A 230,686-nucleotide genomic window follows, 5' to 3' on the forward strand; every position below is an offset into this window, starting at 1 on the left:
AATATCAAGCCTGCTTCTTCGCAGGAACGTGCGAAATCTGCATTTTCACTAAGAAATCCATATCCAGGATGAATGGCCTCCACTCCGGTTTCCTTAGCTATTTCCAAAATCTTATTAACGTTTAAATAGCTTTCCTGTACTCTAGGGCCACCCAGTAAATATGCCTCATCCGCCAATCCCACAAATGGCGAATCCGAATCTGCTTCCGAATGGACAGCGACAGTATGTATCCCCAGCTTCCTGCATGTACGTATAATGCGTGATGCTATTTCTCCCCTGTTTGCGATAAGAATTTTTCGAATCATTCGATAACCTCCTTATTTAGTGCGTTCCGTTAGTAGGTCAAGAGTTTGTTGCCGAAGCTTATACTTTTGGATTTTTCCGGATGCAGTCATTGGATAAGCATCGGTAAATTGAATGTACCGAGGAATTTTATGAAAAGATATTTTCCCTTTGCAATACTCTATCAATTCTTTCTCCGTCAGGGTTTCTCCTGCTTTCAAAATGATCCATGCCGCTACCTCTTCCCCGTACTTCTGATCTGGAACGCCGAGTACCTGGACATCGACAATTGCAGGATGTTGATAGAGGAATTCTTCAATCTCACGGGGGTAAATATTTTCCCCTCCGCGAATGATCATATCTTTCAGCCGGCCTGTAATCTTGCAATAACCCCTTTCATCCATCACCGCCAAATCTCCCGTATGAAGCCAGCCTTCCCGGTCAATCGCCTGCTCAGTGGCTTCCGGGTTATTATAATATCCCTTCATTACATGGTATCCCCTTGAACAGAGCTCACCCTGTTTGCCCCGCTGGACTTCTTCCCCAGTAGCTGGATCGACAATTTTCACTTCCACTTTCGGCAAAGCCCTTCCCACTGAGGAAACACGAAGTTCGATTGGATCGTCCGTTCTTGTCATCGTAATTCCTGGAGAAGATTCCGTTTGACCATAAGTAATCGTAATTTCCGAGATGCCCATCTTATTCACCACGCTTTTCATGACTTCGATCGGACATGTGGATCCTGCCATGATACCAGTCCGTAACGAACGTAAATCGTACTGGTCAAAGTCATCGAGATTAAGTTCAGCAATGAACATCGTCGGTACCCCATGAAGCCCCGTACATTTTTCGGCTTCAACTGTCTGAAGGACAACGCGTGGATTAAATTCCACGATCGGCACCATTGTTGCCCCTACAGAAACAGAGGCCATCGTGCCAAGGGAACAGCCGAAACAATGAAAAAACGGTACCGGGATGCAAAGCCTGTCAGCTTCGGTAAGCTTCATGCACTCCGCGACATTCAATCCGTTATTGACCAAGTTGGAATGAGTCAGCATCACTCCTTTTGGAAATCCTGTCGTCCCTGATGTATATTGCATGTTAATTACATCACCGGGAGCCAATTCCTCCATTCTCATGTCCAGCGATTCCTCTGAAACGGATTCGCTCCCGCTAATGATTTCATCCCACGAAAACGTTCCGGGATAACGCTTTTCACCTAAAACGATGATATTTTTCAGTTTTGGCAGTTTCTCAGATTGTAATTTTCCTGGTTTTGCATTTTTCAATTCAGGAACGATTTCGTACAGCGTATCTATATAAGAATGGTCCTTATATTGTTCCATCAGGATGATCGTCGTGGAATCGGATTGTTTGAGCAGGTATTCCAGTTCACTTGTGCGGTAATTAGTATTGACAGTTACCAGGACTCCGCCCATTTTCGCGGTCGAAAATTGGGATATAAGCCATTCGGGTTTATTGGATGCCCAAATGGCGATATGTTCCCCTTTTTTAATATTTAGTGACATGAACCCCCTGGCCGCCTTTCGGCAAATCTTTTCAAATTCGCGATAGGAATGGCGCAGGCCTAGTTCATGGTACACAACCGCTTCATTATCACCATATTGTTCAGCTGTCCTTTCAAGCAGTTTCCCGATAGTAACATTTAGCAAATCAGACATCAAACTCCTCCTAATCAAATAAAAGTAAGAATGAACGCTTTTTGCTGTATAGATAACATCTGCTTTTCACCAAAATGAACCAATTGCATCATTGTTCATTTCACGTTCCGTAAAAATTAACAGCCTAATTGCCTGGCGATAACGAGTCTTTGAATTTCGGATGTCCCTTCACCAATCTCCAATAACTTGGCATCTCTTAAATAGCGTTCCACCTCATATTCGCGCATGTAACCAGAGCCGCCGTGTATTTGAATCGCTTGATTGCTGGACCGGAACGCGGTCTCACTTGCAAAAAGCTTTGCGTATGCCGCTTCCTTTGCAAAAGGCTTTTTATTGTCTTTTAACCATGCAGCCTTATATACCATATTCCTCGCCAATTCAATTTCCATCGCCATGTCTGCAAGCTTGAATTGAATAGCCTGGAAATTTGAAATGGTTTTACCGAATTGAATGCGTTCTTTTGAAAAAGCTAAAGCTCTATCAAAGGCAGCCTGAGCGATACCGACGGCCAAAGCTGCAATGGAGATCCTACCTCCATCAAGCGTGAATAAGAATTGTTTGAACCCTTTGTCTGGATCTCCCAATAAATTTTCCTTTGGCACCCGGACATTATCCAGAATGATTTCACAAGTATTGGAAGCTCGAACTCCCATTTTTTCATAATTGCTATTGATCGTTAGCCCTTGGGTATCGGTTGGCACGATGAATGCCGAGATGATATTTTTGCCCTTTGAATCTTTGCCCGATACAGCCGTGACGGTAACCGTCCTTGAATAGCTGGCATTTGTAATCCATGTTTTCTCGCCATTAATCACATACTCATCACCCTCCAACACGGCAGTCGTTCTTGTACCGCCAGCATCGGAACCCGCATTAGGCTCTGTTAACCCGAAAGCAGCCAGGGTTTCACCGGTCGTGATTGGAACCAGGTATTTTTGCTTCTGTTCTTCGGTTCCAAAATAGTAAATTGGACTTGCCCCGAGCGAAACGGCTGCTGCATAACTTAAGCCGGTTCCCCCGCATGCCTTCCCAACCTCTTCAACTGCAATGGCATACGAAATCGTATCTCCGCCCGAACCGCCATATTCTTCAGGAAACGGAATTCCAAGCAACCCGAGTTTCCCCATTTTTTTAAATACATCCTCCGCAAACATGGACTTTGCATCCAACTCTATCGCAATGGGTTTAATTTCCTTTTCGGCAAATTCCCTAACCATTTCCTTAATCATCTGCTGTTCTTTTGTAAGTGAAAAATCCATATATTCATTCCCCTTTCTATTGAGACCGACTAGTTGGTCTGTGCAAATCAAGTTTATTATTTAATCCACAACAACTTTGTTCTTCAGTAAAAATGGCTGGGTGATTTCCGCTTCTTTTTGTTTATCTATCAATAGGGCATTCAGAATTAAATCTACGTAAATATCACCGATTTCATCAATCGATTTTCCACCGTCCCTTTTGTACCATTTGTAGGACCAGTTCACCATGCCCAGAATTGACATTCCGGTGATTTCCACTGGCAATTCGCTGCGGAATACTCCCTTGTCAATACCTTCTTTGATAACGGAAAAAATGATTTCCTTATACATTTGACGCTTTTTTTTGATTGCTTCAACATAGGGGGGTTTTAAGTAAATGCTTTCTTGATAGAAAACTGAGATGTGTGGTTTATAGAGGTCAAAAACTTTAACAAATGATTGAATGATCATTTGCATTTTTTCTGTTGGATGGGTACTTTCTGAGATGGCTTCCTGTGCTTTTGTTAAAACATATGAAATAAAGTAATCATGGATGACAAATAAAAGTTCATCTTTGGAAGAGAAATGGTGATAAAACCCCCCCTTGCTAGTTCCGCAAGCCTTAACGATTTCGTTAACGGAGACACCATGAAAACCATGCTGATCGAAGAGCGTCAACGATGTTTCAATTATTTTTTCTTTTAACTCCGTAAGACTGCACCCCCTTCTTGTATCCGCTTACATTTAACAACATAAAGAGAAGTGGTTATGTAGTTAACTGGATTTATTTAGATTTTACCAAATAATTAAAAATTGTCAATTTTTAATTATCAACAAAAAACAGCCCTCATAATCAAGAGCTGTCAACCTACTTTATTTAGTAATGCATGTGATACATATTGTCATTCACTACCCTTGACCGGTTTAACCTGGACTTTTACAAGCTGCCATCCATTGTCATACTTCCATACTGATTTGATCTTCAAAATCGGAAGACGTCCATCGGACCCTTTTACGTTTTGGACTCCCATAAGTCCTTTTCCTTTTCCAAAAACGGTCTTGGGGTCCAGTGAGGAGTATGGATCAACCAAAAGCTCTGTCGGTTCATTCAGTTTTCCATTTCGATAAATGCCCCATTCATCATACGCTTGTTTTCTGGAACTGACATCTATCACCACAGGCTTTTGTCCTTCGATAATGATTTCCGCTTTGTATCCGTCAAGAAATTGTGCGATTACGGGGACGGAAGGAGGGACTTCCAGCTCCTTCACTTTTCCGTCCTTAAACGTATAGGCGTAACTGGTTATCAACCGCTCTCTGCCTTCCTTCAAAACCGTGACCAATACATCCTGGACACCATCATTATTCAAGTCCGCCACCTTTAGATCTGGAGTATACCCAGCTTCAAGCGGGACGCTGATTGTACGGCGATTGCTTTCCACACTTAACTCAATTTTCTTCAGAAACTTGCTTCCTTCCTCTAATGGCAGTCCCCGAACCTGGATAATGTCTATTTTCTGGTCCCCTGTTACATCTCTTTTTGTTGATATATATGTGCCATCTACCTGAAAATTTTTATCATGCGCTTCAACCGCTTGATAGCTCAAAAATAGTGAGATGACTAAAACCGCATATTTTAGCAGATCTAACTTTTTCATAGTGATAACCTCTCTTTTCAAGGATGAACTAATTTGACATTTGCCGCCGCTTGAACTTTCGACGCTGATCTTTCATGAAGATGGACCAGAAATAATAGAACCCTGGCACTAATATCGCAAAGCCCACGATATATGTGGCAAACACGGCCCGGAATGAGGTTGGATCGGTAAATCCTGAAAGAATCGTGACATTTGGATAAATGATATAAGGTAAATGTGCGATACCATAAACATAACTGCCGATTAAATACTGAATGATGATCGCTATTACAGCGACGCGAGGCATCCCTTTTACCTCCTGCTTAGAAAAATAGGGTAAGTACAGTGCTATCCCGCTAATAATGAAAAAAATGAGCGAGACGAATAACAATGCAGAGTTTTTCATCATTCCTTGGTAAATCCAATTCGCTTCGTTTCTTAACGTAAGCATAACCAACAGAGCCATGACTAACATAAGCGGGCCCGTTATCATCGCATCCCTGCGATATATTTTGTATGCTTTCATTTCATCGGCCTGTTTTGAGTAATCGGATAGGAGCAAAGATGATAAAAAAAGGGTGCTCATAATTCCGAACCCCACAAATGCATACTCATTTGGACTCGTGAAAAGTTTAGATAGATTCAATTCTTCATTTCCTCTCACGCCTTCGACAAATCCAAGGTGGGTGATTGGCAATACGCTGATCAAAAGCCCGGGTATGATCAACCCCGTCAATCCCGAAATATACGTTAACGCTTTTTCATATTTGTCCACGCTATGAGAGAAAACCAAAAAAGCACTCCTAATACATAGCAGGACAAGTATCAGGCTCGCGGGAACGATCAAGGCTACCCCTATCGGGAAAACAGCACCTGGAAATAAACTGTAAATCGCAATCACAAGACCAACGACAAAAGTATTGGTCACTTCCCAAGTTGGTGATAAATAGCTATTTGCGATTTTGGTAGCATTCGTTTCTTCCTTTTTAATGTAAGTCATTGCCCAGAAGCCAGCTCCAAAATCCATAGAGGCCATGATGGCATAAAGAAAAATAAAGCCCCAGACCAGTGTTATTGCAAGAAGAGCATCACTCATTCGCCTTCCCCCCTTTTATGAATTCGAATCGAAAAGCCTTACATCTTTCTGTTCGGCTTTATATATATCATCCATCACGGAATGACGTTTGAAATAATACAAAAGTGTAAATACGACAGAAACGCATAAAATGATATATACAATAATGAACATGGTGAATAAAAATCCAAGGTTTTCGTACGAAGTGACCGAATCCTCCGTGGTCAGCATCCTGTATATCGTCCATGGCTGCCTGCCTGTACAGGCAAAAATCCAACCGCATTCAATTGAAATCACCGAAAGCGGCCCTGACGCAACAAACAGCCATAGAATCCATTTCGGATATGTCTCCTTTTTCAGCCATTTATTCCATACCAATGCAAACAGTCCTAAGGCGATTAAGCCGGAACCGATGATGACCATGGCGTTGAATAAGATATGGACATAAAGCGGGGGCCAATACTCTTCTGGAAAATCGTTCAAGCCGGTCACGACCGTATCAAAGCTATTACCAGATAGGAAGCTTAATAACCAGGGGAATTCAATCCCATACTTCACTTCCTGGGCTTCCCTATCGGTATAACCAAACAAGGTAAGTCCGGCATGGTCCTTTGTTTCAAACAACCCTTCAGCAGCCGCCAGTTTCTCCGGCTGTTCCCTATATAAATGCTGTGTAGTGGCATGACCGTTCAATGCCGTCAAAAACGAAAAAACCAAACCCAATACAATACTGAGCCTCAGTGCTTTTTGGTGAAAATTAAATTCAGCAGTGCCGTATTTATTTTTGAGCATCTTATAGGCTGCAACAGCAGCTACGACAAAAGCTCCTGTAGTATAAGCTGTCAGGGCCGTATGTCCCGCCGTCACCAAGAAACTTGGATTGAAAAATGCCGCCCAAGGATCGACATCGACGATCTCCCCATTTTCAAACCTGAACCCCGCCGGTGTCCCCTCAAAAGCATGGACATTCGAAATCAATACAGCCGAGGCCAATGCTCCGAATGCAACAAAGAATAAACTGACGATACGGGCCCATGGCTTAATTTTTTCAGCAGCATACACGTAGATTGACATGAACAGCGCTTCAACCATGAATGCATAAATCTCGATCTGGAATGGAAGCGCCATGACACGTCCAATCACTTCCATGAACCCAGGCCATAATAACGACAGCTGCACACCAGCAATCGTACCAGTCGGAATGCCGACCCCAAGTAAAACTCCTAATGTTTTCGTCCAGCGTTTAGCCATGACGACATACTGTAAATCCTTTGTCCTTTGATACATTAATTCCGCTGCCAACATCATCATCGGCAACCCGACGCCAATCGTTGCAAATATGATATGTACAGCCATATTCGTCCCGAACATCGCACGGGCCATTTGTATATGATCCATACTGTCTTCCTTTCTAACCTTTGTCTCTTGGTAGTATCTCCTCTAGAAAGGAAAATATTTAATAATATCCCACAAACTAAGTTTTCATAGGTTTTACAGAAGGTCAGCTTTTTACTTAATGATGTTTTAGGTTGAATGTTTATTATATATTCTACCGAGGTTATTTTTGATATATATATTGAGTGGAATTCTTATCCTGTCCTAAAAATTTCACTAAGCACTTACATGACAAATTATTGAAGATCCTTCATAAATGGTCACCCAATAGGAATAAGATAGCGTAAATCCCATATAGAAGGTGTAACAAGAGAGGAGAAAAACACTTTGTCCCTTTTCAAAGATCCGCTATCACCCGAGCAAATGCTTGCTGTTATCAGAAATGGCCTTGGGCCTTCTCCAATCCCCAAAAAAATCATTATCATTGGTGCCGGAATGTCTGGGTTGGTTGCAGCATCCCTTTTAAAACAAGCGGGGCACGAGGTTACGATATTGGAAGCAACCGGGAGGGTCGGAGGGCGTGTTTTGACCATACGTGAGCCATTTTCAGAAGGTTCCTACCTTGAAGCCGGTGCCATGCGCATACCGAATTATCATTACTTAGTTGCTGAATACATCAAGAAGTATGGTTTACGAGTCAACACTTTTGTTAATGCGACTCCAAATGATCCCATTTATGCCAACGGAATCAAGACAACCGCTGCCATATATCAACGGAACCCGGATATACTGAGGTACCCTGTAGCTCCCCATGAAAGAGGTAAAACAGCTGAAGAATTACTCAACATGGCAATTAAGCCTGTGACTGACTTCATCCTTCAAAACCCACGTAGAAATTGGGAAATAGTCATCAAAGAGTTTGATAAATACTCCATGAGCTTCTTTTTACAGTACAATCCAGTAGGAATGAGTCTTTCAACAGGGGCAATTGAAAGCATCAAAGTCCTACTAGGATTAGAAGGATTCCCGGAACTTTCTTTTCCTGCCATACTTCGGGAGCTTATGCCACTCTTAAATCCAGACATGGAATTTTTTGCAATCGAAGGAGGAAACGACCTGCTTCCTTATGCTTTTCTACCGGAATTGAAGGATAATCTAAACTTCAGATATGAAGTGACAAAGCTCATCCAACATGATAATCAAGTCACCATCCACTCTAAACATACTCAAAGCCAAAACCCCTTAACGGTTACCTGTGACCTTGCCATCGTGACGATCCCACTTCAATTGTTGCAATTTATGGATATTGAACCCCGGAATTCATTTTCCCATAATAAGTGGAAGGCAATAAGAGAACTCCATTATGCTGCCTCCACGAAAATTGGACTTCAATTTACACATAGGTTTTGGGAAAAGGAAGGTATCTTCGGAGGTAAATTGACGACCGATTTACCCATTAGATTTTCATATTACCCAAGCCGAACGAGCAACCAGAGTGAGTCCGGTCTAATCTTAGCAAGTTATACTTGGGAAGATGACGCCACTTTATGGGATATACTTCCAGAAAATGATCGTATACAACACGCATTGAAAAATTTGGAAGTGATCCATGGGAAACAAGTATATGATCATTTTTTATCAGGAGCTTCCTATAGCTGGACACTTAATCAGTATGCCTACGGCGCTTTCTCCATGTTTAAACCTGGTCAGGAGACGGACTTGTTTCCATACATCCCAACCCCTGAAGGAAGGGTCCACTTCGCTGGTGAGCATACATCAACCGTACCTGCTTGGATTGAAGGAGCCATTCAATCCGGCATCAGGGTTGCACATGAAGTGACGAATCTGCCAAGAACGTTCGGTGAGCCTTGAATCGACCTTTTCTTTGAATAATAAATGATCGATAATTTAAGTCCATTGACAAAAAACCTTCCCGTTTGGAAGGTTTTTCTACTTAGGATCATTCATTTTATCCCTCCTTTTGAACCGAAGTCTACGATCCTTATGTCCACTTCATAATGAATATCAGCTTTACTGAAAACCTCGTCCCATTTCTTCTTATTTTTCTCCCAATACTTTGGATGCTGATTTTGCACATAACGATATAATCCTGCTACCCCTGTTTTATAATCATGCTGTAATTTGTATACGATTTTCTCGACATCTTTCTTCACTTCATCCTCAGCAACACGCTCAACATCTTTTAAATAGCCTTCCTTAAATGAGTTTTCCTTACCATACCAATCTTCCGAAAGTCTTCCTGTGTAACCAACCTGAATATTGATCGTCAAATGATCACCGTTCAATTCCGTCGTGATTTTCCTCCTTATCCTATTGATCACTTCAACACTTAAAGGCTCACCGTGTTGAACGGCTTCGATTATTCCGCCCTTTACCTCTCCGTTTAACCAATTTAATGCAGCTATATCTTCATCATTCATAACCCCGACCAACTTTGAATTGTTGATCACCCCTGCACCCTCCAAAATTAATTTCCCACCCCTAATATCAACGGCCTGAATGGCAAAGCTTCCATCTGACTGCAAATTTGAGGATGCTTTGCCTAGTGTTAAAGGGGGAAGGATCTTATTCGTTCTGTTCTCATTATCTTTCAATCCATAGATTACATTCGAAGGGATCTCCCCATCTTCGGATCGCCCCAAAATATCTTTCGTCGGTCTCTTTGTTAAATAAACATGACAGCTTCTCCTTGTATTATTATCACGTATCGACTGATTAATGATCGCTTCCATCGGGAATTTCTTTAATACATCTTCATTAATAAGGATGATACGCTGATGATTGGTTAAAACCGTATTGGTTATGAGTAACGAATCCCTTATTGCTTCATGCAGCGTTTTGGCACTGACAGAAACATTTTTATATTTTAATTGGGCTTGATTCTCCTGAACACTATTTCCTGGAGGCACCAGAATTTGCTCTGTTAACATGATTTCGTCTTTCTTTTTGCTTTTATCGATTCCCACTCCAACCACAAGCGATAATTCTTCTATATTTACACTGTCCCAACAGCCTGTAAGCAAAGGAATAAGCAAAATCAACCATAATCTTTTCATCCGCTTCTTCTACTCCTTTTCAATTGAACGATTACGAATGTAATAATGGGCAAGCCAATCAATATAACCGGAAATAGATATCCCAGCAAATCGCTCATTTTAAAGATGTCGATTGTATTTTTAGGAATTTTGGCCAGAAAAAAAACGACTGGAACCAGTACAATGAGATTAGTCTTATATGAATTGTTAAAAATTTTCGTCAGTCCTTCTGCTGCGAAGTAATAGTAAATCGCATGTGTTAAAAAAAACTGAAGAATCCAAGTTATTAAGAGAAATAGCTCCATACGTTCCAAAAATATGCCAGTTACTTCATAGGACTGAATAAAAGAAATGGTTGGCCACGTAACTGCTTTGACTTCAGGGACAGTCAGTGTAGCCACTACCAATACGTATGTAATCACATATAAAATCAGCGGTATGAAAAAACCGATTAAAACGCCACTTTTTATTTTGTTTTGATTTTTAACGACACCAAACAAAAAGATGAAAAGCTCTATTCCAAAAAAAGACAAAGTTCCGGATCCCATTCCTTTCATCACAGGAAGAAATCCTTTCGCAAGAACAGGCTGGAGGTTTTTTATCTCGACTACTCTGAGACTGAACAAATAAATGAGCAAGACGATGACTATTGTCAAAGGAAGAAAGAAAACACACGCCTTTGCTATGGCTTTAATTTTTCCTGTCAAAAGATGCACACCCGCTAAAATCATGGTAAGTATCACAATCTCAACCGGGGTGTCCTCCAACAAATAAAACCGGACCATCTCACTCATGGCAAGTACTTCAAAGCTGGCCACGCCTATAAAGTACACGACTACGATCATTCCAATAAGTTTGGAGAGCCACTTTCCATAGGCCTCCTCCATGTATGTATAATAGTTAGCCACCTTATGTTTTTTTAACAGAACAACCAATAAGCATATCAAAAGGGCAATAGCGATCCCATTAAAAATCAAGACGATCCATCCATCGGCCGAATGGATTTTTTCCGTTATCGTCCTAGGAAGGGTCAGCATTCCAATTCCTAGCATGCTGCAAGAAATGATCGCAGCCAATTCGCCACTAAGAATTTTGCCGTCAGCTTGGCTCAAGAAAGTTCCCCCTCTTTTTTCCGCTTCGGTAACCTTAAGAAAGCGTCCTTCCATGTCTTTTTACCGATAAAATCCATTGGTTGAAAATAAGGTTCTTGAAAGCTTGTCAATTTTGATAAATGACTGATAACGATGATAAAGTATAATGTGGTACCGTATAAACCTAAAACGGCGGCAAAAATCATCGCCCCGAACCTTAAAGCCCTAAACGCCAGTCCAAAGCTATATTGTGGTACCGTAAAAGAGGTAATCGTCGTGATCGAAACGATTATGACCATCAGGGAACTAACAATATTCGCTTGAACGGCTGCTTGTCCAATAATGACACCGCCAACCAATCCAACCGTTTGACCAATCGGCGATGGGAGCCGAATACCTGCTTCACGAAGCAGTTCAATCGTCAATTCCATGATGATAGCTTCAACAAACGGTGGAAATGGCACGTTCTCCCTTGTACCCGCGATCGTCATCGCTAATTCTGTCGGCAGCATTCCAGGGTTGAACGATACCAGGGAAATATAAATCCCTGAAAGAAATACAGTAATAAATAAAGAAATGTAGCGAAGTACTCGCAAAAAAGATCCTGCAACCCATCTTTCATAATAATCATCAGGTGACTGAAGCAGCATCGTGATCGTCGTTGGTGCCATCAACGCAAATGGCGATCCGTCAACCATGATGACCACCCTGCCCTCTTGCAGTGCAGCCAATACTTTATCCGGACGCTCCGTATTCTGGATCTGCGGGAAAGGGGTTAACGCTGTATCTTCAATTAATTCCTCAAGCATCCCCGAGTCTTGAAGATCAGTAGCTTTCACTTCATTTATCCGTTTATTCACTTCTTTCAATAAAGAATCGCTCGCTTTTCCTTCATAATAGATCAACGCAACTTCCCGTTTTTCCATCGTCCCGAACTTCTGTTGTTGGACGATAAGGTTGGGATGATTTGAATATTGCCTTATCAAGCCGATATTTTCCTGGAGACTTTCGATAAACCCTAGCTTCGGTCCACGGACAACCCTCTCTGTCGAAGGCTCACCAAACGTTCGGTTTTTTTCCTTTTCCAGGTTCAAGACATAACCATTTGCCATTCCCTCTATAAATAAAAGCGTTTTCCCATCAAAAATATGTTCTATGGCTGTTTCATAGGTTTCAACATCCTGTTCCCTGACTGAACAGATTTTGGAAACGACCAGCTGCTCGATTGAAACCGGATGTCTGGATTCAACCTGGGCAGCCGATAAATCTAGGACTATATCATTGAATGCAGGATAATCCATCGTACCATTGACAAATACAAATAATCCCGAAACTTCATAACCGGGAATGAATATCTGTTTAAAAACTACATCAGCCTGCATATTCAATTCAGATTTCAAATTTTCCTGTTTTTGATCCAATTTTATATGCAAGGGTTTACTTTTCATGGAGAACTCCTTTGGTTATGGGGCTTTATTGTTCAGTTTCCTCTATTTTCATTTTTTTATGCGAACAGGATATGGGACAGCCTTTTAAACCAAGGATTTTTATATGAAATTCCACTATGAAGTGAGCAACATTAGCATCCAAAATGGTTAATTTGTAATTAAATTGCAAATGCTAGGGTAATAAGTTTTAGTGCAGAGGTGACAACATTGTTTAACCGCAGAACATTCAAAAAAAAGCCAAATCAACCAAACGAAAAAAATGATGAATTAAATACGGTTTCGGAAGTAAAGGATCTATTCAATACCCTATCTTCATCCACTGATTTCATTAACCATCAAGGAACATATAATGGCATAGGCTATTGGGTCTCTTTTTATCGCTCTTTGATCGATGCACAGGTACTTCATGAAAGTGTTCTTTCTGTCATACCTACTCTGGAAATGATAAATCTGGAGCAAATAAAAGAAAACGTTCCTATTGAAAATACACTGATAACCAGTACCAAAGTTGTGATTGAAGAAAGAATCATGAGAGGCGAAATCGCACTTCGTTTAGATGGAAATCTTGATGAATGCCTATTAATCAATGTTGCGGCCCAACAAGGAAGACAAGTTGAGAAACCTGAACTTGAATTTGGAATCATAAGTGCTCAAGAAGGATTTGTCGAGGATCTTGATATCAATCTGAATTTAGTCAGAAAAAGACTTCCTGTCCCCGGATTGCAAGTAAGTGAAATGACTGTGGGATACTTGTCTAAAACGAAAGTGGCAGTTTTATCGATAGAAGGAATCGTTGATCAGGAAAATGTTGATAATGTTATCCAAAGGATCATGGACATAGAGTTTGATGAAATATTGGACGGGTCCTATCTCGCACAAATGCTATATGATAATTCAAATACCTTGTTTCCCCTTTTTCTAAATACGGAAAGGCCTGATCGCATCGCAAGTGCATTGGCTGAAGGTAAAGTGGCCCTGTTAATCGATAGGTCGTCTTCTGCACTTATTACTCCAACCATTTTCTTGGAATACTTTATCACGATGGAAGATTATAATATGCCGTGGATTTCGGCATCTGCTTTCCGTTTATTAAGGATCTTCGCGGTCGCTTTTTCCATATTTGCCACTCCCATTTATGTAGCCGTGCTGACCTATCATTATGAACTGATTCCTAAAGATCTATTGGAAACGATCGTCACTTCAAGGAACTTAATACCTTTTCAGCCATTGATCGAAGCATTATTCCTGGAGATTTCCATTGAGTTATTACGGGAAGCGGCTGCCAGGCTGCCAACAAAGGTAGGTCAGACATTAGGTATCGTCGGCGGTATCGTTATCGGTCAAGCAGCCGTTGTAGCTGGTTTGACCAGTAATATCTTATTGATCATCGTTGCCCTCTCGGCATTGGCATCATTTGTTACTCCCATTTATAAAATGGGGAATGCCATTCGGCTGCTGCGGTTCCCCTTCTTAATCGGGGCCCAAATTTGGGGGCTGCTGGGCATTACCATAGCAGCCGTGTTTTTGATGACCCACCTTATCAAATTAACGTCAATGGGTCACCCTTACCTCGAACCGATATACCCATTTCGCATGCAAGATTGGAAAGACAGCTTTGTCCGGCTTCCTTTTAATCTTTTCAAGTCACGGCCTGTAAATTTACGTCCTGATGATATATCCAGACAGCCACATCCAAAAAAAGCAAGAATCAAGAAAAATGATTTTAATGAATGATCTAAATGAGGGTCCTATATGAACCAAGCTGGAGTTAATGAAAAGTATAAAGTATCACCGTTCTATGTATTTTTTTTAGTGCATTCCATGCAAACAGGAGTAGGCGTTTTGAGTTTTCAAAGAGTTTTAGCGAAGTCAACGGGAACGGATGGCTGGATTTCGATACTGCTTGCGGGCCTGATCGTTCATATAATGATTTGGGTCATCTATAAAATCTTCAGTTTCGTTCCTGGTGATATCATTTCTGCCAATAATCAAGCATTCGGAAAATGGATGGGGAATTTCTTCAGTCTATTATTCATTCTTTACTTTTTGATCATTGGGATGACTGTCATGATTAGCTATATAAACGTCATACATGTATGGATGTTTGAAGAGGTACCATCTTGGGCGTTTTCAGTGGTCTTCCTGGTTTTGATTTATTATATTCATACGGGAGGATTCCGAACAATTACAGGTATTGCCTTTTTAAGCGTCATTTTGACATACTGGCTTTTATTTGTCCTATTCTATGCCATGAAATATTCTGAATTCACCAATTTGCTTCCTGTTTTCCACCACACTCTAATGGATATACTGAAAGGAACCAGAAGCACTTCATCAACGATGCTGGGTTTTGAAGTGATCCTGCTATATTACCCGTTCATTAAAGATGCTAAAACTTCACAAAAATATGCTCATGGTGGGGCCTTAGCGACAACCTTAATGACAGTATTCATTTATTTGGTTTCACTTGTTTTTTATTCACACAAACAGTTGGAACTGACTATATGGCCGACACTGTCACTGACCAGCATTGTCGAATTGCCCTTTATCCAGCGATTTGAATACATAGATGTTTCTTGGTGGGCCATCGTTATCATACCTAACATGACCATCGCCTTGTGGGCAGCAAGCCGAGCCTTCAAACGCTTATTCTATGTTCAGCAAAAGTATCCATTATGGGGGATGTTGATTATTATCCTGATTATCAATATATTTGTTTTTGATGTCGATTCCCTATATATCTTGAATAAGATAATCGATCCATACGGCGTGCTCTTCCTTGTTTTATACTTGCCTTTTCTTTTGGTCATCATCTATATAAAGAAAATGAGGAAACGTATATGAGAAAATTATTTCTTGTTATCTTGGCTTTTCCCCTCCTTTGCAGCTGCGCCCAGCCAAGGGTGGTTGATGAAGTCAATATGTCCCAGGCCATTGGCTACGATATACTGAAGAATGATCATGTCGAAGGATTGTTCGTCATCCCCATCTTCCAACAGGACAAAATGGGCAAATATCAAATTTTAACTGGAACATCGACGACAACGAGTGATGTCCAGGCTGTCGTTTCTAAAAAAGCGGATAAGCCGGTATTGCTTGGACAGACACGCATCATTTTATTTAGCGAGAAAATGGTACGTGAAATCGGAATAACAGAACTGACCGATTATCTCTACCGTGAGCCACAACTTGGAAACAGGGTTATTTTGACCATCGTTGAAGGAAAGGTCAAGAATGTCATCAATACGAAACCACCAAATACGAATGTGAATATTGGAATCTATTTATCAGATTTAATCAATCAACAAAATGAAACAGGCAACGGACCGGATACTAACCTCCATCTTTTTTTAGGAAACGCCCTAGAAACTGGCGGCGATTCGTATCTTCCTTTATTTAAATTGATTAATAATGAAGTTGCGGTTTCTGGAGTGGCTCTTTTTCATGAAAATAAGATGGTCTCGAAAGTCCGAACAGGTGATATGTTCATTTTTAAGACATTAGTTCAACATCATAGGCGGGGAATATACAAATTCAAATTAAATGATAAGAAAGAAAGCGATATCGTAGTGGAAAGTATCCGAAGCGGTTCAAGTTTTGAAGTATCCGACTCAGAGAAAAATCCATCGATCACGATTAAGATCAACATCAAAGGACAAATCAAAGAATCCATGCGAAGTGAAAACCTAACCAATAGAAAGATGATAAAAAAAATTGAAAAGGAAATGGAAGCTGATTTAACCAAGCAAGCAAACCGTCTTATGAAAGATTTCCAGAAAAAATCACTTGATCCGATAGGCCTGAAGGAAAAATATCACACCAAAAATAAAAAAATGACCTATGAACAATGGAAAAAGATTTATCCGGTGATGGACATTAATATAGAAACTAAAGTTAACATCATCCAAACCGGGGTTTCCGAATAATACATTCTCGATAGGCCATTTAGAACTCTTCATATGATTGCTAAAACTACTTCATATTAAAGTGCTGGTGAACAGCTCGATTATTTAACTGGATGGCTGACAGTTGTTTTGAAACAGCAAGAATGGTGGTTAGCCGGATTCATGAAGAATTTTTAAAAGAAGGTAAAGTCCCTTCTAAAGCAGGACTAATGAAACAGATTCATCTACCTATCGTTGTTACATAAATAACAGGAGCTGACTTTATGAAAACATCTATGAAACCGATTATCGTGCCTCAGTATTAGTTATAAGTTTAATCGCAGGATTCTCTTTTGCTTCCGCAGAAAACGAACAAGATGAATGGAAATCAGATAAGGTGACCTTCTTTGGGTCTCCCACTTCTGCGATTTCCAGTTCAGTTGCTGTACCTCAAAGTTATAATCGGATATTGTTTAGCGGAACAGTTGCTCCTCTTTTAAACAAGGATGGAAAAACCACTTATGAGAGATATGGCACTACAGAAAAGCAGGCAATCGGAATTCTAGCGAAATTAAAAGCAGATTTGAAAACAAAAGGGCTATCCCTCGCTGATGTAACCTATCTGCGTGTGTATATCGCGCCAGATCAAAGCAAAGGGTGATGCACCAGACTATCAAGGCTGGTTCGATGCCTATGCTCTGTTCTTTAATACGAAAGAAAATCCAGTGAAAACAGCTCGTTCAACAGTAGGTGTTGAAAGTCTGGTTTCGCCGGATTTTCTCATTGAGGAAGAAGCAGAAGTAGCCTATAAAAATAATAGCAAAACAAATAAATAGACAATAGGTGTATATGGTTATGATTGAAAATACCGGTGTTCCAGGCACACCGGAAAACCTTTGAATGCCAAAGAGACAGGAAGTTATTCCTGTCTCACAGACTGTACAATTTGAACGTTGTTGGGAACGTAGGGCAACTCGCTTTCCGCGGGCCGTCCGGGAGCCTCCTCGGCGCCCTTGCGCTGCGGAGGCTCCCCTGACTCGCTTATCCCGCAGGAGTCCCGTACCTTCCGTTCCAATCAACTTTGTTTACACACAGATAGAACCACTTCACCTACAAATTTTCCTGTTATAAAAGTTCCAGCTGATTTCAGAAATTCGCTCCCATTCTGCCGACTGTCTGCCAAGCCTTATCAAAGCAAGCGTCTGTGAGTTCTCGGCTAGCTAGTTTTTCGTCAGGAGTGTCGCATATTTCTTTAATTTAGAGAGGGTTTCCATCATACATTCAAACAAAAAATCATGCATGAAAATCAAGTTTTCTTTTATATTCGGGGTGAAAGCATTCCGAACTTCTATTGTATCTCGTTTGTTTTAATCAATCATGAAAATTCGTTCCATCCGTCACTTCTTTGACAATGCCTGCATTGATGACGAAGTCGCCGAAATGCTCTCCTTGCTGACGTTCTTTTGCATACCGGGAAAGAAGTACACGCAGCTCTTTTAATATCTCTTCTTCACCGATGTTTTCACGGTACATTTTACTTAACCGGCTTCCGTCGAATGCCGCACCGAGATACATATTATATTTGCCAGGTGCCTTACCGATAAAACCAATTTCCCCGAGTGCATGCCGGGCACATCCATTCGGACAACCGGTCATGCGAATCGTGATTTCTTCGTTCCTCAGGCCGTTTTCATCAACGATTGTCTCGATTTTATCAAGCAGAACCGGCAAATAACGCTCTGCTTCGGCCATTGCCAACCCGCATGTTGGAAGCGCCACACATGCAATCGAGCTGCGTCGGAGCGCCGAATGATGCGCACCATCCGTCAAACCGTATGTTTCAAGCAATTCTATGATCCTTTTCTTATTCTGGCTTGACACATCTGCAATGATAAGGTTTTGATTGGCCGTCAAACGGAAATCACCCGTATGGATCTTTGCGATTTCGCGCAAACCGGTCATCAGCTTGTAATCATTGATATCGGCAATTCGGCCACCCTCGACAAATAGTGTAAAATGCCATTTTCCTTGCATCCCTTTTACCCATCCATAGCGGTCACCATTATTGTCAAAATGATAAGTTCTCTTTTCCTCCAGCTTCCAGCCTAAACGATTTTCCAGTTCAGCCTTTACCGCTTCGAGCCCAAGCCGGTCTACCGTATACTTGAACCGAGCATTTTTCCTTACGGATCGGTTCCCGTAATCTCGCTGAATCGTAATGATTTTTTCAGCCACATCCAGTATTTTGTCTGGCTGGCAAAAGCCGATTACCCTTGCTAGTTGGGGATATGTCGCCTTGTCACCGTGGGTCATTCCCATTCCGCCGCCGATTGCCACATTAAAACCGACAAGTTTACCATTTTCAACAATGGCTATGAAGCCAAGATCCTGGGAGTAAACATCAATGTCATTGGATGGAGGTACGGCTATGCCTATTTTAAACTTCCTTGGCAAATAAAGCTTTCCGTACATTGGTTCGACTTCCTCCACTTCAGGAGTACCAACCACTTTTTCTTCATCCAGCCAGATTTCATGGTACGCCCTTGTACGCGGCAATAGATAATCACTCAATTTTTTCGACCATTCATATACTTCGGAATGGATATCGGATTGAAATGGAATCGAATTGCACATTACGTTCCGGTTTACATCTCCGCATGCAGCGATTGTATCCAGCATGGAAGCATGGATTTCCTGAATGGTTTTTTTCATATTCCATTTTAAAATACCATGCATTTGAAACGTCTGTCTTGTTGTCAATTTCAAAGTTCCGTTACCGTATTTCTGAGCGAGGTCATCCATAACAAGCCATTGAGAAGGCTGTGCTACCCCGCCGGCCATGCGGACACGCAACATAAACTGATAGGCAGGCTCCAGTTTTTGTTTTTGACGCTCATTACGCAGATCCCGGTCATCCTGCAAATAGCTGCCGTGATGTTTCATTAATCGATTGTCATCATCCGGAATACCGGCGCTGATGCGATCCTGCATCACTTTTCCAAGTGTACCTCGCAAATAATCGCTTTTTTCTTTAATTTGCTCAACATCACTTGGCGGGCCTTCTGGTGCTTTTAATAGTGTTTTTACCATGTTGTTATCTCCTTTTCATCTAAATTTCAGTACACATCACGTTGATAACGTTTATTCTGTTGCATTTCTTCAAGATAAGCCTTAGCATCAGCATGGCTCATATTACCTTCTTTTTCAATGATCTCAATAAGCGTATTATGGACATCATGTGCCATGTTTTTCTCATCACCACAAATGTATACAACTGCCCCTTCTTGAAGCCATTCGTATAATTCCCCGCTGTGCTCTCGCATCCGGTTTTGAACATACACTTTTTCTTCTGTATCTCGTGAAAAGGCAACATCCATTTTCGTAAGTACACCTGTTTTCAACCACTTTTGCCATTCGGTTTGATAAAGGAAATCCGTCACGAAATGCTGATCGCCGTAAAAGAGCCACGTTTTTCCTTTCGCTTCAGCTTCTTCGCGATCCTGGATAAAAGATCTGAACGGAGCAATGCCCGTTCCCGGTCCAACCATGATAATTGGAGTGTCCGGGTTATTCGGCTGCTTGAAGTTCTGGTTATGCTGAATATAAACGGGCAGCGTGTCCCCTGGCTGTAATCTGTCCGCACATAAAATGGAGCAGACACCGTTTCTTTCCCGTCCGTGACTTTCATACCGGACAGCTCCGATTGTCAAATGCACTTCATCCGGATATGCGGATAAGCTATTGGCAATCGAATATAAACGGGCTGGCATTTTCCGGAGTATCGATACGAACTCTTGCGCCGATTCGCCCCATGAGCCAAAATCACGGACAAAATCAAGCAAATCACGGCCTTCACGATATTCTTTTAACCTTTCTTCATTACCAGGCTCTAAAAGCTCCTTTAAATCCTCGTTACCTGAAAGCTGTGCCGCTTGTTCAATGAGAGATTTTGTCAAAACCGTAATTTCAAAATCGGAGATGAGCGATTCCCTAAGCTGTCGAAGGTCTCCCTGCTTATTGACCTGCACGGTTTCTTCAGGGTCCCAATTGAGTTCCGTAAGAAGCATATCGACTAAATCCGAATCATTTTTCGGATAAACACCAAGGCTGTCACCAGGTTCGAATGTAAGACCTGAGCCCTCAAGAGATAACTCAAGATGATGTGTCTCTTTATTGGAGCCACGGCCGTTCAAATTTATATTTTCCAACACTTCCGCCTTAAACGGATTTGTTCTCGAATACGTTTGTTCACTTACTGAGGCTTTCGCTGCGGGAACTGCAGCAATTGAGTTGACTTCCCCTTCACTTAAACTAGAAAGTACTCCTTCCAGCCATTCGCTAGCAGGCTCATCATAATCAAGGTCACAGTCCATTCTCGGAAATAACCGTGTCCCGCCAAGTTCCTCCAAGCGTTTATCGAATTGTTTTCCCGTTTCACAGAAAAACTCATATGAGCTGTCCCCTAGCGCCAATACCGAAAAGCGGAGACCTTCAAGGCTTGGTGCCCTCCTGCCATGAAGGTACTCATGGAAGGACAATGTATTATCCGGCGGATCACCTTCTCCATGCGTGCTAACGGCAATCAGAAGATTTTCGATTTTTTTCAAATTGTTGACTTTAAAGTCACTCATGGATGAAATGGTAACCTGAAAGCCATTACCCTCAAGCTTACTCGCCGCATTTTCTGCCAGCCCTTGAGCATTACCCGTCTGTGAACCAAAAAGAATGGTGACCTCTTTTGAAATTGTCTTCCCGCCGCTTTGAGCTTCCAATACCGGGGCGTCGGCTGAACTCATATTCGAAACTGACAAAGATGCAGTCAGATAACCGCTCAACCAAATTTTTTGTGTTTCTGTCAATCCTGGCAGCAGGCTGTTAAGGAGCTCTGCCTGCTCTTGATTAAAGGGACTGTTACTTACCTGAAGTTGCACGATTTCCACCTCACAAGGGATATTAACTTATCTTAGTTGACTATTATGTATAACGAGTGGGTTTAAACATTTTTATAACCATTAATAAATTAATTAACTCGTTTACTCCTATAGACCAAGTCGGTTTTAACTGCAAAAAAAATAGTCATATAGGTTCATAGCACGCAACAAATAAAAAAAATAAGGTTATAAAGGACAATAGCCATCCACAGCCTATACTCTTCCTAAAATAAGTTTCTCATTAAAACTTTACTGGAAGTCACATCATTAGTAAAATATATATAATTTATTATAACTATTAAAAATATTAATAATAAGGAGAAATTTCTATGTACTATGATGCTCTAAAAACATTCGTGACCCTTGTGGAGGTCAAGAATTTTACAAAAACAGCAGAAATGCTTCTTATGTCCCAACCGAGTGTTAGTTTACATATAAAAAAATTGGAGGAAGAGTTCCAAACGAAATTATTTCTCCGTTCTCCTAAATTCCTAAAAGTCACCTTGACGGGAGAAATTCTTTATGACCGGGCAAAGCAAATGATCACAATCTATGAACAGACCAGACAAGACATTCAGGAACACGATAGTTCCATCAAAGGCGAATTAAAGATAGGGGCAAGTTTTACAATAGGAGAGTATATCCTTCCTTCTTTACTCATCGACCTTCAAGAGGACTATCCTGAACTTGAACTTCAAGTCGTAATTGGGAACACGGAAGAAATCGTTCAAGCCGTTCGGCTATACAAAGTGGATATTGGTTTAATCGAGGGTCAAACTAATGAAAAAGAGCTTTCTGTTCACCCATTCATGCAAGATGAGCTATTCATTGTGTCTTCTAACAATCATGAACTCGCTAATAAAGGCGAAGCGGAGATTACTGATTTACATGACCAAGCATGGGTAACCAGGGAAGTTGGATCGGGTACTCGTGAATACCTTAACCACGTCATACGTTCCAATGGATTGAAAATTAAATCGATACTCACGATAAGCAGTAATCAAGGAATTAAAGAAACACTTATAAAAAACGGCGCAGGGCTGGCTCTGCTTTCCCGAAGTGTAATTGAAAGGGATGTACAAAATAAAATCCTTTCTATTATTCAGGTAAAAAATGAATCCTTTAACAGGACACTTTCGTACGTCTATTCCCCAATTATGGAAGATAAGAAGAATGTCAAGACTTTTATAACTGAATTAAACAAAAAATGGCCCATGAAAGCAAAGACGATAGGATGATCATTGCGAAGAATGCTGTTTTATGAATGAAGTTACAGACTGAGGAATCCGGGAGCAGGCTGCTTGACTGGTTGCTTATGTTCACAAAACCCGGAAAAGTTATATTAAGCAAATTTCTACGTTAAAGCCGAGGGTTTTCCTACGTTAAGGAAATATACTTCATTAAGAAGTCAGAGAAATCCCAACTTGTCATTCCTATACACATGAACTTATAAACAATTGGGTATAGGAATAACTAGTAGATTCTTCATGGATTGATTTTTGTTTTCCTTGTATAGATAAAAATAATATCAATTTTTGTATGGGAGCGGGTTTTATGAATATTGAGATTAAAGAAGCAGCGATTGAACAACTATTAAAGGTGGATTATAAAGACAATGAAGGTGTTCGTATCGAAGCCATTTATATTGGGAGCTGTTCGATTTATGTGGAACACGAATTGAAAATTGATGAGAAGAACGAAGATGATGAGAGATTCCTAATCGATGGGGTTCCCATCTTAATATCAAATGAGTCTAAAAAGCATCTTCCGGAAAAAGTCTTTCTTAACTACAGTGATGGACTTGGATACAAATTATATTCAGACGAAGAAACATTGAGATATAATCTCCAGTTGAATAGAGTGAATTGATTTAAAATGAACATAGGAAAAGCCCTTCTGTTACAGTTGGGCTTTTTTGTGTTTATACTGAGGGAATTTATCACAGGCATTTACCAAGAGGGATTTTTATTTTCCCATAGGATAGCACTGCACTAATAGCCCCATTACCAGAATGAATGCATTTAACTATTGTTTTTATCCTTCATAACTGAATCGTTTTGATGTTGCTGCAAATAATAATGAATGACAATTTAAAGAATTATCGTTATTATGCTTCCAACCTCCTGGACTCGAAGTACCGCTCCAACTTTCTTTTTACCCGCTGAAGTGCATTATCGATCGCCTTTTTTGGAACGTTCAATTCCTTTGATATTTCAAAATAAGTTTTTCCTTCCAGGTACAAGTCCACAACACTACTTTCCAACTCACTAAGGACTTCCGGTAAAATTAGCTCAATATCGCAAATTTCTTCTGATTTAATTAAGATCGTGACTGGGTCATTTTGTCTCTGTTCAGCGATTAGATCAATTAGGCACTGTTCCGACTCCCCTTGATAGATAGGCTTATACAATGATACATAATTATTTAAGGGAGAATGCTTTTGGCAAATAGCCGCTTTAACAGCCGTTATGATTTGTCTTGTAATGCACAGTTCCGCAAATGATCTGAAAGATGACTTTTTGCCATTCTTGTAGTCCCGAATGGCCTTATATAGTCCAATCATCCCTTCCTGATAGACGTCTTCCTTATCTCCACCTGTTAAAAAATACTTCAAAGCATTTGATTGAACGACACATCTGTATTTTTTGATTAAAAAGTCCAGTGCATCTTCATCACCATTATGGATTTTCCCAACCAATATTACATCTTCCATATGAGCATAGTTTTCCATTCGTTTCTTCTCGATGATTACACTCATTTATTTTCCCCCACTCACTATGTTGAGTCACGACATAAAAGTTGCATTATCACTTCAATGTATTAAAGTACATTCAATATTATAATAACTCAGAATTGACGATAATGATATTCGCAAATAACGACATTTTTCAACAAAATACTGATATTTATAAGTCCTGCACGATATCTATACACTTTCAGTCAGCTTTCATTGATTTGGTTAAGATCTCGTCATTGTAGTCGTTTTGTTCAACTCCTTATCATTGACGGATATGGTTGTGGCAATCACGGTGGGAGTTCAGGATGATATGGACACTTAATAAAGGGAAAGACTGGAATCTATTGCAGCTTTTACTTTTACTTTGATAACTTTAACCCAAAAAAGGAAACTGCCATTTAAAACATCTTCTCCAATTAGCAGGTTTCATTTTAACCCTGCTTGGCAAAATAAAAAAGCACCCTTCAAAGGATGCTATAACATATTATTTAATTCGGTTATAAAATGGAGATCTGGGATTTAATTATTCGCAAATGTCCCTTCGTTAAGGTCATTATTTAAGCATGCAAAAGTTATTAAAGTGGTGGACTCTCCACACCTAGATGAATCCAATCTTCTTTTGGCGGTCCATAAACCCCATAAGGTTTTATTCCGGCTTGACGCATCAGAACCGTAACTTGTCCGCGATGATGAACAATATGCTTGATTAGCCCCATAAGGATGGATGCATTTGTTTCCTGTCTTCCAAACGCTTCTTGTATTTGCTCGAGGGATTCGTCCGTCCATTGTTGTTCAATTATTTTGGCTGCGTGAGAACTTACATTTTTAAAAGTGATGGCAATTTCCTGGGCTGAAGAAGGAACGTTTTCCGAACTTTCTATCCTGTCTATCTTTAACCCGAAATGAGCTAGATAATCTGGAATATTCGTAGTGAAATGCCACGCAATTCTTCCTAAAGTGCGACCTTCGGGATAAACTTGTTGATCTAAGGAATCATCATTCAAACCGTCCAAAACATTTTGAGTCAGTATGGCTTCTCTATTCCATTCTTTAATAAGATCAGAAATTGAACTATACATATAATACCTCCCCTTTTTCGTTAGATAATTACTTACTCAAAGTACATTATAAAACATACGTTCCCTCATTACAAATTCCTCATGCAATCCAGTTCATTTTGCAACTAAACTTTTAGTCTTATTGAACGTCCATTGCCTTTAAACCAGGCTTAAATCGAATAATGGACGGTAAGTTCGTGACTGCAATTTTATGGACGTGATGCTTTACAAATCTTCCCACTACTGGCTATACCAACAAGAATAATACAAAGGTACAGCTAACGATTGTTGAAGGAAAAGTAGTTTTTGATCATACGAAGTTTTTAATCGAAAAGTAATATAATCATTAAAAGAGGATTCTACAACTGTAGAAACCTCCTTTGTCCATGGACAATTGTCTATTCTGCAACCACTGCGGTAGACATATGTTTTTCGCTTAATAACCATGCCTATTTTAATGAAAAAAGTGGGAATAGGCCACCTGCTGATAAGGACTTCAATTAAATAGAGAAGTATTGGCATATAAAGATGAAGCACCACCAGAGTGAACGAATAAGATGTTATCCTCCGGCTTAAATGTGCCTTTTTGTATTAAATCAATGAGTCCCGCTGCCGCTTTACCCGTATATACCGGATCCAGCAATATCCCTTCCGTTCTTGCCATGAGCTTGACTGCTTCCACCATTTCTGGTGTAGGCAAAGCATAACCAGGTCCGACATACTCATCAAAACACGTAACCGCTTCACGAGGGATTGAATTTGGAATGCCGATATGTGTTAAAGTTTCTTTAATAAGCTGAAAAACTTTCTCTTCTTGTTCCGCTTTTCCTCTGCTTACGTTTATTCCAATTACTGACACTCCACTTTGATTTCCATGAAAACCTGCCACCAAGCCAGCATGCATTCCCCCACTGCCGCTTACACAAATAACTGCTTTCAAATCAATCCCTTGCTCAAAGGACTGTGCCAAAATCTCCTGAGCGCATGCAACATATCCGGTTGCACCAATGACGTTGGATCCCCCAACAGGAATGATGTAAGGTCGGTGTCCTTTCCCTGTTACCTCTTTAGCCACTTTCTGCATTTCTTGCATTAAGTCCGCTCCATTAGGTACAACTATAATTTGGTCAGCCCCCAATAAATGATAGAGAAAATAGTTACCATTAAAATCCGGCTCTGAATTTTTTGAAAGTCCCTCTTCCAACACAAGAATGCATTTCATTTTCTCTTTAACCGCAGCAGCCAGTGTCAAGCGGCAATGATTTGACTGAATGCCCCCACATGTAATCAACGTATCCGCGCCTTTTTCCAATGCATCGGCCACAAGGAATTCCAGTTTTCTTGTTTTATTTCCCCCAGCAGTCAAACCAAGCATATCATCACGTTTGACGTAAATGGATGGTCCACCAAGAACATCAGAATAATGATCTAACCTCTCAATTGGTGTATATGTCGGTGTATATCTCTTTCTAGGAAATTGTGCTAAATTCATTTTAAAGCTCCTCCTGTATCCTATGTATATGAAAGAAATGAAATTATCAATCTATGTATTCATTTCTTTAGTATAATCTTCGATTTCAATCATAGCATCTTTATGAAATCGAGCAACATGGATCTCACTTCTTGCATGGTTATCTGTAAAAAAATCCCCATATACATCATTCATCATGGCAATGTGACGCATATCAACCGTTGATTATCTAACAAAAGCATCAGCAGTTCCCCAATTTCAGCATGGATGGGGGCTTCCCTGATTTTTTTTCCCCTGCCAATAAGGACAGATAGCCTTGTGAGAGTCGTTGGTTATAATAGTTTCATAGAGCACATCCCCCTCCTTTTCTATATCATTAGTTGTGCCGCAACAGAAATGGTCTCGCCACATTGAATTGTATAAATAATCAAAAGTATGAAGCATTGAAATGACTTAAATCATTTTTGAAGATAAAATAAATATACTTGTATATAATTGGATTTTAGAAAGGAGCACCATGGAAACCAATCACTATCAATATATTACAGAACAAATAGAACATTATTCTTCTAAGCCCTTAAGGGAAGCTAAATTTTTTGTTATATAAAATGCATCATCGAAGGAATATTTTTGCCCGGGGACCGTTTAACGGAAGATGATATTGCCCAGCAATTCAATTGTAGCCGTACACCGGTTCGTGAAGCTTTGAGGAAATTGGAACAGGAAAATTTGCTTCAGGTGAAACCTGGAATAGGGATGGTCATATCCAATGTGGATATTGAACTTTTACAGCAGGAATTGGAAATCCGGAAAATGCTCGAAAACTATTCGATAGAAAAAGCTTGTGAAGGAATTACGGAAGAGGAATTAAAAAAACTGGAATGGGCAACGGAAAAACTGCAGCAGGCAATTAATACTAATGACCGAATAGCGGCAAGCCGTGCAAACATTGAATTTCACCGCTTATTATAATCCTACTCGGGAAATACTTCTCCTGCATACATGTATACACCTTAGTTTAAAAAAACCAAACAAATGACTACTTTCAATAATATTAATATTCTGAATTATTTGTCAATATTTTTTCTGTTTGTTGTTAAATTTTTCACTTTTATTTCTACCGTACAAGGCCATGGTTGAAGTCCCCTTCCTCCCCATTGCCTTGTATGCTTTTTACGGTTTCACTTCTAGTTAGTTCATCAGCGGAATAGGTGGAAAAATAGCCAGGTTTTGATTTAATGGGTGCAGGGGTTCGTTATTACAAATTATGTAAGTTCCAAATGCTCAGACAATTACATCCGGAACACCTTTTGATGATCAATTGGTCCATTTTTACTCATCAAAGCGTTCTAGCAATTCAATAATAACTTTATAAGTCGATGTTGTATCCATATAGGCATATCGGCCTTTTCCGTTAAAAAAGTTACCTGTCTGTATGACCGGATAGCCCATTTCTTCTAACATCTTCATTTTAGCCTCCAAGTCTTTTACGACAAATGAGATATGGTGAACACCCTCACCATTTGTTTCAAGATGATCTTTCCACGTACTGGGTGATTCACCAGGCTCGATCAATTCAATTTGAATGAACGGCGTATCGATGAACATATATTTTGACTTTCCTTCAGTGGGCTTCCCTTTGTAAATCACGTTTGTAATATCGGTTGAACCAGAATGGATGATGGGAGGTTTTTCAATCCCCAACAACTTACAATATGCTTCTGCAGCCGCATCGAGGTCTTTTACAACTAACGCTAACTGTTCCACTTTGTTAGTCCCTAATAACGGCTGAACGCTAGCATCTTCTGGTCTTTCCCATGCCGTTTCTCTCGGCTCTGCACTTTCAAGCATTTCAATTAACGTTTTGTGATCATCCAGTGTATCCACATATACATATCGGCCGTCACTTGAAGTGAATTCTCCCGTTTGCAAGGCTGGATATCCACTTTTCTCCATGATTGGCAGCCTTTTTTGGATAGAGTCTACATCAAAAGCAATATGGTGAATCCCTTCACCTACTTCATCCAGGAACTCACGCATCGTTCCTGGATTTTTATCGGGTTCTATTAGTTCAAATTGGACGGTTGGTGTATTCAGAAAAGCCAGTTTGGATTGTGATTCCGTTGGTACACCTCTAAAAGTGACTTTCGATACAGCACTGTCACCAGTTAGAAATGGTTCTGACTTCTTAATGCCCAGCAGTTTTGTGAAAGCTATATTAGCAGCTTCAATATCTTTTACAACAAATGCAATTTGATTCATATTCCTATTGCCCAATAGTGATTCAGCCATACTTATAAACCTTCTTCCCATAGTTTATTTTGTAATGAACTCAACCCAGTCCGCGAACTGACAATCCTCCATCACTGGAGATGACTTCGCCGGTAATTGCACGTGCTGCGTCCGACGCTAACAGGACATAAGCTGCCACATGATCTTCGGGCATCTGTGCAAGCTGAAGAGGGTTTCTTTTTTTAATACTATTGGCCTTCGTTTCATTATCCACGATTTTAACGAATGGACGTAGGGGAGGAATCACCGATAATGCTGTCAGAGTGCCACCAGGCGCAACAGCATTCACCCTGATGTTAGGAGCGAGTTCAAAGGCAAGTTGGCGCATCAGCCCTATTTGGGCATGCTTGCTTGCTGTGTACCACACCCCGCCGCCATCCGGATAAAAACTGGCACCGGATACGGTGAAAATAATATTGCCATTCGATTTTTGCAATTCTTCAAGAGCGGCCTTAGCACCGAAGAAAGATCCTTTAACATTAATATCGATCAGAAAATCATATGCTTCGGAAAGTGCATCGGGAGTTACGTCGGCAAATTTAGCAAATCCATCAAAGACACCTGCATTGGCAACGAAAACGTCCAGCTTTCCAAATTGCTCGACTGTGGCCTGTACAGCCCTCTCATTGTCTTCATATTTGCTTACATCGCCTTGGTTTATGAGTATTTCTTCACCAAATTCCTCCTTCATTTTCATTAGCGTTTCTATCGAGCGGCCGATGATGCTGACTTTTGCCCCTTCTTGTATGAAACGTCTAGTGACAGCCTCCCCGATACCTGAATTGCCCCCGGTAATCAACACTACTTTATCCTTTAACGCCATTGCCATTGTAACCAGCCTCCTCTTTTTACCTAGTCAATATTATACGAAGATAGCAAGATTTCTAGTATTTATCGTTGATTGATCAACAATGAAAATCCGTTTGGATAGTTTCCATTTACCTTGTTCGAAAATGAATTCATCATTTCGTTCCCCCGAAATCAAATCATGTTGAATATCCGTGCTGCGGCTTCGATAGATGAGCAGGTAGCTCTTTACGACAGCCTTTTCACCTTCAACATAGTCCTTAACGCGTACATTAGAGACAAAACGCCGTGTTCTTGATGGCGGTATTTCCGCCCAAGCATAATCCGTTTTCAAACGATCCACGCGCAGTTTCAGCAGCTCAATATCATCATTAAATGTAAACATGTCCGTAGAATAATCCGGGCGTTCCACCCCTTCTTTATTAACACGTACAGGCATTTGATAACGTAAGCTTGAATGCATTAAATCGAACCAATCATCAAATTCAATATCATCCAGAAGTTGAGCTTCATCATACAGCCACTGTTCAAATTCACATTTGAGCAACATTTTCTCCACATTCATTTCCATTCCCCCTCCCGCTTATCATTTCGTCATCAACTCAAGCCAATACTTGTAAAAATTCCTTTGGCTCGCTTCCGTGAATTTATCATCGTAAGCAACACCCGGTCCTATAAAATCAACAGGTTCACGGTGAAGCCCCATTGTATAATTGTAGGTTAAATTCTTTAGGAAAGGCATTGGGCCTTGGGCTGCTTCAGTAATATCCGTAAACACTTCCGTATCATCCTGTTCGAAAATACCGGATGGGCTAAAGGTCAATATAAATGAATCTCTTGATCTATCTTTCCAATCTTGGGAGGCGTTCTTTTCCACGAGCATCCAAGCGATCACTTCCATTTTATTGTGACCGATTGGCCGCCACATTCTAATTGAAGTGTTGGAGATAAATTGGTCTTTGATTTTTGTATGGGAAATTAAAAATGATAAGTTGGGGAAAACGTTCCCAATCATATTCTTTAAGTTTGATAACACTCCATATTGTTCTTCAGACAAATTAGTTTTAAATTCATCCTTCAATTCTTCCGGGAAAGCGAATTCAGGGTTAGGTGTCCCTAAGTTTAGTCCATGCCCATTTTCCGTATGGATTTGAAAACCACGCTTTGAATAGGTAGCATTGGGCACCATGCCAAGTTTGGCAATCGATCCGTGTGTGACCATCGTATGATAGGAATCACCAACAAAGTTATCGGAGCCAACTTTCCAGTTGGAATTGACAACGAATCTTTGCGGAACCCCGATTACTTCCATTTCTGCACGACCTACGAGAATATCCAAATACCATTTAATGTCTCCAAGGAACTCTTCAAGCGGCTCTGCATCTTCATTCCAAGTTCCAAATAAAAGACCTTTATAGGATTCAAGCTTCACTTTGTGAAGGCCCATTTCCGCCCGGTCAAGGTTGCCACCATATATGTCCTTTTGTAATGGCACCCCTACGAGCTCACCAGTGTTTTTGAAATTAAACCCATGGTAAGGACACGTAAATAATGACTTGTTCCCTTTATCTGCACGGCATAGTTTCATTCCGCGATGTGTGCACATATTATAAAACGCCCTGATTTCCCCTTCAGCATCACGAGTGATGATGAGCGAGTAGCCAGCCAGTTCACGGGTCATGAAGTCTCCTTTGTTGGGTACTTCAGAATCATGACCGATAAAAACCCATGTTTTCAAAAACACTTTTTCATGTTCTATATCATAAACCTTTGGGTCTCCAAGGAGGTATGCAGGTATAGCGCCTTCCTCTGGTTTAACCGTATCGTTCAGATGGTTAATAACTTGCTGTTTCGACATTTCTTCTAAGGATTTATCCGTTTTAAGCATACTTTTTCTCTCCCTTCCAAGCTTTAAATCATAGGTCTTTACCCGATTTGAACGCTCTTTTCCTTATTTTGCAGAGTAGCCAAAACACTTAATGCCGCTAGATAACTCGTTTTTGGATTATTTGGCATCGGATCATTTTCCACTTCCAGTTTCAGTTTCCCGAACGAACCTGACGCTTCTATGAGGTGATTGTTTTTTAACACATTCGGATCGGCAATGATTTTCACTTTCGTCTTTTCAGATCCAAGGCCAGCCAAGGACAGCACAATCGCAACATTAATGTTTCTCGGAAACTGTTTAATCGCTTCTGCAGCAGTTCCATCAAATAATACCGTTTCTTCTGTCACTGTAGAACCTGCAGGCAATGCGTTTGGCGGTTTTCTTGTGGTGATGCAAACAGATTCAAGGCCATTCACCGCTTTTGCCGACTTAAGTACATCGAGACCTCCAATCGCACCGGACGGAAGGAGAATATTCACATTATTCATTTTGCAAATCTGATTTGATTGCTCTTCAAATGCAGGATTCGCCATCACGCCAATGCTGCTTAGCAAGAGATCCTTCCCGCTTTTAAGCACTTTCAATGCATACTCTTCAGCTGCTTCGATCGTAGCAGCCTCTATGACTAAATCCACATCGGTTTTAAGGAGTTCGTCGACATCACTAAATGACTGTGTCCTGAATTCTTCAGCTAGCTGTTCCGCGATTTCTTCACGGCGGGCATAAATCGCAACGATTTTCCCACCCGGAAGAAGCCCGTCATTGTTAATGGCCTGAAGCAGAAATTTTCCGATATTACCGCACCCGATTAAACCTAATTTCATGTTCGTTTCATCCTTCCTCAATCAGCAAACCCGTATGAGTCCGCAAAGAATTCCAACCCGCAATGTCTTGTTTCCCGAGAAACACCACTTTCTTTTAAGCCAGGGAAATCCAGAGCCAAGTCGCTGAAAACGGTATGATTATTATGGAAAACCGCACCAGCTTCAAGGCGATCTGCCATTTCGACAGCGATATCTTCATTCTCGGTCCAAACAGATGCACGCAACGCAAACTCACTATCATTCGCTAATTTTACAGCTTCATCAATATCATTGAAAGGTAAAATTGGAATGATGGGTCCAAATTGTTCTACCCGAACCAATTCGCTTTGCTGATCGACACCAGTAATAATGGAAGGAAGCATATAAAAACCTTTATCCCAAGTCTCAGGATTCAACTGAATGCCAGTCGTGATTACATTTCCTCCTGATTTAGCGGTACGTTCGATCAAGCCCTTCACAAAGTCATATTGTGCTTTATTATTCAATGGGCCCATGGTCACGTCAGGCTGAATGCCATCACCAATTACCATCCGGCTAAACTCTTTGGTCAGCTTTTCCACAACCTCTTCATAACGTGATTTTTGGACGTACACTCTTTTTACTGCAGAACAGACCTGACCCGCTGCTCGTAAAATCCCCATCCTCAAACGTTTGATAGCGGCTTCATCCATATTGGCATCTTCCAAAATGATGGCAGGATCATTACCGCCAAGTTCCATATATACTTTTTGCAGATTTCCAGCTGATTTTTGCATGATATCTTTTCCGGTTTCCGTACTACCGACAAACGCCAATGTCCGTACGCGTGAATCGGAACATAGTTTGTCGCCAATTGCTTTTCCTGATCCCGAGACTATATTGATGACTCCTGGAGGAAAATGTTCAGCAACTACCTTTAAACAGGTCATTATTGTTAAAGGACAATTCGTTGCAGGTTTTACGACAACGGCATTGCCTGCCAAAACAGCAGGAATGACCCGTTTAAATGTTAATATCATCGGAGAATTCCACGGTGTGATAATGGCCGTGACACCTCTTGCCCTTCTTCGGATCTGGACTTTTTGATTTCCAGGGAGCACTTCAGGCTTCCACCAATGGAGTAACTCTGCTGCACAGCCCTTCATGACTTCAACACAGCGCAGTAAATCCTTTTTAGCTTCTACAAGTGTTTTCCCATTTTCACGTACAAACACTGTAACATTTTCCTCGATTACTTTTGAAAGTTCGTCTGCAGCAGTGTTCATCCGCTTAGCCCGTTCCCCGATATCAGATCGGGACCATGTTTCAAAAGCATTTTCTGCCGCTTCAATCGCGTCATTGACTATTTCTTCAGAGCATTTTGCCACCTGGCCAACTACTTCTGATGTATTTGCCGGATTTACTACATCGACTTGTTCCGATATTTCTAACCATTCTCCATTAACTAGATATTTCCCTGAAACAAATGGGTATGTCGAAATCATTCTCAATCCTCCTTATAGTCTTTTGGGCTTGAATGCTTCCGCAGCTCCGGGCGGTCCGCCAAATGGCTTGGCCATTGGCCCAACAGCTTCCATATCAACAACGATCATTGTAGGTTTACGTCTTTCCTTTGCCTTTTTCATTTCGGATAAGAATTCATCTCCAGAACCAATACGAACAGCATCAAAATGCATGGACTCAGCCAATTTCACAAAATCAGGACTCAATAAATCCACGGCTACCTTCCTACCATATGCGGCTGTTTGAATGTTTCGAAGAACCCCATAGCCTGAGTCATCGAATAATACGATGATAATTGGTAAGTTTTCTTCGGCTGCCGTGACCATTTCCCCGACATTCACCATAAACCCACCGTCCCCAGCCATTAAAACGACAGTCTTATCTGGACACCCCATTTGGGCACCGATTGCTGTTGGAAGACCTTGACCAATTCCGCCGCCTGATGCATGAATGGATGTTCTCGGTTCATAGATTTCAAATAAACGGCTGCCCCAAACGTTTGCCTGTACGGTTACATCACGAACCAAAATGGTATCGTCTGGTAATATCTCCCTCATGCCATCCACAAATTGCTCGTAAGGCCCAAGCGTTTCCCTTAGTTGGGCGCGCACTTCATTTCTAAGCGAAAGAACATCTTCTAAATAAGAAGGCTCCGCATGAACTGAATGGTCTTCGAGCTTTTGAATGATGGCAGCCAGCATACCTTTCGCATCGCCAACCAAACCTAACGAAGCTTTATAGTTCCGGTTAATGGCCTGCAAATCCGCATCGATCGCTATATGTTCTTGTGGCACCGGCACTTTCCAGTTGGATGTTTCATTCCCCCTAAACCTTACACCTACGCTAATCAATAAATCTGCATTTCTTAAAAACTCTTTAGTTGTTTCATATGCTGCAAAATGTCCGATGCATTGTTCATGGTTTTCTGGAATAGCCCCTTTTCCTGACTGACTTGTTATAACCGCTGCACCAAGGAGTTCCGCTAATTTTTGCAGCTCTTGCGAAGCATTGGCACTGATGACTCCACCACCAGCCCATATTACAGGACGGCGTGCGCCTACCATTTTTTGCACGGCTTGTTCAGGAATAAATGGCAATGAATTTGTTTCAGATGTTGAAGACCGCAACCCTTCGAGTGAAAGATCTTCTATGATCGCCGATTGAAAGTCAATCGGGATTTCCAATGTAACCGGACCGGTTGGTGCAGTTAAAGCTTCTTGGATCGCCTTCCTTACCACTGCTGCTGATTGGTCAGGATTTCTAAGCCTCACTGCATTTTTACAAGCTCCGCTCATCATTGATAGCTGGTCTTTACACTCATGTATGTATCCTTTACCTGTACCAAGATAAGAAGAAGCCACCTCACCGGTAAGATGAAGAAGGGGAACACCAGCTGCCCATGCTTCCACTAAAGAACCAGCAGCATTTCCTGCCCCTGTTCCGGTACTTGTAATCACTACACCCAGTTTCCCAGTGGCGCGGGCATATCCATCAGCCATATTCACGGCACCGCTCTCACCGCGTGAACAAATGAGTTTGATGCTCCCTTCTCTAAGAATTGCATCATAGATGGGCATATTGTGAATACTGACAATCCCGAAAGCAGTTTCCACTCCTGCTTGTACAAGCTCCTTTACGATGGAATCGGCGGTCGTAAACTCTATTTCTTCGTGTATTTTCATCGCGTTATCCTACCTTTTTTAGTAATATATTTATAGTGCTTTTCCGATCGCTCCTGCCGTCTCAATCGTCGAACCCGCTACATAACTTGCTTTGTCTGAAGCAAGAAAAACGATGACACTGGCCACTTCTTCCGCTTCACCTACACGGCCAAGAGGGATATTACGTTTTTTCGCAAGGTCTCCGTAATACTCTTCAGGGTCCATATCAGGTGCATTTTTCAATCTTCTTCGCTCCCATTGATCCGTCCGGATCAACCCAAGACTCACTGAATTAACCAATATATTGTCAAAGGCCAATTCCTGGGACAAAGTTTTGCTTAAATTAAGGAGACCAGCCCTTGCTGCTGCAGTCGCTACCATATGACGTTCAGGTTCTTTAGCAAGCGTTGCATTAATATTAATGATCCGCCCTCCTCCCCTTTTCACTAAATGAGGATGCGAAGCACGAACGGCATATATGATGGCAAAGAACTTTAACTGAATCTGTTCTTCCCACTGCTCATCCGTTATATCAAAAAAGTGACCCATCACGCTTTGACCGGCTGCATTCACCAATATATCGATTCCGCCAAACCTCTCAGCAGTACCATTAATGAAAGAATCCACATCCGATTTTGATGTGACATCACATGTTGATGCAAAAATATCTGCCTTTTCACCAAATGGGAGCAATTGACTTTGTGCACTTTCCATACGCTCAGCGCTTCTGCCGCAAATTGCCACTTTCGCTCCTTCAGCTAAAAACATTTCTGCTGTTTTTAATCCCACTCCCGACGTGCCGCCCATAATGACAGCCACTTTTCCTTGCAATCCTAAATCCACTCTCTTCACTCCTTTTCAAAGCCATTTTCCTCAAACGCTGTAACTATGTGCAAGAATCATGGGAGGAAATCAAGAATCCTCCTCATTTTTCCGCCATGACAGAACCATCTATATGAGAATCAACCCAGCCTGGATCGGGATCTCCTCCCATTGCTTTGCGGGCTTCAGGTCTCGGCGGCCCTGCAATCCCCCACTGATCCATTAAATGCGGAACCCGTTTCCATACACGTGCTCTCCACTCAGATTCATCTTCAATCGTTTCCAGATAACATGTATACTCCATGACAAAACCGCCTGGGTCTTGAAAATAACAGAAGATATTGTCTCCCGGCCCATGACGTCCAGGTCCCCAAAGTTCTGACAAGCCCGCTTTTCGCACATTGCTTATTCCTCGCATCAATTCATCCACGGAATCGACCTCGTATGCAATATGATTGACTGACGCATGCTCATCTTGATTGAAGGCTATGGAGTGATGCTTTCTGTTGCACCGGAGGAATGACATTTGGTGCTCACTCCAATCAGTAACTTTAAAACCAAGTACATCCGTATAAAACGCAACGATCATATCTAAGTTCTTCGTGTTCATCACAACATGATTCAATTTCACTGGATCAACATTTTTCTTGCTCCAAATAGACGTTTGCACTTCAACCCAAGCCGAAAGCTCAATCACGCGGTTTTCCGGATCAATAAACCGCAGGCCATAACCGGCACCTGCTTCATTCAAATATCCAGGCGGTTCAATAATTCGAACGCCCTTCGATTGTAATATCCCAGCAGCACGATCCACCGCATTTTTATCGACCATGCCAAAAGCTATATGGTGCAATCCACGTTTTTCTCCCTTGTGCAGGCTTAAAATATGATGTTCCGGTCCCGCCCCGCGGAAATAAACCGTATTCTCCTCATCCGGAACATCGACTCTATCCAGACCCCAAACCTTTTCATAAAACTCTGCTTGATCGTCGAAATTCGGAGTTATCATGCTTATATGTCGTAAATGAGTAATCCCAAGCATTTTTTATACCTCCCATATTTAGATTGCCCTTAGATCATTTGCATTGGCCATCTTTTACAATCTAATCGAAAAGGGCGCCTCATTAATTTTCATAATGCAGGTGCCCTTTTTTGGCTAAATGATCAGTCTTTAATGATGGCTTCTCTTTCTTTAGAGCGTTGTTTACGCAGTTCTTCGAGGTCACTGCCTTCAGGATATGTCGGTAAGTTAGGCTTCACTGCCCCTAGCATCACTAGCATGCGCGCCTCTACATCCCCGTCATTCCTGATTCCCCGATAAACCCCTGGTGGGCTGCTGATGCAGTCTCTCGCACTTAATTTAATTTCATGCACTTCACTGTAGCTGTCCTCTTGAATTAATGCCGTGACTTCACCTTCAAGAATGAAAAACACTTCTTCAACATCGTCGTGAAGGTGCAAAGGACCGATACATCCCGGAGGAAGCACCATTGTACTTAAAGTGAAATGTTCACCTGCAATTACATTCGTATCATTATTGGCAGTGGCACCACGTCCGATATATCTCATCTGTGCGCGTTTATAAGCGGGATCAATTTCTTCTTGGAACTTCAAGACATCCCAATCAAGCGAACGGTCTTTCAATCGGGCAACATATTTTTTTTCAAAATCCTTCACTGAAAAAGTTTCTTTAGTCATTTTAAAATTCCTCCCTTATTTGTTGTTTCCAAATCGCACTGTGTTTCATAAGCAAAACATTGTTTTGTCTATGAATTAAGTCTAAAATGAAACCGTTTCATTGTCAATTAGTTTTTAGAATATTTAAAACTATTTTTATAATCCGAACGTTCGCCAATACGGGATAAACTTGTAAGGCTTTGCTTTTATTAACACAAAAAGTGTGGATTCCCTATTGGGGATCCACACTTTCGAAAGCGGTTATTCATTTATTAATAGATTTAAAATCGTTCAGACATCTTCATGTTGATAAGGCTTAACACCGCTATATCCCATATAAACGGATAACTGCCGAGAAACTTCCAACAGTTTCGGCAAGGCAATTTTATCGATGAAATCCTCCTGGTAAGCAGACTCTGTTGCCACGACATTCAAGGCAGCCAATACTTTCCCTGTCCTGTCAAAAATCGGGGCGGCAACAGACCGGATGCCAGGGTGGAATTCCCCGCTTGTCATCGAATAACCATTTTGCCGAATCGATTCCAATTGTTTTTGAAATTCACCTGGCGCAGTGAGTGTTTTGTCTGTATAAGGAGTTAGGTTTGAGATTTTGAACATTTGCATTAGCATTTCTTTCGGTTGATATGCCAAAAGTAATTTTCCATTGGCCAAAGCATGTGCCGGCAGCCGTAAACCTATGTTTACATTGACAGCGGATACACCTCTGATCGGGGCACTTCCAACATAAACAACTTCCTGTCCATCCAAAATGGACAGATGGCAGGAGGCTCCGATTTCATCACGCAAGGTCTCCATATAGGGTTGGACTATTTCCTGGAATTTCAAGCTATTCAAATAGCTGAATCCCAATTCAAGAACCTTTGGCGTTAAACTATAACGTTTCGTATGTTCATCCTGAGACAAGTAACCAATATTTTGTAATGTGAATAATAAACGATATGGTACCGTTCTGCTTACTCCCAGTTGTTTTGCTATTTCTGAAAGAGACAAGCTCGGCTGTACTTCATTAAAGAGCTTAATGATTTCCAAACCTCTAACCAATGAATTAGCACTATATTTCTCTTTCTCTTTTTCTTCGCTTGCCATTCGAGTATTCCCCCCGTTGTGAATAAATCTCATTTTCTCCTGACTATAACCATTCAGTAAAGCTTTCTTTAGACCTAGAAAGAAGAACTTGCAGTATATGTACATTTTTTTCTGATCGTTCATTTGGTGAATGTTTTTGATGCATACTTCAATGGTAGCCTGTTTTCTTTTGCTTCCTTAACTTGACAGGAACTTTGGCGCCAGTAGCTGCCTCTTCCCTCTGCTATCAAGTTCATCCGATTATATTTCGATGGATTGTAATCAATTCAAACGTTTCGTTACTTTCTTTCATGCTAACAACAGCTGGTCCGCGAGTCACATCAGATATAATCAACTCTTTCACGGCTTCCGGATAACGGCTAGTAGCGATAACCAAGCTCCTTGTTTCCCAAGCACTGTAGAATAACAAGCTCATTCCTTACTGATAATGAATCGGGCAGTACTGCAAATTGGCAACCATTTCTACCTCGCAATCCTTTACCCGTCATATTTAAGTAGAATAGTGTATATGTGTCAATTAAAGCATATTTACATATATAAAACTATTTGGAAGGCCTAGCGTAATTGACTTATCGACAGGGAAGCTCGTTGTTATATAACCAAATATACAAGTAAAAACAATGAAGACACCGATATTCTTTGCCGAATCAGGGAATTTTCCAATATTAAGTATTTCATATACAAAACAATATAAATGAATTATAGATTTTCCTGATTTTAATTTCAATATCAACATGTCAGAATTTTTAATAATTTGATAATAATTTGTTTTTTTGACATCAAGAATTAGATTTACAGCCAATATAAGTACTTGCTTGACAGAGATCCATCTACTCAAAAAAGATGAAACAGAGTTCGGATTCTGATTGAAAGCGCTTATAAGATTGTTTATTCAAAAAATATAAAATTGTCAAAATATTAAATTGACAATCAATTTATTTTAATTTATCGTTAAGAAAGTAAAACTTCGTTTTCCTTACAAAACACTTCTGTTCCTTTTTATCTATCAAAATTATAAAGAAAGGCGGGAAAAATCAAAACTAGTACCTTTCTAAAGGGATAACCGTAAAACACTTATTCTCACATATACGTGTTTTACGGAATGTTAAAAAGCGATAAGGAGATGGTATTATGTTAAATGGGCAAAAAAGATGGTTGTATATTGCCGTTCCAATTTTTTTCTTTTGGTTTTTCGGGCAAATTGATAAGGTTGGCATTTCCATCATTCAAACAGATCCAGAATTCCTGCATGCACTCGGTATGACAGGTGATGACAAAAATGCAAAGATCGGTCTTCTATCATTTGTATTCACCATTGCTTATGGAGTTTCAAATCTTTTTTGGGGCTTCATCATTGATAAATTAGGTGCCCGTAAAACAGCCATCGCCGGTTTATTCGTTTGGACACTCACGATGATCATGTCAGGCCTGGCAAATTCATATGAAATATTTTTAATTAGCAGGATCATTCTTGGATTTGGTGAAGGGATGATGATTCCGGTTTCCGGAAAGCTCATTTCTAACTGGTTTAATAAACGCGAATTGGGGAGGGCCCAGGCATCTTGGCTTACCGGAAACTATTTAGGACCGGCAATGGGAGCCGTCGTTTTGGTGCTCGTGATATCTTTACTCCATTGGCAAGCAGCTTTCTTTATGCTTGCAGCTTTCAACTTATTCATAAATATCCCGATGTTCATCTTTATGACGAGGAATACGCCAGAAGAGCACTCCCGTATAAGTAAGGAAGAATTGGCTTTCATTCGCCAAATGGATGATGAATTGAAAGGAACCACCCCCACCGAGAACAAGAAGAGTTTCGCCCAAGATTACCGTTTCTGGATTGTTTGGTTCGGCATGCTCGTATGCTCCTTTTTATTCTTCGGAATCAGCATTTGGCTTCCTACCTACCTCATTGAGGCAAAAGGATTCCAAAAGGAAGGAATGTCGAGCATTACTTCACTTTCCTGGCTATTCGCTCTAGGATTTGTCTTGGCATGCGGTTTTCTTGCTGACAAAACCAGACGTCCAAGTTTGATGGCCACGATTCTATTTTCATTAACGGCTGTCTTTTTGACTGTAGCTGTCTTCATCCCCAACCCTATTTTGGCAGGACTATGTATGGGACTGGCAATGGGATGTCAAGGCGGTGTGTTCCATCTAAGTAATATGCTCATGGTAAAATACTCAACACCTGAAACTGCAGGTCGAGCCGCTGGTCTCATTGGGTTCACGAATATCATGGGCGGCTTTTCGAGCTATATCATGGGATGGCTTCGTGACTTGTCTGGCGGGGACTTCAGTTCATCGATCGCGATGCTGATTTTTACAGCCTTCCTAGGTTTGGCAGCTTATTTATTCTCCATTAAGAGAGAATCAGCAGAACTGCGCTTATCACCTTTACCAGTACAAAAGATACAAGCATGAAGTCCTTGAAAGATCAATTTCATCACCTAAATCAACAAAAAAAACCCTTGAATCATCAAGGGATTTTTTTTGTGCCGACTTAAAATCAAGTCCATATCGTTCTTTATGCATTTCCCGATAAAATTTTCAACGCTTACTCCGAATCACTCCTTTATTTGTATAAATATGTCGATAGTTAAAATATTCAAAAAATGATATTTTTTTGATTACCCATGTTATATTGTTAATGGAAAAAAATACATGTCAAGTAAGGTGAGTGTGTGAATATAGAAGTTTTAATTCTCCATTATATTCAGGAAAAACGTCAAAAGCCTAACCATGCCAATGAATTATTGGATTATATTCAGAATGAATATGTAAACGGGAAGCTGTCAATCTTGCAATATAGAAGTCTCTGTCAGGACTTATATCTTCGAGGAGCCAAGCAAACGTCCCCTGGGTGAAACTACACCCTTGTCACTAGTCATACTACTTCCAATTGTGAATGATTTTAGTTTCTGTTTTTTCCGAAAAACGACCGATCCTTACATGTAAAGTCGGTCATTTCCTCTCTCCTCAATATGTTCATAATAAATAAAAGCCTCCGTGATCTGCCAACCGAAGACAGTTCACGGAGGTAAATGTTACTTAATCAGACATTGCAAAAATTTTCTTTAATTAAATGAATATATCGAAAATTAAAACCAAACCGAATGCTACGAAGGAAAGTAATGTTTCCATCACTGTCCATGTTTTGAAAGTTTCTTTAACGGTTAGTCCCATGTATTCTTTTACTAACCAGAAACCGGCGTCATTAACATGGGAAAACATAAGTGACCCTGCTCCCGTGGCAATAACGAGCAATTCTAGATTAACACCCGTCATATTGGTAACGACCGGTGAAACGATCCCTGCTGCCGTGGTCAAAGCGACGGTTGCAGAACCTGTGGCAATCCGAATCAATCCGGCCACAAGGAATGCAAGAACGATCGGGGATAAAGAAATTTCTTCAGACATGGAAGCGATCGCAGTCCCTACGCCACTATCAATTAAAATTTGCTTGAACCCCCCGCCAGCACCGATAATAAGAATGATGGAAGCTAATGGCAATAAGCATTCTTCCGTCAACTTTTTAATTAGTGATTTGTCCATTCCCTGTCTGTAGCCCAAGAAATAATAAGCTGCAAAACAGGAGATTAATAGGGCGATCACTGGACTTCCGATAAACAATAAGAATTTTTCAATGGAACCCGGAATCGGCATATAAGGCGCCAATACAGTTAAAACCATCAACAAAACTGGCAAAAGGATAATGAAGAACGAAACTCCAGTGCCTGGTAATCCACTTGATTTTGTTTCCACACGGATCAATTCCGGCTCTCCGACAGGAATAACCCGTTTATGAATCCATTTTGAGAATAGAGGTCCCGCAATTATAGCAGTCGGGAAAGCGATGATCAATGAGTACAAAAGTACCTGCCCCATGTTAGCATTATAGATTCCAATAGCTGTCATGGCTCCCGGGTGCGGAGGTACCAGTCCATGTACGATCGATAAACCAGCAAGTACTGGAATACCAATTAACAAGATGTTCACTTTGGTAGATTTCCGAATGGAAATGACCAAAGGAAGCAATATTACTAAACCAACCTCGAAAAATACCGGAATGCCGATGATGAAACCAGATAAAAGCATGGCCCATGGCAGTTTTTTCACGCCGAATTTTTTAATGAAAAAGTCAGCAACCTGCATACCAGCTCCAGAGTCGGACATCATCTTTCCTAAGATGGTCCCTAAAGCCAATATTCCTATAAGGTGACCAAGGACCGCTCCGACACCCGTTTCATATGCTCCTACAATCTTGTCCATCGGCAGTCCAGAAAACACCGCTAAAAATAAACTGGCTACAGTCAAGCTAATGAATGCATGCCATTTCCACCATGATACCCCCAAAATAACAATTACGATAGCTATCAGCGTGATTCCTAATAAATATAGATCCATATGTTCTCCCCATCCCATTGAAATCGCTTACAATCAATCCACTACAATAATCGAATTATTGTACCGGCTCATTATATGTCACGATGTAGTTCTGTTTAGCCGTGTTGTAATATCCTTCACTGTATTCCATAACATTTCCGTCCCCATCACTGGAAATCCGAATCCTTTTTAGTACAGGACTATTGTTTTCGATTTTCAGTGTTTCGCAAATGTGATCCGGAGCGATAGCAACGGCAAACTCATCTCTGAATGTTTCAAGTTTGACGTTTTGATCTTCCAAAAAGCGGTACAAAGAATTGATCTGGACCTCTTTCATATCTTCTTCGTTCATATCGAGTGAAATATAATGTGTAAAGTAAATATAAGGTTCATTGTCCAATAAATATATCCGTTCGATACTTATGCAATGATCACCAAATAAAGAATGCAACTTAGAGTCTGAAGAAAGGTCAACATGACTTATGTTTAACACCTTTTTTAAGATGGAGTGCCCTTCCTCCACCAACAGTTCTGTGAAACGCTTTCCTTTGGAAAGTTTGACAAATGCACCATTAGCTATGACCCTAGTGCCTTTGCCGCTTTTCTTTTCAACATAGCCCTCTTGCACGAGTTCTTTGATTGCATTACGGACAGTGACCTTACTTACGTTAAATTCTTCTTCCAAAAGAGGCTCAGAGGGAATGTTTGTGTCAATGGCATATACCCCATGTAAAATACGATCCTTTAATATTTCTTTTATCTGTAAATACATCGGTCCATTTTTTCTGTTCACATTCATTCCTAATCTCCTGCCTTTATCTCTTAATATCTTCCATTTTACCTTCCATTGCCGAGAGTATCTCCTTTTCGGTTGCCAATGGAGTATCTCCAACGACAGTACACGCCAGCATTCCTGAAACAGCCGCAAACCGAACTGTCTTTTCAGGGGAATATCCTAGCAATTCGCCATGTAGGATTCCGCTGGTGTAAGCATCGCCTGAACCTATTCTATCATATACGGAAAATGATAGGATATCTGAAAAGTAAAATGTCCCGTTCTTGTATATATACCCCCTCAATGTATGGCTATTATCACTGTTGATCGAACGATGTGTTCCTGCTATCGATTGAATATTGAATGTCTTGGCCACTTCAGGGATCAACTCCATAAGCTGCTCTTCCCTTGTGGAGCCTTCTGACTTCATACCTAAAATATATTGGGCGTCTTTCTCATTCATCATGACGATATCAGCCAAAGAAAGCATTTCTTCATAATGAGGCTTTGCGTCAGCGTAACCTCCCTCCCATAAAGTGGGACGGTAGTTGCAATCGAAACAAACTGTACCGCCTTTTTCTTTGACTTTTCCAGCCAGCGCCTTCATACTTTCCCGTACATTTTCCGCCATTGCAAGCGTGATTCCGCAAAAATGGATGATATCCGTACTTTCCGAAATCATATCCATATCGTAATCAGATAAGGTGGCTGTATTAAAACTGCTTTCGAGTCGATTGGAATATGTGACACGGCTCGCCCGCTGTCCAAAACCATTTTCCAAAAAGTACATCCCCATGTATTTGCCGCCTCTGGAAATGAAATCCCTTCCAATTCCTAAGTGCTGCAAAGCTGAAATAGCTGAATCCCCAAGGGGGTTATCCGGTAACTTGGTCACAACATATCCATCATGGCCTAGCTTTGTCATCGCAGAAGCTACGTTTACTCCCGTGCCTGAAAAGGAGTATTGCAGAGTGTTAGCCTGTGATAGCAATTCATACCCCGGAACCTGCAAACGCATCATTACTTCCCCGAATGCCACAATCCTTTTAAGCATATTTTCCAACCAATTTTTTTGTTATGGCCAATAATTTCCGTACATCCTCACCATTCGTTTTACCAGTCTCTTCATCGATGATGGAAGAATATACATGGGGAATAACTTTAGGCACTTTTGCTTCTAATGCAATTTCCAATATGGTCTCGAAATTATTTAAATCGATTCCACCCGTTGGTTCCAATGCAAATCCCTCTTCACCACAAGCTTTTGCAACAGCACGATATTCATCTTCATGCTTCAGGCCTTTCATCGGGAAGTATTTCAATGCATTTCCTCCCATATCGCGAACAAGCGCAATGGCAGCTTTGATAGGCACAATGGCCGTTTCACTAACACCTGCACTTACTGGACCAGTGGAGATATTCACATAACCGACTTTCCCAGTTGGAGAAACAAGTGAATTTATCCAGCTATCTTTCTCACCTAAATTTGCCCTCGTAGCACCAACAGCCGGAAAAACCTGATTAATATGACTGCCTGGATAGGATTTTGCTATTTCTGCGACAACTGCTGCCTGTCTATTATCGCCCGCGCCCAATCCTATTGAAACGGCCTCATCAATGGCTTCCCCGTATTCTTTCATTGCTGTAACTCCAGCTTCCACAGTTGGATAATCTTTTGAGAGTACGCCAACCAATACATGGCCTTCCGCCGCTTCAAAGACTTCCACTGCATTTTCTACACTATTTGCAAGTACATTTAAGGCTACACGATCATTCAATAACCGTTTGTTTATGTTTGTCATCCTTGTTTTCCTCCTAATATGGTTCTTAATTGTGCTTCAATGACATGTATATCATCACCTTGCAATGGACGCGGATCTATATCGAAAAACCCTTGCCGTATCCCATAATCACGTGTATAAATGGCAATGTCCCCATTTCTGAGCTGCTCGTTCACTTCTTTCGCCGTTGTTTCCGTTATCAAAGGATCGATGGAAATACGGGCTCTATAAATGGCACGGCCGGCTTCATCTTGCACTGTCGTTACTTTTACGCCATCAATGGAGTCAAGTGATGTGAGAACTTGTAAACTAGCTTTTTCTTTTTCGCTATTATCTGTCTTGACAAAATACTCATCCAATGCCTGAAGCAGCCCAAAGGTAGTTTCCTTTCCAACCTTCATGCTCCTTCCGATACAGTGCAGTTGAACCTTTACCCATTCGATATACTTTTTTCTGCCAGCAACGATACCTGATGTGGGTCCTTCAATGGCTTTTGATCCACTATAGATCGCCAAGTCGGAAAATTGCACATATTTTTTCAGGTCCTCCTCAGCTGCTGCATCAACAATCAGAGGGATACTATTCTTTTTGGCCACTTCCCATGCTTCTTCGACCGATATCATATTCTTCTGAACAGCATGATGCGATTTCACATATAAAATGGCGGAAGTATTTTCATTAATGGCATCCGCAATATGTTCCGCCTTCCCCTCGTTTGCATACCCAACTTCAACCAATTTTCCGCCACCAAGGTAAATCATGGTTTCAACTGGTGCACCATACTGAACGTTATGGCCTTTCAGCATGATGATTTCATTCTTTTTAATGAGATCTTGATGAAGCCTTTCACTTTTCCTTCTGTTACCTTCAGTCACGATCGCCGCTACTGAAAGCGCAATTCCACTTGATGCTGAGTTTACGACGACCGCTGCTTCAGAATGAAGCAAATTCGCTATATGCTGCCCTGACTTATCAACTAAATCAGAAATTTCAACATAATTTTGCCCACCTTGTTTCATCGCGTCCATCACTGTATCAGTTGGGGCAGAAACCCCCAATATGCTCATTCTTCCGCTTGCATTGATGACTCTTTTCAAACCGTATTTAGCGTTCAATGAATTCTCCATTTATAACCACTCCTTTTACAACAACTCTTTTTTCTGCCATCCTTTTTTCACCTTCGGAATCCAATAAAAGAATCGGTTCATTCTCGATCGAGAATAAGGTCAAGTTCGCAATATCCCCAGATGAAATCCTGCCAAGCTCTGGTTTATGCAACCAAGCTGCTGCATTGACCGTAACTGCATCTATTACATCTTTTAACGGATAACCGAGGTACAAAAATTTTGTAAGCACGTTTGCCATATTAAAAACTGGCCCATTCTCTCTGTTTTTCCGATATATATCCGTACTGATCGTATTGAAGCGGATTCCCCGCTTTTTCGCGATTTCAGCAGTTTTAAAAGAAAAGCTTGCCGTTCCATGACCTACATCCAAATGGACACCACGTTCAATCGCCTTACTGAACTCAGGCAGCGGCTCATCTTTTTCATTAAATAAATTATTCGCTTTACCATTTAAGAAATGTGTAATGATGTCCTTTTCCTCAAGTAATTCAAGGACTCCTTTAATATCAGGGGGCCCTGAACCGATATGGACCATTAATGGTAAACCAGTTTCAGTCGAGAACTTCCTAGCTAATTTTAATGGTTCGACACCATTTGGACCAACCACACTTTTGCTTATTCTCGCTTTAAGCCCAACGACAAAATCCCCGTACTTGGAAACTGCCTTTCTTAATTCCCTTTCGTCCAGCCATGAAATATCAGATAACTCATCAATCCTTTTCAATCCAATCCGTGAAATATTCAGAAAGGCGAAAACATTGGTTTTGGAATTTTCACAGCTGCTTATCAAATCAGATATCCTATCTGCCCCTGTGCTTCCCGCATCAATGACCGTAGTTACACCAGTCTTGTATCCAATCTCATCAACTTCATCACCATAAGGATCGAATTCCGGGAAAGCATGTACATGCATATCAATCCATCCGCTTGAAACATACACTTTTTGATCATAATCTATTATCTTATCCCCTGTTGCAGTTCCGGGAAGTGCAATTTCTTTAATCATCCCATTTTCCAGTATGATATCTGCTGCATTACCCTCTAACATCTTTACATTTTTCAGAACTAACGTATCTGTCATTTCCCTCATCCTTTTTGATACTTCCTATCGATTGCAAGTACTTTGTATACGGTTACACTGAATTGTATGAGAATTCATTTTATTTTTCTTTACAAAAATAGATTATCATATTTTTTCGAACTAATCAATATAACGTTATAATGTTTGAATTGAATTTACAGAATTTTTAATGGCCCATCGTTTGTTTTTCGATGTGTTTCTTAGTTTCTTCATATAATATGATCCCATTAGGCATAACAAAGGCGGGAGAAAAAACAATTTGTTTTTCCTCCCGCCTTTGTTTATGAGTTGTTACCAATAACCAATGCTGTATGTTCCTACTCTCATTATCAGGAAATGGTGCTTTCCATAACTATAAACACAGAACAGTTATTTACATGCATTCTTGGTCTTGTTATTTGCAGCACTTTATTTGATTTTAATCTTTTATGACAACCCGTCCCTATAATGAATGCTTTTAATTTACCTTTTTCGATCCTTTCCAATGGATTTCCCTCAAACGGTATTTTTGTAGCTTTCCTGTTGCCGTTTTCGGTAAAGACTCTACGAATTCAACTTTTGTCGGTGCTTTAAAGTGGGCCATTTTTGAGCGGCAAAAGGTAATAATCTCATTTTCCGTCACTTCCGCATTGGGATGCAGCACAATGATTGCCTTAGGCGTTTCCCCCCATTTATCGTGTGGGATGGCAATGACCGCTGCCTCCAAAACATCTGGATGTTTATACAATATCCCTTCCACCTCTGTAGAAGAAATATTTTCCCCGCCGGAAATGATTAAATCCTTAGCCCTGTCCTGTATTTCAATATATCCATCAGGATGGGTCACTGCCAGATCCCCTGTATGAAACCAGCCATCCCGAATTGCTTCGGCCGTCTTTTCCGGATCCTTATAATATCCTTCCATTACAACATTGCCGCGAGTAATGATTTCCCCCAGTTCCTTTCCGTCCCAAGCGACTGCTTTCCCATCTTGATTGACTACCATCGTTTCCCCATTGAAAATCAATTCAATACCCTGTCTTGCCTTTATTATTGCTTGTTCATCCGCCGATTTTGCTTCAAACTCATCCTTCCACTCGTTATATAGGATGAAAGGGGATGTTTCTGTTAATCCATATACGTGAATCATATTCAAACCAAGGATTTCTTGTGCCTTTTGTATAAGCGCTGCGGCTGGAGGAGCACCTGCTGTTGCCATCCTTGGACGCACTTTGATATTTGTTTCTTTTGCTTTAGGATCATTCACTAGCATATTTACGACAGTAGGTGCTCCACATAATAATGTAATCTTATGCTGGGCGAATAAGTTGAGGATAAGAGGGGGATCCACTTTCCTTAAACATACATGAGTCCCGCCAGTAGCCGTTACCGACCATACACCACCCCAGCCATTAGCGTGAAACATTGGAAGGGTATGTAAGTATACATCATCATGATTCACTCCAAGGTGATAAATGAAATTAGCGGCGTTCATGTAATTCCCGCGATGGGTCAACATTACCCCTTTTGGTTTTGAAGTCGTTCCACTCGTATAATTTATAGTCAAAAGTTGATTTTCATCGATTATAAACTCTGGCAACCCTTCATCAATTGCATGCAAAATGAAATTCTCATAGTCTATCCCAGGTAAAGTGGTTTCATGTCCCTCAACAGGCACGATAATGATTTTTTCCAAAGATAGTCTAGTAATGATCTTTTCGATCGGAGCGGTGAATTCTTCATCGACTATCAACATTTTTGAATCGCTATGCTTGATGATATATTCCAAATCCTCTGCAGCAAGCCTATAATTCAAAGGAACCATTACCGCTCCCATTTGACAAATGCCATAAAAACATTCCAACATATAATGGGTATTTGGCAACATTACTGCAATATGGTCGCCTTTCTCAATCCCCGAAGAATGCAATGCTTTGGAAAGTTGATCTGTTCGCTGCCCGAATTCCATATATGTAAACTCTTTCTCTTCATCGATGACTGCCACTTTTTGAGGATAATATTTTACGGCCCTGCGCTTCCAATCCATTGGGGTTAATGGGGAAAACATTTTACCAGCTCCTTCTTTTCAAATTCTTTGCATTCAGCACCCTGCCTCGTTCGTCATGATGAATCCTGAGAAAAAAACTTCTTATCCTATAGATACATATTCATTTTCCAGCCGTCATAACTTCTTTAATGGATTCCTTACACCATAAAAAAATCATTGAATGACGTTTATACGCGGAGTATTTTTTAATTATTCTGATAATTACTTTCATAAAACAGTGGATTTCACTGCTTTAATAAATAATCGTGCTCCTTCTTTCTATTATAATCGATACTGTACACGTCAGGAAGATTAAATTTTTTTATCTATGCATGACGACAGATGTTCGGTAAGTTTCCCAACGATTTGTTTGAGCCGTTTTGTTTCCTCTTCATTTAGGACGCTATAAAAGTCACGAAAGATTTTGGTAAAACACTTATTGATCGAATGATACGTATTCCTTCCACTTACGGTGGATTGGATAAAAACTACCCGCCGATCATCCTCACTGTGTACCCTCTCAATCAACTTCTTCCGTTCAAGCCGATCAATTAGTGCAGTTCCTGCTGCAGGTTTAATCTTCAAATGATTCGAAACATCTTTAACAGCTATGGATTCATTCAAGACTATTAATTGCAATGCGCGATACTGTACAGAAGTTAAATCATATTTAACCAATAGCGGTTCAACCAATTCTTGTGATAGGCTGCTTAGTTCCCTGATCTCTAGATGTAAATTATACAATTCACTTGAATTCATGTTTGACAATCCTTTCTTATTGACACTATCTATCTAAAACTATAACATAATTAACGTATCAAAAAATTAACCATGCGAATTAAATTGGTTATTGATTTTTAAAGAGAGAGAGAGGCTGTCCATGTCAGCAGAACAACGCAAAAAGATCATTATCCTCATGATCAATATGTTTATAGCAATAGGAAGTTTCGGTATCATCATTCCCATTTTACCAGCATACCTGGCCTCCATTAATCAAGGCGGCACCGCCGCTGGCCTAATGATCGCCATTTTCGCTGGTGCACAACTTATCTTTTCGCCAATTGCCGGAAAATGGACTGACCAATTCGGGCGCAGAAAAATGATTATTTATGGATTGGTCGGTTTGACATTATCCATGTTTATTTTTTATGCAGTCAATTCCATTTGGTTATTATATGCTTCACGTATCATCGGCGGGATCGGAGCAGCTTTGCTTATACCCGCAATTTTTGCTTATGTAGCCGATATCACCACATTTGATCAACGCGCCAAAGGCAATAGTTTAGTATCTGCCGCCATGTCCCTTGGAATTGTAGTCGGTCCTGGAATTGGAGGTTTTTTAGCTGACTTTGGCTTGAAATTCCCCTTTTTGATTTCTGCGCTGGTATCCCTATCAGCTGTGGTATTTTCGATTTTTGTTTTAAAAGAAAGCGAAACGGCACAGGTTGCACAATCCATGGATGCAAAAACTGAAACGATGATTCGGAAGATTGCCTTATCCGTGAAAATGCCTTATTTCATTCCACTCATCATTACTCTTGTAATGAGCTTTGGCTTAATGGCATATGAATCCGTACTCGGTCTATATCTTGATAATCAATTCAATTCAAGTCCTAAGGACATCGCTGTCATGGTTACAGCCACCGGTATCGTCAGTGTAATAGTGCAACTATTTGTCGTCGACCGGATCGTACAGCGATTTGGGGAAGTGAATGTGCTGAATATCTTTATCAGTGTTGCAGCAATCGGTTTCCTTCTATCACTTTTTGCTACAAGTTATCTGATTTTCTTTTTGATTTCGCTTATCATCTTCCTTTCCACTTCCATTTTGCGTCCAGTTCTTAACACACTGATTTCCAAGATGGCAGGGAATGAGCAGGGCTTTGCAATGGGTATGAATAATGCATATATGAGCATCGGAAATGTGCTCGGACCTACACTTGCCGGAATGATGTATGATGTCCACATTACCTATCCGTTCATGTTGGGCCTTATCCTTTTATTCATTACTTTGATGATTACCATGGCTTGGCAAAAGCGATCACTTCATGCAAAGGCATTATCCTAGAGTTTAAAAGGCATTTCTCCCTTAACAAAACCCCCGAATAGCCAACGCCATTCGGGGGTTTTTCATTATGATTTTTATTTCAATTGTAGTCCTTCAAACATATTCACGAGTAAACACTCAATCTCTTGGATATTTGCTCCATATTCATGCTGGAGCACCTCAAAATATTGCGTAACATCCTAATTCACGAGTATTTGCTTGAATTTCACGAGTAAATGGGTGAATCTCACGAGTATTTGCTCCATATTCACGAGTAAATGCGTCATATTCACGAGTAAACGCTCAATCTCTTGGATATTCGCTCCATATCCATACGAAAGCAGCTCAAAATATAGCGTAACATCCTAATTCACGAGTCCTTCAATTTCACGAGTAAATGCGTCATATTCACGAGTAAACGCTCAATCTCCTGGATATTCGCTCCATTTTCATGCTGGAGCAGCTCAAAATATAGCGTAACATCCTAATTCACGAGTATTTGCTTGAATTTCACGAGTAAATGGGTGAATCTCACGAGTATTTGCTCCAAATTCACGAGTAAATGCATCATATTCACGAGTAAACGCTCGATCTCTTGGATATTCGCTCCATTTTCATGCTGGAGCAGCTCAAAATATTGCGTAACATCCTAATTCACGAGTATTTCCTTCAATTTCACGAGTAAACACTCAATCTCCTGGATATTTGCTCCATATTCATACGAAAGCAGCTCAAAATCCTGCGTAACACTCGAAATCACGAGTATTTGCTTCTTAAGTTAATGATTTAGGACCAAAACAAAAAGCGGCCTTTTTCCTCTAAAAGAGAATAAGGCCGCTTATCATTCAGTTTTTTTCATTTATATTGTTATAAGGGGAAAATGAATTTCATTTAATATATACGGCTTTTTTCCCTTTACTGCTTTCAAAAGCCGCATCAATGATTTTAATGACCGATAATCCCTCTTGGGCGGTTACTGGAGCTTTTTTCCCGCTTAATATACTATCGGCAATTGCCTGGTAATAGGTTAAATAAGATCCATGCAGTGTTTCAATGGTTTCATGAGCCTCATTTTCACCTTCAACCGTAACCAGCTTACCATAGAATTCGGGTTCATCTGCACCCCAAGAGTCATCAATCGGTTTTTTCCCCTCACTTAGGGCTGCCTCTTGGCAGTCAAGACCGTACTTGATAAATGATCCTTTACTTCCATGCACTTGATAGCGCGGTCCATTTAATGGAACGATTGAGCCTGAATGCAAGATAACTCTCAGCTTTTCATATCCTAATATTACATGGAAATAATCATCCGTTTCTGCATTTTCTTTTTGGGAAAATACATCTGCCCAAACGAATTGCGGCAATCCAAACAAATGAAGTGCTTGATCAATGAGATGTGATCCTAAATCATAAAGCATGCCTGATCCCGGGCCTGGTTTTTCCCTCCATCTATCCCTGACCACAGGCCGGTATCGATCATAATGGACTTGGTATGTATTGATTTCCCCAAGCACTCCGTCATCTATCAGTTTTTTCACGGTCAAAAAGTCATTATCCCATCTCCGGTTATGATAGACACTTAATAGCAGATTCTTTTCCTCGGCAATCTTAATGAGCTCCTCCGCCTCCCAGGCTTCCACTACCATTGGCTTTTCAAGGATGACATGCTTCCCTGCTAACAAGCTTTGCTTGGCCATTTTATAATGTAAACCACTCGGTGTCGTAATAACAGCCAAATCAATGGACGGGTCTTCAAGAATTTCCTCTAAGCTGCTTACCACTTCCACATCTTTCAAATCTTTTTGGACTTTTTCCTTATTGGAGCTGACAACTTTCGCTATTTGAAACTGCCCTAAAACACTTAGTAATGGAGCGTGAAAAGTAGCTCCTGACAATCCGTATCCAACTATGCCAACTTTAATTTTTCTCATTTTTCTTTCCCACTCGCTTTCCTCTTAAACATACATTTTATTATATTTCATTGTCCGGGTATGCATCTCTCAAAAACTTGACAGATTGATTAATCAATTCTTTCAATACATTAATATCGATATCTGCCACTTTATTGATGTACACACACGCTTTGCCGGAAGTGTGTTTTCCAAATGCCAGTAACAATTCTTCTCTTTTTTTGTCCCCCGGAGCAAAATATAAACTGATTTTTGCTTTTCGAGGAGAAAAGCCTACCAGGGGGGCATCGCCTTCGTGACCTGATTCATATTTATAATGATAGGTACCGAACCCAATGATACTCGGCCCCCACATCTTTGCCTCATAACCTGTCGTTTCGGTAAAAACATCCAGCAATTCGTATGCATCTTCACGTTTTTTCGGGTTATCGACGTTCTCAATGAACTCAATGACACTACTGTCAGTTTCTTTGGTTTTTTGTTTATACATGACCGAAACCTCCCTTATATTAAAAGGCAGAAAATATTCATAAGATATCGCTTGCTCAGTATCTTAGTACCCTATACAATCGTGTTTTAGGTTGATATGTATGTATTACAGCCTTCATCACCGATGTATCAATGATTGGCGGTCGTTCTTCATTACTAGTTCTCCAAGTTTCATGGCAAATCCTGCATTCAATACCCTTATATATTATAGAACATTGATTCGTTTTATTCTATTTTATGGGCAGAGTTTATAAAGATAAATCTTTTGTGAGTTAAAAATCAGTAATTTATCATAAAAATCTCTACGATCAGAAAACATAATTCTGATCGTAGATTTTAGTATATCAGCTATTGCCGCCGGATCTTTTCAATTTCATCAGCTATGAATTGTACCTGTGTCCCTACGATGACTTGAATGCTTTGGGGACCCACGATATTGATTCCAGCAACCCCTGTTGATTTGATTTTATTCTGATCGACAGCTCCCATATTTTCCACTTCAATTCTTAAACGGGTAACGCAGTTATCTACAGATGTAACGTTTGCGTCTCCGCCTAGTCCCTCATAAATTGCGGAAGCCATTCCAAAGAATTTACTCTCATTTTTCCCTCCTTGACTGCTGTCTGCTTCCGCACTCGCTCCTCCGCCATCAAGCTCATCTTCTGTATCATCTTCTCTGCCAGGAGTCATTAAATTGAACCTTGTTATCAAGAATCGGAATAAGAAATAGTAGATGACAGCAAAAGCCAGTCCTTGAAGAAGTAGCATATATGGTTCATTTGCCATTGGCAACCTTGAACTTAAAACAAAGTCAATGAATCCTGCACTAAAACCGAATCCTGCTGTCCATTGGAAGGTCGCAGCAATAGCTAATGATATTCCTGTTAATAAGGCATGCACAACGAATAGTGCTGGTGCAACAAACATGAAAGCAAATTCCAACGGTTCAGTAACGCCTGTGAAAAATGAAGCGAAACCGGCTGCGAGCATTAATGAGGCAACTTGTTTTTTCTTCCGTGATTTTGCCGTATGGTACATGGCAAGGGCTGCTGCCGGCAAACCGAACATCATGACGGGAAAGAATCCGGCTTGATACATGCCTGTGGTTCCTTTTATTCCCGTACCAGCCCAGAATTTACCGATATCGTTAAGTCCTATTACATCGAACCAAAATACAGAGTTTAACGCATGATGTAAACCTGTTGGTATCAAAAGCCGATTAAAGAATCCATAGAGTCCTGCTCCAGCAGCACCTAATTCACTTATGCCTTCACCAAATGTAACTAACCAGGAGTAGATGAGTGGCCATACGAAGAATAATATAAGAGAAACCAGTAACATGACAACCGCAGTAAGGATCGGGACTAGGCGTTTACCGCTAAAGAAAGCGAGTGCATCCGGCAGCTCGACCTTACTGAACCGATTAAACATAGCTGCCGCGATAAGGCCCGAGAGGATTCCGACAAATGCATTTTCTATTTTCACAAATGCTGGATTTACATCTTTTGCATCAATTCCCTGCAGCATTGCTACAGAGTCCGTGGAAAGCAATGTCGTTACAACTAGATAGGCTACCAGCCCGCTTAAAGCGGCAGCTCCATCTTTTCCTTTCGACATCCCCAACGCCACTCCAACAGCAAACAAGATAGCCATATTGTCAATGATCGAAGAACCTGCTTTTATTAAGAAAGCCGCTAACGGACTTCCCGCCCCCCATCCTGTCGGATCTATCCAATAACCGATCCCCATTAAAATGGCGGCTGCCGGCAATACGGCTACTGGCAGCATCAAGGAACGTCCAATTTTTTGAAGATATTTTTTCATCCCGCTTTCCTCCTGTCAATTACTGATTTAGGGCAAACCCCATATTCTATTAGACAACGGTTTCTTCCATTTTAGAACTTCATTTCATATATAAAGTTGGCTATATTCAGGAATAAAGTCTTAGCGATTTACTCCTCCATAAAAAAAAGAAAAGTCCAACCGGACTTTTCTTTTTTAACTTATTTATAGAGCAAGTAGTTTTTACGAACCTTTTTAAAAGCATCCTGCTTTGCTTGATATTCTTTCATGATTTCATTTACTGATGAACCTTCTTCAATTCTTGACATTACCCAGCCATTGCCAATCAATAAATTGAAATTGTTGGCTGCAAGGAATTCGAACTCACCAGGATATAAATCCTGAATGGTCTTGATGATGTGAAGTCCAGTAGGGACAGCCTTGAATGCCTCTCTATCCGTTATATAAATTTCCACTCCGTGGCTAAGTTTACCTGCATGTTTTGAAAATGTAGGTGTAAAGGAGGCTGCCCTGAATTTTACACCAGGTAACCTTAATGCATTTAATTTCCCAGCAAGCTCATCACTGTTTATATAAGGAGCACCAATCAACTCGAATGGTTTAGTCGTTCCTCTGCCTTCCGAGACATTCGTTCCCTCGATCAAGCCTGTAGCCGGATATACAAAAGTAGTGGTAACTGCCGGCATATTCGGTGACGGCAAGACAAAAGGGAGACCAGTATCATCATAGTCCATATCTCGTTTCCAGCCTTTCATCTTGATGACCTTTAGATCTGCACCAATATTAAATTCTTTATTGAACAAAGTAGCTAGTTCCCCAACTGTCATCCCATGCTTTAGCGGTATTGGGTACAATCCAACAAACGATGAGAATTCAGGTTCAAGTACCGGCCCCTCTACCGACTCCCCGCCCTGTGGGTTCGGCCGGTCCAGCACGATAAAGGGGATATCATTTTCTTTGGCTGCTTCCATTGCATATGCCATCGTGTAGATATAAGTGTAATAGCGTGTTCCGACATCCTGGATATCAAAAACAAGGACCTCAACATCTTTTAACATTTCAGGCGTCGGTTTTTTCGTTTTGCCATATAAGCTATAAACGGGCAACCCTGTTTTTTCATCGATATAATATTCAACGCTTGCACCAGCTTGCGCATCTCCACGAACTCCATGTTCAGGACCAAATAACGCTGTCAAATTAATGTCCGGATCATCATGAAGTAGATCGACGATGCTGGTTAATTTTGAATCGATGCCAGTTGGGTTCGTAATCAAGCCGATTTTCTTTCCGCTTAACACGTCCTTTTCTTCTTTTAAAAGGACTTCAATACCGGGACTGACCTTTTGTTTTTTCTTCTCTTTAACAGCGGTTACACTTTTTGAGGAAACGATGCCGAAAGAAAGCATGCAAATGGTAAATAGGATTATCATTCTTTTCAAAATGCTTCCCTCCCTATTTTTTAATGGGTCTTCCAGATTTAATATCTAATCCATATCCAAATTTATAAAGACTTTCAGAGGGCTTAGTTACTGATGGTATATCGACAGGCAGCGTGCCTTTAGGTTTTGATTCTCCAAAAATGGTCGAGATGCCTGCCGGGATATTCGGCTGTCTATAACGCCCATTCGAATACCCTTTGAACCCGTAAACAGCAAGAACGGCTTTCGCTTCTTCAAAGTTTGCAACATCATAAGGGTTTCTTAAACTCATTAAAACAAATTCTTTATCTTTTTTATTAGCATGATTCATGACCGCTCTAGGGAAGGCTGTTGCCCACTTCGAAGAATCTTGAATGCTATCATCGATCACTCCATCATTGACAGCCGGATCGTTTTTGACAACATAGGAACCAGTTATGACGAAGTCCGATTCATCAATGAGTCTGGCCACTTGATCTGTAAATGACTTTCCTGAAAAACTCATACCCGTTATTTGGACTTTCTTTATTTTCTTTTTAACAGCTAATTCGCTGATGCTCCTGGACATGGATTCAACTTGGTCATCAAAAGGAGCAAGAATTAAAACTTTATCATTTTTCTTAGGTTTGAAAGGCAATGTTTTGTCTTCATTTTTCAATATGGTGATGGCATCTTCCGCGATTTTCCTTTCTTTTTTCAAATGATCTTCATTCCCTACCACTTGAAGCGCGGTTTCGATTTTTTTATCGATCGGGGTTTCATCAGGGTTTAATATCCCTCTTTTCTCTTTCAGTTCAAGTATCCTTGTTACAGATTGATTGACTTGATTTAGAGGAATTTCGCCGCTTGCCACTGCTGCCTTCACTGCATTGAATACAGAGGTTATATTCTTTTCCATTTGAAGCGAATTAACCTGTGCAGGCATTAATGCAATATCAACTCCAGACTTCAAGGCAAGGACAACAGCTTCTTCCTGTCCGAAGTTGTCCGCGATGGCTTTCATATTCAATGCATCTGTAACCACGACACCGTCAAAACCCATTTCTTCACGTAATAGACCCGTGATGACCTTATGTGACAATGTTGCAGGAACCATAATCTCTTGACCGTCTTTTTTACTGATATACGTAGTGTCATCGAATGCAGGGAATTGAACATGTGCAGTCATCATCATATCAACTCCAGCATCTATGGCCCTTTGGAATGGCATCAACTCGATGGAACGCAAACGTTCTTTATCATGAGAAACAAGGGGGAGACCATAATGACTATCGACTGCTGTATCTCCGTGGCCGGGGAAATGCTTGGTTGTTGCTATCGTGTTTTGATTTTGCAATCCTTTTATCGTCTGAATGCCCATTTTAGCTACAAGTTCCGGATCAGAACTGAAGGAACGAACGCCAATAACGGGATTTCCAGGATTATTATTGACATCGACGGACGGCCCGAAATTGACATTTATTCCAAGTGACGACAGTTCCTTGCCAATGATTTCTCCAGATTGATAAGCATAACTCTCTTTTCTGGCTGCACCAAGTGCCATATTACCAGGAAGGTTCGTTCCAGTTTGAAGGCGAGTTACGATTCCACCTTCCTGATCAATCGTGATGAACAGCGGAAGTTCCGGGCTTGCCATCTGCAAACCATCGGTGAGTCGTACCGTTTGTTCGGTATCGACTACATTCTCAGCAAACAGAATAACACCGCCCAGATGATATTTTTTGATAATGCTTGCAACTTCTGAGTTCATTTCAATAAACCCCGTCGCCTTCGCTTCTCCTTGTTTTTGCCAATTACGAAAATCCGGCATGATCATTTGTCCGATTTTTTCATCGACTGTCATATTTGCTACGATTTCCTGAATATCCGATACCGTTTTTTCAGTCTCTGATCCTTTTGCTGCCGCATTCCCTCCCAGAATGGATATAACCAAGAATAATGCGATTCCAGCAGGGGCACATATCCTTTTTATCATTTAGGCTTCCTCCCTTGTATAAATTTCAGTTCTTTTAGCAGCAATTCCATAACCACTTCCATGAAGGGGTTATGGAAAGAACTATATAGATCCTATAAAGAAATCAAGGCAGCATTGGGAATCCCGTCAGCCGCCTCTTTTAAACAAGCCATCATGAAATATATCCATTTATCCCTGTAAATTGATTCATAGAGCCCAATTGGTCACTCAATTATAAGTTTTATCGTTTGACCAGGCTTTAGAAGGGACAGCAAGGGAATATCTTCTTCTATAATTCGCCCAATCACATTAACTCGGTGATTTGCCTCTAGGTCTCTCTTGCAAATTTGGACCTCTCCCCGATATCTTCCGTAACCATCATTGTCCATCGTTATGGATCCAAGGCTGCGTGCCACTGTATTACTCGGCTCAACATTTGCTGTGACCCGGGTATTCTGCAGCCGGAAAACATCTTGAGAAACATCTGGCCTCAATTCGTACTGACCGCTTTGCAAGAGTCGGGATTCCGCTCTAACAGTTAGAATATTTTGATTTTTATAGGCGGTCAGATACTCAAGCAGATTATTCTCCGTTCCTTGATCTCCGACGTAAACTCCTTCCACATGCTGAAACAGCTCGATACCGGCAGCGTAAGGATTCATCAACCTGTGTTTTTCAAGCGTTGGAAGACCTTCATGAATTGGACCGCGTTTACTTCCTGCACCCGGGATGAAAGCAAAGATCGGAATGCCGTATTTCTTGAACATTCGATTTTGTTCATGAAAAAATTCTTCCTCAAGACCCGTTTCAGGCCTTGGATAAAAGTTGTGCCAAGCTATCAGATTTTCCGGTTCCACGCCTCCAAGCACGGCTAAAAGTTCATCTTCATTCAACGTACTTGCATTCAGTGAAAGTGAAAACACCTTGGATAATGATATGACCGTTTCTTTATCAAATCCATCATCAAGGCGAATACCTTTAATACCTAATGGCCATAAATCCGTAAATTTGCTAATCCCCAAATGATCAAGCGTGTTTATCGAGACATCTGCATGGATTTCCATTCCGTAGGACTCTGAAAGCTTTAAAAGCATGATCATTCTCTTCACGAGATCGCCCTTTTCTTCAGGAATATGAAGCGAGGTAAATGCTCTCTTCACTCCAAGGTTTGCAGCATGTATGATTTGTGTTTCTGCATGCGGGTCTTGTAGATAAAAAGAGATTCCGATCACTTGAACTCAACCGCCATTTCATCTTTAAATCCAAACAGATACGTAAAAATAAATCCTGCTATATAGGAAATGAACAATCCAGCGAGGAACAGAGCGATTTGGTTTGGATGAACTAAAAAGGTAAGCGGCAGTCCGGACACACCGATGGAAGACGTTGCGATTCCGAATTGAGCCTGGAATGCTCCGCCTACTCCTGCACCTAAACATGCCGTTAAGAAAGGACGGCCCAATGGCAGGGTCACTCCAAATATAAGAGGTTCGCCGATACCAAGCATCCCGGAAGGAAGGCCTCCTCCGATTGCCCTCTTCAAACTTGCTTTCTTCGTTTTCATATAGATGGCAAATGCCGCTCCCACTTGGCCCGCGCCACCCATCGCCAAAATAGGAAGCAGTGGATCATCTCCAATCGAATTAATCAATTCTAGATGGACAGGCGTTAAACCTTGATGTAAACCAGTAATGACGAGAGGGAGGAAGGCCGCACCAAGGACGAATCCAGCTACAACACCGCCGAAATCCAATACATTCAACAACCCAGTCGTAATGGCATCAGATAAAAACCCACCTACCGGCATAAATACAATGTAAGTGACAATCCCTGTAATGAGTAAAGCGATGGTTGGCGTCAAAATGATATCCAGTGATTGAGGAACGAATTTCCTGACCTGTTTTTCCACCAAGGCTATGAAAATAGCTGCAAAGAGGACGCCTATCAATCCACCGCGGCCAGGGAGCAAATTTTCACCGAACAATGAAATGTCGCCGACGGCGGGGTTGATGACCAAAATACCTGCAAGTGCACCAAGTGCAGGTGATCCACCGTATTCTTTTGCAGCATTGGTCCCAACCAAAATCCCCAAGTAGGCAAACAGCCCCGATCCAATAACGGTTAAAATGATGGCTAATTGTGATTCTGCTGCTAGCCAGCCTGCTTGAACGATTGCTTTTGTAATACCGGTAATCAAACCTGATGCCACTAAGGCGGGAATTAAAGGGATGAAAATACTTGCAATCCTGCGTAAAAAAAGTTTAAAAGGTTTTGCATTTTTCCTATCAATCTCTGATTTATTCTTAGAGGCTACTTCCTTTATGTTCAATTTGCCTAAAGAATCTTCCAAAAGCTTTTCAAATTCCGAATGAACCTTGTTCACCACGCCTGGCCCGAGGACGATTTGTATCGTTTCCTCTTCAATGACGCCAAAAACGCCTTCCGTATTTTTTATATCTTCCATTTTTACTTTCGAACGATCGATTGGCAGTACCCTTAGTCTGGTCATACAATGCGCAGCATCGGCAACATTTGATGCCCCGCCTAATTTCCCCAATAATTCTTCGGCTAAACTGGCGTACTTATCCCCCTTACCCATTCAAAAGCCCCCTTTGTCAAATCTCGTTTCAATCATTTATATCGATCTGTCATCGATTTAATGGCAGACCTGGTGTTATCAATATATTGGACAGTCTCTTCATATTGCTCTGAAGCCATCCCCAAAAACAAAATGTCAATCATATATAATTGTGCCAATCGTGATGATGTGGCTGCACTTCGAAATGGTGCTTCATTCGAAAAGGATGTATACAGCTTGGCATCACACAAAGAAGATACTGTTGTTTGGCCATAATGAGTCAGCCCGATCGTCTTGACTCCACGTTCTTTTGCCAGCTTCAATATATTGACAACTTCTGGTGTTTCCCCTGAGAATGAAATGGCAAAAACGATATCATTTTCATCTGCATTTGCAATCAAGGTTGCAATTAAATGCATATCTGTAAAAGCCGTTGCCCCTTTATTGATGCGAAGTAATTTTTGCTGAGCGTCAGCCGCAACTATATTCGAAGCACCGACACCGCAAAAGTGGACGGTTTTAGCATTCAGCATCAGCGTTATCGCATGTTTGAGATTATCGTGATCGATTATTTCAGATGTGTCCCGGATGGTCTGAATCGAATTACTCGTTGTTTTCTCCACAATCCGATACAGTGATTCGGAAGGCTCGATATCCCGGTAGCCCTGTTCAACAGTCTTCATCAAATCTCCAGCAATCCTTATTTTCAGATCTTGAAATCCTTTTACGCCAAGCGACTTACACAACCTAATAACAGCAGCCCCGCTTGTTTGGGCAGACGTACTTAATTCCTGTACAGTACTGTTCACAACTTCATGAGGATTCTTGAGAATATATTCTGCTAGTTTTTGTTCAGATTGCGGCAGCTTGCTCAACATCGTCTGTATGATTGATAATCCTCCTGTAGCCATTTCTTCCCTCCTTAATCTTCATAGGTTGAGATGGCTTTTCTGACATCTCCATCTGCATTTTTCAGTAACTCCATTGCTCTTTCATAATCTGTTGCCGTTTTTATCATGACAATTGCTGGCTTAACTTGATTATTTGCTTTTTCAAGCGTATTCAATGCTTGATCATAGTCAGCATTCGTTACAGTTTCTATGATGCTTATTGCACGGTCCTTCAGTTTTTGATTACTGACATTTACATCAACCATCAGATTTTCATAGACTTTTCCCAGCCGAATCATGGTTGCCGTTGAAATCATATTAAGTACCATTTTATGTGCGGTTGCCGCTTTCATTCTCGTGGATCCTGTTAACACTTCCGGTCCGACAATCACTTCAATCCCTATATCAGCTGCTTCGGTGATGCTCGCGTTTTTATTGCATGATAAAGCGACCGCTTTAGCCCCAACTTTTCTTGCATAACGTAAAGCCCCCTTCACATAAGGGGTACGGCCGCTAGCCGCAATGCCAATAACCGTATCATTTGCTGTAAGGTCCACATCAACCAGATCACATTCCCCAAACTCTTCTTTATCCTCTGCTCCTTCAACAGCCCGAACAAACGCCTTTTCCCCTCCTGCGATTATTCCCAGGACCCTATCAGGCGGTGTGCTGAAAGTCGGGGGACATTCCACCGCATCCAGCACACCGAGTCTTCCGCTCGTTCCTGCGCCGATGTAAATGAGTCTCCCTCCTTTTTTTAACGATTCGTAAGCCCATTCAACCACTGTTTCAATTTCTGGCAATACCTCCCCAACCGCTGCTGCCACTTTAAAATCTTCTTTATTGATTGCAGAGATGATTTCCATCGTAGTTACACTGTCGATATTCATTGTCTTTTCGTTCCGTAATTCAGTCGTTAATGAACGCAAGTGTTCTTCCATAGACAATTAAATCCTCCCATAAACAATTACTTAAATATAATTTCATTTTTCAATGTAAAATAATGAAATTATATTTCATATTATATTCAATGATAGCGTTTTCATTACTCGAATACAAGATATTTTTGAGGATATTACCCCAAAAAATTTTTTCAACAATAAAAAACGTGTACCGTCCCCAAACTTGGGAACGATACACGCGCAAGTAATATAACAAAATGCCAAACTTGTATACTACTCCGACCTCGGGATACCTCATTCTTACCCGTTAACGGATAGGGACTACTTTCCCGTTTTCTACTGCACCGACGACAATACTTGATGCAAATCCTCCATTTTCATCAATCGAGGGAATATCGTATATTTTTTGATCCGGCCCGATATTTGTAAGTCCATCCTGCATATGTTTACGGATGGCCTTGGCATCATCCACGCTGCCTGCAGATTTCATCGCTTCCACAAACGCATACATGGCGATATAATTCAATCCTACTTCTGAGCTTGGATCTTCTTTATAATTCTTTTGATATTTCTCAACGAAAGCAGGTATTGCTTCTTCATCTGAGTCCATCAGTGGCAGAACGCCAATCGAGCCTTCCAATGTTTCATATGAACCTGCAATCGGCTTCATTTGATCCAGCTTTGCTTGATCCATGATGATGAAACCGCCCTTAAATCCTAACTCCCGAGCTTGCTTCGCTACTTTTGCCGTAGGTTCCGAAGCACCACCGATAAATAGCACATCAGGATCTTTTTTCAAGGCATTGGTGACAATCGTAAAGAAATCAGTTTCTTTAGCGAAATCAATCGAGGAATTATAAACGACTTTTCCGCCTTGCTTTTCCCAATGTGGGAGCACTGCCTCCGTCCAGTCTTTACCGTATTGCGAAGATGTTGGCAATGCGGCAATCTTCTTGCCGAAATGTTCCATTGCATATGTTGTAAATGGTTCTATATATCCCTCGTAATTCGGTGGAATTCGAACGGTTAATGAATTTCCGCTCTCGGTCACTGCCGGTTCACTCGTATATGCCCCAATGATGAATTCCTCTTGTTCATTAAAAACCTGAAGTGCCAGCACACCTCCGCTATGAGGGGTGAAAATGATCGGCGTATCATATTCCTGAATTAACCGTTTAGCATTCGACCCTGTTTCATTGGGAAGGTATTTATCATCCAATGAAACTAAATTTAATGTGTATTTCTTCCCATCTACTTCAAACCCACCAGCATCGTTAATTTCATTGACAGCCATTTCCACACCATTCAATGTCCGTTTCCCATATAACGCTGCTGCCCCGCTCAAAGGACCGCTAAAACCGATGTTAACGACATTGTCACTTTTGCCTTTACTGCCACTGCTTGACACAGGGCTGTCCCCATTATTGCACCCAGTCAACACAGTGATCATTAGCAGGAGAAGAATAAATAATACTTTTAGTTTTTTCATAAAAATCCCCCATTCCATTTTTTTCAGGCCCCAATATACGCTTTCCTTACTTCATCATTGGCTAATAACTCACTTGCGGTCCCTTGAACGACAATTTCCCCATTTTCAAAAACATATCCTTTATCTGCAATGCCGAGAGCAGCATTCGCGTTTTGTTCAGCAAGCAGGACCGTGATTCCTTCGCGGTTTATTTCTTGAATGACCCGAAACATTTGTTCGACAATAAGTGGAGCGAGTCCCACAGAAGGCTCATCAAGCATCAACAATTTCGGTTTCGACATCAAGGCTCTTCCAATTGCGAGCATTTGCTGTTGGCCGCCGCTCAGGCTTCCCGCTTCATCGTGATGCTTTTCTTTTAAAATCGGGAATAAGTGATAGACGTATTCCAAGGAATCCTTGATCTCCGCTTTCTTCTTTCGATGCACATAAGCACCCATCCGCAGATTTTCCTGGACGGTCATCTGTGGAAACAGTTTACGTCCTTCGGCACACTGGACGATTCCCTCCCGAACATTCTTATCCGGAGCACGGCCCCCTATCGGCATGCCCAGAAAATGAATTTCCCCCTTGGACAGCTTACTGATTCCGCTTATGGAACGAAAAGTTGTGCTTTTTCCTGCCCCATTAGCTCCCAACAAAACAACGATCTCTCCCTTGGCAACTTCGATATTCACATGTTTTATCGCAGTGAAGCTTCCATAATTCACGGCGACTTCAGTTAACTTAAGCACTGGCACTCCCTCCCAAATAGGCTTTAATCACCGCTTCATTTCCGCGGATTTCCTTAGGTGTGCCCTCGGCAATTTTTTCTCCGTAATTAAGGACCATGATGTGGTCTGCCAAGTTCATGATCATATGCATTTTGTGCTCGATTAAACAAACGGTCAGTCCCGATCTATTCAATTTTCTAATCAGTTCTGTCAAGCCTTCCGTTTCATCCGGATTGATTCCCGCAGCGGGTTCATCAAGAAAGATAATTTCCGGTTCAGTCGCAAGGGCAAGGGCAATGGCTGTCCGTTTCTTTTCCTCCTGCGAGATACTGGAGACCATTCTGTCAGCCGATTCCGTCAATCCGACAATATCAAGAACCTCCATTGCCTTATCCCTGCAAGCGGCTTCCTCCCGTTTTAAACGTTTTGTTCTTAGAATGGCATCCACCAGATTGGATTTGGTTCGCAGCCTATGACCGACAATGACATTATCCAACACGGTCGTTTGATCAAAAAGGCTTGTCGTTTGAAAGGTTCTTGAAATTCCGAGCCCCGCTATTTCATTGGCAGGAAGTTTGGTGATATCAATCCCCTTAAAAAGGACCGTCCCGGAAGTTGGTCGATGAAAGCCACTGATCAAGTTGAAAAAAGTTGATTTTCCAGCACCATTTGGGCCGATTATTGCATTGATTCTGCCTTTTTCAATCGTAAAATCCACATGATTGACGGCCGCCAATCCTCCAAACCGCTTTGTCAAATTCTTCGTTTCGATTAGCAAATTCATCCCTCCTCAGCTTTTATGTGCATTTCGCTTCTCACCCTGGAAAGTTCATTATCTTTTCGTTTTCTTTGCCAATCAAACAAGGCCCCTGCGATTCCGCGCGGATAAAAGATAATGATCACCGTAAGCAATGGCCCGAATATCAACATTCGATATTCTTGAAGGAATTGCAGATTCTGCGAAAGGATTACTAACAATAATGTTCCTACCAACGGACCTGAAAGTGTCCCGATTCCACCTACCAATAAATACATCAATAGATCGAACATTATGGCAGTTGATCCGATATCAGGTCCAATGAAACGAATGAATGAAGCATACAAAGCACCTGCCAAACCTGCAAAGAATGTGGATAGGACAAATGCGGTTAACTTATTCTTCATTGTGGATATACCAATGGTTTGTGCAAGGTCCTCGCTGTTCCTGATGGCCATATACGTCCTGCCGGTCAACGAGCGTATAATTCGATACACGATTAAAATCACTGCAAGCAGGAAAATGAGGACTAGATAATATTGGGATGCGGCAGTATCGAATGTGATAGGCCCTATATTCCCAGGAGCAGGGATACCGATCAATCCCCTAACCCCCTCTGTAAGTCCCTCCCATTTATCGATGACCAGATATATGATGTAACCCACACATAGTGTATAAATCGCGAAAAAGTGTTCCTTTGTCCTCAGCGCGATCAAACCGATTAAAAACCCAATTGCACATGTGATTAAACATGCACATACAAGTGCCAGCCAAAAGTTCATTTCCGCTTTCACCGTCAGGAGGCCAAGGGAATATGCTCCAATCGCAAAAAATCCAGCATGTGCAAGCGAGAGATATCCAGTATATCCTGATAATAAATTGATTCCATAAACTGCTATCGCCCAGATGAACGAAAGTGTCAGCATATGGAGATAATAGTCGTTTTGCGCGATAAAGGGGAATGAAAAAGCAAAGATGATAAGTGCGATAATCCCATTTCTTTTCGTTAATATCTTCACGCTACCTCTCCCCCTTGGCAAAAAGACCTGTTGGTTTCACGGTTAATATTACGACTAAAAGAATGAATGCAATGATGTCTTTATAATCATTTGAAATATAAGTTGCGCCCAGGCTCTCACTGAAACCTAGGATATATCCGCCTACGATCGCCCCCGGGATGCTCCCCATCCCGCCCAATATGATAATGACGAATGCTTTTAGGATGACTAAATGCCCCATGCCTGGAAAAACAAGGTTGATCGGTGAGGCAAGGGATGAAGCGATCGCTGCTAATCCACCCGATATCATGAAGGTAAGCATCGCGACTTTATTAATGTTGATTCCCACTAATGACGCCCCTTCACGGCTTTGGGACATGGCTATTATCGTGGAACCCGCATAAGTTTTCTTAAGGAATAGGTATAGTAAAACCATCACTGCGATAGCTGATACGATGATCAATAATCGCTGTAGTGTGAACGTCAGCCCCATGATATTGACCACTTGGCCGTATGGAGAAGTCATTGTATGGAAGTCGGCACCCCAGACAAATTGGGCAAATGCTTCAAGAAAAAGAAGAATTCCGATTGCCGCTATCTTATCGTGCAATGGAGGTGCCTCCCTTAACAGGCGGAACACGAAACGTTCCAAAAGGACTCCCAACAAACCAACAACGATAATGGATACGAACATGGCAATCCAGTAATTGACCCCATATAAGGTCATCATTGATAACGTGATATATCCACCCAACATATATAGGGCACCATGGGCAAAGTTCGGGATATGCAAGATTCCATATACTAGAGTCAATCCCAGGGCAACAAGACTATATACGCTGCCAATCGTCAAACCATTAAAAAGCTGCTGGATCAAAATTTCCATCTGCTTCCTCCTTGAAAATTATTGAATTTCACTTTGCTGTTCATTCCCTGGCCTACCATCCTGTCCATATTTTGAAAGCACACCTCTGCGATGAAAAATTCCTTACATGCCTTACCTTTCGGGGAGGAACAGTAAGTATTATTTCCCTAAATTCTCCACTTACAGATATAGCCTAAGGTGTAGCGAAAAAACACTCGATTCGTTGTTAGCGCTTTCATTTATAATGACCACTTATTACAGTACATGTACCTCACGTGCTAATGAATCTAGGCAATACGATTGTACAGACAAGCATATGCTGTTTTTGGGATAGTCCATGATTCCATCTTCTCTTAAATAACGGTTTCCCCATGGTAATCGTCTGGTTCGTTCACCCCTTCCACACCTCTAAAGGTCCAATACGCGGATTAATTCCCTGTATATATTTTCCTGTATATAAATGCAAGTGCCGTGCCAATGCTAAATCACCGACAATAAGGCTGTTCACCAGTCAGTGAATTCATTATTGAATTATAAAAATCAAAAGTAACGATTCCATACGGGATGTACGTCATTCACTATTGACTGAAAAAATCATTTCTGAATCGATAAAAAAATTAAAAGGATGATATAAGATGAAAAGGAACCAAAAATCCCCTTCACAACAACAATCATTTTGTAATAACAGGCAAAATGCTCAAAAAAACAGCATCTCCATTGTTGGATTAGGTCCAACCTTGGAGGTGCTGTTCATTACTAACCTATTCTTTTCCGCTGACCTTCAATCGATATTTTTTAAGTTTCCTCACTATTGTTGCCTGACTGGACTCAAGGGCTTCTGCAATTTCATATGTAGTTTGGTAGGCCTGAGCCGCCTTTATCAAGATTTCCTTTTCGGCTCTTTCCACCGCTTCTTTTAATGTTAGGGCAGCATTGAGGTTCGGCTGATTCCGATTTTCCGGCTGATATTCTTCCGGAAGGTCGTTAATCGATAATATTTGATTATCCGTCAGCACGACGAGCCTTTCCACTATATTAATCAATTCACGGACATTACCTGGCCAATCATGTTGATAAAAATATTCCTTCAACCGCGAATCTATTTCTTTTGAGAATTTATATTGTTCGTTTGCTTTTGTCAAAAATAAATCAGTCAAGGCCAATATATCCTCTCTTCTTTCCCGTAGAGGAGGAATCGTAATCGGAATGACATTCAGCCTATAAAAGAGGTCTTCACGAAAGTCTCCCGATTTGACCATTTCCGATAGATTTCGGTTCGTGGCTGCTATTATGCGAACATCGATCTTCTTTGGCTTTGTACCACCAATTCTTTGAATCTCCCTTTCCTGAAGGGCCCGAAGCAGCTTCACTTGAAGTTGCAGGGGAAGCTCACCAACTTCATCCAGGAATAAGATCCCACTCTCTGCAAGCTCAAACATCCCTGGTTTGCCTTTTTGATTGGCTCCGGTAAATGCCCCTCCTTCATATCCAAAGAGCTCGGATTCCAATAAATCAGCGGGAATTGCCCCACAATTTATTTTGATGAAGTCTCCTTTTTTAGATCGGATGCTCCGATTATAAATATTGCGGGCAAGGACATCCTTTCCAACACCCGTTTCTCCCAGAATGAGTACTGTCGCATCAATATCCGATATTCTTTCAGCAATTTCATAAATCATTTTCATTTTATCACTGACAAATACGACTCCATCCTTGCTTGTTATCTTCCGCAATTTTTCGATTTCCTGCTTATATTGATTATTCAGTTCATTAACTTTCGTCAACTCGTGCATCAGTTCATTTAAATCGGATAGATCCCTTATATTCGTAACGACTTGCTCTATTTCCCCTTCTGCATTAAAAACGGGACTTCCTGTAATCAATGTTTCCTTTCCAGCAAAATTATCCTGTACGACTGATACCGTTCGTCTCAGCTTCACTACCTTATGCGTCACCGAAGCATTCAGAATGCCGCGTTTAATTAATTGGTCCACAGATTTGCCGATATAATACTCTTTTGGTATGCCAGTGATCCGTTCAATGGCCGAATTGGTATAAAGTGTGATTCCATCTTGATCTGTGATGTATATTCCATCATAGGAATTTTCGATAATGGCATCCAGTGCGCGATTCAATTTATCCGTTTCATGCGCATCAATCAATAAATCGTCCAAAAATTTTGTTTCACTGCCTATATATAGAATATTGTCAGCATCCATTTGTTTCATTAATAAAAATAAAAACCGCTTATCTTGCAGCCTTGCAGCTGCAAGCCTTTTATTATCGAGAAATTGCCACTCATCAAATTGTTCGGTTAGTGTATTATTTCCATCCTGACTTAACGATTGATTAAAATAGTTGCCCCAATCCTTTATCCGATTTGCAGAATCCACGACTAGTACAGGAAAGGTCCACTCTTTGAGCAAATTAATCTGAGAATCCTGTTTCACTTGATTCATTACTATTCACCGCCGCAAAAAGAATTCTTTTTAAGTACAATTCTGGATAATTTTCGAAAGTCCTTTAATATTGTCGAATTTCGCTCGAAAAAAAGTAGTGATGAAATAATTTTCATCACTACTTTCCCTCAGTAAGTCTTAAAAATAACCTCTCCGCTAATCGCTTCCTTACCTGACTGGTTAGTGGCGGCAACGTTGAAAAAATATCTATCCCCCCTTTTTTCTTTTAGATCCGCTTGAAGAGTTATGACATCATTCAAGAAAACCATACCTTTGAAGCGAATCTTGTATTCTTCGATAAAACCAATTTCATAAAGATTGCTGAAAAGCTTTGCGAGGTTTCCCATCGTCCACATTCCATGAGCAATGATACCGGGAAGACCAGCATTTTTTGCTTCCTCATCAATCGTATGAATGGGATTGAAATCACCTGATGCCCCGGCATATTTAATGAGGTCCAGTCGCGTTACAGGTGCAAGCTCGATTGAATGTAACAAGTCACCAATATGAAGTTCGGTTAATGTCGTCACTTACTCATCACCATCCTTCTGATCGTTTCATTTATAATGACAAGCTGTTCAGCAGTGAAGACAATTTCCCCATTTGCATCCGTCCCATAATTTTTAAAGGCTAGAAATCCCATTTCCCCTTGTTTTCCTTTTTTCTCGTAATAGTCTTTCACTTCCGTATAACAGGTGATTTCTTCCCCTACCTTCAGCGGCCTGTTATAGCGATATATCTGCTCACCGTGAATCAACCCTTTATTCGGGAGATTTAAGCTTTCGATCGTCCCGAAATCAAAGACCCTTGGGAAAGTTGGTGGAGCGATATTCGTTCCGTACCTTGATTGCCTGCCTATTTCTTCATCAATGAAAATCGGGTGGGGATCACCAATCGATAATGCAAATTTTTTAACGGCTCCCCGTTCAACTATATTTTTAACGGGGGTGGATCGTTTTCCAATACTTTCGTTGAACATAACATCCCGCCTTTCCTTAATTTTTTGGACCGCCCGCAACATATAAAACCTGCCCGCTAATGAATGAAGATGCTTCATCGGCAAAGAATGCAACAGCATGAGCAATATCACTTGGCAAACCGCTTCTGGCAACCGGAATACTGTTTGCCCTATCCTGGATGAATTGCTCAAAACTCACTCCGACCCGCCTAGCTGTTTCTTTCGTCATTTCGGTTTCTATAAATCCTGGTGCTACCGAATTAGCCGTTATCCCGTATTTGCCAAGTTCGATCGCCAGTGTTTTTGTTAACCCCTGAAGTCCGGCTTTAGCGGCTGAATAATTAGCCTGACCGCGGTTCCCTAGGGCCGAAGTCGATGAAATATTGATGATTCTTCCGTATTTATTTGCAACCATATGCTTCTGGGCGGCACGTACTGCATTGAAAGTACCTTTTAAATGCACATCCATTACCGTCTGCCAATCTGAATCGGTCATTTTGAAAAGTAGATTATCCCGGATGACCCCTGCATTATTCACGAGAATATCAAGCGATCCGAATGTGTCGGCTATTTCTGTTATGGAGGCTTCCACCTCTTCGGAATTGACCACATTGGCCACTTTGGTATAAATGGTATACCCCTTATCCCTTAATTCATTTCCTGTTGATGTCAAAACCTCTTCGTTGATATCGATAATCGCTACATTTGCGCCTTCACTGGCGAATAGTTCAACGATAGCCCCGCCAATCCCCCTGCTTCCACCTGTAACTAAAGCCGTTTTCCCTGAAAATCTCCCTGTCATAATCGTTTCCTCCTAATCTATTATAAAAATTGTCCTAATTTAACATGCCCCTTAATCAAATTCCGGGAAATGATCATACGCTGTATTTCATCCGTACCATCATAAATCCTCCATAACCTAGCCTCGCGGTACCATCGCTCGATGGGAAGCTCCTTCGTATAGCCCATGCCACCATGAATCTGCAATACGCGATCCACGACCCGATTCCCCATATTGGCTCCATAGAGTTTAGCCATTGAAGCTAAATGGCGGTTGTCTTCACCATTATCAAGTGTAAAAGCCGCATTCAATACTAGCCATCGTGCAGCTTCAATCTCTACAGCCGAATCAGCTATCTGCCATTGAATGGCCTGGCGCTCAGCGATCGGTTTACCGAATGTGACTCGTTCTTTAGCGTATTCTATAGCCATTTGCAGCAATCTTTCTGCAGAACCCACAGCGCGTGCGCCCACGATCCATCTTGCAAACCCAATCCATTCCAAGCCTAATTTATAACCTCCATGCACTTCCCCTAAGATGTTTTCTTCGGGTACCCTGACATTATCAAAAACTAAACCGGCCGGTCCCCATTCTCCCATCGTATTGATATACTCTGATCTCCAGCCCATATCACGGTCTACAATGAAACAGGTTACCCCTTCCGTCCCGGTCGCTTGATGACGTTCTTTGTCTGTTACTGCAATGACCATGACGAAATCGGCATCGTTTCCTCCGGTAATGAAAGTTTTTTCACCGTTAAGCACCCATTCGTTCCCTTCTTTTACTGCCGTCATTTTAATATTTCGCGTATCGGACCCAGCTCCCGGCTCCGTCATGGCAAAACAGGACTTTTTCTCACCATTAATCGTAGGGATCAGATATTTCTGTTTCTGTTCTTCATTTGCATAATAAAGGATGTTATCAGCCGAACCTCCAAAGCTGAATGGTACAAACGTTTTTGACACTTCCATCAAGACAATTGCCATCATAAGCTGCCCTAGGTCCGCCCCGCCAAATTCCTCCGGAGTATTGATCCCCCAAAATCCAGCATTTTTTGCTTTTTCCTGTAATTCTTTCAATGTCCCCTCCGGTAAACTAGGTTTCCCCGCCATTTCATTGCGAAGCACTTCATTTTCCAATGGAATCAATTCATTTTCCACGAACTTGCGTATTGTTTTTTGTACCATTTTTTGTTCATCCGATAGTCGTAAATCCATGTTAACCCCTCCTCTTTCCAATTAGACTAGTTTTGATATTTTCTCTTCAATTGTCCGGTAATGATATTTTTTTGGATTTCGGACGTGCCTTCATATATTCTAGTGATTCGGGCATCCCGATAGAAACGTTCAACTGGATAATCCTTCATGTATCCCATACCGCCATGAATCTGAACGGCCTTATCAGCGACACGATTATATACTTCCGAACCATACAACTTTAGCATTGCCGCTTCTTTAATGATTTTTTCTTTCTGATCGACCATCCATGCAACCCGGTATGTGAATGAGCGAAGTGCTTCTATTTCCATTGCCATCTCGGCAATCATATGGGATACTGCTTGATGATCAATGATCGGGACATTGAATTGTTCACGTTCTGTGGCATATTTAGTAGATAGATCGAGCAAGTACTGACAGGACCCTAAGTTACGGGCAGCAAGGCCTGCCCGGCCATTTGCAAGGATCTTCAATGCATTTACATACCCTTGTCCAACGTCCCCCAGTACGTTTTCGGCAGGAACCTCGCAATCTTCAAAAACCAATTCGGCCGAATGTGAGCCTCGAAGACCCATCTTCCTTTCCAGGCTACCAACTCTAAAACCCGGAAAATCCTTTTCTACTATGAATGATGTGATTCCTTTTGCCCCTTTAGCTTTGTCCGTTACGGCCATAACTGTAAAAATATCTGCTACATCTGCATTCGTTATATAGTGCTTTGTCCCATTTAGGATATATTTATCGCCATTTTTGACTGCCGTCATTTTGAGATTCGTAGCGTGTGAACCCGCTGCAGGCTCAGTTAAAGCAAAAGCGCCAATTCTATTACCGCTCGCCATATCTGGTAGATATTTTTCCTTTTGCATTTCATTGCCCATTTCGACTATCCCTACCGTACCTATGCCGGTATGGGCCCCAATCAGAGTGGTATATCCATTATGGGTTTTCCCGATTTCCTCATATAAAGCGCATTTTCCCACCATCCCGATTCCGAGCCCGCCATACCTCTCCGGGATACTAAGCCCGAATAGACCGATTTCCTTCGATAAATTTATAATGGATTCCGGGATATGATCTTCATCCTCTATCTGCATGGAAAAAGGATCGATTTGCTCTTCGATAAATTGGCGTATATTTTCTTTTAATAGCAGGATGTCTTCATCTAAGCGAAAGTCCATTTGCATTCTCCTTTATCTGCGAATTGATTGTTAGCGCTTTCATGCATTATCCGAATAAGCGATATGTTTTTCCTGAAGCTTGCGTTTTAAGATTTTACCTACCGCCGTCTTCGGAAGTTCACTTTCAAATGTGATTGCTTTTGGGACTTTAAAGGCAGCGAGCTGCTTTCGGCAATAATCCTTCAATTCGTTTTCAGTTATTCTTTCATTTGGTTTTAGAACTATCGCTGCATGTACCGTTTCACCGCGATATTGATCGGGAACGCCAAAGACGGCAGCTTCCAGAACCTTAGGATGGCTGTATAGGATATCTTCAATTTCAATTGGATAGATATTGAATCCGCCTGCTATGATCATTTCTTTCTTCCGGCCCACAATGTAAAAGAAGCCATCTTCATCCATCTTGGCAATATCACCGGTATGCAGCCACCCGTTTTGAATCGTCTGCCGCGTCTCTTCAGGCATGCCCCAATAACCTTTCATTACCTGTGGACCTTTTATGACCAATTCACCTGGTGTATCAACCAAGAGGGCGGGCTCTCCTGTAATACTGTCAATTATGGCGGCATCCGTATTTTGTATCGGAATCCCGATACTTCCGGGTTTTTGCAGGCCGCTAACTGGATTTCGGTGCGTGACTGGTGACGCCTCGGACAGGCCATAGCCTTCTGCAATCTTTGTCCCGCTCAGTTCGTTAAACCTTGACAATACATTTAATGGCAATGGTGACGAACCCGAAACGCAAGATTTCAATGTATGCAAATCAAATGGATGGGACTGGTAATATTGTAATAAAGCAATGTACATCGTCGGTACCCCTGGGAAAATAGTCGGTTTAAGATTATTGATAATATCGACAATCTCGGTCACTTCAAACCTGGGTACAAGAATTAATTCCCCGCCATTATAAAACGTCAGGTTCATCCCTGAAGTCATGCCGTAAACATGAAATAATGGGGAAACGCCAAGTATCCTTTCCTTACCCTTTTGAGTATTGATTCTTGAAGTGGCTGCACTTTGCAGCGTATTGGCTACGATATTACGATGGGTTAGCATCGCCCCTTTAGAACGACCTGTCGTTCCTCCTGTATATTGAAGAACGGCAATATCTCTAGCAGGATCAATCTTCACACTGAAATCCGCTTCTGTTACTGATAGCAGTTTTTTTGTCATTTCACACTTTCCCTTTTCCAGCGACACGCTCAACACCTTTTCAACATCGGTTTCAGCTATAACGGCTTCAACTATTGGCAGTAATTCATCTAGCACAATGATGTGCCTTGCACCTGAATCTTTCAGGACATGGATTAATTCGTTCGCCTTATACATTGGATTGATTTGGACAACGATGGCCCCATTCAATAGGGTTCCAAAAAAACCAATTGGATATTGGGGACAATTAGGAAGCATAAGTGCCACACGATCTCCCTTTCCAATCCCTTCAGCAGCAAGCAAGTGGGCACATCTTTTCACTAACTTCCCCAACTCTGAATATGTATACCTCTGCTCCATGAACGTAACCGCTGTTTTATCCGAATATTGTTCGACTGATTCATAAAATAGTTCTGTCAAAGACATGTCTGGAATATCAATCTCTTTTGGATTTCCTTGCGGGATATGTTTTTTCCAAGGTCTATCCATTGGCCCTCCCCTTTCTTCATTCAAATAAATAAAGAAGTCATACTAAATCAATATGCAAGGAGTGTGCCAAAATAAATTTGTTGTGTTACGCTGATTCAATCAATGGTACAATTCAAAATTGAATTATTTGCTGCGCCCTTAATAATATTAGGTTCATAAAGCTAGGATTTAAAATTGACTCAATAAGTCATTTTTGAATTTAGAGGTGCTTTAGTAAAAGGACTCAACTTGTAGTGCGGGGCATGTGGTTTTTTTTCTTGAAGGCTATTTTTTGAAAATAAAACGGGATGCTGATCAAAATCAGCATCCCGTTTTAAAAAATGATTCACTGCTCTATGGCGGAGTCATCTTCCAATGATATTTTCCATAATTCTTTCGCTTTTCCACTGACCGTTTCATCAAAAACAAATGATCCATTCGTATATCGATCATGGTTTTTTAATGAAGCCGCATGAATCGTTTCAATGGTTCCTTTTTCAGAAAGAATGAATAGACTGTCCGTTTTGTTAATGATATCAAATCCAATGACCCTATGAGGATTCGATTTCAATTCCCTCAAGACCACGACACCGCGTTTTGCCCGGCTCGTTTTTTCAAACTCTGTTAATTTCATTTTCTTTATGGCACCGCGCTGTGTAACGATAAAGATCGATTCTTTACTATCCTTGGCCAAAACCTTTCCGCCAATGACATAGTCATCTTCTTTCAAATTAATCCCTTTGACTCCTGCTGCCCGAACACCGACAACACTTACTTCTTCTTCATCAAACCATAAACCATACCCGTTATGGGTGACCAGGAAAAGGTCAGCCTGTCCATTGGTATGATGGACATCGACAAGTTCATCGTCACCTTTTAAATTGACACCAACCAGAGGTTTTGAATGACGCTGGGCTTTATAGGAAGCTAATTCTGTCTTTTTCACCATACCATTTTTCGTGATGAACACTAAGAATTCCGGCACGGCAAACTCTTTGATTGGAATCGCTTTTATGATTTGTTCTTCCCTGTCGATTGGAATGATGTTCGCGATATGCTGACCGGTTTCCTTCCAGCGTATATCAGGAAGCTGATGAACCGGACAATAGAGGTAGTTCCCTTTGGATGTGAATAGCAACAGGACATCCGTTGTATTCATCTCCAGCCTCTGGAGCAGGCGATCGGAATCCTTCATGCCAAAATCAAGACCGCCTGATGCGGCATAAGATCGTAACGAAGTCCGTTTGACATAGCCTTCTTTCGTCACGGTCACCATCACGTCCTCACTCGCAATCAAGACTTCAAGATTGATTTTGATTTCTTCAATTTCTTTTTCGATTTTGGAACGCCGTCCGTCATCAAAGCCCTTTTTAATGAATCGAAGTTCTTTTTTAATTACTTGAAGAAGAACTTTTTCACTGCCAAGAATCTTTGTCAATTCCTCAATTTTGTTTTTCAATTCCGCTGCCTCTGCTTCAAGTGCTGTAATATCCGTATTTGTCAGCCTGTATAGCTGCAAGGAGACAATGGCTTCAGCTTGCGCTTCTGTAAAATCGAATTTAGCAATGAGGTTATCTTTGGCATTCCGTTTGTCTTTAGATGCCCGGATGACAGCGATGACCTCATCTAATATGGACAAAGCCTTCACTAAACCATCGACGATATGTGCCCGGTCATGCGCCCTTTGCAACTCATAACGTGAACGATTCAAGATTACCTCTTTACGGTGTTCGATATATGCATCGAGCATTTTTGGCAGGCTCATCAATGTTGGCCGTTTTTTATAAATCGCGACCATATTGAAATTGTATGCAATTTGGAGATCGGAATTTTTGTATAAATAATGCAGAACTCCATTTGCATCTGCTTCTTTTTTCAGTTCGATGACAATACGCAGTCCTGTACGGTCGGTTTCATCCCTTACTTCCGCGATACCTTCCACTTTCCGGTCTAGGCGGAACTCATCCATTTTCTTAACAAGGTTGGCTTTATTGACTTCATATGGGATTTCAGTGATGACGATTTGCTGTTTGCCGCCCCGAATCGTTTCCACTTCCGCCAACCCGCGAATGATTATTTTCCCTTTACCTGTTTCATAGGCCTTACGAATGCCTTCAATGCCTTGAATGATACCTCCAGTAGGAAAATCCGGCCCTTTAATGACCGTCATTAAGTCAGCGACAGTCGCTTCCGGCTTATCAATTCGCATAATGGCCGCATCAATGACTTCACCTAGTTGATGTGGCGGGATTTCAGTGGCATAGCCTGCTGAAATTCCTGTAGAGCCATTTACAAGCAGGTTAGGGAACATTGCAGGCAATACAATGGGTTCTTCCGAAGTATCATCAAAGTTCGGTACAAAATCGACCGTCCTTTTTTCAATATCCCTCAGCATCTCGGAGGCAATCGATGAAAGCCTTGCTTCTGTATACCGCATCGCAGCAGGCGGATCGCCATCAATACTGCCGTTGTTTCCGTGCATTTGGACCATGACCTTCCGCAGCTTCCAGTCTTGGCTCATCCGAACCATTGCCTCATAAACGGATGAATCTCCATGAGGGTGATAGTTACCAATTACATTCCCGACCGTCTTTGCGGATTTCCTGAATCCTTTTTCCTGGGTATTTCCTTCGACATGCATCGCATACAATATCCTGCGCTGCACCGGTTTTAGACCGTCCCTTGCATCTGGAAGTGCCCGATCTTGGATGATATATTTACTATAACGCCCGAAGCGGTCACCAATTACCTCTTCTAGCGGCAAATCTCGAAACGTTTCTTCAAATACCATCGTTAATGACCTCCTCTTCAATCGACATATTTTCATTATCTAAAATATTCGATTCCTCTTCGAGACCAAAAGCGACATTGGCTTCAATCCACTTACGACGCGGTTCAACCTTATCTCCCATCAACGTTGTCACACGTCTTTCCGCACGGGCACCATCATCGATCTTCACACGTATCAATGTCCTTGTTTCCGGGTTCATCGTGGTATCCCATAATTGATCGGCATTCATCTCACCCAGCCCTTTATAGCGCTGAATCATATAGCCTTTCCCCACTTTGTCTATCGCTCCCTGAAGTTCCTCGTCGCTCCAAGCATATTCAATGACTTCTTTCTTCCCGGTCCCTTTACTCACTTTATATAAAGGAGGCAAGGCAATGTAAACCTTTCCTGCCTCTATTAACGGCTTCATATAGCGATAAAAGAATGTCAGCAGCAGCACTTGGATATGGGCTCCATCCGTATCGGCATCAGTCATGATGATCACTTTATCATAGTTAGTGTCCGGCGTATTGAATTCCGCACCGACACCTCCGCCGATGGCATGGATGATCGTATTTATTTCCTCGTTTTTAAAAATATCCGCCAGTTTTGCCTTTTCCGTATTGATTACTTTACCCCGTAATGGCAGCACTGCTTGGAAACGGCGATCACGCCCTTGTTTAGCGGATCCCCCAGCAGAGTCCCCTTCAACAAGATACAGTTCATTCCGTTCGGGATTTTTCGATTGAGCTGGTGTTAATTTCCCAGAAAGGATGGCATCGGATTTTTTCCGTTTCTTCCCGCTTCTTGCGTCTTCACGAGCCTTGCGTGCCGCTTCCCTTGCTTGGAACGCTTTAATCGCTTTTTTTACCAATAGGGTACTCGTGGTCGGATCTTCTTCAAAAAAGTAGGCTAAGTGCTCTGATACGATGGAATCGACTGCAGAACGGGCTTCACTTGTTCCAAGCTTGCTCTTGGTTTGTCCTTCGAATTGAAGAAGTTCTTCAGGGATACGTACTGAAATGATTGAAGACAAGCCTTCACGTATATCGGTACCTTCGAGGTTTTTATCTTTTTCCTTCAATAGACCCATCTTTCTGGCATAATCATTAAATGCCCGTGTCATGGCCGTTTTTGCGCCAATCTCATGGGTGCCTCCATCTTTTGTACGAACATTATTTACAAAGCTTAAAATATTCTCTGAATAGCCATCGTTGAATTGAAAGGCGAGTTCGACTTCTATTCCATTTTGTTCCCCTTCTAAGCTGACTACACTATGAAGGGTCTCTTTTTCTTCATTTAAGTAATCAACAAACGCTTCAATGCCATTTTCATAGTGAAAAACTTCATTATGGTCGTTACGCTCATCCGTCAATTCTATCTTCATGCCTTTTAAAAGAAAGGCTGATTCGCGAAGGCGCTCACATAGGATCTCATAATTAAAAGTAGTCACCGAAAATATTTTTGGATCGGGCTTGAAATGGATCTTGGTACCGGCTTGATTGGTTTTACCGATTTTCTCCAGTGTGGTTTCTGGCTTTCCGCCATTGAAAAACCGTTGTTCGTAAATGAACCCATCCCTTTTGATCGTCACGACAAGCCATTCAGACAACGCGTTAACGACCGAAGCACCGACTCCATGAAGGCCTCCACTCGTTTTATATCCGCCTTGTCCAAATTTACCTCCAGCATGAAGAATCGTCAAAATGACTTCAGGCGTCGGTTTACCCAATTTATGCATGCCAATAGGCATTCCGCGCCCTTTATCAGACACACTTACACTGTTATCTTTATGTATTTTCACACTAATTTGGTCTCCATAACCAGCCAAAGCCTCATCTACGGAGTTATCTACAATCTCGTACACTAAATGATGAAGTCCGCGTGCATCAGTACTGCCGATATACATACCGGGACGTTTTCTGACCGCTTCGAGTCCTTCCAGTACCTGAATTGCATCATCATTGTACTCGATTGTCTTTACTTTCTTTGCCACAGAAATTCCCCTTTCCTTACTAAACACAATTTCCGGGCCAAATCATACTGCAATGAAATGACTCACTAGCTTAATAAATCCATTCATACGTTATTATCATATAAAAAGTATAATACTTTTACGAATAAAGAACAAGTGTTCTATTTTTTTCGTCCCTTTTATTAGCGTTAGTACCTTGATTGGAACATGAAAACGTATCATAGCTACCATTCTAATTGTAGCGGTAAATTTTCATTTGGCAAATATACTTTTATTATTTTAATGAAATTAAGCTTTAATGGATAAAATTTTCGCTGCATTTTAGTGTATCTCCGGGTTGAGATACAGAAATACCTTAAAAAAAGAGCGGAAGTTCCGCTCTTCATTTTTACTTAGTAAGGGCGTGTTCGACTTTTATGCATCGATTCATGATGACAGTATATCCTTTTTCTTTCAAAAAATTATACGCTTCTTCATTTTCCACCCCTAGCTGCGCCCAAAAGATATCTGCATCGATTTCAGCAAATTCCTTGGCTATCTCAGGAAGGAACTCTGAACGGCGGAAAACATTGACGATATCGACGTGCCCTTCAATATCTTTCAGGGCTTTAACTGCCTTCACACCCAGCACTTCAGATACGGCAGGGTTTACCGGGATGATTTCATAACCGCTATCCTGCATGGCCTTCGACACCATATATGAAGTGCGCTCAGGGTTATCAGATAGACCAACGACAGCGATGCGCTTCGAATTTTTCAACATTTTTCCCATTTCTGCTCTGCTTGGATTTTCTATCATTCTTTTTCAATCCCCTTTATAATAAAATGTAATATTTGAATAAAGAGTATTCCTTAACAAGCGTATTTTACGGATTACCATTATTAAGAAAAACCATTATACAAGAAATAATAGGTTTCGAAAAGGCATGACTCACTTAACTGCCTTTATGTTCTTACAGACTACCACGTATAGTAGCAATTTATACAAGGAGGCATCCTTCATTTTATATTTACGAAAATAAGGAAGCCTAAACCTTTTTCCCTACATGAACTTAACGTATATCAAAAGATGTAAGTTCATCAAGGAAAATTCATTTTTTTAATGGATTTTTTTTGGACAGCCGTACCATTTTGTCACGAAAATGTTACAATAAGAGAAGCTTAACAGGCATTTTAAGGCTGTTTTTGGCTATTTCAACACGTTTACTTTTGAAAAGGGAAACAATCGTCCCTTGAACGTGATAAAAAAAGAAGATTTTTTCTTAAAAGAAAGGGAAATAGAATGCTTACATTTATCACTATACTGGCTGCCTACCTGATCGGTTCGATTCCTTCCGGTTTAATAATTGGTAAAACATTTTACAAAATCGACATCCGGGAGCATGGCAGTAAAAATCTGGGCGGGACAAATACCTTCAGGACACTTGGTGTCAAGGCAGGACTAACTGTTACCATCATGGATATACTTAAGGGTACCCTAGCAACTTTCCTGCCGCATATTCTAGGCGTGGACATGCATTTATTGCTAGCCGGAGTTATTGCGGTCATCGGTCATATGTTTCCCATTTTTGCAAACTTTCGGGGCGGAAAAGCGGTGGCAACTTCTGCGGGTGTCATTCTTGCTTATGAACCATGGTTTTTTGTCTTTGCCGTCATCATTTTCTTTATATCCTTATACATATCCAAATATGTCTCGCTTTCATCCATGATTGCTTGTTTGCTTGCTCTCATCTACAGTTTAGTTTTTCATATTGATGACACGGCGCTCATTATTGTAATCAGTATAATAACGATCTTCATTTTTTACCGGCATCGCGCAAACATCAAGCGGATTATCGATAAAACTGAACCGAAGGTAAAGTGGTTGTAATACACACCATATCCAAGTGAAAATAGGCCCGTATGCATGGGCCTATTTTACTTTCCACCATTCATTTGCCGTGTTATTCAGGATACCGGGACTCGAAACCTTTTCAATAGTGTTACCGATTTCCTGGATGATTGACACTGATCCCTGGATTGTCATTGTCATTTCCATTTCTGCAGAATCCATCATTTATTTTATTCTGGACTTCATGTAATTCTTTTGTCAAGGTAAAAGGACCTATATCATTTCCACATTAACTTCAAATTGAAAGAATGGTTTGGTATTCGTTCAATGGAGAAATGGTCAAATAAGGATTGAATAATAGTGGAACAGAGGCTACACTGTAACTAGTTATTACATATCGATAGGAGAAAATGCCATGAAGCCATTGCAAATATCACCAGAAACCGCATTAAAGTTATCCAAGTCACTAAACTTGCCTTTAGAGCAAATCATGCATATGCCTACACCTGTTTTGCTGAGAAAGCTTGCCGAGGCTGAAGCAAAAGAAAAAGGAAATACAAAATAGCTGCAGGAATCTGCAGCTATTTTAGTGAATACAATACTTCTATGTGTGCAAAACGACCTTAATTTCGTCGCATAAATAGTTTTTCTTTTCGGTCCCCTATGGAATCCTCCCAGTTACTAATTAAATACTCTTGCCTTATAAATCGGGATATGACCTAATGTATCTGCTACTTAGTTATATTTAGCTTAGGAATCAAAAAAAGCAAAAAACCGCACATGGGCGGTTTTCAATTGAAAGTCAATTCTTTTGCCCAATCAGGCAATGGCCTTTTTTTGACTGATATTAATTGTTCATTTTCATAGGTACAGACAAATTCTTGTGGTGGTTCATCCTGTAATATATCTTTTAGGTAATACTTTATATGGGACACAACATCACTTGCCTCCATAACCCATTGATACGGCTTCCAGGCAAGTTCCCCTTCATCACAGGCAGATAGCCCGCCCCCTGCATCTTCAGCTCTGTAAACATACATTCCACCCGTTTGATTCCAAGTCACGATCCCCCGAAAGGCCATCCCCCTTACTTTCAATCCAGTTTCTTCAAAAATTTCGCGTTCCATCGATTCATCGATGGTTTCACCTTGATCTATCTTCCCGCCTATACCATTCCATTTATGCTTATTGGGATTCTTTTGGCGAAATAGCATCAACACTTCGACTTCATTGAATTTTTTTCGCGTTATGAAACAAATATTATAGATAATATCCATGGGTTATTTCCTTTCTTGAACGCACATTATTCGCATCTACTTCATAATTACTTTATACTTAAATAACGAACCTCTAGGAAGGAGAATGAGTATGAAACTGACCATTTCCGATCAAGCAGCTAAGTGGTATATGGATGAGCTGGGGCTTCAAGAAGGCTCTCATTTACGCTTTTATGTAAGATATGGCGGGCATAGTACCGTCCAAAGCGGCTTTTCTTTAGGTATCATGCAGGAAGAACCTGAAACTGCAGCAGCCGCAACAACTATGAATGAGATTAATTTTTATGTAGAAGAAAAAGATTTATGGTACTTTGATGGTCATGATTTACTTATTACTTTTAATGAAAAACTGACTGAACCAGAATTTCACTATGAAAAGAGTGTTTGACAATAAAGCAGCGGTGTAAACTGCTGTTTTTTCTTGTTCAATCGAGCAGACGCTCTTTAATATTTTCCGCCCTAAGAATTTCCGCTTGCTTTTCCCCTAAAAGATCGAAATGTGAATAACCATCCTTCCTGTGATGAATCCACTCTTTTTTAAGCCCGTATTGCTTACCCCACTCCGATAAAAGCCGTAAATCTTTGCATCCGACTTTTGTAACCGTCTTGCAGCCGGGAAATCGGTCATCCAGCCAATAATGTGTCAAAAAAGCTATTTGGCCTTGATCGATTTTCTGCTTCCACGCTACTACGTCTACCCGTTTTATCCCAAAAGCCATTTTTGATCACCTCAATCATTATAATTAAATTAAATCATCCTGTTTTTTATTTTTCTCATAGGCCTCATGCCATTCTGGATACATGCGTTTAATGGATATCGGGCGGAAGCTCTCCCTTTTAACGCAAACGTGGGAAGAATGACCTGTAGCTGCCACTTCATTTTTCCCATTAACGATCTCATACCCATAAACGACCCGCAAGCCGTCATATTTTTCAATCCAGGTTTTAACTTTTACCTTATCGCCATATCTAACAGGGGTTTTATACGAAGCCTGAATATCCATAACAGGCGAGAGGATACCATCCGCTTCCATATCAGCATAATAAAACCCTAAATCATTTATCAATTTTGTCCTGCCCAGTTCCATCCATATAAAATAATTCGCATGGTAAACAACACCCATTTGATCTGTCTCTGCATACCGCACTTCAATTTCGTTTTCAGCTATGAACATTTTGTTTCCCCGCTTTCATTTCTATTGCAATAAACATTTTACCATAACAATTGTGCAAATTTCATTTAAGCTGTCTTAATCTGGACTGTATCCCTTCGATGAACCTAAATAAAAGAGGAGAAAGATTTCTCGCGTCTTTCTCCCCTTCCCTTATTTGATTACATATTATCGTTACTATAACCGCTTTCCCGTGCTTCCTGCTCATCTTGCATTTCTTCCTTCATACCATCGATGCTCTTTCTTCTTCGTTCATTTTTAGCCTCAATTGCCTGTTTCTCCACACCTGAAGAGAATGATAACGTTTCATTTGCAGCGGTCATGTTCTCTTCCGTATTTTCTATTGCATCTTGAATTTTTTCAACATTATCCAAACGATTATCCGGATTGTGCTTATTTGTGCCCATTAATTTCACCTCATGTTTTTATTTACATAATATTATTACGATTACTTTATTAGCTTAGATTACTCGCCTTTTGTTTGAATGACCTGAGCATGTTTGCCTGATTTGTCCTGCATTTTCTTACCGTTATTCCCACCCGCTGCTATTGGTTGTGTCCCTTGATGGCTCGGTCTAAAGTGTTTTGAATCTTTTTTTGGATTACCCATTCTTATCGCCTCCTTCTCTTATCATGGATAAAAAAGAGGAAATTCATGAATGCCAGTTTTTGAAAAAGCCATGAAAAAAGAGCCATTACCTTGAAGGGACCTTCATGGCACTGGCTCATTTTAAGCAAAAGCTATTCAGCCTTTTGCATATGTTTTTTTTCAAGACGTTCCTCAAGTCTTTCCATTTGCTTAACGTCCATCAATAATTCCCTTTTGTTTTCTTTAATTAATTCTTCAAATGTCCTTTTTCTTTTTTTCATGCTTTTCACCTACTTATTTTTAATATAATTTTCAGTATTGCCAAATTAACGTAAAATTATGACTATATGGTTCGCATCCCTTAAATTATCATAATTATCAGATTTTTATTCTGATTAAAATTCCATTTATCCGCTCTCTATACTTTAACCCTTTTTCCATGAACATTAACCATAATTTTTTAAATTTTTTGATTTTCCCATTAAAGTTTGACAACTTTGTTAACATACAATAAAACGGAACCTCATAAAGGTTCCGTCAAAACGTAATCAAAATATTCTTTGTTTTCAGAACCCTCTAACTGCCGCCAAATTTCCTAGCCACAAGTATTTAGCTGGGTTTTTCCCCTACTGCATACTATTTATATTTCGTTCCATATCTTTTAATTGCATGGCTGAAATGACCTTATTCCTGATGATGCCTTCTTTGTCAATGAAATAAGTGGTCGGTATGCTAAGAATCTTGTAGCGCTCATTCACTGGATTTTTTGCACTTTGACTGTCCAGCGGAATGGTAAAAGTAATTCCATTGTCCTCTACAAAAGCTTGTACATCATTTTCAGGGTCAATATTGACGGCAAGTACGACGACATCATCACCCGCTTGCTGTGTATATTTCTCCATATCCGGCATTTCTTTCTTGCAAGGCGGACACCACGTTGCCCAAAAATTCAGCATGACCTTTTTGCCCTTGTAATCGGATAATTCAACTTGTTTCCCATCTAAAGTTTTCAGGGAGAAATTCGGAGCTTTAGCTCCTATTTTCAATCCGCCTAGAGCATCATTTTCGTCATTTTCCTTTGAGTCATTATCCATCGCCTGCACGATCGCTACAGTAATAAGTGATAGTAAGGCCACCGAAGCAATAATTTTTTTAAGCATACTCGTCCCCCTAGTCCCATTACAACAAAAGTATTAGTCCATTTCCAGAAATAGAACAACTTCCCTATTCCATCTTAACAATAAAAGGACCTGCGGAAAAGTGCAATTCCTTTAAATCATAACATGATGTCACATTGTTTCATAAACTTGACACAAAAAAAAGCGGTAAACCTGATAAATAGGTTTACCGCTTCCTAAAAGCTGAAATTAGCCTTTTAATTTATTACGTAATACCATTTGAAGGATACCACCGTGACGGTAGTAGTCGATTTCGATTTCGGAATCGAAACGAACAAGTACATCAAATTCTTTTACGTTTCCAGCTTCATCAGTAGCTGTAACTGTTACGATATCACGCGGTTTAACTGTTTCGTCGATTTTAACTGCGATCGCTTCTTTACCAGTCAATCCAAGTGTTTCAGCGTTTTCGCCTTCTTTGAATTGAAGTGGAAGAACACCCATTAATGCAAGGTTTGAACGGTGAATACGTTCAAAGCTTTCAGCGATGACTGTTTTGATGCCAAGAAGGTTAGTACCTTTCGCAGCCCAGTCACGAGAGCTTCCCATACCATAGTCTTTACCAGCGATGACTGCAAGACCTGTTCCATCAGCTTTGTATTTCATACAAGCATCATAGATAGCCATTACATCGCCAGTTGGCCAGTAAGTTGTGTATCCACCTTCTGTACCTGGAGCAACTTGGTTACGGATACGGATGTTTGCGAACGTTCCGCGCATCATCGCTTCATGGTTACCACGACGAGAACCGTAAGAGTTAAAGTCACGCGGTTTCACACCGTTTTCACGAAGATAGATACCAGCTGGTGTATCTTTACCGATTGCACCTGCAGGAGAAATGTGGTCAGTTGTAACTGAGTCACCGAATTTACCAACTACACGCAAGCCGGAAAGTGGGTTAACTGAACCCGGTTCTGGTGATAATCCTTCAAAGAATGGAGGATTTTGAATGTATGTTGATTTAGAATCGAAAGCATAAATCGCTTCGTTGCTTGTTTGGATTTCATTCCAACGTTTGTTATCGTTGAATACTGTTTCGTATTCTTTACGGAATAATTCCGGTGTAACCGTTGCTTTAACAGCAGCGTTAACTTCTTCTTGTGATGGCCAGATATCAGCAAGATATACATCGTTACCATCTTTGTCTTTACCAAGTGAATCATTGTTTAGATCGAAGTCCACAGTACCAGCAAGTGCATATGCAACAACCAAAGTTGGAGAAGCAAGATAGTTTGCTTTCACTAGTGGATGAATACGACCTTCAAAGTTACGGTTACCAGAAAGCACTGAAGTTACTAGAAGATCTGCTTCAGCAACTGCTGCTTCGATTTCGTCAGCCAATGGACCTGAGTTACCGATACATGTTGTACAGCCGTAACCAACTACGTTGAATCCTAATTGATCAAGGTATGGTTGAAGACCTGCATCACGAAGGTAACCAGTAACAACTTTAGAACCTGGTGCCAATGATGTTTTTACATAATCCGGAACAGTCAAGCCTTTTTCAACTGCTTTTTTAGCAATAAGACCTGCTCCAAGCATTACGTACGGGTTAGAAGTGTTCGTACAGCTTGTGATTGCAGCAATTGCAATCGCACCTGTTTTCATTACCGTTTCTTTGCCATCGGCAAATTTAACAGTTACTTCTTTATCCAATTCAGAATTGTCCATGCCAAAACCTTGGTTGCCCATAGGTGCATTGATCGCGTCATGGAAAGATTTTTTCATTTGAGAAAGTGGAATCAAATCTTGCGGGCGTTTAGGGCCTGAAAGGTTTGGTTCAATTGCTGAAAGGTCGATTTCCACAACATCATTGTATGCTGGGTCTTCGTTTTCAGGAGAGTAGAACAATCCATTTTCTTTGCAGTATGATTCAACCACTTTAATTTGTTTTTCATCACGGCCTGTTAAGCGCATGTAATCGATAGCTTCTGCATCAACAGGGAAGAAACCAACTGTAGCACCGTATTCAGGAGCCATGTTAGCGATTGTTGCACGGTCAGCAAGTGGAAGGTATCCTACTCCTGGGCCGTAGAACTCAACGAATTTACCAACTACGCCGTGTGCACGAAGAACCTGTGTTACTTTCAATGCAAGGTCAGTAGCTGTTGTACCTTTAGGAAGTTGACCAGTCAGTTTAACACCAACAACTTTTGGAACTGGGAAGTAAGATGGCTGTCCAAGCATTCCTGCTTCTGCTTCGATACCGCCGACACCCCAACCAAGAACACCAATACCGTTGATCATTGTAGTATGTGAATCTGTACCGAAAACAGAATCAGGGAATACTTCGAAGTCGCCGTTTGGAGTTTCAACAGCATGAACAACGTTCGCAAGGTACTCTAAGTTAACTTGGTGAACGATACCCGTTGCCGGTGGAACTGCACGATAGTTGTTGAATGATTTTTGAGCCCAGCTTAGGAACTGGTAACGCTCTGCATTACGTTCGAATTCAAGATCCATATTGGCATCAAGGGAATCCATCGTACCTGCTTTATCAACTTGTACAGAGTGGTCAATTACAAGGTCAACCGGGATTTCCGGGTTGATTTTGTCAGGATCTCCACCAAGAGCTGCGAAAGCATTACGTAAAGAAGCTAAATCAACAACAACTGGAACACCAGTGAAATCTTGTAGGATTACACGTGATGGCTTGAACGGAACATCTATATCTTGTTGCTCGCTTGTTCCCCATTTAGCAAGGTTCGCAACGTGTTCTTTAGTGATTACTCTTCCGTCTACTTGGCGAAGTACCGCTTCAAGTAATACTTTAATGGAGTATGGAAGGCGTGATACTTTGCCATCCCCTGCTTGTTCAATAGCGTCTAGGCTGTAGTAGTTGTAGCGTTTCCCTTCAATTTCAAAGGACTTACGCGCTTGGTATACGTCATTTTTCGTCATGAATATTACCCCCTATTAAACTGTCAGAACGTATTCTGCACATAAAAGTAAAACCTGGTTCACTGAAACCATGTTTACTATAAATATAAGTAAAAAAGTTAGTTTGTCGAATTTTCTCTCTCTTCTCCCACCCTAACTCTTCCTTCAACTTAATACTAATATAGAAATGAGTATAAGTAAATAACAAGAAAGTTATTGTTTTTGATAAGTTTCTCTTATAGAAAAAAATCCCCCACATATTAAAGTGCATTTAGGAAGCCTTGCTGATATGATTTTTATTGAAATACCCGTATTTACGGCCTGATAAATTATTCCAGTAAAACATATTAGTACTTCATACATAATCATTCGACATTATCGCATTCTATGGGTGGAGGTGTCGAAATGACAAAACAAAAGGCAAATCATGTTATACCGGGTATGAATGCTGCAAAAGCGCAAGGTAATGGAGCCGGATACAATGATGAAATGGGAAATGAACCGCCATTATCGGAAATGCAAAGGCAAAACAATAAAAAAAGAAAGAAAAACCAATGATTTCCTTCATTTCTAGGCTTTAAACAGGATAGGCTTTTTGAAAGGGCAGTTGACTGCATTTTTCAAAAAGCCTATTCCATTCTAAAATCAGGAAACGCAGAAGTAAAGTGCATGAACTCAGGATGATGGAACCTGTCACTCAATAGTCCTCTGAATTGACCTCATTGACGATTGCCTGAATATCCTGTTCGAATTTTTTCAATTGTTCTTTCTGATGTTCGGAAGCGGTGACTAAAGCAGATTGTATTTGCTGATAGGCCTCGTTCACTTCCTGCTTCACATGTTTCAATTCCGTTCCGTAATTCGGTTCGTTCTTCTCAATGGATGAGTATACATCAAATACTTGCTGATAACTTTGCTGGGCTTCCTGGAAAGTCCTTCGCTTATCTTGTTTATCCTGCATTTGGTTCAGCTCCTTATTTAGTGTCCATCCATAGCATGTACGAGGTTTGCAAATATATGTATGTGAATAAAATTTCACGGACTGATTATCTTAAGAGATAGGAGGGATCGCACATGAACAAAAACGATGGTAAAGATATTCGAAAAAATGCACCTAAAGGAAATAACTCAGGTCAACCTGCACCGTTAAGCGGTTCTCATAAGGTGAAAAACCGACAGCACTCCCGTCAGAAGCATAATAGCAGTCATGATATGTAGACTGCTTAAATAAACGTTCCAAAACAAAGCGGTGCCGCCCCAAAAAGGCAGACACCGCTTTCGTTTTATATTTGTGCAGCAAATAAATCACATGGAAAATGTTCGATTCCTTCCTATTATAAGGGCTTCTTTTTTTGTCACTCCTTCACAGTTTAAACGTGAATTTCAAGTTCGCCATTCATTTCAGCCAATATAACGATGATATAACGTTTTAGCCTCTGCAATATCTTTTGTTCCATGAATCAATGCCCTTCCGTCTTTGAAAACGACCAACCTATGGTTTCCGGTAGTAAATGAAAGTAAATAAGGATTCCTGACGATCTTACCACCTTGTGCGAGAAGATTTTTTTCAAGTTCCGCTAAGTCTCGTTCAAGCTTCATTGCCGGCCGAATCTGGACAGAATCCCTTCCGCATAAAACGGCTGTTTTTGTTCGATTTGAATAAGAGAGGTGTGGATACGTTCGATTTGACCCGCATGACAAACAGTTATCTTTTTTTAATTGCGCTACATTTATGGATGAATGTTCATTTTTCCAAAGATCAAACGAAACGATTTTGTTTCTTAGCGATGCATGATCTTCGACAAGGATTTTCAATGCTTCCGTCAGTTGATGGGCAACGACCATTTGAACAGCAGGGTTGATGATTCCCGCCGTATCACATGTCAGTCCCCCCATTGGAACCGTTTCCAGCAAACAATTCAAACATGGGGTCTCCTCTGGGATCACCGTGTAACTTATCCCATAACTCCCTACACAGGCCCCGTAAATCCAAGGTATTTTATATTTTATCGCAGTATCGTTTATAAGCATCCTGGTATCGAAATTATCTGTGGCATCCAATATTAAATCCACGCCTTCAACCAGCTTCTCCAGTTCATCAACCGAAACATCCGCCACATGCGATTTTACGATAACGTCCGAATTTAGCACATTCAAACGATTCTTCGCTGCCACTGCTTTCGGTATTCTTTTTTGTGCATCATCTTCACAATAAAGCTGTTGTCTTTGAAGGTTACTCCACTCTACATAATCTCTGTCCACAATGGTAAGTTTCCCAATTCCGGCACGTACAAGACCTTCCGCATTTCCCGTACCGAGAGCACCTGCTCCAATCACCAAAACGTGTTTTTTGCAAATTTTCAATTGCCCTTCTTCTCCTATAGGGCCAAAAAGTTCTTGACGTGAATAACGTTCACTCATCCAATGCTCAATCCTTCAACTGGGCTGCTTGCTATTGCATAATCATTTTTTTCGATTCTTCCTGCTTCATACCCTAATCGACCTGCCTCAATGGCAAGTTTCATTGCTTTCGCCATTTTGACTGGGTCTTTTGCTCCCGAAACAGCAGTGTTTAGCAATACGCCATCCGCCCCTAATTCCATGGCGATTGCCGCATCGGAGGGCGTCCCAATCCCTGCATCAACAATTACTGGAACCTCTGATTGTTCCATGATGAATCGTAAGTTCAGTGGGTTTATAATGCCTTGACCAGAGCCAATTGGTGAAGCTCCAGGCATGATTGCATGGCACCCCACTTCTTCCAGGCGTTTAGCGAGCAACACATCATCCGAAGTATAGGGTAATACGGTGAATCCCAATTTCACTAATTCTTCAGCAGCTTTCAATGTTTCAATCGGATCAGGCAGCAGTGTTTTTTGGCAGCCAATGACTTCTACCTTTATCATGTCACATAATCCAGATGCCTTTGCAAGGTGGGCTATGCGCACTGCTTCCTTGGCAGTTTTAGCTCCTGCAGTATTGGGAAGGAGTGTGTATTTTTTCAAATCAAGCTTTTCTAAAAAATTGGGCTGACTTGCTTCAAAAATATTCATTCTCCGGACCGCAAATGTTAATATTTCCGTCTCCGAAACCTCCACTGATTGCTTTTGAACATCGAAATTTGGATATTTTCCAGTACCTAATAATAATCTTGAAGAAAATTCATAAGAACCAATCTTTAACATAATCATCCTCCTCCTACAAAATGTACAATCTCTACCTTGTCTCCATTAGACAAAAGTGTTTCACTTAAACTTTCTTTTGCTAATATTTCATCATTCAATTCAACAATCACTACTTTTTGATGTAAATTAAAGTGTTGCAAAAGTCCTGTAACTGTTGATTCATCAGCAGGAATCCGTATTTTTTCGCCGTTAATGACCAATTCCAATTCAACCACCTCCATTAAGATAAAAGGGTCTGTATCGAACGGTCCAATCGAAAAGCGGACCATTCGGGATTTATCTTCCTTTCCAAAATATCCGCTATAAGTACACCTGTAATTGGGGAAAGCAGGATGCCATTCCTGTAGTGCCCCGTTGCAATGAAAAGTCCTTTGCATGCCGGATGTTCACCAAAGTACGGCAAGCCGTCCCCAGTTTGTGGGCGTATACCTGCCCATGTCTTTTCCAATTCGGTTCCTTTAATCGCCGGAAGCAATTGCGTTGCTCTTTCTATTAATGTAGAAATCCCGTCAAGACTTACCTTTTGATCGAAAGTGCCCGCCTTAACCGTTGCCCCGACAATGATTCTTCCGCCAACTTTGGGCACAAGATAACAGCCATGCGAGAAGATCGTTTTTCCAAGCAATGGACGATCGGTCAGGACTGAAAAGCACTCTCCCTTTACAGGATAACTGTCGAGTTTCACCCCTGATTTTTCAAGGAGGAAAGCACTCCAAGCTCCACCTGCCACGATGACATTTCCACTTAAAAATGCACCTATGTTCGTCACCACTCCCGTTACACATCCGTTTTCCGTAACTAAGTCGGAGACATGAACAAATTCCTTTATATCTACACCAAGGGCAGCGGCAGATTCAGTAAAAGCGAGTGACAGCCTAGTGGCTGAAACTTGTCCATCCTTCGGAATGAACATGGCTCCCTTAATCTCATCTGATAGAAGCGGTTCCGTTTTCCTTATTTCGGCAGTCGAAAGCCACTCAGCCTCAAGTCCCGCATCTTGCTGGACTCTGATCATGTTTTTCAACTCGGCTACCTGATCATTCGTTAGTGCCACCTTAAACATGCCCTTGTTCACTAATTCGATGTCTATTCCACTTATGTCCTTTAATTCTTCCGACAGTGCAGGAAACATCTCCCTGCTTCGGCTTGCCAATGTAAAAAGCGGATGATCAGCATCTAACTCGGCTTGTGCCCCTAACATCCCGGCTGCAGCACTAGATGCTTTGCTGGCCAGTCTATCTTTTTCCAATAAGAGGACCTTTTTACCTCGTTTGGCTAATTGAAAAGCAACGGATCCGCCTATTACTCCTCCCCCAACAATGATTGCATCATATATGGAATTCATCTTAAGTCTCCTTTCCCAAAGACTTCGAATATTCTTTAACGGCTTCAATCGGATTTTTTGCTTCAAGGACACCTGACATGACCGCAATTCCACATGCCCCCGCATCCAGCACGACTTGGCAATTGAAAGGGGTTATTCCGCCTATCGCAATTATCGGAAGATTGACATTTCTTGAGATTGCATGAAGCTCCTCAACTCCCCTAGGAGGAAGGCCGATTTTTGAATCCGTTTCAAAAACATGTCCATAAATCGCGTAATCGGCCCCTTTGCTGAATGCGGCATTCGCTTCATCCATGGAATGGATCGAACAGCCAACATTCATCCCTGGAAAAGCTCCTTTTACAACTCCCGCATCTAAACTATGAAAAGCCAATTGCACACCAAATACTTTGTGTACCCAAGCTACATCCACCCGGTCATTAAGGATGATCTTAGAAAGCGGAATCTTATTATCATGTAGTAAGGTCACTGCTCGATAAAGTTCCGATGCACTCATATGCTTTTCCCTTAGATAAAAGAAATCAACATGTTCCTGAATGCTTGAAGCGATTTCCACAAACTTTTCAATTGGCTGTTTCCCAGTAGAAATAATATGCAATTCATGTGCATTCATACTAAGGACCCCTAACAAGTAAAGTTACAATCATAAAATCAAATAGAAACTAACGGGAATTGAATCGACAGATAAAAGCCGGCCAACAACAGGATGATAAAATACAAAATGAAACCATGGTCCTTTTTGGAAAAACCGAATTCATAATAGAATGTTCGATCCCGTGTATCTGTAAATCGCTTTGCCTCCATCGCAACCGCGATACGGTGAGCACGTCTGATGCTTCCGGATAACAACGGGATGGAATAGGCTTTCATTTTAAAATATAACGCTTTTATCCCTCTTCCCCTTTCAAAGCCGCGTACCTTCATCGCGTTTCGTATCGTTTGGAACTCCTCCATCATGATGGGAATCAGCCTTAATGCCGCCATGAAACTATAGGCATATTTCGGTTTAAGCTTAACTTGCTGCATTAACGAATAAAACAGGTTCACTGGTCTCGTCGTTAAGGAAAAAGTTAAACCAAGGACCCCAAAGAACAAAGCTCGAAAGCCTACCAATAATCCCCTCATGAAACTTTCTTCCGTAATCGATATAAGGCCCCACTCAAACCAAAGCGTCTCACCTTGCCCGAATAGTATCATTGCAGAAGAGGTGGATATAAAAATGAAACAAAAGGGAATCGACAAAAGTAAGATGCGTTTTATCGAATGTCCGGTAAAAAACAAAAATAAAAGTAATACGCCAAAGGTGATATTCATCATATAATTCAGGTCATGAATGAATAACGCCACGATGCATAACACAATCAGTACACCAAGTTTAAGGCTTGGATTAATTTTATGGAGCCATGTTTCTGCATTTGAATCATTCATCTACATGACACTCCTTTTACCTTTGGTCTTCACAAATCCTGATTGCGCAATGTTTTGATCAGATATTACGTTTCCATCCTTAACCGTCCAGATCCTAGTTGCAAAGTTTTTTGAAATATGATCGTCATGAGTCACCATGATCACTGTTATTCCGCGCCTTCGATATTCCTCAAACCATACCAGTAATGCAAAGGTATTTTTCGAATCTTGGCCAAAGGTTGGTTCATCGAGGAGAATGATTTTTTTGTCTATTACGATTGAGGCGGCTACGCTTAATCGACGCTTTTGACCCATTGATAATTGAAACGGATGTTTATCCCGATGTGCCTCCAGGCGGAACACTTTAAGCAATGAGCGGACTCTCTCATCTATTTCTTGCTGCGGCCTTTTATCAATTCGCAATGAATAAGCAATCTCTTCATATACAGTATTTGCAACGAACTGAAACTCAGGATTTTGAAAGACAAACGTCATATGATCCGTTGGATTTTTCACCCTTTTAATGGGTGTTCCCAATAATTCATATTTACCATTCGTTTTTATGAACTGCATCAATGCATGCAAAAGCGTACTCTTCCCCGCGCCATTTTCACCCCTGACTACAATCCATTCCCCTGAATGTACCATCAGCTCATCAACCTTGATTTTTTCCTCTTTATTTCGAAAACCGCTAAAGCCTTGCACATCCATAAGGAGTGAGCCATCTATAAAGGGGTGTTCCCGAATCGGTGCATACTTCTGTAGATATTCATCCCAAACACCCGGGAACCAAATTCCATGTTCTTTCATTTCATTTTTATATAGTGAAAGAATGGTGTCTCTTGGACCATCAGCTATGATTTGACCGTCACCGTTAAAAAGCACGATTCTTTCGATGAATTCTAAAACATGGTCAATTTTATGCTCGACGATAATAACCGTTTTGTCTCTTCCGACTTCCTTTAACAATTCCCAGATTTCTTTCGTTCCTTCGGGATCAAGCATGGCGGTTGGTTCATCTAAAAATATCACTTCTGGTTCAAGGGCCAATACTGAAGCGATTGCCAGACGCTGTTTCATCCCGCCTGATAATGTTTCAATACTTGTATGGCCCAGGTTCAATCCTACTTTACGGAAATGATTTTGAATCTTCTCTTTCATTTCTTCTTTCGGGACGGAAAGATTCTCTAGGACGAAGGCAATTTCCTCATCGGCAAATGGCATGCAAAACTGACTATCAGGGTCTTGAAAAACATACCCCCATGAAGAAGGGCATTTCAATTTCTCCGTTTTCATCGGTACTTCGATGGAATTCGGAATCAATCCGCTTAACACTTGTAAAAGAGTCGACTTACCACATCCTGACGGTCCCAACAAAAGCACTTTTTCTCCCTGATCAAACGATAGTGATAGGTCCTTGAATATCAAAGATTCATCACCGGGAAATTTCATTCTTAACTTTTCAACAGAAACGATTGGTTCCATGGCCCTCAACCTCTACTTTTGATCCAGTTCTGCATAATCTTTATTTGAAACCGGACGCACAAGATTAGTTACGCCTGTTGCTTCCAGGACTTTAACTAGATAATAAGCGGTAACACCTGCAAAGAATATGGAACCCACAAACCTCGCTATCATGAATAACGATAGATTCCAAGTAGAAAGCGCACCTATTTCCCCGTATGCAAAATCCATGATAACTGATGCCAGGCAGGAAGCTATCGCAGCTAAAACGGCCACCGGCATATTGAATTTTTTATATTTGAACGCCATGAACACCAGTTCCGCGAACAAACCTTGTACCACCCCATATAAAAGTACGGTCAGCCCCCATGGTGAACCAAGAAAGAACTCCCCGGAAGCTGCTGCTATCTCCGCCAAAAGTGCCACACCCGGTTTCCGTAAAATTAAAAAGGCGACGGGGCCGGCTATAAACCACATTCCATAAATAAGTTGATCCAAATGTAATCCTAACGGTTTAACGGAATAATAAATCGAACCCCAAAGGATATAAACGATTCCAAATGCTACCGCAATCACGATCGTTACCAATATGTCCGTTAATTTCAATCCTTTTTTCATTGTTTCATTCCCCTTTATACTTCTAGTGTTTCCTTATGCACAGGCCATGTCTCTAAACGATAAGCCATTTCCCAAAATGAGTATTCATATTGGCTGCTGAGGATAAAATGCTCTTTCATTCGTTCCTTATCTTCGTCTGTCACTTTTTCAGCAATTTCATCAAGCCTCGCAATTTGTTCTTCCACCAACGTGCGGAACCACTCCCCTCCGTAAGCCGCTATCCATTCTTGATAAATCGGCTCTTCGGGCAGGCACCCTTGCAGTCTTTCACCTATTTCGTAATACAGCCAGTAACACGGCAAGATAGCTGCAATAACATCCCCTAAATGTCCCGAATAAGCCGCACGATACATATGGGAAGTATAAGCATAAGCAGTCGGGGCAGGTTTGAAATTATCCCGTTCTTCTTTTGTGATGCCTAATCTCTCAGAAAAATTCTCATGAAGCTTCAACTCCGCTTCATATGTTCCTTGTGCATGGCCGGCAAGCCTGCTTGTTGTATGTAAATCAGTAGCTTTAACTGCCCCTAAAGCTTGAACTCTAGCAAAATGAGATAAATAATAGGCATCTTGCATGACATAAAAACGAAAACTCTCCAATGGCAATGTGCCATCTCCTATTCCTGCAACAAACGGGTGATTAAAACTAGCTTCCCAAATATGATCAGCTTCCTGACGGATTTCCTCTGAAAACTTCATGTCCATTACCCCCAAATGATATTTTTTAAGAAAATTCACGAATATAAACCTTTTATCACCCCTATTTTTTGCAAACAAAAAACCACTTTCTTAAACGTAAAGAAAGTGGTTGTACTTGAAATAATACAGAAACGTATTGTTCCAGACCCCACTTCCCTACGCTGGTATAAACCAGATCAGGTTCTAAGGGTCTTAAAGTCATACTTTAATCTCAGCTTCTGCGGTAAAAATCAACTTTCACCTATAAAGCACCCCTAGTGGTACAAATTGTATATTAAATTTCATTTGCCTTTATATTAACACGATAAATCCAATTGTCAAACGTATTAGAAAAAGTTTTCAACTTAATGATTTATGGTTACTAACCTTTCAATCTTGCATAACACCCTTACCATGATCGTTTAAACCATTGTTAATCCACCATTTACGGAAAGTGTTTGCCCCGTAATATATCCTGCATCTTCCGAAACGAAATAGGCAACAGCACTAGCAATGTCCTCTGGCTGTGCAAGCCGGCGGAATGGAATCGCTTTTTCCAAGGCGCCTGCTATACCTTCATTATAAGAGCCTATTTCTTGAAATAGGGGCGTATTAGCAGGACCTGGCGCAATACAATTGATGTTGAGTTTGTGACGTGCCATTTCTCTTGCTATCGTTTTTGTGAAGGCAATCACCCCTCCCTTTGCAGCCGAATAAACTGCCTCTCCACTTGATCCTACTCTAGCTGCAAGGAATATTTGAGCATTTTTAGCGCAGTAGGACTCTTATCAAGGATCCCCCTTACCCAATCCTATATGCAAGAGACCCAATGCGATTCGATCGACCAACTTACCAAGCTGCTTGTAAGTAAAACTACTTTTTTTATCGATAATCGCTATCTTATCTGGATGCTTGACATGATCACCAGCATCATTCTCTTTCCATGGTTTGCAATCCATCCAGGCAACACTTCCATTAGAAACCCCCTTGTTATCGCAGTCGATTTCAAGTGTTCCCTGGATGCTGCCCGCAAATTTCCAAGCAATGGATCCCTGTTCAATGGTAAAAGATTTTTCTTTCATGCCAGTTCAGGCTTTTGCTTTTTTATGAATTGACAATTAAGTAAGCGGAGGATCCAAGGAAACCCAATCAAACCAACGCTCTATCGGAACTCCTGTCGGGAATGTACCAAAGCAATTTCTCAACTCGCGCCCATCCAACTTGTCACCTCCTACTCTTTGATTATGATTTCATTATAGTTAACTTAAAAATTTTATTATTGCTCAAATTTCATAATATGAAATTACGAAAATTTTTTTTTGCTTTTTTCATTGGCAAAAATCATTACGATAGGCATATGATCCATATTTTATTAATCATCTTATAAAAGAACTCCCCGAAGTAAAGACTTTCATTACCGCATGATCAAAAATCAATGTTAAACTATCCATGTTCAGTTCATCAAAATGGTTATATGTGTGCTTGATTCAAATAAATGAAAGTGGTGAGGGAAGTTTCAATTTTGCGTTCCTTTAGAAAGTTTTACCAATTGATTGTGGATATTCCTTTAAAAAAGAGTGTGGTTTTGAATGACCGCTATGAGGTAAAGGCTGTAATCGGTACAGGAAGCTACGGTATTGTTTATCGTTGCAATGATTTGAAAATGAATGAAAATATAGTGATCAAGCAGCTCCGGAAAAGTAAACGAAGCAGCAAAAAAGAGCTACAACAGTTTGATAATGAAATCTCCATATTACGAATGTTAAACCACAAAAACATCCCCAAATTTCACGAGAAATTTTCATATGAAGGAAATGTTTATTTTGTGATGGATTTCATAGAAGGAGATAATTTGGAAGACCATATTTTCTTGAATCATAGAACATTCAATGAGAAAGAGTCTCTATTTTTTCTGGATGAGCTGGTCGGTTTAGTATCTTATCTACATGACCATGGCATTTTCCATCAAGATTTACGTATACCAAATATTTTACTAAAGAACAATCAGCCCATTTTGATAGACTTTGGTTTGTCTAAAATGTTCAATTCAGCGGATTTTACTAATGAATCCACGCTGCAGCTGAAAAGGCAGGATTTTTACGACTTGGGGGAAATACTTCTATATGTACTTTATACGACGTACGCCTCCAAAAGTAAAAAAACTCTTCCTTGGACAGAAGAGCTTTCGTTGGAAAAAGAAACCGTGCATGTACTGAAAAGGTTATTAAGCATCCAAGAACCTTATTCAGATATTAAAGAAATCTCAATGGACCTGCAGGATGCATTGGAGTCTAAGAAATTGAATTAACTGCTACTGCCGCGCCCTTTTCTCTTGTAGCGGTCACTTCCACTCATGGGATACCTTTTGTAGCCTCGGCTGCTGCTGCTGCCTCGGCGATAATGACCATGTCTTCGCTCACTGCTGCCTTGGGAAAGCTGTTTGATTTTTTTCATTATTTTCTTCAGCATATCTTTCACCTCTTTTATATTGGTTTTACAACTTGTTATTACTTAGCCTAACATAGACACAGTATAAACCTTACTAATAAGTACTATAATTTTTTTCAATTATGTTACATTCCATTACCGCTTCATGAAGTGGGCTTCTCTCATTGTTGATCATGAGAACTCCCTATATTCCTTCGTTAGATGATGGCACAAATAAATAAAAATGATTTTTTTTCTTCTTCGAAGCGCATGACAGTAAACAAAAAAACCTGGCGAATATTGCATCGCCAGGTTCTTTTCGTTACTCTTTTATTTTACAGCTTCTTTTAATTCTTTACCTGCTTTAAAAGCGGGTACTTTACTAGCTGCAATTTGAATTTCTTCACCAGTTTGCGGGTTTCTTCCTGTACGGGCAGCGCGGTCACGCACTTCAAATGTACCAAAACCAACTAATTGGATTTTTTCTTCTTTAGCAAGTGTAGCCGTGATTGTTTCAAACAATGCGTCCACTACTTTTTTTGCGTCGTCTTTTGTCAGTTCAGCTTGTGCTGCAACACTGCTCACTAATTCTGTTTTATTCATATGAACACCTCATCCTCTTATTTTGTATAAAGTATGTAGAGTAGACAACATAACATATCTTGTATGCCTCTGTCACTTAAAATGGCTAAATAAAAGGAATTATCGCTCTAAATTGATCTTTTTTCAAGCTAAAAGGGCTATGATCAACATTAACCGAATGACCCTTTTCAACTTTCTGCAGTTTCCAGCTGCAGCCATTGATAGATCGTATCCATATCAATGTTTTCCTCCAAATGGGAAGCCAAGAGATTGTAAGCTTCCTCCCTGCGCTCCGAGTCGCTTTGGACGTTCTCCTTCACCTCTTCCAACCCCTTGTTCCGTCGAATTTGGTTAACAAGTAATCTAGTGAACAAGCGATTATGGAATATCCCATGAAGATATGTTCCCATTACCTTGCTGTCATTGGAAATGGCTCCATCCTCTCTTCCATCCTTCAATAAAAGAAAGGGCCTTGCTTGTGACTTCAATGTCGTTCTGCCTAAATGGATTTCGAAACCGTTAAGATTCATTTGACCTTCCACTATCCCGGCAGAAAGGACACCTTCCATTTGTACCGTTTTCTTTTCTGCTTGAAAAATGGTTTCCACCGGAAGAAGCGAAAGCCCTTCCGCGTTCACACCGTCACCCTCGACCGCGTCGGGATCAAAAAGTTTTGTCCCTAGCATTTGAAAACCGCCGCATATGCCAAATATCATCGTTCCACGTTTCCGCAATTCATCGATGGCCCGATCCAATCCCATACGTTTCAACCACTCTAAATCTTCCATCGTGTTTTTTGTACCCGGCAAGATTAGCAGATCGGGATTACCTAACTCATGGACAGTGCTTACCAGGCGGACACCTACTCCGGGTTCATCAAAAAAAGGATCTACATCTGTAAAATTGGAGATCCGCGGAAATCTCAAGACGGCAACATCGATCGGAAACTCAGCCTTTTTAGGTTTTTTAAAACGTAAGGAAGATAGGGCAAGTGAATCTTCCGCTTCAATATTCACGTCTAGATAGGGCAGCACCCCGAGAACCGGAATCCCGGTTTCCTTTTCCAACCATTCAATGCCATCGTCCAATAATTCACGCATGCCACGAAATTTATTGATGATGATGCCCTTTACACTATCTCGTTCATCTTGATCCAATAGGGCAAGTGTCCCGATAATGGATGCAAATACTCCGCCACGATCAATATCGGCCACTAAAATGACAGCCGCATCCGTGAGTTTAGCCATTCGCATATTCGCTATATCCCGGTCCTTCAGGTTAATTTCAGCCGGACTTCCTGCCCCTTCGAGTACGATGATGTCATAGTCTTCTTGAAGTTTTTCGACCGATTTACGGATGATGGGCATGGCTTCCTGGACAAATTGGGACCGATAGCTTTTTGCATTCATATCAAGAAAATGCTTTCCGTGCACGATGACTTCCGAAACCATATCCTGCTTCGGTTTCAGTAATATCGGATTCATATCGGTCGTTGCCGTGATCCGTGCTGCTTCCGCCTGAACTCCCTGAGCCCGTCCGATTTCACCGCCATCCAAGGTTACATAAGAATTCAAAGCCATGTTTTGTGATTTGAATGGGACGACACGTAATCCTTTATTGGAAAATACCCGGCAAAATGCGGTACAAATCAAACTTTTCCCTACATCAGACGACGTCCCTTGTATCATGATGGATCGTGCCTTCATTACGCTCACCCCCTTAAAACTCTAATCCTTTGACAGCGCCAATGCCCTCGTCATAATAATGCTTGGTAGCATCAATCGATGAAACCAAATCGGCCATTTCCATAAGCTCTGGTCTGGCATCCCTGCCGGTAATGACTACATGCATATGAGCGGGACGATTTCGAATCGCATCGATGACTTCAGTTAATGGCAAGACATCTTCAATCGGGAATTTGGAAATCGCCAATGCATTGTTCAACTCATCCAAAACAAGTAAATCAATGCCGGGATCACTAAGGGCCAGTCTTGCCTTTTCCCAAGCTAACGATAATGCGTTGCGATGCTCTTCTGGAGTTTTGGTCCATGTAAAACCAATACCTAGCTGTTCCATTTCAACTCCTAATTTTTTCAAAGCCAATGCTTCCCCATATGTACGCTCTGGAGATTTTATGAACTGAAGGTATTTAACAGTCATTCCTCTGCCGATTGCCCTCAAAGTCACCCCTAATGAGGCAGTCGTCTTCCCTTTCCCGTTTCCTGTATAAATAAGCATTAATCCTCTGCGTGCCACTCACTCACCTACCTTCATAGCCAAACTGTTTTTTCTATGTATGAAGTCCTTTTAGTAGCTGGAACCGGTTGATCGCCTTTAGGGTATCCGACAAAAATGGTGCCGATCACTTTTTTGTTTTCCGGTGAACCGATAAATTCGTGCAGGCGTTCATCCCTGACAAGACCCACTCCTCTAGTGCGCCAAACGAATCCGAGACCAAGTTCTTTTGCGGCAAGCCACATCGAATGGACGGCACAACAACAAGCGAAAATATTGTCTTCAGATGAATCTGGATCGTCAGGTAAAATATCAGAAGTCACGACAATGATAAGCGGTGTCGTGTTTACAACTTCCAGTGAACTGTCAATCAATTTTGGTTTGGTCGGAAAGCGTTCATATAAATACCTTTCTGCCAATCTTTCATAACGGTGCTTCGCTTCTCCCTTGATTACATAAAAACTCCAAGGTTCACGCAATCGATCGTTAGGGGCATAGGTAGCCGCTTCCAATAGCTGCCTGATTTTTTGGTCTTCCACTTCTTTTTCTTCGTAATTCCTTATTGCCCGGCGTTCCTTCAATTCTTGAATGATGGACATTCCGACTCATTCCCTTCAATTATGGACTCTGAATCAATCACTCTTTCGAACCATTTGATTTTTTCTCTTAATTGGACGACATCCCCTACTAGAAAGATTGATGGATTTTGAATTTCCTCTTTTATAGCCTTCAAAGAAATCGAATTCAAAGTACCGGTAATCGTCCTTTGTTTAGCTGTCGTGCCCCATTCAATGACAGCCACTGGCGTATTGCCGTCCCTGCCATGCTCCATCAATTTTTCACAGATGAACGGCATATTACCTATTCCCATATAAAAGGCAATGGTATCGATCCCTTGAGCCAATGCCTGCCAATTCAGGTTATCCTGGCCCTTGTAATCACGGCCATGGCCTGTCACAATGGCATAACTTGAGGCATGATCACGGTGGGTCACCGGGATGCCCGCATAAGCCGGTGCTGCGATTCCCGCCGTGATTCCTGGGACGATATCATATTCAATCCCGTTAGCAGCCAGTATCTCCGCTTCCTCACCGCCCCGCCCAAAGACAAACGGATCTCCACCCTTCAGACGGGTGACGTTTTTCCCCTGTAAGGCTTTTTCCACTAAAAGTTCATGTATTTCATTTTGAATGAGATGATGTTTCCCTGGTGATTTCCCGCAATACACCAGTTCTGCATCTTCTTTTGCATAAGTTAATAATTCTGGATTGACAAGCCTGTCATATGCAATGACATCCGCCTTTTGGATACATTCCAGCCCATATACCGTAATCAGTTTCGGATCTCCGGGACCCGCACCGACCAGATGAACTTTTCCCGGTTTCATGCTCGCGCCTCCTCTTAAGCTTCAAAAAATACCTTTTTCCCAGTTGATAGTTTCATGGGCAGATCTGTTTTTTTGTTTCAAGCAAGCATCGATCCAGTTTTTAGCAAGTGTTGGATTGGAAGCAAAATGAAAGTGGGTATACCCAGCAACAAGGTTGCCCAACACACACCCCTCTTGTTTCGAACCGAATCTGCCTTTGGCTTCATAAGCATGTGCAAGATCATCATCCGCTTCATATGTCGAGTAGTGGAATTCATGACCTTTTGCCTGCTCCATTTCATTGATCAAGAAATTGCCTGGAGTTCCTTTAATTTCACGATACCCAAGTGCTGCAAGCTTTTTCTGCATTTTAATCCTGCCCGGGATCATTCCTGCCATCTGATGCGTTTCTCCGGAAGTTGTTTCAATCGATTTGCTCAAAAACATGAAACCGCCACATTCCGCAAGAGTCGGCATCCCCTTTTCAATGGAGCTTCTGATGGATAAGATAGCATCCACGTTACCGGAAAGTTCAGCTGCAAATTCCTCAGGAAAACCGCCTCCCAGATATAATCCATCAGCATCCAATGGTACTTCATCCCCTTTTAATGGAGAAAAATACTTGATGTTTGCCCCATATGCTTCAAGCAGCTCAAGGTTTTCCTGATAATAAAAATTGAAGGCTGCATCTTTTGCGACGGCAATGCACACGTCATTTTCATTTTTGGGTTGAAAAATATTTGATTCTACACTGGTAACGGAGCTTGTCTTGGATAAACGGTACAACTGCTCGATATCGATCGTTTCCATGACTAATTGTGCAAGCTTATCGAAAAACGGATTTAGTTCCCCGCGTTCAATAGCAGGAATTAAACCTAAATGACGGCTTGGAATATCAATATCCATTTCCCGCTTCATATAACCGAGCACCGGTACATCGCATTCTTGCTCAATGGCTGATTTGACAATTTTGTAATGACCTGCACTTCCCACTTGATTGGCAATGACCCCAATGATGTTCGGTCCGGTCAAAAAGTCCTGAAATCCTTTTACAATGGCAGCTGCACTCCGTGCCATGCTGGCACAGTTGACTACCAACAGGACAGGGCTTTGCGTGATGATGCTGATTTCAGCCGTCGATCCTGTATTGGCTAATGGACTTTTGCCATCGTAGAAGCCCATGACTCCTTCGATGATCGATATATCAGCTCCGGCACCTGCTTTGTTAAGAATTTCTCGAACAGTGTCATGTTCAAACATCCAACTGTCCAGATTGCGTGAAACCCGTCCTGTAACTGCAGTATGATAAGTAGGATCAATATAGTCAGGACCACATTTGAACCCTTGAACGGTATAGCCTTTCTTCTGGAGGGCTGCCATGATTCCGATGGTCAATGTCGTTTTACCGACACCGCTTCCGGTACCCGCAATTACCAGTCTTCTATCGTTCATATTTGTTTCTCCCTCCTTAAAAAGGAATGATCCCAACTGATATGGTTACGTTCCCCGATTTTTTCTTAACTAGCTCCAATTGTTCAGCTTTTGTATAAATCCTCACAGCCGGTTCACTCACACCATATGCACCCGTGTATTTAAATACTGTATCAGATGGCGCTTCGATTTTGGCTTGATTAAGCTCTTCGGGTTCATAATGCACGAATTCCCAGCCATATTTTTCAACTACTTCAATCAAGCCAAGTTCGTCTTTCTTTAAAGAAATTGTACAGATCGCCTTAACGCTTTTTAATGAAAAGGATAAATCTGCTAGTGTTTCTGCAATCACCTGCTCAATTTCAGCAGCCGCCGTTCCCCTATTGCACCCAATACCAAGAGCAATGACCTTTGGACGATATACGATTCCATTTTCCAGGATCCTCTTTTCCGACAGCTTGAGCATGCGGTGAGTCACGACCAGAGCTGCCTGCGGTTTTGCTTGAAGCGCTTCTTCAATGGATGGGTACACGATAATTCTTTCAGGTAACGCCGTTTCATAAGACCACCAGTTCCGTTCACCTGATTCCTGTACAACGGCAACATGCTCTTCATTTACAACGGACGCACTTACTGGCGTCAATTTTTCTGCAGAATCCCAAATCCAGCCGAAGCGCTGGCCGAATAAGTCGACAGGAATCGTTTTTTGTACATCCGAAGCCGTGGTGATTATAGCTCTTGCATCAAGGGCTGCAGCAACTTCCTTAGTTAGTTCATTTGCCCCTCCCAGATGCCCTGACAGTACACTGATAACATTTTCCCCTTTATCATCAATGACTACGACACCTGGATCCGTTTTCTTATCCTTCAAAATTGGTGCAATCATCCTCACGACTGCCCCGAGTGAAATAATTAAAATGATTCCCTTATATTCCTTGAATAAAGCTGGCAATAGCATACGGACACTGCCCGAAAAAAGCTGGATCTGTTTATGCTCTTCGTCCCCTTTTTCAAACTTGCTCATGTAATATAGATCGGAATTCGAAAAAACGGTATGTAATTTTCTTGCCAGCTCAACACCATGCTTTGTAATCGCAACGATCGCATAAGCATGAGACCGTTTAATGGGAGCAAGTTCCGCTTCTTTCAGTTCAATGATCATGGCTTAACACCTTTTCTGAAACCATGGGTAAAACTCGCATCATATAATTTGGAACGGTATTCATCTTTATCATGGATGTCAGGGTCTAACGCCCATCCAGCCAAAATCATCGCATGCTTGCGGATGCCATTTTGACGCATATCTTCATCCAAGTTCACTAACGTGGTACGAACGATTTTTTGGTCCGGCCATGTTGCCCTTTGAATGACTGCTACCGGAGTATCATCCTTCCAACCGGCTTCCTTGAGTTCTTTAACGATTTTTTTGGTCAAGGTCGCACTCAAGAAGAGGGCAATCGTACAGTGGTGACTTGCCAAATCACGTAGCTTCTCAAATTCCGGAACAGGCGTACGCCCTTCAGCCCTCGTCAATATGAGTGTCTGAGTTAAATCAGGGATGGTCAGCTCTGCTCCTATTGCCGCTGCTGACGCGAATACCGAACTTACGCCAGGAATCACCTCATAACCAATACCCTCTTTCTTCAAAAGGACAATTTGTTCCATGATTGCACCGTACATGGCAGGATCACCTGTGTGGATTCTAGCAACCATCTTTCCTTCTTTAACACGCTCAACCATGATGCCAACAATTTCCTCTAAATGCATTCCAGCCGTTTTTAGCACCTCGGCCTCGGGTTTTGCCTTTGCAATCAATTCTTCATTCACTAATGAATCCGTATATAAAATCACATCAGCCGTTTGGAGAATGTTCAATCCTTTTACTGTAATCAAATCCGGGTCACCCGGTCCGGCACCTACAATATATATCTTCATTTTCTCACCACCATCAATGTTAAGTATTCTAGTTCAAGTCCTTCCAATTCACTCACTTTCCAAATCACTTCCTCATCGGAAGTGACTTTGGTTACGACCGAGGCCTTTTCAAGCAAGTCCAAATCTTTTAAAACGGTAATCATTAAATCGATGACCTTTGCGACTTTGATGAACACCACGGCATCATGATCTTCGATGGCCTTCTTCATCGCTTCATAATCATCTCTTGCAGGAACTATCGCAACATGATCATCACCATCAGCCAAAGCGATGCCCAGCCTTGACGCTGATCCATTAAAGGAAGAAATGCCCGGGACTGTCTTGATTTCGACTTCGGGATGCAACTCCTGCATCAATTTCATCATATGTATGAACGTACTATATAAAAGCGGATCGCCTTCCGTAACGAAAGCCACATCTTTTCCTTCATTTAATTTTTGCCAAACCTTTTCAACCGTTCCGTTCCATTCCCGATCCAAAATGGCTTGATCTTTCGTCATCGGAAAAACAAGGCCCAGCATATCCTTCTCTTCAGGACGAATGTAAACTTCAACAATGCGATGGGCGTAGCTTTTACTCCCTTTTCTTTTTTTCGGATACGCAATGACCGGAGATTCCTGAATCACGCGAAATGCCTTTACTGTAATTAGCTCTGGATCGCCCGGGCCCACGCCAAGGCCATATAATGTACCAAGATTACTCATTCATGTCTTCCTTTCGTTGTGCAGTAATGATATAAACCGGATTAAGAGGTACAAACCTGTTCATTCCCAATATTGGCTTACTTCTGGAGATTTGCGCATGCATGATGGAGGTGTGAAAACCAGCTTCCGCAAATGCCTCATTAGCCCGGTAAAGATTCTCAATCGTCGCAGCATTAAGAACGATCCTGCCGCCTTCTTTAAGCCGTTTGCAGCATGTATTGATCAGCTCTACCATTTCGCCGCCAGTCCCGCCAATGAAGATCGCATCAGGATCAGGAAAATTTTCCAATCCATTCGGGGCTTTACCATGAATCGCCGTTATATCGGTACGGAATTTACGTTGGTTTTGATAACAGTTTTCTAAATCTGGCTCATTTTTTTCAATCGCGAAAATTTGACCTTCGGATGCGAGCTTGGCCGCTTCAATTGCCATTGAGCCCGTACACGTCCCAACATCCCAAACGGTGCTGTTTTTCCGGAGTTTCATCGCATGCAGGCTTAGTACCCGAATTTCTTTTTTGGTTATGAGTCCTTTGTCTGGCTTACGCTGCGAAAATTCTTCATCTTCTATCCCCAATGACCAGCTTGGACCTTCTGATTTTCTTTTCAAAATGACGACATTCAGCGGGGAGAATTCCCGCTCCATCATTTCATCCATTTCATACCAGCCAGATTCTTCGGTTTCCCCTTGAAGATTTTCAGCCACAAATGCCCGGTATTCCGTCATTCCGAATGAAAGGAGATATTTTGCCAGTTGATTGGGGCTATTTTCACTATCAGTAAGCAAGGCAACTTTCGCTTTCCCATCAATCCTTTGGGCCAGCCCTTTCATACTGCGGCCATGAATGCTAACGAGGAAGGCATCTTGCCAGCTTTCCCCCATTTTTGCAAAAGCAAGCTGGATTGAACTGAAATATGGGTAAACATCCATGTTGATTTTGCTGGAAAGATAGCCTCCCATTCCATAAAACATTGGGTCACCGGAAGCTAAAACCACTGTTGGACGAGTTTCATCCTGCAGTTGCTCCACCACCTTTTTCAAACCGCCCTTTATGACAATCTTTTTGCCAGAATAGTTCGGAAAGAAGGATAAGACCCGTTCACCTCCGACCAGCACTTCACTTTCTTCTATCCATCGGGCATATTGAGGCAGTAAGCTTTCCTGACCGTTATCCCCTATCCCGATTAATTTAATCGATTGACTCAATTCCAACAGCCCTTCCCAGTAATTGTCCTTTCAACGAATAAATCGCTGTTTCCATTTCAATGCCGCCCTTCACTTGGTTTATGGCAGAGTGACAGCAGGATTCACAAAGTTTATTAAAAAAGTCAAAATTATTAATGGCTGACATCATATCCCCGACTTGTGACGCTGTGTTTGCATTCTTGATTTCAAGAACAAGATCATCATCAGCTCCGACGCTTTGGGCTATTTCCGATAGAAAACCGAAGTCGACCGGGGCACTTTTTGAATGCACCATCATCACACCTTGGGCCACTTTGGAGAATTTGCCCATCATGCCGACCAGTGATACCTTTTTAATTCCCTGCCTCTTACATTGCTTAAGTGAGAAGCCCACAAAGTCACCCATTTCTATAAAAGCTTCCTCAGGTAAATCCTGGAGAAGGCCCATCGCATACTTTTCACTGCGCCCGCCAGTCGTTAAGACAAGATGCTCACACCCACTCGCTTTGGCGACACTGATAGCCTGGACGATACTTGCCATATAGGCGGAACTGGAAAAAGGGACGACGGTGCCCCTTGTTCCCAAAATGGAAATGCCTCCTATAATCCCCAAGCGGCCATTTAATGTTTTTTTCGCTATTTCTTCTCCTGCGGGCACGGAGATGACGACTTTCACTCCTCTATTGATCTTGAATTCTTCCAATGTTTGTTGCACAGTGGTTAAAATCATTTTGCGCGGTACAGGATTAATCGCCGCTTCTCCAACTGGAACGGGAAGACCGGGTTTGGTTACACGACCAACTCCGGTCCCTCCATCCAAGATAATCCCCGGTGCATCCGACCAGCTGACAGTAGAGATGATATGGGCCAAATGTGTGGCATCGGGATCATCTCCGGCATCTTTAATCGTTTCTGCACTTACCGCATTTTCCGATATTTCATATTTCTCAATAGTGAAAGTCGCATCTCGGCCGATTGGCAAGGAAATGGTTGCCTCCTCTAGTGCATCCCCCGTGATCAAAGCAGTCAATGCCGCTTTGGTCACGGCTGTCGAACATGCTCCCGTCGTATATCCATGACGCATTTGTGAGGGGTCTTTTTTCACTTTCTTTTCCATGTTTTTTAACTATCAGCTAAAAGGGAAATCGCGTTCAATGCTGCAACAGTGACAGTACTTCCACCTTTTCGGCCAATATTCGTAATGAATGGCACTTCTGTGATCTTAGCGAGTTCCTCTTTTGATTCTGCTGCAGAAACAAACCCAACAGGCATTCCAATGATTAAGTCCGGTTTTGCAATCCCTTCTTTAATAAGGCGAATGAGCTCAAGTAAAGCGGTAGGTGCATTGCCGATCGCATAAATGCCCCCTTCATTTTCTTTTACCGCTTTTTGCATCGAAATGATCGCCCTTGTCGTATTCAAACGTTTTGCTTCGACCATCACATCCGGATCTGAAATATAGCAATGAACGTCCCCGCCGTGTTTTTGAAATCTTTTTTTGCCTGTACCGCTCTCGATCATTTGCACATCCGCAATGACATGTCTGCCTTTGCGAATGGCTTCCACACCAGCTTGAATGGCATTTGGATGGATGATGACACTTCTTCCCAATTCAAAATCCGCTGAAGCATGAATGACCCGGCGGACGATCTTCCATTCATCTTCAGAAAAATCATGATTCCCCATTTCTTCAGCGATGATTGAAAAGCTATAATCATATATTTTGTCAGGGTCTACCGTTAGTGGTTTAAAATCCGTTTTAAAATCCATCTTGTATTCCTCCTATTTTTCATTTAACTGATTATTCAACTCGGCAATGACAAGTTCAAAACTGGAATGAACATTCTGATAGTCAACATCCGGTCGAGATATCATGATCGTCTCAATTCCACATTCCAACGCGGCTTCCAATTTCTCATCAACCGCACCGACCTTGCCGCTTTCTTTCGTTATCATCAATGTGACCCCATATTGTTCATATAGGGCTTTATTCAATTCTTTGGAAAACGGCCCTTGAATCGCAACGATATTTTTTTGTTCGATGCCCAGCTGTGCACATTTTTCCATATTGTCCATGCGTGGCAGCATTCTCGCTATGACTCTGGTATTCTCGAGCCCTACCAATTCTTTTGCGAACACGGATAGTGTTTTACTTCCGGTCGTGAGCATGATGACTCCCCGTTTTGCAGCGGCAAGCTTGGCAGCTTCCTCATAATCACGGACAACTATCAATTTATCATTCTGAAACCGTTGACTTTCACGCTCATAACGAATATAAGGAACATTTGCTGCCTTTGCTCCGTTAAGGGCGTTTTTGGATGCTTCTTCGGCAAATGGGTGACTTGCATCGACTACAGCCTGAAAACCTTTTGCAGAGACTAAAGAGGTGATATCTTCTGCCGATAATCGGCCTATCCGGGTGGATATCCCAGCATCCTGCAAACTCTTAGCCGCCGATTCAGTTACAACAGTTGCCAAAACCTTGAACCCTACCTTCTGCATCTCAATCGCTAATTCCCTTGCATCACTTGTACCCGCCAAGAACAAAATCATTTTGATGTCCCCACCACTTGCCCATCATGATCGTGGTGATGATCATGGTCGTGGTGATGATCATGGTCGTGGTCGTGATCATGGTCGTGATCATGGTCGTGATCATGGTCGTGATGGTGATGATGGTGAGCATGTCCATGTTCCTCGACATGTTTACGATAGTTTTCCAAATCACGCGCGCCGCTTGACCTGCCTTCACTGGCTTCAATTACTCGTTCTTGCAGAATGTTCTGTAAGGTTGGATGATATCCAAAATACTTTGCCAAAGTGAATTCTCGATCATGGTATTGCTCTTGATAGCCTTTCAGCATATCCTCCATTCTTTCCATCAACACACCTGTGAAGAGGAAATATGGCAGCATCACTACTTTTTTTGCCCCTAATCGGATGCATCTTTCAATACCTTCATCAACGTGCGGGTCCGTTACACCCATGAAGGCAGTTTCGACCCATTTCACGTTTAATTTTTCCCATAATAACCGTGAAATTTTATATATATCACTATTTGCATCAGCATCACTGCCACCTCGGCCAATTAGCAATATCGCTGTCTCAGAATGTTCAGTGGCCGTATCGAATCCCGCTTCCTCCAGACGGTCTGTCAGGATCGTCAATACATCATGGTGGACCCCGATCGTTTGGCCATATGTGAATTTCACTTCTGGATACTTGGTTTTCCCATCCTCTATTTCAGCTGGGATATGTAATTTCGAATGTCCTGCATGCAATAAAATGATGGGTATGACGATAACTTCAGTAGCCCCTCGTTTTACACAATTATCAATTCCTTTGGATATATTCGGTGCCGCAAATTCCAAGAAGCACGTTTCCACCAGGAAACGCTCGTCCATTGCCGGAATCATATTTTCAATAAAATGACGGACTTCTTCATTTCCCGAAGCCAACCGGCTTCCATGTCCTACGAACAAAACTGCTTTCATTTACTTTCCCCCTCTTGATTAGTCTTCACAAGGCGCAGGCTCTATGTTTATTTTGGGAGCGATGTCCTGATAAGAAAAATTCTGTATCTTTTTCAAACGTTTGAAGTATTTAAAGAGCCGCTCATTTGGATGAGCATTTTGCTTATACTCCCCGACAATGTCCGTGATCAGTTCAACAAGCTGTTCCGGTTCAATGCCTTCCGCAACCGGCTGACCCGGATGGGCTGTTCTTCCAACCGGTTTAGCTCCAAGAAATAAGTCGAACTTCCCTTTTCGGAAGACAATCCCGATATCATCCATCACAGCACTATAACAAGCCATCCCACACCCATTAAAACCGATGTTCAGTTCCTTGGGCATTTTCATTCCGCCAAGCACCCTGTGTATTTCATCCGCATAAGGAATGGATTCCGCTTTTTCACCATCACAGAAATCACAAGCTTTTAATGTCAGTACATCTCCAATCGGCGACAAAAGAAAGTTTGCTGATTGCAATTTCCCCGTAATGACTTCCGGATCCGTTGTCGGAATCTTCAAAACGATTTTATGATTTGGCGTGTATTCCATCGTTCCCTTTTCCCCGACAACTTCCGCAAGTGTCATCATTTGCTTGGGAGTGAATTGTTTATTCGCCACACCTGGACTAACGGCAAGTTCGAATACCGACTCCATTTTTTGCTGAACAATCGGCTGAATGGATTGCTTAACGGTTTGACCCTTGACTCTTGCCAGGGCCTCCATTGCCATTTCAAAGGAAGCTGGCTTCTTTTCTGGTGCTTTTGTAAGCAATCCAACTCCTCCAGCGGACTCGGTTAAGGCTTCTTGATCTAATGCCCACGGTTCCGCTTCTTTTTGCAGTCGCTGATGCGGCTTCAATGTTTGCTTTTCCGAATTCAAAGTATATTTTCTCTGATAGCCTCTTGGTGTGATGATTTTGTCATCATATAAAAAGGTGGATGAGTTACCGATGATGACGGTGGTCAACATTCCAATATCGTGATTCAACATTTCCTGCAAATTGGTTATGACAATATCCTGCCTGTCGCGATAAGCACTTTTCACCAACCCGACAGGTGTATCGGGCGAACGGTAGCGAAGGAGAATTTTCTGTGTTTCAACAATTTGCCGGGTCCGCCTGCCGCTGCGCGGATTATAAAGTGCAATGACAAAGTCTGCCATCGCAGCCGCTTCAACCCTTTTAGCAATCAGTTCCCAAGGGGTTAAATGATCACTGAGGCTGATCGTACATGAATCGTGCATGACTGGTGCCCCAAGTAAAGACGCACATGAGTTGATGGCAGAAATGCCAGGAATGACTTCAATGCCCACTCCAGTTTCTTCTTTCCAGCCTTTTTCAATCAATACTTCATAAACCAACCCTGCCATCCCGTAAACTCCGGCATCCCCACTGGAAATCACCGCCACTTTCTTTCCCAGCTCCGCTTGTTTCACTGCTTCCTGTGCACGTGATACCTCTTCTGTCATCCCCGTACTAATGATCGTTTGATCTGTAAGCAGCCCCTGAATGAGTTCAACATAAGTTTTATAACCAATGATGTAATCACTTTCTTGAAGGGCTTCGACGGCACGTTTGGTAATGTGTTCAAAATTCCCGGGCCCAAAGCCCACGATGAATAATTTACCGTTTGTACTCATTAAGACATCTCCTTTTACGCTTTGTTCTTTGAAATACCCGTATGAGCAGGAAAATCTGGATTAGGTGTCATTTCCCCATCATTGAATTGATAGATCATCTGTGAAACAAACTCACCTTCATCGATATTACTGACGATCTGCCGACCGAAATCAGCCGTTTCCACTCGATACCAGTTTCCTTGCGGATAGGCAATCACAACGCAGGCATCCTTACATCTTCCGTTACAGCGTGTCCTGGTTGTATGGATTTTCAGATCCAAGCCTTTTGAAGTAATTTCATCGCGAATCGCTTGGGTTACTTCTTCCCCGCCCTTTTTCATGCAGCTGCTTCCATTACAAATCAACAGATGTGTATGTGTACCCTTCAAGTTCCAAGTAGTCATCTTCTTCCTCCTGCGTTCAGGGAAAAGGCAAAATAAAAAACCTTAACATAAGAGTCAAGGTTTAAAAAAACTATATGAATGAGGAGCCAAAGGCAAGCATGCCAAATCCTCCCAAAATCGTCATAGTCCTTCTACCTTTCCCTCCGAAAAGTATCATGCAATTTTAAAAGCAGGTTTCCTGGCTTACGCTTCATTTTACTTTGTCCCTTCCCGGCAACAATGCCAGTGGCTATCGACAATTTCATCAGCGTTTACAGTAGCGGGGGCTGCATCGGATTTTCACCGATTTCCCTATTATCCCTTGCTTATTGACACAAGGGCACTTTTAAAATGAATTATTTGGTTTTATTATACATTTCTAACTAACTTAATCTATCATATAACAACTTTTTCAAAATTCAATAGTTTATTCCGACTGTTTAGAAAAGTTTAATCGTGTAAAACCAGTTAAAATCCTTTCCTTGCAACAAACTTCGTCCGAAAAAAAAAGATAGTGTAGCTGGAATTATTTCTTTATGGTACACTATACAAGAAAATTTTCAAAATAATTACATAAGTTTCATGGTGTTGAATTTCTCGGAATTCAGCTTAAAAGGGAAGCCGGTGAAAATCCGGTGCGGTCCCGCCACTGTAAAGGGAAGTCCTATTACTTTAACTTTAATCCACTGTCAAATGAGATGGGAAGGATGTAATGGGATGATGATCCAAAGCCAGGAGACCTGCCATGAAGCGTGAAACTGTTTCAGCCTACGAGGATGGGCGTGCGGATCAGGCAGAATGGCCCATGGTTGGTTCATGCTGCAAAATTCCTGTTCATTACGCACTTCTTTCCTTTGAGAGAAGTGCTTTTTATGTTGGGCGCTGCTTTTCTTCTCAAGATTGATCAGAAAAATTTAAAAGTGTTGAAAGGAGAAAGAATGAAAAGAACCAATTGGAAAATCATTTATTTTGTCATCTTACTGCTTTTTGTCCCGAACCGGGCAATGGCCATGCATATCATGGAGGGCTTTTTACCCATTGAATGGGCTATATTCTGGTGGGCTTTGACGCTTCCATTTTTAATCTTGGGTTACCGGTCCATTAGGTCCAAAGTAAGGGAAAATCCAGAAACTAAAATGATACTTGGCCTATCGGGTGCATTTGTATTTATTTTATCGGCCCTAAAGATTCCTTCCGTTACGGGAAGCTCCTCACACCCTACCGGTGTTGGTTTGGGTTCCATATTATTCGGGCCATTGGCCATGAGTGTCGTCGGCTCCATCGTTCTGTTATTTCAAGCTGTTTTACTGGCTCACGGAGGCTTGACGACATTAGGGGCCAATGCATTTTCCATGGCCGTTTGCGGACCGTTCATTGCTTACTTCGTCTTCAAGGGCGCAACTAAATTGGGGTGGTCTTTTTCACTTGCCGTTTTCTTGGCGGCTGCTTTTGGAGATTTGGGAACCTATGTAGTCACTTCCGTTCAACTTGCTCTTGCTTTTCCATCCGAGGTAGGAGGATTCATGGCTTCTTTCAGTAAATTTGCAGGCATTTTTGCCCTGACCCAAATTCCCTTGGCAATCAGTGAGGGGTTATTGACAGTCGTCGTGATGAATTTCTTGAAAAAATACAATCTAGGTGAATTGAAATTGCTGCGAGTTTTATCAAAGGAGGCCCGTTAATATGAAAAAAAGTCTACTGCTGCTTTTCCTGGTTGTCATTCTTGCAACCATACCGTTAATCACCCAACAAGGAACGGAATTTGGCGGTGCCGACGGCGAAGCTGAGGAAGCCATCACTAAGATCCATCCGGAATACAAGCCATGGTTCAACAGTATTTGGGAACCGCCAGGTGCAGAAACCGAAAGCTTATTATTTGCGCTGCAAGCTGCAATCGGAGCTGGTTTCATCGGTTATTTCATAGGTGTAACGAGACAAAGGAATAAGCAAACCAAACAAGAAATTCCCGAAAAATCGAAGCATGTTACTCATTGATAAATATGCCTATTTCAATGGGCTAAAGGATGTACATCCGTTGGAAAAGATGGTTTTTGCACTTTCCCTTTTGCTGTTTTCGTTAACGGTAAGGGATATGACCGTTTCGCTCATCACTTTTACGGTGATGAGCGCTTTAATCATTTTTGCGGCAAAAATCCCGCTTTCCTATTATCTGAAATTACTTCTATTGCCAGGATTTTTTATACTATCGGGAACCATTACCATTCTTTTTTCTTTCACAAATAAATTTACATCGATATCGAATATATGGTGGTCCTGGAAGGTCGGGAACTGGCAAATATTCATCAGCGATGACAGCGTCGGTACAGTGGCCAATTTGATCACTGTCGTATTCGGCAGCATCAGCTGTTTATATTTCCTTACCTTAACTACACCGATTACCGTCATCCTATCCGTGCTGCGAAAATTTAAAGTACCTTCCTTATTGATCGATTTAATAGAATTGACCTATCGCTTCATTTTTATTTTTTTAGATACAGCTTTGGCCATTCACCAAGCACAAGCTTCACGGCTGGGGTATGTTTCGTTAAGGAAAGGCATACGAACTCTCGGATTACTAATCTCGTCTTTATTTTTAGGAGTATTGCAGCGCTCTGGACAATTGACGATGGCCATGAACGCAAGAGGCTATCAGGAGAACCTTTCCTATATCGAGGATAGTTACACATATTCCTCACGCAATTGGCTGATCGCGATTGTAATATTAGGAAGCTTAATCTTTATTAATGGATATTTGTAAATTGGAGGCAACCCAACAATGGACGAGCATATTTTTCATATAGACGGCCTCACCCATCAATTCGCAGATGGAACGTTCGCTTTAAACGAACTGTCGCTAACGATTAAACATGGTAAAAAGATAGCGTTATTAGGCAATAATGGTGCCGGCAAATCGACTTTATTCCTCCATTTAAATGGTCTTTTACAACCTACGGCAGGAACAATCAGATTTAAGGGCAAGAAAATGAAATATGACCGTAAGTCATTATTATCATTACGAGAGCAAGTCGGGATTGTTTTTCAAGATCCCGACTCGCAGCTCTTTTCCGCTAATGTTCAACAGGATATATCGTTTGGTCCGATGAATTTAGGATGGGATAGAATGAAGGTTCAGGAGAAAGTAAATTGGGCAATGGCCCAAACGGAAGTAACGGAACTGAAAGACAGACCTACCCATTTTTTGAGCCTTGGGCAAAAAAAACGTGTCGCTATTGCGGGGATACTCGCCATGGAACCCGATGTCTGGCTCTTGGACGAGCCTACTGCTGGATTGGATCCTTATTTCTCTAGACAGATCATGGCTCTGCTGGACAGTATCCACGACACTGAGAAAACGATTATTCTATCAACACATGATGTTAATTTAGCTTATCAATGGGCTGATGAAGTCGTTGTCATGAACGATGGTAAGGTCATATACCAAGGGGATCCTATTTCCGTTTTCCATGATGAAGACGTTTTGCTGCAGGCACATCTGGAGAAACCGTGGGTTTTTGAAATGTTTCAAGCACTACTTCAATCAAGGAGCGCTGCTGAAAGGGACTTTTTTCCAAGAACGAAGGAACAATTGCTTCAAAAGTTGGAGACAGAAAGAATTTATTAATTAAGTATCCCCTAGCTCTTGTTCATATTTCCAAAAGCTAGGGGAGAAAACCGAGATCTCTATAAAATAGAGGCCATAATTCTTTCTAAAAAATCATATTTTATTACCTTTCTTCTTTAGATCTTTCTTTTGCAATTTCAATATCTTTTCCGTTTACATCATCAATGACTGCCTTTATTTCGCCTTCCGCATAAGTATCGGAGACTTGTTCGTGAGTTCTGGCCAGCCCAGAGGACAATGGATCTTCCCGTTTATAATCGCTGACATCATATATTCTTCCGGCAACTTCTGAAGATTCATTTTTTGATTGCTTGCTATCCATTTTATTCACTCCTAGTTTTTAAATTATCCAAACATTTTGACAGCATTATAAAAGTCAAAGGTATTTTGTGTAAAAAATGAAGCAATATTCAATCATGTAAAAAAAGGAGGAAAAAGGAAAAAAAGCTTACAAGTAAAATCCCCTTTCAAGGACTTTACATGTAAGCTTATTGAGAGTTTAGGCTTCCTTCTTCCCATCCACATAATCGGATGGGTCACCCCAACATTCCACATTCTTCAAACCTTTAATATTGTTCACATGGAAGACAGGATTTTTCCCACTTTTCTTTTGTTTTTGATAATCCGCCAGTGCAGCAAATGCAATCTTCCCTAATAATGCTATGGCGATCAGGTTGATAATGGCCATAAGGGCCATCAGCAAGTCAGCCAGTCCCCAAACAAAATCCAGTGAGGCAAGCGAACCGAAAATCACCATCCCTACGACTGCGATACGATAGATATTCAGCCAAACCTTATTTTCATTGATGAAGCCGATGTTCGACTCTCCATAATAATAGTTGCCAACAATGGAGCTAAAAGCGAATAACAGGACAATAATGGCAAGGAAAATACCGGCCCACGATCCCAATGCCGTTCCAAGGGCATTTTGGGTAAGGACGATTCCATCCGTTTCCTTCGATGTATAAAGACCTGAAAACAAAATGATGAAGGCTGTCGAGCTGCAAATGATGAGCGTATCGACAAAAACACCTAGAGACTGAATGAGACCTTGCTTGACGGGATGACTGACATCAGCCGTGGCACCAGCATTTGGTGCACTACCCATCCCGGCTTCATTTGAAAATAGGCCGCGCTTGATTCCCTGCATCATGGCAGCTCCCAGTACTCCGCCAGCCACTTCTTTTATTCCATCAAATGCACTTTGAAAAATCAAAGCAAAGACACCGGGTAACTCGGTAATGTTCATGATGATGATAATCAATGCCACTATCACATAGGCTCCTGCCATGATCGGAACGATGACTTCAGAGACCTTTGCAACCATTTTGATCCCGCCAAAAATGATGACAGCCGTGACCAAAGCCAAGATGATTGCCGTAACCCACTTTTCAATCCCAAACGATTCATTGAATGCACTCGTAATCGTATTGGCTTGTACCGAGTTGAAAGCTAGTCCAAATGTAAGCGAAATCAACACAGCGAACGTGATGCCCATCCAGCGTGCATTCAACGCTTTTTCCATATAATACGCAGGACCCGCCGCGGTTCCAAACACACCTTGGATATAGCACAAAAAAGCCCCACACGTCCTGATCTCAGGTTATCGTGCGAGGCTTTTTTTGCATTCCTCTGCTCTATCTTCTATTTGCTATAGGTGTCATTGTTGCTAGATCGTTAGAATACCTTGTGCAAACTTCTTTCTTAATTCTTTCTTATCAATTTTTCCAATCGGCGTTAATGGAAACTTATCAAGAAAATAGACTACTTTAGGAACCATATACTTTGAGGTTCTTTGTTTGCAAAAGTCAATTAATTCCTTACTAGTACAGTCCAGCCCTTCTTGCAGTGATGCAACGACACACACTACTTCTCCCCAATCTGGATGGGGAACACCTATGCAAGCACTTAATGCAACAGATGGGTGCAGGTTCACCACCCGCTCAACTTCTGAAGAATATACGTTCATCCCGCCTGAAATGATCATATCTTTCTTCCGATCTACAATATAAAGGTAACCGCTTTCATCCCATTTACCAATATCCCCAGTGTAGAACCAGCCATCACGGATGTATTGTTGGGTAAGATCCGGTCTTTGATAATAGCCTGCCATCATGGATGGTGATTTTACGATTATTTCTCCAAGCTCGGTTGGTTTTACATCATTTCCATCTTCATCAATCAGTCGAACTTCGGTAAGAATGCATGGTTTCCCACAGCTTTTCAAAATTTCAGAATTGTTATGATAAGCCCATACATGAGCGCTCTTCGATAGTCTGGCAATGACAATATTGCATTCTGTCATGCCGTATTGCTGGCGCATGATAGGCCCGAATACTTCAAAAGCTTCTTTAAGGCGCTTTTGAGAAATTGGTGACGCGCCGTAGAAGATATTGCGCATGGAGCTCATATCATATTCCATCTTCTTTGTCTGATCAAGGAGCCTGTATAACATGGTCGGTACCATGAATGTCGTCGTGATTTTATGTTCCTTTATCGCCTGTATGAATGCTGCAGCGTCGAATGAGCCCATCACATGGACATGGACGCCCGAAACAAGGGATCTCCAAAGTAATGAACCGGCTGAATGCACAATGGGCGTACTTAGCAATACCCGGTCACTGTCGTCCAGAGGGTCTTCGATAGCGGCAGAAAGTATGGCGGCGCCGAGTCCTTTCTGGGAATGCATGACGCCTTTTGGTGTACCCGTTGTCCCGCCTGTATATGACAGAAGGGCTATGTCTTCCTCTTCCGCTAATGGCAAGTCTAGATTATTTATGTCGCGAGGCCATTGAAACTGTTCAAACTCCTCCGGATAATTAATATGAAAGCCTGGGAGCCCAATGACATGGACATCTTCCTTCTTCATTTCTTCCAAATACTCAAAAAAGGTGTCAAAGTGTGTCTGTGTAGCTATTATTACCACTTCTGGTTTTGCTTCCTTTAAAATGAATTGTATTTCTCGTTTCCCCAGTTTTTCACTTAATGGCACTAAGGTGGCTCCACATTGCTGGATGGCCAAACCAAACATCACACTTTCCAAACTGTTTGGAATGATGGTCGCTATGCGGACACCCCTTCCTGCACCTAAACGAAGTAGATAAGAAGTGATAAGTTCTGTTTTTTTCCATAACTCGCCGTAGGTTAGCGTTTCACCGTTTGGCAACAAGGTAATAGCCGGCAATTCGCCGAATCGTTTCATTCCTTTATTCAACAGTGACTGAAATGTCATCTTTTGCAGCATGTATATTTCCTCCCTCGAAAAAGGTTTTACCCTTTTAATAATGCTTTGGCAATTGTATTTTTTTGAATTTCTGAGGTTCCGCTCAGAATACGATACATCCGAGCACTCCTGTACATTTTTTCTACTGGATGCCCTTTTACCAAGCCTTTGGAGCCAAAGATTTGGACAGCCTTGTCAGCCACACGGCAATTTACTTCTGAAGCAAACAGCTTAGCCATGGACGTGCCGGCTCGATCCTCTTTTCCTTGATCAATTTTTTCAACCACATCATAGACCATGCACTTTGCTGCATAGATTTCAGTTGCCATATCTGCGAGCATATGCTGAATTGCCTGGAAGTCACCGATGGGCCGGCCATGTTGGACCCGCGTTTTGGCATGTTCAATAGATAAATCGAGAAGGTGTTGAGCCATTCCGATAAATCCGGCGGCATGGGAGGCGCGATTTGTGTTTATTCTTTTCAATCCGAGCAGTAACCCTTTTCCTGGTTCTCCGATTATATTGGCGGCAGGCACTCGACATTGATTGAAATTCAATTCAGCATGTATGCGTTCTCCTGATAGGGGAACTTGAATGTCTCCTAGTTCAAACCCCGGATGTTGGGGTGTTTTTTTATCAACTAGGAAAGCAGTGATTCTTTCTTTTTCTCCTTTCCGGGATTCTTTCGCTATCACAATGGCAAAATCAGCATAGGGAGCAGCACTGATAAAATGTTTTTTTCCGTTTAATATATAATCATTTCCGTCTTTAAAGGCTGTTGTTTCGATAGCGAATGCATCCGAACCGGCATTTGGTTCTGTTAGGGCAAAGCAGCAGCTCGCTTCTCCCGTTACAACGGGCATCACATATTTTTCTATTTGCTCCGGTGTAAAACTTTCCAACATCTGACCAATTCTTAGCGGCCCGCCAATCTCGCCGATAACCTGCCCCCATAAAACCGCTCCGGAACGGGCCAATTCTTCTTTGAACATGCATAAGCCTTTTAAGCTAACATCTTGTCCGCCATAAGTTTCAGGGAGGTTAATTCCGTAAAAGCCCAATTCCCTGGATCGCTTCCTTGCCCATTGTATGGCTTCCATCGGGACATCCTCTTCAGCGTTCAATCCATGCTCCTGTTCATATGGCAGCAATTCATTTTGGATAAAATCCTGCAACTTTGTTTGAAGTACCTCTAATTTCTCTTCCTGGGACGTAACCATAAGTTTCCCCTTTCGATGTTTATTATCGTTGAACTTTTTAACTATTTAAAATGTTATAAAATTAATTTTAAATGTAAATAATATTGAAGTAAAATAAGGATATATGATATAAATATAAAAAATATTGAAGTTAATAAAAAAAATATTAGTTCCCTATCATCATAGGAAACTAATATTTAAGAGTAGTATAGAAATCGAGACATTTAATAAATTCCCTGGAAGCTTTTGAAAAATACTGCTTCTTAGAGCGAACGTAACCGAATTCCATTGTATTATTTTCCAGTTCCACCAAAGGAATGGCCACAAGCTCCCCGCTTAGGAAATAGGGGTCGCTATTAACTCCAATATCATAAGAAAAGGCAATCGCTAATCCCTCACCGACGGTTTTTTTGATGATCTCTGTATTATTTGTGAAAAACAAAATATTCATCTCACCGTAATGATCAAAAAAACCTTTAATGAACGACTTCATTCTGGGACCATTGTAAATAACCAAATTTTGGTCCATTAGTTCCTTTGGGGTTATGCTTTTACGGTTCACTAAAGGGGAGTTCTTACTGACCATCACAATCACTTTAGCTTCCATCAAGGGCTGGAATTCCAGCTCAATTTCTTTTGGTTTAATCTTTGGGATATTCAATAGCCCGATGTCTATCTTACCATTCAGTACTTCTTCGGTTATTTCTTGTCCCCCTTTTTCTTCAATGACAATTTTCACCTCGGGATACTTCTTCTTAAATAAGGCCAGGGATTTAGGCAAAACCGTTAGAAATAACCCTTGTGTAGATGATAGGCGTAACTCTTTTTCCATCGTATCTGTATGTATTTGGGCACTGTCTCTTATTTCTTCCAATTTGCTTAATACTTCAAGAGCTTTCTGGATGATTTCCTTTCCGTCTTCTGTAGGTATGGTTCCTAACCTTGACCGCTTGAAGATTTTTATACCTAATTCCTTCTCCAAACTCGTAATGGCCATGCTGATTCCAGATTGGGAGATATGGAGGCTTTCTGAAGCCGTGGAAATCGAGTTAACCTCGGCTACCTTGATGATATATTCCAATTGTTCAATATTCATGATTCATTCTCCTTCTAGCCTATTACTAATATCATACCTCGAACAGAAAGCCCTTTCAATTTTAGAGAAGTGGATTCAGGACACTTCAAACCAAAAGCAGAATGCCAGTTTTATATAATAGTAGTTGTTTTTTCATAGTCTTTTGCGGGTTGTGCCCGATTATTTTTAATAGATACGGCAACAACCGTTCCCAATAACGCTATTATCACCAAAAACAGGAAAGCGGCATTATAGGAGTCATTAAACAAACTGATAATCAAACCGAGGGCTAAAGGAGAAACCGCACCGGCAATTTGACCGGCAAAAGTTACGAGTCCGGAAGCAGAGCCCGTTAGTTCCTTTGGTGAGTATTTTATGATGATCGTATAAAGAACCGTTCCAAAGAAAGACAGTGCTATGGAGTTGAGAGTGAGATAAGTGATGATAAGTGCTATAGACGTGGCGTTAGACATTAGAAAGAGAAAAATTGCCGATAATAAAGCGCCTGCAGCGGCAAGATACTTCTCCCGGTTAGCCATATGCTTATCCAGAAGCCACCCGCTTACATTAAACATCAAGAAACCAAATATATAAGGAATTGCCAATAGACCTCCGGCGGCTATTAAATCCACCCCTTTTTCTTTAACCAAATATATAGGCATCCAAGTGATCAGACCATAGTTGATAATATTTGATATAAACTTGAATGTTATGAGTTTCCAAATATTTTCGATTTTAAATAACAGTTTCAGAGCAACCTTTTTTTGTTTTGGTTTGTCTTTTCTAACCTCTTGATTTCCTTGAGGCTTTAGAATGAACCAAATTCCGAAAGAAGCTAATATCCCTAGAATTCCGGCAATGGTAAACATGCCCCGCCAACCGAATGCCACCACCATGGAAGCGGCAAGTGCAGTACCTAATATCCCGCCAATATTTTGGGCTGACAGGAAAAACGAATTTGCCCGGCCCCGTTCATCTTCCGGGAAGTTATCTCTTATAGTGGACATACTGGCAGGATAGAAAGGCCCCTCACCTAACCCGAACAGAAAACGGATGAATAATAAAGACATAAATGACCAAGCAAACCCAGTCATTACAGTGAACAAGGACCAACTAAACAAAGAGACAGCAACCATGACTCTGGCGCCATACTTATCGGTCATCCATCCGCCAAGCGGTTGCATGAGTGAGTAGCTAACAAAAAATATACTAATTAAAATACCTGTCTGGGATGTATTGAGATGAAATTCATCTGCAATAGGAATGATCCCGACATTTATGGCAACGCGATCAAAAAAACTTAAAATCATTCCAACAAATAAAAGACCGCTAATCATTATTTTTCGTTTCTTACTTGCATATAACTGCATTCCCCATCACTCCATTTTTTTATATTTTCACAAAACCTCAGCCACATAGGAAGCGCTTACAATTCCTTTCGAATGACAAAACTTGAAATTTTTTTTACGGTTATTGACTTATGTTCTGTAACTATTAGGAGCGTTTTATAAGAAATTAAAAATGAAACTGGATGCCTACAGGATTAATGCATTCAAACCCACGAGACTACTATGTAGGCTAGTGGGTAACCGATCCATCCTGGTTTTAAGAATATGAAGTAGTTTTATTATCACGGAGTTACGATATTAACCTTTGGTTGGAATTGATCCAGCAAAGTCAGGAAATCTTCAAACTGTTTTATATCACCGGAAATGGAAACTTTACCAGCCGTTTCCATTTTAGATACATCTTCACGTCCCAGAGCAATCTGATAGAAGGTTATTCTATCTAATGTTAATGTTGCATCAGGGTTGGATGCCATCTCCCCTTTTTTGAAGTTCAATACAGAATTATTCAGTTCAATCGTGTATTTGGTTTTCGAATCTGTAAATGTCAAATTGAATGTCATATTTTTATTTTCCGCTTTTGTTCCGTTTAATTTAATGGACAAGAATTTCAGAAAATCATCCGTTGGCATATTGAGCAGCGTATCGATATTCATCATTCCGCCACTTCCTTTCGAGTCTGCCACACCATTCCTTAACTCATCTGCGCCGGTAAGATAGAAATTACGCCACACAGAAGATTCAGCTGTGTATCCTAATTGCTCATATGCTTTAGCCAATAAATTTTTTGCTTCTGTATTTTTCGGGTTGGCCATGACGACATGCTTTAAGACTTGAGCTACCCAGCGATATTCCCCTTTTTTATAATCAAGTTTTGCCCGTTTAATGACCTTCTTTTCCCCACCCATATTTTGTACATATTTAGCGCCCGATTCCTCTTGTGGTAATGGATCCAAGTCTGATGGATTACCGTTGAAATATCCTAAATAAAAGTTGTACACCGCTTTTACGTTGTGTTTCAATGTTCCGTAATACCCCCGATTAGCCCAGACTTTATCCAACTTTTCAGGAAGCTTTAACTCTTCCGCGATTTCATCCGGTGTTAGACCTAAATTAGCTAATCGTATGGTCTGGTCATGAATATATTTGTACAAATCACGCTGACTTTCCAACTGCTCCAAAACATTGTCCCTTCCCCATATGGGCCATGTATGGGCCGTAACCATAGCATCTATATCTTCGTTTCCAAACAGATCAACTGTTTCATCAAGTGCTTTCACCCATTTTAAAGTATCTCTGGTTTTAGCTCCTCTTAATGTATAAATATTATGTAACGTGTGTCCGGTATTTTCCGCTACCACTAAAGTTTTGTATTCATTGATATAATAATGCATTTCAGATGGGGCTTCCGAATCCGGCGTCAATAAAAATTTAAATGTTATTCCATCTATTTCCACCGTTTGAATATCATCCTTGACTTCCATTGTTGGAGGTAAATAGCTAAAAGTTCCGTTACTTAATCCAGGGCCAATACCAGAAGTAACAAATCCCCTTTCATTTGCGGGCAAGAGATTTCCAAACATATAACCAGCACGGCGAGACATTATATTGCCTAATAGAATGTTTTCACTTAGCGCTTCATCGTTAAAACCTGCTGGGACAATAATCGGCACCTTAGCTGGATTTTCAGCGTATTGAGCAATGCCTTTCATACCACCAAAATGATCCGCATGACTGTGACTAATTACAATTGCACTCACCGGACTTTTGGGCCGATGTTCAAAATAAAGCTCCATGGCTGCTTTGGCCGTTTCAATTGTAGAAAGTGTATCCAAAACTATTAATCCTGTTTTTCCTTCCACAATGGTAAGCACTGATAAATCCTGGCCCCGAACTTGATAAACACCATCTACCACTTTAAATAAGCCTGTTATATTTTGCAATTGAGCTTGCCGCCACAAGCTTGGATTTACAGAAAAACTTGCCGGCTGATCTTCGTTGATGAATGAATATCGATTACTATCCCAAACTACGTCACCTTTTGAATTATTCATTGGATTCATATTCAAAGGCGCAATGAACCCTTTATGTGCATTCTTGAAATCTTCCTTATCTTTAAAATTCAACTGTTCATAAAAAGCCTTATTTGCTGAAATTGTTGCATCTGTCGCCGGCATCGGCTCATCTGACGCAGCCTTTGTAACAGAAGACCCTGCCAGTAAAACAAAAACAATGGGAACGGATACAATTCCTTTAATAAAAGATACTTTGGACATTTCATACCCCTTTCTGATTAGACATCATGTATCTATTCCGAATGTAGCAGCAGTAAACTTTCTCATTTTTCATAAATTTTTACAATAATGTGAATTTATTTTATAATTAATTTGCCTTTAAGTATATTTCCTATTTCTAATGGTAACTTCAATTTTATTTATATAAAAAATAACAATCCTTTTATTTGTCTAACCGAAGGCTGAACAACCAAATACAAAATGCCCCTCCCGATAGGGAAGAGCTTTAATGAATAACGCTGCCAAATTGTATTGGTAAACGAAGGTAGCTTTCATTCCTTATCGAAGAAAATCAACAAATTTAGACACCCCTATTTTATTGAATCGCTTGTTTTTCCTGACTAGCCATAAATTTCTTGTTATTTCTATTCTGGAAATGCCCACTTTACGCAAAAAGCCTTGCTCCAATTCCCTGGCCACTGTCAACCTTGGCAAAATGCTGACTCCAAGTCCAGCTTCAACCGCACTTTTTATCGCTTGTGTACTGCCAATCTCCATGTAGCTTTCTATTTTTTCTAAAACCCCATGCTCTCTTAACATGTTTTCTACGATAAGCCGCGTTCCGGAAATGGATTCACGCCAAATCATCCTTTCATTTCCCAATTCCTCTAGCTGAATTTCTTTTCTGTCTTTCCATGGGTGGTCGGCTGGACATACCAATATCAATTCGTCTTCGGCAAACTTGTCTACAATAAAATCGGTGTTTTCCACAAGTCCTTCCACCAAGGCCAAATCAATGACATCGTTTGAAAGATCCTCCAGAACCCGGGGGGTATTTTTTATCGTTAAGGTCACTTTTATTTCAGGCTGTTGTTTTTTAAATCTCCCCAGCAAGCTCGGCAACAAATACTCACCGATAGTCAAAGATGCCCCTACTATGAGGTTTGCATTGTACTCGCCCGTTGATTGCTGAATCACTTCTTTTGAATGGTTGAAGTCATTTACAATAGCTTTTGCAAAAGGGTATAACAGCTTTCCTGCTTCAGTAACTCTCAGCCTTCCTTCCTCACGGTCGAATAACAAAGTGTTATAATAATTTTCAAGTTGATGGATTTGTCGTGTTACAGCGGGTTGAGATAGGAAACTTAACCTAGCTGCCTGGCTTATACTTCCTTCATCCACCACTAAACAAAACATTTTCAGATTTTCCAATTTCAAGAAAACAACCTCCATGTTTTTTAGATAGTTTATTTAAATGATAGCATCATTAGGTAAATGGTGAAATGAAAATAGTGTGATACATTCTGAGGCTATTCAATTATTGGCGGCATTCTTTATAAAACGGATAAATCTTCTGGGTATAACGTTTTGTTATACCCGATGATTTTGTTGCAATTTACGCATCCCTTTTTCTTTGATATGTTAATAATAAGATTTAAACAAAGCATGCAAAGGAAGTGACTGAGGTCAATGAAAGGGCAATGGAAAATTCTATTCCAATTATTTTGGACCTTTTTTAAAATAGCACCTGTCACATTCGGAGGCGGGTTTGCGATGATTCCTTTAATCGAAAAAGAAGTGGTCGAAAAGAGAAAATGGATGAAAAGCGAAGAAGTTACGGATGTTTTTGCGTTATCTCAGTCCGTACCGGGAGCAGTCGCCATTAACTCCGCCACCTTTATCGGCCATCGGATTGCCGGAATGAAGGGGGCAATGGCAGCCATGATCGGTGTTTCATTACCTACCTTTTTAATTGTTCTGTTCCTCGGCATTTTGTATTTTTTCATTCATGATAACCCGAAGATAGAATCCGCATTCGTAGCGATCAGAGCTTCCATAGTAGCCATCATCGCCTATGCGGCCATCAAGATTGGTAAAACGGCTATTGTAGATAAAACAACTTTCTGTATTTTACTAGCAGGAATTCCAGTCCTTTTCTTTCTGCACCCTGTGATGGTTATAATAGCAGGAGCTGTAGCTGGTATTGTGACCGTCTCCATTAAGAGAAAATTAGGTTACGATGTCAAGATGGACAGAAAAGATATAGGAAATGAAGAAAATGATTTCGAACCTTTTATGGGTGCTGGCATATAGGTATATCAAAAGTAGGGTCTAACTAATTTTGAAGAAAGCGTGTGATAGAATGATGGAGTTGTGGGAGTTGTTTAGCACCTTCTTTATTATCGGCTTTGTATCGTTTGGAGGCGGATACGCCATGATTCCCGTAATAGAATCGGAAGTCTCACAGCATGGATGGATGACGACGCAGCAATTTGCTGATGTCATCGCCATTTCCGGTATGTCCCCAGGACCTGTCACTGCCAATAGTGCCATTCTCGTTGGCTATTCTACTGCCGGATTTGCAGGAGCTATATCATCTGTTGTCGGAATCTTGCTTCCTGCTATTATATTCGTAACCGTTATAGCCACCTTCTTTAGCAAATTGAATCAATACTCAATTATTCAATCCATGTTCTATGGACTAAGACCCATTGTCACTAGTTTAATCCTCTTTGCAGCGATCAGCTTTGCACTTTCCAATCATATGATAGCGTTGAACTTTTCATGGCATACGATAAGTTTATTACTCGTTTTTGGATTATCGTTATTTGCCCTAATGAAATTACGCTGGCACCCAGCCTATGTAATTATTCTTTCTGGTTTAGTTGGAGTCGTCCTCTATTCATGACAAATTTCGCACACACAACCATTATCATTTTGGACCGGAATTAAGCAGATAAATTGAAGACTCACTTAATTACTTTTAAACATTGATACTATATTCGTGCGATAAAACTCGATTATGTTTATGTATGTAACCCATACAGAAAACACCCTGTATCCAATGATTCAGGGTGTTCAGACTGTAGACAAACACGATGAAAATCTAGATTGTCTACAGTTTTTTTAGGGGTTTGTACAATTTGAACGTTGATTGGAACGTAGCACTCGCTTTTCCCGCAGGAGTCTCGCACATCCTTCCCAATCAACTTTGTTTTAGTTCTTCGATCCATCATTTCCCGGCTGAAACCGTGGAAAACCAATCAGGATGGCAATGACGCCGCAAAGTCCAATTAGTATTGGGTAATATGAATACTGCAGGATGCTTATCGGAGAAATCTTTGCTACCCCTGCTGCAACAAGCAGTTGTGCTCCATATGGTATCAACCCTTGGATACAACATGCAAATATGTCAAGCAAGCTCGCTGATTTACGCGGATCAATCCCATACTTTTCAGCGATATTTTTGGCAAGTGGCCCGGCAATGATAATCGAAATCGTGTTATTTGCCGTTGAAAGGTTTGTCAAACCAACAAGCCCCGCGATGCTGAATTCCGCGCCTTTTTTTGATTTGCTATTTCGGGTCACTAGGTGGAGTAGATAATCGATGCCACCATTATGTTTGATGACAGCTACCATACCTGCAATTAAAATGGCAAGGAAGGAGATTTCATACATTCCCGCCATTCCTTCTCCAACTTTTTGGATGACACCCAATGGTTGATAACTTCCGTCTGCCAACCCGATAATTCCGGCAAAGACGATTCCGATGGAAAGGACCAAGAACACATTGACTCCTGCCAATGCAGTAATCAATACGCAAAGATATGGAAGAATCTTCACCCAATTATAAGACTGTTGGGAGATGTCGGCTTGTTCACCCATCGTTAAAATTCCCAGGATGGCACATGTGATGATGGCCGCAGGTAAAACGATGAAAAAATTCACTTTAAACTTATCCTTCATTTTCGTTCCCTGAGTTCGAACTGCAGCGATTGTCGTATCTGAAATGAAGGAAAGGTTATCCCCAAACATCGCACCACCAATAACGGCCGCCATTGAAAGGGCAAGCGAAATATCTGTTTGCTCACTAATCCCGACCCCGATAGGTGCCAGTGCAACAATCGTTCCCATGCTTGTCCCCATGGATAAAGAAATAAAACAAGCAATAATGAAAATCCCTACCATTAATAGATTTTGCGGAAAAACAGCTAAGGCAAGATTCACTGTTGATTCAACTGCCCCCATGCCATTGGCAACTTCGGCAAATGCGCCAGCTAAAAGAAAAATGATAACCATTAACATAATATTGGCGTCCCCGGCACCTTTACAGAAGATATCAACCTTTTGATTGAATGTCTCTTTCCGATTCATTGCCAATGCAGCTGCCGAAGCAATTGAAATCGCTACAATCACCGGAAATGAATAAAAATCTTTAGTGATGATTCCGGACCCTATAAATAAAATTAAAAATACGACAAATGGGATCAATGCCCATGGATTCCCTTTATTGTTTGCAATCATGATGTACACCTCTTTTTATTTTCCCCGTGACATGTGTCACAGCTCTTATCCTATTAACAGATTTTGCAAATAACACCAGTTCGAATTTGATTATCAAGTCATGGAGCTATAGCCAAGAAACTGTCAGCATAAAAAAGACCCCTTCTATGATAACAACAAGAAGAGGTCTTTTAATTTATAAAAAACACTCTTCTTATCTTTCAGGCGAAACTCAGCCTGCTGGATTTGGCACAGCACTCCTATTAAGTCCGCTGCCGAGACATCTTCGGGCCAGTCCCTCCGTCTCTCTTGATAAGAAGATCTAAATTATATAATTTATCAAAATTACGATGTCAACCAGAAAAGAACCAGGATGAAAAGTTGCCAAAACCAATCTAGTTTCTGGAAAGTCGTTTTGAAAAGCAAATATAAGAGTACAGCATTTTGTCTATTTTCGCAAGGATTAGTTTTACATTACTTCTCATGCACTCCTTACTGGTTATAAAGAGATCTTGACATATGCAGTTAATCAGTTATTTTCATTTATCGGACAGAGTTCATATAAAAAAGAGGTCTAATGACCTCTCAGCAAATTTGTTGTATTAGGGTCGATGAATTATTCTTGGTCGAGTTCACATCAGTCGATACCTCAAAGGCTTCCATCTGTTCCGAATCGAATGACTTTAAATACTGCTGCAGATATGCTGGATCATTATTGGTTGGATTCAACCAATCTTTTTCATCTTCTGGTTTAAGGATGACAGGCATACGATCATGAATGCTAGTCATTAGCTCATTAGGAACGGTTGTTATAACGGAGCACGAATAGACGCTGATGCCTTCAGGAGATTTCCAGGATTCCCAGATACCCGCCATTCCAAATGGAGCATGATTCTTCAGTTTTATTCGCATCGGTATTTTTCTTTCCGGTGTCTTCTTCCATTCATAAAAAGAGTCAGCGATTATCAAGCATCTCTTCCTCATATACGCATTCCTGAAGCTTGCTTTCTCTGCAATGGTTTCCGCTCTGGCATTGATCATCTTGTAGCCCACTTTTTCGTCTTTTGCCCAGAAAGGAATGAGTCCCCACCGAAGATATCCAAGTCGATTCCTTGCCCCGTCATTAATGACGGAGAGCACGGATTGGGAAGGAGCAATATTGTAGCTGAATTGGTATTCCTCATCAAACGATCCTTGAATATCAAACCGATCTTTTATTTCTTCAATGTCAGTGAAAAGAGTAAAACGTCCACACATACTATCGCCTGCCGTATTAGAATTTATTACAGTGTAACAAATCGCTCGGACAGGCACAAATCAGCGTTCTAAAATCCTGATGTCGGTAAATGGTTGATTAAATAATTCGCTGGAAATCAAAAGAGTTCCAAGGACTTCTCTTTCATCTTCAGCTTTAATGATTTCCGACAAGATCAAGGTACTGCCATTCCTGACCGTCACTTTATATTCATTCATAAAAAACCCCCCCTAGATGGTTGTTATTATAAACCAAAAACCCACAAGTATCAGTAGTGAACTTTGGCAGAGTCATAGTTAATCCTATAACGGGTAGGCAAGCAATGGCCTGGACTGGACCATTAACCCGTGTAAATAAGCGTAAAAAAGACCGTCCATGAATGATTCACGGACAGCCCTGGTGCTGTCATAGGTTTTAGCCTCTACTGATAAATGATCATGGAGATAACTTGGAGGAAATCTGGACGGACCAAATTCGAATTGCCCTCTTCCATGTCCATTCATTATTTAAAATGCAGCAAAACTTCATTTATTAAATGTGCTGCCAATGTTACGGTTTTATTATTTTCGTCCAACGAAGGATTCACTTCCGAAATGTCAAAGGAGAGAATCTTTTCATTTGATACGATATGCCTAATAATCGCACGGACCAATTTCGGATTCAGTCCAAACGGAGATGGTGCACTTACCCCAGGTGCGTAGGCTGAATCAATAACGTCCGAACATAATGTAAGCATAATGCAGTCATATATATTAACGAATTCATTTATCCGCCTCTTTGTTTCATCCATTTCGTTCAATGACAAATCTTCTTCCAATATGTAGTCGACCTTACTTCTCTCAGCCGTTTCAAAAAGTGCCTTCGTATTCCCCTGCTTCTGAATTCCGACACATAAATATCCACAACTTTGATCTTCGTCCAAAATCTGCTTAAACATCGTTCCTGATGAACTTTCTTTTTCATAAGGCCTCATATCAAAGTGCGCGTCAATATTAATGATCCCCAATTTAGCTGTTGGTCCAATGGATTTCCTAATCCCAAGATAATGGCCATACAAGGTTTCGTGTCCTCCCCCAAGTATGATAGGAATCGCTTTAGCCTCCAATATTCTGTCAATAGCCGATCCCAATTCGAATTGGGCGGCCTCCATCTCCGTACTTTCACATATGACATCGCCAGCATCCACCAGCTCGGTATGGGGCGGTAAATGACAGGGTAATTTCGCCAAGTACTGCCTAATATGATCAGGACCCTCTGCAGCACCAACCCTGCCTTTATTCCTTTTGACGCCTTCATCACATTTGAAGCCAATCAACCCAAAGGTCTTTGATGCATTGGAAGAGATGGCTAATTCCGATATCGGAGCCAACCGTACTCTTTGGTGGTATCTGAAGCTGTCCATGTCAATTTGGGAGTCCATTCTTCCATTCCAATAGTTTGAAGTCGGATTTGTATACATAATTTCTCCTTTATTTAAAAAATTCCGAAATATCTTTTTTAAAAATTATAAATGAGATAATATATAATTACCAATACAAAAATTCAATATATCTATAGTTTAAAGCTATAGTAAGGAGAGATAAATGGATCTTCGTCAACTTCGGTATTTCACTACCACCGTCCAGGAAAAGAATTTTTCAAAAGCGGCAAAAATGCTGCATATATCACAACCTTCCCTAAGTAATGCCATAATGAAATTAGAAAATGAAGTTAGTTTACAGCTTTTGGAACGTAACACAAGGGGTCTTGATCTTACGGAAGCAGGAGGTCTTTTTTATGCGAGATCTGTTGATCTGTTAAGAAGATTCGATAATATGCAAGTGGAGCTTAAGGAAATGAAGGATGTTGGAAGCGGAACAGTATCTATAGGTTCCATAGAATCATTCAAATTTTGGTTCCCGAAGATAATCAGGAATTTCAAAATCAATTATCCTAATATTCATATAAAAGTAAAGGAAATATTAGGGGAAGAGAAAGTTTTCGATTCGTTAAATCGGTATAATGTTCATTTCACCATCACGAACCAGCCCATCAACAATGATGAAATTCTGTCCACTCCCCTTTATAATGAAAAATTCATGCTTTTGATCCATAAAGATGACGAGTTAAATGAAAAAGAGTCCATCACTTTCCAAGACATTGCAAAGAAAGAATTGATCATCAGCACAACTGGATTTCAAACAAGAGATGATATCTTAAAAGCATTTAAGGATGAAAATGCAATTCCGAATATCCTATACGAAATAGAAAGACTTGAAACGGCTTGCAGTTTGGTGGAAGAAGGTCTTGGGGTTACAATTTTACCGGAAAGCTATATAAAATCCGCTGCAACCCCCAATACTGCAATTCGTGCGATTGATTCGAATTTTTTGGAAAGGACGGTTTACCTGGCCTTTTTGAAAGATCGATATCTATCTCCTGCTGTATGTAAGTTAGTCGAGGACATACATTGCTTTTTTAGGAATGATGGTAAGGTTGATTCCTAAAAAAGAATTTCAACGGTTCATTGAATAATGAGCAATAAAACATTCCCCTTATGCACATTGCACAAGGGGAATGTTATATTGCTCTTGGCGCCATTTACATCTTGGTAAAGGTATTTCAGTCTATTTTTCCAGGATAAAATTAATTCGTGACACTGCCATCATCGTCTGGATCTTCAATATCAGCCGGATCTTTTTCCAAAAGTGCAACTTTGTCTTTTTCGTTCCATTTTGCTTTATATCCTAATGATTTTGCGACTTTTAGCACCGGTAAGTAGGACTTTTTATCTGGTTTAATTGTTTTTAAATCCATTGATTCAATTGCACCCAAACCTAGAAGCAATTTGTCTGATTGGATATATGGTTTTCCATCAATCAGTTTCATTTGTTTTGCTGTGTAAGGATAAACGGCTCCATTCACTTTTAAGGTAAACGGCCCCTTTTTTTCTTCTTTCATTTCTCTTGGCTGTTTCGATTTATAGGAAAACCCATCCACACCGAGAACTGTTCCTTCTCTTGTATTGTCGGCACCCCCATACATTCTTTCCCTTTCATAATCATAAATAACAGCTTGCACATTTCCGATATGCTGCGGTTTTTCTTCATAAACATGCCCTTTTGCCATTAACTCTAACCTTGTATTTTGATCGATTCCCGGTTCCCATCTAACTGTCGGATAGCCAGCAGAGTAAACACGCGGCGTAAGTATCGCATCTTGAATGGTCATTTGATGATCAATCACATTCATAATCGTTTCAGATACCGATGCTATAATCGTGGCTCCACCCGGTGACCCGATGGCCATGAAAGGGTTGCCATCTTTTAATATGAAGGTCGGTGACATACTGCTTCTTGGTCTTTTTCCTGGTTCCACCTGGTTAACGCCACCCGGTGTGGCATCAAAATCAGTCATTTCATTATTAAGCATGAAGCCATAATCAGGTACCATGATACCTGAACCGAATACTTGCTCGATCGTAGTCGTATAAGAAACCATATTTCCCCACTTATCCATTACAGAAAAGTGAGTCGTTTGTCCGATCGGTGTTTTCTCTTCTTTTACCTTCTCCATTGAAACCGGTTCTTGACCTTCGTACTTCCACGGATCGCCTTCTTTGACATCGGCTGTTGATTTATTTGGATTGATGAGTTTTCTTCTTTCTTTTATATATTCTTCATCTAATAGTCCTTTAGTGGGTACATCATAAAAATCTTCATCAGCCATATATGCAGCTCGATCGGCAAAAGCCAAATGCATGGCTTCGGTTAGATGATGAAGATACTCAGGAGAGTTCGCCCCCATCTTTTGCACATCGTATCCTTCCATAAGCTCAAGAATCTGTTGGACAGTCAAGCTGCCTGAACTTGGGGAAGCCGCCCCGACCACTTCAAATCCCCTATATTCCGATTTAATTGGCTCCCTCTCTTTCACCACATAGTTTTCCAAATCTTCAGTTGTCATCGTCCCTTCACGTTTTTGAACTTCTTTTGTGAGGGCTTCCCCTATTTCACCTTTATAAAAAACATTTGAACCTCGTTTTTTTATTAACTTAAGAGTCTTTGCCAGATTAGGCTGAATGAGGGTGTCTCCCTCTTCCAATGGCTTTCCGTTAGGCACAAATACTTTTGCGGCTTCTTCGTTATTTTCTAATTTTTTTACATTTTCATCGATATATTGCGCCGTTATCCAATTGACCTTAACCCCTTTTTCAGCTTGTTTAATGGCAGGGTCCATAACTTGAGATAATTTCAATGTTCCATATTTCTCCAGGGCAGCTTCCATCCCCTTAAGGGTTCCAGGAACACCGACAGCTTTTCCAGTTGTGTGCCGTTTACTAAAAGGTACGGGTTTTCCCTTTTCATCTAAAAATAGTTTAGGCGTAACATTTTGCGGTGCCATTTCGCGGCTATCGATCATCGTTATTTTATTTTCTTTCTTATTATAAATCATGATAAAACCACCGCCGCCGATTCCAGACATCATCGGTTCAACTACATTTAACGATAATTGGATGGCTGCTGCTGCATCGACTGCGTTTCCACCTTGTTTTAATATCTTTATGCCCGCTTCAGCCGCTAAAGGGTGGGAAACTGATACGATTCCTTTTGTTGCTCCTTTTTTCATTGAAGTATCCACTCCAGGGACACTTGCAAAAGCTGGTGTGATCATGCAAAAGAAACTGAAAGTAACTAAAATAAAACTTTTTATACATTTCATGAATTAGTCTCCTTTCAAATTAAAACCAATTAGGGTTTTACCATAATGAAACTGAAAATACGAGCAGATGACGCTAGTAGGAATATGCTTGTTTTTCTCGAGAAAAGCAGTCTGCACATTCCGATTGGGCATTGTGTTCTCAATAATGTTTCACTTCAAAAAATCCCCCCCGAATGGTTCTGCTCTATCATTTACTTTTAAGAATAATATTCTTAGACTCAATTTTTCTCTATGCTTTGGTTATTTCCCATGATGTTGGGGCTGTCGTGATTGTCACTCTTCCAAAGATATTGTAAAGCCAGTAATACGATAAAAGTGGATACCCCAATGATGTCGGATATCGTTTCAGGATAGATTAATAGTAAACCAACGATTACAGCAAGGACTCTTTCTAACCAGTGCATCCCCCTCATCCAGTAACCTATAACACCCGCACCAATTGCTATCATGCCTGACATTGCTGTAAGTACGACCCAGGCAACCTCCATCCAAGTTGTATCGATCATCAGCATTTGTGGGGAAAGAACAAAAATATATGGAATGATAAATGCAGCGATAGCAAGTTTGGATGACTCAATTCCCGTTTTTATCGGTTCACCGCCTGCCACCCCTGCCGCTGCAAATGCGGCTAAAGCAACTGGGGGAGTAATATCTGCTATAATGCCAAAATAGAAAACGAATAAATGTGCAGATAAATCAGGAACACCAAGCAAAATGATCGCAGGAGCCGCAATCGTCGATGTGATGACATAATTAGCGGTCGTAGGTGAACCCATTCCTAATATAAGTGCCGCCACCATAGTTAGCATCAGTGTTGGAATCAAATATCCACCAGACAAATCGATCAAACCATTAGCCAGCTTCAGCCCTAATCCGGTTTTCGTAACGATTCCTACAATAATGCCTGCTGCTGCGGTAGCAGCTGCAACTGCAAGTGCCGTTCGGGCTCCATCCACCAATGCATAAATGATATCGATGAATTTCATGCGGACATCCTTGTTTATGAAACCCACAAGAACCGAGATTGCAATCGAATATAGTGCTGCATGTGTAACCGTGATATTCAGCATGAGCAATAAAATAATGGCAAGGATCGGTATAAGTAAATAAAATTTGCCGAACACTTCCTTTTTACTTGGCATCTCTTCTTTCGTTAACCCACGCAGCCCAAGTCGTTTCGCTTCAAAATGGGTCATGATCCAAATTCCTGAAAAGTAAAGGATTGCTGGAATCGCAGCCGCCTTTGCTATATCCCAATACGTTATCCCATTCCCAATGAACTCAACCATCAAGAATGCCGCCGCCCCCATTACCGGAGGCATCAATTGACCGCCTGTCGAAGCGGCTGCCTCCACTGCCCCAGCGAATTCCTTCTTATATCCAAGATTTTTCATCATCGGTATCGTGAATGCTCCCGAAGTGACAACATTAGCTACAGAACTTCCGCTAATCGTTCCTTGAAGAGCACTGGAAAAAATCGCGACCTTTGCAGGTCCCCCTATCCTTCTGCCGGCAATGGCGGTAGAAAGATCATTGAAGTATTGACCGACACCTGTTCGGACTAGAAAGGATCCAAACAGTAAAAATAGGAAGATGAATGTCGATGACACCGCTAACGGAGTGCCTAAAATGCCCTCTGTCGAGAAGAACATCGTTTGCACCATCCGTTCCAGAGTCAAACCGCGATGTGCGAGGAATCCTGGCATATACTGTCCAAAAATTCCATAGAAAATGAATATCAAAGCAATGACCATAATGGGAAGCCCCACTGCACGCCTGGTTGCCTCCAAAACGAGGAGAATGGCCATTAAACCAACGGCAAAATCCAATGCGCCCAAACGTCCTACATTCATGACGATATCTTCGAAAAACAAGGGCCAATATGCACCTACCCCGATACTAAGGATCGCTAATATGATATCGTACCAGGCAATTTGAAACTTTCCTTTTTCACGCTTCTTCCGGTTTGCGGGAAATAGTAAAAATACTAAGGAGAGTGCAAACCCTAAATGTATCGTCCGTTGGATTTGTGCTGTAAAAACACCAAAAATGGCCGTATATAATTGGAATAGCGAAAAAGCGAGGAGCCCAAAAAACGCGATGTGGCCCAAGACACCAGTTAATTTCCTAGTCCCGGCTTCCGGATCATATTTTTCCAATAACTCCTGCTGTTCCGCTTCGGTTAAATATTTCATTTTTTCATTATCAGACACTAATCTTCACTCCCTTCAACTGTTCCCACAATGAAATTCTTTCCGATGAAATCCTGACCCATGTTCCTGGTTTAATGAAGTCTGCCAATGTGTATGTTTTTTCATCATATATTAAACGATGGTCAGCTTTAACTTGTCCTACTCGTAAATCGATATGGGTGAAATTGCGTTTCATATTCTTTATGAAATAGGTACCGTCTTTTTCTTCAAATACTTCTTCCCCCTCCGCATTAGAAGGCATACCGACCGCAAAATCATGATAAGAAAGTTCAGTTTGTTCGATTTGCTTATCCGATAAACGATATGATTCCAAAACATCCGTGAGGTGGATGGAGTGTGTATACTCAATCTTGAATTCTTTTTCTTTTTTCAAAGGAACGTATGCGATTAATTCCCCTTGATCCTCAAAGGAAAAGGCAATTACATGCTTATAAGGAATAAAGAATAATAAAGCGATGAGCAGAGGTATACCAAATGCCATGAATCTCTTGAATTTCATAGGTACCCCTTTCAAAATCAGATCTCCCATTCAGAAAAAAACGAAGCCGATAGGCCACATAGAGCGAGCTACCGACACAATTGCATTACTTGGAAACACCTTTTTCTTTAAAGTATTTTGCTGCTCCAGGATGCACTTCCATTTCCCCTAATCCTTCTAGGGCAGTTTCTGCTGTAAGGAACTTGCCTTTTGCATGTGTGATTTGATCTGTGTTGTCATAAACAGCTTTAGTCATTTCATAAACTAAATCTTCATCAAGATCCTTTGTAACCACTAACATCGCTTTAACTGCAACTGTTTTTACCTCGGATTTGATTTTGTACGTACCACTTGGAATTGTATCTTCAGCATAGTATGGATACTTTTTAACCAATGCTTGAATTTTGTCCTCTTCAATAGGCAGGATCATGATATCATTTTGTACGGATAGCGCCTCAACTGCACCTGTTGGTGTTCCGGCAGTAATGAAAGCTGCGTCAATATTTCCTGCTTGAATTCCTTCGGCCGACTCATCGAAGGACAGATTTTGTCCTTTAATATCTTTCTCAGACAAACCATGAATCTCCAGGATTTGCATGGCATTGATATATGCACCGGAACCCGGAGCACCTACTGAGACCTTTTTACCCTTTAAATCCTCAATTGATTTAATTCCGCTTTTTGCAGTCGTTACAATTTGAACAGTTTCAGGATATAGAGAGCTGATCGCCATTATATTGTCAATGGGTTTCCCGTCGAACATTTCCGTTCCTTCAAGTGCATATGCCGCGATATCCGTTTGCGAAAAAGCGATTTCAGCCTCTCCAGCCCTTAACGTTTCCATGTTTTCGGCGGAGGCTCCAGATGTCTGAGGTGTTATGTTCGCTTTTGTTTTATCGGAAATGATTTTTCCAATTTGTCCTCCGAGCGGATAGTATGTACCTCCCGTACCACCAGTCAACAAACTCAAATTTTGGTTTCCGCTGTCCGAGCCACCTGTTTTACTGTCTCCGCAGGCAGTGATTATACCGGATACCGTCAAAATCATGACCAATAAAAAGCACTTATGAAATTTTTTCATAAAACTCCCCCTCATGTGTTTTCATCATCTGTAAAAGATGATAATGTTATTATTCTACCGACCATCTCGATTTCCCTTTTTTTACAAAATTGGACATATGCCCCATAAGGACTAACAAAATATTAATAAGTCATATAGAAATCAAATCTCCAAGCTTGAATGTGTAAAAACACCTATTAAAAACAAGGAAAATCCGCTATCAAATAGTCATATTTTACCTTTTATTACCTATTCTTCCTTTATTTAAGGATAATATTGACTCTTCCATTTTAGAAATATATTATTGTTATAAACTTATAAGTAGATGTTATAAAAGTGATCTTCCTAGCCTTTAATCGTTATATCCAGCATTGTTTGAGAGGGAATCAACTATCCAACCCTTTCTTTTACCCGCCATTCTAGCTCAGTATTTTCAAATCCAACTGAAGTGGGTGATTGTTTGAATTTCCTATCCCTCCGCTATTTCATAGAGGTTTCTAACCATCTTAGTTTCAGCGAGGCTTCCAAAACCCTGCATATATCCCAGCCCGGACTTAGCCAACAGATTTTATCCCTCGAAAAACAATTAGGCTTTAAACTATTGAATCGAACCACAAGAAAAATTACGTTGACGGAAGAAGGAGAGTACATCTATAAAAAACTTGCTCCTTCCTTTGAAGATATTGAGAAAACAGTGAATTACATAGTTGAAAATAAAGCCCTCCCCAAGCCTAAATTGAAGATTGCTACCGTCCCCTCTGCAGCTAGTATATATATCCCGAAGTTATTGAAAAAGATAGTGGGGGAATACCCGGATACAGAATTTCACGTGCATGAAACAACATCCTCAAGGGCTGTAAAACTCGTAAACCAACAAAATTATCACATCGGTTTCATCCGAACGCCCATTCACAGTAACATCATTGCCAATGAAGGATTAAGCATGATTGAATTCATGAGGTTCCCTTTACAATTAGTCGTCTCCATTGATCATCCACTGGCCCAAAAGGATGCGATACATTTATACGAAGCAAAAGACGAACCTTTTATCCATTATGATGCCGATCAAGCACACTCCCTTCAATTCCTTTTGGAAAAAGCTTGCCTGACTGCTGGATTTTCACCTAAAGAATTATGTAAAGGCTCTGAATTACTGACGATCGCCAATCTAATATCCAATAACCTCGGCGTAGCCCTCATGCCGGAAGATATGGTGAGTTTGTTGGGAAAAACCCAAGTCAAAGCCTTGAACATCGATAACTCGGAATTATCCAGTTCCATATCGGCAGTATGGAAAAGCACGGATGCATCCATTCTGACCAAGCATATTTTGAAAACGTTAGAGAATGATCACGATTTTAAAGATATATGAGGTAGTAAAAATGTTGCGAAAAAAATTCGGAGTGAAAAAGGGTCAATTATAATCTGTATAAAAAAGCCCCATTTCTCTTGTGATACTGAGAAATGGGGCTATAAAAATTGTAATATCAACTCTTAAGCTTCTTATTGGCGTTGGGGCGGGACCCCTTCCATCACTTATTAAAACCTTGAAATTGCAAACTCTTCTTATAGGTAGTGACTAATTATATCCATGCATAGCATGCTTTGACTTAAGAAAATATAAATACTCCATCCCTTCAGCAGTGATCTTAGTGCCGGCCCTTCCTCTGCCTTTGACGACAAATCCTTCGATTTCCAAAATATCCAAGCGGCGGCGGATTTGCGGAGGGGACAAGACAAAGTCCGATTCTTGACTCTGACTAGCAATAAGTTCTCGACTTGCCGCTTTTCCTTATCGTTGTATTGCTTGATTACTTCCAAGATGAAAATTCGCTCATGAATTTCCAGTATACTTTCACAGACGGGATAATTTGCCGTAACCCTTCCTTCACCATTGGGCAGGATCCAAACCGGCAATGATGCAGATATTGTGCTATTGCAAAAGGAAACTATGGCAATTGTCACTGTAATGGCAAAAGGACAAGTTATGGTAGACAAGGGAATTCCGTTGATAAAAGGGACATTTGAATGAGTTTAGACAGGATACCCGTTATCGAAAAATTTTCACGTCTCGGATTAATATTGTGAAGAATCGTTAAAGGGGAGTTACTTAAAAAAAGTCGAATTCCTAATTTTGAAGGAATTCGACTTTTATTTTTTACAGTCATCATAGCCTGTCTCCTTTGTTGAACTATCAACCTGTTAGTTCATTAGGCAACAAAACCTGAAAAGCCTCTATTTACTTTTCATTTCCATTAAATTCAGGACAATCGCCCACCCCTATCCATCTTAAAGGGTCTCGCCTATGTACTAATTCATTTCTTCAGAAGAGCCTTGTAGCTAGATAGAGGTCAGCCAAATAAGGAAGTACTATGCAACGGCTGAACTTTCGCCATCGGGTCAATATAGGCTTTGGCATTATTGACTGCCGTAGGACCTTCACCAAATCCGGAAGCAATTAATTTAACCTTTCCATCATACGTACAAATATCCCCGGCCGCGTAAATGCCTGAAATGTTCGTTTCTTGTTTGGAATTTACGATAATTGCATGTTTATTGATGTTTAGACCCCATTCTTTAATCGCTCCAAGAGAAGAGACAAAGCCGTAATTAATAATTAAATCATCTACGTCAACCACTTCTTTTTGTTGCGTCTTTGTATGCTCTAAAACAATTTGAGTAATTTGATCTGCTCCAACCAGCTCGGAGGGAATATAAGGTGTTTTGACCTCAACGGAGGAATTCACTAATTTTCCCACACTATGTTCATGGGCACGGAATTTATCTCTTCTGTGAATCAATGTTACCTTTTTTGCAATCGGCTCTAACATAAGGGCCCAATCAACAGCAGAATCCCCACCGCCTAGAATCACCACTTTTCTTCCTTTAAATTGGTTCATATCATTCACGAAATAATGCAAATTCTTATTTTCGAACTGTGTTGAATCTTCCAATTCCAGTTTACGGGGTTGAAAGGCTCCATTTCCAGCAGTAATGATTACTGATTTAGAAAAATGAGTATCGAGGTTTGTGGTGATCTTAAATGTTCCGTCTTCTTGCTTTTCCATCTGTTCAACTGCTTCTTCAAGACAAATGGTTGGTTCGAATACTTTCATTTGTTCTTTTAAATTCTCTATCAATTCCTGCGCCCTTACTTTTGGAAATCCAGCTATATCATAAATGAATTTTTCGGGATAAAGAGCCGAAAGCTGTCCTCCCAATTGAGGAAGACTTTCAAGGATTTTCACCTTCGCTTGCCTCATTCCGCCATAGAACGCCGTAAACAAACCAACTGGGCCGCCGCCAATAATTGTTATGTCATAGACCTTTTTATCTTCTGTCAATGTAATCACTCCTAGTTTTTCTAAGTTGATTGCTCATACTAAATATAATTTATTGGTTGTAAGGGATGTACTAGCCTACAAGTAATTCTTCCTTTTTCCAATTCCAGAAATGATGGATAAGAGCAATTGAATATCCACCCTTTCAAGGACAATCTGGATATGTCACCACTTTATAAATCTATAAAGCTATTATCTGTCACAAACGCACAAAGAAATATTATTCAAATTTATTAGGATTACCACCAAAGGATACTTGAGCCACTTTAATAGAATCAGTTGGACATCCTTCTGAAGCATCTATCATATCTTCCTCAAGTTCTTCAGGTATAATCGCTGCCCCAACATTATTATCCAATATAACAAACGCAATACCTTCCTCATCGTAATCATAAATATCCGGCGCCGAAGCACCACAAGCTCCGCAAGCAATACAAGTTTCTTTATCCACGATTGTATAATTAGCCATTTTTTCTATCCATTCCTCTCTCTAAGCTAGGCCCTGTTTTTTTCACTAAAGTATTTATAGAAGCCTTTTCCTACTCAATATCTTTCAAAAATTCCAAAATGCTCGAATTAAACTTTTGAGGATTTTCCTGATAACACAAATGCCCGCCTTCTGGAATGATCACGAGCCGGGAGTTCATTAACTCTTCATGAATTGCTTCCGACTCCTTTATAGGAGTTACCCTATCCAACTCACCACAAATTACAAGAACAGGGACATTTATATGAGACAACAAACTCATTTGATTTAGATGGTAAAGTGAGTTTGCTACCGAACGATATCCTGCCGGTCTTATCTGTGTCATAATCTCTTTTACTCGTTTATAGACTTTTTCTGAAGCATGGGGAGATAGCAATGCATGTATCCTCTTTTCCGCGATCTCCTCAGTAGAATGGTTGTCAATTGAAAATAATCGATTTTTCAATTTCGTCTCGTTCTCCTCTGGCGTTAGAGCAGCAGCCCCTCTGGTCGAATCGGCTAATATAAGTTTATTAATCTTATCAGGGTACAGGTTACAGAACTCTATTGCGATTGCCGCTCCCATTGAATGGCCAAGCAGATGGATTTTTTCCAACTTTAGCTGATCTAGCATACCGTTCAAAATACGTGCAAACTCTTTAAAATACTTAAATTCTTTTGCTGGATCTGAACTTTTCCCATAACCCGGTGCATCCCAAGCAATTACTGTATAATGCTCCTTTAAATCTTGGATTTGCTCCTTCCATGACTGTGAATTATTACTCATGCCGTGTAATAATACTAATGGTTCTCCACAACCTTCTATTTCATAATGAATGCTTAGATCGTTTACTTTTACGTATGGCATACTATCAATCCCCTTTTAAGGTGAATCTCTGATTCTTATAACACCTGTACTTGAAATCTCTTTCTAAAAAAATTTTATATTTCGCTTGGAACTAGCTTTCGTTTCTATTATGAAAGTGCTTCCTATCCTGAAGTTAAGCAGGAAATTCCACTTCCGTTCCCTACTAATTTAGCTAAAACAGTATTAAAAACTGTGCCAGCTTAGCCAAGTCCTCGCACTGACAATCCGCCATCGCTGGAAATGACCTCACCGGTAATTGCTCGTGATTCGTCGGAAGCTAACAGTACATACGCCGCAACGTGATCTTCCGGCATCTGGGCAAGTTGAAGAATATTCCGTTTTTTAATGCTGCTTGCTTTCGTATCATTATCGACGATTTTCACAAAGGGGCGCAGCGGCGGGATCACCGTGAGTGCTGTCAATGTCCCCCCTGGGGCTACCGCATTTACCCTGATGGAAGGAGATAGTTCGAACGCAAGCTGGCGCATCAATCCAATTTGGGCGTGTTTACTTGCTGTATACCAAACACCGCCGCCATCTGGATAAAAGCTTGCACCGGAGACGGTAAAAATAATATTGCCATTAGTTTTTTTCAGTTCTTCAAGAGCGGCTTTCGCCCCGAAAAAAGAGCCTTTTACGTTAATATTGAGAAGGAAATCAAACGCTTCGGAAAGCGCCTCAGGAGTCACATCGGCAAATTTGGCAAATCCATCGAACACGCCGGCATTCGCAACGAACACATCCAACTTTCCGAATTGCTCAACAGTAGCTTGGACCGCTTGCTCATTGTCTTCGTATTTGCTTACATCTCCCTGATATGTAAGGATATTTTCTCCAAATTCTTCCTTCATTTTCGCTAACGTGTCTATGGAGCGGCCGATAATGCTCACTTTTGCTCCTTCTTGTATAAAACGGCGTGTGACAGCTTCCCCTATTCCAGAAGCCCCCCCTGTAATCCATACGACTTTATCTTTTAAGGCCATGTCCATTGTCTCCACCCCTTCTGCTATCTTTCAACCGTTATGAACGGTTATCCTAAGATCGGTTTCTTCAAGTTTACGGTCTTGCAAGCGAGCATTTTCTTTTTCATAACGATCACATTGTGTTTTATACATAAAACAGTGTTTTTTATATAAATAATTCTAAAATGTAATCGCTTTATTGTCAATGTAAAAAAACTGAAACAATCGTTAGGGAATACACGATCCATATCAATCTGCGGTTATTCTTACTACTGTGGCACTCGTCAAGAAGTATAATTTTTTTTTTTGGTTTCTCAGTAAGATTCTAGCGCCCCTCTTACCGAGAAACCCTTTTAAAAAACATCTTAACTTTTTAGCGCTTATAGTGATACTTTGTTTCCTGTCGCATTACTTAGGTGATATTCGGCAACTTCTTGTTTAATCATGAATAAGTACGCCACAAACCCAAGAATGGCTGCTACAATCAGCATGGCAATGGAGGGACCAAAATCACCGCCAGACAAATCGCGGCTCCACCCCATAATGTAGCTTGAAAATCCACCCATAATATTTGTGAATCCCATTAAACCGGCTGCGCGGCCGGCTGTTTCAGGTGTTGAAAATTTGATGATGAAGAAATTGGTCAGGTGAAACATTCCTCCTTGAGTTCCCATGGCGAGCCCCATGGAAACGCCAGCGACATAGAAGTGATTCTCCACTACTTCACCTCATTCATTGCCGTCTTTCCTTTTATAACGATTCATTATAAATATATAAAAATTAACTATTTTTATTATTTATCTGCCAATGTTAGCATTTTGTTATAAGTTATTTGAAAGGATGATAGATGAATGGCTATGCACTATTCTGAATTCGCAGTATTCGGGCTGGGCCCCATCGGAATTGAAATTCTACGCTCCGCTTATCAAACGAACCCGAAATCGATTATCGGTGTTGTCGATATTGATCCCGATAAGGTTGGAAAGGACATTGGGTTACTACTCCATGAAAAGGAAACGAACAAGTGTGTAGTCTCTCATATACGGGATGTAAATATTGAAAGTGAACACCCTATCGCCCTACATGCAACCGGTTCCGACGCACAACAAGTATGGCCCCAAATCAAAGAGCTTCTAGATCACGGCTTTTCAGTGGTTTCCACCTGTGAACAACTTTCCTTCCCTTGGCATCGCTACCCCCTACTTGTAAAGGAAATAGATGATTATGCTAAAGCTAAAGGGCTTAGTGTCATTGGGACGGGAATCAATCCAGGGTACATCATGGATACTATGGCCATTTCATTTACAACAGTATTGACTACGGTTAACCAAATTAAGGTCAATCGTAAAGTAGATGTTTCGAAAAGGCGCCTCCCCTTACAAAAAAAGGTCGGAATCGGGATGACCAGAGAAGAGTTTGAATTTTTAGCTGAACGGAATAAAATTGGGCATGTAGGTCTTGAGGAGTCTGTCAGGTTAATCGCTTATGGACTGAATTGGAATCTTTCAAGTGTTATCAATACCATCGAACCAGTAATTGCAAGCGAAAATATGACTGTTCCGCTAACTGCCTTAAAGTCAGGAGATGTTATGGGGCTTCATCAAATTTCCACTGGCAAGACTGTGGACGGAAAGGAAATTTCCTTGGATTTAACGATGTCTGCAGGTATTAAACAGGAAGATGAAATCGTAATTGAGGGTAACGAAACCCAAAGAATGATTGTTCCAAACGGCATCTTTGGAGATACCGCAACTGCTGCAATGATTATCAATACCGCTAAGCAAATTGATGCGCTCCGTAAACCAGGTTTACTTACAATGGCCGACATCGGGGTGCCGAGGAATATAAATCAATCAGACTTTGTGCGTATGTAACGGCTATTGCGATGTTAGAAAAGGTGAACCCCGAATGGTTCACCTTTTCGTCCTGGCTCAATTTCCTCCGAAATCAAGAACGATTCTTTTTAAGAAATGTTTGCAGATAAGCACTTCCAAATAAAGCTGCAAACCATGCCAGCATGACAAAAAACCACCATAAGCGGTGGTTCTGTTTTATACATGTGAGAATCGACCATTTTATGTAAGTTATCTTATTTCAGAAAAATATTTTCCAATAATTAATGTGTTTGAGAACCAAGTTTCACGGAAATGGCTTTGGCAGCTTTCGTTACTTTGTCAATCAATTCAGGCAAGCGATCTTCCTGAAATCTTGCTTCAATCCCAGCGACACTAATTCCAGCTACTATTTCACCTTTACCATTGAGTATCGGTGCACTCACCGCTTTTGTATAATCCTCAAGTTCTGAGGAAGTTATCGTGTAACCCTTCATTTTCGCTTCATCCAAAGCGTGACGGAGTTCAGTTTTATCCGTTATCGTTCCAATGGCGATTGGTTTTAATTGAATGCTTCCCAAATAATTTTCACGCTCTTCTTCTGGCAAATACGCTAGGATGATTCGAGAATCTCCAGCATACAATGGCGAACGCCTTCCAATGGATGTATAAAGTCGAACAGGATGCAGGGTGTCCACCTTTTCAATATACATCGCTTCATCCTTATCCCTCACAATTAAATTCACTGCTTCTTCAACATCATCCCGAAGGTCTTTCATGATGGGATAGGCGATTGACCTGATATCCAAACGCTCCCCTACCAGTTGGCCAAACTGCAGGAATATCAGTCCAAGTGAATAGTGGCCATCATCGTCCTTTGTTAAAAACCCCATTTCTTCCAATGATCCTACCATACGGTGTAATGACGTTTTCGGCAAATTGGAAAGCTCCATCATTTCATTAAAGGTCAGTTTTGGATGATTTATGAAAAGGGTTAGGATTTGCATGGATTTCACGACCGTTTTGTTATGTGCCTGCATACATTGTCTCCTTTCATGATACATGTTTCCTTACCTATCATTCTATTATAAAACATGGAAGAAAGGATGTAATGGAAATAACCGTATTCATTATTTTATCGTGAATGCTCTGACGGTATTCTCATTTGATTTTCAGGCATTATTTTCAATTTGATTGAATAAGCCCATGGAACGAGCATTAATGGGAAATGCTGAAGCGTTTAATGGATTAATTTACTTGATCATTACGAAAATCCAAGTTTTTTTGAGTGAAGGATGTATTTCGACTTCTTCCCACTTCCGAATTGCATAATGGGGTCTAACAAAAAAGAAAGCACTCATAAAGAGTACTTTCCTTTTTTCGTGTTTTTTACCGAAGGAATGATATATCCATCCATTTGTTCAGGGCCAAGGAAATCGAAACTTGCAATTCCTTCAATTGCCATTCTTTTTGAAGGAAAAGCCGTTCAGCATCCTTTAAGGTAACCCGTGAGAACTGAAGAGATTCCCCTGGTTTAACCTGTGCGATAATTGGTAAATCTGCCGTAATCACCTGAGCTATCTTAGGATATCCCCCCGTTGTTTGGCTATCCGCAAGGAGGATGATCGGGTTTCCGTCAGGAGGAACCTGGACGGACCCATTTGTGACTGCTTCTGATAATAATTCCCCATTATCCTTTAATTCCAGTGTCGGTCCTGAGAATCTATATCCCATGCGGTCGGATTGATTGGAAACTTTAAAAGCCCCCGCTACAAAACTATCTTTACTGGAATCTGAAAAACTTTCATATTGGCTTCCATCGATGAAACGGATGAGAGGTTTTCCTCCTGGCATGAACTCCTTCTCATTTACAAACCACTTTGGGAAGGAAAATGAACCTTTGAACGCCTGAACATCAAGATTTTTCGAAGGTTCATTAATCTCCAAGACATCGTCAGCCTTTAATGCCCTCCCCATGTAGCCGCCAATCCCAGCCCTTAGATATGTGCTTTTACTCTCCATCACTTCAGGAATAGCGAAGCCGCCCGCCACTGCTAAGTAAGCCCTGCAACCTGATTTACACCCTTCAAATCGAAGAATCGATCCACTTTTCACAAGAATAGGCCTCCACATCGGTACAGCCTGATTATCAATTGTAGGTGATAAGTTACCACCCGTTATCGAAATCAGGCAACTTTTCCCGACTTTAATGGTCGGCCCCATCAATGTAATTTCCAAGGCGGCTTCACCTTCTTTATTGCCAACCAGCATATTGGCAATTCGTAAAGACTGTCCATCCATTGCCCCGCTTACAATCACCCCATGTTGCTGGAATCCTTTTCTTCCAAGATCCTGTATACTAGTCAATAATCCCGATTTGATTACGCGCAGGCTCACTGTAATCCCTCCTTAAGGATCATTTCTTTATATTCTTGAGCCGAAATCGGATGGAACTTCACAATGTCTCCTGCTTGTAATAGACTTGGAGGATTTACATTCGGTAAAAATAGTTTGGTTGGCGTCTGTCCGATCAATTGCCATCCACCAGGTGTTGATATAGGATATACACCCGTTTGCATACCGGCGATTCCCACTGCCCCTGCCGGAATCGTCATTCGGGGCGAGGATCGCCTAGGTGTCGCGATCTCTTCTGACATTCCGCCAAGAAACGGGAAACCTGGTGCGAACCCAATCATATAGGCCAAATACTCCCCTGTTGAATGAATATGAATGACTTCATCAGTAGTTAAATCATTATAACGGGCAACATATTCCAAATCCGGTCCATATTCCTTCCCATAGCACACGGGAATGGAAACTGTCCGGTGTGAGAGTTTCTTTGTTTCTTTTAAATCCTGTAATTTCATTTCCAGGATGGAACGGACCACTTCATAAGGGGATATGGGATCAGTATCATTGCTTTGTTTTTGATCCTTATAAACAACAAGTGGATCATAAAAAACCGTCAAATTAGTAAAAGCAGGTACACATTCTATAAATCCTGCAAAAGGTTCATCTTCAAGTACATCCATTAATAATTTTATTTTTTTGTGTATGCTGTATTCCATTCCATTCCCGAATGTAATCACGATTGCGGAATCGCCCAATGGAGAAAGTGTACATGCAGTTATATTCAATAGCTTTTCCGGCATAGGACTCATCTCTTTCTGTCAGTTATAAAACTCCTAGTTTTTCATCACGAATGTCCGTTATGAACATATGTCCAGGTGCATGCGTGATCATGATCTCCGGTTTAGTCTCCATAGCAATGGATTGCGGCGTTACACCACATGCCCAAAAGACTGGGACTTCGCCTTCACGAATCGTTACTGGATCACCAAAATCCGGATGCTGAATGCTGGAAACACCAATTACTTCAGGGTCGCCAATATGGATCGGAGCACCATGAACCGCAGGAAACCGCGATGTCACTTGTGCTGCCCTCACCACATCCTTTTGTGGAATCGGCCTCATGCTAGCCACCATTTTCCCATGAAATATCCCTGCTTCAATACAAGGGATATTGGTTTTATACATAGGTACATTGCATCCCTCTTCAATATGACGAATCGATATATCATTATTCAAAAGGGCGTGTTCGAATGTAAAACTGCACCCAATTAAAAATCCAACCATATCGTCTTCCCAGTACTTTGAGATATCCGTTACTTCTTCCACTAATTCTCCATATTTATATATGCGGTATTTTGGAATATCTGTCCGTATATCTCCAGACTGAGCAGCAAATTTAGGTATGGGTGATCCAATTTCTGTAACGTCCAGCAATGGACAGGATTTAGGGTTGCGCTGACAGAATAATAAAAAATCAAAAGCATGCTCTTTTTTTAAGATGGCTAAGTTCGCTTGTGCATAACCGTTAGCCATGCCAGCAGTCGGTTTTATCAATTCGTTGTTTCGAATCAATGTACGCAACTCAGCCGGTGTAGCTTGAGAAAGATCGATCATTAGTATTCATCTCCTAGTACGAAGTGGCAGCCAGTCACGAACTGGCACGCCACTTCCACCTTTATTTATTGATTTTCATTCATTAATCATTAAAAAAGTCCTGGCAGTTGTTTCATTAATGTATATACGCCCATTAAAGTCATGATGACTACAACGAATACGCCTGAAATCGTTAACCATAAAGGATGCTTATAATCACCCACGATGTTTTTCCTGTATGCGGCAATCAGCAATGTTCCAAGGGCAATTGGTAAGATGAGTCCATTAATGGCCCCAACTACTAGCAGTACTTTAACCGGTTGACCAATTAATAGAAAGCAAATGGTCGAAACGACAATAAAACCAATGATTATCCAGTTAGCCTTCTTATTTATCTTTTCGCTGAAAGTTCTGATAAATGAAACGGAAGTATATGCCGCCCCAACAACAGATGTGATAGCTGCTGCCCACATGACGACTCCAAAGATTTTATACCCTACATCACCGGCAGCGAGTTGAAAAACGGATGCTGCAGGGTTATCCGAAGCAATTTGTAAACCTTTCGATACAACACCCAGTACCGCTAGAAATAACGCGACACGCATGACCGTCGTGATCAATATCCCCATTACCGAGCTCTTCGTGACCTGAGGTAATGAGTCAACGCCCTTCACGCCTGCATCTAAGAGACGGTGTCCCCCTGCAAATGTAATATAGCCGCCTACAGATCCACCAACTAATGTAACGATTGCGATAATATCGATTTTATCAGGTGCAAAGGTCCTCACTACCGCTTCCCCGACTGGAGGTGAGGTTGTCCAAGCGACATAAATCATCAAACAAATCATGAAAAATCCGGCAATTTGCGTAAATCGGTCCATCGCTTTTCCTGCTTCTTTCACTACAAAAATCAGGACGGCGATGACTGCGCTTATTGCCGCCCCCGCTGTTGGGGATATTCCCGTCATTGCATTAATACCTAATCCAGCTCCTGCTATATTTCCAATATTAAATGCCAGCCCGCCCATAACGATCAGTGCTGCCAGTACATAACCCAGCCCAGGAAGGACCATGTTTGCAATTTCCTGACCCCGTTTTTCGGATACAGCAATAATGCGCCATACATTTGTTTGGGCAAATATATCAAGAATGACCGAAATAAGAATAACGAAACCGAAACTTGCCGCAAGACTTTGGGTATAAACGGTTGTTTGCATTAAAAAACCAGGTCCTATTGCCGATGTTGCCATAAGGAATGCGGCACCTAACAATAAAGTTCGGTTTGTTTTTGGCTTAGTCGGATTCTTTTTCTCTGCTGTTGTATTTTTGATTGGCTCCAATGGAATCTGCCTCCTGATTGTTTATTTTTTTCAAGCAAAGGACTTTACTGTTATTTCAGATAATTGCAAAGATTCCTTAACATGCCGAGCAAAGGATAAAGCATGTGCCCCGTCCCCGTGAATACAAATGGTATCCGCTTTTAAAGCCACATCTGAGCCTTGCTGAGACAGCACCTTTCCCTCCTTCACCATGCGAATGACTTGGGCAGCGGCATCATTATCGTTTTCGATCAATGCATCATTTTCCAATCGGGAAGTCAATGAACCATCATGTTGGTAGGTACGGTCGGCAAAAACTTCACTCCCGGTTTGCAATCCGATGGCCTGTCCGGCACGTATCAATTCACTGCCCGACAAACCAAATAAGATAAGGTCGGGATTCACTTTATATACCGCTTCGGCAATGGCCATGGATAACTCTTTATTCTTTGCGGCCATATTGTATAAAGCCCCATGCGGTTTCACATGCTGCATACTTCCGCCTTCGGATTGCAGAAAGCCATTCAATGCACCAATTTGATAGACGACAATATCATAAGCCTCCTGTGGTGAAATATTCATATTGCGTCTGCCAAATCCTATTAAATCCTGTAAACCTGGGTGGGCTCCGATCTTGACACCTTTCCCTAAAGCAAGCTGGACCGTTTTTCTCATGACTGTAGGATCACCAGCGTGGAATCCACAAGCTATATTGACAGATGTTACAAAGTCCAAAATCTCTTGATCATTACCTATCCGGTAGGCGCCAAAACTTTCTCCTAAATCACAATTCAAATCAACCGTGTTCATACGACCCTCTCCTTCATTAACGGAAATTTCAGTAAATAAAAATTATGTAGGTACTCTTTCAATCACTTAAATGCATCAGTTCCGAAATTCGGAATTCGAGTTTCAAATTTCGGAATATTCTCATTCTAGCATATTTTAATTATTTCGACAATAGTTTGTTAGATAACCTAACATTATAGCTGGATATAAAAAAAGCCGTTGTTTCCTTTGAAAGGAAGCAACGGCTGATTACACAACTAAAGTTTGGAATATATTATGACAATGAATTTTTAAAACGATTAATAGAAAACAATGAAATATCTTCCTTGCACGTACCGGAGATAATCAAGTCACTCAAAATTTCTCCCATGACACTGCTGAATTTAAAACCATGTCCAGAGAAACCTGCTGCTATGGCAATGTGTGGATAATAAGGATGTTTATCCACTATAAAATGCTCATCAGGGGTCATGGTGTAGATGCAAGTTTTCCCATAGTTCAATTTTTGATCAGCAGGCATATATTTCCCCAAAAACTTCACCAAATCACCCTCATCTTCATCCAATTCACCGAAACCTTCCATACAGCCATCAGGATTTATATGGGTTCCCCCATCATGTCTCCCTACTTTCATTCCAGAACCATTTATACTAGGAAAGCCATAGTATGTACCAACTGAAGTATCAAAAGAAAAAGCAGGAAAATCATTATGATTATATAATCTTTCATTTGCATGAAACCAAGCAAATGTTTTTCTGATGGGTTGCAGCGGCAGATTTAAATTTAACATCGCCAATATTTTCGGTGCCCACGCCCCGACAGCAACCACTAAAGAGTCTGAGTGGAATGTTTGTTCATCCGTGTTAATCGTGACACCATTGCCATGAACAACTATCTTCTTCACTTCACTGTTTACCCTGACGTCGGCACCATGAGAGATAGCAAGTTGCTGATACGCTCTTAAGCACTCTTCACTTTTCAATACGCCCGAAGTCGATTCATAGCATCCAATGTAGTCTTCCGGCAGTGTTATTCCAGGCCATCTATCATGAATTTCGCCTGAATCCAAGATTTTCATAGGTAACCCATATTCGTTTGATCCCGCTATCACTTGCTTAATGAAACTGGAATTTTCGCTACCAGCATTCAGGACCCCCGTTGGAAGAAATAATTGTTTCCCCGAATTTCTTTCCAATTCACCCCATAGCTCCTGGGATTTAAGTGCCAATGAAATATACTCCTTGCCTTCACCATAAGCATGTCTAATAATTCTTGTTTCCCCGTGATGGCTGCCCTTATTATGAGGAGGAGCAAAGGAATCCAATATTAATACTTTTTGTCCATTTTTTGATAGATAATAACCTGCAGACATTCCCATAGATCCAGCTCCAATTACAATTGCATCATAATGCATCTTCATCCCTCCTCCTTTAAATATGATCCTTCATTTTAAAAAAAGGAAGCCATTTTACCTTATTTAATAAAGTAAAACAGCTTCCACATGGTTTTAGAATTCTAGTTCCCCGATCGCCGTTTCAACGAACTTCACTATTTCCCCTTCATGAATTTGCCTATATATCACTTCAATGTCAGGATGGAAAAAACGGTCTTCTTCTACCATCGGGACTTCGCTCCGAACTAAATGATACACCCCCTCCGTAACCGGTGACGGTTTTAAGGGCAAATGAAAGTCCATTGCTTGGGTTGCCGTCATCAGTTCAATGGCTAAAATATATTCAATTTTCTTCGAAATCAAATAGGCTTTCTTCGCAGCGAAATAGGCAAAACTTATCACGTCTTCTTGATTTGCGCAGGTAGGGATATTATCTATTGTGGCTGGATGCGAGAGCACCCTGATTTCATTCAATAACCCGGCAACTGTATATTGCGGAATCATGTAGCCACTATTTAAACCTGGATTAACCACTAAGAAATTAGGTAATTCACTAAGGTGATGGTTTACAAGCCGATCTATTCTGCGTTCTGTTATTTTTGCTAAGTTTGCTAACGCGATGGAAATCGCATCCGTATAAATCCCAACAAATGAACCATCAAAATTTCCCGCCATCATGGCCATTCCATCTTCCTCTTCCGGAAAAATCAGAGGATTGTCACTTACAGAGTTCATTTCATTCTCGATCGAAAAAGCAGCGTCCTTCAATACTCTTTTTATGGCTCCATGTACTTGTGGAATGCACCGTAAGCTAAGTGCATCTTGTAATCTATGTTCCTTGTAAGTTTCAACGATTTTGCTGCCTTCAAGAATCCTTGTAACATTTCTGGCTGTCCTAGCCTGTTCCTCATGTTTTTTCAATGCGTGGGGACGGGGATCAAATGCTTTTATTGTACCTTTTAGCACTTCTAAGGACATAGCTCCCGTAATGTCGGCGGTTTTTGCGGCTTGCAAGCTATTGTATAAAGCCAAGACAGCCATCGCAGTAACGGAAGTAGTCCCGCTTGTAAGTGCCAATCCTTCTTTGGCACCCAACGTAACAGGTGCTAATCCAGCTTTCTCTAAAGCTTCCATGCCAGGTATAAGCTCATCTTTATACCATGCCTTCCCCTCACCAATCACCACTAAGGCCATGTGAGCTTCAGGAGAAAGATACCCCACTGACCCATCACCTGGAACATAGGGAAGTATATCGTGATTTAGCAGTGAAGCGATAAGCTTTAAAATTTGAAAACGGACCCCTGAATACCCTTGGCCTAAATTCACGAGGATCATCAATTGAATGGCTCTTACGACTTCTTTTTCAAGAGTTTCCCCAACAGAAACGGCATGTGAACGAACAATATTCCGTTGAAGGGTTTCGGCGTCCTGCGGAGAAATCACCTCCGTCATATTACTGCCAAAACCTGTCGTTACACCGTAAATCAATCTATTATCTTCTAAAAACTTGTCTATTAAGCTTCGTGATTTATCCACCCTTTTACAATATGCCTCGGTGAAAGTAACTTTTGCACCATATCTTGCAACTGCAATTACCTCTTGGATTGAGATGGCATCATCACCTAGTAAAACCTCTTTAATATCCATAGGATGTAAACAATCGGTAGTTGTCATCCTTATACATCTCCTCTCATATGACTCATCAAGAAGGAGAAAAAACTTTTGGTCCTTCTCATTTATTTGCTGGAAGTTAATCTTATGTTATTTTTTCATTTTCTGTAAAGGGAATAGCGGTTCCTTTCGGAGAATTCTCCGCTTCTAGCAAAGGGTCACTTGCTTCATGTAATGATAGATTCTTCGTTTCAGGTGCCCAGGCGATCGATACGATCAAGCCGACCAGCAGAATGGCTGCCATTCCTGCCATTGAGGCACTTAATCCAAACGAGCTTAAAGAAACAGGCAGCAGAAATGTTCCAATTGCAGAACCAATCCGACTGATTGCCGTAACCATACCTATTCCCGAGCCACGGATCTCAGTTGGAAAAAGTTCTGCTGGGTATACTAATGTAAGGTTCGATGCCGCTGACATGAAAAAAGTAAAGATCAAGAAGGCTGTCAACATTAAGAATTGAGAACCATTGTGCAAGAAGCTGAGTGAAAACAATGAAACGGTAAGGATCGTGAAAGCCCCGATGGTAAATCCTCTACGAGAAAATTTTGCAAGCAGCCATAGTCCCACAATTGCCCCAACAAGCAAGAATAGATTTAACATTGTATCGGCAAAAAAGTTCTGTTCAAAACCCATTGTACTAAGTATGGAAGGCAGGAAAGTGTAAATGGCAAAGTACGGAATAACAAGAGTCAATTTGAATATTCCACCAAAAGCCAAACGCTTACGAAGCCTTTTACTGAAAAGTCCACGAAATCCCAGTGTCTTTTGATTTTCTGTGCCAGTCGTCGTTTCTCCCATTTCAACGTTCGATCCAAGGTGTTTTTTTACGATCTGGCGAGCCTCTTCGACACGCCCCATGCTGACAAGCCATCTTGGTGATTCAGGCGTTCCTATTCTCAAGATTAAAACCGCAATAGCCGGAATGGCAGCGCTGACAAGCATCCAACGCCATGAGTCTGAACCTGCGTGTCCCAGGTAATGACCAACAAAGTTTGATGCGACATATCCAAGCGTCCATACTACGTTTATAGACGCGAGGAGAGAGGAGCGATACTTTTTTGGTGAAAACTCGGCGAGTAAAGTCGTACCGACAGCGTAATCTCCTCCAAGTCCAAATCCAATCAGCAACCGTAAAATAAAAAGCTCTTCTGGGCTGCTAACAAAAAATTGTAAAATAGTAGCTACCGTGATAAGTAAAAAGTTTACGAGAAAGATTTTCTGTCTGCCTACACGGTCAGAAAGTCTCCCAAGTATTAAAGATCCCGCAAACAGACCGATTAAAGCAGAACTGCCGATCAGCCCTGTCCACAATGAATTCATATTCATTTGAGGCCCGAATACAGTCAGGGCCATCGCAATGATCCCTAGAGAATAGCCATCACAAAAGCTGGAACCGAATGTAAGTCCTGCAATTCGAAAATGAAACCTATTAAATGGGGCATCGTCAATCGTGAATTTTTGTTCGTTCAAAGAATCCCCTCCACTTTTTGATTTATAAGTTATTTCGATTCAAAAAAAACACTATTTCGATTTAGCTTCATACTATAAAAATTTCAGCAAAGAATATTATGAAATAACACTCTTTTTATAAACTATATCAAATCATTCTACCTTTTAATTTCTATTTAATATATAAAAATATCGTTTAAGATTCGATCAATTGTTTATCATTGAAATAAAGGACTTCACTAAGTATTTTACAGCCTTCCATTACCTCGAATTTTTCCCTAGCTTCCTTTTCTGTGGTAACTCAAACATTTTTATGCCATTTTTCGAATGGATAGTGATTATCCACATAAAATCCCCTCCACATGGAAGATTCATTTCCACGAATTCCATAAAACACTTTCATTTAATTTCACTGTAAAGCAGTAAAGTGTATATCGCTATAAATGGGCAGGATGATAAATCATCATCCTACTATTCAGTACCATTATTCCATTTATTGAATACTTCTAAAAGCCCATTCCATCCCCTAAATTTTTTAGCGGATGGAATGGGTAAACATTGATTGAGAATAGTGATTTTTAAAGGCCCGTCAAGCTTTTGGTATCAGTGTTCACTTTATCATTCACAACTTGAACACCGTTTTTCCATACAGCCTTAACGTGGTTAACCCCAAATAAATATTGCAATTCCTGATAGTTTTCAACATTCCATAAAACGACATCCGCTTGTTTTCCCACTTCAAGCGAACCTACCTTTTCTTGTCTGTTGATTGCACAAGCAGCATTGTATGTTGCCGCCGTAAGCGCTTCAGCAGGGGTCAGCCGCATCGAGATGCATGCCAGGTTCATGACAAGTGGCATGGAAGTCGTCGGCGAGGATCCGGGATTGCAATCGGTCGAAATGGCAACAGCTACACCTTCATCAATCATCCGGCGCCCTGGGGCCGCATCTTCTCTTAAATACAAAGCTGTGGCTGGAAGCAAGCAGGCAATGGTTCCTGACTTAGCCATGGCCTGAATTCCCTCTTCGGAAGCCTTTAATAAATGCTCAGCTGATATAGCCCCTATTTTGGCAGCTAGTTCCGCTCCCCCGTATGGCTCAATTTCATCAGCATGAATTTTAGGGATCAAGCCGTACTTTTTCCCCGCCTTTAAAATCCGCTCTGATTGTTCAGGGGTAAAAACCCCTTTTTCACAAAACACATCATTGAATTCTGCAAGCTTTTCTTCAGAGACGATTGGAAGCATATCATTAATCAGATGATCGACAAATTCATCCTCACGGCCTTTATAATCCTTTGGAACCGCATGGGCTCCCATAAAAGTAGGAACTAGATCAATCGGGTGCTCTTCCTGTAACTTCTTCATCACCCGCAACTGCTTCAATTCGGTTTCCAAATTCATTCCATAACCGCTTTTACCTTCTACAGTAGTCACGCCATGAGATAGAAACGAATCAAGGCGGCGTATGGTTTGTTTCATCAACTCTTCTTCACTTGCTTCCCTTGTCAGGCGGGTGGTTGCATGAATGCCCCCACCTGCGTTCATGATGTCCATATACGTTGCACCTTCTAGACGCATTTCGAATTCACGCTCACGGCTTCCGCCATATACTACATGCGTATGGGGATCTACAAGCCCTGGTGTCACCAAATGGCCAGTTGCATCGAAAACTTCAGCTTCATGCATTCTATCAGCATAGAGTTTTTCCAATTCCTTGGTTGTACCGACAGCTTGAATCAAGCCAGATTCGATCCATATACTTCCATCCTCTATCAAACCAAGCTCCGACATTGCCTCTTTGGAACGCGGTCCTTTCCTTTCAGAGGTAAGGGTAGCAAGTTGAGCGGCATGTTTTATCCATATTGGCTTTGTCATTGTTTATCAATTCCTTTATCAAGCATCGGGATATTAATACCTCTTTCACGGGCTGTTTCCTCTGCAAGTTCATATCCTGCATCAACATGTCGCACTACGCCCATCCCAGGGTCCGTTGTCAGCACTCGCTCAATCCTGGCTGCCGCTTCTTCGGTGCCGTCAGCCAAAATGACCACGCCAGCATGCATGGAGTATCCCATTCCTACGCCACCGCCATGATGTACGGATACCCAAGTTGCGCCGCCCACTGCATTCACCATTGCATTTAAGATCGGCCAGTCAGCCACTACATCCGATCCATCCTTCATGGCTTCCGTTTCACGATTTGGCGAAGCGACAGAGCCTGAATCCAAATGATCACGTCCAATTACTATCGGAGCTTTCAATTCACCGCTGGCAACCATATCATTAAGGATTTTACCAAAGCGTGCGCGCTCCCCATAACCAAGCCAGCAAATGCGGGAAGGCAGACCTTGGAACTGAATTTTTTCTTGAGCCATTCTAATCCAGTTACATAAATGTTCATTATCCGCGAATTCGCGTAAAATGGCTTGGTCTGTTTTATAAATATCTTCAGGATCACCAGATAAAGCGACCCAGCGGAATGGACCTTTTCCTTCACAAAATTGTGGACGGATATACGCTGGAACGAAGCCAGGGAAGTCAAAAGCATTCTCTACGCCTTCATCTTTCGCAACTTGACGGATGTTATTGCCATAATCGAACGTCACGGCTCCTTTTTCCATCATTTCAAGCATCGCGCTAACATGTTTGGCCATTGAAGCTTTAGAGAGTTTAATATACTCTTCTGGATTCGCATTTCGTAATTCTGCCGCCTCCGCCATTGACAAACCTGAAGGTGTATATCCATTTAGCGGATCATGGGCGGAAGTCTGATCGGTCAAGACATCCGGAATGAAGTTCCTTGCAATCATTTCTGGAAGAATATCTGAAGCATTCCCAATCAAACCAATCGATAATGCTTTTCCTGCAAGTTTAGCTTCTTTGGCTAAACGAATAGCTTCATCCAAAGAATCCGTTTTCACATCGGTATAACGAGTCTCGATCCTCCGGTCAATTCTTGTCTCATCAACATCGATTCCGATACAGACTCCACCGTTCATCGTAACTGCCAGTGGCTGTGCCCCACCCATGCCGCCTAAACCTGCCGTAAGAGTGATTGTACCTTTTAACGAATTATTGAAATGTTGTTTTGCAAGCTCGGCAAATGTCTCGTATGTACCCTGTACGATTCCTTGAGAGCCAATATATATCCAGCTGCCAGCCGTCATTTGCCCATACATCATCAAGCCCTTTTTATCAAGTTCATGGAATGTTTCCCAGTTCGCATAAGCCGGGACGATATTTGAATTGGCAATCAGGACACGGGGTGCATCGGTATGCGTTTTAAAAATTGCCACCGGTTTCCCTGATTGGACCAGTAAAGTTTCATCATTTTCAAGCTCTTTTAGTGATTTGACGATTGCATCAAAGCATTCCCAGTTACGTGCTGCTTTCCCAATCCCTCCGTATACAACCAAATCTTCAGGACGTTCAGCGACTTCAGGATCCAAATTATTCATCAGCATTCTAAGCACTGCCTCTTGTTGCCAGCCTTTCGTATGCAAATCAGTACCTCTATAACGTATAACCTTATTTGTAATCGTATTCATTTTCACTTTCCCCCTTGGTTTGTTATATTTTCATTCTATAAGAAAAATTCAGAATAATTCATTATAATTTAATGATAATTTTATAATTTATTTACACTTTTTGTAGTTATCTTTATTTTTTTATGAATAATTTCATGAATTACATTGTTATGAAATAAATAAAAAAGGACGATTCATTTATTGAATCGTCCTTTTTTATAAACCAGACCGATATGCTGATGGTGTACAAGCTTCAAGCAATTTGAATTTTGCATTGAAATAAGTTTGATGTGAATAGCCGGCCAATTGTGAGATTTCCTCCAATGATAAATCCGTTTCCTTTAATAAACGTTTAGCTTCCCTAATTCGAACTTGATGCAGCGTATTTCGAAAAGACTCGCCGGATTCAGCCGCAAATCGACGGCTGAGTGTGCTTTTATTGATACGCAGAGTCTCTGCACAGCTCGCTAGATTCCACTGGGCGTCCCAATAGTTGGACTCGATCAGCTCTCTTGCCTTTTCACTAATTGTGCGTGCCCCTTCCTGTAATTGTCCATGATCCTGCAGAAGCATATGGGTCGTGAACGCATGCAGTTCTTTTACTATTTGATGAATGACGGGTTTATGTACAATTTGCTGAAATACATCATAGTATATTGCTTCTATAGAGGCAGTTTGCAAGTTGTATGATTTCATATGCCTACGAATCTGCGCGAGTACGCTTGTAAGGCGGATACGAACGATTTCCGGGTCGGGGTATGGTCGTTCAAAGGTAAGAAATTCACGTTCAATCCAGTTCCTGATGGCTTTAGCATCCCGTCGTTCGAGCATTTCTATCCAAAGTCTTTGTTCAAGAGGCGTGAGGAATGGATCCATCTCCTGGGGCGAAGTTTGTTGACTTTCGGCTAAAATGATATCATATCCATCGAAAAAGATTTGTCTCGTAAATTCACGTGTTTGCTGATACATCCTTTTTAAAGACTCATCTGAAGATGCCGCTTTTATAATGATGGCAAGGGGCTCATCCATTTTTTCTTTCCAGTGGGCAAGAAACGCTTGGTACTCTTCCTTATAAACTTCAACTTCCTTTGTTTCCTGGACACATAAAATAAAATCCGATAAAGCGAAGATTTGATTATTCCCAGTAAAAGAATAGCGTTGCAGTTCATCATAAACTAAAGGAAGGGTCTTGTTATCTGGTGTCAAAAAAGCGACCATGGTTATTCGACTTTCATGCCTCCGATCCGTCAAGAAGAAATCAGGATACCCAATATCCAGAGCATTCCCATCATCCATGGTGTTTGACGAGAGAAGATTTGGACCATTTCTCAATTGAAAACGCAATTGTTGGATATGTTTTACCAAATCCGCCGAAGAAAAGGGACGGAATAATACATCTTCAGCACGGAAACGTAAGGCTCGATAAGCCGTTTGAAAAATTCGCTCAGATGAAATGCCTAACCATCGAATTCCCCTTCGCTTTAACGAAACACCCATCGCCTCACTTTCATCCGTCCAAATATCCATATCCAAAATAACGAATTCCGGTTGCTGATTGCGGATGCCCTTTTCAAATTCTTCAATCGTTTTCCATAGGATCAGTCTAACTCCCGTTAGGTGGGACTCGACTATCCAACGAATTCCTTGAGCCTCAATCTCATCTTTTGCCACCAAATGAATTTCCACATCATCACCTCATTTCCGCTGATAGTCCTGTAATGAAAATAAATATGAAGGCACAACTTGAAGAGAAAAGGAATGCCCTGTCTTTTCGAATGCGCTTGCATCACATCTCCATTCTAATCCCGCCGAAAACTACAAACAAGTCTTATTGGGCAGAACCTGCGATTAAGATTAAATTTTTGATATGCTCAGCCGTTATTTTTATCTACTCGCAAAGTAGCCATATGAAAATATGAAAATATAAAAAGAAACATCATAGGAACTTTGTGATTTCCAATGATGTTTCTTTTTTCATCACTTTTCATCTTCCAAACATTCAGAACCTTTATTATCGATTAATATTGACTTCAACTTCTTGTAAGATGTTTTCCGCTGAAGCATCTGTCAATTTTAATGATAATAGAGTGATAACTCCTATTACAAGTAATCCAGATAAAATAAACATACCTTGAGTGAATGCAACAGTTCCGAGAATCATCGGTCCTACAAAACCGCCTAAAGCCGCAAATGAATTGACAATGGCTATTCCAACTGGTGCAGTGGACTCAGTGAAGAAAAAAGTCATATAGGCAAAGAAACATCCAGTGAACCCGTATAACCCGAAAGATGTAATCGTTAACATCAGCACCATCATAAAAACACTATCTGAAAAGCCGCACCCGATAAATCCGACAACTGATACCATGAGGCAAACGAGCAAGTGCGATTTATGTGCATTGGTCCGATCTGAATTCCAGCCCACAAACATAATGGCAGGTATGCCTACTAACGATGGAATCATCGCCAGCCTATTTCTAAATTGGTTGTTGCATTTTCCGATAAAGATTTAATGATGGTTGGCATCCAGAATGACAATCCATAGATAGATGTGTACCCCGTGAAATAAAATAGGGCCAGCTTCCAAATTTTCGCATCTTTCATCATAGCAAGCTTTGTGACTTTATTTATTTTCGAGCTGACTTTTCTTTCCGCACTCAATTCCCCTTCTAACCAATCACTTTCTTCCTTAGATAACCATTTAGCGTTAGTCGGTCTATTAGTTAAATAGAAAACAACCACAACACCGATAAAAATGGCCGGAATGCCTTCAAGGATGAACATCCATCTCCAGCCGGCCATACCGAACCAGGTAATATTGTCAAGAATCCATGTCGACACAGGCGCACCAATCAATCCGCCAATCGGTAAGGCTAAAAGCAGGGCCGCTGTTGCCCGTCCCCTCTCGCGGGCCCTGAACCAATAAGTTAAATACAAAATTATACCAGGAAAAAACCCAGCTTCGGCAACACCTAATAAAAAACGGAGAATATATAAATGCATCGTTGTTTGCGCAAAACCTGTTAATATTACCACGAGTCCCCACGAAATCATTATGCGGGCAATCCATATCCTAGCTCCCACTTTATGCATGATCATATTGCTAGGAACTTCAAAGAAGAAATAGCCTATAAAAAAAATTTCCTACTTCCCGATACTATGGTTCATTCCTAGGTCTTTAAATTAATCCCAATCCCCCTTCCATTAATCTTCTACTTGAAAAACCTCCTAATTTAAACGGAACTAACCTTCCCCATACTTGATCCTAAAATTTGTAAACGCTTTCTAAATATGCGAAATGCAATTAAGAAAGCGTTGTGATTATTGATGATCTACGTTAGATTAAATAGACCACCTATCATTTAACTAGACTGTAGTCTGATATTAAACCATATAGGAATATTCTGTCAATTATCATACAGGCTTAGAAAGAAACAGCTTAGGGGAGAAAAGACTCGTGAAAAAATAGTAAAAACATCTTTAAAGCTATTTAGCGAAAAAGGTTCTGATAAAGTTACCCTTGACGAAATCGTGAAAAAAGCGGCACATCAAAAGGGTCATTTTACCAACACTTTTCAACGAAATCGGATATTTTTTTAGTGAGATTCTATAGAAGTCGATGATTACTATCGTGAAGTCTTCCGTTCATTCCCGGTCGATATGGACGCTACCGAGAAATTATTCATTTTCATACGCACATTGATGCGTTTTCTGGAAGAAGAAATGGGCAAAGATTTAATGAAAGTGATTTACAGTTCCGCTTTAGATTCAAAAGAACATACTTACTTTTTACATTCAAATCGCTCACTCTTCCTAATTATTCGTTCATTAATTGAAGAGGCGAAAGAACAAAACGACATTGGCACTGATCAATCAGTTAACGGCATTTCACAACTTATCACCCAAAGCCTGATGGGAATCATCTATCATTGGGGATTTAACAACTCAGAACAAAGCTTGGAATCACTATCCATACCGCTAACCAAAACAATCATTAACGGGCTGAAAACTAAGAACTAATACATAAATCAAAAGATTCATTTTCATAAATCTGACATTATTCATTATTAACCCCAATCTCACTGAATGTTCAGGGGTAACTCCATTAACCTATAAAGTTCATACTTTATCATTATTTTCAATTGAGTGTCAGACATATTAAACGAGGAGTCGAAAGCCAGATATCATGAAACGATTGTTATTCATCATCCTATATGCACTATTATTTGGATTATCGCTGCAGGCTTTTAATTTCAAGCTTGACCACCCTATTGCCAAAGATATCAGCCGGCTGATGCCGGTTAAAATGAAAACGATTAAGGCGGAAGATAGTGAAGAAGAAATCAAAAAGGTCGTTTTGGATGCCGAAAAAAACGATGATCCCATTTCCATTGCCGGAATGCAGCATAGCCAAGGAGGGCAGACATTATATCCAAATGGGATCCTGCTCGATATGAAGCACTATGATAAAATACTTGAATTGGATGTAAAAGAAAAACGCATTACGGTCCAAAGCGGTGCAACCTGGGCTGCTCTCCAGGAATATATCAACCCATATGGACTTGCTCTGAAGGTCAGTCAATCTCAAAACATTTTTACCATCGGCGGTTCTTTGAGCGTTAATGTCCATGGCCGCGATATCCGTCATCATGCCTTGATAGAAACCGTGGAATCTTTTAGATTGCTTAACGCAAAAGGACAAATCCTAACAGTGAGCCGCCAAGAAAATTCGGAGCTCTTCCATTCGGTTATTGGCGGGTATGGTTTGTTTGGCGTAATACTCGATGTAACACTCCACCTTACCGATGACGAACTTTATAACATCAAAACTAAATCACTCCATTATGATGAATATACTTCGTATTTTAAAAGAGAAGTTCTCCAAAACGATGATGTTAAAATGCATCTTGCAAGAATATCGGTTGCTCCTGGCTCCTATTTGGATGAAATGTATGTAACGGATTATTATAAGGCAAATGACCAAACACAGCTAGCTGACTACAATACTCTCAAACGGGAAACGATCATTGCCGTGCCTAAATTCTTTCTTGGCCTATCACGTTTTAATGACTGGGGTAAAAAAAGGTTTTGGGAAACTCAAAAAACCTACACGGCCAATATTGATGGCAACTTGGTTTCGAGGAATAATGTGATGCGGTCGGACTCAGCCTTTATGGATTACAGCAATCCGAACAAAACTGAAGTGCTGCAAGAATACTTCGTTCCGATTGATCAATTTGCTGATTATATCGATGATTTAAGAAATACCTTATCTGATGAGAAAGATTTTAATTTATTAAATATTACAATTCGTTATGTGGAACATAATGATGAATCACTCATGTCCTATGCCAAGGATGATATGTTCGCTCTTGTGATGCTCATCAATCAAGGGACAGATAACGATAGTAAGGAAAATACGGGAAGGGTCATCCGCAATATGATAGATGTGACGCTTGACCATAACGGCAGCTACTATTTGCCCTATTATGGATATCCAACCAAGACACAATTATTTGAAGCGTATCCGCGCACTGAGGAATTCTTTCGATTAAAGAAGAAGTACGATCCTGATAATCGCTTTTTGAATCTTTTCTATGAGGAGTACCATCCATGAATTATAAACGGTTTGTTTTTTACCAAGGCACTGTTGGAATGGCTGCGAGCATGATTTTCCCTTTTTATATTTTGCTAATCAAAAATGTAGGCACCAGTTATTCGCAATTCGGGTGGGCATACGGAATATTCTCACTTACTGCAGCACTTAGCTATCCTTTAATCGGAAAATTCACTGACAAATCCGGTGACAAAGCATTTCTCCTTATCTATTCATGGGGGATGGCACTAATCCTTCTTGCCTTTCCTCTCGCCTATGAAATTTGGCATGTCTATCTCCTGCAAATCATTATGGGGGTACTTGGGGCAGTACAAAAAAACACGGAAAAAACGGTACTTGCAAGATATGTTACGAAGAAAACAGCGGGTGAGGAAATTGGAAACTACCATGTTTGGACATCCATCGGTGCTGCAGCTGCGGTGATTGCAACCGGATATTTAGTCGACTTTTTAACAATCGGCAGCATCTTTTACATTGCCTCCTTACTGTTTGCCTGGAGTGGATTCATTATAATGAAGATGGAAAAAATCACACCACAGCCGTTGGATGAATGAATGTAAAAACACGGCATCCTTCTTTTGCAAAGACAGGTAACAGCAAAGCAACAGGCACTCTTAATTAAAAGATTGCCTGTTGCTTTGTTTTTTTATAGTTTGGCCAGCCTTTGTGAATTCTCCTTTATGGAAAAGCACTTGGAAAATGATTTTAATATAGGAATATCTTAAAAATATATTAAGGGGTTAAAGCCCTAGTGAATATGGTGACACTCTCTTTGATAAAATCATCCAGTGATATGCTTGAAAAATCAGCACTGGATTCTATATCGTTCATATATGCACCAAAATGCATCATCATAAATGATACGGCTTGCAAATCCGGATTTGCCGCAATCACTCTTCCTTTCCCTGACATAACCTTTAAATAATCGGATAAGATCTTCATTAATTGTTGAGGATGCTTTTGCATTTTTTCGTGTAAACCTGGCAAATTAACTTGCTCTTTCATTCCAATTTGGATCAGTTTTCGGTTATGATTCATCATTTCGTGATACTTTCGACTGATCAGAAGCAAGTCTTGAGACAAATCAAAAACGAGTTTCCCCTCAAAAAGGCTTCTCATCTCTTCGGCATAATGAAATCGGTCAAATGCGGTTTCAAGAAGATTTTGTTTGCTGCCGAAATGGCGAAATAGCGTCTTTTCGCTTAAACCTGCCACATCCGCTATTTCCTGGGTGGATACGCCATTGTATCCTCTTTCTGCCATAAGTTCTATAGCAGCGATCATAATTTTATCAGAAGTGTCTTGTTTTCTATTACCATTCATTTATATAACCTCTATCAATTTTCATATGTCAGTATTGACTGTCACAAATATATAATATGGCATTTTCCTTGTCAAGATATCCCCGAACGAAAAAAGAGCCATTGGGAATTGGCTCTCTGTAGACTAATTTGCAACTCATTCATTTATAAAATTTTATACGATCTTCAAGTGGTTTGAATTCTTTATCACCCGGTTGAGCTGTTGGATTTCCAAATGGCATTTGCGCAATCAATTTCCAATTACTTGGAACATCCCATTCTTTTTTCACTTCATCATCAATTAGAGGATTATAATGCTGTAAAGTTGCTCCCAATCCTTCTGCTTCAAGTGCAGTCCAAACAACTAATTGATGCATCCCAGATGTTTGTTGTGACCAGATAGGGAAATTATCGGAATACGTTGCAAATTGTTCTTGAAGTGATTTCACAACAGATTCATCTTCAAAGAATAATATTGACCCATATCCCGCTTTGAAGGAATCCATTTTTTGTTGAGTGCCAGAGAAATCTCCCTCACCAACGGCTTTCCTTAAAGCCTGCGTCGTAATATCCCATAATTTATCATGTGCCGACCCAGTTAAAACAACAAGGCGGGTAGATTGGGAATTAAAAGCCGACGGCGTGTGTTTTACCGCAAATTCGACTATTTCTTTAATTTTCTCATCCGATACTCCGACCTCTTTATTGATTCCATAATATGAACGTCTCTCTTTAATGGCTGTGTAAAAATCTTTAGTCATGATACATTCCTCCAGAGCATTTTTCTATTTAAAATGATTGTTCCATTTTTTATTTCTACCTGTTTTAGTATGGTCATAAACGAATATATCATTCGTTAAGGATCGTCCATTATTCTTTAATGAATTCCTTGGTGCTTCTTACTGTATCAATGGGACGGACCAACTTTTCGATTTGCTCCCTTTTTGGTTCTAAGAACGGTGGTAAAGATAACTTTTCCCCAAGCGTTTCATACGGCTCATCCCCCATAAATCCAGGACCATCCGTGGCAAACTCGAATAAAATTTGCGGCGCCACTCGTACGTAAAGCGACTCAAAAAAGTGACGATCAACATACCCGGACGTATGAAATTGGAAGCTTTCCATTCGTTTGATCCATTCTTCCAGAACGGAACGGTCTTCAACACGGAAGGCTGTATGGTGAACAGTCCCAAAACCCTGCCGTGCCTGAGGAAGGATCGAATTATGCTCGACGATCACTTGTGCACCATTCCCGCCTTCTCCTACTTCAAATAGGTGAAATGATCCTTCCTTGGCTATTTCTTTAAATAAAAGGACTTTTTCCATCATTTCTTTAAAGTAATCGAAGTTGGCGATGCGAATGAAAATTGGTCCTAATCCTGTAATAGCGTATTCCAGAGGAACCGGTCCTTTTTGCCAAGGGATCCCAGCTGCAACCCCTGTATTATTTTCATCTGAGATCAATTGATATTGCTGATCATCAAAATCCACAAAAGAAATGATCTTTTTGCCAAATTGTTCTTGGATTCCTGTATTCCTTACTTCTAAACGGTCGAAGCGCTTAACCCAATACTCCAATGCCGCATCATTCGGTACACGGAAGGATGTTTTAGAGATCTCATTAGTCCCATGCACTCCTTTAGGAATTCCAGGAAAATCGAAGAATGTCATGTCAGTACCTGCACCGCCAACATCGTCGGCAAAAAACAGGTGATACGTTTGGATATCATCTTGGTTAACCGTTTTCTTGACTAATCGCATGCCTAATATATTTGTAAAAAATTCATAATTTTTTTCAGCACTGCTTGTTATGGCTGTTACGTGGTGTATACCTTTTAATCCATTCATCAATTATTCCTCCCATTAAAACGATTCAATTTGATGTTCAGCTTTTCATTAACCCCCTATATTTTTCCTTCAAAAAGAATGACTATTCATTAAAGGGGTTTGATAAGGGTTTACATGCTTCTTTTTATCTCGAATTAATATATCTTAACTTAAAGATAATTTATCACGAATGCCCTTCACTGTCAACAAAAATACCTCAAATTAATATATCTCAAAATCAAAATAATTTCTAAAATGACTCTGTCAATTCTCATTTTAATTCTAAATATCTTTAAGCAAATGCCATTCTGAATATGGGTTACCATCAATAGTTATAAGTCGCGGCAAAGACGCCCGATCACTTGAATTGAATCAGTTTTTCAATACGAAAGCCCCCCAGGTAAAGACAAAACCTTCACGTGAGGGCTATTTCATTTTGGTTCCTTATTTTACATGACGCAATTCCCCTTGTTTTCCGGATGAAGAGTTAGCACCATCTTTTTCTTTAGACTTCTTTGAAGAAAGATAAACCCCTGCGAAAATAATCAGCAGGCCAATAATTACATGAGGATGAATCGCTTCTCCAAGCAGGACATAGCCCCAAACCATAGCGCTTGCAGGAATTAGGTATGTAACCGTTGCGGCTAACTCTGGGCTGCCATTTTTATTGATGTAGAAATAGATCAGCTGGCCGAGCCCAGAGCCAAAGCATCCAAGACCGATTATGGAGAAAATCGTTAGCGGGTCCATCAACAACACTGGCTTAATCGGCCCTGTTAGCAGCATCCCGATCAAACCGATAAAGGCACCCGTAAGCAGCGTAAACGTAGTAATGACCAATATGCTGGTACTGGAAAGAAATCTTTTCGTATATTGGCCGGCAAAACCATAACAGGTAGATGCAAGCAGCATTGTCCCTATCCCGATGAATTCCTTGCCGAAAAGCAGACCGACTTGAAAATCCATCAATACTAGAATTCCGAAAAAACCGATAAGAATGCCCATCCATTGTCGGGCGGTTAAAACATAAGAAAAAATGATAAATCCGATGATTCCCGTCCAGATCGGAGTGGTGGCATTAAGAATCGATGCCGTGCTGCTGTTAATCTCTGTTTCACTTAAAGCAATTAATCCCCATGCTAATCCGCAATTGAAGATTCCGACAACCACCAGTGATTTCCATGGTAATTTCCAGTTGATTTCACTGCGCTTCCACCATAAAATGGGAAGCAGGACAGCAGCACCCGCCAAACAGCGGAGAAACACAATCCCCCAAATGCCCGCTGGCGGGAGCAGCCACTTCATGAAAACAAACGATAAACCCCATATCAAACTAAGACCGATTAAAGCCCCGTATAATCGAAGCATGATGTTCCCCCCTCCCTACTTTCTTATTATGACAAACATTGTTATGAATTTCCTATAAAATCTTGCTTTTTAAGTATTGAAAGTTATTTTCCGCCAAATTCGGTATTGAATAAACAAACCTTTCAAGATAAAGGAAGCGGCATGTATCGTTCGAACAATCTTTTGCAATTGCAAAAGCATGGCTAAACTAATCATTCATTAGCTTCCAAATCTGTGGCATTTTTATCCTATCTTTATAAGGCTACCAGTCTGTTGGTGTTCTAGCGGTTGCAGGTCAATGAAGAGAGGAATCTTCAGTGCGATTCCTCCTATTATTTTAGCTCGGTTGCTTTATGTTTATTTCATGTCTTAAAAAACTAAAAAAGCTGGAGAACATTAAAGAAGGCAAGCCGGTCTATAGGCTTGCCTTAATCTGAAAAATGAGAAAGGACGTATTATTTCTTTTGCGGTAATACTTTCCCTTCGAATTCCTTTCTATCCATAGGCTAATTCGATTGACTAGACTAATGATAGTGATAGTAGTCAAAGCTCGTTTCACCTTAATTGACTACTATATTTTTACATTGGCATCAGAATTGACCATTATTTTCATGTTGGCTATGGCTACAGTTTCTCCGTTTTGTTTTTTTATTTCTTGGATGACTGTTACAACACCTTGATAGCCTTTTTCAAAAAGGTCAATCACCTTTAATTCTACATGTATCGTATCCCCAATAAAGGTTGGGTTTATAAATCGAACTTTCTCCAAGCCGTAAAATGCAACAACGATTCCCGGTTCAAAATGAAATAAGCCGGTTGCAACCGAAAGTATAAGCATTCCGTGGGCTATACGTCGCTTAAATTGTGTATTTGCTGCATACTCCTTATCAGTATGGAGGGGAAACCAGTCACCGCTAAATGCAGAAAACATTACTAAATCAGCCTCGGTTATAGTACGTCCTTTCGACATCCATGTTTCTCCGATTTCATATTGATGGAAATATTTATTAAACATTTTTTCATCTCCTTTATTTGTGACCGAATAAAAAGCCTGAATATTCAGATATTAAATATTAAAGACTATATAATTTAATGATATTTCTTAAAATCAACACGAATAAATTTTTTTTTCATTTAGGAGACGTATTATTCCATATAAATAGCGGGTAAAGCTAGAAATAGAAGTGTATTTTCCTATGTTCAACGGGGAAATAGTTAAACGATAGCAAACAAGCTGAATATACCAATTACAAAGAATACAGCAAGTGTCTTTATAATGGTAATAACAAAAATGTCTTTATATGCCTGGCGATGTGTAAGTCCCGTAACAGCTAAAAGAGTTATTATAGCACCGTTATGTGGCAAAGTATCAAATCCACCTGCTGACATAGAAATGACACGATGTAAAACTTCCAACGGAATGTCAAAATGAGCAGCAGTTTGTATATACGTATCCGCCATTAAGCTCAACGTAATGCTCATCCCACCAGATCCTGATCCAGTAATGCCACACAAAACATTTGTCATGATCGCCCCATTAATTAAAGGATTCGAAAACATTCCAGTGAGATAATCTTGTACCACAGTAAAGCCGGGTAAAGCTGCAATCACACCCCCAAAGCCATATTCGGTTGCCGTATTCATGGTTGCTAGCAATGCCCCACTAATGCCAATATTAATACTCGAATTGAAATTTAATTTGACAGCTTTAAAATTTAATAAGACGATTGCTATTATCCCGAGAATAAGAGCCATCTCCACAGACCAGACACCAATAACTTTAGACATATCGACAATACCAAAATCTTTTAATCCAATCGTAGCAAAATCGAATCCTTTGGCATACCAAAGAGGAAAAGACTCAGTAAAAAACTTATTCATCACTCCGACTAACACCAACGGAATAAAAGCAAGCCAGTCTTTTCTACTTATACCTTTTTCAAAATCCATTCCCAACTTATTAGTCGTTTCCATTGCTATAGCAGAACTGGCTGCCAATTCTGCTTCAGCAGCTTCCTTATCAATAGCTTTATCACCAATTCCAAAATACCCTTCACCATTTCTAACTGCCTTATGTCGACAATGATTTAAGTATAATAGGCTTAAGGAAATGATAAATATTGCCCCAATAATCCCCAATGTAGGTGCAGCATAAATGTCAGTTTTAAAGAAACCAGTTGGAATGACATTCTGAATTTGTGGAGATCCTGGAAGTGAATCCATGGAAAAGGTAAATGCACTAACTGCGATTGTCGCAGGAATTAATCGCTTTGGAATATTAGCCTCGCGAAACAGCTGAGCAGCAAATGGATAGATGGCAAACACTGCAACAAACAAACTAACTCCGCTATATGTCAGGATTGCGCCCATTATCACAATGGCTAGAATGGCTTGTTTAGCCCCGATAAACCGGACAATAATTTTTGCTATGCTCTTTGCAACACCGCTTATTTCAACCAGTTTCCCAAAAATAGCACCTAGTAGAAAAACCGGGAAATATAATTTAACAAATTCAACCAACTTAACCATGAATATATTAGAGAAGAAAGGTAAAACATGTCCAGGATCCGTTAAAAATACAGCAAATAAAGCGCACAATGGTGCAAAAAGTATAACGGAAAATCCTCGATATGCTAGAAACATAAGTAATCCTAGTGAAATAATAATGATCATTACATCCAATTCGACTTCCCCCTTTTTCTCCAAATATATATGTTATCATTTGTTGCTGGTTTGAATGCTTTGCCCCAAGACTTAATGGGCATTATAGGACAGTTTTCCAGTGCACATTTAGTAAAGAACCTCATTAATTTCCCGAGTGAATCCTTAAACGACTTTGTATATTAACAAAGATGAGTTACTTTAGAATCTGCCACTTTTCCAACCCCGGCATCAGGATCTTTTTCAAAAATCGGACTTGCCACTGGTTTGGTCATGAGGGCTTACTGATCAATGAAGTTTGGCTCCCTTTTATTTATAAAGGCTTCAACTCCTTCCTTTACGTCCCTAGTCTGAAAAACACGACCAAAATTTTCAGCTTCAATCACGAGTCCATCTTCAAGTGTTTGTTCATAACCAAAATCAATAGAATGCTTTGCAAAAGTTAAAGATTGTAAAGAATAATTGCAAATACATTTTGCAATTTCCATTGCTTTTTCTAAAGATTTACCCTTTGGCACAACATGATTAACAAGCCCTATTTGTTTGGCATCTTCTGCATTCAGTGGCTCTCCAGTAAAGATCATTTCTTTTGCTTTGGCTTTACCTATCAGTCGAGGAAGTCTTTGAGTTCCCCCCGCACCTGGAAACAATCCCAATTTAACTTCAGGGAGCCCAACCCTAATATGTTCCTCAGCAATTCGAATATCACAACTTAAGGCAAGTTCACATCCTCCACCTAGTGCTAATCCGTTGATTGCAGCAATAGTTGGTCTTGATAACCGTTCAATTTTATTAAGTGGTTCCTGAAGCCAAAGTGATTTCCCCTTTCCTTCTTCCACTCCTTTTCCAATCCATGCTGGAAAATCTTTAATGTCTCCTCCAGCAACAAAAGCTCTTTCTCCTTCACCGGTAAGTATAATGACCTTAACATTGTAATCGCTTTCAATTTCATCCACCACAAAATTCAATTGTTCTATAACATCTGCGCTTAATACATTAACTGGTGGATTATCAATAATAATCGTTGCAATATTACTCTGTTTTGACCATGAAACTACTTGGTCCTTCTTCTTCATCGGCTTTCCTCCTAAACCTAAAGTGTACTTGTGGGTTCCAAATACTCTGGCATTATTAAAAAACGGGAATCTGTGGGTGACCCGAGATATCTGTGCTAGAATCCTTTGTGGTTATGTGATTTTTAAAACAAAGTGAAATAATGTATGCACAAAGCCTTTTTCAACCTTCCATAAACCCCTTATTTATCCATACCACTAAATTGTTTACGAAGAATAAACTTTTGAACCTTCCCGGATGGGGTACGTGGTATTTCATCAACAAATGTGACCTTTCTAGGTTTTTTATAGCTAGCAAGATGTTCCTTACAGTAATTAACAACATCTTCCTCCGTAAGTTTGGCTCCTTCTTTTTTAACAATAACAGCACATACAGCCTCAATATATTTGGGATCAGGAATACCAATTATAGAAACTTCCTTCACTTCCTCATGCCGGTATAAGACATCTTCAATTTCCGCTGAGTAAATGTTTTCACCACCGCTCCGAATCATATCTTTTTTTCTGCCTGCAATTGATAGATACCCATCTTGATCGAACTTTCCCATGTCTCCTGTTTTACACCACCCATTCACGAATGTTTCCATTGTGGCATCTGGTTTCCTCCAATACCCCTCAGAAACCGCTGGACTTTTAATAGCAATTTCACCAATTTCACCAGCTGGCAAAGGCGTTCCATCCTCATCGATAATATTTATTTCTGTAAGTGGCATCGGCTTCCCAACGGTATGCCCTTTTGTAAAAGCATCCTTTGGTTCAAGCGAAGCCGCAATTGGCTGTCCTTCAGTTAACCCGTAAACTTGAACAACTCCAATTTGAGGAAACCTCTTTTTTAATTGTTCCAGTGCCCATGGCATTAGCGGGTCACCACCTGTATAAATGGTTTTTAAAGATTTCAGCTGATACTTTTCAATTTCAGGCAAATTTAGCATTTCATAAATCATGAAAGGGAATAAAAAAGAATCGGTCACATTTTCCTCTTCAATAACGGAAAGAATTCTTCCAATCTCGAATTCTTGGCTTTTTGTAATTATTACCCTTCCACCCATCAGTAGAATGGGAAGTGCGATATCTTCCATCGCCCCAACATGGTATAGTGGTCCTGTCGTCATCGCAATTTCTCGCCCACTAAATTTCCATTTCAGTGCTTGTATCGTGGAAAACCAGAAAGTTGTATCATGTGTCCAAATCGCACCTTTAGGTCTTCCCGTTGTTCCTGATGTGTACATAAGCATGACTGGATCGTTTAATTTAATGTTATCTACTTTGACCTCATCTACGGAACCACTTTCTAATACACTCCATGACTCAGACCATCCTGGGGTTGAGCCATTATGAGGAAGACTAAAATAACGCTCAACAGAAACATGATTACAAACTGATTCCAGCTGATTGGCTAAGTTAGAATGGAAACACAATATTTTTGTCTGTGAATCATTTAATGCATACTCAAGCTCTGCACTTGTAAGCCTAAAATTAAGTCGAACTGCAATTGCACCGATTTTTGCAATGGCAAAATATAGACTAAAATATTCGAGACAGTTGTAAAGTAAAATACCGACACGATCGCCTTTTCGCACTCCTATTTCGTAAAGCTTGTTTGCATACGCATTTGATATAAGGTGAAGATCCATGTACGTCATCGACTTTCCTGTTTCTTCTTGTATTGCTATTTTTCTAGGATTTATATTATTAAAATCATTCGCCATTTTTCTTGTGATAAAACCGACATCCAATGAAATTCCTCCTTTTCAATTTAAAAAATACAAACAAAATTCAGGCTACAAGGCCGCTAAATTCAATAATGTTCAAATCAATTCTCAAACTTCTAAACAGTCCCTCTTACATGCCTTTAAATTGACCACTCGCCTTTATTGTTTTCTTCCCTCCTTTCTTCTAATTTGAATGCAAGATTCATTCCAAAACGAAAAAAACCCTTACAGACTTACTGTCCTTAATAATCGAGGAAAAGTCGATGACTAATTTTCTGATTTTTCGGAAAATAATCAAGAAAAAAATTAACTTAAGTAAGATCAGCTGATTTTTCATTCATAGTTTTCATAATTTATAGCCTTGTTTCTCCTGTAATGTAATCTGTATCAACACTAATATGGAAATTAAAAAATAAATCCGGGATTTCGGAATGAATTCTGAAATCCCGGATTTATTTTTATTGGTCAGAAATCTTATATTTTCTAATTTTATCGTATAGGGTAGAATTCCCTATCCCAAGAGCTTCCGCAACCCTTTTTTTATCAAACTTAAACCTCCTTAACGCTTTTTCGATTTCCTTCTTTTCTGTTTCCTCTACACAATCCTTTAAACTTAATTCTTTCCTATTCACATTAGGGTGTTTAAGATACTCAGGTAAAGCATCCTTTCCCATTACCTCTTCATTTGATAGGTGAACACCTGCATCAATCACATTCTCTAGTTCTCTGATATTCCCTGGCCAGTTATATTGCTCTATTAATGAAATCACCTCTGGGTGTATGGAGGTTACTCGTTTTCCTATTCGAGCTGTGATTTTTTTGAAAAAATAATCTACAAGTAAAGGGATATCTCCCATTCTATCTCTTAAAGGAGGGACAAATAATTGGACAGCGTTAATTCTATAAAATAAGTCTTCACGAAATAGCTTTTCTTCAACCAATTTTTCTAAAGGGCGATTTGTTGCAGCGATCACTCGAACATTTAGTTTTTTGGGGTAAAGCGAACCTACAGGCTCAAACTCTTTCTCCTGAAGGACCCTTAATAACTTGACTTGCATTTGCTGAGGCATATCACCAATTTCGTCAAGGAAAACCGTTCCGCCATCAGCAAATTGAAATTTCCCTATTTTACCTCCTTTTTTTGCCCCTGTAAAGGCACCTTCTTCATAACCAAAAAGTTCAGATTCTAACAAGTGTTCCGGAATTGAACTACAATTTATTTTCACAAACTGTTTGTCGCTTCTTCCACTTAGCTGATGAATGCTATGTGCGATTATTTCCTTGCCTGTACCGCTTTCTCCTCTAATTAGAACAGATATATCACCTCTAGCCAACTTTTTCACACGTTCTTTTAACTGTTGTATTTCTTGAGAATTTCCAATTAAGTTATGTAAGGAATATTTCACTCCATTTGTAACACCTATTTCACTTTTGTAAAAATTATGCTTTGTCAGGATCTCCTTAATGTGACTATTCATTTTATTCCAATCATCAAGATCACGAAACATGATTGTCCCGATTGCACCAATTATTTCATTATTTTCAATGATAGGAATGCGATTTGCGATAACAAAATCACCACGAAGAAAATGTATATCAGCAATTTCGGATTTACCTACTTGCACTACAAGGTGTAGCCTTGTATTTTCAATTATATTTGTCACATGTTCACCAATCACTGTGTCGCGTTCAACATTTAAAAATTCACAATATTTATTGCTAATGTATTGAATTTTCCCATTACTATCGACAATTACAATTCCATAATATGTACTCTCAAACACCAAATCTAATAGTTTATTATTGGATAATTGTCCAGTATTCATCTTAAGCTCCTTTAATTAAAATCCTTTTACATATAATACCACGCATTTCAGATGGCGTTTCAATGATTTTTTTATTCATGCGTACTTTTTGACCCTTTCGGACATTCTTGGCGATTTCCTTAATTGGTTTTTCTTCGGCACGATTAATCCCGAGAACAAACAAAGCATCCCCCTAGATGAGGATGCTTTGTTTGTTCCATTTGAAGAATTGTTTAATAGGCAGCCAAGTCCCGCAGTGCCTTTTCCACTTTTTCTGGATTCACCATGAATGATTTCTCTAATGATGGTGAATATGGCATGGCAGGAACATCCGGGCCAGCGAGTCTCATGATTGGGGCATCGAGATCAAAGAGGCAGTTTTCTGCAATGATCGCCGATACTTCACTAATGATGCTTCCTTCCTTATTATCTTCAGTAATCAATAGGACTTTTCCTGTTTTAGATGCAGCTTCCATAATGGCTTCTTGATCTAATGGATAAACGGTTCGTAAATCAAGTATATGAACGGATATGCCATCACTGGCCAGCTTTTCAGCTGCCTTAAGCGCAAAATGAACACAAAGTCCGTAAGTAATCACTGTAACGTCCTCGCCTTCACGTTTTACATCCGCTTTACCAATGGGTAAAACATAATCATCATTCGGCACTTCTTCTTTAATTAGGCGATAGGCCCGCTTATGTTCAAAGAAGAGGACCGGGTCATCATCACGAATGGCTGCTTTCAATAGCCCTTTCACGTCATAGGGTGTAGAGGGCATGACAATTTTAAGTCCGGGTTGATTGGCAAATATGGCTTCAACGGATTGCGAATGGTATAACGCCCCATGTACGCCCCCACCGTATGGAGCTCTGATGACGATTGGGCAATGCCAGTCATTATTGGAGCGATAACGGATTTTTGCAGCTTCTGAAATGATTTGGTTGATTGCAGGCATGATAAAATCAGCGAATTGCATTTCCGCAATCGGCCTCATTCCATACATGGCCGCGCCGATGCCGACTCCTGCGATTGCAGATTCTGCAAGCGGGGTATCAATGACACGCTGTTCCCCGAATTGTTCGTATAATCCTGAAGTCGCTTTAAAAACGCCGCCTTTTATCCCTACATCCTCACCTAAAACAAATACACGGGAATCACGTTCCATTTCTTCCCGTATCGCCATTATCACCGCATCTATATAAGAAATCACTGCCATTTTCTTTCCTCCTTACCTTTCTGCGTAAACGTATTTTGAAAGCGTGTCTTCATTCGCAAATGGAGCATTTTCTGCATAATCCGTCGCTTCGTTCACAACTTCCATTATTTCATCGTTCATTTTTTTCTCCATTTGATCATCCATGATTCCCACTGCTTTTAAATAGGCACCAAAAGTAATGATCGAATCATTTTTTTTTGCCTCCGATACTTCATCAGGCGACCTGTATTGACTATCATCATCATCGCTTGAGTGTGGTGTAAGCCTGTATGAAACCGTTTCGATTAAGCTTGGGCCTTCACCACGCCTTCCTCTCTCAGCCGCTTCTTTCACCACACGGTATACTTCGATCGGATCATTTCCATCAACCGTCACCCCTGGCATGCCGTAGCCAATGGCGCGGTCCGAAACTTTCTTGCAAGCCAATTGCTTTTCAATCGGGATGGAAATGGCATACTGATTATTCTCGCACATCAAGATGACCGGAAGTTTATGTACACCTGCAAAATTCGCTCCTTCATGGAAATCGCCTTGGTTTGATGAACCCTCTCCGAATGTAACGAATGAAACAATATCTTTTCCTTCCATTTTTGCTGCGAGCGCAATCCCCACTGCATGTGGCACCTGAGTGGTAACTGGCGAAGATCCCGTCACGATCCGATTCTTTTTTTGCCCAAAATGCCCAGGCATTTGACGCCCGCCTGAATTTGGATCTTCCGCTTTGGCAAAACTGGATAACATCAGATCCCTGGCAGTCATCCCAAACGCAAGCACCACTCCTAGATCCCGGTAATAAGGAAGGACATAATCCTTTTCACGATTCAATGCAAACGCTGCACCCACTTGAGCTGCTTCTTGTCCTTGACAAGAAACGACAAAAGGAATTTTTCCAGATCTGTTCAACAGCCACATCCGTTCATCCATCCGTCTTGCCAACAACATTATTCTAAACATCTCAAGCACCTGCTCATCACTCAGACCTGCCTGTAGATGACGATTTTCAACCATATGTCATCATCCCTCCTAATAATTAATACTTTTCTCTGTTAAAACCAGATTATTGCCCACATGCTGTCACGTAATAAAAATGAGCTCTTTATTTACTAATCTCTCTTTTTAATTGTTTGTCTCGCAAGTTTAAATTCTGTTATGTATCTAAGGAAGAAAAAACTCTATTATGTCATACATGCTTGCCATTTAAGATCCGTACATCCTCAAAAGCGTTATCATCTAGTATTATTACCTGGTACTAACTGAATGCAATATTATCCTAACACTTTTCCTCTCACATTTTCAAGTTAATTTCACTTTGTATGAGTTGTTTTCACGCGAAAGCTTTCCTGAGATGAAAACTCTATATGCACAAAGACTAAAAACTGAGGTGTTGAAGTTATTTTTTTGTTGACTGAGCGGATATATAGCTGTAAATTAAAATGATTCATAAAATTAAATGTTCTTAATGGAACAGTTCAAAACAGAAAGAATGGTGAAGTTGAGTGGAGAATGAAAAACAATTAATGCGTTCCGTACATCTATTGCGTTCATTTTGGAACGTGCAGAAAAATATAATGAGGTTTGTTCAAAAGACTGCCGCAGAAAATGGATTAACAGTTCCTCAATATTCCATTTTGATGACCATTACCCTTTACAAAGAGACCACTCAAAAAAATGTCGGGGAGAAAACATTTCTTCCAAAAAGCACCTTGAGCCAAGCAGTCGATGGACTCGTTCGCGCAGGCATGCTCCATCGTGAGCATGTGGAGGGCAATCGGCGTGAGATTCAGTTGTCAATCACAGATCAGGGGAAAGATTTATTAAAAACGATTCATTTTCACGAAGGAAGCATTCACCAAGTCTTTCAAGCGGCCATCGAAATGCTTTCTGATGAACAGTTTGAAGAGTTGCTAGAAAGGCATCTTCAAATTGCAAACTTTTTAGAAGCACAAGCAACCGAACAGGGAGAGTGTACAAAATGATAAAAATACTGAAAAATTTATCCGTTTATAAGTGGATTATTTCTGCAGTTATCGGTCTAGTTTTTATTCAGTCCATGTCCGACCTCTTTCTGCCTACACTAATGGCCGGTATTATTGACAAAGGCGTCGTTCGAGGAGACACTCCTTATATTTGGAAAATCGGTGGTTTGATGCTGTTGGTTTCAGCACTTGGAGCTTTTGCATCCATCATCGCAAGCTACTATTCGTCCAAAGCGGCAATGGGGATGGGACGCGATCTCCGCCTGAGAGTCTTTAATCATGTTGAAAAATTTTCGTTACAAGAATTTGATGAAGTCGGTACGGCCTCATTGATTACACGGACGACCAATGATATAACACAAGTCCAGCAAGTGGTTATCATGATGCTTCGTATGGTTATCAGTGCGCCTATCATGTTAATCGGCGGAGTGATCATGGCTGTATCCATGGATGCAAAATTATCCCTTGTCATTGTTGTCACAATGCCTTTATTGATTGGTTCGATCTTGCTTATTCTATATAAAGGTGTGCCTCTCTTTCAAACGGTGCAAAAACGATTAGACCGGTTGAACCTTGTATTACGAGAAAATTTAACTGGTATTCGCGTCATTCGTGCCTTCAACCGTGAAACACAAGAGAAAGAAAGACTTAAGAAAGCAAATAAAGAATTGACTGATGTCTCGATCAAAGTCAATAAAATCATGGCCTTCATGATGCCTGTAATGATGCTTGTAATGAATTTGACGGTTGTTGGCATCATTTGGTTTGGTGGAGTTCGTATTGATAACGGCGGTATGCAGATCGGGGACTTAATGGCATTTATCCAATATGTTATGCAAATTATGTTCGCTCTCGTTATGGCATCCATGATGTTCGTTATGGTTCCACGAGCGGCCGTGTCGGCAACAAGGATAAACGAAGTCCTTGACATGAAACCTTCATTCCTGGATGAGGGGACAGAAAAGGCAGATCGTGAACACGGTACACTTGAATTTGAACATGTGACGTTCAGTTACCCAGGAGCAGAAGAACATGCATTATCGGATATTAGTTTTTCTGCAAGTCCTGGTGAAATCACCGCAATAATCGGTGGAACAGGTTCAGGGAAAACGACGCTCGTCAATTTGATCCCTCGCTTCTATGATATTTCACATGGAACGATTCGCGTCAATGGTGTTGATATTCGTAAGTCATCACAAGATGAAGTTCGTTCAAGAATTGGCTTTGTACCACAAAAGGCCTTCCTCTTTACAGGTACGATCGCTGAAAACATTCGCTTTGGAAAACAAACAGCCACACAAGATGAAGTTGAGCATGCGGCCCGGATCGCGCAAGCTGAAGATTTTATCAGCAAAATGAAAGACGGCTATGAGGCAGAAATCGATCAAGGCGGTTCGAACCTATCAGGAGGGCAAAAACAACGGCTTTCGATTGCACGGGCGCTCATTCGGAAACCCGATATTTATATTTTCGACGATAGTTTTTCGGCACTTGACTTCAAGACGGATGCCAACCTTCGCGCAGCCCTGAAAGATGAAACGAAAAATTCGACGGTATTACTCGTTGCACAGCGTGTCAGTACGGTTGTGGACGCTGACCGAATCATTGTGTTAGACGAAGGCAAAATTGTAGGTATGGGAACACATCAAGAGTTGCTTAGTACAAACGACATTTACCGTGAGATCGCCTTATCACAGCTCACAGAGGAGGAAATTGCATGAGTAATCAAAAAAGACCTCAAGGCGGCGGTCAGGTTGGGCATGGTCCTGGTGGCGGTAACATGATGATGATGGGTCAAAAAGCAAAAGATTTTAAAGGAACACTAAAACGACTATTGACCTATTTAAAACCTCGGCGCAACAAATTGATTGCCGTGTTCTTCGCTGCAATCATGAGTACGATTTTTATGATTGTTGGACCAAAGATCATGGGAAATGCAATTACAGAATTATTCGAAGGAGCTTACGGAAAACTCCAGGGTATACCAGGAGCGGCCATTAACTTTGATAAAATTGGCCAGATCCTTCTACTCCTTGCCGGACTTTATGCTTTAAGCAGCCTTTTCAACTATGTACAGCAATACATTATGTCAAGTGTTGCACAAGACACGGTATATGATCTTCGAGAAGATGTGAACGACAAGCTCGAGAAACTTCCACTCAAATATTTTGAAGGACGTCCAAACGGAGAAACACTTAGCCGAATGACAAATGATATTGATACAATCGGGAGCACCCTTCAGCAAAGCTTAACGCAGTTCATCACATCAATTGTTACGATTTTGGGGATTATCATCATGATGCTTTCTATAAGCCCGTTATTGACATTAATCTCGATAGTCAGCTTACCTTTGTCCATATTTGCAATTCGTCCTATTTTAAAAAGATCCCAAAAATACTTTGCAGATCAACAGCGTAAGCTCGGACAATTAAATGGGCACATTGAAGAGATGTATACCGGCCATCAGGTCGTTAAAGCATTCGGACATGAAAAAAAGGCGAGTGCCCAATTTACTGCGGTTAATGAAGAATTGTATAAAGCGGGAAGCAAAGCCCAGTTTATATCGGGTATCATCATGCCCATAATGTTTTTTATCGGAAATTTGAGCTATGTCCTCATCAGCGTTGTCGGCGGAATATTGGTAACGCAACGTTCGATTTCAATTGGTGATATTCAAGCATTCATCACATACTCAAAGCAGTTCACCCAGCCAATCACACAAACGGCTAACATCGCTAACATTATTCAGTCGACGGTTGCAGCCGCTGAGCGTGTTTTTGAACTACTTGATGAAGAAGAGGAAATGAAAGAACAAACAACAGCTAATATAAAAAGAGCAAAAGGTGCTGTATCTTTTGAACATGTGGACTTTGGATATGGGGAAGAAATGGTAATTGAAGATATGAACATCGATGTCTTGCCTGGACAGACGGTCGCAATTGTTGGACCGACTGGTGCTGGAAAAACGACCATGATAAATCTTTTAATGAGATTTTACGAACTCAATGGCGGAAAGATTACTATTGATGGTCTCGATACACGGAGTATGTCCCGTAGTGATCTTCGAAAGAGCTTTGGGATGGTTCTTCAAGATACTTGGCTCTTTAATGGCACGATTAAAGAAAATATCGCATATGGCAAAAATGGAGCAACTGATGAAGAAATTTTTGCAGCTGCTCGTACGGCACATGCCGACCATTTCATTCGGACACTGCCAGATGGTTATGAGACAGTCTTAAACGAAGAAGCTTCGAACATCTCACAAGGCCAAAAGCAGCTTTTGACAATCGCCCGAGCTGTTCTAGCAGATCCACCAATCATGATATTGGATGAAGCGACGTCTAGTGTGGACACTCGGACAGAAGTTTTTATCCAAAAGGCCATGAACCGACTGATGGAAGGACGAACAAGCTTTGTCATTGCCCATCGTCTCTCAACAATTAAGGATGCAGATTTGATTCTTGTTATGGATCAAGGAAAAGTGATAGAGAAGGGAACGCATTCAGACCTTTTAAGGGAGAATGGTTTCTATGCAGAGCTATACAATAGTCAGTTCACTGAAAATGTAGCGGGATAATAAGAAAGAGGCTCAATTTCCAATAGAAATCGAGCCTCTCTTTACAAAATTCTTATCCAATACCTTTCCAATCATGAATCTGTAATCACTTATAACCTGTATCAATATCCCCTTTTATTGCCCTTTTTCACAAATTCCCAATCTACCTCAATATTTTTTCTGACCCTTTGAAGAAGAAGAAGCATCATTTCCGTTTCTTCCGAAGAAAATCCCGATAATGCAACTTTGTCGGTATACTCTCCTTCTTTTTTCAAAAAGGGATAGATCTTATCACCTTTATCGGTTGCATATAACTTTTTAATTTTTTTGTTTTCCTCATCATTTTTCTTTTCAATAAAACCTTGAATTTCAAGTTTTTTAATGGCCCGAGCTGCTGTCGTCCGGTCAACCTTTATCATTTCTGCTAACTTTTCCTGAATGATTCCTGGATTTTCACATATTCGAACTAGATACAAATACTGCCCTTTTGTTAGGTCAAATTCTTTAAATTCGATATTACTTATAGAGTCCAATGCCCTTGCTATCATTCCAATTTCACGGAGTATTTCCTTCATTCAAAAAGCCCCTGACTTTATTGTTGTATTTACAACAAAAATTATTTCGTATATACTATAAAAAAGTTATACATATATTATGACTTGTTCTACTGAATAAATCTAGAAAAGGGATGAAGAACATTGGATTCAAAGAGAATAACTACAGAAAGTGATTTAAAAGCAGCCTTTCAAATCAGAAAAGAAGTATTTGTCGAGGAACAAGGCTTCCCTTTAGAAAGTGAATTTGATGAATACGATACACTTAATGCTTTATCTGAACACATATTAGTCTATTATAATGAAAAACCAGTAGGAACTGGTAGGTTAAGAGTTGTTGATGGTTTAGGTAAATTGGAGAGAATTTGCATCTTAGAGCCTTACCGTAAATTTGGTCTTGGAAAAATAATCATTAAAACGTTGGAAGAAATCGCAAAGAAAATGGAAATATCCCAGGTTAAATTACATGGGCAAACACAGGCAGAGGGTTTTTACAAAAAACTCGGCTATCATACTTCATCCGATGTCTTTATGGAAGATGGCGGCCCACATCTTTTAATGATAAAAAGAATGAATGAATGAAAAGTGTGCTAAATGTGAGTATAACAAACTTTAACAAACTGGAATGAATACACTATATTCAAAAACATTCATTCATTTATCTATTCTTTTTGGTTTTGACAATCACTTTCAAGTGGACCAATAGATACCGGAACTTTATTAACTAACCGTCTGTTTAGGAAGCCCGATTCTTAATTACTTCATAATATTAATTGGCAGTTTATAGAAACCAGTCTATACGTAAATAAATATCAAGTTAAAAAACCAATGGTTTTAGACGTAGACAAACTCGATGAAAATCGATATTTTTAGGGGATCGTATAATTTGAACGTTGATTGGAACGTAAGGCACTCTCTTTCCGCGGGCAGTCCGGGAGCCTCCTCGGCGCCTTTGCGCCTGCGGGTTCTCCCCTGAACGCGCTTTGCACGTAACGATTCATTAGATTTTCATTAGTCTCAAATAAAAATAGAAACGATCAAACCAATAAATTCGGCTTCCGTCGCGATAATATCTCCACCATTGGGTGCATTAAGAATAAGCACGAACAAAAAGACAAAGCCGTTTATAACACGAAATGTTATAAACGGCTTTGTCTTTATTACATAACGGGTGCTTTTTCATGAACAAGCGGATGAAGGGCCTGAGTTTCATCAATGTAAACAAAAGCATCATATCTATCTGACATTACAGAAGGTACATAGTTTCCGTATTGTTCATATTCCGGTCGGTAAACAACCCCGATAGCCCGATGACCAATTCTCTCTTGAAATAGCTGACGATTTTCATCGGTGAAAATGAGTAACTTATCATACGCGCCAGAAAGGTGCATAGCCTCCTCCCAACTTCCATTTATAGCCGGAGGTACTGTTTTTATTTCAAAATCCCTGCCCCATTCATCTGATGCAATAACAGTTCCCCTATAGGTTCCAAAACCAGTGATAAATACATCTTCAGTTGGGTTTTGTTCACGAATGACCTGGCCGACGTTAATCATCCCCGAATCTCTCATATCTGTAGCGCTGGCATCGCCAACATGGGTATTATGTTCCCATACAATCGCCTTGCCTTTTGAACCGTAAAAATCCATAATTTCATTAAGTGCATCCACCATATGCATATCTCGAATATTCCACGATTTATCATCATGAACCACCATCGTCCTGTAATAATTTTCTGCATTATAAGCTACCAACGCATTCACTTGAAGGTTCAAATTCAATTCTTCATGATGAGGGTATTTTTCTTTTTTTCGTTGAATGGTCGTCAGTAATTTGGCAACCTCCTCTATACAGTTCTCTGAAAAAATGCCTGCGGAAACTGCGTACTCCTCATTATTCCGATTGAATGGCTCAAAACATGTGAACGCCTGTCTGGCAGCCTCGAGGTCAGGTGAATCAATTTGTTTTAAGTAATGGATGACTTCATCCATGGATTCCCAAAGACTATAGATATCTATCCCATAAAATCCAACTTTCGTTTGATTTTGTCCGGACTCATTGTATTCTTTCATCCATTCAATCAGGTCGATCATTTCCTCGTTTGCCCACATCCAGGTCGGCCAGCGGTTAAAACTTTTAAGTACATCCCTTGCCGATTTAGTCACTAGGTCATAGCCTTTTACATACCTATTGATTTCCTGGCATGCGGGCCAGTCGCCTTCAACGGCTACGAAGGTGAACCCTTTTTCTTGAATCAGTTTTTTTGTTATTTCAACTCGTGCCGTATAAAACTCGGATGTTCCATGTGATGCCTCACCCAGCAAAACGAATTTGGAATTATTGACTTGTTGAACTAGCTTATCCCAATCTGCTTCACTTGTAAGCATGACTGATTGTTCGATTATTGACTGAACCAGATTACGATGCACTGTTTTTCCTCCTTGTTCTCTTACGGACATTATCGTTTGTACTCAGCATTGTAAGAATTTGATCCTGCGTGTACGGATAGTAAAGTATCGGCGTAACCCACTAGGCGATTTATAAGTTCATCACAAATAGAGTAAACCAGCTGAAAGTTTTCCACCTCAAATAAAACAGGGTCATCCAGAATGACCGTCGTGTTAATGAACATATCTTTGTTTCCATATAGATTGTAGTGAACTATAGCCTTTCCAGCGGCTCCTCCAGTAACTGGATCATTAAAGCCGGGAATGAAAACAAACCATTCTTCAGCAGTAGCAGACCTGAAGTTTTTTATGAAAGACATTCGCTCTGTTACCGCCATGATCTTTTTTAACTCTTCCGGATTCATATCCTTGATCTTGTTCATCCCAATGCCACCTTAACACCTGTTAATAATCTTCCGTTTTATATTTTCCTTAAGTGACCCATCCTATAAATATTATTATTAAATGGTGAACTCTCAGATAAAAAGCAATCCAGAAACCCTATGTCGGAAATTAAGCTTGCACTGACCAAGACACAGCAAAAAGGATCATTATGTTTCATTTATCAGGCTGTTATTAAATGCCGATAATCATGGAACTGCTGCATATAAAAATTATTATTGGGGTATCAAAAGAGGGAAGATAAAATCCTGGATTGGGTTGGACTGGTCTGGAGCCGAGTGGAGGAGTTGCTCATGGAAAAGATGAATCGGGGAATTTTAACGGCGCTGTCGGCAATCGGCATTGCGCAAGGGCTAAAAATTTTAACGCATTATAAACTGACGGGAAAGTGGGACTCGAAGCAGGCTTTCACAACAGGCGGCATGCCTAGTTCGCACTCTGCCGGTGTGGCCGCACTGGCATCCTATGTGGCAGCGAATAAAGGCTGGCTGCATACGGAAACTGCGCTTGCGACAGTGTTTGGCGTGATTGTGATGTACGATGCTCAGGGGATTCGGCGCCACACTGGCGAAATTGCTAAGCTTGTGAATGACCTTGAAGATAATATGGCGAAATTTTCGGGAGAGTTTCCGAGCTTTGAATTTGTGGAGCGTGAGAAGGAACTGAATGAACTCCTCGGACATCAGCCTGTGGAAGTGGGAGCAGGTGCGTTGCTTGGAGTGGCACTTGGGCTTATCTCTGCTAAAATGGAGGATGGCAAGCCCTCCAAAAAAAAACGGCTGAAAATGTTGGGCAAGCCTAAATATTCTAGATCTTGAAATAACATATATAATTTGATCATAACAATAGATTACATTAAAACATGCCTATGTTATAAACATAGACAAACTCTCCATTAAAGTAGGATCATTGTATTTACTGGTATGTTTAAAATAACCTAAGCCTCTCTGCTTCTTAGAAAGGCTTAGGTTATGTCATGTGCCCAAAATCAATTCTTCCGGGACATTTTCATTGCGAATGAGTACATATCCGATCGGAATAATCCTTTGTAATACTCTACTAAATTACCATCCGAATCAAAAATCATCCGTTCTGTTATCAGCAAGCACATCGTTTCTGTTATCCCTAAATGTTCTGCATCTTCTTTAGTCGGAAAGCCGCAGGTTATGATTTGTTCCGCTTCACAAAAGTCAATGTTTAGATCACCTTCGAGTGCATCATACAATACAGTTGTACTTAAATCGAATTTCGTCAATTTTTTTCCTAGGTCCAAAGAATAATAATGCAATTCTATGGCTATGGGGACGTCCCCCTGTAACCGCAGCCTTTTAATATGGTAAGATTCATCTTCGAATCCATTAGCATCAGCTATATTTTCAGGTGTCATGACACGGCCATGATCTAGTAATTTAATGCCCATGCTTTTAGTGGTTTCAGTGAAACTTATCATCTTTAGCCATTCTTGTACAGGTTTAAGGGAAACGAACGTTCCCTTTCCATGCCTCTTCTCCAATATTCCCTCACGAACCAGGATGGATACGGCTTCCCGTACAGTGCTCCTGCTGACTGAATACATATCCATGAGTTCCCTTTCACTAGGGATTTTGTCTTTATAATACCCTTCCAAAATCTGATTTTCCAATATGGTTTTCAATTGAGCATGTAAAGGGATTGGATTTTTAAAGTCTAACTCCATAAAATTTCCTCCAAACAGAAAAGACATCGTAATGTTCGTATCAGTTCTTTTATTGTAAACCAAGTAGTTATAATATTCAAACATGTCAACACTTATTTTTTTCCTTAAATTAGGATTTACTCATATTTACAATCCTGCATTCCCAAAAACGTTTTCTTCGAATGAATAAAAAAAACCTGAATAGATTAATATATTCAGGACTTATCCAAATGCATTATTCATCACATTTTCAGGCATATCTAACTGGCACAACAATGGAAAGCTTACATATTAAACGATAAAGTACGAGATGATGGAAAGCAGCAAAGAGGTAATGGTCATGGCTAAAAGAGGACGCATGGCTTTTGTACGCAGTGCCTGCAGGCTTACATTCAGTCCAAGACCGATCATGGCCATTGTCAATATAAATGTAGTCGTTTTCGAAATGCCATCCATTACGAGAGGAGACACCGTGATATACGTTCCAAACACATAGCTTCCAATTAGACTCATGATTATAAAACCAACGAGGAACCATGGAAAATCAATTTTGGCATCATGGCCCTTTTTTCCGGATGTGCGTTTTTTCATCCCATACATAAAAATGAAACATAATGGGATAAGTAAAAAGACACGCCCCAATTTTGCGAGTAGCGCAATCGCTAGCGCATCTTCACCAGCCGGTGCTCCTGCCAATGCAACATGGGCGATTTCATGAAGGCTGATCCCAGACCAGATTCCATAATCCAAATCAGACAGCGGAAGGATCGGACGTAAAAGGGTATATATAATCGAGAAAAGTGTTCCCATTAAAGCGATTATCCCAACGCCTATGGCTGTATCCTCTTCCTTCGCTTTCACGATTGGAGATATGGCCGCGATGGCTGCTGCTCCGCATATTCCGGTTCCCACAGCAAGAAGAAGGGAAATGGAAGCGTCTGCCTTTATCCACTTTGCAATCAGGACCATCACGACTATGGCAAATGTTACTGTTCCTATGTCACGTACCAACAATGGCAGTCCTTGATTGAAAATCACATCGATATTTAATTTCAACCCGTATAAAATAATGGCAAAACGCAAAAGTTTTTTTGCGGAAAATTCAATTCCCGTCCGGAACTTTTCTGGATATCCCGCAATTTGACGATACATCACGGCAATGATGATCGAGCATGCAAGTGGGCCGATTCGATTGAATCCTGCAATCTCGGACAGCCCCAAGCCTAAGAGGGCAATAAAAAAGGTGAAGGCGATACCGCTCAGCCACAAAAGCACCTTATTTTGAAGCGTTTTTTGCTGCACCTGAGGTATTTCTTCCAGTGGCTCATATTTTTCTAATTCCATACATTCCTTCCCCCTTTCCAGACAAACTTAAGCCCAAACTACGTATCATCCCATCCTTTCAATCGTTTGAAAAAAATCGGTTTCTTCTATATTAGTAGGTGAATTCCCTTTGATAAAATACTCGGATTCCTTTAAAAAAGGCAAGCTTGGATTTTGATGGCCCCACAATTCAGGAACGGCTAGAGTCTGGGAGCGATGGGCCTTTAAGGCACGGATTTTTTTCTGTAAAGTCCCTGCTATATCCACTTCCATGATATTGCTCAGCCCGTTTTCCTTAAACCATTCATCATAAAAAGCATGCCAAAGGACAAAGTACAGACTATGAACCCCAAAAGCTGAAAATACTGGATCTGGATAAAAATCGGGGTCACCGGATTTTAGAAAAGCAATTTCGGCAGCACGGCCAATCGCACAATGGTCTGGATGCCCCCCATACTTCTTATGGAATGTTACTAATGCATCCGGCTGAACTTCACGAATTACCTTTACGATTCTCTCCGCCAATAAATCGAAGTCCTCAAATTCAATCGTTTTATCCCTTACGTTTAAAAATCGCAGGTCGCTGATCCCCAATTCTTCACAAGCTCTTTTTAACTCCTCTACCCTTAGTTCAGGCAGTGCCTCCCTTGTTGTAATGATGGGATTTCCCATGCGCCTGCCCATTTCGCCTTTTGTCGCACAAAGTAATGTAATATGAACACCTCGCTCAGACATTTTGGCAATGGTGCCGCCACACAGGAATGACTCATCATCGGGATGTGCAAGAACCACCAATAACCTATGTTGTGATTGCATATTTCCTCCTACTTCGGATTCTCCAGTTTTCCCCCTGTTAGACCCACCATGAAAAAATGGACATGGATGTCATAACGGTTAGACATGTCATGCCCATCTTCACTTTTCGTCTATATATAGTCACTAAAGCTCAATCATCTATTTTTATTAGCATAATTCATATAAAACGGATTTAACCGTTTCGATGACAAAGCGTAAATCTTCAACGGTCGAAGATAAAGGCGGTGCAATGATCAATACATTTCCATATCCAGGAACTGTATCACCATTACGGCCGATGATAAGACCCTTTTCCTTGCAGGCCCCGATTATTTTACCCATGAACGCATCGGAAACAGGCGTTTTTGTCTTTTTATCTTCCACTAATTCAATGCCATATAAAAACCCAACTCCCCGAACTTCCCCTACTCTATCCAGGGCTGTCAGTTCAAAGAGCTCACATAGTGTCGATTCACTAAGCTCAGATACACGTTGAACGATTTTTTCATTTTCCAAGATTTCAATGTTCTTTAGCGCAACTGCGCAAGATGCAGGGTGGCCTCCATATGTTGACACATGCCTGAAATGATTTAAATTTCCGTTCTCTTTGAATTTCTCGTAAATCCTGGAATTCACCGCCGTTGCTCCAAGGGGAAGATAACCGCTGGTCAAACCCTTTGCCATTGTAACAATATCCGGCTGAACTCCATCGGAATGCATGAACCCAAACATTTTTCCGGTTCTTCCAAAACCTGAAACCACTTCATCCACAATTAAAAGAACATCATGCTTCTTACAGATTTCCGAAACCCTTGTTAAGTATTCTTTGGAAGGAATAAGGACCCCGCCACCAGAGATGAATGGTTCAAGAATAACACCAGCTACCGTTTCAGCCCCTTCAAAGTTAATGACCTGATCGATATATTCAGCTGCAAGCAAATCGGAATTTTCAACGTTTTCCCCAAACGGACTCCGATAACTGTACGGCGGTGGCACATGGAGGAAACCTGGAACCGCAGGATCATATTTCACTCTCCGATTTGCCTGTGCAGTTGCGCTTAGCGCGCCAAAAGTATTGCCATGATAAGCTCTGTACCTAGAGATGAATTTGTATTTACCCTGATTGCCATTTTGGGAATGATATTGCCTGGCTATTTTAAAAGCTGCCTCATTCGCCTCAGAGCCGCTGTTCGTAAAAAACGTTGTATAGGAGCCCTTTAAATGTTCACTTATTTTTGCAGATAATTCGATTGCCGGCTTATGACTTAACGTCAAAGGGAAATAAGATAAGTTAATCATTTGTTCATAGGCTGCCTGGGCAATCTCTTTTCGCCCGTGACCCAGGTTCAAGCACCATAAACCGGAAACCCCATCTAGATATTTATCACCTTTAGTATCCGTGAACCATGAGCCTGATCCTTCTGTAGCCATCATGGGAGCATCCTTTTCATTATAGCGATGCATCGCATGCCATAAATGGTCTTTATCCATTTGAACAAGGTCTTTCGTTTCAGTTTCCATCTTCACTTTTGACCCCCCCTTATTATTCATCGAATGCAATTAAGTTAAGTTCCCATGCTGTTACAGACCTTCATAGAGCGAGTGGGTGATGGTGCAATGACCCAAAATTCAAGTCATCGCACCTGTCCTATCACTCTATTTCCATACCATTATTTATCCCAGTTTTTATGATCTAAATGAGAATATTTTTCTAATAATCTAGTAGGCATTTTTAATGCATCTTTTCTGAATGGCGGAGCCAATTGTGTTCCATCGACTTGTATATCAATGACGGTCGCTTTATTTGATTTTATTGCTTCTTCAATAACAGCCCCTAACTCGTCAGCTTTTTCGACTCTGATACCAACAGCACCCATTGATCGGGCAACTTCTGCGAAATCAGGATTTTGGATATCCGCCCCTACAAAACGATTATTATAGAAATCAACCTGATTCTTTTTCTCTGCACACCATGCATTATTATTGAACACACATGCTATGACCGGTATGTTTTCTTCAACGGCCGTACTCACTTCATGTAAGCTCATGCCCCACGCGCCATCTCCAACAATGGCTAAAACAGGTGTATTCGGTTCAGCTAACTTGGCACCTAGTGCAGATGGGTAAGCAAATCCCGTGTTCCCGAATGTAAGCGCAGCGATATGCCTGCGGCTTTGATTGAATTTTAAGTAAGCGTTTGCAGTTGACGATACATTACCGATATCTGTAGTAACGATGGCATTTTCAGGCAAAACTTTAGTTAATTCCAGAAGTGCCCGACGTGGATTGATCGGTGTTCCATCGACCATCGCAAGTTTCACCAATTCTTCTTCCCATTTTTGTTTTTCATTCGTTACTTCGACCATCCGCTTTTTTTCTTGTTTCAGGTTAGGTTTACTAGCCTTCAACCGTTTCAAGATTTCATGGCTCGCTTCACGGGCATCTCCGATGATCCCAACTTCCACAGGGTGTGTCCTCGCTATTTGCCTTGGATTAATATCTATTTGGATGATTTGTGCATCTTTAGGGAAATAATCAATGTCATAGCATGGTAACGTTCCAAAAACCGATAACCTTGTACCGACCGCCAATATGACGTCTGCTTTCTTTAGTGTATTCATGGCAGCCTTTGAACCCATGTAACCGATCGGACCGACTGATAATGGATGATCTGCAGGAAAGGCATCATTATGCATATAGGAGACAGCCACCGGTGCTGTTAAATATTCTGCAATATTCTTAATTTCCTCGATGCCATCTGAATCGACCGTTCCCCTACCGGAAATGATGACAGGATACTCAGCCTCAGCTAAAATTCCTGCCGCTCTATCCAAAGATGCAGAAGATCCGCAGCCCCGTTCATCTACGCGATATTGATGTGGTTGAAGTATTTGATCTTCCACTTCACCATAGAAGTAATCACGGGGGATATCGAATAAAACCGGTCCCCTTTCGGCATAGGCAATCCGAAATGCTGTCCTGAGGCAATCAGCGACCCGGCCTGGGTGTGTCACTCTAACCGTTTCTTTCGTGATGGCCTTGAAGATGGAAACCTGATCACATTCTTGGAATCCATCCCATCCAACCGTTGGTGTACCAGCTGAAGGTGATATGACCACCATTGGAGTATGAGCTTGATTGGCCGCTGCAACAGAGGTGACCATATTCGTCATTCCAGGTCCGTTTTGCCCGATGACAACTCCTGCAACCCCAGAGACACGACAATAGGCATCTTCCATATGTGCTGCACTTTGTTCATGGCGGACCCCAATGAAACGGATGCCTGCAGTTGGCAATAAATCAAGCATATCCATGAAAGCAGATCCCAGAATTCCCGAGATATGTTTAACTCCCTCGGCCACTAATGTCTCAACGATGGCTTCACTTGGTGTCATTTTAACTTTCGTACCTCTTAATATTTTTGTTTCGACCATAGCACATTCTCCTTAATTATATTATTTCTGATAATGACGTTGCGACGTCCGTACCAGTTATAAGATGTATAATACTACCATCGGGTGTGACAGTCAATAAATAAATTGAATATTTTGAATTTAATTAAATAATCTTACCATCATAGTCACTAAACACTGTATTTGAATCTTATTTAACGAATAAAAATATCCTTTTTTTCTGTCAATCTGTAGTTTATTCTATCGATGATCTCCAATAAATCACCTATTTCATCAATTACGAAATCGGCACCTGCATTCCAAAAACGATTTTCTGCATGCTTCATCCGTTTTTGCCGTTCATATGGGTCCATTTCGTTGATTTCCGCTTCTGAAAGGCCGATTTCACTGCCGCCTTTCAATACGGCAACAGTCCGCATTCCCGCAGAAATGCCTTCTTTGATGTCACTGATCGTATCGCCGACTTTAACGATTTTGCTGAGTGGATACACTTCGAGATTCATCGCCGTCTTAAAGCACATCCAAGGGGCAGGCCTCCCTGTCGGCACCTCGTTAGACGTAACAATGGAATCTGGTTGATAGCCCCATTTTTCCGCCTCTTGTTTAACAACATCTATCATTTCACGAGTATACCCTGTTGTCGAACCGATTTTTATTCCCTGCTGCCTTAAACGGCTGACTAATTCAATTACGCCTGGTATTGGCTTGGCGTTCTCCTTGAGAACCATAAAAAGCAAAGCCTCAAAGTCCTTATATAATGATTTTAGATCCCTTTCGTCCGGTTCTTTCCCGAATTTAGCAATCCATAGATTGGAGATTCGTTTCATTTTCAGGAGTTCCATTATATGATCCATTTTCAATAAACCCATAGGTTCCCTTGCTTCCTTAATCGTAATTTCTATTCCCCTTATCCTGAATATCTCGACAAATGCTTGGACCGGCGCAAAACATCCATAATCCACCGTCGTACCTGCCCAATCAAAGATCACTGCCTGAACCTCTTTACATTCTTTTGCATTTTCCAATCTATGCTCCCCTCCTTATCCTTACCTCCTTTAAAATCACCAAACTGGCTAAACCCGTATATACCCCACTGGTGATGACCTGGGTATAAAGAGAATTCATTTCACTTTTTCCAAAAATAACTGTAAATCTTCTTTAGTCGCCTCAGAGAGACGTTTCATTTTTTCAAGGTCCTTATCCGCATTCCCTGACTCCCCAATTAATGGATAAAGGTTTTTCTCAATCCGTTCATACCAATCGGGGTATTCATCTTCCACTTGCTTTTCTATTGAATCCCAAGTAGTACTGACCTCTTTACCCAATTCTTGAATTTTCTCTGATTCCGCCTCCATACTTATTTCTGAATCCAATTCTTTTATGGATCGAATCACATCGCCGACACCTTTTTTAATAAACTGGGTTTCACTCGTATTTGCATCCGGATTTTCATTCATGACTGGACTATTTTCTTGTTGAGCCTCGTCCGGTTCACTTGAATTGCTGCAGCCTGACAGCAACATGGCTCCAAGGATAACCCCACTAGTCATTACACGGAAACCATTCAACATAATCCCTCCTTCATGATTTAAAAGACAGATGGCGCCAAGCACCTGTTGGCACAACTCTCTTTTTCTATGGGAATCATATTCTAGCTGTTTAGTGAAGAATTTTGTCTGAGGAGTTCCATAGAAGTAAACGAAGCATTTCCTTAAAATGGTATAGAGCAAAAGCTATAATTTTTCAGAATTAGGGGAACCAGGAACAATATTTAATTCTTTCTCCATATACTTCGCCTTTTTTCTCCGAAGGAAAAAGAATGAACAGATAACGATCAAGCTAAATAGCATGGTAAAGATAAATTGTGGGCGTTGCGAATCAATAAAGGCCATTAATATCAACACTGAAATCATGGAAAATATGGTTACATAAGTCAAATAAGGGAATAACCACATTTTGATCTTGAAAATCCCGGGATTTTCTTTCTCCATTCTCTTCCTTAATCGGAGATGGGAAACCGCAATGGCCAGATAAACCAGAATTCCGACTCCACCCGAGGAATTCACTAAAAAGAAAAAGATTTTATCAGGTGAGACATAACTGAAAATGGTGCTGATAAAGGCAAATAATGTAGAGCCGACTACAGCCAATATAGGGACACCGTTCTTGCTCACTTTTGAAAATAACTTTGGAGCATCACCCTTTTGTGCAAGTGAAAATAACATGCGTGAACTCGTATATAACCCCGAATTCAAACAGGAAAGCAGTGCAATGAGAATCACTATATTCATGATCAGGGCAGCAGAAGGGATTCCCATCATTTCAAGTACGGCAACAAATGGGCTTTTCAGCAAAGAAGCCGAATTCCAAGGTAATAGCGTCACTAGAATAGCGATGGAACCAATATAAAAAATCAGGATTCGCCATACCACACTATTCAATGCACTTCTAACCGACTTAACCGGATCACTCGTCTCACCCGCAGCAATCGCTGGAATCTCCACTCCAACAAATGCATGAAATACAATCGCGACGCCAACTAGTACAGAACTTAACCCGTTCGGGATAAAACCGCCAAAATTCAGAAGATTGGTAGCACCAGGTGGTTTTATCGTTGGGATTAACCCTAATATCACTGCCACACCCAGGCACAAAAATAGGATGATACTGATTATTTTAATGATTGAAAACCAGTATTCGAACTCACCAAACGATTTTACGGAAAAAATATTCGTCAGTTTCAATAAGATAATCAAAGATAGACTTATGACCCAGACGGGAACGGAAGGAAGCCAGCTGTGTATGATTGCAGCCCCCGCTGTTGCTTCCAAAGCAATGACGATCACCCAAAAGAACCAATATAACCAACCTGTTGTAAAACCGGCCCATTCACCAATCCCCTCTCTTGCATAAACGGCAAAAGATCCAGTATTGGGATTCACTGTGGCCATTTCCCCAAGCATCCTCATGACTAGAACAACGATCAAGCCTGCCAAAACATATGATAATATCGCCCCGGGGCCCGTTTGACCAATAATGATACCGCTTCCTACGAATAAACCAGCGCCTATGACACCACTTAAGGATATCATCGTTAAATGTCTTTGTTTCAGTCCTGGTTTCAGTTCTTCCTGTTGATGTTTCATACCCTCCACCAACTTTCAATATTTTGGGGAATCAACTAACATAATCGCTACTTGCATGTAATAACAAGGCTTTTTTAACTGCCTGTCCTTTACACTTTCACAAAGATAGTGGGAACTTGGAAACATGGCATTTTAAAAACAACACAGGAGATGACGCTATGAACTTAAGATTCTATATCATTATTCCCCCTTCCTTAAGGCTATTTTGACATTCGAAGCGGATATAACATCACTACGTCATGATGTTAGGACCACTTACTATGTGTATAATACACTCTGATTTTTTTAAAGTCAATTTAAAAATCAGAATATTTAGATAACAAAACGGAAATTTTAAATACAATAAACGGTCTCCAGTTAGTCGGCAATATTTTCATTTTACTTCTTTCACCTTGGAGGTTTCATTCAACACACTTTCCACTGCTGACTTTACGGCCTTCTGTTTTCTATCCAGCATTATCTTTAGAAGGTATGAAAAAAGCAATGTAAATGCAATTCCCTTAACGATCGATGTATAACCGTAAACAAGAAGGCCCAATATCAGTACGATAAGATTGATAATCCTGATTGTCGCTGCAATATCTATTTTTTCATTTTTATGATGTAAAATTAAGGCGATCACGTCAAAGCCAACAGTGGAGGCATTTGCTGTTATACATAAATAATATCCTATCGCTATCAAAATCGACGAAATGATAATCACTAACGCGATATTCATATCGAAATTAATCTTCCATGAATAAAAAAAATTAAAAAAAGCCATATAGCTTAGCGAACTTACGATCGACTTAAAAAAGTACTCTTTCCCTAGAAAAACTAAACAGATGATTAACAGTAAACCTGTAACGAAATTGGCTAGCAAGGCAATGTTATAACCCGATAATGCATTCAATAATAATGCCGAGCTAGTTACCCCGCCATTGATAATTTCATTGGGAACGATTAAATAAGCATAGGCAAAGGTCATGGAAATGTTTCCTGCGATAATTTTCACTATATCCTTCATAAACTTCTCACCATCCCGTTCGATATTTTGATAATGCTTTTTCCCCCCTAAATATATATTTATACTTGAACCATAAGATACACATTCACCTCTTACAACAATTTATTCGAAGCTTTTCCTTTTCGATATTTTTGAATGATTTTACGAAGTATGCATTTGGGGGTTCAAGATTACAATAATTCGCTAACCAGAATCCTCTCTCCTTCTTATAAAGAAAATAAAACATCCCCCTTAAAAATGGAAGATGCTCATTTTCACTATTTTTTTGTACAAGCCTTTAAGTATCCTGAGTACATACAAATAAATAATTTAAATGTCCAAAGGGTTGTATAAGGAGAAGGTCATTTTTTATGCTCCTTTCAGTAGAATTAGTCCGACATCAAAAAACCTGCTAAGAAAACTGTTTACGTATGCAGAAAAATGTATGTTCCCTCCTAATTAGTCCCATCAATTATTATTCCGCAATAAAAAAGTTGAGGGATATGCCCCCTCAACTTTTTAGTGTTCAATGACTATTTCCCAAGAAATGTTTCTTAGGTTGTGGATTAGCCATTTCATGTAACAGGTAAGGCTGCCTCATCTTTCATTAGCCTTTTTCGATAAACCATATTGGACAGCTGAACACTTACTTCATAAAGCACAAGCAAAGGGACGATGACCAAAATGTCCGAAATTATATCTGGAGGCGTAATCAGGACCGAGATGACAACCAGGATGAAATAAGAAATCTTACGAGACTTTTTCAACACTGTTGGATTGATGATGCCTAATCTGGTCAGGAACATGACCACAAGCGGCATCTCGAATAAAACCCCGAAAGGTAAGATCAAATTAATCATGAACCGAAAATACTTTTCCGCTGTGAACATCATCTCGAACTGCCCGGCCGATAGGGAAGTGAGGAAACCCAGCACTATTGGAAACAACACAAAATATCCAAATGAGATACCTGTGATGAATAGAATGAAGAGCCCGGGTATGAACCGAAATGTAACTCTTCTCTCTTCCGGTTTCAGCGCTGGAGCCACAAAACGCCATAATTGATAGGCTGCTAGCGGAATCGTTGCAGCTATTGCACAAACCGCAGCGATAATCATGTATACCCATAGGATCTCACTTGGTCCGAGCACAGCAAGCTTTCCATCCAAATCCTTAATGAGCAGTTCATAAATATCCTGTACGAATATGAAACTCACTATGAAAAAAGCCAGAAAACCTATCAGCGTTTTAATGATTCTGCTTCGGAGTTCCTCCATATGTTCAATAACGTGTAAATCCTTACTTTCCACCTTCACTCCTCCTTTTTAGATATTTTCTTGCACGATTGCAAATAGCACTTCCCCTCGAACTCTTTTCATGAAAAGAAGCAGGCGAGTCTTTCCGCCCGCTATATTTCATTTACTTCATCCTTCTTTTTTTACAGCTCTTAATGCGGCTTTATTCTCGTTTTCTTCCTCTTTATCTGAATCATTCACCAAACCTTTTGTTGCACTTTTGAATTCGGACAATGTACGGCCAAAGGCACGGCCGATTTCCGGCAGCTTGGACGGTCCAAAAATAATCAGTGCAATCACGAGGACAATCACCAAACCGGGTATTCCAATATTTGAAAGCATTCTTATTCACTCCTCTGATCTTCTAATTTTTCTTTGCTATATTCTTGTCAAGCATTATTATGGTTCCCTATCAATTAGTCACTTTCCCCTGCTTTTTCATTCTTTGCTTTTCATGTGCGCGATTATGGGCACGTGTCCGATCTTCCTCGACTTCGTTCGTTTTTTGGACACCATCCATAACCGCTGCTGATGCAACCTTTCGCAGTCCTGTTTGATCCTTATCAAAAACAAAGGATGCTCTTGTTGATATGTCCGCACCTGGCTCTGTCACGAATGGGACTACACGGTAGTCAGCCTTCCATTGTTCTGGGGTTACTTTGCAACGGACATATCCCCGGTAATCATTAAAAAACTTTATATGTGGATTCTGACTTAGTATTTTATCCGTATCAGCACGCTTATCCGCTCCATTTCCACCAGATGTGATGGAAGTTCCGACAAACTCCACACCGAATATCTTTGAATTTGGATCATCGAAATCCGCCTTTAGGTTGGCTGCCCAGCTTGCATGTACATCACCCGTCAACACGACCAGATTTTCCAGGTTGTTTCCTTTGATTACATCAATTAAACGATCGCGTGCAGCCGGGTAGCCATCCCAGGAATCCATGCTGAATTTGGGAGCGGTTGGTGTTCCATAATTCCTTTGTGCAAAGAAAATCTGCTGAGGCAGAACGTTCCACTTCGTATTTGATTTTGATAGGTTGTCAGTTAGCCACTGTTCCTGCTCTGGACCTAGCAATGTCCGTTTCGGATCAAGTGACTCAGGCGTTTGCGGGGAACTTCCATCGCCGTTTGCCTGATCATCCCGGTATTGACGGGAATCCAATACAAAGAAAGAGGCCAGATCGCCATATGTGAAATTTCGGTATAACCGCATATCCGCTCCCTTAGGCAAAGATGATTTACGAAGGGGCATATGCTCATAGTAAGCTTGATAGGCGGCGGCCCTTCTCTTGATGAATGCTTCTACCGATTGTCCTTTTTCCGGAATGACATTTGCATAATTGTTTTCAACTTCATGATCATCCCAAGTCACGACCCATGGGAAAGCTGCGTGTGCCGCTTTTAAATGGGTATCTGAGCGGTATTGTGCGTACCTATTTCGATAATCCTCAAGCGTGATGATTTCCGGACCACTATGTACACGGACATTACCTGAAGAAGAAACATATTCATTTGGGCCATATTCATATATGTAATCACCAAGGTGAAAGACCATATCCAGATCTTCTTTTGCCAGATGTTTATAGGCCGTATAATAACCATGCTCAAATTGCTGGCATGAAACAAACGCGAATGACAAGCTAGATACACTTGAACCTATTGGCGGAAGTGTTTTCGTTTTCCCAGTCTGACTTACTTCCCCTCCGCTTTTAAAACGGTAAAAATAGACCTTATCAGGTTTTAACCCGCTTACTTCCACATGAACGGAGTGGCCAAGTTCCGGCCTGGCTATTTCCTTGCCTTGCTGGACAATCTTTCTGAAATTCTCATCCTTTGCCACTTCCCATTTAACGGAAATGGCTTCTTTTGGCATTCCTCCGCCATTCAACGGATCAGGTGCCAACCTTGTCCATAAAACTACACTGTCCGAGAGCGGATCACCTGAAGCTACTCCAAGAGTAAATGGATAATCACTGAATTTCGGGGCAGCATTCACTTCAATCCCGCCCATTGATTGGGCAAGGGCAAGACCTAATGAAAGTCCGGCAAGCTTACTTGCTCCCTGGATAAAATTTCGGCGGTCCATATTCTTACCTAATTCGCTCCAATTCTTAATTAAATCATCCATTGCTCTTTCATTATTCATTGATCTTTCCCTCCTATTATTTGAATCTGGTTCAAGTATAGTATGGCCCTTTTAAAGGTATATGAATAAATGTAAATCAACAAATTTCCAATTAGGTATTTTCATGCAGGACTTATGGATCTCTTTCAGCATTTAAAAAAATTTGATTCACTCATACATTTACATAGCCCTACAAAATTTTCCGTATAACGACAGTCTTTCGGCCTATTTTTTCTTCATGAATCATTTATTTAATCATTACAAATAACTGCCATGGGTTATTTTTACAATGAAAATTCTTTAATAAACTTATAATCTGTTTAAGTAAGTCTAATGAAGTCTGCGAATTAGTAGAATAAAAGCAAGGTCCGGAATCAAACTAACGAATGCTCCAATATTTTATGAGTAATCACTCACTTTTTATTTAAAAACATCCTAATTTATGTAATAATGGTTTCATAATAAAAAATGAAAGTACTTGAGGGATCCTGCATTGGAGAGTATGAAAGCATTAAATGAAAAAATTGAGATATTGAGGAAAGAATTAATAACCACTGGATTGATATATGGGTTTACCGCCCCAAAAACATTACATAAAAGCCAGGAACTAGATAAACTGTTGAATTTACTCGGGACTCAAAAAGAACCGAATGGTTTAGAATATATTTATTAAATCAACCCGTTTCTTTTCTTGGGCTCTTGGACTAATTTTTATCTATCAGTTCCTAGACTAGTTTTCTACGTTTTATTTCGTATAGATTCCGCCATGGGACTAGAACAAAAATGACGTTATAATAAAAAGATAACCAGACATCAAGGTGGCTTACAATGGATAGAAATGATAAATCTAAAGATATTTTAATGAAGGAGTTACTAGAGGTTAAACTTTCACTACAACATGAAGATGTGACATTGACTACTGAATTGTTGGACGATAAAGATATATTCTCCCTTGTTAAAGTACAATTGCAAAAAAAGATCTCTAAGCCGAGCTATGAGACATGGTGAAAGATGTTCCTCTATTGTTCCTAAAACTTTTGCGTCTGAGATAACATTAATGTAAAATGGCAGTATTTTGGCTGTTTTTTTTATTGCCCCGAATTGCCACAATTTCTTAAGTATAGCTTTTTCTAAGCATTTATTTTCCTATACCTTAATGTCATATCAACTAATGTCAATACTAAAACGATCCATAAGATAGGAGTTTTTAAGGAGATTCCTACAATAGATTCCCCCCCCATTAAAGTTAATACTCCTATAAGCACTAAAGTATAAAAAATAAAAACCGCTTCTAAAATTAATGAACTTTCACTTTCTTTTGCATTACCCCGATTAATGACAATATAGATAAATGCTAATGAGATAATTCCAATTGTCAGTGTCGTCTTAGGTATGGCATTAAAAACGATATTAGGGAAATAATCAAAAATTATTAAAAACGAAAATAATAAAAAGATACCTATTCTTAATAATATTTTCAATTTCATCTAATTCCCCATTTCCTAGATTATTATTTACCAAACCAGTAATTACATTGGAAATATTGAACTGATTTAGGTGATGTATAATTACTTTTGCCATAATGAACTACTGTCGCATGATAATTTCTTTTCTTTTCTGAGGTGCTATATGAACTTGATACCCAAGAACCCACATAAGTTGGACTAATTTTAGACCAGCTGTTTAACTTTACAAAAAGCCAATTTGCAAATACGCTATCTGTTAATTTTTTAGGAATCTTTTTCATCATATATGCGAAAATTAGATTTTTAGCTTCATTTACGGTGGTATTTTTGTTGGTTCTATAAATAGGAGGTATTTCTGTTTGGGTTGATCCACTTGATATAGGAGCATAGGCAGTTATACCACCAGTGTTAGGTGTTCCAATACTCATAACTTCATTATATTATTTCTATACCTTTAAAAAATAGACATATTCCTTTGGTTCTTGTTCTGTAGATGTCTCGGTGATAAATTCTTTACTTGCAAAGGAAGGAGCTACAAAAGCAAATAAAATAATCAAAGATACTGAAAAAGCACACAATTTTTTCATGATATTCGATTCCCCTTTTTGCAGTTTTATAGTTTTAACCATTGTTCCCTCATTTAAAGAAGTTATTCTCTTATGAAACATGCAGGTTTATGTAAAGAATCTATGTATAAGAAGAAGCCGAAACAGTTCAGAGTATAATACAATTTAATAAGCTATTTTAAATACTGCGTCCTCTTGAATGGGTATTAGTTACCATTCAACCTTACCATTAATAAGCCAATATATCTATATTGATTTTATATTTTTCAAAATATATATAAATTACGGGTTTAAAGAACCATGAATTTAAAAATTATCGATATCTATTGATCAGTCGCATTTTTTGATGCTAGCCTTTGTGGAACCTCTGAACCGCCTTCCAATTTATTAATTTTTAAATGACCTACATATAAACGCTATCATAATATCTGTAAAGCAATATCCCCGTTTCTTCGACCCTTGCATTCATAAAAAAAAGACCAAGCATTGCTTGATCTGATTGCTAACATTTCTTTTCCCGTCAAAGTTGTAGAATCACATAATTATTAACCTTCCACTTGATGCTATTCTTTCTATTAATTGCGAAATTTCCCCAAATGCTTTTGTCACCCATCCGAAAACATATAATCCTTTTTCTTCAAGGAAACATTCAATACCAAACCAAGTCCCATCATCGTTGCCATCACCGAGCTTCCGCCATAACTCATTAGTGGCAGCGGAATTCCGGTGATGGGAATCAGTCCGATGACCATTCCGATATTTTGAAATATGTGAAAGGTCAAGAATGAGATGACACCCACACAAATAAAGGATTCGAAAAAAGAAGAACTCAGTGCAGTCGCAACGATTTTATAAATGATAAAGAAATAAAGCGATATTAGCAAGCTTGCCCCTATAAACCCGAATTCTTCAGCTACTATCGTAAATATAAAATCGGTATGTGCTTCAGGAATATATACATTGCTTTGGTTGAAGCCCTTTCCTTCTGTCATACCGGAGCCGATCGCTAATATGGATTGCTTCAATTGATAACCGATTCCCTGGCCATGGCCAAACGGATCCAGCCAGGAATTAATCCTATCCAATTGATATCCATCCAGTAAGTTCAATAATAAATCAGGATCATAAAGATAAGTGACTATCAAAGAAATTACAATACTGACAACTAAAGCAACTACAGAAGCAATCATTTTCCAATTGATTCCCGATACGAGGATGATCCCCATAGTGATGACGGCCATCACGAGGGAAGTGCCAAAGTCATTCTGCAAAAGTGTAAGTCCAATTGGCAAAGCAGCTATCATTCCCATTTTAAACAGTAACTTAAAATCGTCCTTTATCTCCCCTACCGGATATTTGTCAATGTGTTTAGTCAGGATATAGGACAGCATCAAGATTAAAAATATTTTCATGAACTCGGATGGTTGTATGGAGCCTAATCCTGGAATTTCAATCCATGATTTTGCCCCCTTACGGACTGGGGCAATGCTCTCGGGACCCAACCATACAAATAGTAGCAGCAATATGCAGAATGAATATATATAGGGAGTCAGTTTCATGATCGTCTCGAAATCAAAATAAAAAATGGCCAGTACAATCACACCACTTATCACGAACCAGACAATTTGCTGCTGAAAATAATCTATATTAAGCTGTGCATATTTTTGCGCACTGTATAAACTAACGCTACTGAAAACCATTAGAAAGATGATTAACATAGCTAAACTGGAATCAAAATAACTTTTACGTTTATTCACAAAATCACCGAATCTTTTTATTTTTTTGTTTTACTAACATATCATTCTACTTTTCTTTTTCATTATAATCTTTTACTCCAGTTACGGTTTGTATACGTTCGCTTCCCTTTATTCCCCCTCCAACCATAACAAACCACAATCTAATGTTAACATTTTTCAGTGCATTTATTTCATTTTTTTTCTAATTTTTCCATATCATCATCAAAAACAAAGAATGCTGATGAAGGTTGCTTTTTTTTTACAAAAGGAAACTTTTGTAATTATTGATCGTAATAAAATTAAAAAGAATAAATTTACTTTGGGAGTTGTGGAAATGGACTATGGTTTATTGATTATCGGTATAGCTCTGTTATGGATTTCCTTTTTAGTGGGAATCAAAAAACAAATGTGGTTGTTAGCTGGACTTAATGAAAAGAGAATTAACAATAAGAGATTATTGGGGAAGGTGACAGGCGGTGGTTTTTTTCACACTGTTAGGCTTATTAATCGTTATAAATAGCATGATTGACTATCCTCATGAAGGTACTATTCTTATACTGGCCATATTAGTACTTTTAACAATTGTGTACGTGTTTATTAATAGAAGGTTACTGGATTAGTAACTAAAATAAAACCCAAAACAAAGATAAGTATTGGGATTTGATGAAGGTATTCTTCAAATTATGACGAAAAGGATATGTAACAATTGAAGGAGTGAAAAAATGGAAATGAACCGTGCAAGGAAAATGTATGATTACCACGTGTGGGCTAATCAGCAAGTGTTCCAAAACCTAAAACAATTACCGGACGGAGTCTATGGCGACACGATAAAAAGTGTCTTTCCATCCATCAAGGAAGTCCTTGTTCACCTTTACGCAACAGATATTACCTGGTTGGAGGTAATGAAAGGATGCTCCATTCAAGATACTTTTAAGAAAGTTGAACAGCGACGGAAAGAAGTAGACGGGGTCTCATTAAATGAACTGGAATCCTGCTATGATGAACTTGCAAAAGAATATGACAATTTTCTTACTTCACAGCCTGATCTCGAACGGACGATTGTAACTGAACATCCCAAAATGGGTGTTTGTGAGTTTGTACTTGCCGACCTCATCCATCATGTAGTGAATCATGGGACCTATCATCGCGGTAATATATCAGCGATGCTACATCAACAAGGTGAGCGTGGCGCACCTACTGATTATGTATTTTACTGTTTAAAGTAAACTCGGTATGGCAAGCTCGAGGGAACATGATCTGCTCATTCCAGATGAAAGCCGATGATCCTCTTTCCCAAGGAATCATCGGCTTTTATTATATGAAAATCCAAACGTTCGTGATATGTTCATATTCAGTCAGTACAAATACCTTCATTATATCTTTAGAGCTTTACCCGTTGAAGGCGAAGTGCATTCAATACGACTGATACAGAACTGAAGGCCATTGCAGCACCCGCTAACCACGGTGCAAGCAGTCCGATTGCCGCAATTGGTATTCCGATTACATTATAAGCAAAAGCCCAAAATAGGTTTTGTTTGATATTTCGCATCGTTTTCCTGCTCATGAGGATTGCATCTGCAATACTGTTCAAATCCCCCCGGATCAAAGTGATATCGGCAGCTTCCATGGCTACGTCCGTCCCGGTTCCTATAGCCATTCCTATATCGGCTAGCGCCAGTGCGGGAGCATCATTTATCCCATCTCCGACCATTGCCACTCTTTTACCGGCGGCCTGCAGTTTTTTGACTTCTTCCGCTTTCCCTTCAGGAAGGACTTCAGCAATCACATGGTCAATGGCGACTTGTTTGCCGATGGCATTTGCTGTTCTTTGATTATCCCCGGTAATCATGATGACCTGGATATCCATTGCTTTTAACCTTTTAATCGCCGTAAGCGAGGTATCTTTTATCGTATCGGCAACGGCAATGAGTCCTGCATATTCCCCTTCAATGCTAGCGAGCATCGCGGTCTTCCCTTGCTCTTCTAGTTCCTCCATCGCTGTAAGTGCCTTAGTAATATCGACGTTATTTTGCTTCATCAATTTACGCGTTCCGACGAATAATACTTTTTGATCCACTACAGCTCTTACCCCATAACCAGGAATCGCTTCAAACTCTTCAACCATGGCAAGTGATATCTGTCTTGCTTGAATTCCTTGAACGATTGATTGCGCAAGAGGGTGTTCAGATTGTTTTTCAGCTGCGCCGATTAGAGATAAAAACTGTTCTTCATCCATACCGTTTTCGATGAGGACATCGGTCAGCACTGGCGAACCATTCGTTACTGTTCCCGTTTTATCCAAAATGACCGTATCTATATGGTGAGTGGTTTCCAGGTGTTCCCCGCCTTTAAATAAAATACCGAATTCGGCGGCCCTACCTGATCCTGCCATGATCGATGTAGGAGTGGCCAGACCTAAAGCACATGGACAGGCTATGACTAGCACTGCAATCATCGCTTCAAAAGCCGGGGTGAATTCTCCAGGGTTAACCCATATCATCCAAACCAGAAAAGTTAAAAGGGCGATCCCGACAACAATTGGAACGAAGACACCGGAAATTTGGTCAGCAAGACGTTGAATCGGAGCTTTGGAACCTTGTGCATCTTCAACCACTTTGATGATTTGGGAAAGAGCTGTATCCCTTCCGATCTTTGTCGCCTTCATTTTGATAAACCCATTCTTATTCAATGTTGAACCGATAACAGTATCCCCGTTTGTTTTATCCACCGGAATGCTTTCACCCGTTAACATGGATTCATCGACGGCAGAGTTCCCTTCGACTACTTCTCCATCGACAGGTATCTTTTCACCCGGCTTCACCAAAATCGTATCCCCTACGATGACTTCCTCAAGTAGTATTTCCCGTTCTTCCCCATTTCTTACAACCAATGCCGTTTTAGCCTGAAGCCCCATCAATTTTTTGATGGCCTCGGAAGAACGTCCTTTTGCTTTTGCTTCAAACAGCTTTCCTAAAAGAATGAGGGTGATAAGAATCGAGCTAGTTTCGAAATAAAGCTGTGCTGTATTGTGATGGGATCCCATCGAAATGATCGCCTGATAAACACTGTAAAAATAGGCAGCGGATGTTCCCATTGCGACTAATACATCCATATTGGCGCTTTTATTTCTCAGGGCTTTATAAGCCCCTACATAAAACTGCTTTCCAATCAGAAATTGCACGGGTGTCGCGAATCCCATTTGCACCCAAGGATTCATGAGGAAATCAGGCATATAGATAAACGAAGTAAAACTAAAATGGCTTACCATCGCCCATAACAATGGAAAAGATAATACGACCGAAAAGATGAATGTATTCTTTTGTTTTTGAATTTCTCTTTGACGGAAATCCACGGAATCCATATTATCTTCCTTGATGATCGCCCCATACCCCAGCTTCTCCACCCGTTGAATGATGTCAACTGGGGAGACAACGGAAGGATCATATTCGACGGTCCCATTTTCGAGCGCAAGATTCACATTGGCCATGCTTACTCCATCCAACTTATTTAACCCTTTTTCAATTCGGTTAGCACAAGCTGCACAGGTCATGCCAGTAATCGTAAATTCCTTTTTCTCTTTAACTACATCATAACCGAGATCTTGAATTTTCTTTTCAAAGTCCTTGTTGCTTAATTTTTCCGAATCATATTTAATGACCGATTTCTCAAGAGCCAAATTAACGGTGGCTTCCTCAACGCCTTCCATTTTGTTTAAGCCTTTTTCAATTCGGTTAGCACAGGCAGCGCAAGTCATACCTGTAATCTGCATACTTGTTTCTTTTATTTGGCCGCTCACATCATCCCCGCCTTTCTATACCGCTATGGGGTATAATTCTTCGTAAAAAAGAAGTGCTTAACAGCACTCTCATAACTTACTCGACATCATAGCCTTGATCATCGATTGTTTCTTTTATTTTCTCAAGTGTTACTTTTTCCTTATTAAACGCTACATCCACTTTTCCTGCATCCAAATTCACTTTTACACTTTCAACACCTGCAAGTTTCCCTACATTCCCTTCAACTGCATTCACACAATGTCCACAAGACATTCCACTTACATTCAATGTTACATTTTCCATATCAACCACTACTCCTTTATTTTTTCATTAATTTTTGTATCGTTACTAGCACTTCATCTATAACCTCTGTATCCCCTTCATTCAGGCGTTCAACCACACAATTCCTTAGATGCCCTTCCAGTAAGATCTTGGCCACACTATTCATCGCGCTTTGTGTAGCTGATATTTGGGTGATCACATCATCACAGTACGTATCTTTTTCAATAAGACCCTTTATACCGCGAATTTGACCCTCAATTCGATTTAACCGGGTCGTTAAATTCTTTTTTACTGCTTCTGAGTGATGACTCTTTCGGCCGTGGGAAGAGGTCGTACAGCAATCTTCTTCATTCATCGTTTCTTGCCCACTCATCATTTCATCCATTAACCATCCCTCCTCGAAATTAATATACCATACCCTACTACCCTATGCAAAGAGAAAAGTTTTTGTGTCAATATTTCTTTATTCTTTGCTTATTAAGTATATCTATTCCTTAGTCTGTTTAACAAAACTACACACAAAATACCCCATGCGAAGCTAAACAAAAAAGGATGAACTACATGAGTCTATTAGGGAGGCAAATAAAAACACTCATCTCCGAAGAAATGAGTGATTATGGATCTTAAAACACTACGCTGGCATAATCCCGATAAAGTTTAACGGGTTTCAAGTTTTTAGATGGTTGTCTGTTTTAAAATTGCATAGTTAACACACCGAAATTAATAGATATGTTTGTTTTCAAATAAAGTATGTTCTTACTCCACACCTTTTAGTTGAATACTTCGTGCACGCGCAATTGAGGACCGAATGTATGTTATAGCATCAAATATTGCGGGCACACAGTTAGGAGTGGAATTCGCAGGCTCTTTACAAATTGTAGATCCCCTGGGAGACGTTGTTCAGAAATTAGATCAAGAAGTTGGTCAATTAAAGGCAACTTTAGATTTAGAGAAAGTACCGCACTTTTCTGTTCTCTATCTTAAGGCTACCTAAACTCCCTTAAAACTTTTTTTATATTTTCTAATTTCTGGTGATTTAGTTTCAGCATTCCATGCCCTTCTTCGGTCTTTGGCTTGCCCAGCGAAACTGTATGATTTATGAGTTCATTAAATGCTTCTAACTCTGTTAATTTACGGCCAAGTATTGTTTCTAATTTATTTATCAAAAGTGCAACAGCCCCTGACACATGTGGGGCAGCCATGGATGTACCTGATAAGACGGCAAATTGGTTACCAGGAAAGGTTGATACAACTTTCTCTCCAGGGGCTACTAAATCCACTTCACCATTAGAATTACTAAATCTGGAAATGCGTTCACGCCGGTTAACTGAGCCTACTGCCACAACCTCCGGATATGCAGCTGGATAACTGTACTCTTCTGTTTCGGCCTTACCATCGCCTTCATTTCCCGCGGCACACACGACCATTATATTAGATTGAACGGCGTTTATAATCGACGAATGTAAGGCCAGATCATCATCCGGTCCCCCTAATGACATCGAGATAACCCGTACTTTTTCGCCATTAGGACCTGTCCAATTGACAGCGTAATTAATAGCTGACGTAATGTTTTCTGTTGTTCCTTCTCCTGATCCATTTAAAACCTTAAGTACCAGCAACTTCGCTTTAGGTGCTGCACCTACAACTCCAAAACCATTTTCTGCTGCTGCAATGGTTCCGCAAACATGAGTCCCGTGTCCGTTATTATCGGCAAAATTGGCAGGATCACCATAATAATCGTCCGTGAAATTATATCCACCAATAATTTGATCAATCAAATCAGGGTGATCTGACTGGCATCCTGTATCGATTACGGCTACTACTATGTTCTCACCCTTAAACCCTTCTCTCCAAATAGAGCGTGCACGAATCATTCTAATACCTCGTGGAACTTCCAAGGTATTTTCTGTTATTCCTTCTACTTGGAATGGTACTAATTGAACATTTGGCAATTCTAGCCTCTCCCTTCATATTAACCCTATGACGGGCAGAAACACCTCCTTTTGTAACAACAATTAAGGGGAATCCACACTTAAAACCCGTTTAGGAACGCTGAATCCAATAACATTGATTACAGCCTTTCTTTATCCTATGAATGGAGACAAGCTTTTGCTATAAACCCTAGTCTAATTTAGATATTTTAGTTTACAAAAACAAAATACATTTAATTGAGATGGAGTAGATATATCACCTTTTACAAATCCTTTCTAAAAAGAAGAAATGGAAATCTATAATCATCAGAACCTTAGCAAAAATAGTAATTACATAAACGACCTTATTGGAAAGGAAAAAAAAGCTACCTCCCGGCAGCTTTTGCACTTCCATAACTAGTTTTTTAATATCTTTCAATGTTTGATTTTCAAAAAATGTTCAAAAAGACTCCATCCTCATTCTCTTTACCCCACCACTTTACGAGCCCGACCTGATAAATTTTTGGGTGAAATTTTTTCCACCCATCCCAGCTAGTGCGCCTTGTCCGAACTTAACTTCTATCATGTCGGTACGTTTAATAAGATCTTCTTCCTTTGACCTTTCTGTTTTTGTTTTGCTGCTTCCGCCAAAGAAAGCCTTGTTTGTTCACTAAGTGCGATACCATAGGCTATCCCTGTAATCATAAAAGGAACTTGGTTTTTTTGCTTCTTGGGACAATGGTTACCTTAACATCAACGTCTTCTTCACCATCAATAGGAAATGGTGTCGTTTGTGCAGGGATAAAGGTAATTGGATCCAAATGCGGCCATTTTTTTGAAGAGCCAAGTGGTCGATGCGGACGTCGCCTGCTTCAGAACTAGTTTGTTTTTTAAAAATTAATCGTATATTCGTACATACAACCTTAATAGAGACATACCATTATTTTTGTTGTACTAGAGTTATGTAATTTTATTAGGTACATCAGGGAAAAAGTCTAGCTTCAAAGCATAAAACCGTGTTTTTTGCTCTGATCTTATACAATTGCCATATTTTTTTAAAAAAAGCTGGTTAAATGCTGTTGATTTTTCACAAAGAAAAAAGGACCATATTAATAGGGTCCTTGGTGAAACGTCTTCTTCAACAAACGCAAAGTTGGTTCTATAGAAATTATTAAAAAACAGCGCGATTTGTTTTACTAAAATTTTCAAAAAGAGTGTAATCAATCCGTATCTTTCACTTTTTTTGGTCATATCATTTAGGTCTTGTAGCTCTTATTTTCGCACTTTCACCTAGCTCACGCGAAAACTCTTCATTCACACGATCCGGTTCGATTTTTAAGTTATCGGGAGTTTGAGCTAATGATTTTTTTCTGCTAGATGATTTTTGATTGTTTGATCTTCCCATAATATTGCCTCCTAACTAAATTTTAATCTTTATTAGTATGGCTAAGAATCACATTTATATATCTTTAGATTTGTTCATGAATGACTTTTTTCCTTGCCTCTACAAAGTTCTTCAGTGTGCATCAGATTATTCTAACAAGGAAAGATAGGGATTTAAATCTTCTAATTCAACTAATAAAAGTTCACCTTGTTCATTCCGACAAGCTTCAACTCGTTAAATCCCCCAATCAGGATTATTCCATTCAATAAATTTGTTAGCAAAAGTTAAATCGTACCGCCATATCTTTAAGTCATTACCATGATAGAGAAGTTTGGACTCCACTCTTAAGAACGTGAATGTGGAACCCAAATATCCTCAAAGCCAAAAAAGCTAATTAAAAACCGGAACTTGATTGGATAATGGGAATATTACTGTTCTTGTGAAATATTATTATCCCTTTTCTTTTTCACTAAAAGAATGATGGCAATGATAAAGGCTGCAACGCTATATACCCAGGTAAACATAAAGGCAAGGCCCAATCCGATATTAGCGTCCATATAATCGTTTGTCACATGATCTATGGCTAAATATAAAAGCGGTGCAGCTCCAATGATGAACAGGATGACCCAGAGAACATTCCTTTTCGGATTCTTGGTCGATAAAATAATAATGATGAAGGATAGCAAGAGAAACGCTTCTGAAGCTATCGTCATCGTTACCAGATTGCTCATAATCATTCACTCCTAATCGTGGCTGCATAAATGGAATATATTTATGTTCCCTTATATCTATGCTACTTTTCGTTCCTATATTATTATCTTAAAAAAACCTGAATACCTCCAACAGGAATGAAGGATCCAAGGTTTCAAGTTAATTTTTCTTGGATAATTGCAAGGCATTCTTGATGCTTTTCAGTGATTTTGAGCTTCCATACATCAAGACACCACCCCGATAGATTTTTGCTCCGATTATTCCAAGTAAAACAATCGTTAAAATCAAGACTGCAATGCTGATGGCGATTTCCCAGAATGGAACTTCAAGCATCCCTACACGCAAGAACATGATCATCGGCGTGAAAAATGGAATGAATGATGTGATCGTAATATAACTGGCTGACGGATTCCCCAGTCCAAACATCGCAATCATGAAGGCGATGACAACTAACATGGTCATCGGTGAAATCATTTGCTGGACATCTTCAATTTTGCTGACAACGGACCCAAGGCATGCCGCAAGAGTCGCGTACAGAAAATATCCAAGTAAAGCGAAGATGATTGCATAAATGATCGTTGAGATATCAGTGTTGCCGAAACCGAAAAATGAAAAGAATCCTTCATCCATACCTGTCAAGTTTTGTTTAATCGAGAAATAGCCCACCCCAAAAAATAAAATCATTTGAGTAAGACTAAGCAATGCAACACCCATTATTTTGGCAAACATCTGTGTGACTGGCGGGACACTTGAAATCAGGATTTCCATGACTCGAGAAGTTTTTTCAGTAGCCACTTCCATTGCAATCATCGTTGCATACATCAACACACCGAAGTAAATCACGAATAAGAGAACATACACGAGACCTCGTGCTTGATTGAGATCCTCTTCCGTTTTTGCATTTTTCTGAAGTGCAATCGTATCAAATGCTGGCGGCGTATTCAATTGAGCGATTTGCTGCTCTGTCAAATTCAATTCCTTCGCGGTTATTTGCCCCTTCAATTGGGTTAGCGCTAAAAGCAAATCATTACTTACCGCAGAATCTGAAATTTGATTCGCTTTATACGTTCCCTTGAAGCCGAGAGTTTCATCCTTTTCGATTAACAAATACCCAACGATTTCTTCCGCGCTGACCATTCCCTCCGCTTCCTTTTCATCCTGGGCGGATAGTATCGATAGGTCATCGTTCACACCTGCTACCGCTTTTTTATAAGGATCAAATAAGCTGCCTTCGGTCTGATCGATGACGGCAACCTTTTCCTGTTCATCACTGTCAAATTTATCAATAAGATTAGAAAGATTCGACAGAACGAGAATCAGTGCCATCATAATGATTGTAGATATGATAAAGGATTTCGTTTTTAATTTTGATAGATATGTATGGGAAAGGACAATCCAAAAGTTATTCATAGACGGCACCTACTTTTTCAATAAAAATATCCGTCAGCGATGGTTCTTCCAATTCGAACTTCCTGACGAAACCTCTTGGAACAAGATCACGAATCATATTCTCAGCCACATCTTCACCTGTGACTTGAAGAATTTTCCCTTCCATCGTATTCTTGACTTTTGTTACGCCTGAATAGGTATCCAAGAAAGATAGATCAAAATCAGCTTTAATTGAGACATTCTTTTTACCAAAAGAACGCTTGATTTCTTTTAATTTTCCTGCCACAACTGGGGAACCTTTATGCATGATGCAAAGATGCTCACACATCTCTTCGACATGCTCCATGCGATGGCTCGAGAAAACGATCGTCGTGCCGCTGTCCCTTAAGTCAATGACAGCTTTCTTCAGTATTTCCACATTCACCGGATCCAGTCCGCTGAAGGGTTCGTCAAGGATAAGCAATTCAGGTTTATGGATCATGGAGGCGATAAGCTGGATTTTTTGCTGATTTCCCTTTGATAGCTCTTCAACTCGCTTATCGATATACTCGGGTACCATAAAGCGGTCTAGCCAATACTCCAACTCTTTCAATGCATCCTTTTTGTTCATCCCTCTTAATCTAGCCAAATACACAATTTGATCGCGCACCTTAAGTTTTGGATATAGTCCGCGCTCCTCAGGAAGATAGCCAATCAATGAACTCGTCGTATAATCGATTTTCTTACCATCCCAGATCACTTCCCCTTCAGTGGGGTCAAGCAGGCCGAGTATCATCCGGAACGTAGTCGTTTTCCCTGCTCCGTTCCCGCCTAAAAAGCCGAACATTTCTTTTTCAGGGATAGTTAAATCAAGCTTGTTGACCGCTGTGAATTCCCCAAATTTTTTCGTAACTTCTTTAATTTGTAAAACCAATGCGCAACCTCCTAAAATATGATTCTTATTATATGTTAACGGAAATGTTTTCCAATTTCAACTATCGCCTAGGACTAAATAACTCTTCTTCTTCTTCGATTATATGCAAATTCAATAAACAAATTTCACTATCTAACCCTTGAAAATAAATTAAATGTAAAATAGTTGGTGAAAACTGTAATTTTACATTATTGAGGTTGTTGTAAGGTTATTGATAAATTTTAGAGTATATGGATATGAAGTTTTCCATCACCAAAAAGAAGACTTTTTTTGCATTAATAAATTTGGAGTTTTTTTCTATTTATCAAAGATTCACAAAAGAGTGGATTGGGTACAATATGAAATGAACTAGTAAACATTATCTTAGTATTAGAAGTTTCGGGAGGAAATTTATATGATTAATGAAAAAGTGGCTTTGATATTAGAAGATAAAATTAACGTTATTAAAAGTGATGAAACATCCATTTATTTAGTCGGCCCAATCAAATTACCCGTTAACTTAGAGGGCGAAACAATTATATTCCAGTGGTATTGCTGGTTACGATGTGAGAATATGGCGGGTCATTTTTGTGATGACGGTACTTATAATATAGAAAAGATCATTGAAACTTTAGCCTCTTCCAACTTAGCGGAACTGCAGCAATCCAGTGTGTTACTGTATGGAGATTTTCAAAGCTCCTCTGATGCCCTTATCCGGATGCATAGTATTTGTCATACTGGGGATATATTTGGCAGCAAACGCTGTGACTGTGGCTTTCAATTGAAGCAGGCTATGAAAATGATTGCAGCTCAAGGGTCCGGAGCTTTATTTTATTTAGCGAATCACGAAGGAAGAGGCATCGGATTATTTAGTAAAGCCATGGCTTATGTACTGCAAGAAAAGGGATTAGATACGGTGGAAGCGAATTTGGAGCTTGGATTTGTGGATGATGCACGTAACTATGATGACGCCATTCGAGTGTTAAAAAACCTGCGCTCTAATCCAGTCACCCTTATCACCAACAATCCGAGAAAATTAGAAGCTCTTCAAAACTCAGGTGCCAACGTTGCAGGCAGAGTTCCGTTATGGGGAGATATTTCCGAGTTTAATGAAAAATATTTAAAAACTAAAGTGGTCCGTTCCGGTCATTTAAAAGATAGTAAAAGTGAATGACTGTTTGATTTTTTTTATTTGAAATTGTTTATACCCCTGAAGTTGAAAAAGGGACATATTCAATACTGAGTTAATACAATCAGATTTTTGGATGAATTAAAAAAAGAGGGAAATCCCCCCTCTTTCAATTTCATATTATATGTTGACCTATCCCTATGTCCGCAAAGCAACAGGTTGATGGCCTTCCCTTCCTTATTTGCTTATGCTGCTCGTATCGTTTTGCAAAACACAATCATTCTTCCCGATGATATGGTTAATCAGCATAACAATTAAGGGTGTAACCATGATTACCAATCGATTCCAGACAGTTGTTGTAACTACTTCAAAGACCATTCCCAATACTGCACTTCGGCCACTGCTAAAACGCGGGAAATAAATCATCAAAACAACAATGACGGCTAGAGTGGTTCTTAATGCCCTCTCAAAGCAGACTGTACTTAGTATATCTAGAGCGAAAATCGCAAATGAAATGGGAATCCGTCCTAAAACAATTGTGGCAGTCCTGGCAAATCGCAATGAACTCAATAGATAAGCAGCCGGAGTTGAATGACAAAAAGAACTCTTAATGTTTTTCCTAACCCTTCTGAGTTAACCTTGAATTTTACCATTAATGATAACACTCTTGCCATTTGAAGATTGCTTCATCATCTTTCCATCCTTGATGTATACAGTGTAAGTATTATTGACTTTAGCTTCTGATCTTGCTAGGTCACCCATTCCTGCTATGATATTTTTGACAGCTTCCCTCTTCAGATTATTCAAAACTTGCTTTTTCCATTGTTCCCGTTTGTTTTTTTGTATATTTTCATCAACCATCAGGATCCCATCCTTCTTGTTTGATTTATGTCTTCCACGATAATAGTGTATTATTTTTTTATCATCTTGTTACCCATATGCTTTTCCTTATTGGAGGCTTTTATTTTTAACAGCACAGGTTACGGTAAAAATGAAAAAATATACAAGTAAAGGGACTATAAATAAAGTGGCTCACGCTAGTGATAACAAGAAATTACATAAAAACAGGATGCAACGGAAAGTTGCACCCTGTCTGAAAAAGGGGTTTACTTCATTTCGAATCAGCATAAATTCTCTGCGATAAACACCTCATCTACATTAGAGTAAATACGGGTATCTGACTAGAGTTTTCCATCCAAAGCAACCATCCCCTATATCTTAAAAGTTTTATCAACTTTCAAAGCATAAATGACAATGATTGAATGAGTTTTCTGCTTTTACGTGCAAGCGAACCATCTCCTTGCGCGAATCGATTTTTTAATGAAGCTACCTGTAGTTAAGTTAAACGTCTTTAACTAACACCTCATTTACTATATGATGTGAATCATACGTAATCAGTAGCCCCTTCTTCTTTATTTATTATCACCATCAGCGGTTAAAAAATAACTGGTTGTTTATGGATATCGAGAATGGTTTGAAACTTCGTGAATGAACCCATTAGTACTCTTTCAAACGATTTTCAGCAAACAAAAAAAGGTGTTTCATGGTAATAAGTGAAATTTTTGCAATCTCTACAACCTAACAAATTATTTGTTCACTAACGATTCTTTTTAGCACATTAATTAGTGGAATTAAGCTAAACTAAACAGATAATCTCTACCTAGGCTCAACTCTCGTCAGTGGAAATGGCAGGAAATGAGCAATAATTAAAAAGCCTTGCAGTCTTTACTTTATCTTTAATATAGAAAGGACAAAGCGAATAACCTCGCTTTGTCCTTTCCTCATAGCATTTGATTATTGTGCTTTCAAATCTGCACGATAATCGTCTATAATCGCTTGTATCTCTGGATCTGCCGGAACATTCGTAACGTCGTAGAGGAAACCATCCGATTTGACCAAAGTCATTTTGGCGTCAACGACTTCAAAGGTCAAATTCAGGCGGCCCAAATAATGTTCTTGTTCTCCGCCAGCTTGAGTAATTGGCACCATCACCTCTCCGTTGAATTCGTATTCGGGAGTTTTGATGACCTTGTGTGTATCTGCACCGATTATCGCTGAAACTCCGGGAACCAGAGCCAGCTTATGGTCTTCAGGATTTCCGGCATGCGAAAGGACAATGTTAACGTCAGACTTTTCACTCACTTCAGGAAGCAATGCATTCAACGCTTCAACCGGTTCGATGAAATCGAGGTCTGCAACATCATCCCAACCGCGAATTTCCGGCTTCATCGATGTAAGGCCGATCATGCCGACCTTAACGCCATTGAAAGCAAAACTCTTCCAAGGTTTTACATTCTGTATGTACTTTCCTGTTTCCCTGTCCATTACATTACCAGTAAGGATCGGGAAATTCACGTTGCGGTGGTAATCCTTTAACTGTTCATAACGGCTGTCCGGTGTGCCCTCTCCGGCAGGGTAAACGCGGAAGTCGTTGTTTCCTAGAGCCATCGCATCATAGTCCAAAGCTTTCAAAAGAGACGTCTCCAACTCTCCTTGACCCGCCTGAAACTCGCCGCGCAGGAAGACATCCCCCCCATCGACTAAAAGCACATTCTCCTCTTCATCGCGCACATTTTCAATGATGGTGGCATACTTCGCAATAGAATTATGATGAAGGGTTCCATCATCCAGCGTAACGATGTCATCCAGATGACCATGAAAGTCATTCGTCTGGAGAATGGTGAGTTTAAACTTCTCTCCCTCCTTGAGCTTTTCCTCCGCATCTGCGGTAACTGGCTTAGCGACAAAAGCGGCAGCCATCGCCAGCGAAAAGCAGCCCGTCAAAAATACCTTCCCCATTTTATTCATACTATTCCCTCCAAGCAATTACTCTATTAAATTGTAAAACAAGTTATTTAGTTCCCAGTTTTTTCGGATTTTTCAAGAACTACTAGTTTATTTTTTTCTTCAGAGTTAGTTTTTTCTTCTTTGTCATTGCTGATCAAGTCATTTGTTGCCTTTTTAAATTCTTTTAAAGTGTTTCCAAAAGCACTTCCAATTTCGGGTAATTTGGAAGGGCCAAAAATGATTAACGCAATGACTAGAATGAGAATTAGGCCAGGGATGCCGATACTAGATAACAAATGTCTCACCTCCTACCATGATGGTTTGAAAGAACCCCAAAAATGCGATCATCACTTATAAAATTGGCATACCATGACGCTCTAAAGCTGCTGCTTCTAATATAGACATGCCTTGTTCATCTGCAAATGCAGTAAGTTTATCCGAAACAACAGGAGCAAGACTAGCTGGCGGCAGAGCCTGGTTCATAGCTCGTCTGCGGGTAGAATTTCTGCGTGCAAATGGCCCCCAAATCGCAAAGGTGATACCTGGTGTTTGCATATTTACAAAGAAAGTATTTCCATCTGGAGAAAATGTAGGGCCTGCAAATTCTGAACCGTTCATCATATTTTCAGCGAAAGTATAAATATTTCCTTCAGGAGTTAATCCGACGATACGATCATTACCGCCACCATCTTCGGCGATCCAAAGATCTCCCCAAGGGGTGATTGTAATGTTATCCGGTGCTTCTAAATCATTTTTATCAGTAGACTCATAGAATAGTTCTAAGGTGTTTGTTGCTGGCGTGTAGCGGTAAACACGGCCAAGGCGTGCTGAACCTGCGCTTGTATCATCAAACCATAAAGTACCTTCAGAAAAATAAGCCCCTTCTAAGCGGCTAAACTGAATACAGCCTTTATCCTTAGCGTCTTGCTGTGCGATTTCAGGATTTAATTTTTTCCAAACAATCCCGAATTTTTGTCTAGTACTAAATTGACTTGCAGCTGCAGCCGGCAATTCATCAATCGCTGCTGCTTCAAGGATACCGCCCTTTTGCAGAGAACCTAGCTTTTGACTACGGTCATGTGGTGTAAAACGGTACAAGAAGCTTGGACTTGCGTCTTCAGTTAAGTACCAAATGCCTGTTGAAGGGTCAACATGCCCAGCTTCATGGGAGAAATAACCCATATCACGGATCGGTGTTCTTGACATTTCGTTTTCAGGATCAAGCGGATTCACTTCAAATACAAAGCCATGTCCCATATCACGAGTTTCCTCCATTGTTAACCAAGTGCCCCACGTCGTAGCTCCACCCGCACAGTTACGGATTGTACCTGAACTTGATACATACTGATCAATGATTTTGTTATTTTGTCCAACGATTAATGTGGTTGTGCCGCCGGCAGCACCAGCACTCCAAGGTTTTTTTCCGTTTACAGGGTAATCTGAATTTGTCCCATTTTCATGGTTTCTTACAAGAATGGTTGTACCCTTCTCTCCTTTATAGGCAGCCATTCCATCGTGAGCAGAAGGGACAAGGTCACCATTAGGCATGATATCACCAGTTCGTGAAAGCATTTTGTAATGAAATCCCCTTGGCAGATCAAGAACTCCATTTGGGTCTTTTACTAATGGACCATAGCCACCAAACCCACTTGTTGGATTGCTGGCTTCCGCTGCAAATCCTTTTGTAGCTCCCGCAAGAGAAAATACCCCAGTTGAACCAAGTGTTAATGCTAAAGTACTCATTCCGCCAACTTTTAAGAAATTACGTCTGTTTAAACCGCTATTGCTGGATTTCATCAACATTACCTCCAAAAAATCTTTTTGAGGGGAGCTGTATTCCTTATAGCAAACCCTACCCTCAAAATTAACAGACTTTTTTAAATGCTCTGTTAATCCCGTGTGATTTTATTCCTTCGCAAGGAAAATAAACCAAAAGTCACGGTTTATCGAAAAACAGTGGAGTTTATAACCATATTTACAACATGCAAGAGGTGGAAATTGATGGTTTGAGTCAAAAGTGGAGAAAAAACTAAGGATTTGTCATAAAAAGACCGATGCAGAATATTAAAGCTTATTAATAGTTTGTAAATATACAGATACTATATGACATACTTGTTAACCCGATTAATTCATATCTCCCTTACTGCATTTTTTTAGCTTGTTAAATCTAAGAATATAAAATATCCATCAGTCTCAAGCGTATGCTCATATTTACAAGCATGATATCTTTTTTATTCGTATAATAGAATAAAAGGGAATCAAAATGAGTCTAATTCACAAAAAGAGGGAGCAGATTTGTTCTGTGGAACCAAAAGGCGAAGAAATAAACAGTTTAGCATTAAAAGTCAAAGAGATCATTCAATCTTCAGGATGTCAAAACGGAGATGTAATCTTTCTGTGTATTGGTTCAGACCGATCAGTTGGAGATTCATTGGGACCTTTAGTCGGAACGATGCTTAAAGAACATACGGTGCCTTATCGTGTTTACGGTACCTTGGAAAATCCGGTTCATGCATTTAATTTAAAAGACACGTTGAAAGAAATTAATAAACAATTCAAAAAGCCTCTTATTTTTTGTGTGGATGCTTGTTTAGGGGAACAAAACCAGGTCGGTTATGTTTTCTTGAAGGATGGACCTCTTGTCCCAGGGAAAGCTTTAAAAAAAGTATTGCCTGAAGTGGGAGACTATCATATTATAGGAATGGTAAATTATATAGATCCGCTGCCAACGATGCAATTTTTAAATGATACTCGTCTATACACGGTTATGACTTTGGCGAATAAAATTGTAAAAATCATTACTTCCGGAATTAAATAAAAGAATGGGCTGTGCCAAAACTTATGATAAATTGGTTTTGGCACAGCCCAAATTGTTTAAGTTCGAGAATTTATTTGATATCGTTACACTTAAATAATAGCCCCTGTCAAGATAGCGGCAATGATAAGGACTAATGAACAAATTAGAGCCCATTTAAATGCATACCGCTGAAATTCCCCGATATCTGTCTTTACCATCCCTACTAGTAAAAGAGTCGAGGCCACGAGTGGACTTAAGAAATGTACAGGCTGGCCCAGTACGGAAGCTCTGGCAATTTCTAAAGGACTTACCCCATAAGCTTCTCCTGCTTCGGCAAGAATTGGCAAAACACCAAAATAGTAAGCATCATTGGATAAAACGAACGTAAATGGCATGCTGGTGAATGCAACGACCATCGGTAAAAAAGAGCCTAAAGAATCCGGAAGGATCGCCACTAAGGAATTGGCAATGGCGTCTACCATTTTCGTTCCAGAAAAGATCCCTGTGAAAATACCAGCCGCAAATACTAATGTGACAACGGTTATAGCGTTTCCAGCATGTGCCCCGATTCGCTCTTTTTGCTGTTCTATATTAGGGTAATTTATGATCGAAGCAAGAACAAACCCGATTAGAAATAACACCGGTACGGGTACTAAGCCCATTACAAGAACGACCATGACTGTGAGCGTCAACAAAAGATTGACCCATATTAATTTAGGGCGCTTTAAATCATCTTGGATGGCGGAAGCTACCGCTGCTTCAGCAAAAGCCCCTTTCATTTCAGGTGCGGACTTGATATAAACAACGCCAAGCCTTTTGCGCTCTTTTTTCCCAAGTACATAAGCGGTAAAAAGAATAGCTGCCATTCCTGAGAATAGTGTGGGGATAATCGGGACAAAGAATTCATTTGCATCCAGACCCAAAGATGCTATTGCCCTTGTAGCAGGACCTCCCCAAGGAGTCATACCGCTCATAATACTGACAGCCAGCATAGAAATAGTGGCAAGAATAAGCGGATTCATACCGAGTCGTAAATAAAGAGGCAGCATAGCGGAAATCGTAATCATATGAGTAGTGGTACCATCACCATCCAAGGCAACGGTCATTGCGATTACTGCTGTTCCTATCGCTATTTTAACCGGATCCCCTTTTACGATTTTTAACATAGTTTTAATAAGTGGATCAAATAATCCAGCGTCAATCAGAACTCCGAAAAACAGAATAGCGAACAATAGCAAAGCGGCTGAAGGTGCGACAACCTTTATTCCATCGAGCATCATATCTCCGATCTCTGGACCAAATCCGCCAATTAATGCAAAGATAATTGGAATGACTACAAGAGAATTAACAGGTGATAACCGTTTAGACATGATTAAATAAGTAAAGACAATGACCATTGAAATTCCAAGTAACGTTAGAATATGAATCCCCCCCAATATAGAAACCGCTTACAAATTAGATAAAGAGTTTGAATAATTAAAAAACAATGCATATTATATTTTTAGCTTCCCTGTTGCTTGTTTTCTATTTTTAGAATAGTTCATAACAGTAAATAAGTGAAATACATATTTTTTGTACTTTTACGAAAAAAAAACTTATAATCCATTTTATATTAAATGAACAAATCCAAAAAGCACAATGAAATTGTCAATAATTTCATTGTGCTTTTTCGTTAAAGATTGGAATTTTTATTCAAGAAATCAATAAAGTTTTTCACAGTAGAGAGTTTTAATGAATCTTGGTTATACATTAACCATGTATTTCTTAACACCGGCTTCCCATTTTTGTAGGATAACCCGTATGTATGCAAATTATCTGAAGGCTGCAGGCATATTTCCGGCAGAATAGAAACACCAAGATCATTTTTGACCATCTCTTTGCACGTTTCCTGCCGATCTGTTTCCATAGTTACAAA

At 40.6% G+C, this 230,686-nt stretch carries 219 protein-coding genes, 3 pseudogenes and 4 riboswitches (2 of these 226 cut by a window edge); of the genes and pseudogenes, 43 read left to right on the plus strand and 179 right to left on the minus strand.

Features of this window, described 5'->3' with window-relative positions; all coding sequences use genetic code 11:
* The 7 genes from ACFVS1_RS09985 to ACFVS1_RS10015 all read right to left on the minus strand — a co-directional run.
* Positions 1 to 305 carry the start of an acetyl-CoA carboxylase biotin carboxylase subunit gene (locus tag ACFVS1_RS09985; protein ID WP_387546911.1) on the minus strand. The gene continues 1,045 nt to the left of window position 1, outside the view, so only the first 305 of its 1,350 coding nucleotides appear in the window; the start codon lies at positions 303 to 305; the stop codon falls past the left edge of the window.
* 12 nt (positions 306 to 317) lie between these two features.
* Positions 318 to 1,955, minus strand: coding sequence for an AMP-binding protein (locus tag ACFVS1_RS09990; RefSeq protein WP_352924910.1), 1,638 nt, complete (start codon positions 1,953 to 1,955; stop codon positions 318 to 320).
* 125 nt (positions 1,956 to 2,080) lie between these two features.
* Positions 2,081 to 3,223: an acyl-CoA dehydrogenase gene (locus ACFVS1_RS09995; RefSeq protein ID WP_350302521.1), complete on the minus strand. Its 1,143-nt coding sequence runs from the start codon at positions 3,221 to 3,223 to the stop codon at positions 2,081 to 2,083.
* Between the two features lie 60 nt (positions 3,224 to 3,283).
* Entirely contained in the window at positions 3,284 to 3,895 is a 612-nt protein-coding gene (locus tag ACFVS1_RS10000; RefSeq protein ID WP_352924909.1) for a TetR/AcrR family transcriptional regulator, read from the minus strand.
* A gap of 209 nt (positions 3,896 to 4,104) precedes the next feature.
* Positions 4,105 to 4,860: a hypothetical protein gene (locus tag ACFVS1_RS10005; RefSeq protein ID WP_387546913.1), complete on the minus strand. Its 756-nt coding sequence runs from the start codon at positions 4,858 to 4,860 to the stop codon at positions 4,105 to 4,107.
* A gap of 28 nt (positions 4,861 to 4,888) precedes the next feature.
* Complete coding sequence (locus tag ACFVS1_RS10010) at positions 4,889 to 5,935, minus strand: cytochrome d ubiquinol oxidase subunit II (RefSeq protein WP_352924864.1); 1,047 nt, start codon at positions 5,933 to 5,935, stop codon at positions 4,889 to 4,891.
* A gap of 15 nt (positions 5,936 to 5,950) precedes the next feature.
* Positions 5,951 to 7,312 (minus strand): cytochrome ubiquinol oxidase subunit I, encoded by a 1,362-nt coding sequence (locus ACFVS1_RS10015; RefSeq protein ID WP_352924863.1) that lies wholly within the window; start codon positions 7,310 to 7,312, stop codon positions 5,951 to 5,953.
* A gap of 360 nt (positions 7,313 to 7,672) precedes the next feature.
* On the opposite strand from ACFVS1_RS10015, the gene ACFVS1_RS10020 reads away from it, so the two are divergent.
* Complete coding sequence (locus ACFVS1_RS10020; RefSeq protein ID WP_387549281.1) at positions 7,673 to 9,121, plus strand: flavin monoamine oxidase family protein; 1,449 nt, start codon at positions 7,673 to 7,675, stop codon at positions 9,119 to 9,121.
* 92 nt (positions 9,122 to 9,213) lie between these two features.
* On the opposite strand, the gene ACFVS1_RS10025 is transcribed toward ACFVS1_RS10020, so the two are convergent.
* From ACFVS1_RS10025 to ACFVS1_RS10035, 3 genes are read right to left on the minus strand one after another with little or no spacing between them, the layout of a single operon-like run.
* Positions 9,214 to 10,326, minus strand: a complete 1,113-nt coding sequence (locus ACFVS1_RS10025; protein ID WP_387546916.1) for a Ger(x)C family spore germination protein — start codon at positions 10,324 to 10,326, stop codon at positions 9,214 to 9,216.
* Positions 10,323 to 11,417, minus strand: coding sequence for a GerAB/ArcD/ProY family transporter (locus ACFVS1_RS10030; RefSeq protein ID WP_387546919.1), 1,095 nt, complete (start codon positions 11,415 to 11,417; stop codon positions 10,323 to 10,325). Before ACFVS1_RS10030 ends, ACFVS1_RS10025 begins: the two co-directional genes overlap by 4 nt.
* Complete coding sequence (locus ACFVS1_RS10035) at positions 11,414 to 12,844, minus strand: spore germination protein (protein WP_387546922.1); 1,431 nt, start codon at positions 12,842 to 12,844, stop codon at positions 11,414 to 11,416. Before ACFVS1_RS10035 ends, ACFVS1_RS10030 begins: the two co-directional genes overlap by 4 nt.
* A gap of 207 nt (positions 12,845 to 13,051) precedes the next feature.
* On the opposite strand from ACFVS1_RS10035, the gene ACFVS1_RS10040 reads away from it, so the two are divergent.
* The 4 genes from ACFVS1_RS10040 (at position 13,052) to ACFVS1_RS10055 (ending at position 17,389) form a co-directional block, all read left to right on the plus strand.
* Positions 13,052 to 14,578, plus strand: coding sequence for a spore germination protein (locus tag ACFVS1_RS10040; RefSeq protein ID WP_387546925.1), 1,527 nt, complete (start codon positions 13,052 to 13,054; stop codon positions 14,576 to 14,578).
* Between the two features lie 18 nt (positions 14,579 to 14,596).
* Positions 14,597 to 15,688, plus strand: coding sequence for a GerAB/ArcD/ProY family transporter (locus tag ACFVS1_RS10045; RefSeq protein WP_387546928.1), 1,092 nt, complete (start codon positions 14,597 to 14,599; stop codon positions 15,686 to 15,688).
* The gene (locus ACFVS1_RS10050) at positions 15,685 to 16,770 is read left to right on the plus strand and encodes a Ger(x)C family spore germination protein (RefSeq protein WP_387546931.1); all 1,086 of its coding nucleotides are present in this window, start codon (positions 15,685 to 15,687) and stop codon (positions 16,768 to 16,770) included. The genes ACFVS1_RS10045 and ACFVS1_RS10050 overlap by 4 nt, the downstream gene beginning before the upstream one ends.
* A gap of 355 nt (positions 16,771 to 17,125) precedes the next feature.
* The gene (locus ACFVS1_RS10055; RefSeq protein WP_387546933.1) at positions 17,126 to 17,389 is read left to right on the plus strand and encodes a RidA family protein; all 264 of its coding nucleotides are present in this window, start codon (positions 17,126 to 17,128) and stop codon (positions 17,387 to 17,389) included.
* A gap of 710 nt (positions 17,390 to 18,099) precedes the next feature.
* On the opposite strand, the gene cysI is transcribed toward ACFVS1_RS10055, so the two are convergent.
* Together cysI and ACFVS1_RS10065 are read right to left on the minus strand one after the other, a co-directional pair.
* Positions 18,100 to 19,818 carry an assimilatory sulfite reductase (NADPH) hemoprotein subunit gene (cysI, locus tag ACFVS1_RS10060; RefSeq protein ID WP_387546936.1) on the minus strand — a complete coding sequence of 573 codons (1,719 nt, stop codon included), beginning with the start codon at positions 19,816 to 19,818 and terminating at the stop codon, positions 18,100 to 18,102.
* Between the two features lie 26 nt (positions 19,819 to 19,844).
* Positions 19,845 to 21,659, minus strand: a complete 1,815-nt coding sequence (locus ACFVS1_RS10065) for an assimilatory sulfite reductase (NADPH) flavoprotein subunit (protein ID WP_387546939.1) — start codon at positions 21,657 to 21,659, stop codon at positions 19,845 to 19,847.
* Between the two features lie 329 nt (positions 21,660 to 21,988).
* On the opposite strand from ACFVS1_RS10065, the gene ACFVS1_RS10070 reads away from it, so the two are divergent.
* Both ACFVS1_RS10070 and ACFVS1_RS10075 read left to right on the plus strand, forming a co-directional pair.
* Positions 21,989 to 22,897: a LysR family transcriptional regulator gene (locus ACFVS1_RS10070; protein ID WP_387546942.1), complete on the plus strand. Its 909-nt coding sequence runs from the start codon at positions 21,989 to 21,991 to the stop codon at positions 22,895 to 22,897.
* Between the two features lie 316 nt (positions 22,898 to 23,213).
* Entirely contained in the window at positions 23,214 to 23,528 is a 315-nt protein-coding gene (locus ACFVS1_RS10075) for an iron-sulfur cluster biosynthesis family protein (protein ID WP_352924853.1), read from the plus strand.
* Between the two features lie 238 nt (positions 23,529 to 23,766).
* Here ACFVS1_RS10075 and sigH read toward each other — a convergent pair whose 3' ends face one another.
* From sigH to cuyA, 3 genes are all read right to left on the minus strand, one after another.
* On the minus strand, positions 23,767 to 24,417 hold the full coding sequence (gene sigH, locus ACFVS1_RS10080; protein ID WP_352924852.1) for an RNA polymerase sporulation sigma factor SigH: 651 nt from the start codon (positions 24,415 to 24,417) through the stop codon (positions 23,767 to 23,769).
* Between the two features lie 554 nt (positions 24,418 to 24,971).
* On the minus strand, positions 24,972 to 25,475 hold the full coding sequence (locus tag ACFVS1_RS10085) for a DinB family protein (RefSeq protein ID WP_387546946.1): 504 nt from the start codon (positions 25,473 to 25,475) through the stop codon (positions 24,972 to 24,974).
* A 475-nt stretch (positions 25,476 to 25,950) separates the two neighbouring features.
* A complete protein-coding gene (gene cuyA / locus ACFVS1_RS10090; RefSeq protein ID WP_387546949.1) occupies positions 25,951 to 26,946 on the minus strand; it encodes a D-cysteate sulfo-lyase in 996 nt (331 codons plus the stop codon).
* 603 nt (positions 26,947 to 27,549) lie between these two features.
* On the opposite strand from cuyA, the gene ACFVS1_RS10095 reads away from it, so the two are divergent.
* Positions 27,550 to 27,897, plus strand: a complete 348-nt coding sequence (locus tag ACFVS1_RS10095) for a GntR family transcriptional regulator (protein ID WP_387549283.1) — start codon at positions 27,550 to 27,552, stop codon at positions 27,895 to 27,897.
* 360 nt (positions 27,898 to 28,257) lie between these two features.
* Here ACFVS1_RS10095 and ACFVS1_RS10100 read toward each other — a convergent pair whose 3' ends face one another.
* The 12 genes from ACFVS1_RS10100 to ACFVS1_RS10155 all read right to left on the minus strand — a co-directional run bounded on the left by ACFVS1_RS10100 (position 28,258) and on the right by ACFVS1_RS10155 (position 39,861).
* On the minus strand, positions 28,258 to 29,217 hold the full coding sequence (locus ACFVS1_RS10100) for a VOC family protein (protein WP_387546952.1): 960 nt from the start codon (positions 29,215 to 29,217) through the stop codon (positions 28,258 to 28,260).
* Positions 29,218 to 29,257: 40 nt separating this feature from the next.
* Positions 29,258 to 30,046: an SDR family NAD(P)-dependent oxidoreductase gene (locus tag ACFVS1_RS10105; RefSeq protein ID WP_387546955.1), complete on the minus strand. Its 789-nt coding sequence runs from the start codon at positions 30,044 to 30,046 to the stop codon at positions 29,258 to 29,260.
* A gap of 33 nt (positions 30,047 to 30,079) precedes the next feature.
* Positions 30,080 to 30,589, minus strand: coding sequence for an aromatic-ring-hydroxylating dioxygenase subunit beta (locus tag ACFVS1_RS10110; RefSeq protein WP_352924845.1), 510 nt, complete (start codon positions 30,587 to 30,589; stop codon positions 30,080 to 30,082).
* Positions 30,590 to 30,610: 21 nt separating this feature from the next.
* Positions 30,611 to 31,912, minus strand: coding sequence for an aromatic ring-hydroxylating oxygenase subunit alpha (locus ACFVS1_RS10115; protein ID WP_387546959.1), 1,302 nt, complete (start codon positions 31,910 to 31,912; stop codon positions 30,611 to 30,613).
* 38 nt (positions 31,913 to 31,950) lie between these two features.
* Positions 31,951 to 32,736, minus strand: coding sequence for an aspartate dehydrogenase (gene nadX, locus ACFVS1_RS10120; RefSeq protein WP_352924843.1), 786 nt, complete (start codon positions 32,734 to 32,736; stop codon positions 31,951 to 31,953).
* Positions 32,737 to 32,753: 17 nt separating this feature from the next.
* Positions 32,754 to 34,199 (minus strand): aldehyde dehydrogenase family protein, encoded by a 1,446-nt coding sequence (locus ACFVS1_RS10125; protein ID WP_387546962.1) that lies wholly within the window; start codon positions 34,197 to 34,199, stop codon positions 32,754 to 32,756.
* A gap of 12 nt (positions 34,200 to 34,211) precedes the next feature.
* Positions 34,212 to 35,900, minus strand: a complete 1,689-nt coding sequence (locus ACFVS1_RS10130) for a thiamine pyrophosphate-binding protein (protein ID WP_387546965.1) — start codon at positions 35,898 to 35,900, stop codon at positions 34,212 to 34,214.
* A gap of 30 nt (positions 35,901 to 35,930) precedes the next feature.
* Positions 35,931 to 36,722: an SDR family oxidoreductase gene (locus tag ACFVS1_RS10135; protein WP_352924840.1), complete on the minus strand. Its 792-nt coding sequence runs from the start codon at positions 36,720 to 36,722 to the stop codon at positions 35,931 to 35,933.
* Positions 36,723 to 36,804: 82 nt separating this feature from the next.
* Positions 36,805 to 37,743, minus strand: a complete 939-nt coding sequence (locus tag ACFVS1_RS10140) for a VOC family protein (RefSeq protein WP_387546968.1) — start codon at positions 37,741 to 37,743, stop codon at positions 36,805 to 36,807.
* Between the two features lie 122 nt (positions 37,744 to 37,865).
* On the minus strand, positions 37,866 to 38,399 hold the full coding sequence (locus ACFVS1_RS10145) for a cupin domain-containing protein (protein WP_352924838.1): 534 nt from the start codon (positions 38,397 to 38,399) through the stop codon (positions 37,866 to 37,868).
* A 270-nt stretch (positions 38,400 to 38,669) separates the two neighbouring features.
* Positions 38,670 to 39,485 carry an IclR family transcriptional regulator gene (locus tag ACFVS1_RS10150; RefSeq protein WP_137020733.1) on the minus strand — a complete coding sequence of 272 codons (816 nt, stop codon included), beginning with the start codon at positions 39,483 to 39,485 and terminating at the stop codon, positions 38,670 to 38,672.
* 232 nt (positions 39,486 to 39,717) lie between these two features.
* Entirely contained in the window at positions 39,718 to 39,861 is a 144-nt protein-coding gene (locus ACFVS1_RS10155; RefSeq protein WP_387546973.1) for a hypothetical protein, read from the minus strand.
* Between the two features lie 755 nt (positions 39,862 to 40,616).
* Between ACFVS1_RS10155 and ACFVS1_RS10160 the strand changes: the two genes are divergently transcribed.
* Both ACFVS1_RS10160 and yppF read left to right on the plus strand, forming a co-directional pair.
* The gene (locus ACFVS1_RS10160; RefSeq protein ID WP_387546975.1) at positions 40,617 to 41,909 is read left to right on the plus strand and encodes an MFS transporter; all 1,293 of its coding nucleotides are present in this window, start codon (positions 40,617 to 40,619) and stop codon (positions 41,907 to 41,909) included.
* Positions 41,910 to 42,169: 260 nt separating this feature from the next.
* Positions 42,170 to 42,352: a YppF family protein gene (yppF, locus tag ACFVS1_RS10165; RefSeq protein ID WP_214746539.1), complete on the plus strand. Its 183-nt coding sequence runs from the start codon at positions 42,170 to 42,172 to the stop codon at positions 42,350 to 42,352.
* A 214-nt stretch (positions 42,353 to 42,566) separates the two neighbouring features.
* Here the strand turns inward: yppF and ACFVS1_RS10170 are convergent, their stop codons facing one another.
* From ACFVS1_RS10170 to ACFVS1_RS10205, 8 genes are all read right to left on the minus strand, one after another.
* Positions 42,567 to 43,892 (minus strand): GntT/GntP/DsdX family permease, encoded by a 1,326-nt coding sequence (locus tag ACFVS1_RS10170; protein ID WP_387546977.1) that lies wholly within the window; start codon positions 43,890 to 43,892, stop codon positions 42,567 to 42,569.
* Between the two features lie 55 nt (positions 43,893 to 43,947).
* Positions 43,948 to 44,670, minus strand: a complete 723-nt coding sequence (locus ACFVS1_RS10175; RefSeq protein ID WP_352924835.1) for a GntR family transcriptional regulator — start codon at positions 44,668 to 44,670, stop codon at positions 43,948 to 43,950.
* Between the two features lie 16 nt (positions 44,671 to 44,686).
* The gene (locus tag ACFVS1_RS10180; RefSeq protein WP_387546981.1) at positions 44,687 to 45,700 is read right to left on the minus strand and encodes a sugar kinase; all 1,014 of its coding nucleotides are present in this window, start codon (positions 45,698 to 45,700) and stop codon (positions 44,687 to 44,689) included.
* Positions 45,693 to 46,448 carry a 2-dehydro-3-deoxy-phosphogluconate aldolase gene (gene dagF, locus ACFVS1_RS10185; protein ID WP_387546984.1) on the minus strand — a complete coding sequence of 252 codons (756 nt, stop codon included), beginning with the start codon at positions 46,446 to 46,448 and terminating at the stop codon, positions 45,693 to 45,695. Before dagF ends, ACFVS1_RS10180 begins: the two co-directional genes overlap by 8 nt.
* Positions 46,445 to 47,554 (minus strand): DgaE family pyridoxal phosphate-dependent ammonia lyase, encoded by a 1,110-nt coding sequence (locus tag ACFVS1_RS10190; protein ID WP_387546987.1) that lies wholly within the window; start codon positions 47,552 to 47,554, stop codon positions 46,445 to 46,447. The genes dagF and ACFVS1_RS10190 overlap by 4 nt, the downstream gene beginning before the upstream one ends.
* Positions 47,532 to 48,635, minus strand: a complete 1,104-nt coding sequence (locus ACFVS1_RS10195; RefSeq protein WP_387546989.1) for an amidohydrolase/deacetylase family metallohydrolase — start codon at positions 48,633 to 48,635, stop codon at positions 47,532 to 47,534. The genes ACFVS1_RS10190 and ACFVS1_RS10195 overlap by 23 nt, the downstream gene beginning before the upstream one ends.
* A gap of 457 nt (positions 48,636 to 49,092) precedes the next feature.
* Positions 49,093 to 50,682, minus strand: a complete 1,590-nt coding sequence (locus ACFVS1_RS10200; protein WP_387546992.1) for a long-chain-fatty-acid--CoA ligase — start codon at positions 50,680 to 50,682, stop codon at positions 49,093 to 49,095.
* A 291-nt stretch (positions 50,683 to 50,973) separates the two neighbouring features.
* Positions 50,974 to 51,420, minus strand: coding sequence for a MarR family winged helix-turn-helix transcriptional regulator (locus ACFVS1_RS10205; RefSeq protein WP_352924825.1), 447 nt, complete (start codon positions 51,418 to 51,420; stop codon positions 50,974 to 50,976).
* 121 nt (positions 51,421 to 51,541) lie between these two features.
* Between ACFVS1_RS10205 and ACFVS1_RS10210 the strand changes: the two genes are divergently transcribed.
* Complete coding sequence (locus tag ACFVS1_RS10210) at positions 51,542 to 52,729, plus strand: MFS transporter (protein WP_387546995.1); 1,188 nt, start codon at positions 51,542 to 51,544, stop codon at positions 52,727 to 52,729.
* An 866-nt stretch (positions 52,730 to 53,595) separates the two neighbouring features.
* Here the strand turns inward: ACFVS1_RS10210 and ACFVS1_RS10215 are convergent.
* The 24 genes from ACFVS1_RS10215 to ACFVS1_RS10330 form a co-directional block, all read right to left on the minus strand.
* Entirely contained in the window at positions 53,596 to 54,639 is a 1,044-nt protein-coding gene (locus tag ACFVS1_RS10215) for an oxidoreductase (protein ID WP_387546997.1), read from the minus strand.
* Positions 54,640 to 54,679: 40 nt separating this feature from the next.
* Positions 54,680 to 55,108 (minus strand): DUF1801 domain-containing protein, encoded by a 429-nt coding sequence (locus tag ACFVS1_RS10220; RefSeq protein WP_352924821.1) that lies wholly within the window; start codon positions 55,106 to 55,108, stop codon positions 54,680 to 54,682.
* 347 nt (positions 55,109 to 55,455) lie between these two features.
* Entirely contained in the window at positions 55,456 to 56,931 is a 1,476-nt protein-coding gene (gene nagE / locus ACFVS1_RS10225; RefSeq protein WP_387547000.1) for an N-acetylglucosamine-specific PTS transporter subunit IIBC, read from the minus strand.
* A gap of 179 nt (positions 56,932 to 57,110) precedes the next feature.
* Positions 57,111 to 58,349 (minus strand): exo-beta-N-acetylmuramidase NamZ family protein, encoded by a 1,239-nt coding sequence (locus tag ACFVS1_RS10230; RefSeq protein ID WP_387547003.1) that lies wholly within the window; start codon positions 58,347 to 58,349, stop codon positions 57,111 to 57,113.
* 13 nt (positions 58,350 to 58,362) lie between these two features.
* Positions 58,363 to 60,303 carry a glycoside hydrolase family 3 protein gene (locus tag ACFVS1_RS10235; protein ID WP_352924817.1) on the minus strand — a complete coding sequence of 647 codons (1,941 nt, stop codon included), beginning with the start codon at positions 60,301 to 60,303 and terminating at the stop codon, positions 58,363 to 58,365.
* Positions 60,304 to 60,506: 203 nt separating this feature from the next.
* Positions 60,507 to 61,514 (minus strand): MupG family TIM beta-alpha barrel fold protein, encoded by a 1,008-nt coding sequence (locus ACFVS1_RS10240; RefSeq protein ID WP_387547006.1) that lies wholly within the window; start codon positions 61,512 to 61,514, stop codon positions 60,507 to 60,509.
* The gene (locus tag ACFVS1_RS10245; RefSeq protein WP_352924813.1) at positions 61,511 to 62,881 is read right to left on the minus strand and encodes a PTS transporter subunit EIIC; all 1,371 of its coding nucleotides are present in this window, start codon (positions 62,879 to 62,881) and stop codon (positions 61,511 to 61,513) included. The genes ACFVS1_RS10240 and ACFVS1_RS10245 overlap by 4 nt, the downstream gene beginning before the upstream one ends.
* A 32-nt stretch (positions 62,882 to 62,913) precedes the next feature.
* The gene (locus tag ACFVS1_RS10250; protein ID WP_387547009.1) at positions 62,914 to 63,771 is read right to left on the minus strand and encodes a MurR/RpiR family transcriptional regulator; all 858 of its coding nucleotides are present in this window, start codon (positions 63,769 to 63,771) and stop codon (positions 62,914 to 62,916) included.
* Between the two features lie 11 nt (positions 63,772 to 63,782).
* Positions 63,783 to 64,691 carry an N-acetylmuramic acid 6-phosphate etherase gene (murQ, locus tag ACFVS1_RS10255; RefSeq protein WP_352924905.1) on the minus strand — a complete coding sequence of 303 codons (909 nt, stop codon included), beginning with the start codon at positions 64,689 to 64,691 and terminating at the stop codon, positions 63,783 to 63,785.
* A gap of 268 nt (positions 64,692 to 64,959) precedes the next feature.
* Positions 64,960 to 66,141, minus strand: coding sequence for an ABC transporter substrate-binding protein (locus ACFVS1_RS10260; protein WP_387547012.1), 1,182 nt, complete (start codon positions 66,139 to 66,141; stop codon positions 64,960 to 64,962).
* Between the two features lie 23 nt (positions 66,142 to 66,164).
* Complete coding sequence (locus ACFVS1_RS10265; RefSeq protein WP_352924807.1) at positions 66,165 to 66,872, minus strand: ABC transporter ATP-binding protein; 708 nt, start codon at positions 66,870 to 66,872, stop codon at positions 66,165 to 66,167.
* The gene (locus tag ACFVS1_RS10270; protein ID WP_387547015.1) at positions 66,865 to 67,629 is read right to left on the minus strand and encodes an ABC transporter ATP-binding protein; all 765 of its coding nucleotides are present in this window, start codon (positions 67,627 to 67,629) and stop codon (positions 66,865 to 66,867) included. The genes ACFVS1_RS10265 and ACFVS1_RS10270 overlap by 8 nt, the downstream gene beginning before the upstream one ends.
* A 2-nt stretch (positions 67,630 to 67,631) precedes the next feature.
* A complete protein-coding gene (locus ACFVS1_RS10275; RefSeq protein WP_387547018.1) occupies positions 67,632 to 68,627 on the minus strand; it encodes a branched-chain amino acid ABC transporter permease in 996 nt (331 codons plus the stop codon).
* Between the two features lies 1 nt (position 68,628).
* Positions 68,629 to 69,492, minus strand: a complete 864-nt coding sequence (locus ACFVS1_RS10280; RefSeq protein ID WP_076371380.1) for a branched-chain amino acid ABC transporter permease — start codon at positions 69,490 to 69,492, stop codon at positions 68,629 to 68,631.
* A gap of 740 nt (positions 69,493 to 70,232) precedes the next feature.
* Positions 70,233 to 71,930: a sigma-54 interaction domain-containing protein gene (locus tag ACFVS1_RS10285; RefSeq protein WP_352924803.1), complete on the minus strand. Its 1,698-nt coding sequence runs from the start codon at positions 71,928 to 71,930 to the stop codon at positions 70,233 to 70,235.
* A 128-nt stretch (positions 71,931 to 72,058) separates the two neighbouring features.
* Positions 72,059 to 72,460, minus strand: coding sequence for a MaoC/PaaZ C-terminal domain-containing protein (locus ACFVS1_RS10290; RefSeq protein ID WP_352924801.1), 402 nt, complete (start codon positions 72,458 to 72,460; stop codon positions 72,059 to 72,061).
* On the minus strand, positions 72,457 to 72,909 hold the full coding sequence (locus ACFVS1_RS10295; RefSeq protein WP_137018493.1) for a MaoC family dehydratase N-terminal domain-containing protein: 453 nt from the start codon (positions 72,907 to 72,909) through the stop codon (positions 72,457 to 72,459). The genes ACFVS1_RS10290 and ACFVS1_RS10295 overlap by 4 nt, the downstream gene beginning before the upstream one ends.
* A gap of 16 nt (positions 72,910 to 72,925) precedes the next feature.
* Complete coding sequence (locus ACFVS1_RS10300; RefSeq protein WP_352924799.1) at positions 72,926 to 73,690, minus strand: SDR family oxidoreductase; 765 nt, start codon at positions 73,688 to 73,690, stop codon at positions 72,926 to 72,928.
* Between the two features lie 20 nt (positions 73,691 to 73,710).
* Complete coding sequence (locus ACFVS1_RS10305; RefSeq protein WP_241588746.1) at positions 73,711 to 74,886, minus strand: acyl-CoA dehydrogenase family protein; 1,176 nt, start codon at positions 74,884 to 74,886, stop codon at positions 73,711 to 73,713.
* 26 nt (positions 74,887 to 74,912) lie between these two features.
* The gene (locus ACFVS1_RS10310; protein WP_387547024.1) at positions 74,913 to 76,064 is read right to left on the minus strand and encodes an acyl-CoA dehydrogenase family protein; all 1,152 of its coding nucleotides are present in this window, start codon (positions 76,062 to 76,064) and stop codon (positions 74,913 to 74,915) included.
* A 39-nt stretch (positions 76,065 to 76,103) separates the two neighbouring features.
* Complete coding sequence (locus tag ACFVS1_RS10315) at positions 76,104 to 77,705, minus strand: long-chain-fatty-acid--CoA ligase (RefSeq protein WP_387547026.1); 1,602 nt, start codon at positions 77,703 to 77,705, stop codon at positions 76,104 to 76,106.
* 325 nt (positions 77,706 to 78,030) lie between these two features.
* A complete protein-coding gene (gene parC, locus ACFVS1_RS10320; protein WP_352924794.1) occupies positions 78,031 to 80,475 on the minus strand; it encodes a DNA topoisomerase IV subunit A in 2,445 nt (814 codons plus the stop codon).
* Complete coding sequence (gene parE / locus ACFVS1_RS10325; protein WP_137018490.1) at positions 80,465 to 82,450, minus strand: DNA topoisomerase IV subunit B; 1,986 nt, start codon at positions 82,448 to 82,450, stop codon at positions 80,465 to 80,467. Before parE ends, parC begins: the two co-directional genes overlap by 11 nt.
* Before the next feature lie 367 nt (positions 82,451 to 82,817).
* On the minus strand, positions 82,818 to 83,228 hold the full coding sequence (locus ACFVS1_RS10330; protein WP_352924791.1) for a CoA-binding protein: 411 nt from the start codon (positions 83,226 to 83,228) through the stop codon (positions 82,818 to 82,820).
* Positions 83,229 to 83,711: 483 nt separating this feature from the next.
* Between ACFVS1_RS10330 and plsY the strand changes: the two genes are divergently transcribed.
* Positions 83,712 to 84,299, plus strand: coding sequence for a glycerol-3-phosphate 1-O-acyltransferase PlsY (plsY, locus tag ACFVS1_RS10335; protein ID WP_352924789.1), 588 nt, complete (start codon positions 83,712 to 83,714; stop codon positions 84,297 to 84,299).
* Between the two features lie 42 nt (positions 84,300 to 84,341).
* Here plsY and ACFVS1_RS10340 read toward each other — a convergent pair whose 3' ends face one another.
* Positions 84,342 to 84,485: a hypothetical protein gene (locus ACFVS1_RS10340; protein WP_352924787.1), complete on the minus strand. Its 144-nt coding sequence runs from the start codon at positions 84,483 to 84,485 to the stop codon at positions 84,342 to 84,344.
* A 190-nt stretch (positions 84,486 to 84,675) separates the two neighbouring features.
* Between ACFVS1_RS10340 and ACFVS1_RS10345 the strand changes: the two genes are divergently transcribed.
* Positions 84,676 to 84,825 carry a YycC family protein gene (locus ACFVS1_RS10345; protein WP_065310839.1) on the plus strand — a complete coding sequence of 50 codons (150 nt, stop codon included), beginning with the start codon at positions 84,676 to 84,678 and terminating at the stop codon, positions 84,823 to 84,825.
* Positions 84,826 to 85,051: 226 nt separating this feature from the next.
* Here the strand turns inward: ACFVS1_RS10345 and ACFVS1_RS10350 are convergent, their stop codons facing one another.
* Positions 85,052 to 85,537 (minus strand): NUDIX hydrolase, encoded by a 486-nt coding sequence (locus ACFVS1_RS10350; protein WP_352924785.1) that lies wholly within the window; start codon positions 85,535 to 85,537, stop codon positions 85,052 to 85,054.
* 91 nt (positions 85,538 to 85,628) lie between these two features.
* Here ACFVS1_RS10350 and ACFVS1_RS10355 point away from each other — a divergent pair, with 91 nt between their 5' ends.
* The gene (locus ACFVS1_RS10355; RefSeq protein WP_241588753.1) at positions 85,629 to 85,925 is read left to right on the plus strand and encodes a HesB/YadR/YfhF family protein; all 297 of its coding nucleotides are present in this window, start codon (positions 85,629 to 85,631) and stop codon (positions 85,923 to 85,925) included.
* A gap of 37 nt (positions 85,926 to 85,962) precedes the next feature.
* Here the strand turns inward: ACFVS1_RS10355 and ACFVS1_RS10360 are convergent, their stop codons facing one another.
* The 7 genes from ACFVS1_RS10360 to acnA all read right to left on the minus strand — a co-directional run bounded on the left by ACFVS1_RS10360 (position 85,963) and on the right by acnA (position 91,377).
* Positions 85,963 to 86,256 carry a hypothetical protein gene (locus ACFVS1_RS10360; protein WP_352924782.1) on the minus strand — a complete coding sequence of 98 codons (294 nt, stop codon included), beginning with the start codon at positions 86,254 to 86,256 and terminating at the stop codon, positions 85,963 to 85,965.
* 24 nt (positions 86,257 to 86,280) lie between these two features.
* Positions 86,281 to 86,712, minus strand: a complete 432-nt coding sequence (locus tag ACFVS1_RS10365; protein WP_387547034.1) for an acyl-CoA thioesterase — start codon at positions 86,710 to 86,712, stop codon at positions 86,281 to 86,283.
* A 158-nt stretch (positions 86,713 to 86,870) separates the two neighbouring features.
* Entirely contained in the window at positions 86,871 to 87,116 is a 246-nt protein-coding gene (gene tlp / locus ACFVS1_RS10370; RefSeq protein ID WP_352924778.1) for a small acid-soluble spore protein Tlp, read from the minus strand.
* A gap of 59 nt (positions 87,117 to 87,175) precedes the next feature.
* The gene (locus ACFVS1_RS10375) at positions 87,176 to 87,319 is read right to left on the minus strand and encodes an acid-soluble spore protein N (RefSeq protein ID WP_048678620.1); all 144 of its coding nucleotides are present in this window, start codon (positions 87,317 to 87,319) and stop codon (positions 87,176 to 87,178) included.
* Between the two features lie 131 nt (positions 87,320 to 87,450).
* On the minus strand, positions 87,451 to 87,579 hold the full coding sequence (locus ACFVS1_RS10380) for an FbpB family small basic protein (protein ID WP_072272906.1): 129 nt from the start codon (positions 87,577 to 87,579) through the stop codon (positions 87,451 to 87,453).
* 345 nt (positions 87,580 to 87,924) lie between these two features.
* Positions 87,925 to 88,458 carry a TlpA disulfide reductase family protein gene (locus ACFVS1_RS10385; RefSeq protein WP_352924776.1) on the minus strand — a complete coding sequence of 178 codons (534 nt, stop codon included), beginning with the start codon at positions 88,456 to 88,458 and terminating at the stop codon, positions 87,925 to 87,927.
* 207 nt (positions 88,459 to 88,665) lie between these two features.
* On the minus strand, positions 88,666 to 91,377 hold the full coding sequence (gene acnA / locus ACFVS1_RS10390; protein WP_387547039.1) for an aconitate hydratase AcnA: 2,712 nt from the start codon (positions 91,375 to 91,377) through the stop codon (positions 88,666 to 88,668).
* 384 nt (positions 91,378 to 91,761) lie between these two features.
* Here acnA and sspO point away from each other — a divergent pair, with 384 nt between their 5' ends.
* Positions 91,762 to 91,914 (plus strand): small acid-soluble spore protein O, encoded by a 153-nt coding sequence (gene sspO, locus ACFVS1_RS10395; protein WP_241588759.1) that lies wholly within the window; start codon positions 91,762 to 91,764, stop codon positions 91,912 to 91,914.
* A 139-nt stretch (positions 91,915 to 92,053) separates the two neighbouring features.
* On the opposite strand, the gene ACFVS1_RS10400 is transcribed toward sspO, so the two are convergent.
* Positions 92,054 to 92,317 (minus strand): DUF2524 family protein, encoded by a 264-nt coding sequence (locus ACFVS1_RS10400; RefSeq protein WP_352924772.1) that lies wholly within the window; start codon positions 92,315 to 92,317, stop codon positions 92,054 to 92,056.
* A 113-nt stretch (positions 92,318 to 92,430) separates the two neighbouring features.
* Here ACFVS1_RS10400 and ACFVS1_RS10405 point away from each other — a divergent pair, with 113 nt between their 5' ends.
* Positions 92,431 to 92,574: a small acid-soluble spore protein P gene (locus ACFVS1_RS10405; protein WP_230176398.1), complete on the plus strand. Its 144-nt coding sequence runs from the start codon at positions 92,431 to 92,433 to the stop codon at positions 92,572 to 92,574.
* 183 nt (positions 92,575 to 92,757) lie between these two features.
* Here ACFVS1_RS10405 and ACFVS1_RS10410 read toward each other — a convergent pair whose 3' ends face one another.
* The 11 genes from ACFVS1_RS10410 to ACFVS1_RS10460 all read right to left on the minus strand — a co-directional run bounded on the left by ACFVS1_RS10410 (position 92,758) and on the right by ACFVS1_RS10460 (position 101,134).
* A complete protein-coding gene (locus ACFVS1_RS10410) occupies positions 92,758 to 93,777 on the minus strand; it encodes a thiazole biosynthesis adenylyltransferase ThiF (protein ID WP_387547042.1) in 1,020 nt (339 codons plus the stop codon).
* Positions 93,774 to 94,541 (minus strand): thiazole synthase, encoded by a 768-nt coding sequence (locus ACFVS1_RS10415; protein ID WP_063233542.1) that lies wholly within the window; start codon positions 94,539 to 94,541, stop codon positions 93,774 to 93,776. The genes ACFVS1_RS10410 and ACFVS1_RS10415 overlap by 4 nt, the downstream gene beginning before the upstream one ends.
* A 2-nt stretch (positions 94,542 to 94,543) precedes the next feature.
* The gene (thiS, locus tag ACFVS1_RS10420; protein WP_101221892.1) at positions 94,544 to 94,747 is read right to left on the minus strand and encodes a sulfur carrier protein ThiS; all 204 of its coding nucleotides are present in this window, start codon (positions 94,745 to 94,747) and stop codon (positions 94,544 to 94,546) included.
* Positions 94,748 to 94,761: 14 nt separating this feature from the next.
* Positions 94,762 to 95,886, minus strand: a complete 1,125-nt coding sequence (gene thiO / locus ACFVS1_RS10425) for a glycine oxidase ThiO (protein WP_352924768.1) — start codon at positions 95,884 to 95,886, stop codon at positions 94,762 to 94,764.
* Position 95,887: 1 nt separating this feature from the next.
* On the minus strand, positions 95,888 to 96,499 hold the full coding sequence (locus ACFVS1_RS10430) for a DUF561 domain-containing protein (RefSeq protein ID WP_387547046.1): 612 nt from the start codon (positions 96,497 to 96,499) through the stop codon (positions 95,888 to 95,890).
* Positions 96,500 to 96,537: 38 nt separating this feature from the next.
* Positions 96,538 to 97,314, minus strand: coding sequence for an energy-coupling factor transporter transmembrane component T family protein (locus ACFVS1_RS10435; protein ID WP_352924764.1), 777 nt, complete (start codon positions 97,312 to 97,314; stop codon positions 96,538 to 96,540).
* On the minus strand, positions 97,315 to 98,778 hold the full coding sequence (locus tag ACFVS1_RS10440; protein ID WP_387547049.1) for an ABC transporter ATP-binding protein: 1,464 nt from the start codon (positions 98,776 to 98,778) through the stop codon (positions 97,315 to 97,317). It abuts the gene before it with no gap.
* Between the two features lie 12 nt (positions 98,779 to 98,790).
* Positions 98,791 to 99,375 (minus strand): ECF transporter S component, encoded by a 585-nt coding sequence (locus ACFVS1_RS10445; protein WP_230176404.1) that lies wholly within the window; start codon positions 99,373 to 99,375, stop codon positions 98,791 to 98,793.
* A gap of 14 nt (positions 99,376 to 99,389) precedes the next feature.
* A complete protein-coding gene (gene tenA / locus ACFVS1_RS10450) occupies positions 99,390 to 100,073 on the minus strand; it encodes a thiaminase II (RefSeq protein ID WP_387547052.1) in 684 nt (227 codons plus the stop codon).
* A 136-nt stretch (positions 100,074 to 100,209) separates the two neighbouring features.
* A riboswitch (TPP riboswitch) is annotated at positions 100,210 to 100,339 on the minus strand.
* Positions 100,340 to 100,474: 135 nt separating this feature from the next.
* Positions 100,475 to 100,810 (minus strand): SDR family oxidoreductase, encoded by a 336-nt coding sequence (locus ACFVS1_RS10455; protein WP_387549286.1) that lies wholly within the window; start codon positions 100,808 to 100,810, stop codon positions 100,475 to 100,477.
* A gap of 30 nt (positions 100,811 to 100,840) precedes the next feature.
* Positions 100,841 to 101,134, minus strand: coding sequence for an AMP-binding protein (locus ACFVS1_RS10460; protein ID WP_387547054.1), 294 nt, complete (start codon positions 101,132 to 101,134; stop codon positions 100,841 to 100,843).
* 440 nt (positions 101,135 to 101,574) lie between these two features.
* Between ACFVS1_RS10460 and ACFVS1_RS10465 the strand changes: the two genes are divergently transcribed.
* Positions 101,575 to 102,360: a protein kinase domain-containing protein gene (locus ACFVS1_RS10465; protein ID WP_387547057.1), complete on the plus strand. Its 786-nt coding sequence runs from the start codon at positions 101,575 to 101,577 to the stop codon at positions 102,358 to 102,360.
* On the opposite strand, the gene ACFVS1_RS10470 is transcribed toward ACFVS1_RS10465, so the two are convergent.
* The 17 genes from ACFVS1_RS10470 to ACFVS1_RS10550 all read right to left on the minus strand — a co-directional run bounded on the left by ACFVS1_RS10470 (position 102,357) and on the right by ACFVS1_RS10550 (position 117,451).
* The gene (locus ACFVS1_RS10470; protein WP_170974019.1) at positions 102,357 to 102,521 is read right to left on the minus strand and encodes a hypothetical protein; all 165 of its coding nucleotides are present in this window, start codon (positions 102,519 to 102,521) and stop codon (positions 102,357 to 102,359) included. The genes ACFVS1_RS10465 and ACFVS1_RS10470 overlap by 4 nt on opposite strands.
* A gap of 288 nt (positions 102,522 to 102,809) precedes the next feature.
* Complete coding sequence (locus tag ACFVS1_RS10475; RefSeq protein WP_063233522.1) at positions 102,810 to 103,082, minus strand: HU family DNA-binding protein; 273 nt, start codon at positions 103,080 to 103,082, stop codon at positions 102,810 to 102,812.
* 167 nt (positions 103,083 to 103,249) lie between these two features.
* Entirely contained in the window at positions 103,250 to 104,767 is a 1,518-nt protein-coding gene (locus ACFVS1_RS10480) for a cobyric acid synthase (RefSeq protein WP_387547061.1), read from the minus strand.
* 13 nt (positions 104,768 to 104,780) lie between these two features.
* Positions 104,781 to 105,317, minus strand: coding sequence for a cob(I)yrinic acid a,c-diamide adenosyltransferase (locus tag ACFVS1_RS10485; protein ID WP_352924722.1), 537 nt, complete (start codon positions 105,315 to 105,317; stop codon positions 104,781 to 104,783).
* Between the two features lie 14 nt (positions 105,318 to 105,331).
* The gene (locus ACFVS1_RS10490; protein ID WP_352924720.1) at positions 105,332 to 105,895 is read right to left on the minus strand and encodes a nitroreductase family protein; all 564 of its coding nucleotides are present in this window, start codon (positions 105,893 to 105,895) and stop codon (positions 105,332 to 105,334) included.
* Positions 105,874 to 106,683 carry a uroporphyrinogen-III C-methyltransferase gene (gene cobA, locus ACFVS1_RS10495; protein WP_387547064.1) on the minus strand — a complete coding sequence of 270 codons (810 nt, stop codon included), beginning with the start codon at positions 106,681 to 106,683 and terminating at the stop codon, positions 105,874 to 105,876. Before cobA ends, ACFVS1_RS10490 begins: the two co-directional genes overlap by 22 nt.
* Positions 106,684 to 106,704: 21 nt before the next feature.
* Positions 106,705 to 108,114 (minus strand): cobyrinic acid a,c-diamide synthase CobB, encoded by a 1,410-nt coding sequence (locus tag ACFVS1_RS10500; protein WP_387547067.1) that lies wholly within the window; start codon positions 108,112 to 108,114, stop codon positions 106,705 to 106,707.
* 16 nt (positions 108,115 to 108,130) lie between these two features.
* Complete coding sequence (locus tag ACFVS1_RS10505; protein ID WP_387547070.1) at positions 108,131 to 109,255, minus strand: cobalt-precorrin 5A hydrolase; 1,125 nt, start codon at positions 109,253 to 109,255, stop codon at positions 108,131 to 108,133.
* Positions 109,252 to 110,028: a precorrin-4 C(11)-methyltransferase gene (gene cobM, locus ACFVS1_RS10510; protein WP_387547073.1), complete on the minus strand. Its 777-nt coding sequence runs from the start codon at positions 110,026 to 110,028 to the stop codon at positions 109,252 to 109,254. The genes ACFVS1_RS10505 and cobM overlap by 4 nt, the downstream gene beginning before the upstream one ends.
* Entirely contained in the window at positions 110,025 to 110,732 is a 708-nt protein-coding gene (cobI, locus tag ACFVS1_RS10515) for a precorrin-2 C(20)-methyltransferase (protein ID WP_098371853.1), read from the minus strand. Before cobI ends, cobM begins: the two co-directional genes overlap by 4 nt.
* Positions 110,725 to 111,939, minus strand: coding sequence for a precorrin-6y C5,15-methyltransferase (decarboxylating) subunit CbiE (cbiE, locus tag ACFVS1_RS10520; protein ID WP_387549287.1), 1,215 nt, complete (start codon positions 111,937 to 111,939; stop codon positions 110,725 to 110,727). Before cbiE ends, cobI begins: the two co-directional genes overlap by 8 nt.
* Positions 111,923 to 113,035 (minus strand): cobalt-precorrin-5B (C(1))-methyltransferase, encoded by a 1,113-nt coding sequence (locus ACFVS1_RS10525; protein WP_387547076.1) that lies wholly within the window; start codon positions 113,033 to 113,035, stop codon positions 111,923 to 111,925. The genes cbiE and ACFVS1_RS10525 overlap by 17 nt, the downstream gene beginning before the upstream one ends.
* A gap of 5 nt (positions 113,036 to 113,040) precedes the next feature.
* Positions 113,041 to 113,688 carry a precorrin-8X methylmutase gene (locus ACFVS1_RS10530; protein WP_034312499.1) on the minus strand — a complete coding sequence of 216 codons (648 nt, stop codon included), beginning with the start codon at positions 113,686 to 113,688 and terminating at the stop codon, positions 113,041 to 113,043.
* A 12-nt stretch (positions 113,689 to 113,700) separates the two neighbouring features.
* Positions 113,701 to 114,471, minus strand: a complete 771-nt coding sequence (gene cobK / locus ACFVS1_RS10535; protein WP_387547080.1) for a precorrin-6A reductase — start codon at positions 114,469 to 114,471, stop codon at positions 113,701 to 113,703.
* Positions 114,468 to 115,412: a sirohydrochlorin chelatase gene (locus ACFVS1_RS10540; RefSeq protein ID WP_387547083.1), complete on the minus strand. Its 945-nt coding sequence runs from the start codon at positions 115,410 to 115,412 to the stop codon at positions 114,468 to 114,470. The genes cobK and ACFVS1_RS10540 overlap by 4 nt, the downstream gene beginning before the upstream one ends.
* Before the next feature lie 18 nt (positions 115,413 to 115,430).
* A complete protein-coding gene (cobJ, locus tag ACFVS1_RS10545) occupies positions 115,431 to 117,068 on the minus strand; it encodes a precorrin-3B C(17)-methyltransferase (protein WP_387547087.1) in 1,638 nt (545 codons plus the stop codon).
* Positions 117,069 to 117,082: 14 nt separating this feature from the next.
* Positions 117,083 to 117,451 carry a (2Fe-2S) ferredoxin domain-containing protein gene (locus tag ACFVS1_RS10550; RefSeq protein WP_387547090.1) on the minus strand — a complete coding sequence of 123 codons (369 nt, stop codon included), beginning with the start codon at positions 117,449 to 117,451 and terminating at the stop codon, positions 117,083 to 117,085.
* Between the two features lie 151 nt (positions 117,452 to 117,602).
* Positions 117,603 to 117,793: riboswitch (cobalamin riboswitch) on the minus strand.
* A 203-nt stretch (positions 117,794 to 117,996) separates the two neighbouring features.
* A riboswitch (cobalamin riboswitch) is annotated at positions 117,997 to 118,192 on the plus strand.
* Between ACFVS1_RS10550 and ACFVS1_RS10555 the strand changes: the two genes are divergently transcribed.
* The 5 genes from ACFVS1_RS10555 (at position 118,176) to ACFVS1_RS10575 (ending at position 121,052) form a co-directional block, all read left to right on the plus strand.
* On the plus strand, positions 118,176 to 118,334 hold the full coding sequence (locus tag ACFVS1_RS10555; protein ID WP_387547093.1) for a hypothetical protein: 159 nt from the start codon (positions 118,176 to 118,178) through the stop codon (positions 118,332 to 118,334). (Overlaps the previous riboswitch by 17 nt.)
* Before the next feature lie 34 nt (positions 118,335 to 118,368).
* Positions 118,369 to 119,112, plus strand: coding sequence for an energy-coupling factor ABC transporter permease (locus tag ACFVS1_RS10560; protein WP_352924700.1), 744 nt, complete (start codon positions 118,369 to 118,371; stop codon positions 119,110 to 119,112).
* A 1-nt stretch (position 119,113) separates the two neighbouring features.
* Complete coding sequence (locus tag ACFVS1_RS10565) at positions 119,114 to 119,425, plus strand: energy-coupling factor ABC transporter substrate-binding protein (RefSeq protein WP_133345719.1); 312 nt, start codon at positions 119,114 to 119,116, stop codon at positions 119,423 to 119,425.
* Positions 119,412 to 120,188 (plus strand): cobalt ECF transporter T component CbiQ, encoded by a 777-nt coding sequence (cbiQ, locus tag ACFVS1_RS10570; protein ID WP_387547097.1) that lies wholly within the window; start codon positions 119,412 to 119,414, stop codon positions 120,186 to 120,188. The genes ACFVS1_RS10565 and cbiQ overlap by 14 nt, the downstream gene beginning before the upstream one ends.
* 18 nt (positions 120,189 to 120,206) lie before the next feature.
* On the plus strand, positions 120,207 to 121,052 hold the full coding sequence (locus ACFVS1_RS10575) for an energy-coupling factor ABC transporter ATP-binding protein (RefSeq protein ID WP_387547100.1): 846 nt from the start codon (positions 120,207 to 120,209) through the stop codon (positions 121,050 to 121,052).
* Between the two features lie 103 nt (positions 121,053 to 121,155).
* On the opposite strand, the gene ACFVS1_RS10580 is transcribed toward ACFVS1_RS10575, so the two are convergent.
* From ACFVS1_RS10580 to ACFVS1_RS10615, 8 genes and pseudogenes are all read right to left on the minus strand, one after another.
* Positions 121,156 to 121,374, minus strand: coding sequence for a YozQ family protein (locus ACFVS1_RS10580; protein WP_387547103.1), 219 nt, complete (start codon positions 121,372 to 121,374; stop codon positions 121,156 to 121,158).
* 177 nt (positions 121,375 to 121,551) lie between these two features.
* Positions 121,552 to 122,604, minus strand: a pseudogene (locus tag ACFVS1_RS10585) (alanine/glycine:cation symporter family protein); the annotation flags it as partial.
* Between the two features lie 117 nt (positions 122,605 to 122,721).
* Positions 122,722 to 124,296 (minus strand): class I adenylate-forming enzyme family protein, encoded by a 1,575-nt coding sequence (locus ACFVS1_RS10590; protein WP_387547106.1) that lies wholly within the window; start codon positions 124,294 to 124,296, stop codon positions 122,722 to 122,724.
* A 26-nt stretch (positions 124,297 to 124,322) separates the two neighbouring features.
* A complete protein-coding gene (locus ACFVS1_RS10595; RefSeq protein WP_387547108.1) occupies positions 124,323 to 125,495 on the minus strand; it encodes an acyl-CoA dehydrogenase family protein in 1,173 nt (390 codons plus the stop codon).
* 169 nt (positions 125,496 to 125,664) lie between these two features.
* Positions 125,665 to 126,570, minus strand: a complete 906-nt coding sequence (locus ACFVS1_RS10600; RefSeq protein ID WP_387547111.1) for a LysR family transcriptional regulator — start codon at positions 126,568 to 126,570, stop codon at positions 125,665 to 125,667.
* Between the two features lie 110 nt (positions 126,571 to 126,680).
* Positions 126,681 to 127,919, minus strand: a complete 1,239-nt coding sequence (locus tag ACFVS1_RS10605) for an MFS transporter (RefSeq protein ID WP_387547114.1) — start codon at positions 127,917 to 127,919, stop codon at positions 126,681 to 126,683.
* A 260-nt stretch (positions 127,920 to 128,179) separates the two neighbouring features.
* Positions 128,180 to 130,171 carry an alkyl/aryl-sulfatase gene (locus ACFVS1_RS10610; RefSeq protein ID WP_387547116.1) on the minus strand — a complete coding sequence of 664 codons (1,992 nt, stop codon included), beginning with the start codon at positions 130,169 to 130,171 and terminating at the stop codon, positions 128,180 to 128,182.
* 297 nt (positions 130,172 to 130,468) lie between these two features.
* Positions 130,469 to 131,347 carry a LysR substrate-binding domain-containing protein gene (locus ACFVS1_RS10615; RefSeq protein ID WP_387547119.1) on the minus strand — a complete coding sequence of 293 codons (879 nt, stop codon included), beginning with the start codon at positions 131,345 to 131,347 and terminating at the stop codon, positions 130,469 to 130,471.
* A gap of 252 nt (positions 131,348 to 131,599) precedes the next feature.
* On the opposite strand from ACFVS1_RS10615, the gene ACFVS1_RS10620 reads away from it, so the two are divergent.
* Positions 131,600 to 132,223 (plus strand): chromate transporter, encoded by a 624-nt coding sequence (locus ACFVS1_RS10620; RefSeq protein WP_352924680.1) that lies wholly within the window; start codon positions 131,600 to 131,602, stop codon positions 132,221 to 132,223.
* A 49-nt stretch (positions 132,224 to 132,272) separates the two neighbouring features.
* Entirely contained in the window at positions 132,273 to 132,818 is a 546-nt protein-coding gene (locus ACFVS1_RS10625) for a chromate transporter (RefSeq protein ID WP_387547122.1), read from the plus strand.
* 308 nt (positions 132,819 to 133,126) lie between these two features.
* Here the strand turns inward: ACFVS1_RS10625 and ACFVS1_RS10630 are convergent, their stop codons facing one another.
* The 4 genes from ACFVS1_RS10630 to hutG form a co-directional block, all read right to left on the minus strand.
* A complete protein-coding gene (locus ACFVS1_RS10630) occupies positions 133,127 to 134,431 on the minus strand; it encodes a Na+/H+ antiporter NhaC family protein (protein WP_352924900.1) in 1,305 nt (434 codons plus the stop codon).
* A gap of 193 nt (positions 134,432 to 134,624) precedes the next feature.
* Positions 134,625 to 134,732: riboswitch (SAM riboswitch) on the minus strand.
* Between the two features lie 266 nt (positions 134,733 to 134,998).
* Positions 134,999 to 135,670, minus strand: a complete 672-nt coding sequence (locus tag ACFVS1_RS10635) for an SOS response-associated peptidase (protein WP_387547125.1) — start codon at positions 135,668 to 135,670, stop codon at positions 134,999 to 135,001.
* A 60-nt stretch (positions 135,671 to 135,730) separates the two neighbouring features.
* Positions 135,731 to 135,886 carry a hypothetical protein gene (locus ACFVS1_RS10640; RefSeq protein WP_153246094.1) on the minus strand — a complete coding sequence of 52 codons (156 nt, stop codon included), beginning with the start codon at positions 135,884 to 135,886 and terminating at the stop codon, positions 135,731 to 135,733.
* Between the two features lie 284 nt (positions 135,887 to 136,170).
* On the minus strand, positions 136,171 to 137,127 hold the full coding sequence (gene hutG / locus ACFVS1_RS10645) for a formimidoylglutamase (RefSeq protein WP_387547128.1): 957 nt from the start codon (positions 137,125 to 137,127) through the stop codon (positions 136,171 to 136,173).
* 124 nt (positions 137,128 to 137,251) lie between these two features.
* On the opposite strand from hutG, the gene ACFVS1_RS10650 reads away from it, so the two are divergent.
* A complete protein-coding gene (locus tag ACFVS1_RS10650; protein ID WP_352924671.1) occupies positions 137,252 to 138,154 on the plus strand; it encodes a LysR family transcriptional regulator in 903 nt (300 codons plus the stop codon).
* Positions 138,155 to 138,293: 139 nt separating this feature from the next.
* Here ACFVS1_RS10650 and ggt read toward each other — a convergent pair whose 3' ends face one another.
* The 4 genes from ggt to ACFVS1_RS10670 all read right to left on the minus strand — a co-directional run bounded on the left by ggt (position 138,294) and on the right by ACFVS1_RS10670 (position 144,141).
* Positions 138,294 to 140,369 carry a gamma-glutamyltransferase gene (gene ggt, locus ACFVS1_RS10655; RefSeq protein WP_387547131.1) on the minus strand — a complete coding sequence of 692 codons (2,076 nt, stop codon included), beginning with the start codon at positions 140,367 to 140,369 and terminating at the stop codon, positions 138,294 to 138,296.
* 218 nt (positions 140,370 to 140,587) lie between these two features.
* Positions 140,588 to 142,564, minus strand: a complete 1,977-nt coding sequence (locus ACFVS1_RS10660; protein ID WP_387549290.1) for a TRAP transporter permease — start codon at positions 142,562 to 142,564, stop codon at positions 140,588 to 140,590.
* 10 nt (positions 142,565 to 142,574) lie between these two features.
* Positions 142,575 to 143,081: a DUF1850 domain-containing protein gene (locus ACFVS1_RS10665; protein ID WP_387547133.1), complete on the minus strand. Its 507-nt coding sequence runs from the start codon at positions 143,079 to 143,081 to the stop codon at positions 142,575 to 142,577.
* An 85-nt stretch (positions 143,082 to 143,166) separates the two neighbouring features.
* Positions 143,167 to 144,141 (minus strand): TAXI family TRAP transporter solute-binding subunit, encoded by a 975-nt coding sequence (locus ACFVS1_RS10670; RefSeq protein ID WP_387547136.1) that lies wholly within the window; start codon positions 144,139 to 144,141, stop codon positions 143,167 to 143,169.
* Positions 144,142 to 144,580: 439 nt separating this feature from the next.
* Between ACFVS1_RS10670 and ACFVS1_RS10675 the strand changes: the two genes are divergently transcribed.
* Positions 144,581 to 145,492 carry a LysR family transcriptional regulator gene (locus ACFVS1_RS10675; protein ID WP_387547139.1) on the plus strand — a complete coding sequence of 304 codons (912 nt, stop codon included), beginning with the start codon at positions 144,581 to 144,583 and terminating at the stop codon, positions 145,490 to 145,492.
* Between the two features lie 207 nt (positions 145,493 to 145,699).
* Here ACFVS1_RS10675 and ACFVS1_RS10680 read toward each other — a convergent pair.
* The 6 genes and pseudogenes from ACFVS1_RS10680 to ACFVS1_RS10705 all read right to left on the minus strand — a co-directional run.
* Positions 145,700 to 145,992: pseudogene (locus ACFVS1_RS10680) on the minus strand (winged-helix domain-containing protein); the annotation flags it as partial.
* A 479-nt stretch (positions 145,993 to 146,471) separates the two neighbouring features.
* Positions 146,472 to 147,464: an NAD(P)/FAD-dependent oxidoreductase gene (locus ACFVS1_RS10685; protein WP_387547142.1), complete on the minus strand. Its 993-nt coding sequence runs from the start codon at positions 147,462 to 147,464 to the stop codon at positions 146,472 to 146,474.
* 217 nt (positions 147,465 to 147,681) lie between these two features.
* On the minus strand, positions 147,682 to 147,930 hold the full coding sequence (locus ACFVS1_RS10690; RefSeq protein WP_352924660.1) for a ferredoxin: 249 nt from the start codon (positions 147,928 to 147,930) through the stop codon (positions 147,682 to 147,684).
* Between the two features lie 70 nt (positions 147,931 to 148,000).
* Positions 148,001 to 148,795 (minus strand): alpha/beta fold hydrolase, encoded by a 795-nt coding sequence (locus ACFVS1_RS10695; protein WP_387547145.1) that lies wholly within the window; start codon positions 148,793 to 148,795, stop codon positions 148,001 to 148,003.
* Positions 148,796 to 148,995: 200 nt separating this feature from the next.
* On the minus strand, positions 148,996 to 149,784 hold the full coding sequence (locus ACFVS1_RS10700) for an SDR family NAD(P)-dependent oxidoreductase (RefSeq protein WP_387547148.1): 789 nt from the start codon (positions 149,782 to 149,784) through the stop codon (positions 148,996 to 148,998).
* A gap of 353 nt (positions 149,785 to 150,137) precedes the next feature.
* Positions 150,138 to 150,476 (minus strand): MFS transporter, encoded by a 339-nt coding sequence (locus tag ACFVS1_RS10705; RefSeq protein ID WP_387547151.1) that lies wholly within the window; start codon positions 150,474 to 150,476, stop codon positions 150,138 to 150,140.
* Between the two features lie 132 nt (positions 150,477 to 150,608).
* Here ACFVS1_RS10705 and ACFVS1_RS10710 point away from each other — a divergent pair, with 132 nt between their 5' ends.
* On the plus strand, positions 150,609 to 151,631 hold the full coding sequence (locus ACFVS1_RS10710) for a hypothetical protein (RefSeq protein WP_387547154.1): 1,023 nt from the start codon (positions 150,609 to 150,611) through the stop codon (positions 151,629 to 151,631).
* Positions 151,632 to 151,873: 242 nt separating this feature from the next.
* Here ACFVS1_RS10710 and ACFVS1_RS10715 read toward each other — a convergent pair whose 3' ends face one another.
* The 14 genes from ACFVS1_RS10715 to ACFVS1_RS10780 form a co-directional block, all read right to left on the minus strand.
* Positions 151,874 to 152,629, minus strand: a complete 756-nt coding sequence (locus ACFVS1_RS10715; protein WP_387547156.1) for an IclR family transcriptional regulator — start codon at positions 152,627 to 152,629, stop codon at positions 151,874 to 151,876.
* 349 nt (positions 152,630 to 152,978) lie between these two features.
* Positions 152,979 to 153,986, minus strand: coding sequence for a 5-oxoprolinase subunit C family protein (locus tag ACFVS1_RS10720; RefSeq protein ID WP_387547158.1), 1,008 nt, complete (start codon positions 153,984 to 153,986; stop codon positions 152,979 to 152,981).
* The gene (gene pxpB / locus ACFVS1_RS10725) at positions 153,983 to 154,741 is read right to left on the minus strand and encodes a 5-oxoprolinase subunit PxpB (RefSeq protein WP_352924647.1); all 759 of its coding nucleotides are present in this window, start codon (positions 154,739 to 154,741) and stop codon (positions 153,983 to 153,985) included. Before pxpB ends, ACFVS1_RS10720 begins: the two co-directional genes overlap by 4 nt.
* Positions 154,742 to 154,763: 22 nt before the next feature.
* Positions 154,764 to 155,555 (minus strand): putative hydro-lyase, encoded by a 792-nt coding sequence (locus ACFVS1_RS10730; RefSeq protein WP_352924645.1) that lies wholly within the window; start codon positions 155,553 to 155,555, stop codon positions 154,764 to 154,766.
* A gap of 89 nt (positions 155,556 to 155,644) precedes the next feature.
* Complete coding sequence (locus ACFVS1_RS10735; protein WP_352924898.1) at positions 155,645 to 156,784, minus strand: NRAMP family divalent metal transporter; 1,140 nt, start codon at positions 156,782 to 156,784, stop codon at positions 155,645 to 155,647.
* A 120-nt stretch (positions 156,785 to 156,904) separates the two neighbouring features.
* Positions 156,905 to 157,663: a LamB/YcsF family protein gene (locus ACFVS1_RS10740; protein WP_387547160.1), complete on the minus strand. Its 759-nt coding sequence runs from the start codon at positions 157,661 to 157,663 to the stop codon at positions 156,905 to 156,907.
* A 253-nt stretch (positions 157,664 to 157,916) separates the two neighbouring features.
* Positions 157,917 to 159,062 (minus strand): N-methyl-L-tryptophan oxidase, encoded by a 1,146-nt coding sequence (gene solA / locus ACFVS1_RS10745; protein WP_387547162.1) that lies wholly within the window; start codon positions 159,060 to 159,062, stop codon positions 157,917 to 157,919.
* Between the two features lie 87 nt (positions 159,063 to 159,149).
* A complete protein-coding gene (gene hutH / locus ACFVS1_RS10750) occupies positions 159,150 to 160,709 on the minus strand; it encodes a histidine ammonia-lyase (protein ID WP_387547163.1) in 1,560 nt (519 codons plus the stop codon).
* Positions 160,710 to 160,791: 82 nt separating this feature from the next.
* Positions 160,792 to 162,177 carry an MFS transporter gene (locus tag ACFVS1_RS10755; protein ID WP_387547166.1) on the minus strand — a complete coding sequence of 462 codons (1,386 nt, stop codon included), beginning with the start codon at positions 162,175 to 162,177 and terminating at the stop codon, positions 160,792 to 160,794.
* Between the two features lie 557 nt (positions 162,178 to 162,734).
* Positions 162,735 to 164,033: an imidazolonepropionase gene (hutI, locus tag ACFVS1_RS10760; protein WP_387547168.1), complete on the minus strand. Its 1,299-nt coding sequence runs from the start codon at positions 164,031 to 164,033 to the stop codon at positions 162,735 to 162,737.
* Complete coding sequence (gene hutU, locus ACFVS1_RS10765; protein WP_241588852.1) at positions 164,030 to 165,706, minus strand: urocanate hydratase; 1,677 nt, start codon at positions 165,704 to 165,706, stop codon at positions 164,030 to 164,032. Before hutU ends, hutI begins: the two co-directional genes overlap by 4 nt.
* 195 nt (positions 165,707 to 165,901) lie before the next feature.
* Positions 165,902 to 167,371 (minus strand): helix-turn-helix transcriptional regulator, encoded by a 1,470-nt coding sequence (locus tag ACFVS1_RS10770; protein ID WP_387547171.1) that lies wholly within the window; start codon positions 167,369 to 167,371, stop codon positions 165,902 to 165,904.
* 325 nt (positions 167,372 to 167,696) lie between these two features.
* Positions 167,697 to 168,149, minus strand: coding sequence for an MFS transporter (locus tag ACFVS1_RS10775; protein WP_387547174.1), 453 nt, complete (start codon positions 168,147 to 168,149; stop codon positions 167,697 to 167,699).
* Positions 168,146 to 168,784 (minus strand): MFS transporter, encoded by a 639-nt coding sequence (locus tag ACFVS1_RS10780; protein ID WP_387547177.1) that lies wholly within the window; start codon positions 168,782 to 168,784, stop codon positions 168,146 to 168,148. The genes ACFVS1_RS10775 and ACFVS1_RS10780 overlap by 4 nt, the downstream gene beginning before the upstream one ends.
* A gap of 366 nt (positions 168,785 to 169,150) precedes the next feature.
* On the opposite strand from ACFVS1_RS10780, the pseudogene ACFVS1_RS10785 reads away from it, so the two are divergent.
* The 4 genes and pseudogenes from ACFVS1_RS10785 to ACFVS1_RS10800 all read left to right on the plus strand — a co-directional run bounded on the left by ACFVS1_RS10785 (position 169,151) and on the right by ACFVS1_RS10800 (position 171,856).
* A pseudogene (locus ACFVS1_RS10785) lies at positions 169,151 to 169,308 on the plus strand (TetR/AcrR family transcriptional regulator).
* Positions 169,309 to 169,408: 100 nt separating this feature from the next.
* Complete coding sequence (locus ACFVS1_RS10790) at positions 169,409 to 169,705, plus strand: hypothetical protein (protein ID WP_387547179.1); 297 nt, start codon at positions 169,409 to 169,411, stop codon at positions 169,703 to 169,705.
* 166 nt (positions 169,706 to 169,871) lie between these two features.
* A complete protein-coding gene (locus ACFVS1_RS10795; RefSeq protein ID WP_387547182.1) occupies positions 169,872 to 171,302 on the plus strand; it encodes an FAD-binding protein in 1,431 nt (476 codons plus the stop codon).
* Entirely contained in the window at positions 171,299 to 171,856 is a 558-nt protein-coding gene (locus ACFVS1_RS10800) for an MFS transporter (RefSeq protein ID WP_387547184.1), read from the plus strand. Before ACFVS1_RS10795 ends, ACFVS1_RS10800 begins: the two co-directional genes overlap by 4 nt.
* A gap of 178 nt (positions 171,857 to 172,034) precedes the next feature.
* On the opposite strand, the gene ACFVS1_RS10805 is transcribed toward ACFVS1_RS10800, so the two are convergent.
* From ACFVS1_RS10805 to ACFVS1_RS10860, 12 genes are all read right to left on the minus strand, one after another.
* Positions 172,035 to 172,625 carry a TetR/AcrR family transcriptional regulator gene (locus tag ACFVS1_RS10805; RefSeq protein WP_387547186.1) on the minus strand — a complete coding sequence of 197 codons (591 nt, stop codon included), beginning with the start codon at positions 172,623 to 172,625 and terminating at the stop codon, positions 172,035 to 172,037.
* 139 nt (positions 172,626 to 172,764) lie between these two features.
* Positions 172,765 to 173,364 carry a nitroreductase family protein gene (locus tag ACFVS1_RS10810; protein ID WP_387547189.1) on the minus strand — a complete coding sequence of 200 codons (600 nt, stop codon included), beginning with the start codon at positions 173,362 to 173,364 and terminating at the stop codon, positions 172,765 to 172,767.
* A gap of 109 nt (positions 173,365 to 173,473) precedes the next feature.
* Entirely contained in the window at positions 173,474 to 174,451 is a 978-nt protein-coding gene (locus ACFVS1_RS10815) for a ring-cleaving dioxygenase (RefSeq protein WP_241588860.1), read from the minus strand.
* 423 nt (positions 174,452 to 174,874) lie between these two features.
* On the minus strand, positions 174,875 to 175,798 hold the full coding sequence (locus ACFVS1_RS10820) for a DMT family transporter (protein ID WP_387547191.1): 924 nt from the start codon (positions 175,796 to 175,798) through the stop codon (positions 174,875 to 174,877).
* 550 nt (positions 175,799 to 176,348) lie between these two features.
* A complete protein-coding gene (locus ACFVS1_RS10825) occupies positions 176,349 to 176,792 on the minus strand; it encodes a MaoC/PaaZ C-terminal domain-containing protein (protein ID WP_387547194.1) in 444 nt (147 codons plus the stop codon).
* A 200-nt stretch (positions 176,793 to 176,992) separates the two neighbouring features.
* Positions 176,993 to 178,459, minus strand: coding sequence for a GntP family permease (locus tag ACFVS1_RS10830; protein ID WP_387547197.1), 1,467 nt, complete (start codon positions 178,457 to 178,459; stop codon positions 176,993 to 176,995).
* Between the two features lie 260 nt (positions 178,460 to 178,719).
* Positions 178,720 to 179,514 carry an enoyl-CoA hydratase gene (locus ACFVS1_RS10835; RefSeq protein ID WP_387547200.1) on the minus strand — a complete coding sequence of 265 codons (795 nt, stop codon included), beginning with the start codon at positions 179,512 to 179,514 and terminating at the stop codon, positions 178,720 to 178,722.
* 179 nt (positions 179,515 to 179,693) lie between these two features.
* Complete coding sequence (locus ACFVS1_RS10840; RefSeq protein ID WP_387547203.1) at positions 179,694 to 181,247, minus strand: AMP-binding protein; 1,554 nt, start codon at positions 181,245 to 181,247, stop codon at positions 179,694 to 179,696.
* Positions 181,248 to 181,681: 434 nt separating this feature from the next.
* Entirely contained in the window at positions 181,682 to 183,049 is a 1,368-nt protein-coding gene (locus ACFVS1_RS10845) for a sigma-54 interaction domain-containing protein (RefSeq protein WP_387547206.1), read from the minus strand.
* Between the two features lies 1 nt (position 183,050).
* A complete protein-coding gene (locus ACFVS1_RS10850) occupies positions 183,051 to 183,212 on the minus strand; it encodes a hypothetical protein (RefSeq protein ID WP_387547209.1) in 162 nt (53 codons plus the stop codon).
* Between the two features lie 49 nt (positions 183,213 to 183,261).
* On the minus strand, positions 183,262 to 184,245 hold the full coding sequence (locus tag ACFVS1_RS10855) for an alpha-ketoacid dehydrogenase subunit beta (RefSeq protein ID WP_387547212.1): 984 nt from the start codon (positions 184,243 to 184,245) through the stop codon (positions 183,262 to 183,264).
* Positions 184,246 to 184,257: 12 nt separating this feature from the next.
* Positions 184,258 to 185,253, minus strand: a complete 996-nt coding sequence (locus tag ACFVS1_RS10860) for a thiamine pyrophosphate-dependent dehydrogenase E1 component subunit alpha (protein WP_352924608.1) — start codon at positions 185,251 to 185,253, stop codon at positions 184,258 to 184,260.
* Between the two features lie 488 nt (positions 185,254 to 185,741).
* On the opposite strand from ACFVS1_RS10860, the gene ACFVS1_RS10865 reads away from it, so the two are divergent.
* The 3 genes from ACFVS1_RS10865 to ACFVS1_RS10875 are packed head-to-tail and all read left to right on the plus strand — an operon-like array spanning position 185,742 to position 189,798.
* The gene (locus ACFVS1_RS10865) at positions 185,742 to 186,221 is read left to right on the plus strand and encodes a MarR family winged helix-turn-helix transcriptional regulator (protein ID WP_352924606.1); all 480 of its coding nucleotides are present in this window, start codon (positions 185,742 to 185,744) and stop codon (positions 186,219 to 186,221) included.
* A complete protein-coding gene (locus tag ACFVS1_RS10870; RefSeq protein WP_387547215.1) occupies positions 186,218 to 187,942 on the plus strand; it encodes an ABC transporter ATP-binding protein in 1,725 nt (574 codons plus the stop codon). Before ACFVS1_RS10865 ends, ACFVS1_RS10870 begins: the two co-directional genes overlap by 4 nt.
* Complete coding sequence (locus ACFVS1_RS10875; RefSeq protein ID WP_387547218.1) at positions 187,939 to 189,798, plus strand: ABC transporter ATP-binding protein; 1,860 nt, start codon at positions 187,939 to 187,941, stop codon at positions 189,796 to 189,798. Before ACFVS1_RS10870 ends, ACFVS1_RS10875 begins: the two co-directional genes overlap by 4 nt.
* A 101-nt stretch (positions 189,799 to 189,899) precedes the next feature.
* Here the strand turns inward: ACFVS1_RS10875 and ACFVS1_RS10880 are convergent, their stop codons facing one another.
* Positions 189,900 to 190,352, minus strand: coding sequence for a MarR family winged helix-turn-helix transcriptional regulator (locus ACFVS1_RS10880; RefSeq protein ID WP_352924601.1), 453 nt, complete (start codon positions 190,350 to 190,352; stop codon positions 189,900 to 189,902).
* A 123-nt stretch (positions 190,353 to 190,475) separates the two neighbouring features.
* On the opposite strand from ACFVS1_RS10880, the gene ACFVS1_RS10885 reads away from it, so the two are divergent.
* Positions 190,476 to 190,913 carry a GNAT family N-acetyltransferase gene (locus ACFVS1_RS10885; protein WP_352924599.1) on the plus strand — a complete coding sequence of 146 codons (438 nt, stop codon included), beginning with the start codon at positions 190,476 to 190,478 and terminating at the stop codon, positions 190,911 to 190,913.
* Between the two features lie 578 nt (positions 190,914 to 191,491).
* Here the strand turns inward: ACFVS1_RS10885 and ACFVS1_RS10890 are convergent.
* Together ACFVS1_RS10890 and ACFVS1_RS10895 are read right to left on the minus strand one after the other, a co-directional pair.
* The gene (locus tag ACFVS1_RS10890; protein WP_387547222.1) at positions 191,492 to 192,760 is read right to left on the minus strand and encodes an erythromycin esterase family protein; all 1,269 of its coding nucleotides are present in this window, start codon (positions 192,758 to 192,760) and stop codon (positions 191,492 to 191,494) included.
* A gap of 29 nt (positions 192,761 to 192,789) precedes the next feature.
* A complete protein-coding gene (locus ACFVS1_RS10895; protein WP_387549292.1) occupies positions 192,790 to 193,143 on the minus strand; it encodes a hypothetical protein in 354 nt (117 codons plus the stop codon).
* 330 nt (positions 193,144 to 193,473) lie between these two features.
* Between ACFVS1_RS10895 and ACFVS1_RS10900 the strand changes: the two genes are divergently transcribed.
* Positions 193,474 to 193,998, plus strand: coding sequence for a divergent PAP2 family protein (locus ACFVS1_RS10900; RefSeq protein ID WP_387547225.1), 525 nt, complete (start codon positions 193,474 to 193,476; stop codon positions 193,996 to 193,998).
* 170 nt (positions 193,999 to 194,168) lie between these two features.
* Here ACFVS1_RS10900 and ACFVS1_RS10905 read toward each other — a convergent pair whose 3' ends face one another.
* The 12 genes from ACFVS1_RS10905 to ACFVS1_RS10960 all read right to left on the minus strand — a co-directional run bounded on the left by ACFVS1_RS10905 (position 194,169) and on the right by ACFVS1_RS10960 (position 207,967).
* Positions 194,169 to 194,876, minus strand: coding sequence for a GntR family transcriptional regulator (locus tag ACFVS1_RS10905; RefSeq protein ID WP_214749216.1), 708 nt, complete (start codon positions 194,874 to 194,876; stop codon positions 194,169 to 194,171).
* Between the two features lie 270 nt (positions 194,877 to 195,146).
* A complete protein-coding gene (locus tag ACFVS1_RS10910) occupies positions 195,147 to 196,199 on the minus strand; it encodes a YeiH family protein (protein ID WP_387547228.1) in 1,053 nt (350 codons plus the stop codon).
* A gap of 45 nt (positions 196,200 to 196,244) precedes the next feature.
* Complete coding sequence (locus tag ACFVS1_RS10915) at positions 196,245 to 196,994, minus strand: PIG-L deacetylase family protein (protein ID WP_387547231.1); 750 nt, start codon at positions 196,992 to 196,994, stop codon at positions 196,245 to 196,247.
* A gap of 147 nt (positions 196,995 to 197,141) precedes the next feature.
* Positions 197,142 to 198,494, minus strand: a complete 1,353-nt coding sequence (locus ACFVS1_RS10920) for an aminotransferase (protein ID WP_387549294.1) — start codon at positions 198,492 to 198,494, stop codon at positions 197,142 to 197,144.
* A gap of 149 nt (positions 198,495 to 198,643) precedes the next feature.
* Positions 198,644 to 200,407 carry a sulfoacetaldehyde acetyltransferase gene (xsc, locus tag ACFVS1_RS10925; RefSeq protein ID WP_387547233.1) on the minus strand — a complete coding sequence of 588 codons (1,764 nt, stop codon included), beginning with the start codon at positions 200,405 to 200,407 and terminating at the stop codon, positions 198,644 to 198,646.
* 173 nt (positions 200,408 to 200,580) lie between these two features.
* Complete coding sequence (gene phnX / locus ACFVS1_RS10930) at positions 200,581 to 201,411, minus strand: phosphonoacetaldehyde hydrolase (protein ID WP_387547236.1); 831 nt, start codon at positions 201,409 to 201,411, stop codon at positions 200,581 to 200,583.
* Between the two features lie 96 nt (positions 201,412 to 201,507).
* Positions 201,508 to 201,957: a hypothetical protein gene (locus ACFVS1_RS10935; protein WP_387547239.1), complete on the minus strand. Its 450-nt coding sequence runs from the start codon at positions 201,955 to 201,957 to the stop codon at positions 201,508 to 201,510.
* Positions 201,958 to 202,119: 162 nt separating this feature from the next.
* Complete coding sequence (locus ACFVS1_RS10940; RefSeq protein ID WP_352924580.1) at positions 202,120 to 203,532, minus strand: amino acid permease; 1,413 nt, start codon at positions 203,530 to 203,532, stop codon at positions 202,120 to 202,122.
* 373 nt (positions 203,533 to 203,905) lie between these two features.
* Positions 203,906 to 204,538: a YitT family protein gene (locus ACFVS1_RS10945; RefSeq protein ID WP_352924578.1), complete on the minus strand. Its 633-nt coding sequence runs from the start codon at positions 204,536 to 204,538 to the stop codon at positions 203,906 to 203,908.
* A 554-nt stretch (positions 204,539 to 205,092) separates the two neighbouring features.
* Entirely contained in the window at positions 205,093 to 205,794 is a 702-nt protein-coding gene (tatC, locus tag ACFVS1_RS10950) for a twin-arginine translocase subunit TatC (RefSeq protein ID WP_387549296.1), read from the minus strand.
* 147 nt (positions 205,795 to 205,941) lie between these two features.
* The gene (locus tag ACFVS1_RS10955) at positions 205,942 to 206,154 is read right to left on the minus strand and encodes a twin-arginine translocase TatA/TatE family subunit (RefSeq protein ID WP_098371765.1); all 213 of its coding nucleotides are present in this window, start codon (positions 206,152 to 206,154) and stop codon (positions 205,942 to 205,944) included.
* 70 nt (positions 206,155 to 206,224) lie between these two features.
* Positions 206,225 to 207,967, minus strand: coding sequence for an alkaline phosphatase D family protein (locus ACFVS1_RS10960; RefSeq protein WP_387547242.1), 1,743 nt, complete (start codon positions 207,965 to 207,967; stop codon positions 206,225 to 206,227).
* A gap of 481 nt (positions 207,968 to 208,448) precedes the next feature.
* Between ACFVS1_RS10960 and ACFVS1_RS10965 the strand changes: the two genes are divergently transcribed.
* Together ACFVS1_RS10965 and ACFVS1_RS10970 are read left to right on the plus strand one after the other, a co-directional pair.
* Positions 208,449 to 208,619, plus strand: a complete 171-nt coding sequence (locus ACFVS1_RS10965) for a Spo0E family sporulation regulatory protein-aspartic acid phosphatase (protein WP_352924895.1) — start codon at positions 208,449 to 208,451, stop codon at positions 208,617 to 208,619.
* A 155-nt stretch (positions 208,620 to 208,774) separates the two neighbouring features.
* Positions 208,775 to 208,954, plus strand: a complete 180-nt coding sequence (locus ACFVS1_RS10970; protein ID WP_352924573.1) for a hypothetical protein — start codon at positions 208,775 to 208,777, stop codon at positions 208,952 to 208,954.
* Between the two features lie 122 nt (positions 208,955 to 209,076).
* Here ACFVS1_RS10970 and ACFVS1_RS10975 read toward each other — a convergent pair whose 3' ends face one another.
* The 4 genes from ACFVS1_RS10975 to ACFVS1_RS10990 all read right to left on the minus strand — a co-directional run bounded on the left by ACFVS1_RS10975 (position 209,077) and on the right by ACFVS1_RS10990 (position 211,735).
* Complete coding sequence (locus ACFVS1_RS10975; protein ID WP_387547245.1) at positions 209,077 to 209,433, minus strand: hypothetical protein; 357 nt, start codon at positions 209,431 to 209,433, stop codon at positions 209,077 to 209,079.
* 23 nt (positions 209,434 to 209,456) lie between these two features.
* A complete protein-coding gene (locus tag ACFVS1_RS10980; RefSeq protein WP_387547247.1) occupies positions 209,457 to 209,840 on the minus strand; it encodes a hypothetical protein in 384 nt (127 codons plus the stop codon).
* 18 nt (positions 209,841 to 209,858) lie between these two features.
* Complete coding sequence (locus ACFVS1_RS10985) at positions 209,859 to 210,041, minus strand: hypothetical protein (protein ID WP_387547249.1); 183 nt, start codon at positions 210,039 to 210,041, stop codon at positions 209,859 to 209,861.
* A gap of 542 nt (positions 210,042 to 210,583) precedes the next feature.
* Complete coding sequence (locus ACFVS1_RS10990) at positions 210,584 to 211,735, minus strand: FtsW/RodA/SpoVE family cell cycle protein (protein WP_387547251.1); 1,152 nt, start codon at positions 211,733 to 211,735, stop codon at positions 210,584 to 210,586.
* A gap of 220 nt (positions 211,736 to 211,955) precedes the next feature.
* Here ACFVS1_RS10990 and ACFVS1_RS10995 point away from each other — a divergent pair, with 220 nt between their 5' ends.
* Together ACFVS1_RS10995 and ACFVS1_RS11000 are read left to right on the plus strand one after the other, a co-directional pair.
* Positions 211,956 to 212,234 (plus strand): hypothetical protein, encoded by a 279-nt coding sequence (locus ACFVS1_RS10995; protein WP_387547254.1) that lies wholly within the window; start codon positions 211,956 to 211,958, stop codon positions 212,232 to 212,234.
* 202 nt (positions 212,235 to 212,436) lie between these two features.
* Positions 212,437 to 212,940, plus strand: coding sequence for a DinB family protein (locus ACFVS1_RS11000; RefSeq protein ID WP_387547257.1), 504 nt, complete (start codon positions 212,437 to 212,439; stop codon positions 212,938 to 212,940).
* A 155-nt stretch (positions 212,941 to 213,095) separates the two neighbouring features.
* Here the strand turns inward: ACFVS1_RS11000 and ACFVS1_RS11005 are convergent, their stop codons facing one another.
* The 3 genes from ACFVS1_RS11005 to ACFVS1_RS11015 form a co-directional block, all read right to left on the minus strand.
* Entirely contained in the window at positions 213,096 to 215,483 is a 2,388-nt protein-coding gene (locus ACFVS1_RS11005; protein ID WP_387549298.1) for a heavy metal translocating P-type ATPase, read from the minus strand.
* Positions 215,484 to 215,586: 103 nt separating this feature from the next.
* The gene (gene copZ, locus ACFVS1_RS11010) at positions 215,587 to 215,793 is read right to left on the minus strand and encodes a copper chaperone CopZ (protein WP_241588885.1); all 207 of its coding nucleotides are present in this window, start codon (positions 215,791 to 215,793) and stop codon (positions 215,587 to 215,589) included.
* A gap of 16 nt (positions 215,794 to 215,809) precedes the next feature.
* Positions 215,810 to 216,148 (minus strand): metal-sensitive transcriptional regulator, encoded by a 339-nt coding sequence (locus ACFVS1_RS11015; protein ID WP_387549300.1) that lies wholly within the window; start codon positions 216,146 to 216,148, stop codon positions 215,810 to 215,812.
* Positions 216,149 to 216,550: 402 nt separating this feature from the next.
* Between ACFVS1_RS11015 and ACFVS1_RS11020 the strand changes: the two genes are divergently transcribed.
* Positions 216,551 to 216,766, plus strand: coding sequence for a nitrilase-related carbon-nitrogen hydrolase (locus ACFVS1_RS11020; RefSeq protein WP_387549302.1), 216 nt, complete (start codon positions 216,551 to 216,553; stop codon positions 216,764 to 216,766).
* Here the strand turns inward: ACFVS1_RS11020 and ACFVS1_RS11025 are convergent.
* From ACFVS1_RS11025 to ACFVS1_RS11045, 5 genes are all read right to left on the minus strand, one after another.
* The gene (locus ACFVS1_RS11025; protein WP_387547261.1) at positions 216,759 to 217,646 is read right to left on the minus strand and encodes a S8 family peptidase; all 888 of its coding nucleotides are present in this window, start codon (positions 217,644 to 217,646) and stop codon (positions 216,759 to 216,761) included. The genes ACFVS1_RS11020 and ACFVS1_RS11025 overlap by 8 nt on opposite strands.
* Before the next feature lie 1,288 nt (positions 217,647 to 218,934).
* Positions 218,935 to 219,087 carry a YfhD family protein gene (locus ACFVS1_RS11030; RefSeq protein ID WP_352924558.1) on the minus strand — a complete coding sequence of 51 codons (153 nt, stop codon included), beginning with the start codon at positions 219,085 to 219,087 and terminating at the stop codon, positions 218,935 to 218,937.
* A 407-nt stretch (positions 219,088 to 219,494) separates the two neighbouring features.
* Positions 219,495 to 219,797 carry a hypothetical protein gene (locus tag ACFVS1_RS11035; protein WP_387547264.1) on the minus strand — a complete coding sequence of 101 codons (303 nt, stop codon included), beginning with the start codon at positions 219,795 to 219,797 and terminating at the stop codon, positions 219,495 to 219,497.
* Positions 219,798 to 219,936: 139 nt separating this feature from the next.
* The gene (locus ACFVS1_RS11040; RefSeq protein ID WP_387547267.1) at positions 219,937 to 221,187 is read right to left on the minus strand and encodes an ABC transporter permease; all 1,251 of its coding nucleotides are present in this window, start codon (positions 221,185 to 221,187) and stop codon (positions 219,937 to 219,939) included.
* Positions 221,180 to 222,079: an ABC transporter ATP-binding protein gene (locus tag ACFVS1_RS11045; protein WP_241588888.1), complete on the minus strand. Its 900-nt coding sequence runs from the start codon at positions 222,077 to 222,079 to the stop codon at positions 221,180 to 221,182. The genes ACFVS1_RS11040 and ACFVS1_RS11045 overlap by 8 nt, the downstream gene beginning before the upstream one ends.
* 394 nt (positions 222,080 to 222,473) lie before the next feature.
* Here ACFVS1_RS11045 and ACFVS1_RS11050 point away from each other — a divergent pair, with 394 nt between their 5' ends.
* Positions 222,474 to 223,232 (plus strand): GTP cyclohydrolase II, encoded by a 759-nt coding sequence (locus ACFVS1_RS11050; protein ID WP_352924552.1) that lies wholly within the window; start codon positions 222,474 to 222,476, stop codon positions 223,230 to 223,232.
* Between the two features lie 192 nt (positions 223,233 to 223,424).
* On the opposite strand, the gene ACFVS1_RS11055 is transcribed toward ACFVS1_RS11050, so the two are convergent.
* The 5 genes from ACFVS1_RS11055 to ACFVS1_RS11075 all read right to left on the minus strand — a co-directional run bounded on the left by ACFVS1_RS11055 (position 223,425) and on the right by ACFVS1_RS11075 (position 227,771).
* The gene (locus tag ACFVS1_RS11055) at positions 223,425 to 223,757 is read right to left on the minus strand and encodes a hypothetical protein (protein WP_387547271.1); all 333 of its coding nucleotides are present in this window, start codon (positions 223,755 to 223,757) and stop codon (positions 223,425 to 223,427) included.
* Positions 223,758 to 223,820: 63 nt separating this feature from the next.
* Positions 223,821 to 224,048 carry a hypothetical protein gene (locus tag ACFVS1_RS11060; protein WP_387547274.1) on the minus strand — a complete coding sequence of 76 codons (228 nt, stop codon included), beginning with the start codon at positions 224,046 to 224,048 and terminating at the stop codon, positions 223,821 to 223,823.
* Between the two features lie 933 nt (positions 224,049 to 224,981).
* Positions 224,982 to 225,995, minus strand: a complete 1,014-nt coding sequence (locus ACFVS1_RS11065) for a bifunctional metallophosphatase/5'-nucleotidase (RefSeq protein ID WP_352924548.1) — start codon at positions 225,993 to 225,995, stop codon at positions 224,982 to 224,984.
* A 47-nt stretch (positions 225,996 to 226,042) separates the two neighbouring features.
* Positions 226,043 to 226,270 carry a twin-arginine translocase TatA/TatE family subunit gene (gene tatA / locus ACFVS1_RS11070; protein ID WP_352924546.1) on the minus strand — a complete coding sequence of 76 codons (228 nt, stop codon included), beginning with the start codon at positions 226,268 to 226,270 and terminating at the stop codon, positions 226,043 to 226,045.
* Between the two features lie 55 nt (positions 226,271 to 226,325).
* Positions 226,326 to 227,771, minus strand: a complete 1,446-nt coding sequence (locus tag ACFVS1_RS11075) for an alkaline phosphatase PhoX (RefSeq protein ID WP_387547278.1) — start codon at positions 227,769 to 227,771, stop codon at positions 226,326 to 226,328.
* Between the two features lie 505 nt (positions 227,772 to 228,276).
* Here ACFVS1_RS11075 and yyaC point away from each other — a divergent pair.
* Positions 228,277 to 228,792, plus strand: coding sequence for a spore protease YyaC (gene yyaC / locus ACFVS1_RS11080; RefSeq protein ID WP_387547282.1), 516 nt, complete (start codon positions 228,277 to 228,279; stop codon positions 228,790 to 228,792).
* A gap of 89 nt (positions 228,793 to 228,881) precedes the next feature.
* On the opposite strand, the gene ACFVS1_RS11085 is transcribed toward yyaC, so the two are convergent.
* Both ACFVS1_RS11085 and ACFVS1_RS11090 read right to left on the minus strand, forming a co-directional pair.
* A complete protein-coding gene (locus tag ACFVS1_RS11085; RefSeq protein ID WP_387549304.1) occupies positions 228,882 to 230,192 on the minus strand; it encodes a CitMHS family transporter in 1,311 nt (436 codons plus the stop codon).
* Between the two features lie 251 nt (positions 230,193 to 230,443).
* A protein-coding gene (locus ACFVS1_RS11090) for a LysR family transcriptional regulator (RefSeq protein WP_034313052.1) crosses the window boundary here: on the minus strand, positions 230,444 to 230,686 show its final stretch. The gene runs 621 nt beyond the window's last position; 243 of the gene's 864 nt are visible here — the last part of the coding sequence; its start codon lies beyond the right edge, outside the window; it ends in the stop codon at positions 230,444 to 230,446.

The sequence above is a fragment of the Peribacillus sp. NPDC058075 genome, assembly GCF_042885195.1.
In the GTDB taxonomy this organism is placed as follows: Bacteria; Bacillota; Bacilli; order Bacillales; family DSM-1321; genus Peribacillus.

Excerpts from the sequence above, each read along its gene's own strand:
- cuyA (WP_387546949.1), bottom strand. The coding sequence starts at position 26,946 with ATGAATTTAGCACAATTTCCTAGAAAGAGATATACACCGACATATACA.
- hutU (WP_241588852.1), bottom strand. The coding sequence starts at position 165,706 with ATGAATACGATTACAAATAAGGTTATACGTTATAGAGGTACTGATTTG.
- ACFVS1_RS10940 (WP_352924580.1), bottom strand. The coding sequence starts at position 203,532 with ATGAAACATCAACAGGAAGAACTGAAACCAGGACTGAAACAAAGACAT.
- ACFVS1_RS10110 (WP_352924845.1), bottom strand. The coding sequence starts at position 30,589 with ATGAATGTGGAGAAAATGTTGCTCAAATGTGAATTTGAACAGTGGCTG.
- ACFVS1_RS10620 (WP_352924680.1), top strand. The coding sequence starts at position 131,600 with ATGAAAGGGCAATGGAAAATTCTATTCCAATTATTTTGGACCTTTTTT.
- cysI (WP_387546936.1), bottom strand. The coding sequence starts at position 19,818 with ATGGTAAAAACACTATTAAAAGCACCAGAAGGCCCGCCAAGTGATGTT.
- ACFVS1_RS10690 (WP_352924660.1), bottom strand. The coding sequence starts at position 147,930 with ATGGCTAATTATACAATCGTGGATAAAGAAACTTGTATTGCTTGCGGA.
- cobK (WP_387547080.1), bottom strand. The coding sequence starts at position 114,471 with ATGATTTTGTTCTTGGCGGGTACAAGTGATGCAAGGGAATTAGCGATT.
- ACFVS1_RS11005 (WP_387549298.1), bottom strand. The coding sequence starts at position 215,483 with ATGCAGATTACAGGTATGACTTGCGCTGCCTGTGCTAACCGAATTGAA.
- ACFVS1_RS10330 (WP_352924791.1), bottom strand. The coding sequence starts at position 83,228 with ATGATAGAAAATCCAAGCAGAGCAGAAATGGGAAAAATGTTGAAAAAT.
- ACFVS1_RS10975 (WP_387547245.1), bottom strand. The coding sequence starts at position 209,433 with ATGAAATTGAAAATATTATTAAGAATAGGTATCTTTTTATTATTTTCG.
- ACFVS1_RS10910 (WP_387547228.1), bottom strand. The coding sequence starts at position 196,199 with ATGGAATTAGAAAAATATGAGCCACTGGAAGAAATACCTCAGGTGCAG.
- ACFVS1_RS10310 (WP_387547024.1), bottom strand. The coding sequence starts at position 76,064 with ATGGACTTTCGCTTAGATGAAGACATCCTGCTATTAAAAGAAAATATA.
- ACFVS1_RS10015 (WP_352924863.1), bottom strand. The coding sequence starts at position 7,312 with ATGGATCATATACAAATGGCCCGTGCGATGTTCGGGACGAATATGGCT.
- ACFVS1_RS11000 (WP_387547257.1), top strand. The coding sequence starts at position 212,437 with ATGGAAATGAACCGTGCAAGGAAAATGTATGATTACCACGTGTGGGCT.
- ACFVS1_RS10130 (WP_387546965.1), bottom strand. The coding sequence starts at position 35,900 with ATGAAAATACACGAAGAAATAGAGTTTACGACCGCCGATTCCATCGTA.
- hutI (WP_387547168.1), bottom strand. The coding sequence starts at position 164,033 with ATGACAAAGCCAATATGGATAAAACATGCCGCTCAACTTGCTACCCTT.
- ACFVS1_RS10385 (WP_352924776.1), bottom strand. The coding sequence starts at position 88,458 with ATGCTTAAAAAAATTATTGCTTCGGTGGCCTTACTATCACTTATTACT.
- ACFVS1_RS10305 (WP_241588746.1), bottom strand. The coding sequence starts at position 74,886 with ATGGATTTACGACTATCGGATGAACAAAAAATGGTACAAAAAACAATA.
- ACFVS1_RS10995 (WP_387547254.1), top strand. The coding sequence starts at position 211,956 with ATGAAGGTTGCTTTTTTTTTACAAAAGGAAACTTTTGTAATTATTGAT.
- ACFVS1_RS10470 (WP_170974019.1), bottom strand. The coding sequence starts at position 102,521 with ATGCTGAAGAAAATAATGAAAAAAATCAAACAGCTTTCCCAAGGCAGC.
- ACFVS1_RS11040 (WP_387547267.1), bottom strand. The coding sequence starts at position 221,187 with ATGAATAACTTTTGGATTGTCCTTTCCCATACATATCTATCAAAATTA.
- ACFVS1_RS10790 (WP_387547179.1), top strand. The coding sequence starts at position 169,409 with ATGGGCAAAGATTTAATGAAAGTGATTTACAGTTCCGCTTTAGATTCA.
- ACFVS1_RS10410 (WP_387547042.1), bottom strand. The coding sequence starts at position 93,777 with ATGAGTGAACGTTATTCACGTCAAGAACTTTTTGGCCCTATAGGAGAA.
- ACFVS1_RS10605 (WP_387547114.1), bottom strand. The coding sequence starts at position 127,919 with ATGCAGTTATATGCAAGTAAGAAACGAAAAATAATGATTAGCGGTCTT.
- ACFVS1_RS10360 (WP_352924782.1), bottom strand. The coding sequence starts at position 86,256 with ATGGCTTTTGGGATAAAACGGGTAGACGTAGTAGCGTGGAAGCAGAAA.
- ACFVS1_RS10005 (WP_387546913.1), bottom strand. The coding sequence starts at position 4,860 with ATGAAAAAGTTAGATCTGCTAAAATATGCGGTTTTAGTCATCTCACTA.
- ACFVS1_RS10280 (WP_076371380.1), bottom strand. The coding sequence starts at position 69,492 with ATGGAAATTTTGATCCAGCAGCTTTTTAATGGTTTGACGATTGGCAGC.
- ACFVS1_RS10540 (WP_387547083.1), bottom strand. The coding sequence starts at position 115,412 with ATGAAAGCAGTTTTGTTCGTAGGACATGGAAGCCGGTTGGCTTCGGGA.
- ACFVS1_RS10845 (WP_387547206.1), bottom strand. The coding sequence starts at position 183,049 with ATGAATACTGGACAATTATCCAATAATAAACTATTAGATTTGGTGTTT.
- ACFVS1_RS10700 (WP_387547148.1), bottom strand. The coding sequence starts at position 149,784 with ATGGACATGGCCTTAAAAGATAAAGTCGTATGGATTACAGGGGGGGCT.
- ACFVS1_RS10580 (WP_387547103.1), bottom strand. The coding sequence starts at position 121,374 with ATGGATAGCAAGCAATCAAAAAATGAATCTTCAGAAGTTGCCGGAAGA.
- ACFVS1_RS10085 (WP_387546946.1), bottom strand. The coding sequence starts at position 25,475 with ATGTATAGTTCAATTTCTGATCTTATTAAAGAATGGAATAGAGAAGCC.
- ACFVS1_RS10115 (WP_387546959.1), bottom strand. The coding sequence starts at position 31,912 with ATGCTTAAAACGGATAAATCCTTAGAAGAAATGTCGAAACAGCAAGTT.
- ACFVS1_RS10235 (WP_352924817.1), bottom strand. The coding sequence starts at position 60,303 with ATGATAAAAAGGATATGTGCCCCTGCTGGAATCGCATTATTCTTGGTT.
- ACFVS1_RS10430 (WP_387547046.1), bottom strand. The coding sequence starts at position 96,499 with ATGAATGCACATGAATTGCATATTATTTCTACTGGGAAACAGCCAATT.
- hutH (WP_387547163.1), bottom strand. The coding sequence starts at position 160,709 with ATGACAACTACCGATTGTTTACATCCTATGGATATTAAAGAGGTTTTA.
- ACFVS1_RS10380 (WP_072272906.1), bottom strand. The coding sequence starts at position 87,579 with ATGAAAAAAAGAAAAAGGACATTTGAAGAATTAATTAAAGAAAACAAA.
- dagF (WP_387546984.1), bottom strand. The coding sequence starts at position 46,448 with ATGACAAACATAAACAAACGGTTATTGAATGATCGTGTAGCCTTAAAT.
- ACFVS1_RS10220 (WP_352924821.1), bottom strand. The coding sequence starts at position 55,108 with ATGTATAAACAAAAAACCAAAGAAACTGACAGTAGTGTCATTGAGTTC.
- cobI (WP_098371853.1), bottom strand. The coding sequence starts at position 110,732 with ATGAGTAATCTTGGTACATTATATGGCCTTGGCGTGGGCCCGGGCGAT.
- ACFVS1_RS10170 (WP_387546977.1), bottom strand. The coding sequence starts at position 43,892 with ATGGATCTATATTTATTAGGAATCACGCTGATAGCTATCGTAATTGTT.
- ACFVS1_RS10935 (WP_387547239.1), bottom strand. The coding sequence starts at position 201,957 with ATGTTGAATGGTTTCCGTGTAATGACTAGTGGGGTTATCCTTGGAGCC.
- ACFVS1_RS10575 (WP_387547100.1), top strand. The coding sequence starts at position 120,207 with ATGGACGAGCATATTTTTCATATAGACGGCCTCACCCATCAATTCGCA.
- ACFVS1_RS10195 (WP_387546989.1), bottom strand. The coding sequence starts at position 48,635 with ATGACAGATACGTTAGTTCTGAAAAATGTAAAGATGTTAGAGGGTAAT.
- ACFVS1_RS11050 (WP_352924552.1), top strand. The coding sequence starts at position 222,474 with ATGATTAATGAAAAAGTGGCTTTGATATTAGAAGATAAAATTAACGTT.
- thiO (WP_352924768.1), bottom strand. The coding sequence starts at position 95,886 with ATGAATTCCATATATGATGCAATCATTGTTGGGGGAGGAGTAATAGGC.
- ACFVS1_RS10050 (WP_387546931.1), top strand. The coding sequence starts at position 15,685 with ATGAGAAAATTATTTCTTGTTATCTTGGCTTTTCCCCTCCTTTGCAGC.
- ACFVS1_RS10590 (WP_387547106.1), bottom strand. The coding sequence starts at position 124,296 with ATGCTGCAAAAGATGACATTTCAGTCACTGTTGAATAAAGGAATGAAA.
- ACFVS1_RS10860 (WP_352924608.1), bottom strand. The coding sequence starts at position 185,253 with ATGGTTGAAAATCGTCATCTACAGGCAGGTCTGAGTGATGAGCAGGTG.
- ACFVS1_RS10530 (WP_034312499.1), bottom strand. The coding sequence starts at position 113,688 with ATGGATTTTAAAACGGATTTTAAACCACTAACGGTAGACCCTGACAAA.
- ACFVS1_RS10550 (WP_387547090.1), bottom strand. The coding sequence starts at position 117,451 with ATGACTACTTGGAACTTGAAGGGTACACATACACATCTGTTGATTTGT.
- ACFVS1_RS10825 (WP_387547194.1), bottom strand. The coding sequence starts at position 176,792 with ATGTTTAATAAATATTTCCATCAATATGAAATCGGAGAAACATGGATG.
- ACFVS1_RS10260 (WP_387547012.1), bottom strand. The coding sequence starts at position 66,141 with ATGAAAAAACTAAAAGTATTATTTATTCTTCTCCTGCTAATGATCACT.
- ACFVS1_RS10955 (WP_098371765.1), bottom strand. The coding sequence starts at position 206,154 with ATGCTTTCAAATATTGGAATACCCGGTTTGGTGATTGTCCTCGTGATT.
- ACFVS1_RS10625 (WP_387547122.1), top strand. The coding sequence starts at position 132,273 with ATGATGGAGTTGTGGGAGTTGTTTAGCACCTTCTTTATTATCGGCTTT.
- ACFVS1_RS10245 (WP_352924813.1), bottom strand. The coding sequence starts at position 62,881 with ATGGGTAAGGGGGATAAGTACGCCAGTTTAGCCGAAGAATTATTGGGG.
- cobM (WP_387547073.1), bottom strand. The coding sequence starts at position 110,028 with ATGAAGATATATATTGTAGGTGCCGGACCGGGTGACCCGGATTTGATT.
- ACFVS1_RS10340 (WP_352924787.1), bottom strand. The coding sequence starts at position 84,485 with ATGATGGATTCTGCAGAAATGGAAATGACAATGACAATCCAGGGATCA.
- ACFVS1_RS10710 (WP_387547154.1), top strand. The coding sequence starts at position 150,609 with ATGGCTATGCACTATTCTGAATTCGCAGTATTCGGGCTGGGCCCCATC.
- ACFVS1_RS10670 (WP_387547136.1), bottom strand. The coding sequence starts at position 144,141 with ATGAAAAAATTTCATAAGTGCTTTTTATTGGTCATGATTTTGACGGTA.
- ACFVS1_RS10105 (WP_387546955.1), bottom strand. The coding sequence starts at position 30,046 with ATGGCAATGGCGTTAAAGGATAAAGTAGTGTTGATTACCGGGGGCAAT.
- ACFVS1_RS10205 (WP_352924825.1), bottom strand. The coding sequence starts at position 51,420 with ATGAATTCAAGTGAATTGTATAATTTACATCTAGAGATCAGGGAACTA.
- ACFVS1_RS10525 (WP_387547076.1), bottom strand. The coding sequence starts at position 113,035 with ATGGAAAAGAAAGTGAAAAAAGACCCCTCACAAATGCGTCATGGATAT.
- sigH (WP_352924852.1), bottom strand. The coding sequence starts at position 24,417 with ATGAGTGTAATCATCGAGAAGAAACGAATGGAAAACTATGCTCATATG.
- ACFVS1_RS10805 (WP_387547186.1), bottom strand. The coding sequence starts at position 172,625 with ATGAATGGTAATAGAAAACAAGACACTTCTGATAAAATTATGATCGCT.
- ACFVS1_RS10100 (WP_387546952.1), bottom strand. The coding sequence starts at position 29,217 with ATGGCTGAATCACTATTGGGCAATAGGAATATGAATCAAATTGCATTT.
- ACFVS1_RS10070 (WP_387546942.1), top strand. The coding sequence starts at position 21,989 with ATGTACTATGATGCTCTAAAAACATTCGTGACCCTTGTGGAGGTCAAG.
- ACFVS1_RS10190 (WP_387546987.1), bottom strand. The coding sequence starts at position 47,554 with ATGGAGAATTCATTGAACGCTAAATACGGTTTGAAAAGAGTCATCAAT.
- ACFVS1_RS09995 (WP_350302521.1), bottom strand. The coding sequence starts at position 3,223 with ATGGATTTTTCACTTACAAAAGAACAGCAGATGATTAAGGAAATGGTT.
- ACFVS1_RS11060 (WP_387547274.1), bottom strand. The coding sequence starts at position 224,048 with ATGGTTGATGAAAATATACAAAAAAACAAACGGGAACAATGGAAAAAG.
- ACFVS1_RS10440 (WP_387547049.1), bottom strand. The coding sequence starts at position 98,778 with ATGGAACCAATCGTTTCTGTTGAAAAGTTAAGAATGAAATTTCCCGGT.
- ACFVS1_RS10820 (WP_387547191.1), bottom strand. The coding sequence starts at position 175,798 with ATGCTTCGATTATACGGGGCTTTAATCGGTCTTAGTTTGATATGGGGT.
- ACFVS1_RS10815 (WP_241588860.1), bottom strand. The coding sequence starts at position 174,451 with ATGAATGGATTAAAAGGTATACACCACGTAACAGCCATAACAAGCAGT.
- ACFVS1_RS10295 (WP_137018493.1), bottom strand. The coding sequence starts at position 72,909 with ATGTTCAACGAAAGTATTGGAAAACGATCCACCCCCGTTAAAAATATA.
- ggt (WP_387547131.1), bottom strand. The coding sequence starts at position 140,369 with ATGAAATGTATAAAAAGTTTTATTTTAGTTACTTTCAGTTTCTTTTGC.
- ACFVS1_RS10250 (WP_387547009.1), bottom strand. The coding sequence starts at position 63,771 with ATGGCTACAGGAGGATTATCAATCATACAGACGATGTTGAGCAAGCTG.
- ACFVS1_RS10560 (WP_352924700.1), top strand. The coding sequence starts at position 118,369 with ATGAAAAGAACCAATTGGAAAATCATTTATTTTGTCATCTTACTGCTT.
- ACFVS1_RS10665 (WP_387547133.1), bottom strand. The coding sequence starts at position 143,081 with ATGAAATTCAAGAGATTCATGGCATTTGGTATACCTCTGCTCATCGCT.
- ACFVS1_RS10565 (WP_133345719.1), top strand. The coding sequence starts at position 119,114 with ATGAAAAAAAGTCTACTGCTGCTTTTCCTGGTTGTCATTCTTGCAACC.
- tenA (WP_387547052.1), bottom strand. The coding sequence starts at position 100,073 with ATGAAGTTTTCAGAGGAAATCCGTCAGGAAGCTGATCATATTTGGGAA.
- ACFVS1_RS10795 (WP_387547182.1), top strand. The coding sequence starts at position 169,872 with ATGAAACGATTGTTATTCATCATCCTATATGCACTATTATTTGGATTA.
- ACFVS1_RS10025 (WP_387546916.1), bottom strand. The coding sequence starts at position 10,326 with ATGAAAAGATTATGGTTGATTTTGCTTATTCCTTTGCTTACAGGCTGT.
- ACFVS1_RS10660 (WP_387549290.1), bottom strand. The coding sequence starts at position 142,564 with ATGAAATATTTAACCGAAGCGGAACAGCAGGAGTTATTGGAAAAATAT.
- ACFVS1_RS10210 (WP_387546995.1), top strand. The coding sequence starts at position 51,542 with ATGTCAGCAGAACAACGCAAAAAGATCATTATCCTCATGATCAATATG.
- plsY (WP_352924789.1), top strand. The coding sequence starts at position 83,712 with ATGCTTACATTTATCACTATACTGGCTGCCTACCTGATCGGTTCGATT.
- ACFVS1_RS10915 (WP_387547231.1), bottom strand. The coding sequence starts at position 196,994 with ATGCAATCACAACATAGGTTATTGGTGGTTCTTGCACATCCCGATGAT.
- ACFVS1_RS10500 (WP_387547067.1), bottom strand. The coding sequence starts at position 108,114 with ATGAACGATAGAAGACTGGTAATTGCGGGTACCGGAAGCGGTGTCGGT.
- ACFVS1_RS10460 (WP_387547054.1), bottom strand. The coding sequence starts at position 101,134 with ATGAAAGAAAAATCTTTTACCATTGAACAGGGATCCATTGCTTGGAAA.
- ACFVS1_RS10715 (WP_387547156.1), bottom strand. The coding sequence starts at position 152,629 with ATGCAGGCACATAACAAAACGGTCGTGAAATCCATGCAAATCCTAACC.
- ACFVS1_RS10145 (WP_352924838.1), bottom strand. The coding sequence starts at position 38,399 with ATGACTAAAGAAACTTTTTCAGTGAAGGATTTTGAAAAAAAATATGTT.
- ACFVS1_RS10980 (WP_387547247.1), bottom strand. The coding sequence starts at position 209,840 with ATGAGTATTGGAACACCTAACACTGGTGGTATAACTGCCTATGCTCCT.
- parC (WP_352924794.1), bottom strand. The coding sequence starts at position 80,475 with ATGGTATTTGAAGAAACGTTTCGAGATTTGCCGCTAGAAGAGGTAATT.
- ACFVS1_RS10920 (WP_387549294.1), bottom strand. The coding sequence starts at position 198,494 with ATGGAAACTGAAACGAAAGACCTTGTTCAAATGGATAAAGACCATTTA.
- ACFVS1_RS10775 (WP_387547174.1), bottom strand. The coding sequence starts at position 168,149 with ATGATTCCATCGTTAGTAGGCATACCTGCCATTATGTTTGTGGGCTGG.
- tlp (WP_352924778.1), bottom strand. The coding sequence starts at position 87,116 with ATGGGCACAAATAAGCACAATCCGGATAATCGTTTGGATAATGTTGAA.
- ACFVS1_RS10365 (WP_387547034.1), bottom strand. The coding sequence starts at position 86,712 with ATGTTCATAGCTGAAAACGAAATTGAAGTGCGGTATGCAGAGACAGAT.
- murQ (WP_352924905.1), bottom strand. The coding sequence starts at position 64,691 with ATGGAAGAACACTTGCGTTCATTAACGACTGAATTACGGAACGAAAAG.
- ACFVS1_RS10640 (WP_153246094.1), bottom strand. The coding sequence starts at position 135,886 with ATGAATGAATATAAAGTGACGGTCAGGAATGGCAGTACCTTGATCTTG.
- ACFVS1_RS10045 (WP_387546928.1), top strand. The coding sequence starts at position 14,597 with ATGAACCAAGCTGGAGTTAATGAAAAGTATAAAGTATCACCGTTCTAT.
- ACFVS1_RS10180 (WP_387546981.1), bottom strand. The coding sequence starts at position 45,700 with ATGCTTAAAAGGATTGTGGCATTCGGGGAAGTAATGATGCGTTTGCAG.
- nagE (WP_387547000.1), bottom strand. The coding sequence starts at position 56,931 with ATGAAAAAATATCTTCAAAAAATTGGACGTTCCTTGATGCTGCCAGTA.
- ACFVS1_RS10215 (WP_387546997.1), bottom strand. The coding sequence starts at position 54,639 with ATGAGAAAAATTAAAGTTGGCATAGTTGGATACGGATTGTCAGGAGCT.
- cobA (WP_387547064.1), bottom strand. The coding sequence starts at position 106,683 with ATGAAACCGGGAAAAGTTCATCTGGTCGGTGCGGGTCCCGGAGATCCG.
- cbiQ (WP_387547097.1), top strand. The coding sequence starts at position 119,412 with ATGTTACTCATTGATAAATATGCCTATTTCAATGGGCTAAAGGATGTA.
- ACFVS1_RS10435 (WP_352924764.1), bottom strand. The coding sequence starts at position 97,314 with ATGAATGATTCAAATGCAGAAACATGGCTCCATAAAATTAATCCAAGC.
- ACFVS1_RS10780 (WP_387547177.1), bottom strand. The coding sequence starts at position 168,784 with ATGATCATGCATAAAGTGGGAGCTAGGATATGGATTGCCCGCATAATG.
- ACFVS1_RS10035 (WP_387546922.1), bottom strand. The coding sequence starts at position 12,844 with ATGAAAAGTAAACCCTTGCATATAAAATTGGATCAAAAACAGGAAAAT.
- acnA (WP_387547039.1), bottom strand. The coding sequence starts at position 91,377 with ATGACGAAAAATGACGTATACCAAGCGCGTAAGTCCTTTGAAATTGAA.
- ACFVS1_RS10735 (WP_352924898.1), bottom strand. The coding sequence starts at position 156,784 with ATGGCAACATCGGCAATAGGACCTGGTTTTTTAATGCAAACAACCGTT.
- sspO (WP_241588759.1), top strand. The coding sequence starts at position 91,762 with ATGACAAAACAAAAGGCAAATCATGTTATACCGGGTATGAATGCTGCA.
- ACFVS1_RS10445 (WP_230176404.1), bottom strand. The coding sequence starts at position 99,375 with ATGAAAAAAGGATTGAAATTAACGGACATATTGGTAACGATCGTGATT.
- ACFVS1_RS10800 (WP_387547184.1), top strand. The coding sequence starts at position 171,299 with ATGAATTATAAACGGTTTGTTTTTTACCAAGGCACTGTTGGAATGGCT.
- xsc (WP_387547233.1), bottom strand. The coding sequence starts at position 200,407 with ATGGTCGAAACAAAAATATTAAGAGGTACGAAAGTTAAAATGACACCA.
- ACFVS1_RS11035 (WP_387547264.1), bottom strand. The coding sequence starts at position 219,797 with ATGAGCAATCTGGTAACGATGACGATAGCTTCAGAAGCGTTTCTCTTG.
- ACFVS1_RS10285 (WP_352924803.1), bottom strand. The coding sequence starts at position 71,930 with ATGAATCAAGTGAAACAGGATTCTCAGATTAATTTGCTCAAAGAGTGG.
- ACFVS1_RS10635 (WP_387547125.1), bottom strand. The coding sequence starts at position 135,670 with ATGTGTGGACGTTTTACTCTTTTCACTGACATTGAAGAAATAAAAGAT.
- ACFVS1_RS10730 (WP_352924645.1), bottom strand. The coding sequence starts at position 155,555 with ATGATCGATCTTTCTCAAGCTACACCGGCTGAGTTGCGTACATTGATT.
- ACFVS1_RS10375 (WP_048678620.1), bottom strand. The coding sequence starts at position 87,319 with ATGGGTAATCCAAAAAAAGATTCAAAACACTTTAGACCGAGCCATCAA.
- ACFVS1_RS10160 (WP_387546975.1), top strand. The coding sequence starts at position 40,617 with ATGTTAAATGGGCAAAAAAGATGGTTGTATATTGCCGTTCCAATTTTT.
- ACFVS1_RS10345 (WP_065310839.1), top strand. The coding sequence starts at position 84,676 with ATGAAGCCATTGCAAATATCACCAGAAACCGCATTAAAGTTATCCAAG.
- ACFVS1_RS10125 (WP_387546962.1), bottom strand. The coding sequence starts at position 34,199 with ATGATTTCGACATACCCATTTGTTTCAGGGAAATATCTAGTTAATGGA.
- ACFVS1_RS10075 (WP_352924853.1), top strand. The coding sequence starts at position 23,214 with ATGAATATTGAGATTAAAGAAGCAGCGATTGAACAACTATTAAAGGTG.
- ACFVS1_RS10505 (WP_387547070.1), bottom strand. The coding sequence starts at position 109,255 with ATGATCATTGAACTGAAAGAAGCGGAACTTGCTCCCATTAAACGGTCT.
- ACFVS1_RS10880 (WP_352924601.1), bottom strand. The coding sequence starts at position 190,352 with ATGAAGGAAATACTCCGTGAAATTGGAATGATAGCAAGGGCATTGGAC.
- ACFVS1_RS11025 (WP_387547261.1), bottom strand. The coding sequence starts at position 217,646 with ATGATTCGTGCACGCTCTATTTGGAGAGAAGGGTTTAAGGGTGAGAAC.
- ACFVS1_RS10350 (WP_352924785.1), bottom strand. The coding sequence starts at position 85,537 with ATGGATATTATCTATAATATTTGTTTCATAACGCGAAAAAAATTCAAT.
- ACFVS1_RS10695 (WP_387547145.1), bottom strand. The coding sequence starts at position 148,795 with ATGCCATACGTAAAAGTAAACGATCTAAGCATTCATTATGAAATAGAA.
- ACFVS1_RS10490 (WP_352924720.1), bottom strand. The coding sequence starts at position 105,895 with ATGTCCATCATTCAAGAATTGAAGGAACGCCGGGCAATAAGGAATTAC.
- ACFVS1_RS10970 (WP_352924573.1), top strand. The coding sequence starts at position 208,775 with ATGGATAGAAATGATAAATCTAAAGATATTTTAATGAAGGAGTTACTA.
- hutG (WP_387547128.1), bottom strand. The coding sequence starts at position 137,127 with ATGTATACAAATCCGACTTCAAACTATTGGAATGGAAGAATGGACTCC.
- ACFVS1_RS10405 (WP_230176398.1), top strand. The coding sequence starts at position 92,431 with ATGAACAAAAACGATGGTAAAGATATTCGAAAAAATGCACCTAAAGGA.
- ACFVS1_RS10870 (WP_387547215.1), top strand. The coding sequence starts at position 186,218 with ATGATAAAAATACTGAAAAATTTATCCGTTTATAAGTGGATTATTTCT.
- ACFVS1_RS10740 (WP_387547160.1), bottom strand. The coding sequence starts at position 157,663 with ATGAACACGGTTGATTTGAATTGTGATTTAGGAGAAAGTTTTGGCGCC.
- ACFVS1_RS10895 (WP_387549292.1), bottom strand. The coding sequence starts at position 193,143 with ATGAATCCGGAAGAGTTAAAAAAGATCATGGCGGTAACAGAGCGAATG.
- ACFVS1_RS10650 (WP_352924671.1), top strand. The coding sequence starts at position 137,252 with ATGGATCTTCGTCAACTTCGGTATTTCACTACCACCGTCCAGGAAAAG.
- ACFVS1_RS10965 (WP_352924895.1), top strand. The coding sequence starts at position 208,449 with ATGAAAGCATTAAATGAAAAAATTGAGATATTGAGGAAAGAATTAATA.
- ACFVS1_RS10150 (WP_137020733.1), bottom strand. The coding sequence starts at position 39,485 with ATGGCAAGCGAAGAAAAAGAGAAAGAGAAATATAGTGCTAATTCATTG.
- pxpB (WP_352924647.1), bottom strand. The coding sequence starts at position 154,741 with ATGCCGGAAAAGCTATTGAATATAACTGCATGTACACTTTCTCCATTG.
- solA (WP_387547162.1), bottom strand. The coding sequence starts at position 159,062 with ATGAAGATGCATTATGATGCAATTGTAATTGGAGCTGGATCTATGGGA.
- ACFVS1_RS10600 (WP_387547111.1), bottom strand. The coding sequence starts at position 126,570 with ATGAATATTGAACAATTGGAATATATCATCAAGGTAGCCGAGGTTAAC.
- ACFVS1_RS10020 (WP_387549281.1), top strand. The coding sequence starts at position 7,673 with ATGCTTGCTGTTATCAGAAATGGCCTTGGGCCTTCTCCAATCCCCAAA.
- ACFVS1_RS10595 (WP_387547108.1), bottom strand. The coding sequence starts at position 125,495 with ATGGTTACGTCCCAGGAAGAGAAATTAGAGGTACTTCAAACAAAGTTG.
- ACFVS1_RS10835 (WP_387547200.1), bottom strand. The coding sequence starts at position 179,514 with ATGAAGAAGAAGGACCAAGTAGTTTCATGGTCAAAACAGAGTAATATT.
- ACFVS1_RS11065 (WP_352924548.1), bottom strand. The coding sequence starts at position 225,995 with ATGAATAAAATGGGGAAGGTATTTTTGACGGGCTGCTTTTCGCTGGCG.
- ACFVS1_RS11075 (WP_387547278.1), bottom strand. The coding sequence starts at position 227,771 with ATGAAATCCAGCAATAGCGGTTTAAACAGACGTAATTTCTTAAAAGTT.
- ACFVS1_RS10985 (WP_387547249.1), bottom strand. The coding sequence starts at position 210,041 with ATGGTTAAAACTATAAAACTGCAAAAAGGGGAATCGAATATCATGAAA.
- ACFVS1_RS11030 (WP_352924558.1), bottom strand. The coding sequence starts at position 219,087 with ATGGGAAGATCAAACAATCAAAAATCATCTAGCAGAAAAAAATCATTA.
- ACFVS1_RS10900 (WP_387547225.1), top strand. The coding sequence starts at position 193,474 with ATGGAAAAGATGAATCGGGGAATTTTAACGGCGCTGTCGGCAATCGGC.
- ACFVS1_RS10875 (WP_387547218.1), top strand. The coding sequence starts at position 187,939 with ATGAGTAATCAAAAAAGACCTCAAGGCGGCGGTCAGGTTGGGCATGGT.
- ACFVS1_RS10610 (WP_387547116.1), bottom strand. The coding sequence starts at position 130,171 with ATGTCCAAAGTATCTTTTATTAAAGGAATTGTATCCGTTCCCATTGTT.
- ACFVS1_RS10905 (WP_214749216.1), bottom strand. The coding sequence starts at position 194,876 with ATGGAGTTAGACTTTAAAAATCCAATCCCTTTACATGCTCAATTGAAA.
- ACFVS1_RS10315 (WP_387547026.1), bottom strand. The coding sequence starts at position 77,705 with ATGGATAGACCTTGGAAAAAACATATCCCGCAAGGAAATCCAAAAGAG.
- ACFVS1_RS10400 (WP_352924772.1), bottom strand. The coding sequence starts at position 92,317 with ATGCAGGATAAACAAGATAAGCGAAGGACTTTCCAGGAAGCCCAGCAA.
- copZ (WP_241588885.1), bottom strand. The coding sequence starts at position 215,793 with ATGGAAAATGTAACATTGAATGTAAGTGGAATGTCTTGTGGACATTGT.
- ACFVS1_RS10200 (WP_387546992.1), bottom strand. The coding sequence starts at position 50,682 with ATGTTTTCCCCATTAACCCCAATGGATTGGAAGCGCAGGGCCGTAAAA.
- ACFVS1_RS10810 (WP_387547189.1), bottom strand. The coding sequence starts at position 173,364 with ATGACTAAAGATTTTTACACAGCCATTAAAGAGAGACGTTCATATTAT.
- ACFVS1_RS10855 (WP_387547212.1), bottom strand. The coding sequence starts at position 184,245 with ATGGCAGTGATTTCTTATATAGATGCGGTGATAATGGCGATACGGGAA.
- ACFVS1_RS10960 (WP_387547242.1), bottom strand. The coding sequence starts at position 207,967 with ATGAATAATGAAAGAGCAATGGATGATTTAATTAAGAATTGGAGCGAA.
- ACFVS1_RS10475 (WP_063233522.1), bottom strand. The coding sequence starts at position 103,082 with ATGAATAAAACAGAATTAGTGAGCAGTGTTGCAGCACAAGCTGAACTG.
- ACFVS1_RS10175 (WP_352924835.1), bottom strand. The coding sequence starts at position 44,670 with ATGAATGTGAACAGAAAAAATGGACCGATGTATTTACAGATAAAAGAA.
- ACFVS1_RS10140 (WP_387546968.1), bottom strand. The coding sequence starts at position 37,743 with ATGCTTGGGATTACTCATTTACGACATATAAGCATGATAACTCCGAAT.
- ACFVS1_RS11015 (WP_387549300.1), bottom strand. The coding sequence starts at position 216,148 with ATGATGAGTGGGCAAGAAACGATGAATGAAGAAGATTGCTGTACGACC.
- cobJ (WP_387547087.1), bottom strand. The coding sequence starts at position 117,068 with ATGAGTACAAACGGTAAATTATTCATCGTGGGCTTTGGGCCCGGGAAT.
- ACFVS1_RS10415 (WP_063233542.1), bottom strand. The coding sequence starts at position 94,541 with ATGTTAAAGATTGGTTCTTATGAATTTTCTTCAAGATTATTATTAGGT.
- ACFVS1_RS10945 (WP_352924578.1), bottom strand. The coding sequence starts at position 204,538 with ATGAAGGATATAGTGAAAATTATCGCAGGAAACATTTCCATGACCTTT.
- nadX (WP_352924843.1), bottom strand. The coding sequence starts at position 32,736 with ATGAAATTAGGTTTAATCGGGTGCGGTAATATCGGAAAATTTCTGCTT.
- tatC (WP_387549296.1), bottom strand. The coding sequence starts at position 205,794 with ATGGAGGAACTCCGAAGCAGAATCATTAAAACGCTGATAGGTTTTCTG.
- ACFVS1_RS10480 (WP_387547061.1), bottom strand. The coding sequence starts at position 104,767 with ATGAAGGCACGATCCATCATGATACAAGGGACGTCGTCTGATGTAGGG.
- ACFVS1_RS10010 (WP_352924864.1), bottom strand. The coding sequence starts at position 5,935 with ATGAGTGATGCTCTTCTTGCAATAACACTGGTCTGGGGCTTTATTTTT.
- ACFVS1_RS10355 (WP_241588753.1), top strand. The coding sequence starts at position 85,629 with ATGAAACTGACCATTTCCGATCAAGCAGCTAAGTGGTATATGGATGAG.
- ACFVS1_RS10300 (WP_352924799.1), bottom strand. The coding sequence starts at position 73,690 with ATGACAGGGAGATTTTCAGGGAAAACGGCTTTAGTTACAGGTGGAAGC.
- ACFVS1_RS10555 (WP_387547093.1), top strand. The coding sequence starts at position 118,176 with ATGAAGCGTGAAACTGTTTCAGCCTACGAGGATGGGCGTGCGGATCAG.